A 226,891-nucleotide genomic window follows, 5' to 3' on the forward strand; every position below is an offset into this window, starting at 1 on the left:
GTTCGGGATGCTCATTTACCACTCGTAAACTCCGCTCCCTCACGGACTTTTGCCTTGCCTGACCTTCGCTCGCCGACTTTTCAGACAAGCCTTAGTGCGAATGCCGCGGCACCCCGCCTTCGCGGGCGATCACCTTGAGGTGCAGGGTGGCCGGTTCCAGGCAGCCGCCGGTGGAAAGCTGGCCCACCAGTTGCCGATAGAGCTCCTGCCAGGGGGTCTGGGCCGGCGGCAGGTTGGGCGTCCATTCAGCACGACGGCGCTCCAGTTCGGCATCATCCAGCAGCACATCGACGCTGCGGGCATTGAGGTCCACACGCAAACGGTCGTTGGTCTTGAGCAGTGCCAGGCCACCGCCCACCGCCGCTTCCGGCGACATGTTGAGGATCGATGGACTGGCCGAGGTACCGCTCTGGCGACCGTCGCCCAGGCACGGCAGGGAGTCGATGCCCTTCTTGATCAGCGCCGCCGGCGGGGCCATGTTGACCACCTCGGCGCTGCCCGGATAACCCACCGGCCCGGCGCCGCGGATCACCAGGATGCAGCGCTCGTCGATGTCCAGGGCCGGGTCGTCGATGCGCGCGTGATAGTCCTCCGGACCCTCGAAGACGATGGCTCGCGCCTCGAAGCTGTTTTCCTTGCCCGGTTCCGCCAGATAGGTCTGGCGAAAGGCCTCGCCCACCACCGACATCTTCATGATGGCACTGTCGAAGAAATTGCCGCTGAGCACGATGAAGCCGGCGCGGTGCTTGAGCGGCGCTTCGTAGGGCTGGATCACGGCGGGATCTGTGCTGGCCGCACCTTCGGCGATGGCACCGATGGTGCGCCCGGATACCGTCATACAGTCGCCGTGCAGGCGTCCCGCCTTGAGCAGTTCGTGGAGCACCGCCGGCACCCCGCCGGCGCGGTGGAAGCCCTCGCCCAGGTACTTGCCGGCCGGCATGCAGTTGGCCAGCAGCGGGATGTCCTCGCCCAGGCGCTGCCAGTCGTCCAGCGACAGTTCCACGCCCATGTGGCGGGCGATGGCGATCAGGTGCGGCGGGCAGTTGCTGGAAGCACCCAGGGCCGAAGCCACCACGATGGCGTTCTCGAAGGCCTCGCGGGTCATGATCTGCGAGGGGCGGACGTCGTCCAGCACCAGCTGGCAGATGCGCTTGCCGGTGGCATAGGCCATCTGGCCGCGCTCGCGATAGGGCGCGGGGATGCTGGCACAGCCGGGCAGCGACATGCCCAGGGTCTCGGCCAGGGCATTCATCGACAGGGCCGTGCCCATGGTGTTGCAGTGGCCCACCGAGGGCGAGGCGGCGGTGGTCAGGGCCATGAAGCCCTCGTAGTCGATCTCGCCGGTCGCCAGCAGGTTGCGCGCGTGCCAGAGCACCGTGCCGGAGCCGATCAGCTCGCCCTTGAAATGCCCGTCCAGCATGGGCCCACCGGACAGCACGATGGCCGGCAGGTCGGTGGTGGCCGCGGCCATCAGGCAGGCCGGGGTGGTCTTGTCGCAGCCGGTGGTGAGCACCACGCCGTCAAGCGGGAAGCCGTGCAGGATCTCCACCAGGCCGAGGTAGGCCAGGTTGCGATCCAGGGCCGCGGTGGGGCGGCGACTCTGCTCGGCGATGGGATGCACCGGGAACTCCATGGGGATGCCGCCCGCGTCGCGGATACCGGCCTTGACCCGCTGGGCCAGTTCCAGGTGATGACGATTGCAGGGGGTGAGATCGCTACCGGTCTGGGCGATGCCGATGATGGGGCGACCGGACTGGAGTTCGTCGCGGGTCAGGCCGTAGTTCATGTAGCGCTCGACATAGAGCGCGGTCATGTCGGCGTGGGCAGGATCATCGAACCATTGCTGGCTGCGCAGCGGGCGTTTGGCGGAAGTCATGATGGTCTCTGGTTGTTATTAGGAAAGAGCGCTTAGCGGCCCAGCAGGCCGCGGGCGGCCAGGTTGTGCATCAGGGCACCGAGGCCGAAGCGCCAGGCTGGGGCCTGGTCGCTGGTGGTCACCCTATTGTGCAGGGTTCCCAGCAGCGGGCTGGCAATGCTCACCACGTCACCCACCTTGTGGGTGAAGCCGCCGCCCGGGGCGTCACGGTCCTGGGTCGGGGCGAACAGGGTGCCGAGAAACAGCAGGAAGCCGTCGGGATACTGGTGGTTGGCATTGAGGGTCTGGGCGGCGAGGTCCGCGGGATCACGACTGATTTGCGCCATGGAGCTGCTGCCATTGAGGTGAAAGCCGTCTTCGCCCTGGACTTCCAGGGTCACCACGCACTGGCGGACCTGGTCGAGATCGAAGGTCTCGTCGAACAGGCGGATGAAGGGCCCCAGGGCGCAGGAGGCGTTGTTGTCCTTGGCCTTGCTCAGCAGCAGGGCGCTGCGGCCCTCGATGTCGCGCAGGTTGACGTCATTGCCCAGGGTGGCGCCATGCAGGCGGCCGCGGCTGTCCGCCACCAGCACCACCTCGGGCTCGGGATTGTTCCACTGGGACACGGGGTGGATGCCGATGGCGCTGCCGCTGCCGACCGCGGCCAGCACCGGCGCCTTGGTGAAGATCTCGGCGTCCGGGCCAATGCCCACCTCCAGGTACTGCGACCACATGCCCTTCTTGATCAGCAGCGCCTTGAGCGCCTGGGCGCGCGGACTGCCCGGCTCCAGGCCCTGCAGGTCCGCGCCGATCACCGCCTGCACCTGCTCGCGGATGGCCACGGCGCGCCCGGCATCGCCGCCGGCCTGCTCTTCGATTACCCGTTCCAGCATGCTGGCGGCAAAGGTCACCCCGGCGGCCTTGATCACCTGCAGGTCGGCCGGCGGCAGCAGGTGCAGGCGGCCCGGATCGGCCTGCTCGCCGCTGTTGGCCAGCAGTTCCTCCACGCTGCCGAGGTAGCGCCCGGGGGTATCGCGCAGGGTCTGCAGGGGCGCCTCTTCCTCGAACAGGGCGCTCAGCGTAGCGAAGCGTGCCGAGACATCGAAGACGCCGTCCTCGCGCAGCACCACGGGCGAGGGACCGGCCAGCGGACCGGGCACCCAGGCACGACCGACCAGGGTGCCGGCCAGGCCATCGGTGGGAAGGGTGTTGCCAGGCGAGAGACGAAGGGACATGGGCAGGACTCCAGGGCTGATGGGTCCACGCTAGGCAGCCGGACTGATAAACTCAAATGGGCTTATTTCATCATTCGATAACCCGCACTTATCGCCTGGGAGGCATACGTGTCCGAGCCTTCGTTCAGCCAGATCAGCCACTGGCTCAAGTTCCGCCACCTGCTGCTGATCGACACCCTGGGGCGCACCCGCAACATGCACCTGGCGGCGCAGCAGATGAACCTCAGCCAGCCGGCCATCAGCAAGATGCTCAAGGAGCTCGAGCACCTGCTCGGCTTCGCCCTGTTCGAGCGCCAGCCGCGCAGCATGCCGCCCACGGCGCTGGGCGAGCACGTGCTGCGCTATGCCCGGGTGGCGCTGAACGATGCCCGCGACTTCGCCGAGCAGATCGACAGCCTGAGACGCGGCGGCCACGGCCAGCTCAAGGTCGGTGGCATCTTCGCCGCCACGGCGGTGGCGCTGCCGCAGGCCATCGTCGCGATCAAGCAGCGCTGGCCGCTGCTGGCCATCGAGGTGGTGGAGCAGACCAGCGATCACCTGATGGAGATGCTCGACGACAAGCTGCTGCACCTGGCGGTGGCGCGCTTCACCGACGAAGCCCAGGCCCAGCGCTTCGACTTCCAGCCCCTGGCGCCGGAGCCCTTCCGCTTCGTGGTCAACGCCGATCACCCCCTGGTGGGCAGCGGGCCCGTGGGCCTCGACCAGGTGCTGGCCTGGCCCTGGATCCTCTATCCCAAGGGCACGCCCATCCGCGGGCGCATGGAGCGGGCCTTCGCCGCCGCCGGCCTGCCGGTGCCGAGCAACACCATCGACACCATCTCCATGCAGACCTTTCTCCAGGTGCTGCGCGCCGGCCCCATGATCGGCATGCTGCCGGAGGCCATGGTCGAGCCCTATCTCGCCAGCGGCGCGCTCAGTGCCCTGGAGCTGCCACTGCACCTGCCGGCGCAGGACTACGGCATCCTCACCCGCAAGGGCGAACCCCTCGGCGAAGCGGCCCGGGAATTCGCCGCCATCCTGCTGAGCCATGCCGGTCGCGAGGAGTCCGCAGCCTAGACAGCTCGATAACGCGCCGTTATCGAATGATCTGCAAATGCCATTGGGAAAGAATCGCTCCCGCTTCTAGAGTGGCCTGGCGATTCAGACGGCCACCCCGCATCCCCGGCCGCCTTCGACCTCTTCAATAACAACAACGGGCCCCAAGGCCCCGAAGGTCATTCCCATGTTCGAGACCACCGCTGCCCAGGGCGCCGCTGGCGACGCCTTCGAAGAACGCACCTATCGCAAGGTGGTGCTACGCATCCTGCCGATCCTGCTGCTGTGCTACATCGCCGCCTACCTGGACCGGGTCAACGTCGGCTTCGCCAAGCTGGACATGCTCGACGACCTGGGCTTCAGCAACACCGTCTATGCCCTTGGCGCCAGCATGTTCTTCTGGGGCTACTTTCTTTTCGAGGTCCCCAGCAACCTGCTGCTGCATCGCTACGGCGCGCGCTTCTGGATCGCCCGCATCATGCTGACCTGGGCGATCATCTCCATGGCGGTGGCCTTCACCCAGCCGCTGGCGCAATTCTTCGGCCTGCAGTCGAGCACCCTCTTCTATGTGCTGCGCTTCCTGCTGGGCGTCTGCGAGGCGGGCTTCTTTCCCGGCGTGGTGCTCTATCTCAACTACTGGTTCCCGACCCAGCGCCAGAGTCGGGTGATGTCCGGTTTCCTGGTTGCCCTGCCCTTCAGCCTGAGCTTTGGCGGCGTGCTTTCCGGCTGGCTGATGAGCAGCCTGCACGACTGGCACGGCCTGGCCGGCTGGCAGTGGATGCTGCTGGTGGAAGGGGTGCCCTCGATCATCATGGCGGTGGTAGTGTTCTGCTGCCTGAGCGACAACATCGACAAGGCGCCCTGGCTGGACGCCCGGGAAAAGGCCCTGCTCAAGCGCAACCTGGACCAGCACAACGCCGGCAAGGCTTCACGGCTGAGCGAGGTCTTTCTCAATCCGCGGGTCTGGCTGCTGGTGTTCATCCTGCTGACCTTCAACACCGGCTTCTATGGCCTGGCCTTCTGGATGCCCTCGATCATCAAGAACGCCGGGGTCAGCGGCAGCCTGCAGATCGGTCTGCTCACCGCCATCCCCTACAGCGTCGCCCTGGTGGTCATGCTGCTCAACGCCCGCCACTCGGCACGCACCGGCGAGCAGCGGATGCATGCGGCGGTCCCGGCCTTCGTCGGCGCCCTGGGCCTGGTACTGAGCGCCTGGTTCATCCACAACATCGTGCTGTCGATCTTCTTCCTCACCGTGGCCGCCTCGGGCCTGCTGGCGCTGATGCCGATCTTCTGGTCGCTGCCCGGCACCCTGCTCTCCGGCGTCGCCGCGGCGGCGGGCATCGGCATGATCAACGCCATCGGCAACCTCTCCGGCTTCACCGGCTCCATGATCACCGCGACCATGGAAACCCTCACCGGCGACATCAACAACGGCACCTATGTGCTCGGCGCCTGCCTGTTCGTCAGCGGCCTGCTGATCCTGGCGATCCCGGCGTCGATGCTGCACCGGGCGCCGACCGCCGTGCCGCTCGACCTCAAGACCGCCTAGCCGGCCTCGGGCACGGCCGAGCGCCCGGCTCCCGCGGCGCTCGGTCGCCCGATCCCCAGCGCCATCACCGCCGCGACGATGCCGGTCAACCCAGCCAATACCAGGGCCTCCTGGTAGGAACCGAAGTGCTCGCGCAAGGCCCCGGCGAGAAAGGCCGCGCAGGCGGCGCCGAGCATGTGGCCGCAGAACACCCAGCCGAATACCACCGGCGCGCTTTGTTCGCCAAAGCTCTGGTTGGTCAGCTTGACCGTGGGCGGCACGGTGGCGATCCAGTCCAGGCCGTAGAAGATGCCGAACAGCAGCAGTTGCTCGGGAGCGAAGCCGGAGAACGGCAGGTAGATCAGCGAGAGCCCGCGCAGGCTGTAGTAGACGAACAGCAGCCGGCGCGGATCGTATCTGTCGGTCAGCCAGCCGGAGGCGGTGGTGCCCACCAGGTCGAAGATGCCCATCAGCGCGAGGATGCCGGCGGCCTGCACCTGGGACAGGCCGTGGTCGTGGCCCATGGCGATGAAGTGGGTGCCGATCAGGCCATTGGTGGTGAAGCCGCAGACGAAGAAGGTCAGGAACAGCAGCCAGAAATCGCGCCGGCGGCTGGCCATGACCAGGGTGCCAAGGGTCACGCGAAACAGGTTGCCCGGCGCGGTGGCGGCCGGCGCCTGGTAGTCCGTCGGGGCACCATGGGGCCGCAGGCCGACGTCCGCCGGCCGCTCGGGCAGCAGCCAGGCCGCCAGCGGGATCAGCGCCGCGCTGGCCACGGCCACGGTCAGCACCACGGTCTGCCAGCCCTCGTGACTGGCGAGATGGGCCAGCAGCGGCAGGAACACCAGGTTGCCGGTGGCGGTGCTGGCGGCGAGCAGACCCATCATCAAGCCCCGGCGGGCGACGAACCAGCGATTGACGATGGCGGCGCCCAGCACCATGGCCACGCAACCGGTACCCAGGCCGCTGAGCACGCCCCAGGTGGCCACCAGGTGCCAGGGCTCGCGCATCAGGGTGCTCAGGGCGGTGGCCAGGCTGATCAGGGTCAGGCCGCCGAGCAGGGTGCGACGGATGCCTAGGGTCTGCATCAGGGCGGCGGCGAAGGGCCCGACCAGCCCATAGAGAAAGATGCCGATGGCGGCGGAAAGCGAGACCGTCTCGCGACTCCAGCCAAAGGTCTCCTGCAACGGCAGCAGCAGTACGCCAGGGGTGGACCTCACCCCGGCGGAAACCAGCAGGGCGAGAAAGATCAGCGCCAGGACGATGAAGACGTAGCGTTGGCCGAGGGCGGGGGTTGTGGTCATGGCGATCATCCTGGATCGAGGAGGAATGACCCGAGTATCGCAGCGCTCGCGCCTTGGCGCTGGTCAAGCTGCCCCATGGATTCGGCCAGAATACGGCTGTCATGGGAAGAAGCCGTGGGCGAGCGCTGAGGCTCCGTCATGTTGGGCTTCGCTTTCGCTCAACCCAACCTACGGCGCTCTACGTAGGTTGGGTTGAGCGAAAGCGAAGCCCAACACATCGATTTCAACCAATCGCCCGCAACTCCTCCGCCAGCCGCTGGGCCAGCCAGCGCGCCGCCGGCCCCGGCGCGGCATTGCGGCGCCAGGCCAGCTCCACCACCAGCGCCGGCGGCACCCAGTCGCAATCCAGCTCGGCCAGCAGGCCCTGGTAGGAGGGATAGCGCGCCACGTGCCGCGGTAGCCAGCCCCAGCCCAGGCCGCGCATCAGCAGTTCGGCGAGCAGATAGAAGCTGTCGGCGCGCCAGACCTGGGGCGCGATCTGCTCGCCACCGGGATAAGGATTCTCCAGCGGCGCGATGAGCAGCTGACGGTGGCGGGCCAGTTCGCGCCGCCCTACCCCGCGCTGGCTGGCCAGGGGATGCTGGGCGCCGCAGGCGGTGACCTGGGCGACATCACCCAGGGCCTGGCGCTCCAGGGCCTGGGGCATGTGCTCATGGCGAAACAGCAGGCCGAGGTCGGCCTGGTCGGTCAGCAGCTTGCGCGCTACATCGCCCTGGGCACCGCTGGTGAGCTGGACTTCCAGGTGCGGGAAGGCCGAGGCCAGGGCGTCCAGCGCATCGAGCACCGGCTGGTAGGGCATGGCTTCGTCCAGCGCCAGGCGCAACAGCGGTTCCTGACCGGCACAGAGCGCCTGGGCGCGGCTGTCCAGGCGCTGGCACTGACGCAGCACCTCACGCGCCTCCTCCAGCAGCGCCAGCCCGGCCGCAGTGATGACTGGCGTGCGGCCGTTGCTGCGCGCGAACAGCACGACGCCCAGATCGGTCTCCAGCAGGGCGATGGCGGCGCTCACCGCCGATTGCGCCCGCCCCAGACGGCGCGCCATGGCCGAGAAACTCGCACCCTCGGCGATGCCGACGAAGATCTCCAGTTGCTCCAGATTCCACTGCACTACCCATCTCCCTAACAGATAGGTATCAACTTTCACCTATCGCCCCAAAAGGCACAATGGTGGCCTTCGACGGGAGGAATCATCATGAGCGGATACATCTACCTGGCCATTGCCATCGCTGCCGAGGTCGTCGCCACCACCTCCATGAAGGCCATCAGTGGCTTCAGCAAGCCACTGCCACTGTTTCTGGTCATTACTGGCTACGGCCTGGCCTTCTGGATGCTGACCCTGGTGGTGCGCAGCATTCCCGTGGGCGTCGCCTACGCCAGCTGGGCCGGGCTGGGCATCGTGCTGGTCAGCATCGCCGCGGCGGTGCTCTACGATCAGAAGCTGGACCTGCCGGCCATGCTGGGCATGGGCCTGATCGTCGCCGGGGTGGTGGTGATCCAGCTGTTTTCCGGCAGCACCGGGCATTGAGACCAGCGGCAGCGAGGAGCGTGTAAAATCACTCCTTTGCCGATTATCCGAGCAGGCCGTTCATGTCCCAACCCTGGTCCACCGATATCCTCATCGTCGGCGGCGGCGTCGCCGGCCTCTGGCTCAACGCCCGTCTCAGACGCGCCGGCTACGCCACCGTGCTGGTGGAGACCGGCGCCCTGGGCGGCGGCCAGAGCGGCAAGTCCCAAGGTATCATCCATGGCGGCACCAAATATGCCCTGACCGGGATACTCACCGGGGCTTCCGAGGCCATCGCCGACATGCCGCAGCGCTGGCGCGAAAGCCTGGCCGGCAGCGGCGAGCTGGATCTTTCCGGTGTACGCCTGCTCTCCGAGGCCCACTACCTCTGGTCGCCGGGCAGCCTGGCCGGCAACCTCACCAGCTTCTTCGCCAGCAAGGCGGTGCGCGGCCGGGTGGATGCGGTCAAGGGCGACGAACTGCCACCGGCCCTGCGTGACCGCGCCTTCAAGGGCAAGGTCTACCGCCTGGCCGAGCTGGTGCTGGACGTACCCAGCCTGGTCGCACGCCTGGCCGAACTGGCCGGCGACAGCCTGCTGGCCGGGCATGACCTCCAGCCCCTGCGCGAGGACGGCGAGCTGACTGGTCTGGTGGTGGACGGCCAGGCCATCCGCGCCCGCCGCCTCGTGCTCACCGCCGGCGCCGGCATGGCCGATCTGCTCCAGGCGCTCCACCTCGAACAGCCGGCCATGCAGCGCCGCCCGCTGCACATGGTGGTGGTCAAGGGTCCCATGCTCAAACCCCTCTATGCGCACTGTCTGGGTGGCGGCCCCAAGCCGCGGGTGACCATCACCAGCCACCCCACCGCCGACGGCCAGTGGCTGTGGTACCTGGGCGGCGACCTGGCCGAGGCCGAGGGCGTGGCCCGTGAGCCAGACGCGCAGATCGCCACGGCGCGGGAAGAACTGCAGCGCCTGCTGCCCTGGATCGATTTCGCGGGCGCCCAGTGGGCGACCCTCAGGGTGGACCGTGCCGAGCCGGCGCAATCCGGGCTGGTGCGGCCGGACAACGCCTTCCTCGCCGAGGAAGGCCGCCTGCTGGTGGGCTGGCCGACCAAGCTGGCGCTGTCACCGGACCTGGCCGACCGGGTCCTGGCCAATCTCGACCGCGACGGCATCGCGCCAGGACAGCACCCCGCCCTGCCCGCCCATCCGCAACCGCCGGTGGCCGCGCCCTTCTGGGAGGAGCTGCTGCCATGAGCCTGCGCACCCTGCATGGTCTGCAGCGTCCGCTGGGCAGCACCGGTCTCGAGATTTCCCCACTGGGCCTGGGCACGGTCAAGTTCGGCCGCGACCAGGGCGTGAAGTACCCCAACGGTTTCACCATCCCCGACGACCGCAGCGCCGCCGATCTGCTCAGCCTGGCCCGCGAGCTGGGCATCAACCTGCTGGACACCGCGCCGGCCTACGGCCGCAGCGAAGAACGCCTGGGTCCACTGCTGCGTGGCCAGCGCCAGCACTGGGTGATCGCCAGCAAGGTCGGCGAGGAATTCACCGATGGCCTGTCCAGCTTCGACTTCAGCGCGGCCCATACCCGCCGCTCGGTGGAACGCAGCCTGCGCCGGCTGGAGACCGACTGGCTGGACCTGGTGCTGGTGCATTCCGATGGCAACGACCTGGCCATCCTCCAGGACAGCGGCTGCTACGAGACCCTGGCCGAGCTCAAGCGCGAAGGCCTGATCCGCGCCTTCGGCTTTTCCGGCAAGACCGTCGCGGGCGGTCTCAAGGCGCTGGAGACCGGCGATTGCGCCATGGTCACCTTCAACCTCAACGAAGACGCCGAGATCCCGGTGATCCGAGCCGCCGCCGCCCAGGGCAAGGGCATCCTGATCAAGAAGGCCCTGGCCAGCGGCCACGCGGTGCTCGGTACCGGCCAGGATCCGGTGCGCGCGAGCTTCGCCCGGGTATTCGGCGAGCCCGGGGTGAGCGGTGCGATAGTCGGCACTATCGATCCCCTGCACCTGTCACATAATGTCCGTACCCTGGCCGAAGTGATCTCCGCTCGGCCCTGATCCAGAGCGTTTCGCTGAACCCTTGCCTTCGTCCGCTGGACGTCCTGCCCGGTCGCCCGGGACGGCGCGTCCGCGGCACACTACAACAGGAGTCGGCCATGCCCCAGCTCATCGCCCGCCACAATCCCAAGGCGTTCAAGACCCTGCCCCTTTCGGTCGAGGCCAATCATGACGGCCTCACCTACCAGGCGCTCGGCCAACCGCTGAATTTCAGCGAGATGCTGGAGCGGCGCAAGCCGATCGAGATCGAGGATGCCCAGCACTTCAGTGCGAAGCTCGCCAACCTGGGTGTCTCGGTGCGTCTGACGCTGAACTGGCAGGGCCAGGACCACTGGCTGCTGGTGCGCCAGCGCCGGCCCGACCGGGGCGACGTGGTGCTCAAGCTGATCTCCGGTTACATCCCGACCCACGAACTGGCCCTGCCGCTGCTCACCGCCGTGCAGGAGGTGGCCGAGGAGTGCCTGATCGAAACGCCGCGCGGCTGGCTGGCCGGACGCTTCGCCGACACCTGGTTGCCGACACCCTATGCCCCGGCCCTGCCCTACCGCGAGGACGTGGCCTTTCGCCTGACCCCACGCTCGGGCGCGGCGCGGCCGGTGCGCTGCGGCAGCCTGGCGCTGCTGGAGCGCCCCCGCGCCTATGTGCACACCCCCACCGCCTCGCTGCAACTGGTCTATGACCTGCTGCTGGAACTGCCCAAGGAATGCAAGGCGCCGAGTCTGTTCCACGTCGACGAGAAGATCGAGAACGGCCAGTTGCTGGCGCGCCTGGCGCGCCAGCGCCCGGACCTCTATCTGGTCGCCCTGGACGACGGCAAGCCCACCGGCGAGCTCTACACTCTGTCCGCCGGCCAGCGCCTGCCGGTGTCGACCCGCGGCCTCTGGCTGTCGGAAAGCTTCGCCCGCCAGGACGGCTGGCTGGTCCACGACAGCCGGGTGCGCTGGCGCGACTGGCTGGAGCGCATGGCGCCCCAGAGCGCCCTGCAGCGGGCCTAGGTGAGCGGGGGCTAGCCGTTTCGCCTCTACCTGGAAATGCCAGGCAAGACCGGCCATTCCCGTCGCAGCCACGGGAGTGGCCTGTTCGAATCCGGCTTATAGCTCGCCTGTCAGGAATTGGGCCCTGCCCTGACCAAAGCTCCAATCCTCATCGCCATTCACCACGATCGAAACCATCACGTCGTTTGCCTCGATGCCACACCGTGCGTGCAGTTCATGACAGACCTTTGCGTAAAAGCGGGTCTTGGCCGCCTGGTCTCGAGGCCGACTCGTAATACTGATCAAGGTCTGTCTGTGGGTTCTCGGAATGTCCAATCCGGTGTCCTGCATGATGAATCGGCCAGGCTTGTGTTCGGTCAGAACCTGGTAGCGATCCCGCACAGGGACGTCGAAGGCCTCCACCACGGCGTGGTGAACCCCATCGAGCAGGTTTTGCAGATAGTCGTCGTTATGACCTTCCAGGACATCGATACGAAGAAGCGGCATGTAACACCTCGGCAATGGAATCGGCAGGCTCTAGGCCAAGGCTTTCGAGGCACATTTCGTCGATTTGTTCATTGCGATAGGCAATCGCGCATCACCGCCGGGCGGGTGCTCTGGACCTTCGTCGCGGAGTTACCGAAAGCTGCCATTTTCCCTGCAGAAACTAATCACCCCCGGCGCGGCGTTCACCGGTGACGCCGCCGGCCGCGGCCTGGACCCGGCCGGCTAGCCGGGAAAAGGGCAAGGTCTGGATCCACACGGTGCCGTGGCCGCTCAGGGTCGCCAGCACCAGGCCTTCGCCGCCGAACAGCATGCTGCGCAGGCCACCCGCCAGCTTGATGTTGTAGTCGATACCGCTGGTGAAACCCACCAGGCAACCGGTGTCCAGGCGCAGGGTCTCGCCCCTGAGGTCCTTGCGGATCACCGTGCCGCCAGCATGCACGAAGGCCATGCCATCCCCCTCCAGCCGCTGCAGGATGAAGCCCTCGCCACCGAAGAAGCCGGCGCCCAGACGCCGAGTGAAGGCCACGCCGATGCGGGTGCCCCTGGCGGCGCAGAGAAAGGAATCGCGTTGGCAGAACAGGGTGCCGCCCAGGGCGGCGAGGTCCAGCGGAATCACCTGTCCCGGATAGGGCGCGGCGAAGGCGACGTGGCGCTTCTCGCGCCCTTCGTTGGTGAAATGGGTCATGAACAGCGACTCGCCGCCGAGCATGCGCTTGCCGGCGCCCCAGAGCTTGCCGAGCAAGCCAGCGGAGCCGTCGCCCATGCGCGCGGTGAAGTCGATGTCGGCCTCCATGTAGGTCATGGCACCGGCCTCGGCGATCACCGTCTCGCCGGGATCGAGACCGATCTCCACCGCCTGCAGGGATTCGCCGAGAATGCGGTGGTCGAGGATATGGCTGGGCATGAGGGTTTCCTGTACCGCTGTTGGAGGTTCCCAGCCTAGCAGCGATGGCAGGGGTTGGCGTGCTAGGCCCGGTACCAGCGGTGGCTTGGGTAACGTGACAAATAGGGTAGAAGGTTCACTTGGGATGCTGGCCTGGTCTTCACCCTGGGGTTGAACCTCCAGGAGATCGCGGCCATGGGCCGCTCCTACGGGCAGGACCAAGCTGGCCGCGGCTGGAACCGAACTTCGTGCGCCAGCTTCCCTCACCCCAGCCCTCTCCCAGAGGGAGAGGGGGCATTCGTGCAGGCTGGGCTGAGCGCAGCGAAGCCCAACATGGCCAGGTTCAACCAGAGACCGCTGGGCGTCGACGATGGAGCCGCCTCAACCAGCCTACGCGGCCGGTCAGATGTCCCGCAGCTCGCCGGCGAAGCGCTCCAGGCGCCGCCGCAGGCGCCGGTTCTCGCGGCGCAGCTCTTCCACCTCGTCCAGCAGGTGCAGGGCCAGGGCCGTCGCGGACCAGTCCAGGTCCAGTTCGTGGCGCAGGCGCACGGCGCGACGGGCGCGGTGCAGCGCGCCGGTATCGAAGTGCCACTCGGACGGGCGCTTGCCCCGCTGTGGCGCCAGGATGCCGTGCTCGACGATCTCCACCACCACCGGCTCGCTTACCTCGCAGAGCACGCAGAATTCCTGCAGGACGATCAGACTGCTCATCAGACTCTCCTCCAGTCGCGGCGGGGATCGAAGGCCGCCCGCTCGGCCAGTTGGCGCCACAGCGCCTGGGTTTCTTCGTCGCCTCGAGGCGGCATCACCACTTTGAGCAGGGCATGCAGATCGCCCTGCCCGGCCTTGCCGGCCAGGCCCTTGCCGCGCACCCGCAACCGCGCACCATTCTGGCTGCCGGGCGGGATACTGAGCATGATCTGCCCATCCAGCGTCGGCACCTGCACCCTGGCGCCCAACGCGGCTTCCCAGGGGGCGAGCGGTACACTGACCACCAGATCCTGGCCGTCCACGTCGAACAGCGGATGAGGAACCAGGCGGATGACCAGATAGAGGTCTCCCGCCTCGGCACCGCCGAGCCCCGGCTCGCCCTGACCTTTGAGGCGGATGCGTTCGCCGTCGACGCTGCCGGCGGGAATCTTGACATTGAGCGTCTTGGTGGTCTCACCCACGCGGCGGCCCAGTTCATCCCGTTGCGGCAGGCTGAAACTCAGCGGCTTGGTGCTGCCGGCCTGGCTCTCTTCGAGAAACAGCGGCAGCTCCAGTTCGATGTCACGGCCCCGGCGGGCGAAGCCGCCGTGCGGGGAACGCCCGGCGGCGCCAAACAGGGACTCGAAGAAGTCGGAATAGTCCTCGCCGAAACCGGCCTGGGGATCGCTGTAGTCGGCACCGGAGCCCGGCTGCCAGTCCGGCGGCACCTGGAAGCGCTCGCCCTGCTGCTGGTAGAGGCGTATCTGGTCGTATTCCGCCCGCTTGTGCGGATCGCGCAGGACATCATAGGCCTCGGCCACCTCCTTGAAGCGGGCCTCGGCCTCGGCCTCCTTGCTCACATCGGGGTGGTACTTGCGCGCCAGCTTGCGATAGGCGGTCTTGAGGGTCTTGTCGTCGACGTCGGGAGCGACGCCGAGCACCTCGTAGTAGTCCTTGAAGTCCATCGTGGTCTCCAGTGGGAGGCTGCCTAGTGTGGTGCTTCACAGGTTCGCGCAAGAGTTGGCGAGTGATTTTTCCTCTTGGGCTAGGCGCCGCGACGAGTCATAGCAGGGCTATGGCGAGGAGTGGCAACGACGTCCAGGAGCAAAAAGCGCCGCCAAAATTGTGCAGTCAACTTCTGAAGCACCGCACTAAAGACCGCGACGCACGCCCGGGGGTTGCACGCAGCCGGTCAGTCACCGCGCTTGCGAAAGGCCAGGCTGCCGGCCAGCACCGTGAAGGTCGCCACCAGCGCCACCAGGATCCAGAAACCGTGGGGCGAGTCGGAGAGCGGGATGCCGCCGACGTTCATGCCGAAGAAGCCGGCGATGATGTTGATCGGCAGGGCCAGCACCGTGACCAGGGTCAGGGTGAACAGGGTGCGATTGGTCTGCTCGGCTGAGGCGGCGGCGATCTCTTCCTGCAGCAGCTTGAGCCGCTCCACCAGGGCGGCGAGGTCGTCCAGCACCCGGTCGAATTCCTCGGTCGCCTCGCGCAGGGTCTGGATGTCGTCGCGCCGCAGCCAGGCCGGCGGACGGTTGAGCAGTCGCAGCAAGGAGCCCGGCTCCAGGGCCAGCAGCCGTTGTAGCCGCACCAGGGCGCGTCTCAGGCCGCCCAGTTCGGCACGACTGGCGGAGAGCCGCTGGGACAGCAGGCGATCCTCGATGGCATCCACCTTGACCGTGGTGTCGCGGATGATGCCGGTGAGCACATCGGCCTGATCGCGCAGAAGGTGCACCAGCAGCTCCAGGGTGGAGCCGAAGCCCTCGCCGCGACGCACCGCATGGCGCAGGCGATCCACCGAGCGCAGTGGCTGGGCGCGGGCGGTCACCAGCAGTCCCGGGCGGGCGCAGGCCCAGAGGGTGGCGACGTCCACCGAGACCTGGCCGTAGGCGAGGGTCACGTCGTTCACCACCCCGAGCAGGGTGTCGTCGGCCGGTTCCAGCCGGGTCGAATGGGAACCGGCGTGCAGGGATTCGAAGAACTCCTCGGGCAACCCCAGGTGCTCGCGCATCCAGCGCTCGGCGGCGGCGTGGGCCAGGTTGAAGTGCAGCCAGCGAAAACCGCCCTCTTCCGCCTCCCAGGGATCTTCCGGCGCCATGGTCAGGGCCCGGCCCGGCTGGCCCGAGGTGAAATGGTAGGCGTAGAGCAGCCCCAGCCGTTCAGCGGCCGGATGCAAGGGGATCAACGTATTGGTCATGGCTACCTGCAAAGGGACGCGACATCAGGGCTCTTTAAGAGCCTGTTCAAAGTCTGCTGCGCGTCGGCCAAACAGCGTTGAAAACGCCCTCGGAATGCTCATTTACACTTCGTAAATTCCGCTTCCTCAGCCCTTTTCGCCTTGCTTGGCTCTAGCTCGCTAGACTCTGAACAGGCTCTTAGCAGGTCCGGATGAACCTTTGATGACAGAGCCCCGGTCGGCGGCAGCCGGAGCGACGCCCCGAACGGGGCGCCACCCTTATTGCGGACGCATGTGCGGGAAGAGGATGACGTCGCGGATCGACGGCGAATTGGTCAGCAGCATGACCAGGCGGTCGATGCCGATGCCTTCGCCGGCGGTGGGCGGCATGCCGTATTCCAGGGCGTTGATGAAGTCGGCGTCGTAGTGCATGGCCTCGTCGTCACCGGCGTCCTTTTCCTGGACCTGCAGCATGAAGCGCTCGGCCTGGTCTTCGGCGTCGTTGAGCTCCGAGTAGGCATTGGCGATCTCGCGGCCGCCGATGAACAGCTCGAAGCGGTCGGTGACGCTGGGGTTGTCGTCGTTGCGACGCGCCAGCGGCGAGACCTCGAAGGGATACTCGGTGATGAAGTGCGGCTGCTCCAGCTTGCTCTCCACCAGTTCCTCGAAAATCATCACCTGCAGCTTGCCCAGGCCTTCGTGGCCGAGCACCTTGGCGCCGGCCTTCTTGGCGATGGCGCGGGCCTTCTCGACGTCCTGCAGGTCTGCCGCGGTAATGTCCGGGTTGTACTTGAGGATGGAGTCGTACACCGACAGGCGCACGAAGGGCTCGCCGAAGTGGAAGACCTTGTCGCCATAGGGCACGTCGGTGCTGCCGAGCACGGCCATGGCCAGTTCGCGGAACAGTTCCTCGGTGAGGTCCATGTTGTCGTGGTAGTCGGCGTAGGCCTGGTAGAACTCGAGCATGGTGAACTCGGGGTTGTGCCGGGTGGAGACGCCTTCGTTGCGGAAGTTGCGATTGATCTCGAAGACCTTCTCGAAGCCACCGACCACCAGGCGCTTGAGGTACAGCTCCGGCGCGATGCGCAGGAACATGGCCAGGTCCAGGGCGTTGTGGTGGGTCTCGAAGGGCTTGGCCGCCGCGCCGCCGGGAATGGTCTGCAGCATGGGGGTTTCGACTTCGAGGAAACCCCGCTCCATGAGGAAGCGGCGGATGTGGGCAATGACCTGGGAGCGTACGCGGAAGGTCTGGCGGACCTCCTCGTTGACGATCAGATCGACATAGCGCTGGCGATAGCGCAGCTCGGTGTCGGTCAGGCCGTGGTGCTTGTCGGGCAGCGGGCGCAGCGACTTGGTCAGCAGGCGCACATCGCTCATGTTGACGTAGAGATCGCCCTTGCCGGAGCGGGCCAGGGTGCCTTCGGTGGCGATGATGTCGCCCAGGTCCCAGCTCTTGACCGCTTCCAGGGTTGCCGCCGGCAGGGTCTTGCGGTCGACGTAGACCTGGATGCGCCCGCTGGTGTCCTGCAGCACCATGAAGGCGCCGCGATTGAGCATGATGCGCCCGGCCACCTTGACCTTGATGCCTGCGGCTTCCAGCTCTTCCTTGGTCTTGTCGGCGTACTGCTGCTGCAGGTCACCGGCCAGGCTGTCGCGGCGGAAATCGTTGGGGAAGGGAATGGCCTGCTGGTCGCGCAGCGCGGAAAGCTTTTCCTTGCGCTGGGCGATCAGCTTGTTGTCTTCCTGTTCCTGGGCTTGGGGATCTAGGGGTTGTTCGCTCATGTCTGCTGTTTACCTGGGGTGCTGACCGTAGGAGCGGTGCATGGCCGCGATAGAGCTCTATCGCGGCCATGCACCGCTCCCACAGGAAATGATGGATTAAACGCCCTGCTTGAGGCTGGCTTCGAGGTATTCGTCCAGATCGCCGTCGAGCACCTTGTCGCAGTCGCTGCGTTCCACGCCGGTGCGCAGATCCTTGATCCGCGAGGCGTCGAGGACATAGGAGCGGATCTGGTGGCCCCAGCCGATATCGGACTTGGAATCCTCCAGGGCCTGGGACGCGGCGTTGCGCTTCTGCATCTCCAGCTCGTACAACTTGGCCCGCAGCATCTTCATGGCGGTGTCCCGGTTGGCATGCTGGGAGCGTTCGTTCTGGCAGGCCACCACGGTGTTGGTGGGCACGTGGGTGATCCGCACCGCGGAGTCGGTAGTGTTCACGTGCTGACCACCGGCGCCCGAGGAGCGGTAGGTGTCGACGCGCAGATCCGAAGGATTGATCTCGATGTCGATGTTGTCATCGATCTCGGGCGAGACGAACACTGCGGTGAACGAGGTGTGGCGACGGTTGCCCGAGTCGAAGGGACTCTTGCGCACCAGGCGGTGCACGCCGATCTCGGTGCGCAGCCAGCCGAAGGCGTATTCGCCCTTGATGTGCACGGTGGCGCCCTTGATGCCGGCGACCTCGCCTTCCGACAGCTCGACGATCTCGGCGCTGAAGCCATGCTGGTCGGCCCAGCGCAGGTACATGCGCAGCAGCATGTTGGCCCAGTCCTGGGCCTCGGTGCCGCCAGAGCCGGCCTGGATGTCCAGGTAGCAGTTGTTGGGGTCCATCTCGCCGCTGAACATGCGGCGGAATTCCAGCTTCTCGAGGATGCCGCGCAGGCGCTCCACCTCGGCCGCCACGTCATCGACGGCGCCCTGGTCTTCCTCTTCGGCAGCCATTTCCAGCAGGTCGGTGGCATCGGCCAGGCCGCCGTTCAGCTCGTCCAGGGTACCGACCACCTGGGCCAGCAGGGCGCGCTCGCGGCCAAGATTCTGGGCGTACTCGGGCTTGTTCCAGACAGCGGGATCTTCGAGCTCGCGCTCGACTTCGACCAGACGATCCTTCTTCAGATCGTAGTCAAAGATACCCCCGAATGGTCTCGGTGCGGCTGGAGAGGTCCTTGATGCTGGTGACGATCGGGTTGATTTCCATGGGGGAAACACTCGCGAGAAAAGCTGTGGAAAAGCTCGCGAGTATAACCCAATCGGCGGCGAAACTCAGAGTGCGAAGGGGATTCGCCGCCGGCGGGAGCTCAATCGGCGTCGAGATCGCGGTGGCGGGTTTCCGGCAGGCACAGCAGCCCCACCACCAGGCTGACACCGGTCACCAGCACCGGGTACCAGAGGCCGTAGAAGATGTCGCCGGTATAGACCACCAGGGCAAAGGACACCGTCGGCAGGAAGCCGCCGAACCAGCCGTTGCCGATGTGGTACGGCAGCGACATGGAGGTGTAGCGGATGCGCGTGGGGAACAGCTCCACCATCAGCGCCGCCAGGGGTCCGTAGCAGAGGGTGGCGATCAGGATCAGGGCGAAGATCACCGCCACCACCATGGGCTTGTTGACCTGGGCCGCATCGGCCTTGGCCGGATAGCCGGCGGCCTGTACCGCCGCGCGCAGGGCCGGTTCGTCGAAGCCGACGATGACCTTGTCGCCGACGTTGACCTGCACCGCGTCCCCCGGTGCCGCCGCCACGCTGCGGTAGGGCAGCCCGCTCTTGGCCAGCAGCGTCTTGACCCTATCGCAGGGGCTGTCGAAGCGCGCCTTGCCCACCGGGTCGAACTGGAAGGTGCAGGTGGCCGGGTCGGCGGTCACCACGATGGGCGCCTGCTGACTGGCCTGGTAGATCTGCGGATTGGCGTAGTGGGTCAGGGCCTTGAACAGCGGGAAGTAGAGCACCGTGGCCAGCAGCAGCCCCAGCATCAGGATCGGCTTGCGCCCGACCTTGTCCGACAGCCAGCCGGCGATGACGAAGAAGGGGGCGCCCAGGATCACGCTGATGATCAGCAGGTTGTTGGCCAGCACCGGGTCGAGCTTGAGGGTCTGGGTGAGAAAGAACATCACATAGAACTGCGACAGGTAGAAGGTCACCGCCTGGCCGCCGTTGATGCTGAACAGCGCGATCAGCACGACCTTGAGATTGCTCCAGTTGGTGAAGGAGTCGCGGATCGGTGCCTTGCTCTGCTTGCCCTCGGCCTTCATGCGCAGGAAGGCGGGCGACTCGTGCATGGACATGCGGATCCAGGTGGAGATGGCCAGCAGGAAGATCGACAGCAGGAACGGCAGGCGCCAGCCCCAGACCTCGAACTGGTCGCCGGTCAGGTAGCGGCAGACCAGGATCACCACCAGCGACAGCAACAGCCCCAGGGTCGCGGTGGATTGCAGCCAGCTGGTGTGGGCGCCGCGCTTGCCGGGCGGCGCATGCTCGGCGATGTAGGTGGCGGCACCGCCGTATTCCCCGCCCAGGGCCAGGCCCTGCAGCAGGCGCAGCACCACCAGGATGATGGGCGCGGCCACGCCGATGCTGGCGTAGGTGGGCAGCAGGCCGACGCCAAAGGTGGCGATGCCCATGAGGATGATGGTGGCGAGAAAGGTGTACTTGCGGCCGACCAGGTCGCCCAGGCGTCCGAACAGCAGGGCGCCGAAGGGTCGCACCACGAAGCCGGCGGCGAAGGCCAGCAGGGCGAAGATGAAGGCGGTGGTGTCGTTGACGCCGGCAAAGAACTGCTTGCTGATCACCGCCGCCAGGGCGCCATAGAGAAAGAAGTCATACCACTCGAAGACGGTCCCCAGGGACGAGGCAAAGATCACCTTGCGCTCTTCGCGGCGACTGCTGGCCGCGCTGGGTTGTACCCGGGGTTGGGCATAGTCGGACATCGCACGTTCTCCTGACCCGGGATCGCCGGGCTGATTGTTGTTATGGGCGACAGCTACTACGGTGGAAACGGCGGGAGGCCCCGCCGTCGGTGAAACCGGATGGACGCGCCTAGGCAGCGGAGACCGCGCTGGCCCTGGCGATCGCGGCGGGCAACTCGTGGCGGCCCTGTTCGCGGGCCTCGGCCAGCATGAAGGTGGCCGCCTGCTCGGCGATCATCAGGGTCGGCGAGCAGCTGTTGCCCGAGACCAGGGTCGGCATGATGGAGGCGTCGGCCACCCGCAGCCCCGGGATGCCATGTACCCGCAGGCGCGCATCGACCACGGCGTCGGCGTCCTGACCCATGCGGCAGGTGCCGGACGGATGGAAGATGGTGGTGCCTATGGCCCCTGCGGCCTGCTGCAACTCCGCTTCGCTCTGGTAGGCCGGTCCCGGCAGATATTCCTCGGGCCGATAGGCGGCCAGGGCCGGGGCGGCGACGAGGCGCCGGGTCAGACGGATGGCATCGGCGGCCACCCTGAGATCCTCCGGCGCGCTGAGGTAGCGCGGCTGGATCAGCGGCGCGGCCAGCGGGTCGGCGCTGCGGATGCTCACCTGGCCACAGCTGGCCGGTCGCAGGTTGCACACCGAGGCGGTAAAGGCGGGAAAGCCGTGCAGCGGCTCACCGAAGCGCTCCAGCGACAGCGGCTGCACGTGGTATTGCAGATTGGCCGAGGGCTGCGCCGGGTCGGAGCGGGCGAAGGCGCCCAGCTGACTCGGCGCCATGGCCAGGGGGCCACTGCGCTTCCAGAGGTATTCCAGGCCCATGCCCAGCTTGCCCCAGAGACTGCCGGCCAGGGCATTGAGGGTCGGCACGCCGTGCACCCGATAGATCAGCCGCAGTTGCAGGTGATCCTGCAGATTGTCGCCCACCCCTTCCAGCCGGTGCCGGACACCGATACCCAGGCCTTCGAGCAGACCGCGCGGACCGATGCCGGAGCGCTGCAACAGGGTCGGCGAGCCGATGGCGCCGGCGCAGAGCACGATCTCCCGCCGCGCCCCCAGGCGCCGGGGTTCGGCCTGGCCCGGCAACCGCGCCAGCACCGCCCGTGCCCTGCCCTCCTCCAGCAGCACCCGCTCCACCTGCACACCGGTCAGCACCTGCAGGTTGGCGCGCTGACGGATGGGTTTGAGAAAGGCCTTGGCGGCATTCCAGCGCACGCCATTGCGCTGATTGACCTGGAAGTAGCCGCAGCCTTCGTTGTCGCCGGTGTTGAAGTCTTCCACCGGCGCGATACCGGTTTCGCCCGCGGCACTGCGAAAGGCGTCGAGCAGCGTCCAGTGCAGACGCTGCCGCTCGACCCGCCATTCGCCCCCGGCACCATGAAAGGCCGAGGCGCCATCGCAATGATCTTCCATGCGCTTGAACAGCGGCAGCACGTCCTGCCAGCCCCAGCCGGGATTGCCGGCGGCGGCCCAGCCGTCATAGTCGCGGGCCTGGCCGCGCATGTAGATCATGCCGTTGATGGAGGAGCAGCCGCCCAGCACCCGCCCGCGAGGATAGTTGAGCGCGCGGCCACCCAGACCCGCTTCCACCTCGGTCTTGAAGCACCAGTCGGTGCGTGGATTGCCGATGCAGAACAGATAGCCGACGGGGATGTGGATCCAGGGATGGTTGTCACGGCCGCCGGCTTCCAGCAGCAGCACACGATGACTCGGATCGGCGGACAGCCGATTGGCCAGCAGGCAGCCGGCCGGACCGGCGCCGACGATGATGAAGTCATATTCCGCAGCAGGACCGGGCATGACGTTCCCTCGCTTTTTTGTTGTTGTGGTCCCTATCCTAGTGTCGTCATCCGCGAACAACAGTCGCAGAAAACGGGCAACGGTTGTGCATTTCTGAACAGTGACCAGCAAGCGGCCCGGCAGACAGGCCTAGACGAGGAAAAGGGATGTTCGACTGGAACGATCTGCGGGTTTTTCTGGAGGTCCAGCGCCATGGGCGCCTGCTCACCGCCGCTCGCAGTCTGGGCGTCAGTCATGCGACCGTCGCCCGCCACCTTGAGGCTCTGGAGCGCGCCCTGGGCAGCCAGCTGCTGGTGCAACAGGCCAGCGGCTATCAGCTCACCCCGGCCGGTCAGGCGCTGCTCGCGCATGCCCAGGCGATGGAAGAAGCCGCGCTGCTGGCCCAGGAGGCGGTAACCCAGCGCCTCAATCCGCTGGGCCAGGTGCGGGTCGGAGTGACCGAGGGCCTGGGCACCGGCTTTCTCGCCCAGCGCCTGGGAGCGCTGCTGCGCGACTATCCCGGGCTGGAAGTGGAGCTGGTGTCGGTGCCACGCTTCGTCAGCGTCACCAACCGCGAGGCGGACATCGCCATCACCCTGGAAAGACCCACCGCCGAAGGCCTGATCGGCCGGCGGCTGACGCCCTATCGCCTGAGGTTCTATGCCAGTCGCGCCTATCTGGATCGGGCACCCGCGCTGGACGCCCAGGCCGATCTCGGCGAGCAGACCTTCATCGGCTACGTCGATGACCTGCTGTACACCCGCGAACTGCAATTCATCCAGGGCCTCTGCCCCGAGCCACGCATCGTCTTTCGCAGCACCAGTGTCATCGCCCAGCGCGAAGCGGCCTGTGCCGGCATCGGCATCGCGGTGTTGCCCTGCTATCTGGTGGGCCAGAACACCCCCTTGGAGGGCGTGCTCCCGGAGCGGTCCTTCACCCGCGAGTACTGGATCTCGACCCACCGGGAGCTGCACCGCTCAGCGCGCCTGCGCGTGGTCTGGGATTTCCTGCTGCAGCTCTGCGCGGCGGAGCGGAGCGTCCTGCTGGGCGAGGAACGCCCGCTCGCCTAGCCGTCAGACCGCCGCGGCCTCGCGTTCCAGCTCGGCGCGCAAGCCGGGTTCCAGGCGCAGCTGGCGCGCCAGCTCGTCCAGGTAGGCCTTTTCCATATACTGCTGATCGTCGATCAGCATCAGGCTGGCCAGGTACATCTCGGCGGCCATCTCGGGCGTTTCCGCGGCGGCGGCGACCTTGGCCGGATCCAGCGGCTGCTCCAGTTCGCGCTGCAGCCAGCTGCGCAACTCGGGATCGTTGTCCAGCTTGGCCATCTCGGCCTCGATCGCCTGGCGCTCCTGGTCATCGACATGACCATCGGCCTTGGCGGCCGCGATCAGGGCGATCAGCACCGCCCGGCCATGGGCTTCGGCTTCGTGCTCCGGTACCCGATCCACGGTACGGGGCTCGACGGCCGCCGTCCCCTGGGCCTGATTGGCCTGCCAGGACTGATAGGCCTTGTAGGCCACCATGCCGAGCGCCGCCAGACCGCCATAGCCGACCGCCTTGCCACCCATGGCGCGACCGCGCTTGCTGCCCAGCAGCGCGGTCAGGGCCCCGGCCGCCAGGCCGCTGTTGCCCAGTCCGGAGAGCAGACCGCCCAGGGAATCCTTGCCGGTGGACGCCGTGCCGGGTCGGGGGGCCGAGTGACCGGTCTTCTTGGCCAGCGCCTGCTGGCCCGCCTTGAGCAATTGATCAAGCAAACCGCGGGTGTTCATGGATGACCTCCACAGAGTCAGGATTCAGCCCTTTAGGACCACTGGCCACGCCGTCTGGCTCCCGCCACCTGCTTACCGGATGTTGCCGGGGTCGCCGTCGCGACCAGCCGGTCGATACAAAATATTGCTGACCGCGGACCGCCCACGGCGCTACTCTTGCGCCTTCCCCCTGCAGTTGCCGGAGACACCCCATGCGCTCGCGTCTGGCTGTGCTGTTCGCGCTTTCGCTCGCCCTCACCGCCGGCCAGGTTCAGGCCGCCGCCGAGGACGCACGCCTCATCGCCAATCGCTACCTCGATGCCTGGAACGATCACGATGCCGAGGCCGCCAGCGCCCTGCTCGATCCCAAGGTGCAGTATTTCGACAGTGGCGCCGCCACCACCGAGACCAGCCGCACCCAGGCCCGCGACCGGATCGTCAAGGTCACCCTCAAGGCCGTCCCGGATCTGCAGGTGAAGATGGTGCACAAGCCGGTCATCGGCCCACGCAGCATTGCCTTCGAATGGGAACTGACCGGCAACCGCGTCACCGCCATCGGCAAGCAACCGGTCAAGATCCGCGGCGCCAGCATCATGAAGATCCGCGACGGCCGCATCTGGTACCTGGGCGACTACTACGACAGCGACGCCCTGGAGGCGATGCTGCGCCCGGCCAAGCCCTGAACCGGGGAGCCATCCGCGCGGATGGCTCCGTCCCGCGCCCTATTCTTCCCCGAACGGCTTGCGCAGCGGCGTATCCCGGTGGGCGGCGCGCACGTACTGCGGCGGCCAGGAGACCTTTTCGCGCAGGGCCTCGGCGGCATTCAGCGGCCAATAGGGATCGCGCAGCAGTTCGCGGGCCAGCAGCACCAGGTCGGCCTGACCGGTACGCAGCACGTGCTCGGCCTGGGCGGCATCGGTGATCATGCCCACCGCGCCACTGGGAATCCCGGCTTCCTTGCGCACCCGCTCGGCGAACTGGGTCTGGTAGCCGGGCCCGGTGGGAATGTCGGCCTGGGCCGCGGTACCGCCGGAAGAGACGTCGATCAGGTCGACGCCCAGGGTCTTCAGTCGCCGCGCCAGCTCCACCGTCTCGTCGACGTCCCAGCCGTCTTCCACCCAGTCGGTGGCCGAGACCCGCACGAACAGCGGCAACTCTTCCGGCCAGACCGCCCGCACATCGGCGGTCACTTCCAGCAGCAAGCGAATGCGATTCTCGAAATTGCCGCCGTAGTCGTCCTCTCGACGGTTGGAGAGCGGCGAGAGGAACTGGTGCAGCAGGTAGCCGTGGGCGGCATGGATCTCGGCCACCTTGAAGCCGGCCGCCAGGGCCCGCTCGGCGGTTTCCACGAAAGCCCGACGGATGCTGGCGATATCGTCGCGATCCACCGCCGTGGGCCGGGTGTGCTGGGGATCGAAGGCAATGGCCGAGGGCGCCACCGGCACCCAGCCGCCTTCGGCGATGGGCACGCTGCCGTGCTTGCCGAGCCAGGGTTGCCAGGTGCTGGCCTTGCGGCCGGCATGGGCCAGCTGGATGCCGGCGACGCTGCCCTGGCCCTCGATGAACTGGGTGATCCGCCGCAAGGGCTCGATCTGCTCGTCCTTCCACAGCCCCAGGTCCTGGGGCGTGATGCGTCCGTCGGGAGTGACGGCGGTGGCCTCGAAGATCACCAGACCAGCGCCACCGGTGGCGCGACTGCCGAGATGGACCAGGTGCCAGTCGTTGGCGAAGCCGTCTTCGCTGGAGTACTGGCACATCGGGGAGACCACCACGCGATTGGGCAGGGTCAGCTGACGCAGGGTCAGGGGTTGGAACAGGAGACTCATGGCGGACCTCGTCTAGTCGGGATGCACCGTATTGGAGTGCTACCAGCCAGAATAGATCGCTGATCCGACAGGACTCGTCTGAAAAGTCGCCGAGCGAAGGTCAGGCAAGGCGCAACGACCAACGGGAGTCACAGACAACGGCGGCCCGGAGGGTGAGCGCCAGCGAATCAAATCAGCGAGGAAGCGGATCGGACTTGCGCTCGAGTTTACGAGGGGTAAATGAGCATTCCGATCGGACTGGCGAACCAGCTGATTTTTAACGCAGCATCGCCAAGCGCAGGCACTTTTCAAACGAGCCCTAACGCGGTGCCAGGTACACCACCAGCAACTGCACGTTCTCGTTGCCACGGAATTCGTTCACGTCCAGCCGATAGGCCAGCTCGGCCCAGCGAATGTTGGGATCGGGCCAGGTGTCGCGGTCGATGTTGAAGGCGATGCCATCTAGCTCCGGGCCGCCCTGCTCGCTGCGCAGGGTCAGCTTGAGGTGCCGCTCCTTGAGCAGACGCTGGGAGAGGATCTCGAAGGTGCCGTGGAACAGCGGCTCGGGAAACTGCTGCCCCCAGGGACCGGCCTGGCGCAGGGCCTGGGCCAGGCCGAGCTGGAATTCGGTCGGGGCCAGGCAGCCATCGGTCTGCAGGCGACCGCTGAGATCCTCGGCCTGCAGGTGACGCCGCACCTCGGCATCGAAGGCGGCGGCAAAGGTCTCGTAGTGCGCCTGAGGCAGGCTGAGGCCGGCGGCCATGGCGTGACCGCCGAACTTGGTGATGAGCCCCGGATGACGGGTCGCCACGGCATCCAGGGCATCGCGGATATGCAGCCCGGGTACCGAGCGCGCCGAGCCCTTGAGCATGCCGTTGCCACTGCCGTCGTCGGCGAAGGCCAGCGCCGGGCGGTGATACTTTTCCTTGAGGCGCGAGGCGAGGATGCCGATCACGCCCTGGTGCCACTCGGGGTCGAACAGGCAGAGACCGAAGGGCAGATTGTCTTCCGGCAACTCCTTGAGCTGCTTGAGCGCCTCGCGCTGCATGCCCTGCTCGATGCTCTTGCGATCCTTGTTGAAGTCGTCCAGCTGCTGGGCATATTCCTGCGCCAGCTGCGGGTCTTCGCAGAGCAGCAATTCGATGCCGATGGACATGTCGTCCAGGCGCCCCGCCGCATTGAGCCGCGGGCCGAGAATGAAACCGAGGTCGCTGGAGGCCACCTTGCCCGGCTGGCGCCCGGCCACTTCCAGCAGCGCCTTGAGCCCCGGTCGTGCCCGACCGGCGCGGATCCGCATCAGCCCCTGGTGCACTAGGATGCGGTTGTTGGCGTCCAGCGGCACGACGTCGGCGACGCTGCCGAGGGCGACCAGATCCAGCAACTCGGCCAGATTGGGCTCGGCCAGGCCCTGACGGGCGAACCAGCCGTTCTCGCGCAGGCGACTGCGCAGGGCCAGCATCACATAGAAGATCACCCCGACCCCGGCGATGCATTTGCTGGGAAAGGCGCAGGCCGGCTGATTCGGATTGACGATGGCATCGGCGGCGGGCAATTCGGCGCCCGGCAGGTGGTGGTCGGTGATGACCACCTGCAGCCCGGCTGCCTTGGCCGCAGCCACGCCGTCCAGGCTGGAGATGCCGTTGTCGACGGTGAGCAGCACCTCGGGTTCGCGCTGCAGGGCCACGGCAACGATCTCGGGTGTCAGGCCGTAGCCGTATTCGAAGCGATTGGGCACCAGGTAGTCGACCCAGGCCGCGCCCAGGCGACGCAAGGCCAGCACGCCCACGGCACTGGCGGTGGCGCCATCGGCATCGAAGTCGCCGACGATGAGGATGCGCCGACGCTCTTCCAGGGCACGTGCCAGCAGCTCCACCGCCGCCTCGATGCCCTTGAGCTGGTGATAGGGCACCAGTCGCGCCAGCCCCTTGTCCAGTTCTTCCGGCAAGGTCACGCCGCGCGCGGCATAGAGCCGGGTAAGCAGCGGCGGCAGATCGCCCAGGTCGGGCAACACCGCCGGCAGCGGACGGGGCTCCAGGCGCATCAACGTTCGCCCAGCAGCCATTCCAGCTGCAATTCGTGCTGACCGCGGTCGTCGGTGACGAACAGGGTGCCTTCGCTGATCATCACCTGCCAGGAAATGCTGCGCGGCAGATCGCGGGCCAGCTCGGCCAGGGGCTCGGCGGGAACCGCGGCGATGTGCAGATTCTTCAGCGTCCTGACCGCGTCCACCACCTTGGTCTGCCAGACACGCAGGTTGCCGTAGGCCAGCAGGCTGGTCCGCTCGGTGCGACGGCTGCACCAGGTCAGGCGGTCGGCATCGGGTTGGCCGACTTCGATCCAGTGCAGCACCCGGCCATCGAGACTCTTTTCCCACAGCGCCGGCTCGTCGACGTCGGACAGGCCGCGGCCGAAGGCCAGCTGCTCGTTGTACCAGAGCACGTAAGCCAGCAACCGCACCGCCATGCGCTCCTCGGTCTCGGAGGGATGCCGCGCCACGGTCAGACGCAGATTCTCGTAGACCCCACGATCCAGATCGGTGAGGTTGAGTTCGACTTTGTAGGGCGTGGCTTGCAGAGCCATGGCGGGTCACCGGCAGGGAAAGCCGGGCATTGTACCGGAAAAAAGGCAGGGGACCTTGGGACCGCAGATCCGTAGGTTGGGCTGAAAGCAGCGGAGCCCAACGCTAGAAGGTTCGAGTCCGCCTCGTTGGGCTTCGACGATGGAGCCGTCTCAACCCAACTTACAGGCCCGCGTAGGTTGGGTTGAGCGCCGCGAAGCCCAACACGGGTGTGCTACCGCCCTACAGCGGCTGACCACGCTTGCCGTGGCGGCTGACGAAGGCCTGGACGGCGGCGAGGTCGTTGGGCAGCACGGTGCAACGCTCTTCACGCTGCAGCAGATCGGCCAGGTGGGTCGGTAGGCTGAGGGTCGCGCCGATGCCGGCCTTTTCCACCGCCTCGGGGAATTTCACCGGGTGGGCGGTACCCAGCACCACCATCGGGGTGGCCAGGCTACGCCGGCATTCGCGAGCGGCGCGCACGCCGATGGCGGTGTGCGGATCCAGCACCTCGCCGGTGGTGGCATACACCTCGGCGATGGTGGCGCAGGTCTCTTCATCGCTCACGGCGAGGGAGTCGAACAGCTTGCGCGCTTCGGTCCAGCGATCGTCCGCCACCGTCAGGGCGCCGCTGCTGCGGAAATTCGCCATCAGCTCGGCCAGGGCCAGGCCATCGCGACCGTGCAGGTCGAACAGCAGGCGCTCGAAGTTGGACGAGACCATGATGTCCATGGACGGCGACAGCGTGGCTTCCAGCTGCTGCTTGTCGTAGCGATTGCCGGACATGAAGCGGTGCAGGATGTCGTTGCGGTTGGTGGCCACCACCAGCTGGCTCACCGGCAGCCCCATGTTGCGCGCCAGGTACCCGGCGAAGATGTCGCCGAAGTTGCCGGTGGGCACCGAGAAGGCGATGGAGCGCGCCGGGGCGCCCAGCTGCAGGGCCGCATGGAAGTAGTAGACGATCTGGGCCATGATCCGCGCCCAGTTGATCGAGTTGACCGCCACCAGCGGGGTGCCCTTGAGGAAGCCCTGGTCGGCGAAGCTGGCCTTGACCATCTCCTGGCAGTCGTCGAAGTTGCCTTCGATGGCGATGTTGTGGATGTTGTCGCCCAGCAGCGTGGTCATCTGCCGGCGCTGCACTTCCGACACCCGCTGGTGCGGATGGAAGATGAAGATGTCGACGTTCTCGCAGCGCTGGCAGCCTTCGATGGCCGCCGAGCCGGTATCACCGGAGGTGGCGCCCATGATCACCACGCGCTCGCCGCGCTTGGCCAGCACATGATCGAGCAGCCGCCCCAGCAGTTGCAGGGCGAAGTCCTTGAAGGCCAGGGTCGGACCGTGGAACAGCTCCAGTACCCATTCGTTGGCGTCCAGCTGGCGCAGCGGCGCAATCGAGCCATGGGCGAAACCGGCGTAGGTCTCTTCCAGGATGGCCTTGAATTCGGCATCGGCGATGGAGCCGGCGACGAAGGGCTTCATCACCCGGAAGGCCAGCTCGTGATAGGGCAGACCGGCCCAGGAGGCGATCTCCTCCAGGGAAAAGCGCGGCAGGTTCTCCGGAACGTAGAGACCGCCATCGCTGGCGAGACCCGCCAGCAGCACTTCTTCGAAATTCAGCGCGGGCGCCTGGCCGCGGGTACTGATGTAACGCATGACTCGACCTCGGGAAAGACGGCGGCGCCGGGCGCCGCCAGGCTGCTCAGTTCAGGTGCTCGACGCGGATGCGGACGACATCGCCGACGACGTCGTCCAGGGCTTCCAGGGCGGTGATGGCCTCGACCATGTGGCGCTCGGTCACGCGATGGGTCAACAGGATCATGGGCACCAGGCCGTCATGTTCCTCGGCTTCCTTCTGCATGATGGACTCGATGTTGATGCCGCGCGCCGAGAGGATGCTCGCCACCTGGGCCAGCACGCCCGGGTGATCCTTGGCCTGGATGCGCAGATAGTAGGCGCTCTCGCAGGCCTCGATCGACAGCACCGGATGGTCGGACAGTGCATCGGGCTGGAAGGCCAGGTGCGGCACGCGATTCTCGGGATCCGAGGTCATGGCGCGAACCACGTCCACCAGGTCGGCCACCACCGCCGAGGCGGTCGGCTCCTGCCCGGCACCGGCGCCGTAGAACAGCGTCGAGCCGACGGCGTCGCCATTGACCATCACCGCGTTCATCACGCCGTTGACGTTGGCGATCAGGCGATCCGCCGGGATCAGCGTCGGGTGCACCCGCAGCTCGATGCCCTGGGCGGTGCTGCGCGCCACGCCCAGGTGCTTGATGCGATAGCCCAGCGCCTCGGCGTAGCCGACATCGGCGGTGGTCAGGCGGGTGATGCCCTCGGTGTAGGCCTTGTCGAATTGCAGCGGAATGCCGAAGGCGATGGAGGCCAGGATGGTCAGCTTGTGGGCGGCATCGATGCCTTCGACGTCAAAGGTCGGATCGGCCTCAGCATAGCCCAGCGCCTGGGCTTCGGCCAGGACATCGGGAAAGGTGCGACCCTTCTCGCGCATCTCGGAGAGGATGAAGTTGCCGGTGCCGTTGATGATGCCGGCCACCCAGTTGATGCGGTTGGCGGCCAGGCCTTCGCGCAGCGCCTTGATCACCGGGATGCCGCCGGCCACCGAGGCCTCGAAGGCGACGATCACGCCCTGCTCGCGCGCCTTGGCGAAGATCTCGTTGCCGTGCACGGCGATCAGCGCCTTGTTGGCGGTGACCACGTGCTTGCCGTTGGCGATGGCGCGCAGCACCAGTTCGCGGGCCAGGGTGTAGCCACCGATCAGCTCCACCACCACGTCGATCTCGGGATTGTCGGCCACCGCCAGGACATCGGCGGTGATCGGCGTGCTACCGGTATCGCACTGGGGATTGGGTCGGCGCTGGGCGATCTGCGCCACCTCGATACCCCGCCCGGCGCGCCGGGCGATTTCCTCGGCGTTGCGCTTGAGTACGTTGAAGGTCCCGCTGCCCACGGTACCCAGACCACAGATGCCTACTTTGACCGGCTTCACACCCTTATCCCCCTATCAGGTGGCGCCGCTCCGCAGCGCCGTTGAAATCTTTCGCAGCGCCTAGCGGGCGCCGATTGCCGCTTCCGCCAGCTGGTCGGCCGGCTGGTAGCCCGGGATCATCTGGCCATCGGCGAGAATGATCGCCGGCGTGCCCTGGATGCCCATGTTCTGCCCCAGCGCGAATTGCTGGGCGACCGGATTCTGGCAGCTCTCGGACTTGACCTCACGGCCGGTGAACATCTGGTTCAGCGCCGCCGGCTTGTCCTTGGCGCACCACACCGCCTCCAGCTGCTTGGAACCCGGCGAGCCCATGCCCTGGCGCGGGAAGGCCAGGTAGCGTACCTCGATGCCGCGCTTGTTCAGCTCGGGCACCTCGGCGTGCAGCTTCTGGCAATAGGGGCAGGTGGTGTCGGTGAAGACGGTGATGTGCGCCTTGGTCTCGCCTTGGGCGGGATAGACGATCATCTGGTTGCGATCGAGGCCATTGATCTGCCGCGCCACGGCGACGTTCTCGGCCTTCTCGGTCAGGTTGGAGGCCTTGCCGTCCTTGACCTGATAGAGATAGCCCTGCATGACGAACTGGCCATCGCCGCTGGCATAGAGCACGCGGCCGCCCTTGAGCTGGACCTGGTAGAGGCCTTCCAGCGGACTCTTGGCGATGGACTCGATGGCGAGATTGGGTTGCAGCGCGGTCAGGCTCTGGCGAATGGCCTGCTCAGGTTCGGCCTGAGCCAGTTGCACGCCGAGCCCCAGGCAAGCGGCGAGCAACAGTTGGGAAATACGCATGTTTGACTCCTGTTGAGACGCCGGCAAGCCTACCACAGACCTGCCGGCTACGGCGGTGGGCCCTAGCCGCGCGGATGGTGCTGGGCGTGCAGTTGCTGCAGCCGCACGCGGGCGACGTGGGTGTAGATCTGGGTGGTGGACAGGCTGGTATGGCCGAGCAGCATCTGCACCGTGCGCAGATCCGCGCCGTGGTTGAGCAGATGGGTGGCGAAGGCGTGCCTCAGGGTGTGTGGCGACAGCGAGGTGCGGATGCCGGCCACCTGGGCATGCAGCTTGATGCGGTGCCAGAAGGTCTGCCGGGTCATGGGCGTGCCCCGCTGGCTGGGAAAGAGGATGTCGCCGGGCTGGCCGCCCAGCAGCAGCGGACGTGCGGTCTTCAGATAGCTTTCCAGCCAGGCGATGGCCTCTTCGCCCAGGGGAATCAGCCGCTCCTTGCTGCCCTTGCCGAAGACCCGCAGCGAACCCTCGCGCAGATTGATCTCGTCCAGGGTCAGGCTGATCAGTTCGGTCACCCGCAGGCCGGTGGCATAGAGCACCTCGAGCATGGTGCGATCGCGCAGACCGAGACTGTCGTCGGTATCCGGCGCCGCCAGCAGCGCCTCCACATCCGCCTCGGACAGACTCTTGGGCAGCGGCGCGCCCAGCTGCGGCATGCTGACCAGCAGCGTCGGGTCCTCGGCGATCCGCCCTTCGCGCACGCCGTACTTGTAGAAGCTGCGCAGGCCGGAGAGAAAGCGCGCCGTGGAACGCGCCTGGTAACCCTCGCTCAGGCGCCAGCCGAGATGATCGAGCACGGCGTCACGGCCGACCGTCTCCAGGGTCAGGCCCCTGCCCTCCAGCCACCGGGCGAAGGCCAGCAGATCGGTGCAATAGGCGCTGCGGGTGTGGGGCGACAGCCCCTTTTCCAGCCACAGGGCATCGAGGAATTCCTCGATCAGCCGTTCGGCGCTCACGCGGCGAAGCCGGGCAGCACCGGCGTCGGCTTGCCCTCGTCATCGACGGCGACAAAGCTGAAGGCGCCGTTGATGGCGCGTTCGCGCCCTTCTGCCAGCATGCCTTCGACGAACACCTCCACCTGCACCTTGATGCTGGTGTTGCCAACCTTCACCACCCGGCATCAATCAACTCGACGATGGAGCCGGCGGGAATGGGGTGGTTGAAATCGATCCGGTCGGTGGAGACCGTGACCAGCGGCTTGCGGCAGAAGCGCGTCGCGGTAATGAAGGACACCTCGTCCATCCAGGCCAGGGCGGTGCCGCCGAACAGGGTGTCGTGATGATTGGTGGTGGGCGGGAAGACCGCCTTGGCCACCCGGGTTTCCGACAGCGCCGTGCGCCGCTGGATTTCCGCTTCGCGGGTGCTCATATCTGTAATACCTCGAACCTCAGAAACGAAAAAAGCAGCCGAAGCTGCTTTTTTCTGGTCACGCCGCGATCAGGAAAGCTTTTCCTTGATGCGGGCAGCCTTGCCGGACAGTTCGCGCAGGTAGTACAGCTTGGCCTTGCGCACGTCACCGCGACGCTTGACGCTCAGGCTGTCGACCAGCGGGCTGTAGGTCTGGAAGGTACGCTCGACGCCAACGCCGTTGGAGATCTTGCGTACGGTGAAGGCGCTGTTCAAGCCGCGGTTACGCTTGCCGATCACCACGCCTTCGAAGGCCTGCAGACGCTGACGGTCGCCTTCCTTCACCTTAACCTGGACAATCACGGTGTCGCCTGGGGCGAACGCCGGGATTTCTTTGTTCATCTGCTCAGCTTCGATCTGGGCAATGATTTTGTTGGTCATGTCACTCTGCTCCTAAGACAGGCCGCGGCCCGCCATCGATACCTAACTATCGTTCCGCTGACGGAGATATTCCGCCAGCAGGTTCTGCTCTTCCCCAGAAAGCGAGCGGCCATCCAGAAGATCGGCGCGTCGCTCCGCAGTGCGTCCCAGGGACTGCTGCAGGCGCCAGCACCGGATATGCTCGTGGTTACCACTGAGCAACACGTCGGGTACGCGACGGCCCTCGTACACCTCGGGTCGGGTGTAGTGCGGGCAATCGAGCAGGCCGTCGGTAAACGAGTCCTGCTCGGCGGAATCCACATGCCCCAAGGCTCCGGGCAGCAGTCGCGTAACCCCATCGATCAGCACCATGGCCGGCAATTCACCGCCGGACAGCACATAGTCGCCAATCGACCATTCTTCATCCACGTGCGTCTCGATGAAACGCTCGTCGATGCCTTCGTAACGCCCGGCGATGAGGATCAGATGCTCCTCCTGCGCCAGTTCCCGTACCGCCGCCTGGTCGAGCTTGCGACCCTGGGGGGACAGGTAGATCACCTTCGCCGCCGAATCACCCCGGGCATCGGCCAGGGCGCGCTCCAGCGGCTGGATCTTCATGACCATGCCGGGACCGCCGCCAAAGGGCCGGTCGTCCACGGTCTGGTGGCGATCCTCGGTATAGCTGCGCGGGTTGTAGCAGGTCAGCTCCAGGAGCCCCTGCTTCATCGCGCGACCGCTCACGCCATAGGCGCTCACGGCTTCGAACATCTCGGGAAAGATGCTGATGACATCGATACGCATGGATCAGAAATCCGCGTCCCAGTCGACCTGCATCTCGCCCTTGGCCAGATCCACCGCCAGCACGTACTGGTCGGGCAGATAGGGCAACAGACGCTCACGATCGTCGAGGCTGCCAGCACAGGGCATGACAACCATGACGTCGTTGGCCCCGGTCTCCAGCAGATGATCCACCACACCCAGCCACTGGCCTTCGCGATTGATCACCCTGAGACCTTCCAACTGATGCCAGTAGTAGTCACCGGCGCCCAGCTGGGGCAATTCGCTGCGCGGCACGCAGATCTCGAAACCGGCCATCAGGCGGGCTTCTTCACGATCGTCCAGGCCCTTCAGACGTACCGTCAGGACCTTGCCGTGCAACCGACCGCCGAGCACCTTGACCTGCCGGGTCTCGCCTTCGCGCCTGAGCGTCCAGGTCCGATAGTCCAGCAGATTGTCGAGCGGATCGGTAAAGGAGTAGATCTTGAGCTCACCGCGTACGCCGAAGACCGAAACTATCTTGCCCAGGACCACCAGGTCGGGGGCGGAGGTCGGCGTACTCATGATCTTCAGGCGGTAGCCTGAGCGCTCTTGAGCAGCTGAGCGACGCGCTCGGACGGCTGGGCGCCCTGCGACAGCCAGTAGCTGGCACGCTCTTGATCCACCGACAGACGGATTTCGGCGCCGCTGGCCACCGGGTTGAAGAAACCGATGCGCTCGACGAAACGACCATCACGCGCATTGCGGCTGTTGGTCACGGTCAGGTGGTAGAAGGGGCGCTTCTTGGAGCCGCCACGGGCTAGACGGATGGTTACCATTGAACTTCGTTCCTGTAGTCGGTGCTTGTAGCTGTGGGCACACTGGGCCACATGGCCCGAAAGGCCGCATATTCTAAGGGCTGTCACCCGGTTTGCCAATGGCTTTAAACGGTGCCCTCGGCATTGCGGCAGCCTGGAGACTCCAGCAGCGGAGCCTCGTCGCTCGCGAAGGTGCATCAGCACTGGTGCCGACGCCCTTCACAGAGCCCTTGCCGGTGCCGACCATCTGGCGACGGGCGGCACCAGGAAATCACATCTTGGGCATGCCACCGCCGGGGAGCATGCCGCCCATGCCGCGCATCATCTTGGCCATGCCGCCCTTGGCGGTGACCTTCTTCATCATCTTCTGCATCTGCTTGTGCTGCTTGATGAGGCGACCGACGTCCTGCACCTGGGTACCGGAACCCAGGGCGATACGCTTCTTGCGCGAGCCGCTGATCAACTCCGGATCACGGCGCTCGGCCGGAGTCATGGAGTCGATGATGGCTTCCATCTGCTTGAAATGCTTTTCCGCGGCGCCCTGGGCATTGCCCATCTGCTGGATGTTCACACCGCCCATCATGGTCGGCAGCTTGTCCATCAGCGAACCCAGGCCGCCCATGTTCTTCATCTGGCGCAGCTGGTCGCGGAAGTCTTCGAGGTCGAAGCCCTTGCCCTTCTTGAGCTTCTTGGCCAGCTTGTCGGCCTTCTCGCGATCCAGGGTCTGCTCGGCCTGCTCGATCAGCGAGAGGACGTCGCCCATGCCGAGGATGCGCGAGGCGACGCGATCCGGGTGGAAGGGATCGAGGGCTTCGCTCTTCTCGCCCATGCCGATGAACTTGATCGGCTTGCCGGTGATGTGGCGGACCGACAGGGCGGCACCGCCCCGGGCATCGCCATCGACCTTGGTCAGGATCACGCCGGTCAGCGGCAGGGCGTCGTTGAAGGCCTTGGCGGTGTTGGCGGCGTCCTGACCGGTCATGGCGTCGACCACGAACAGGGTCTCGGCCGGCTTGGTGGCGGCATGGACCTGCTGGATCTCCGCCATCATCTCGCTATCGATGTGCAGGCGACCGGCGGTGTCGACGATGACCACGTCGATGAATTTGAGCCTGGCTTCGCGGATGGCGGCCTGGGCGATATCCACCGGCTTCTGGCTGATGTCGGAGGGGAAGAAGGTGACCCCCACCTCCCCGGCCAGGGTTTCCAACTGCTTGATGGCGGCCGGGCGGTAGACGTCGGCGGAGACGACCATGACGGTCTTCTTCTTGCGCTCCTTGAGGAAGCGCGCCAGCTTGCCCGCGGTGGTGGTCTTGCCCGCGCCCTGCAGGCCGGCCATGAGGATGACCGCCGGCGGCGCGACGTTGAGCGCCAAATCTTCGTTGGCCGCGCCCATGATGGCTTCGAGCTCGGCGCGCACGATCTTCACGAAGGCCTGGCCCGGGGTCAGACTCTTGGACACCTCGGTGCCGACCGCCCGCTCCTTGACCCGATTGACGAACTCCTTGACCACCGGCAGGGCGACGTCCGCTTCGAGCAGCGCCATGCGCACCTCGCGCAGGGTGTCCTTGATGTTGTCTTCGGTGAGCTTGGCCTTGCCGGTGATGTGGCGCAGGCTTTGGGACAGGCGGTCTGTGAGATTCTCGAACATGCGGACATCCAGGGCAGAAACGGCGGCTGACCGACAAGTATAACGAAAGTGCGCCTGACCAGGGATAGCCGCTAGGGCCGGTAGCTCGTGAAACGGTCAGCAGAGCCCTGAGCGGCCCACCGCCGAAAGCAGGGAAAAGGCACCGACACCAGGGCCGATGCCTACGGGGACGGGATCAGAAGATCAGCGAGAAGATGCCGATGACCACCACCAGGCCGATCAGAAAGATAATGCCCATGGTACCGCCGAGAAATTTAAGCATGGTCGTGACCTCTTCTAGATATGTACCTCTTGGGACCACCCCGCGGCGGCCTGGGTTCGCCCAATCCTGCCAGCCGGTGCCAGGGCGCGGCTCAGACTTTCTGTACCGCCCTGTCTGTGCCACACTCGCCTGCTTTCCGCTCTGCTGAAACCGGACCATGCACGCCCTGCTGCCCACCCTCCTGGCCGCTGCCCTCTATCTGCTCGCGACCCTCTACCAGGGCAGTTGCCTGCTGCGCAAACAGCCATCGAACAAGCCCCTGGTCCTGGGCGCCGGCATCCTGGCCCTGCTGCCCCACGCTCTGGCCGTCTATCTGCAGCTGATCCTCGAGCCGACCCTGAGCCTGGACTTCTTCGACGCCTCCAGCCTGATCTCGGCGACCGCCATCGCGCTGATGCTGATCGGCTGCCTGCGCATGCCGCTGCAACCCTTGCTGGTACTGGTCTATCCCCTGGGCGCCGTGACCGCGCTGCTGGCCGAATTCGTGCCGCCGGGCACCGTGACCCCGCTGGACGTATCGCCCAGGATCGTCGTGCACGTACTGCTGTCGATCATCGCCTATGGTCTCTTCACCCTGGCAGTGCTGCAGTCCTGCCTGGTGCTATTGCAGAACCATCAACTCAAGAACAAGCACCCCTCTGGGCTGATCCGCAGCTTTCCGCCGCTACAGACCATGGAAAGCCTGCTGTTCGGCTTTCTCTGGGCGGGCTGGGTGGTGCTGTCACTGGCGCTGATCTCCGGCTGGTTCTTCGTAGAGGACATGTTCGCCCAGCACCTGATCCACAAGACGGTGCTCTCCTGCATCGCCTGGGTGGTGTTCGGCATCCTGCTGTGGGGCCGCCACCGCCGGGGCTGGCGCGGCCATACGGCGATCCGCTGGACGCTGCTGGGCTTCATCCTGCTGATGCTGGCCTACTTCGGGAGCAAGCTGGTGCGGGAATTCATCCTGCATCGTTGACAGTCGTCGTTCCACTACCTGCATAATCAGGCGACCGAACCACGTTCGGCGCGACCCGGCCAACAGCCGCTTCGCGCCCGGCACGTCATAACAGGTCGTCCCGCCCGTCCCCATCCTCGGACAGCCGCTGCCCCACCGGGCCGCTCCGGCAGACGCCCCCTACAAGAACGACTGCCCGGTACCTCTGCATGTCCACGACCGCTGCCGCCTTCGACGCGCCCACCTCCGCGCCGCGCAATTCCCCCGCCCGCGTGGCCACCGCCAGCTTCATCGGCACCGCCATCGAGTTCTACGACTTCTATGTCTATGCCACGGCCGCGGCCCTGGTGATCGGCCCGGTATTCTTTCCCCAGGGCGCGGGCATGGCCCAGACCCTCAGCGCCTTCATCACCTTTGGCATCGCCTTCCTGGCGCGCCCCCTGGGTTCGCTGCTGTTCGGCCATTTCGGCGATCGCATCGGCCGCAAGTCCACGCTGGTGGCCTCGCTGCTGCTGATGGGCATCTCCACCACCCTGATCGGTCTCCTGCCCGGCTATGCCAGCATCGGCGTCTGGGCACCGATCCTGCTGTGCCTGCTGAGATTCGGCCAGGGCCTGGGCCTGGGTGGCGAATGGGGCGGCGCGGCGCTGCTGGCCACCGAGAATGCCCCACCCGGCAAGCGCGCCTGGTTTGGCATGTTCCCCCAGCTCGGCCCTTCCATCGGCTTCCTCATGGCCAACGGCCTGTTCCTGGCCCTGACGCTGCTGCTGGACGACGAGCAATTCCGCGCCTGGGGCTGGCGCATCCCCTTCCTGCTCAGCGCCCTGCTGGTGGTGGTCGGCCTCTATGTGCGGTTGTCGCTGCACGAGACGCCGGTGTTCGCCGAGGCCATGGCCCGTCGCGAGAAGTTGCGCCTGCCCATGGTCGAGACCTTTGGCAAGCACGGCAAGGCGGTGCTGCTGGGCGCTCTGAGCATGGTGGTGTGCTACGCCCTCTTCTACATCTCCACGGTGTTCTCGCTGAGCTACGGAGTGAAGAACCTCGGCTACAGCCGCCAGGAATTCCTCGGCCTGCTCTGCGTGGCGGTGCTGTTCATGGCCCTGGCCACGCCGCTTTCGGCCTGGCTGGCGGATCGCTTCGGCCGCAAGCCGGTACTGGCGGTGAGCGCTATCGCCGCCTTGCTGTCGGGCTTTGCCATGGAGCCGCTGCTGACCCATGGTTCCAGCCAGGCGGTCGGCCTGTTCCTGGCCCTGGAGCTGTTTCTCATGGGCATGACCTTCGGCCCCATGGGCGCCCTGCTGCCGGAGATCTTCCCGACCCGGGTGCGCTACACCGGTGCCTCGGCGGCCTACAACCTGGGCGGCATCCTCGGCGCCTCCCTGGCGCCCTATGCCGCGCAGCAACTGGTGGAAGCCGGCGGCCTGAGCTGGGTGGGCGGCTATGTCACGGCGGCGGCGGCCATCAGCCTGGTGGCGGTGCTGTGCATGCGCGAAACGCGCGACCAGTCGCTGTAGATTTTTCTACCCAATAAAAAAGGGCCCCGCGGGGCCCTTTTTTCGTGATGCGCAGACGACGTTACAACTCGACCTTCACCGCCTGGGACGCACGCACGGCCTTGGCCCGCGCGGCCTCGATGCTTTCATCGCGGGCCAGGGCCACGCCCATGCGCCGCTGCCCCTTCACCTCCGGCTTGCCGAACAGACGCAGTGCGGTGTCGGGTTCGGCCAGGGCCGCGCCGAGGTTGGCGAAGGCGGTCTGGCGCGAGTCGCCGTCCACCAGGATCACCGCCGAGGCCGAGGGACCGAACTGGCGGATGGTGGGAATCGGCAGGCCGAGGATGGCCCGGGCATGCAGGGCGAATTCGGAGAGATCCTGGGAGATCAGAGTCACCAGGCCGGTGTCGTGGGGCCGCGGCGAAACCTCGCTGAACCAGACCTGGTCGCCCTTGACGAACAGCTCCACGCCGAACAGACCGCGACCGCCCAGGGCCTCGGTGACGGCGCGAGCGACCCGTTCGGATTCGGCCAGGGCCTGCTCGCTCATGGCCTGGGGCTGCCAGGACTCGTGGTAGTCGCCCTTGACCTGGCGATGCCCGACCGGTGCGCAGAAGGAGGTGCCGCCGACGTGGCGCACGGTCAGCAGGGTGATCTCGTAGTCGAAGTCGACGAAACCCTCGACGATCACCCGGCCCTTGCCGGCACGCCCGCCTTCCTGGGCGTACTGCCAGGCGGCCTGCAGCTCGTCGGCGCTGCGCAGCAGACTCTGGCCCTTGCCCGAGGAACTCATGATCGGCTTGACCACGCAGGGATAGCCCAGCGCCTCGGCGGCGGCGGCGTAGTCTTCGTAGGTGTCGGCGAAGTAATAGGGCGAGGTGGGCAGGCCCAGTTCCTCGGCAGCGAGGCGACGGATGCCTTCGCGATTCATGGTCAGCTGGGCCGCACGGGCGGTAGGCACCACGGTGTAGCCCTCGCCTTCCAGCTCCACCAGGGTAGCGGTGGCGATGGCTTCGATTTCCGGCACGATGAAGTGCGGCTGCTCGCGCTCGATCACCGCGCGCAGGGCGGCACCGTCGAGCATGTCGATGACGTGACTGCGGTGGGCGACCTGCATGGCCGGGGCATCGGCATAGCGATCCACGGCGATGACTTCGACGCCCAGGCGCTGCAGTTCGATGACGACTTCCTTGCCCAGTTCGCCGGAGCCGCAGAGCAGCACGCGGGTGGCGCTGGGGGACAGGGGGGTACCGATACGGGGCATGACAGATCTCTCCGGCTGATATCAGGTCAGGAAGGCCGCACCGCTCGCTCGCGCCCGCTCGCCGCAACGCAGCAGCACCTCGCGGCGCTCGCTCTCGCTCATGGACATCCAGCGGGTGATCTCGGCGGCGCTGCGCTGGCAACCGATGCAGATGTCCTGTTCGTCCAGGGCACAGACATGGACGCAGGGCGAACGCACGGGTGAATCGGCGGTGGTCATGCGGCTTCCCTCGAATGGCCGCGCATTGTGCCCGTTAATACCAAATTTGGCATGTGCCTTTACCTTGCCGATACCGCTCAATCCCGCTTGGGCGGTGCCTTGAGCACGATGCCGGCGTCGTACAGCAGGTTGACCAGTTCGACGATGATCACCGCGGTCAGCCCCCAGATGCGGTGCTCGCCATATTGATAGCTGGGCACCTGCCAGCGCAGGCCATCGTGGTCGACCCGGAAGGTGTAATCCGGCGGCACCTCGCAGAAGAACCGCAGGGGCACGGTGAAGATCGCGGCGATCTCGGCTTCGCTGGGAATGTATTCGAGCTGATCCGGAATTAGCGCGACGACGGGGGTCACCGCCAGGCCGTAGCGCGACACCAGCGGACTCAGGGGCGCGATGACTTCCACCAGACCCGGTGGCAGCCCGACCTCTTCCTCGGCCTCGCGCAGGGCGGTGGCCACCAGGTCGGCATCCTCGGGATCGCGCCGCCCGCCCGGCAGGGCCACCTCGCCACCGTGGGTGGACAGGTTGCTGGCCCTCAGGGTGAGCAGCAACTCGGGATGCTCGCCACGAATGATGGGCACCAGCACCGCCGCTTCCTGGTAGCTTTCGGTGCCGCTCAGGGTGCGCGGCTGATAGTGACGCAGGCGCTGGAGCAACTCATCCACGCCAAGATTCTCCCTTGCTCATCGTACCCCCTGGATCATGGCATGCCCGCCGGGCAATCCCAAGTCCTGCCATCGCTTGCGAGGCCCGGGAGCGTCCCGGCACACTGCAGCAAAACGAGGATGAACCATGAAGCATTGCAATCACTGTGGCGGCCTGCTGGAAGCGCGCATTCCCGCGGGTGACAACCGGATGCGCCTGGTCTGCAGCCAGTGCGGCGCAGTGCATTATCAGAATCCGCGGGTGGTGGCTGGCTGCCTGGCGACCTGGGAGGGCAAGGTGCTGCTCTGCCAGCGCGCGATCGAGCCGCGCCAGGGTTACTGGACGCTGCCGGCGGGCTTCATGGAAAACGGCGAGACCACCACCGAAGCCGCCGCCCGCGAGACCCTCGAGGAAGCCGGCGCGCAGGTGCAGGGCCTGGAGCTCTATACCCTCTTCGATCTGCCGCACATCGATCAGATCTACATGCTGTTCCGCGGCGAGCTGGTCGACGGCCGCTTTGCCGTCGGCGAGGAAAGTCTCGATGTGCGCCTTCTGGACGAAGCCGACATCCCCTGGTCGTCTCTGGCTTTTCCGACCATCAAGCGAACACTAGAATGCTTTTTCGCCGATCGCCGTCGCGGCGAGTATCCGTTGCGTCACGAGGGCATGGCGCCCATGGTGGTCGCACCCAAGCCTGCCTGAGGGCCTGCTCAAAGTCTGCTGCGCGTCGGCCCAACGTCGTTGAAAATGCCTTCGGAATGCTCATTTACTATCTGTAAACTCGAGCGCGAGTCCGATCCGCTTCCCAGCCATTTTCGCCTTGTTTGTCTCTAGCTCGCGAGACCTTGAACAGGCCCTGAGCTCTTCCGAGGATCTTCCCGACATGCGTCCGTTGCACCTGTTGTTGGCGCTCTGCTATGTGCTGTGCGGTTCGTTGCTTCCCCAGCTGGCTCAGGCCAGCACCAGTGTCACGGTGATCCGCCAGCCGGCCGCGCCGCTGATCGACAAGGTGCTGGTGATCAAGTCGCGCAACCAGCTGCAGCTGCTCAGCGGCGATACCGTGATGAAGTCCTATCGCATCTCGCTGGGCAAGAATCCCCGCGGCCCCAAGCTGCGCGAGGGCGACCAGCGTACGCCGGAAGGCTTCTACTGGATCGACTGGCGCAAGACCAGCGACAAGTTCAACCTGGCCATGCACATCTCCTATCCCAACCGGGAGGATCTGGCCCGCGCGCATCAGGCTGGCGTACCCCCAGGCAGCATGATCATGCTGCACGGTACGCCCATCGACGAGGAATACCCCGAGTGGTACTTCAACTCGCTGAACTGGACCAATGGCTGCGTCGCGCTGACCAACCATGACATGCGTGAGGTCTGGGGCCTGGTCAAGGACGGCACCCTGATCGAGATCCGCCCCTGAGAGTCTATCCAAAGGCTGCTGCGCGTCGGCCGAACCGCGTTGAAGAGGCCCTGGGTCGCCAGTCCGACCTGGGCGGCCCCGTCGCAATGCTCATCTACCCTTCGTAAACTCGCGCGCGAGCCCGGTCGAGCGCGAGTCCGATCTGCTTCCTCAGGTGTCTTCGCGGGGGCGCCCAGGCCTTGTTCGGCTCTGGCTCGCGAACCTTTGCACAGACTCTGCGCCGATAGGCGTCCCCTGTCCTACCCCGCCACCTGCTCCGCCGGCGAGACGATGGTGGTCTTGCCACGCGACCGACCGCTGCTGAGATAGTCGGCGATGGATTCCTGGGTGACCTCGCCAAGGAAGTCGTTGTCGGCGCTGAGTACCGGCAGCCAGGAGGTGTTGAACTGGTACATGCGTGACAGCAGGATGCGCAGGTGCTCGTCGAAGGCCGCAGTGGCCTTGAATGGGGTAACGAAAGGCGCCACCGGTCCGCTCTGGCCCCGCAGGTCACGCCGACGCACATAGCCCAGGCCCGTGTTGGCGGCATCCGTCACCACCACATGGCGGCGGTCGTGCTCTTCCATCAGCTCCACGGCGTCGCCGATCAGGGTTTCGGCCTGGATCGACGGCGCATTGTCGGCCGCGTCCTCGGCACGGATCAGCAAGAGGCGCTTGAGGGTGCTGTCCTGGCCGACGAAGTTGCTGACGAATTCATCCTTGGGATGGGCCAGCAGGGTGTCCGGATGGTCGAACTGCACCAGGCGGCCGCCACGGAACACGGCGATCTTGTCGCCCAGGCGGATGGCTTCGTCGATGTCATGGCTGACCATGATCACCGTCTTGTTCAGCGCCCGCTGCATCTGGAAGAACTCGTTCTGGATGGCGTCGCGGTTGATCGGGTCCACCGCACCGAAGGGTTCGTCCATCAGCAGCAGCGGCGCCTCGGCCGCCAGGGCGCGGATCACCCCGATACGCTGCTGCTGGCCGCCGGAGAGTTCGCGCGGATAGCGCGACAGGTACTGCTTGGGTTCGAGCTGCACCATGCTCATCAGCTCGGTGGCGCGCTCGCGGCATCTCTTCTTGTCCCAGCCCAAGAGCTTGGGCACCACCGTGATGTTTTCCTCGATGGTCATGTTGGGAAACAGACCGATCTGCTGGATCACGTAGCCGATATGTCTCCTGAGGGTCACCTCGTCGATGCCGGTGGTGTCCTCGCCATTGATCAGTACCCGTCCCGAGGTGGGTTCGATCAGGCGGTTGATCATCTTCAGGGTGGTGGTCTTGCCGCAGCCGGAGGGGCCGAGGAAGACGCAGATCTGGCCCTCCTCCACGGTGAGGCTCACGGCGTCCACTGCGGTCACGTCCTTGCCGTGCTGCTTGAAGGTCTTGGTCAGGCGGTCGAGTTCGATCATCTGGGGCTCCTTAAGAGGCGCTGCGCAGGCCGCGCGGGGTGAGGCGGCGTTGCAGCCACTGCAGGACGAGGTCGGCGACGATGGCCAGCAGGCTGACCAGCACGGCGCCGACGATGAGAGTGGCCATGTCGCTGCGACTGATGGCGGTGAGGATGAGCACGCCCAGGCCACCAGCGCCGATGGTGGCGGCGATGGTCATGACGCCGATGTTCATGACCACGGCGGTGCGCACCCCGGCCAGGATCACCGGCAGGGCGATGGGCAGCTCGACCATCCGCAGGCGCTGCCAGAAGGTCATGCCGATGCCGGCGCCCGCCTCGCGGATCCCCGGTTCGACGCTGGTCAGCGCCAAATAGGTGTTTCTCAGGATCGGCAGCAGCGAATAGAGGAACACCGCGGTGATCGCCGGCAGCGGACCCAGGCCCTGGCCGAACTTGGAGTAGAACGGCAGCAGGAGACCGAACAGGGCGATCGAAGGCAGCGTCATGACCACCGTTGCCAGCGCCTGCAGCGGTCCGGCCAGCGCAGGGTAGCGGGTCATGAGGATGCCCAGGGGCACGCCCACTAGGATCGCCAGGGTCACGGCGACGCCTACCAGGGTGATGTGCTGGCGGGTCAGTTCGAGGACCTGCAACCAGTCGATGTGATTGAAGGAGGTGACGAAATCCATGGGTCACTGCCCTCCGTCTAGGGGATGCTGGGCAAGGAAGTCGCGAGCTACCTGGGCCGGAGTCTGTCGCTCGATGTCCACCTTGGCGTTGAGCTGGCGCATGGTGGCCTGGTCCAGGCTTTCCGCCAGGGGCTTGAGCAACGTGGCGAGATCCGGATGCCTTTCCAGGTAACGGGCGTTCACCACCGGCGCGGCGGTGTAGTCGGGGAAGTAACCCTTGTCGTCTTCCAGCACCTTGAGCTTGAAGGCGTCCAGGCGGCCGTCGGTGGTGTAGACGAGACCGGTGAAGACCTGGCCGTTGCGCAGGGCGGTGTAGACCAGGCCCGGGTCCATCTGGCGGATGTCATCGCGGGTGTAGCTCAGGCCATAGGCCTTGACCAGACCGGCGAGGCCGTCGGAGCGGTTGGCGAACTCGATGTCCAGCGCGGTGAGGTGCCGCTTGCCCGCCTCGGCCTTGAGCAGCCCGGCCAGGTCACTGATGCTGTTGAGTTCGGGATGCTGCCGGGCGACCTTCTCCGGCAGCGCCAGGGCATAGGTGTTGTTGAAGCGGGTGGGCGCCAGCCACGCCAGACCGACCTTGGCGTCCAGCTGCTTGACTCGCTGGTAGGAGGCGTCCTTGTCCAGTCGTTCGGTGACATGGTTGTAGGCCACCAGCGAAGTACCGGTGTATTCCCAGGTGAGGTCGAGCTGGGCGTTCTTCACGCCGTTCCAGGCGATGGTGCTGCCCAGGCCGCCGACGATCTCCGGCTGGTAGCCGTGCCTGGACAGATACTGCCCGGTGAGTTCGGCGAGGATGGCCTGCTCGGTGAAGACCTTGGCACCGATGCGGATCGAATCGGCCTGGGCACCACTGGCCAGTGTCAATCCGAACCAGGCGGCGCCCAGGGCGATAAGCAACTTCTTCATCTCGTCTCCTTAGCGGGCCAGGCCGCGTTCCAGCCAGAGGCGACTGGCAAGCAGCACCAGGCCATCCAGCAGCAGCGCCAGCAGTGCGGTAGCGGCGGCGCCCAGCAGCAGCTGTGACTGGTTCTCCAGGGCGATGGCAGGAAAGATCAGGCTGCCCAGGCTGTTGGCGCCGATGAGAAATACCAGCGGCGTGGTGCCGACATTGATCGCCAGGGCAACCCGAACCCCGCCGATGATGATGGGCACGGCATTGGGTAGCTCCACCTTGGTCAGCACCTGGGCAGGCGTCATGCCGATGCCGGTGGCCGCTTCCTTGAGCGAGGCGGGCACGTTCTTCAGCCCCTCGTAGGTGTTGCGCACGATGGGCAGCAGCGAGGCGAGGAACAGCGCCAGGATCGCCGGTCCGTCGCCAATGCCGACGATGCCCAGGGCAATGGCCAGCACCGCCAGCGGGGGGACGGTATTGCCGATGTTGAACACCTGCATGAAGCGCTCGGCGCTGCGGGCGAATCGCGGTCGACTGAGCAGGACCCCAGCGGGGAGTCCCACCAGCAGCGCCAATACCATGGAAACGACCACCAGGTAGAGATGGGCCTGGAGATAGAACAGCAGATCCGCGCGATAGGTAGCGAGGGTATCCCTACCGATCCAGTGCACCAGCAGCGCCAGGATCACCACTCCCACGGCCGTGCCGAGCAGGAGGGTCTTGAACTTCGCCATGTCAGGCTCCTTCAACGGGCGGACAGGCCGCATGCCTTCCGAGTGCGGACCTCGCGACAGGAGCGAGGCGCAGGACGGCTGTCCGGGTTCAGGGTCGAGACACAGCAGGGCATGGCGGGTATGCCGGCTGGACCAACGGGGCACTGCGGATCTCGGATCTGCCTAGCCCTTGGGTGTCGCTCCCTGGGGAACGACATGGCGCCTTGCCTCGACCGAAGAGATTGACGCCCATCGCAGTCGATAGTTCGTCAGCTCCTTTTCAGGCTAACCCAATAGACTCGCTCAATGCCAATCCGATCGCGAAAACTGCATGACTTGACAGAGTGAAAGGCCCGGGCGAGAGGCTTTCATATCGCATCAAAAGGGAGAGGCGCGGGCTAGAGCCGCTGACAAATATGTGACGATAAATTTAATACACTTACTGTTAGCTGCTTTGCAGCACCAGCGCGAACCCGGTCGCAGATAGCGTCGCGAGCAGCCTCGGTTTCGTGGAGCGCCACACAGCCTGGCTGACGTACGGTCATCACTGAAACATCTTTTTGTGCGCCAGTGCGATGACGAGGTTTTGGCACCTCTTTATCATGCCGACGAGTGGCTGACGCTTTGAGGGAACATTCAGCCATACCAAGGTCAATAGGTGGCCCAGTGATAGCACCAAGCGCCATTCCTGGTACCGCCATAAAAATAGACTATTCATCGAGCTAACTTCAAAGGGAACGTTATGAATGACATGACGGCTTGTGCATCGTTGGACTCTGCTGTTCTATCCTCTGCCCCGGTAATGCTGCTGCAACCCAAGGTGGAAAATTGGGTCGTGGTCTATGCTCATGGCGGCCTGATCGCCGACTTCGATGACGAGGCTTCGGCCCGCCGCGAAGCAGAGCAGTGGGCTGGAATCTGCCTGCGTCGCTAAACACCGCTTTCGAATGATCTGCCTGCGCCATCAACCGATGGAAAGTAGTCACAGGCAGCTCATTACCCGCTCCAGCGGCTTTCATCCCGCCCCTCGCCAGACACCCCAACGTCCGGCTTTGCGCTGCCCGCCAGCCCTACCCAGCTCGCATTTCCACTGATTTCGCCTGGCATTAACGTTGTCTGGCGCACCTTCTGAGCGTTGCACTGCAACTTCCCGGCGTCTCTTCAGGCCTGATGGCGAGTCGAGCCCCTGCGCCCGATCACCCAACGTCTTCCGTCACTGTCCGGGACCTTGCCGATGACGCTACGCCTGAAATCCGCTATCACCACCCTGTTCGCCCTGCTCAGCCTGGCAGCCACACCGGTCACCCAGGCCACTCCGCGGGATTTTCCCACCGATCTGATAGGCCTGAATTTCTCCGGCGCCGGCTTCGCCCCTCACGTACTGCCGGGCAAACCGGGCACCAACTATTTCTTTCCCGACGCCGGTCATTACCGGCGCTGGGCGGCCAAGGGTATCCGGGTGATCCGCTTCCCGGTCATCTGGGAGCGCCTACAGCCGCGTCTGGGGCAACCCCTGGACCCCGCCTACGCCAAGCTGATCGACCAGACCCTGGACAATGCCAAGCGCTATCGCATTAGCGTGATCCTGGATCTGCACAACTACATGAGATACCGCGGCCAGATCATCGGCAGCGCGGCGGTGCCCTATCCGGCCTATGCCGATGTCCTGCAGCGAATCGCCCAGCGCTGGCACGAGCACCCTGCCCTGGCCGCCTACGACATCATGAACGAGCCCCACGATGCGGTTGAGCAGTGGCCGGTGGCGGCGCAGCATGGCATCGACGCCGTGCGTGACGTCGATCGGGCGCGACCGATCCTGATCGAAGGCAACGGCTGGTCCAGCAGCTATCTCTGGCCGCGCTACAACGCCAAGCTGCTCGGCCTCAAGGATCCGGCCGACAACCTGATCTATTCGGCGCACGTCTATTTCGACAACGACGGTGGCGGCAAATACCTCAAAAAGGATATGACCGATTTCGACCCGGATGTCGGCATCCGCCGGGTCGAGCCCTTCATCACCTGGCTCAAGCAGCACGGCAAGCGCGGTCACATCGGCGAGTTCGGCGTACCGGACAACGATCCGCGCTGGCTGGCAGCCATGGACAGGTTGCTGGCACGGCTGCGGCAGGAATGCATCCCGGCCATGTACTGGGCAGCCGGCCCCAACTGGGGCGACTACCCGCTGGCAATCGAGCCGGTCAAGGGCAAACCCCGGCCGCAGTGGAGCGTGCTGCAGAAGTACGTGAAGCCCGCCGGCTGCCAGGCACTGGGCCCTCGCTGACCGCAGCGCCGCCAGGCGAACCAGGCGGCGCCTTCTTGCAGTTATGCGACAACATGTCCGGAAATCGGTGACTGCAATCACAAAACGCTTGGCCATGGACGGTCGGGCAAGAACTTGCTGGCGTTTAGCGATCAAAATGTAACAGCAAGTAATAGTGCGACTATTAAGACGCTTGCGACGCACAAGAGAAAGGATGCCATGTCAGCTATCGTATTTCCGCACTACCCCTGTGCTCTTTCCCCCTAACGGCAGCGCTGCATCCGTTCGCCTTTCTTGCCGCACCCTCAGGGATTTCCCATGGAAAGATTTGTCGCTTTGGATAGCTTTCGCGGCCTGCTCGCCGTCGCCGTCGTCCTGTTCCATACCTATGTCGCTCAGGCCGCCTCGGAAAATCCGCTGATCGCCAACGCCTACCTGTTCGTTGAATTCTTCTTCGTGCTCAGCGGCTTCGTGCTCATGCACACCTACGAAAACCGTCTGCGGACCCTGGACGACTATCGCGATTTCGCCATCAGTCGCTCGGCGCGGATCCTGCCGCTGCACCTGGCCATGCTCGGGCTCTATGTACTGCTAGAATGCGGTCGCCTACTGGCGGAAAAGCTGGGGGTCGGCTTCAACGATCCGGCTTTCAGCGGCGCTACCGCACCCGAGCAATTCCTGCCCAATCTGCTGCTGCTGCAATCCTGGCTGGGCCAGGCCATCACCGGTTCGTTCAACTACCCGTCCTGGAGCATCAGCATCGAGTTCTACCTCTATCTGATCTTCGGTCTGCTGGTGCTCAAAGGCCAGGGTCATCAGCGCCAGTGGTTCCTGGCGATCGCCCTGCTGGCCTTCGTGCAGCTGCTGTTTCCCTTCCTGCCGCTGAAGACCGAGATCTTCCGCGGCCTGTCGTGCTTTTTCGCCGGCGCCTGCACCTATCGCCTCTACGTCTGGATCAAGCAGCACAACCAGGGGCAATTCGGTGGCACCCTGCTGGAGCTGGCCTGCCTGATCGCCGGTGCCGCGGTGATGACCTCCGATCTGCCGGTGCCCAAGAAGGGCGTGCTGGCGACCCTGGTGTTCTGCGTCACTGTCCTCACCTTCGCCTTCGAGCGCGGTCTGGTCTCCAGCGTGCTGCACCAGGGGCTCTTCGTACGCCTGGGCGTGCTGTCCTATTCGATCTACCTGTGCCACGCCGCGGTGATCTTCGTGTTCAAGAGCGCCTTCATCATGCTGGGCAAGCTGCTGCACCAGGACCTCACGGTGGTGGCGCCTTCCCACGACGCGCCGCTGCCCTTCATGATCCGCTACATCGCCACCGGCAGCGTCGTGCTGGACAACCTGGTGGTGCTGGTGGAACTGGCGGTGGTCTTCGCCTTCGCCTGCCTGACCCACAGATACATCGAGATCCCGGGCATGGCGCTGGGCAAGCGGCTTGTTCGCCGCAAACGCACCCCGCCCTGCTGCGACGGCAACATCCAGCCGCAGCGCTGAGCAGCGCCCTGGCAGCCCCACCGACCTCAAGCCGGTGGGGCTGCCCTCTGCTATACTCCGCCCCCTCTTTTTTCTTCCCGCCCAGGTTCATCCATGACCACCCAGGCCGCCGAAGTCGCCAAGCGCCGTACCTTCGCCATCATTTCCCACCCCGATGCGGGCAAGACCACCATCACCGAAAAGCTGCTGCTGATGGGCCAGGCCATCGCCGTCGCGGGCACGGTGAAGTCGCGCAAATCCGACCGCCATGCGACTTCCGACTGGATGGAGATGGAAAAGCAGCGCGGCATTTCCATCACCACCTCGGTGATGCAGTTCCCCTACCGCGAGCACATGATCAACCTGCTCGACACCCCCGGCCACGAAGACTTCTCTGAAGACACCTATCGCACCCTGACCGCGGTGGATTCGGCGCTGATGGTGCTCGACGGTGGCAAGGGCGTCGAACCCCGCACCATCGCCCTGATGGACGTCTGCCGCCTGCGTGACACCCCCATCGTCAGCTTCATCAACAAGCTCGACCGCGACATCCGCGACCCCATCGAACTGCTCGACGAGATCGAGGCGGTGCTCAAGATCAAGGCCGCGCCCATCACCTGGCCGATCGGCAGCTATCGCGACTTCAAGGGTGTCTATCACCTCTCAGACGACCGCATCTACGTCTACACCCCTGGCCATGGTCACGAGCGCATCGCCACCAAGACCATCGACAAGCTGGACTCCGATGAGGCCCGCGCCCACCTGGGCGATCTCTATGAGCGCTTCGTCGAGGAGCTGGAGCTGGTGCAGGGCGCCTGCCATGAATTCGATGGCGAGGCCTTCCTGCGCGGCGAGATGACCCCGGTGTTCTTTGGTACCGCTCTGGGCAACTTCGGCGTCGACCAGGTGCTCGACGCCGTAGTCGACTGGGCGCCGCGCCCGCTGTCGCGCGCCGCCCACGAGCGGGTGGTGGAACCGGTGGAAGAGAAGTTCTCCGGCTTCGTGTTCAAGATCCAGGCGAACATGGATCCCAAGCACCGCGATCGCATCGCCTTCATGCGCATCTGCTCGGGCAGGTACGAGAAGGGCATGAAGCTGCGCCACGTGCGGATCAAGAAGGACCTCAAGATCGCCGATGCCCTGACCTTCTTCTCCAGCGAGCGCGAGCACCTGGAAGAGGCCTTCGCCGGCGACATCATCGGCCTGCACAACCATGGCACCATCCAGATCGGCGATACCTTCACCGAAGGCGAGCTGCTGGGCTTCACCGGTATCCCGCACTTCGCCCCGGAATTGTTCCGCCGCGTGCGCCTGAAGGATCCGCTGAAATCCAAGCAGCTGCGCCAGGGCCTGCAGGAACTGGCCGAGGAAGGCGCCACCCAGGTGTTCTTCCCCGAGCGCAACAACGACATCGTGCTCGGCGCCGTGGGCGTGCTGCAGTTCGACGTGGTCGCCAGTCGCCTGAAGGAAGAATACAAGGTGGAGTGCGCCTACGAGGCCATCAACGTCTGGTCGGCGCGCTGGATCGAGTGCGACGACAAGAAGAAGCTCGAGGACTTCAAGAACAAGGCCTTCGAGAACCTGGCGGTGGATGGCGGTGGTCACCTCACCTACCTGGCGCCGACCCGGGTCAATCTGGCGCTGATGGAAGAGCGCTGGCCGGAGATCAAATTCCGCGCCACCCGCGAGCACCATTAAGCCCTACTGCCTGACCGGTGCACCTGGCGCCGGTCAGGCGTACCGTCCTCCTCCCTGCATCGTCCAGGCGGATCGCCGGCTCTCCTGCCGGGTCTTCCCGCATCAGTCCCGGTCGGAAGACTCGGCTGCGGCTTCCAGCTCCACCATTGTCAGCTCCAGCTCCGCCCGCTCGGTCCACTGGCCGTCCAGCTCGGTGCGTACCGCCACGCCCAGTTCCTTGAAGTCGGCCACCTGCTTGACCAGGTTGCCCGGCCCGCCCACCAGTTGGCCGCAGGCCTTGCGATAGGCTTCGCCGGCCTTGTCCAGACTCTTGCCGATGCCGTCCATGCTGCCGAGAAAGGTGCGCAGCTTGTCGTAGACCTTGCCCGCGCGCTCGGCCAGTTCGGCGGTATGGCGATTCTGGTCTTCGAAGCGCCAGAGCTGGCGGACGATGTTGAGGCTGGTCAGCAGAGTGGTCGGCGTCGCCACCAGCACGTTCTGCTCGATGGCGCGCTGGAACAGGCTTTCGTCGGCCTTGAGCGCCTCGACGAAGGCCGATTCGATGGGGATGAACAGGAAGACCATCTCCGGCGAATTCAGCCCCGGCAGACTGAAGTATTCGCGATCGGCCAGTTCGCGGATGCGCTCGCCCACGGCGCGCACGTGCTCGCCCAGGGCCAGGCGCCGCTCGCCCTCGTCCTCGCTGTTGACGTAGCGGGTATAGGCGTTGAGCGACACCTTGGCGTCCACCACCAGGTGCTTCTTCTGCGGCAGATGGATCAGCACGTCCGGCCGGCGACGCCCGGTCTCGGTGGTGAAGCTGCGTTCGCGGACGAAATCGCGGCCCTCGCGCAGGCCGGAGCGCTCCAGTACGTTTTCCAGGATCAGCTCACCCCAGTTGCCCTGGGCCTTCTTCTGGCCACGCAGGGCGGTGGCCAGGTCGTGGGCCTCCTGGGTGATCTGGCGGTTGAGCTCCTTGAGGTCGAGCAATTGCTGGCCGAGCGCCGCCTGCTGCTGGACATCCTTGTGGTGGATGTCCTCGACCTTGGCGCGAAAGCCTTCGATCTGCTCGCGGAACGGCCGCAACAGGGCATCCAGGGATTGCTGGCTGTGCTGGGCGAAGGCCTGGCCCTTGGCGTCGAAGATGCGTCCGGCCAGTTGTTCGAATTCCAGCTTGAGTTGCTCGCGACTCTCGCGCAGTAGTAGCTGCTGCGCCTGGAAGTGCTCTTCCTTCTGCTCCAGGGTGGTCCTGAGCGTGGCGTGCTCTTCGGCCAGGCGCGCATGACGCTCCTGCACCTCGGCGTGCAGCTGCTGCTCGCGGTGCTGGCGCTCGCGCAGTTCGGCGAGCTGCTCCTGGCTGCCCTGCAGCTGAGCCCGGGTGGCCTCGGCCAGGGCGTGCTGTTCGGCGGCCTGCAACTGGGCCTGGCGGGTCTGCTGGCGCAACTCGGCCTCCAGCTCGCGAGTGGCCTCCAGCTGGCGCTGCAGGGTGGCGGTGCGTTCACGCTCGGCGCCCAGCTCCACCACCTGGCGACCATTGGCCAGCTCGGCCCGTTGCAGGTCGTCGCGCAGCATGTCGTAGCGCTCGGCGGCGCTATCGAGTTGCTGTTGCAGATAGCGTTGGCGCCCGGTCAGCCAGACGGCCGAACCCGCCCAGCCAGCCAGCAGCAACAGGGGAAGTACAAGGGAAACGAAAGGCAGGGAAGTCATGGCGCTCTCATCGCGGACGGCTCCCCTCACCTTAGGCAGGCGCACGGGGAGCGTCCAGCATTTATCTGTACATTTACACAGTGTTTCGCAAATCCAGATCCAGCCCGCTGACGCGGCGGACCCGTCGGGCCACGGCCTCGGCGAAGATGCCGCCGCGGGCCTCGATCAGGGTGAAATCATCGCGCGCCCGGGTGATGCCGGTATAGACCAGCTCCTTGGTCAGCACCGGACTGAGTTGCTCGGGCAGTAGGAGCGCCGTATGGGCGAATTCCGAGCCCTGGGATTTGTGCACGGTCATGGAGAACACCGTCTCCACCGCCGCCAGCCGACTGGGCAGGACGAATCTCAGGCCACCGCTGCCATCGCCGCGGGGAAAGGCGACCCGCAGGACCTTGCGCCCCGGCTGGTTGGCGTCCGGCAGGCAGAGGGTGATGCCGATGTCGCCGTTCATCAGCCCCAGGCTGTAGTCGTTGCGCGTCACCAGCACCGGGCGGCCCTCGTACCAGCCATGCTCGCCCGCGAGCAGACCGGCCGCCAGCAGGGCGCTGGCGATGCGCAGGTTGAGGCCTTCCACGCCCCAAGGCCCCTTGCGCACGGCGCAGAGCAGCTGGAAGTCGTCGAAGGCGGCCAGCACCTGGCCGGCCCAGCGCGTCCAGGCCGGGTCCTCCAGCACGGTGTCGAGCTGGGGCCGGGTCTCCTGCAGGACCTGCAGATAATGACGATAGCCGCGGGCGCGCCCGCGCCCTTCCAGCACCAGGCGTTCCAGGGCACGATCCTCCGGGCCCTTGAGCAGCACGCGATGAAGATCGGCGTAGCCGCCGTCGACCAGCACCTGCTGCGCAGCCGGGCCGTCCTGGGCATTGACCCGACGGGCCAGCTGGCCGATGCCGCTGCCGGCACCGAAGCGACGCGAGCGTCTGAGCATCACCACCTGCTGCGCCAGGGCGTCACCCTGGTCGTCGCCGACCGTCAGCGGCGTCTGGGCCAGCGACTGGCCACTCACGGCTTCCAGCCAGGCGCGGGTAGCCGGACTGTAGCGTCCGGCCTCGGCATCCCGACAGAGATCGCCCAGCACTGCGCCCGCCTCCACCGAGGCCAGCTGATCCTTGTCACCCAGCAGGACCAGGCGTGCCCTGGGCGGCAAGGCCGCCAGCAGGCTGGCCATCATTTCCAGGTCGATCATCGAGGCTTCGTCCACCACCAGCACGTCCAGTGGCAAGGGCTGCCCGCGGTGATGGCGGAAGTGGCGGGTGTTGGGCCGACTACCCAGCAGCCGGTGTACCGTGGTCACCCCGGTGGGGATGTGCCGACGCAACTCGTCGTCCACCGGCAGGCGACTGACCTGGCCGCCGATGGATTCGGTGAGGCGCGCAGCCGCCTTGCCGGTCGGTGCGGCCAGGCGGATACGCAGGGGGCGACCGGCCGCCACCGCGGGCGCCTGGAGCAGCGCCAGCAGTCGCACCACGGTGGTGGTCTTGCCGGTGCCGGGGCCGCCGGTAATGATGCTGAAGGCGCCCCGTACCGCCAGGGCGCAGGCCAGTTTCTGCCAGTCGGGTTCGCCACCCGCGTCGGGATCCGGCGGAAACAGCCGGTCGAGGCGCTCCGCTAGATCCGCCGGCAGCGGCTCGAGAGTGGCCAGGCGCTGACGCAGGCTGGCGGCCACCGCCCGTTCGTAACTCCAGTAGCGCCGCAGGTAGAGGCGCTCGCCGCCCAGCACCAGCGGTCGTTCCGGACAGCTGCCGTCGCCATCGACCAGGACGCTGGCCCGCAGCGCCCGCTGCCAGGCGTCGAGGGTCTGGCCATGCAGCAACTGCGACGGCAAGAGCGAAGCGCGCGCCTCGCCGCCCTCGGGCGGCAGCGACAGGGCGGCGTCGGGATTGCGCAGGGTGGCGGCGAGATCCAGGCAGACATGGCCATGGCCGAGTTGATGGCTGGCCAGGGCCGCGGCCAGCAGCACCGCCGAGTCGCCCTGGGGTTCGAGTTCGCCGAGAAAGCTGGTGAAGGCCCGGTCCACCTGGCGCAGCCAGCCGCGCTGCACCCAGAGCTCCAGCAGGCGAAAGAGGTCGTCACGCTGTTCGAGCGGGGCGAGGGGACGCTCCTGGGCCAGGGATGCCAGGCGCAGCAGCCGTTCGGTGGCGGGGCTGAAATCAGACATGGGCATTCTCCGCACCACTGAACAGCAGATCCAGGGTCTCGATCAGGGCCTGGGCGGGCCGCTCGACGAAGACGCCGTGGCCGGCCGGATCGCAGCCGCGCAGGAAGAGGTAGACGGCGCCGCCGAAGTGGCGCTCGTAGCTATAGTCGGGTAGCCGCGCCTTGAGCAGCCGGTGCACAGCCAGGCTGTAGAGCACGTACTGCAGGTCATAGCGCTTGGCCAGGACAGCGGCCTCCATGGCCGCACGGGTATAGGCCCCGGCCTCGGCGCCCAGCCAGTTGGACTTGTAGTCCACCACGAAATAGCGGCCCTCGTGCTCGAAGACCAGGTCGATGAAGCCCTTGAGCAGGCCGTTGAGCTGGCCCGGCTCCAGCATCGGCCGCGCCTGGCCGCCATGGGTGCCACGACTCACCAGATCATCCAGCCGCTCCAGATCGACGCCATGGGTGGCGAACCAGAATTCCATCTCCACCTGGTAGCGCGCCAGTTCGCCCAGGTGCTGACTGCCTCCCGGCAACGGCAGCGGCAATTCCAGCAACTGGCGCAGCCAACCCTGCAGGATGGGAATCCAGTGATTCCAGCCACGCCGCTGGCAACGTCGGGCGATCAGGTCGTCCAGCCGCTCGGGCGCAGCCTGGATGGCGGTGAAGCCTTCCTCGCCGACCCACTCCAGCAGGCTGTGCAGAAAGGTGCCAGGACCGGGTCCGCGGGGAAAGCGGTGCAGGTCTTCGCCGGCCGCCGGCTGACGCGCCTCGTCCGGAGCGAGGCGATCATCGTCGAACAGCTTCTGGGCCGCCGGGGTATCCAGGTCCAGCTCCAGATTGAACGGCCCTTCCTCCCGCGCCTCGCCCAGCCGCGTGCCGATGCGCAGGGCACTGTAGGAGGCGATCCACCAGTCCTCGCGGGCCGCCCGCCGGGCTGTCAGCGCCTTGAGGGTCACCGGGGCTTCACGGGCCTCGGGCAGGCGGGCCGGATCGGCGGCGGGCAACGGCAGAATCAGGGTGTCGGATTGCGCACCGACCAGGGTGGTCAGGGCCGCGTCCAGGGCCGCCGAACTCGCCAGGGGCTCGCCACCGGTGGCCAGGTAGCCCAGAGCACTGCGGGCGAAGCCGGATTCCTTGCTGCGCCCGCGCTTGAGATCGACCACCCCGACCCAGCAGGCATGGCGGGCCCGGGTCAGGGCGACATACAGCAGGCGCAGGTCTTCGGCCAGACGCTCGTCGTCGGCGCGGGCCAGTTCCTCGGCGGAGGGCTTGAAGGTCCGGCGCACCTGCCCCTGGTCATCGTGATAGCGCAGCGGCAGCGTGGCGCCCTCCTCGGCGCGATAGGCGCAGGCGAAGGGCAGGAACACCAGCGGGTATTCCAGGCCCTTGGACTTGTGCACCGTCACCACCTTGACCAGCTCGGCGTCGCTTTCCAGGCGCAGGATCTGCTCGTCGGCGGCCCCCTGGGCGGCCAGCTGCTCGGCCAGGTGGCGAATCAGCGCCTGCTCGCCGTCCAGCTCGCCAGCGGCGCGCTGCAAGAGCTCGGCGAGGTGCAGCAGATTGGTCAGCACCCGCTCGCCATCGGCGCGGGCCATCAGCCGCTGCGGCAGCCGGAAGTCCTGCAGCAGGCGCCGCAGCATGGGCAGCACCCCCTGGCCGCGCCAGAGCTGGCGATAGCCACGGAATTGCAGGACCCGCGACTCCCAGGCCTGCTCGTCGTGGTTGAGGGCATCCAGTTCGGCCAGCGGCAGGTCGAGGGTCAGGCTGCCCAGGGCGGCGCGCAGCCGGCGATCCACATCGGGCTCGGCGCAGGCCTTGAGCCAGTCCAGCAGGCAGCGGGCCTCCTGGGCGGTGAATACCGAGTCCTTGTCCGACAGGTAGACACTGCGCACCCCGCGCCGCACCAGCGCCTGGCGCACCGCCTGGGCTTCGCTGCCGGCGCGCACCAGGATGGCGATATCGGCGGGCCGCAGCGGCACCAGTTCGCCGTCTTCACGGCGAAAGCCGGCCCTGTCCTCGGCGGCCAGGCTCAGCAACCGGACGATCTCGCTGGCGGTGCTCTCGGCCAGGGTGGCGCGATAGGCGGTGCCGGCCAGGGGCTCGTCGCTCGCCAGTTGCCAGAAGGTCAGGGCCGCACCCGGCACGCCGTCGATTTCCAGGGCTTCGCGCCGGCCCTGGGCGCGAACCGGCTCGAAGGGCACCGGATTGTCCTCACCCTGGCGGAACAGGAAGGCAGCGCGCGGTGCCGTCATCTCGCCATGTTGGAATACCTGGTTGACCGCCGCGACCATGGCGGCGGTGGAGCGGAAGTTGGTATCCAGCGAGTGCAGGTGGCCGGCATTGGCGCGACGTGCCTGCAGATAGGTATGGATATCGGCGCCGCGAAAGGCATAGATGGCCTGCTTGGGATCGCCGATCAGGAACAGTCCGGTGCCCTCCCCTGCGCCGTAGACGGTGCTGAAGATGCGGTACTGCACCGGATCGGTGTCCTGGAATTCGTCGATCAGCGCCACCGGGAACTGCTCGCGGATCAGCGCCGCCAGCCGCGCGCCGGCGCCATCGGCCTGCAGCGCCCGGTCCAGGCGGGTAAGGATGTCGTCGAAACCCAGCTCGGCGCGGCGCAGCTTCTCGCGCTCGAATTTCTGCTGCACCCAGGCCGCCGCGTGCTCCAGCAGCGGCACCTCGGGGCTGGGCAGCTCGGCGAGTTGCCCGGGCAGCCGCGCCATGGCCGCCAGGGCCGGATGATCCGGCGGACTGGCCTTGGTCCAGGCCTCGGCGAAGCCCTCCTCGGTCAGCCGGGTAAAGCCGGTGCCGATATCCAGGTCCTCGCTGGCGGGGTTGTCCGCCCAGGCGACCAGCTTGTCGCACCAGGGTCCGAAGAATCTCTTCTGCAACTTGCGGCCGTCGACCACCTTGGCATCGCAGCCGGCCTGGCAGAGTTCGCGCAACTCTTCGGCCCACTTGCTCCAAGGCGCCTTGAGCCGCGCCAACCGCTCTCGGCGTTCGGCCAGGGCGGTAGCCAGCAGGGCGGCGGGTTCGCCCCGGGGGGCGCCCAGGGCCTCGCTCAACAGGGGGCGCAGGCGCGCGGCCAGGGCACGGGGTTCGCCCCAGTGCTCGATCACCCAGTCCAGCGCTTCCCCTTCGAGGGGATAGCAGAAGCGCCGCCAGTAGTCGCGCACCACCTGGGCGAGCAGCTCGCTCTGGTCCTGCTCCAGGTTCTGCACGAAGAGACTGCCGCTGTCGAAGGCGTGCTCACGGAGCATGCGCTGGCACCAGCTGTGGATGGTGGAGACGGCCGCTTCGTCCATCCACTGGGCGGCGATGTCCAGGCGCCGGGCGCAATCGGCCCAGGCCTCGACGGCGAAGTCCTCGCGCAATTCGGCGAGCAGCGGATCGGGCGCGGCGATCTCGTCGCGAAAGAAACGCGCGGCTTCGGCCAGGCGATGGCGAATGCGATCGCGCAACTCCTGGGTGGCGGCCTCGGTAAAGGTCACCACCAAGATCTGCGGCGGCAACAGCTCGCGGCCGAAGGCCGTCTCGGGCGTGCCGTGGCCCAGCACCAAACGCACATAGAGCGCGGAGATGGTGAAGGTCTTGCCGGTGCCGGCACTGGCTTCGATGAGCTGATTGCCCTGCAGCGGAAAGCGCAGGGCGAGCGGACGCTGACTCATGCCTGTCCCTCCCCGCCCACCACCTGCCAGCCGGCGGTGTGCACCGGCGCATAGAGCGTCTGGCACCAGCCATCGAATTCCTCGTCGGCCAGCAAGGCGGCGAAGTCCGGATACTGCCGGCGCAGTGCCGGGTGGGTCGCGGCCTCGCCCTGATAGGCCTGCTCGGCGGCGGCCAGGGCCTTGTCCGGGTCATTGGCCAGCCAGGCGAAGGCGGTGCGCGGCGCGACGGGCAGTGGACGTCGCTGCCCCAGCGCCCAGGCATCGAGCAACTCGTTCAGCTGCCGCCGGGCCAGCTCGGCGTCCAGCGGCGCCAGCAGCAGCGTCAGATCGGTCGCCACCACCGCGGTGCTAAGCTGCAGGCCACCGGCCGCGGCGACCAGATGCTGCACCCAGGGTCGCAGCAGCCGATGCCATTTGCGAGTGCGGGTATTGCCCAGCCCATTGGCCTGGGCGGTCAGGGCCAGCAGCCCTTTGGGGCCACGACGCAGCCGTTCGAAGTTGGCCACCAACTGCAGCTCCTTATGGGCGAGATCCAGGGTCACGGCCTCTTGCAGGGGTTCGGGCCAGCGCAGCGCCAGGGCCTCGACCTGGGCGACCACGGCGGGCAGCGGCTCGCGCAGGGCCCGCCCGGCCCGTTCGCCAAAGCCCGCCAGCGGCAAACGACCGCTGCCGCGCAGGCGCTCGGCGGCGGCCATCAGCGCCTGATCCGCTTCGGCCGGCGTGGCCAGCGCCGCCGCCAGCAGGTCTTCGCCCAACTGGTAGCGGGTCAGGGCATCCAGACCGAAGGGCTCTTCGTCTTCCGCCGGCGCATCGGGCGCCGCGAAGTGCACCTTGAGGCGATTGGCGAAGAACAGATCCACCGGTCCGCGCAGAAAGCGCGCCAGCTCATCGAGGCCCAGGGGCTCTTCGGGTACCAGCGGCGGCAACAGGTCATCCTCGTCGCGGGTGGTGCGGTCATGCACGCCCAGCCATTCGGCGGCAAAGCTGAAATAGCCGCGCTCGCCGCGGAAGTAGCGGGCGCTGAAGGGCTGCAGCGGATGCGCCTGGGTCAGGGCGGCCAGCAGGCGCTCCGGCTCTTCTTCATGACCTGCCAGCCGCCAACCGGCCTGGAGATGGTCACGCAACTGGGCGACCAGCACCGACGGCGGGCGCTCACTGTTGTCGAGGATGCTGCGCCCCACCCAGCTGACATAGAACTGATCGCGCGCCGAGAGCAGCGCCTCCAGCAGCAGATAGCGGTCGTCTTCACGCCGCGAGCGGTCACCGGGACGATAGTCCTGGGCCATGAGATCGAAATCCAGCGGCGACTGGATGCGCGGATAGGCGCCATCGTGCATGCCCAGCAGGCAGACCACGCGGAAGGGAATGGCGCGCATGGGCATCAGGGTGCAGAAATTGACCGCCCCGGCGAGAAAGCGCTGGGCCAGCCCCCCGGAATCCAGTCCGGCCAGCCAGGCCTCGCGGACCACGGTGAGCGGCAGCTCTTCATCCAGGGCGACGTCCTCGCACAACTCCAGCCAGCGCTCACGGAGATTTTCCAGCTGCTCCAGCAGGTATTCGTCGTGCTCGTCCTGGGCGCTGAAGAACAGCGCCAGCAGCGCCTGCAGGCGGGCGCCCCACTCCGCCGGCCGGGCCGGCTGGGCCAGCGCCGCCTGGGCCGCGTCCAGGGCATCGAGCAGATCCACGAGCGGCCCGACCAGGGCCGCGTCCAGGCCACCCACCTCGTCGAAGGGCTCGATTTCGCCCAGGGCGGCGCCGCTGCCCACGGCGTAGCCCAGCAGCATGCGCCTCAGCCCGAAGCGCCAGGTGTTCTGCGTCAGCCCCTCGGGCAGATCGAGACGACTGCGCTGCTCGGCATCCAGCCCCCAGCGCACGCCGGCGCCTTCCAGCCAGAGGTGCAGGGTCGGCAGATCGCCTTCGCGCAGTCCGAAGCGGGCGCGCAGCGCCGGCACATCCAGCAGATCGAGGATCTCGCTCAGGGCGAAGCGGCTGTCGGGCAGCTGCAGCAGATGCTCCAGGGCGATCAGCAGCGGCTGGAAGCCACGCTGGTGCTGATCGGCCAGACTGAAGGGAATGAAGCGCGGATCCTGGCGTTCGAGCTGACCGAACACCGCACGGATGTGCGGCGCATAGGCATCGATGTCCGGCACCATGACGATGACGTCGCGTGGCCTGAGGCTGCCATCGCTGCTGAAGCGCGCCAGCAACTGGTCATGCAGAATCTCCACTTCGCGCTGCGGACTGTGGGCCACATGGAAGCGCATGGACCTGTCGCGCGCCGGATCCACTGCCGGCCAAAGCTCACGGGTCTCGCTCAGCGGACGCAATTCGAGGATATCGTCCTGCAACTGGCCGAGCAGGTGCTGGGGTTCGGTGTCGGCGAAGAGGTCGATGCGCCCGCCGTTGAGGTCCTCGAACAGGCGCCGATAGCCATCGGGTTCGTCGAATTCGTCCAGCAGGTGGATGTAGTCGCGGCCCTGCTTGCCCCAGCTCGCCAGCAGCGGCTGGCCGTGCTGGTGCAGCGCCTCGGCATCCAGCGTCTGCGGCATGCCCGGCTTGCGCTGCTGGCGTCGGTAGTTCTGCCGCAACAGGTCCTGGTCGGCGACGATGTCGGACCAGTGATGGCGACAGGGATTGTGCACGCAGAGCAGCACCTGGCTGAAGCGCGCCAGCGCGGCCAGGGCCTCGAGGGTCTGCGCCGGAATCGCCGACAAGCCAAAGATCACCACCCGCCGCGGCAGACCGGCCGGCGGCTCGCTCGCCGCCTGCATCACCTCCAGAAAGCGCCGGTGCACCCCGGCGCGACTACGGGCCAGGCCACCGTCGCCCACGTCGGCCAGCAGCGCCCGCCACAGCTGCGCCTGCCAGCGACAACTCTCCGGCAGCGGGCGCCGGCCGTCACGCAGGCTGGCCAGCAGATCGCGACCCGCCGCCCAGTCGTTGAGCCAGTCGGCGCGATAGACCTGGTAGCCGTCATAGAGATCGGCCAGCCGCTCGGCCAGCTGGTATCTCTTGCGCAGATCACCGTCATCGTCGAGAAAGCGCCGCAGCGCGGCAAAGTCCGGTTGCAGGAGCAGCGTCGGCAAGAGCCGCATCAGGCGCCAGGTCAGGGGCGCGCGGTCCAGCGGCGAGGAAGGCGGTACCTGGTCACGACCTAGTACCTGGCGATAGGTCCGCCAGAGAAAGGCCGCCGGCAGTTGCACTTCCAGCGCCGCGGCCACTCCGCAGCCGCCCTCGTCGTCCCCGCGCGGATCTTCGGCCAGCGCCAGCTTGAGCCACTGGGCGATGCCATTGCTCTGCACCAGCACCTGTTCGTTTTCCAACGGTGCCAGGGGATAGCGCCGCATCCAGCCGACCGCCAGGCCGCGCAGCTCTTCGAGCCGATTGCCGTGTACCACCATGAATCCGGGAGTGAGCGCCTCGGACATCCTACGCCTCGCTGTTCGCTGTCTGCGGCCAGGGTAAGGATCACCCGCGCCGGATACCAGTCCGCAATGTGCTGACCGACGCATGACGCAGCGCACAGCCGCCCGCGTCTCCCCGCCTACGACGGGGTTCCAGCCGGTAGACTCAAGGTCTATCGGCCGTCGGCCATCGACAGGATGTTTTCATGCGTTTCCTCGTTGCCCTTCCCCTGCTCCTGGGCGCTGCCCTCGCCCATGCCGATAACGGCGAACCGGTCGACTGCTCCAGCCTGCAGGCCCAGTTACCCCTGCCCCTGCTCCAGCAGACCTCCGGCTTGCCGCTGGCCTATACCCGCCAGATCGCCGGCGGCTGCGCCTTCACCGACCGCGACACCGGCCAACCGGCCAACTACCTGCTGGGCCTGTCGGCGGGCTACGAAAATGGTGGCAGGGCGCTGCCCAAATTACGCCGGCAGGTGCAATCGCTCAGCGAGCAACTGGAGTGCAAGGCCATCGACGGCCTCGGCGAAGGCGCTAGCGCCTGCAGCAAACCGCTGCTGGGCACCCAGGTGTTCTTCATCAAGCGCGACCGCATCCATACGGTAACGGCGTCGAGTCCGCTGGAATACGAGAAACCCGAACTGGCGGCCAAACTGCGCCAGGCAGCCCAGGCCACCGCCCAGGCGTGGGCGCAACGGCTGTAGAGGAAGGCGCATCCTAAGCTTGTCTGAGAGGTCGCCGAGCGAAGGCCAGGCAAGGCAAGGCAAGGCAAGGCAAGGCAAGGCAAAAATCTGTGAGGAAGCGGAGTTTACGAGTGGTAAATGAGCATTCCGAGCGGATTTTTAACGCCGCATGGCCGAGCGCAGGCACTTTTCAGACAAAGCTTAGTGGCCGCGCCAATTAAGGTCTTCTGAGTAGAGATCGTCTTCCAGCTCGTTGCCAGGAATGGCATGTTCTTCCGCCGCCCAGGCACCCAGGTCGATCAGTTTGCAGCGGTCAGAACAGAAGGGCCGATTGGCGCTCTTCTCGCTCCATTCCACGGGTGCGCCACAGGTGGGGCAGTCCACGGTGAGAGTGCTCATGCTTGGCCTCCGTCAAGGGTCAGATAAAAGGAATGCAGGCGCTCCACTTCGGTGTAGAGCGTGGCGAGATCGCCGTCGTTGCAGATGACGTCATCCGCCTTGGCCAGCCGCTCGGCCCGTGGCAGCTGCGCCGCCAGGATGGCCCGCACCTGAGCCTCGTCCACCCCGTCACGGCGCATGGCTCGCTCAAGCTGCAGCGCTTCCGGCGCGTCGATCACCAGCCCGCGCCGGACCAGCGCCCGCTGCCCGGATTCGAACAGCAGCGGCGACACCAGGATGGCATAGGGCGACGCTGCGCGGGCCAGGGCCGCCAGGATTTCCTGGCGAATGAGAGGATGCAGCAGGGCTTCCAGCCAGCGCCGCTCGGCCGGATCGGCAAAGATTGCCGCCCGCAGCGCCGCCCGATCCAGACTGCCATCCGGCCGCAAGACAGCCGACGAAAAATGCCCGGCGATCTCGGCCAGCGCCGGCCGTCCCGGCTCCACCACCCAGCGGGCGGCCTGATCGGCGTCGACACAGGTGATGCCCAACTGGGCGAAATGCTCGGCAGCGGCGCTCTTGCCACTGCCGATGCCCCCGGTCAGGCCGAGGGTCCAGGCAGAAGTCATCGGAATCCGGCGAAGTTCAGGTACAGGCCGGTTATTTGATCACCCCAGAGCAAGGCAATCCACCCCGCCACGGCCAGATAGGGACCAAAGGGCAAGGGCGTACTGGTTTCCGCCCGCCGCAGCCGCAGGGTGATGACGCCCAGGATGGCACCCACCAGCGATGACAGCAGGATGGTCAAGGGCAGGATCTGCCAGCCCCCCCAGGCACCGAGCAGCGCCAGCAACTTGAAGTCGCCATAGCCCATGCCTTCCTTGCCGGTCACCAGGCGGAACAGCTGGAACACCAGCCACAGACTCAGATAACCCGCCACTGCGCCCCAGACGGCATCACCGAGATTGGTGAACAGCCCGAACTGATTGGCGACCAGCCCCAGCCACAACAGCGGCAGAACGATGACATCCGGCAACAACTGGTGATCGGCATCGATCAGACTGGCCGCCAACAGCCCCCAGGTCAGCAGCAGAAAGGCCCCGCCCTGCCAGGTCACGCCCAGGTGCCAGATGACCCAGGCGGACAGCAGCCCACAAGCTAGCTCAACCAGTGGATAACGTAGGCTGATGGAAGCCTGACAACCCTTGCAACGACCGCGTAGGAGTAGATAACTCACCACCGGCACGTTTTCCCAAGGCCGCACTGCGCGCTGGCAATGGGGGCAACGGGAAGCAGGCCGCGCCAGGTTGAAAGGCGCCCCTTCCGGCTCGGTCGGCAGCTCCAGCACCTCACGCGCCTCCGCCTGCCAATCCCGCCTCAGCATCACCGGCAGCCGATAGACCACTACGTTAAGAAAGCTGCCTACCAGCAGCCCCAGGATTAGCGCGCACAGCGCAGCAGCCAGCGGCGCGCCGGCCAGGAACTCCAGAAGTACCATTAAACGACGTTGCCGAGTTGGAAGATGGGCAGATACATGGCAATGATCAGACCACCCACCAGGACCCCAAGGACCGCCATGATCATCGGCTCCATCAGGGTGGTCAGGTTGTCGACCATGTTGTCGACTTCATCTTCATAGAAGGTCGCGACCTTGGACAACATTTCGTCCAGCGAACCCGACTCCTCGCCAATGGCCGTCATCTGGATAGCCATGGAAGAGAAAACCCCAGTAGTACGCATGGAAAAGTTGAGCTGCATACCGGTGGAGACATCCCCCTTGATCTTCTCCACCGCATTGCGGAACACGACGTTGCCGGTTGCTCCAGCTACCGAGTCCAAGGCATCCACAAGCGGGACCCCCGCCGCGAAGGTGGTGGCCAGGGTCCGGGCATAACGGGCAATGGCAGACCTATAGAGAATTGAGCCAATGAGCGGGATCTTCAGCAGCCCCCGATCCGTAGCGTCACGAAATTTCTCCGACTTCTTGTAGAAGTGCCGCAGGACGAAAGCCAGCACAAAGATCCCGCCCAGTACCAGCAGCCACCACTCCTGCAAGACCTCGGAAATGGCGATGACCATAAGGGTAAAGGCCGGCAATTGAGCTCCGAAACCTTCGAACACCGACTGGAACTGAGGTACTACCTTGATCAGCAAAATGGCCGATACGATGACTGCGACCACGACCACCGCCGCCGGATAGGTCATGGCCTTCTTGATCTTCTTCTTCAGCGCCTCGGTCTTTTCCTTGTAGGTGGCTACCCGATCCAGCAGGGTTTCAAGGGCACCCGATTGCTCGCCGGCATCCACCAGGTTGCAATAGAGGTCGTCGAAATACTGCGGCTGTTTGCGCAAGGAGTTGGCCAGGCTATTACCCGCGGCGACATCCTGCTTGATGTCGTCGACCATCTTGCGCATGTTGGGATTGTCGAAGCCCTCGCCGATGATTTCGAAGGCCTGCAGCAGGGGTACACCTGCGCTCATCATGGTCGCCAGCTGTCGGGTGAACAGGGCGATATCCATGGGCTTGATCTTCTTGCCCTTGCCGAATAGCGACACCGACTTCTTGCGCACCCGGGTCGGATTGATCCCCTGCTTGCGCAATTGCGCCTTGATCAGCGCGGGATTCAGGCCCGTCATCTCGCCCTTCACCTTGGTCCCTTTCCGATCGGTCCCCTCCCAGGTGAAGCTGCCCAACTTGATAGTTTTATCGGCCATGGCCTCGACTCACAAAGACTCGGTCCGCCTTGGCGGACGCGTCAGAAGAATGCTCTATGCAGAGCCGGTTGCGGCTTTAAAGGCAAGCATCGCGCCAAACGCTGACGGCTTTAGCACTCTGTGGCAATCAAGACGCATGGACAGCAACTATCCGACGCACCGCTCTAGTCCCCTCTCCCGCTGGGAGGGGGCTACGGTGAGGGAAAGCCCCTAGTCTTTGGTCACCCTATTGATCTCCTCCAGACTGGTAATCCCCTGCATCGCCTTCACCAGTCCCGACCGCCGCAGATCATTGAAGCCCTCTTTGCGCATCCGCACCGCGATCTCGATGGAGTTGCCCTCCTCCATGATCATCTGTTGCAGCGCCGGAGTGACCTTCACCACCTCGTAAATACCTACCCGCCCGCGATAACCCGCATTGCAGTCCTCGCAGCCGATAGGCTGGTAAAGGGTGAAACTGCCAATCTCTTCCTCGCGGAAGCCCTCGGCCAATAGCGCCTCACGGGGTACCTCATGGACTCTCTTGCACTTGTTGCACAGCTTGCGCGCCAGGCGCTGGGCGATGATGAGGTTGACCGAGGTCGCCAGGTTGAAGGCGGGCACCCCCATGTTCCGCAGGCGCGTCAGGGTTTCCGCCGCGCTGTTGGTGTGCAGGGTCGACATCACCATGTGACCGGTCTGGGCCGCCTTGATGGCGATCTCTGCCGTTTCCAGATCCCGGATCTCACCCACCATGATAACGTCAGGATCCTGACGCAGAAAGGCCCGCAGCGCCTGGGAGAAGTCGAGCCCTTGACGCGGGTTGACGTTGACTTGGTTGATGCCTTCCAGGTTGATTTCCACCGGATCTTCCGCCGTGGAAATATTGATGTCTTCGGTATTGAGGATGTTGAGGCCTGTGTAGAGGGATACCGTCTTGCCGGAACCTGTAGGTCCAGTCACCAAGATCATCCCCTGCGGCTGCTTGAGCGCCTGCAAGTAGAGCTCCTTCTGCACATCCTCATAGCCCAGGGCATCGATTCCCATCTGGGCGCTGGAGGAATCCAGGATCCGCATCACGATCTTCTCGCCCCAGAGGGTGGGCAGAGTGTTGACCCGGAAGTCGATGGACTTGGTCTTGGACACCTTGAGCTTGACCCGGCCATCCTGGGGTTTACGGCGCTCAGAGATGTCCATGTTGGACATCACCTTGAGCCGCGCCGAGATCCGTGACACCAGTTGCACGGGCGGCCGCGCCGCCTCGTGCAGGACGCCGTCGGTACGAAAGCGCACCCTGTACATCTTTTCATAGGGCTCGAAGTGCAGGTCGGAGGAACCCTTCTTGATGGCATCCAGCAGCATCTTGTTGACGAACTTCACCACGGGCGCGTCGTCAGCATCGGTGCCCGCAACAGCTTCCTGGGGTCTTTCACCGCTCTCGGTTTCCAGATCGAGATCGATATCGCCTAGATCCAGCCCGCCAGTGCCGCCATCGAGATACTTTTCGATGGCCTGGTGCAGCTTGTCATCCTCGACTAGCACCACCTCGACGGCAAGCTTGCTGCCAAAGGACACATCATTAATGGCTTGCTGATTGGTCGGATCAGAAAGCGCGATGAAGAGTTTATTGCCCCTTTTGCTCAACGGCAGGAAGTGATGCTGTTGCATCAGCTTCTCGTTGACGATGTCCTTAGGCAACTGCTCTTTATCGATGGCGGCCAGATCCAGAAAGGGTACGCCAAATTCTTGAGCAGCCAATTCCGCCAGAGGCCGGCTCTGTACTAGCCGCTGCTGAACGAGATAGGTCACCAGCGGCACTTTGGCCTGCTTGGCCTTGACCACCGCCTGTTGCGCTGCTGCCTCCGCCAGCAGTTGAGCATCTACCAACTGCCGCGCCAGCCCTGACAGCATCACCGTCTCGTTCATCATCATTCCCACCTTTGGCTACAACAGGCGTTATAGCACCCCCCAGACCGTCCGCAAAATGGCGCCAGACAGCTGACATTTTTTGTCACGTGCTGCCCTTTTATTGACGCCCACCACATGAAAAGCGTGTTGTAGTCGCCACTTTTCTTTGGCACGGCCTGTGCTATACCTCAAACAGGCACGTTGGCCTGATCCAACCTCGGAGATTTGGAATGAAAGCTCAGAAAGGCTTTACCTTGATTGAATTGATGATCGTGGTAGCGATCATTGGCATTTTGGCGGCGGTGGCGCTGCCCGCGTATCAAAACTACACAACGCGTGCGCGTGTAGCAGAGGGTTTTGGCCTTGCAAGTGCCGCGAAAGTCAATGTTGCAGACGTTCTCTCCTCAGGAAATCCAAACGCTGATGCCGCTGGTTATAACTTAGGATATGTGCCTCCTCAACCGACCACCAATACTCAAAGTGTTGTTATTGCTCCTGCAACAGGCGTTATCACTATTACCACTACAGCTGCAGCAGGCGGTGGTACTCTTACGCTGACTCCTAATGCTCCTATCGGCACTGCACTTCCCAACGGCATTGCTGCTTTCACCCCGCCTGCACAAGCTATCGCATGGAGATGCCGTGCTGCAGGGTCTGCAGCAGGCGGTTTCATAGGCTCAGCAGCAGGCACCCTCGTAGCAAACTTTGCGCCTGCCGAATGCCGCTAAAAAACATTTAGCCTTAGCATATAGCCAGCAGATTTGCTGGCTATATAACCTCACTATGAATAAATTAGCTCAAAAAACAAAAGCTTCCCTGATACATCTATCTGCTGCCAGCATAACAGCCGCACTATGCTATATACTCATAAAAACATGGTACCCGACACCATACTTTGAGATCTTGCATGGTAAAGAGATCCTCACCCTTGCAATAGCAATAGATGTCACCCTCGGCCCATTAGTAACATTTATTCTATTCAATCCAGCGGGCTCTAAAAAAGAGCTGTTTTCTATCGTAGCAATTGCAACCATATTACAAGTAACGGCTCTTAGCTATGGTCTATTTAAAGCGGCTTATTCAAGACCGCTATTCCTAGCATTCGAAGGCAACAAATTTCGAATTGTCAGCTTACCCGACATCAATAATTCAGAGTTAAGTCTTGCGCCGGCGAACCTTCAAAATACTAGCCTGTCAGGGCCAAAGATAATATCGACAAAACTACTTGAAGCAGGAGACCCTGGACTCCTTGAAAGCATCCAGCTAGACATACAGGGCATTCATCCGGCCTACCGCCCGCAAAGATGGCAAAATTACGAAAAAGCAAAAAATCAAGTTCTTCAGCAAGCAAAAAAAATCGAGCCCGATAAAAATTTCGATATAAAAATAGAACTCTTGAAACCTAGCCACAAGAACATTGACGATGCTATATTAACACTTCCAATAGTCGCATATGAAAATCAAAGCAACTGGGCAGCCATAATAGATCCAATCTCCGCTGAAGTAATTGGATTTTTGAACTACAAATCCTTAAATAAAATAAAGTAGTCGCCAGATATATACGAAAGATACTACTATTACGGCATCCCCTTCCCCCCAAAAGCCCCCACCACAGTCCCCGTACTAAAACTAGCATCCTCCTCTGCCAACGCCACGTATAACCCCGCCAACTCAGCCGGCTGCCCTGCCCTTCCTAGCGGCGTATCCTGGCCGAACTCCTTCATCTGCCCTTCCAACTGCCCACCCGCCACCTGCAGCGGTGTCCATACCGGACCCGGCGCCACGGCGTTGACGCGGATGCCCTTCTTGGCCAGTTGCTTGGCCATGCCCTTGGTGAGATTGAGGATGGCGGCCTTGGTCGAGGCGTAGTCGATCAGCTCTTCGCCAGGATCATAGGAATTCACCGAGACGGTGTTGATGATGCTGGCGCCCGGCGGCAAGTGTGGGATGGCGGCCTTGCTGAAGCGGAAGACGTGATAGACGTTGGTCTTGAAGGTCCGGTCGAATTGCTCGTCGGTGATTTCGAGGATGTCCGCCTTGCTCTGCTGATAGGCTGCGTTGTTCACCAGCAGGTCCAGACCGCCAAGTTGCTGGATGGCCTTGTTCACGACATCTTCGCAGGCCTCCTGGGTACGGATGTCAGCCGGCAGGGTGATGGCCTTGCGACCGGCTTCGGTGATCAGCTTGACCACTTCTTGGGCGTCGGACTCTTCGGAAGGGTGATAGTTGATGGCCACGTCTGCCCCCTCGCGAGCGAAGGCGATGGCCACGGCGCGACCGATGCCGCTGTCGCCACCGGTGATGAGGGCCTTGCGCCCGGCCAGGCGACCCGAGCCGTGATAGCTGGTCTCGCCATGATCCGGACGTGGATCCATCTTGCTGGTCAACGCCGGCCATTCCTGGCGCTGCTCCTTGAAGGGCTCACGGGTGTACTTGGTGCGCGGGTCCTGCAGCGGCCTGGCGGGGCGAGTCGCGCTGGTGCCTTCCTGAGCAACGGCAGCACCGGAAGCAGCGGCAGCTAGCCCCACGGCGGAGCCAACGAGAACGTTACGACGCGTAAGGGAGTAATCGGTCATTGGAGCTCTCCGCATGGGCAGCTATCAATTGGAAGGATCAGAGGGTCGAAGCTGCGGCAAGGCTGGCTCCGCGAAGGATTAGGTATGACGACTCCGGCAAAGGTTTCCCGAATGGACTTCGCTCGTGACCGCTGACCTCTCCTCTCAACAATTGCGTAAGGCCGAGAGACATTAGCGAATCGCGAAATCTGGAGGAGGCAGCAGTGCGACACATCGCCACAGGCCTTCATGCACACTCAATGACCAGGCTTGCACAGCAGATAACCGAAGACTTATCATTGAAAGCTTCGTGCCGGTGTAGCTCAGTTGGTAGAGCGGCGCATTCGTAATGCGAAGGTCGTAGGTTCGACTCCTATCTCCGGCACCATCCTTCCGCTTCCTCCTCTCCTTGTCTTTTCAAAGCCTGCAAGGCCTTAGCCGCCTTGGGCCGCGCCTCTCTGCGTCCTTCCCCGACCTGAACCTTGCCTGCGGGCCAACTGCACACGCCCAATCAAACTGGCGACTCCCTGCTGCTCAGCTACTCTTACCCAGCGCATGACAGTGCCTTACACCGCCTGATTTCGGCTTTCTTGACGGCCGGCAAGACCTGAACGGCGGCTGACCAAAGGGTCGAATATCCAGCCCCTCTGTGGCACCATACCGCGCTGCGAAATCCCGCAATTTCTGCAATCCATCAGCCTGCCGCACGGATGCCTGTCCGTTGCGGAGCATGAGGCTGGCGACAGGCACGTTGAGAGAATAACCACGATGAGCCGCTCTACTGAGGTCGTGAGATGAAACTAACGAAGTATCTAAAACCAACCGGTTGGCTTCTGGCCGGTGCCGCCGCGCTGCTGCTCAGCGGGTGCGACGCCGTGCTGCTGGATCCGAAAGGCTCCATCGGCGTGCAAGAACGCAACCTCATCTACACAGCGTTCGGCCTCATGCTGATCGTGGTGATCCCGGTCATCGTGATGACCTTCCTGTTTGCCTGGAAGTACCGCGCGACCAACAAAGACGCCAAGTACACCCCGAACTGGGCTCACTCCTACAAGATCGAAGCCGTGGTCTGGCTGGTCCCCCTGGCGATCGTGGTGTTCCTGAGCATCCTGTCCTGGAAGACCTCCCACGAACTGGATCCCTTCAAGCCCCTCGACCATCCCGAGCAGCCGCTGGTAATCGAAGCGGTCTCGATGGACTGGAAATGGCTGTTCATCTACCCGGAGCAGGGCATCGCTTCGGTGAATGAAATCGCCATCCCGGTCAATCGTCCGGTGCAGTTCAAGATCACCTCCGAGTCGGTCATGAACACCCTGTCCATCCCGGCCCTGGGCGGCATGATCTATGCCATGTCCGGCATGCAGAGCCAGTTGCACCTGATCGCCGATCACCCCGGCGAGTTCGAGGGTCGCTCGGCCAACTACAGCGGCGCCGGCTTCTCCGACATGATCTTTACCGTGCACGCGGTACCCACCGCTGGCGATTTCGACGCCTGGGTGAACAAGGTCAAGCAGTCGGGTGGCAAGACCCTGGATCAGGCGAGCTACACCGAGCTGGCCAAGCCCAGCGAGAAGCAGCCGATCGCCTACTACTCGACGGTCGAGCCGGATCTGTTCAGAACGGTCATCAAGAAGTTCATGAAGTCCGACTTCAGCAAGCAGACCGATCACGTGATGGACATGAGCCAGCACGGTGGTCAACACGGTACCGAGGAATAAGTTATGTTCGGTAAATTAACTCTGGCGGATATTCCGTATCACGAGCCGATCATTCTCGTGACGTTCGTTGTGGTCGCCCTGGGCGGCCTTGGACTCATCGGGGCGCTCAGCTACTTCGGCAAGTGGGGCTATCTCTGGAAAGAGTGGCTGACCACCGTCGACCACAAGAAGATCGGCGTGATGTACTTCATCGTCGCGCTGGTCATGCTGCTCCGTGGCTTCTCCGACGCCATCCTGATGCGTAGCCAGCAGGCCATCGCCTCTGGCGGCGCCGAGGGCTACCTGCCACCGCACCACTACGACCAGATCTTCACCGCCCACGGCGTGATCATGATCTTCTTCGTGGCGATGCCGTTCGTGGCCGGCCTGATGAACGTGGTGACACCGCTGCAGATCGGTGCCCGCGACGTGGCCTTCCCCTTCCTGAACTCGCTGAGCTTCTGGCTGTTCGTGGCCGGCGCCGTGCTGATCATGATGTCGCTGTTCGTGGGCGAATTCGCCGCGACCGGCTGGGTGGCCTATCCGCCGCTGTCAGGCATTAAGTACAGTCCAGGCGTAGGGATGGACTACTACATCTGGGCCCTTCAGCTTTCCGGTATCGGGACGACCCTGACCGGCGTCAACTTCTTCGTGACCGTGCTGAAGATGCGTACCAAGGGCATGACCCTGATGCGCATGCCGATCTTCACCTGGACCTCGTGGTGTACTGCCATTCTGATCATGGCGGCCTTCCCGATCCTGACCGTGACCCTGGCACTGCTGACCCTGGACCGTTACCTGGGCTTCCACTTCTTCACCGCGGAAGCCGGTGGCAACCAGATGATGTACACCAACCTGATCTGGGCCTGGGGCCACCCCGAGGTATACATCCTGATCCTGCCGGCCTTCGGCGTGTTCTCGGAAGTGACCTCCACCTTCAGCAAGAAGCGTCTGTTCGGCTATGTATCGATGGTCTGGGCGACGGTAGCCATTACCGTGCTGTCCTTCATCGTCTGGCTGCACCACTTCTTCACCATGGGTTCGGGCGGTAACGTCAACGCCTTCTTCGGCATCGCGACCATGATCATTGCGATCCCGACGGGGGTGAAGATCTTCACCTGGCTGTTCACCATGTACCAGGGTCGTATCCAGTTCACCTCGCCGATGCTCTGGACCCTGGGCTTCATCGTGACCTTCAGCATCGGCGGCATGACCGGCGTACTGCTGGCGGTACCGGGTGCGGACTTCGTGCTGCACAACAGCCTGTTCCTGATCGCCCACTTCCACAACGTGATCATCGGCGGCGCCGTGTTCGGCTACTTCGCCGGCATGATCTACTGGTTCCCGAAGGTGTTCGGCTTCAAGCTGAACGAGAAGCTGAACAAGCAGGCCTTCTGGTGCTGGCTGATCGGTTTCTATGTCGCCTTCATGCCGCTGTACATGCTGGGCTTCATGGGCATGACCCGTCGTCTGAACCACTACGACAACCCTGACTGGCACCCCTTCCTGGTGACCGCCGCCATTGGCGCCGGCATCATCGCCCTGGGCATCCTCAGCCAGCTGTGGATGTTCTACGTCAGTATCCGCGACCGCAATCTGCCGGAAAACGTGGACGTGACGGGCGATCCGTGGGATGGCCGTACCCTGGAATGGTCGACCTCGTCGCCGCCGCCCTTCTACAACTTCGCTGAAGTGCCGGAAGTGCACGACATCGACGCCTACTGGGGCATGAAGGAAAAAGGCATCACCGAGAAGAAGGATGCGGACTACAAGAAGATCCACATGCCGCGCAACACCGCTGCCGGCATCGTGATCAGCTTCTTCGCCCTGATCCTCGGCTTCGCCCTGATCTGGCACATCTGGTGGCTGGCCATCGCCAGCTTCGTGGGTTGCATCGTCAGTGCGGTCGTCCGCAGCTACGACGACGATGTCGACTACTACGTACCGGCGGAAGAAGTGGCGCGAATCGAAACCGCGCGCATTCAGTCCCTGGCGAAATTCAAGCAGGCCTAATCCAATGGCGAATCAAGTTATGCATAACGAAGTCGCCCATGCCGAGGAGCATGGGCACCACGACGCCGGATCGATGAAGACGTTCGGCTTCTGGTCCTACCTGATGACCGACTGCATTCTGTTCGGGACGCTGTTTGCGACCTATGCAGTCCTGAGCGGTGCCCATGCCGATGGCCCCTCCCAGAAGGACATCTTCGAACTGTCGTTCGTCCTGGTCGAAACCTTCCTGCTGCTGTTCTCCAGTATCACCTATGGCTTCGCCATGATTGCTCAGCACCATGGCAGCAAGGGTGGCGTTCTGGGCTGGCTGGCGGTCACCTGGCTGTTTGGTGCCGGCTTCATCGGCATGGAAGTCTATGAGTTCCATCACCTGATCGAAGAGGGCTACGGTCCGGATCGCAGTGCCTTCCTGTCGTCGTTCTTCGCGCTGGTCGGTACCCACGGTCTGCACGTGAGCTCGGGTCTGATCTGGATGATCGTGCTGATGCTGCAGGTCGCTTCCAAGGGCCTGACCACCACCAACGTGACCCGCCTGTCGTGCCTGAGCCTGTTCTGGCACTTCCTGGACATCATCTGGATCTTCGTCTTCACCATCGTCTATCTGATGGGGGTTCTGTAATGGCGCACGATCATAACGCCCACGGGCATACCGCCGAGAGCCATGGCACTTTCAAGAGCTACATGGTCGGCTTCATCCTGTCGGTCATCCTGACGGTCATTCCCTTCGGCCTGGTGATGTTCCCCACCTTCTCCAAGGGCGCGACCCTGGCGATCGTGGTGATCATGGCGGTGGTACAGCTGCTGGTGCACCTGTACTTCTTCCTGCACCTGAACACCTCCGAAGAGCAGCGTTGGAACGTGATCTCCTTTGGTTTCACCGTGGTCATCGTCGGTATCGTGGTCGTGGGATCCCTGTGGATCATGTACCACATGCACAACAACATGATGATCCACTGAACCGGGCCGACGTGATGATCAAGAAGTACCTTCTCGTGACGAAGCCGGGCATCATCTTCGGCAACCTGATCTCGGTTGCCGGCGGGTTCTTCCTGGCGTCCAAAGGGAGCATCGACCCGCTGTTGCTGCTGGCGACGGCGATCGGGGTGTCGTTGGTCATTGCTTCCGGCTGCGTGTTCAACAACGTGATCGATAGGGACATCGATCAGAAGATGGAAAGAACCTGCAATCGCGCCCTGGTCCAGGGCACGATCTCCTCGAAGGTGGCGCTGGCCTATGCCACCCTCCTCGGCCTGGCCGGGGTGGGGCTGCTGTACGGGGCGACCAATCTGGTCGCCACCGCCTTCGCGGTGATGGGTTTCGTGGTGTATGTAGGGCTCTACAGCCTCTGGCTGAAGCGCACCTCGGTATACGGCACCCTGGTCGGCAGCCTGTCCGGTGCCGCACCGCCGGTGATCGGCTACTGCGCCGCCAGCGGCCAGTTCGACAGTGGCGCTGCGGTACTGCTGCTGATCTTCTGCCTCTGGCAGATGCCGCACTCCTATGCCATCGCCATCTTCCGTCTCAAGGACTACACCGCGGCCTCGATTCCGGTACTGCCGGTAGCCAAGGGTATCGCGGTGACCAAGCGTCACATCGTCTGGTACACCGTGGCCTTCATGGCCGCCACCCTGCTGCTGACCGTGCTCGGCTATGCCGGCTACGTCTATCTGGCAGTGGCCGCCGTTATCGGCGCCTGGTGGCTGCGCCTGGCCTTCATGGGCTATCAGGCCGAGAACGACGTGCAATGGGCACGCAAGCTGTTCGGGTTCTCCATCATCGCCATCACCGCCCTGAGCGTCATGATGTCGGTGGACTTCCAGATCCCGGGTGACGTGCTGGTAACCTACGCGCGCTGAGACGCCCCGCTCCATGAAAAAGCCCGGCCTGGTGCCGGGCTTTTTCATGCCTGGGTGAAAGCACCTCCACTAGTCCTGGTTGGTGATGACGCGCCAGGTCTGACGGCGGCTGGGTTGGGGCGGTATAAACAAAGACTTATCACCACACTCAGTACCGACGCAGGAAGATCCATATGTGGAAAGGTCTGCGTAGGTCCCACCTATACTGCTACCTTCGTTTCTGTAGAGAAACGGCACGATACCCCCTAGCAAACCATCCAGCTGAATACGTCCATAAACCGTATCTGAACCCAGATCAAACAGACCGCTATTGTTGCCACCCGTGTAGGGGTTTAAGGCATAGAGATAAGTAGTGACCCCGCTGGTACAGATGTCAGTACTGGGTATCAGTGAACTCATCAACAGCGTGCCTCTGAACAGCTGAGGCTCGTTGACCACCAGCTCGCCATTCAGCGGCAGATTGAGGTACCAACCCTGCTTGCCATTAACAGCGGTGATGGAGTCATAGCTCACCGAAGTCATCGAGACTGTATTCGCCGTGCTGCTGACGCTGGATCCGGCAGAGCTGGTGTAACTGATGCGCTGCTCGTTGCCCAGGGTCTGTTGCTGCAGATTGGCAGTGGTCAGCGCTGGGGTACTGCCAGCTGCCGAGCCGTCGGTCTGGCGATCCCAGATGCCATAGAGGGTCATGGCCTTGCCGGGATTGGCGATGGCATCGTTGGCTTCGAGGTACTTGCCGGTGCCAAAGATCACCAGATGCCCTGTTCCACTGGGATGGGCGATCACCAAAGGACTTGCGGTGATTGGCTGTGCCAAATTGGTGAGACCGCGTGCGACACTGCTAGCCTCGGCGGTGTACAGCGGGCGATTGCCGAAGGCCACCCGCAATTCATTTGGCAAGGCAGAAGTGGTTAGCGAGCTACCGATCAAGTCGAAGCGCCAGAGATTGCCCCGCAGATCACCTGCGTACGCATAGTCGCCGACTAAGTCGCCATCGACATCGGCGACGAAGGGCGAACTCAGACCGTTGGGAGTGGCCTGGCCGTCACTGACAGGCAAGGCCTTCACCAGGCTGCCATTAGCCACGTTCATCACGTACAGCACCGCGTTGTCTTGATCACTGTTGTAGCCGTTACTGACTACCACGCCCCAGCTTCCCGTGTGCAGCCGAGTAATCACGGGCTGACCATAGGTGAAGCCCAGGTTCTTGTAGTCGGCATCCGCAGCTGATTTTTCCCAGAGCAATTTCGGCGCGTCGGGATTGGTGATGTCCAGGGCGAAGATACCCCGCCCCCCTCCACGCAGCGTGCCGATCAACACAGTATGCCAGGCGCTGTCGAAATAGACGTCCCCCACCACCGGCGTGTTGTCAACGTAGGACTGATGGCCACCACCGTTGTAACTGCGCTCAGTCAGCCGCGGGAGATTGGCCATGACGGCGCTGGGGACGAAGGCAAAGACTTCCTGCCCCTGGTCATCGAAAGCATGCAGCATGCCGTCGTTGGCCCCTACATAGATGCGTCGTGCCCGGGACGCATTGGAAGCGCGGAAGGTCGCGTAGGTATTGTTGCCTACCATCGCGTTCATCAGGGCGATGGGACTGTTGGGAGCGGCCACCACCACCGGTGAGGAATTCACGATGTCACCGAGGATCTGGCTACGCGGGCGCAAGGACGGCTTGGCTCCGGGCGTTTCCAGGCTGCGATCCCCGCGCAGATAATCCACCCGGCGACTGCCGTAGGTGTCAGTGGCGCCGCTCGAGGTCCTATTAAGCACGAGTTGTTGATCGGCAGTCAGATTCTCCCAGGTAAAATCGGCCCGGACGCCGCCCTTGGCCATGTAGATCTTGCGGGTCGCAAAGGCGGTGTTGCCAGGGGGGAAACGGGTATTTAGCTGCTGAGCGGCGCTCCATATCCGAGTCCGGGTGGCGGCGGTGCGCTGGTACTTGATGACGTCCCCGCTCCAGTCGGTACTGGAAAAGGATGGGACATAGGAAAAAAGCGCAGTGGTGTTTCCTACTCGGGTAGGAGAAACGGTCTGGCTAGCCCCGACGCTGGTGGACTGGGTAATGCGCGTGACGACCTTGCCAAGGGAAGTGATCAGGTCGCTGGCGTTCTCGGCGCTAAAGAACTCACCCCGCGAGTTGATCGCGGCGTGCCAGAGATCATAGACGTTGTTCTGATTGACCGAGTTGTCCGCCCCGGCCACTGGCCAGGCCGTGGTGCCTGCTGTCAATCCTGCATAGCCACCAGAGAAGGTATCGCCACCCCAGGCCGGATTGACCAGGGCACTGCTCAGCCCGATGCCGACGTAGAAGCCGGTGAGATGCTGCCAGGTCGCCGGATCGTTACGCGGATTCCAGTAAGGGGGCAGCGTTCGGGCGCCCTGGATCTCGCCGGTGCTGACCGTATTGTAGGGAGACACCTTGTTGTCCAGGTTGGGCTGGGCATCGGTACGCCAGTAGAGAAAGGCCAGATCTGCAAGAGTGCTGGGTGTACCGTCCTGGAACGGCGCCTGGAGGGAGTACTGCTGGCCGTCCGGGAGGGTTGCGGCGGTACCGTCGACGTTGCCGGAATTCAGCGCAGAGTTCCAGATACCATCGGTCACCACCAGACTGTAGCTGGCACGACATCCATAGACTGGTGCTTCGCTACTACCTGGCTGAGAGGCATAGGGACTTTCACTGCCCGTGGTCTTAAGTAGTTCGCCGACCCGGGCAACCGCCTGGAGCAGGGGCGTGCTCTGGTTGTAGTAGACATCGCCCAGCCAGGTGAAGAAAGCCGCCCGGTGCGCGCCAGTGAAGGGCCGCAGGCGATTGTCGTAGGCCGCTGGACTCGAGTTGCCTATGCCGCGACAGTTGGCATTGGCCGTCACCAGGATGCAGCTGTCGTTGGTACCCAGCGCCTGCCAACCGAGCCGAATATTTTCCGAAGCATCTGCCAAGGCCAGATTGGTCGCCGTTTGGGCAGCCAAGGCACGGCTGCGATAGAAGGAATACCAGTTGGCGAAGTTCTGTCGCTCGTCCGTGCCATTGGGACCGGATGCGGGGCTGACCAGTACCCGCCGGTAGCAGCCATCGGACTGCAGGGCGGCGGGAAGACAGGTACTAAGCGTCGTATCGTAGAGATAGTAATAGGCCTGTGCGCCGGTAATGGCAGCAGAGACATTGGTGTTGGCCGTGACCGTATAGTTGACTGAAGAAATTACCCCGAGCAGCCCATAGTTCACGTTGCGAGTACAGGTAACGTTGCTGTAGGTAACAGCCGGCGTATTGGCGATGCTCGCGCTACAACTACCATTAAGCGCCGCCCCGGTCAGCAAGCGCTGCAGCAAAGAAGCATCGCTGATACTGACCTGGGCACCATTGACGCTCTCGGTAAAGCCAGCCCCCAGCAGAATGTTGAGCAGCGTGAGGGTGCCATAGGTCGAACTGGTGCCACGGTAGGTGCCGCTACTGAAAAAATCCTGGGAAGGATTTTCGGCCAACATGCTCGGACTATTGTTCTGCAACCCTGGATTGCCGTATGCGTTGCCCCGGGCCACATTGGGATCGGTGGTGATCAGATTAGGGTTGTAACTCCAACTTACCCGGTAATCGGTGGCCAGATTGACGCTGCCCAAGCCGGGGCGATAGCCATTAACGTAGGCACTAGTGAAGCTGGTAGTAAGGCGCGTACGGGTCAAGCCACTCGTATCGCTGTAGCTCACGGTATAGGGCGCGGGATAAGTGATTGCCGGGTTGTAGTAGAGGCTGTTAAAGGCTGCAGACTTGGCACGCCGCGTCGGGCGGATGGCATCGGTATTGGACGCATCCGGCACCACCGCCATCTGCATGCTGGTGGAGTTATCCAGGGTCACGAACAGATTGGGGCCCACGCTGTTGGTAAGGAACAGGGGCTGCTGACTGAGATTCAAAGCCGTGGCCTGGACGCGGTCTACACCCACCACAGCCATCAGAGCGACGACCCCCAGTACGACTCGACTCATGGCACCTCCAGCAAGACGACGCTTTGCAGTATCACCGGGAAGCGCCTGCCCCTGTCTTGAGCCACGGCCGTCACCCGAAACAGATTGGTGACTGGCGCCGAGACATCGACCGAGCTGCTGCCGATGGCCGTCACTACCCAACGGGGTGTCTGGGCGAAGGAAGCGCTGCCATCTGAGCCGCGATAGGCGACCGTACGAGCCGTAGGCGCCAGGGGATCATCCTGATTCGACTGCAGCGCCGCGACAGCCCAGGTCTGGGTCAGGGCGCTATTATTGAGATCGCTGGCCTTGGTCAAGATGCAGAGGTCACCGCTAGGAGTTTCGGCGAACGCCTCGTTCAAGGTAGGCACGCTATCCAGGCAGCTAGCGAAACCTGCGCTGAAGGCGGTAAAGGCTGGCTCCTGGCTGAGGGCCATCAACCGCCGCTCCCCCTCGCGCAGGGCGGCCTCCGCGGCATTGAAGGCCTGGGTGTTTTCCAGGGCGGCGCCGCCGCTGCGGGCCTGCAGCAAGGTCTGACGCATGCTGGAGGCGGCCAGCAGCGACAGCAGTAATAACATTACCAGGGCGATCAGCAAGGTCGCACCGCGCTGACTGACACTGACGGAAATCATAGCGCGAGATTCCTGAGGGTGACGGTGCTCTGCAGGATCTGCATAGGTCGACTGGCGTCCGCGATCTGCAGTCCGGTAAGGGTTTGCCAGTTGGCAGCCGCATTGCTGGCCACGTCACTGGGTAGCGCCTCGCGGGTGTTGAGTAGCGCCGCATAACGCACCGCGGGCGCATCCGCCTTGGGTGGAATGGACCAGCGAAAGTCCTGCAACCCCTGCACCAGCACCTCGCTACCTTTTGGGGTTAGAGTGCCATCTCGCTCGCTCCAGACCGTGCATCTCAGAGTGCCATCGCCTGGAATGTCGCTTGCCATATATCGCAGCTTTATCAGGACATTACCGCCGGTGTTGAGATTCACCCGGGGAATGACATTGCCCAGGCAATCCAAGTCCTTGCCGTCCAACGCCCCCTGATAGCGAATGCATACCCCGGTAGGCGCCTCGACGCTGTCCGTAGTCGCGCCAATGGTGACGCCAGGGTCAAAGACAGGGCATTTGATGCCATCGACTGGATCTTCCTTGGAGTCAACCCTGGGAAAGGCTGCCTCCAAATTGCCCTGATAGCGGATGTCGGCGCGGAAGCCGGTGCGCGCGAGTTGCCGATCGAGTACCTGGAAGATCAGCTGGGCGTTGTTGCGATTGCCGGTCTGGCCCTGCTGGAAGAGAAAGCTACGCTTGTTGTTGATATAGATCTGCGAAACGCCCAGCACCAGAAAGGTGCCCACGGTCAGGGCGATCATCATTTCGATGAGTGAAAAGCCCTGGTGCCGGCTACGCGCAAAAAGTCTAATGCTCATGTCATAACTCCGAGCGTAGAGCGTAGTAACAGATACCAGCTGGGCAATTCAGTTGATCATTACTAACGTCTTGCCAGGCGATTACTACCATCACCGTTGCTCGTGCGGTGTTTTCGCAGACAGTCAGCGGTATCCCTGGATCCGTGGGACTTGCTGGCAAGAGAGGTACCTTGGACGCTGGACACACTGCGAAACTGCTGGCGATCAAGGCGTCCGTCACGGGTAGCAGCGCCTTTGCCTGATTCAACCAGCAACCCAGATCCTGCCCCGCCACCGTTTCGCCACCCGCAGAGCGATCCCGGGTCAAACAGGTCTTGCCGGCATCGAGCGCCTTGGTGCGAAAGTTGGTGCCGGGCTGCTTGATGTAGGCCCCGTCGATCTTGACCTTGTCACTGGCCACCACCTGGTCGCGGTTGCTGCGCATCAGTTCAAGCAGCTCGTTGGCCAGCACCATGGCGTTGCTGCGCTGCACGGAGTCTTGGGAAAGCGCTACGCTGCGGGTCTGCAGGGCGACCATGCCCAGCACGCCGATGCAGATGATCACCAGACTGACCAGCACCTCGATCATGCTGAACCCACCTTTGCGGCGCTTCATCTAGGTGCACCCCACGGCGCTGGCACGGTTAGGCGTGTAGTCGATTACCGTCAGCACCCCACCCTGGTTTAGGGTGAATTGCTTGCCCTGGGTGAGCGCATTGGTGGCGCAGACGCGAATGGTGGCTTCGCCGCTGAGTTTCAGACTGCCATTGGGCTGGAAAGTCAGACTGGTAAGGGGAGCACCGCCGATGAAACCCGTCCCGTTGACGCCATTTCCCAGCCCGCCACTGTATTGCCGCAGGACTTCGGCATTGGGCAGCACCACGGTCTTGGCTGTGGTGATTTTCAGCGCGCCCATCCAGCCATTGGTATCTTCCGGCTCGGTGGTGATCACGACGTTCACTCCCCGGCTCATGGCTTCACTGCGCGCGTAATAGAGCGCGCGCTGCAACTCCCCGGCTGCCGCCTGGACGCGGTTGCTTTGCACCAGGTTCGCGAAGCCAGGCGCCGCTAGCGCCGTGACGATGCCCAGCAGCACGATGACGATCAGGACCTCGATGAGCGTGAAACCCGAGAGGCGTTTCGACTGCATTCCCACCGCCTGAAAGCTCGTTACTTCACCTGATAGTAGTAAGGGCTCAGGCAGCCGCTATGACCGGCTATCGCTTCTATTTGCGAGGAAAGCTACCCGGATAAAGGTGTTCACCGGAGATGAGCGAAATAGAGCACAGCGTGATGAGCCGAGGATGGCAAGGCGGAATACGGGAAGCAGAAAGATTTCGGGATGACGCTCAGCCTGGCGCTGAGAAAATAATGTCCCAGAAACGCAAAAACCCTCCTGACGGAGGGTTTCTGGTAAAAATGGTGGGTCGTGCAGGATTCGAACCTGCGACCAATTGGTTAAAAGCCAACTGCTCTACCAACTGAGCTAACGACCCAAATATGGTCGGGGTAGGGGGATTCGAACTCCCGACATCCTGCTCCCAAAGCAGGCGCGCTACCGGGCTGCGCTATACCCCGAGAATGGAAGTGGCTCCGCGACCTGGACTCGAACCAGGGACCCAATGATTAACAGTCATTTGCTCTACCGACTGAGCTATCGCGGAATTTCTCTCTTCCAACCCCTCTTACGTCAGTGCCTTTCGAGCTTTGCCGTAAGTGAGGTGCGCCATTTTACGGAAGTAGAAACAGACGTCAACACCTAGCCTGCTGTTTTTTCACAAATTTATCGGAAACGCCGGGCGACCCTGGGATCGCCCGGCCATTTCCTAGGCGAAGACGATCTCGTCGCCCTCCAGTCGACCCTGGATCCGGCTGTTCGGCGCGAAGGCACCGGACAGGATGCGCTGGGCCAGCGGGTTCTCGATCCAGCGCTGGATCGCCCGCTTTAGCGGACGCGCCCCATAGACCGGGTCGTAACCCACCGCGACCAGCTTGTCCAAGGCCTCCGGCGTCAGCTCCAGGTGCAGATCGCGCTCGGCCAGGCGCTGACCCAGTTGCTGCAGCTGGATCTCGGCGATACCGGCGATCTGCTCGCGCCCCAGGGGCTCGAATACCACCACCTCGTCGATACGGTTGACGAACTCGGGCCGGAAATGCCCCGCCACCGCATCCATCACCGCCGCGCGCTGGGCATCGGGATCGCCCACCAGCTCCTGGATCTGCGCCGAGCCCAGGTTCGAGGTCATGACGATCACCGCATTGCGGAAGTCCACGGTACGTCCCTGGCTGTCGGTCAGGCGACCGTCGTCCAGCACCTGCAGGAGGATGTTGAACACATCCGGATGAGCCTTTTCCACCTCGTCGAGCAGGACCACCGAATAGGGTTTGCGCCGTACGGCCTCGGTCAGGTAGCCGCCCTCCTCGTAGCCGACGTAGCCGGGCGGTGCACCGATCAGGCGAGCCACGGAGTGCTTCTCCATGAACTCGGACATGTCGATGCGCACCATGGCGTCTTCGGTATCAAAGAGGAATTCCGCCAACGACTTGCACAGCTCGGTCTTGCCCACCCCGGTCGGGCCGAGGAAGAGGAAGGAACCGCTGGGCTTGTTGGGGTCCGACAACCCGGCCCGCGAGCGACGCACGGCGTTGGCCACGGCGGTGACCGCCTCGTCCTGGCCGATCACCCGGTTGTGCAGGGCCTCTTCCATGCGCAGCAGCTTGTCGCGCTCGCCTTCGAGCATCTTGCTGACCGGAATGCCGGTCCACTTGGAGACCACCTCGGCGATCTCGTCTTCGGTGACCTTGTTGCGCAAGAGCTGGTTGGCCGGCTTCTCGTGCTGGTCGACCATCTGCAGACTGCGCTCCAGGTCAGGAATGGTGCCGTACTGCAGCTCGGCCATGCGATTGAGGTCACCCTTGCGCCGGGCCGCCTCCAGCTCGGTACGCGCCTGCTCGATGCGCTGCTGCAACTGGGCGGAATCCTGGACCTCGGCCTTTTCGGCTTTCCAGATTTCCTCCAGGTCGGCGTATTCCTGTTCGAGGCGGGCAATGTCTTCGTCGAGTTTTTCCAGACGCTTGCGCGCGGCCTCGTCTTCTTCCTTCTTCAGCGCCTGACGTTCCACCTTGAGCTGGATCAGCCGGCGATCGAGGCGATCCAGGGCCTCCGGCTTGGAGTCGATCTCCATGCGGATGCGGCTGGCGGCCTCGTCGATCAGGTCGATGGCCTTGTCCGGCAACTGGCGGTCGGTGATGTAGCGATGGGACAGCTTGGCCGCGGCGATGATGGCGCCGTCGGTGATGGCCACCTTGTGGTGCACCTCGTAGCGCTCCTTGAGGCCCCGCAGGATGGCGATGGTGTCCTCTTCGCTCGGCTCGTCCACCAGCACCTTCTGGAAGCGTCGCTCCAGGGCCGCGTCCTTCTCGATGTACTGGCGGTACTCGTCGAGGGTGGTGGCACCGACGCAATGCAGCTCACCACGGGCCAGGGCCGGCTTGAGCATGTTGCCAGCATCCATGGCGCCCTCGGCCTTGCCGGCGCCGACCATGGTGTGCAGTTCGTCGATGAACAGGATGATGCGGCCTTCCTGCTTGCTCAGTTCGTTGAGCACGCTCTTGAGGCGCTCCTCGAATTCACCGCGGAACTTGGCGCCGGCGATCAGGGCACCCATGTCCAGCGCCAGCAGGCGCTTGTCCTTGAGGCCGTCGGGTACTTCACCATTGATGATGCGCTGGGCAAGGCCCTCGGCGATGGCGGTCTTGCCGACGCCGGGTTCGCCGATCAGCACCGGGTTGTTCTTGGTGCGGCGCTGCAGGACCTGGATGGTGCGGCGGATCTCGTCATCCCGGCCGATCACCGGGTCGAGCTTGCCGTCCTCGGCACGCTTGGTGAGATCGACGGTGAACTTGTCCAAGGCCTTGCGGCTGTCCTCGGCATTGGCGTCGTTGACCGCCTCGCCGCCGCGCAGGTTGTTGATGGCGTTCTCCAGCGCCTTGCGCGAGACGCCCTGCCCCAGCAGCAACTTGCCGAGGCGGGTGTTCTCGTCCATGGCGGCGAGCAGCACCAGCTCGCTGGAGATGAACTGGTCACCCTTCTGCTGGGCCAGGCGATCGGCCTGATTGAGCAGGCGCGCCAGATCCTGGGAAAGATTCACATCGCCGTTGGGATTCTGGATCTTGGGCAGCTTGTCCAGCTCTTCGGCAAGGGTCTTGCGCAGGCTGGCGAGGTCGAAGCCGACCTGCCGCAGCAGTGGGGAAATGGAACCGCCCTGCTGCTCGAGCAGGGCAGAGAACAGGTGCAACGGCTCGATGGCCGGATGGTCGTGGCCGACGGCCAGGGACTGGGCATCCGACAGGGCGAGCTGCAGCTTGCTGGTGAAACGGTCTATACGCATGGGCAAGGTCCTATCTGAAACGCGGGACAGCGCGACAGTAAGGCGCTTTCGATTACCCGCGGGAATGACCTTTAGATAGGGGCGATGCGTAACGATTCAAGCCAGAGAGGCTTGACATCCCAAAAAAAGACCTAGGGCTTGATCCAGATCAGGCTGGCGAAGCGCCCGGTACGGGCGGCGCGCCGATAGGAAAAGAAACGCTGGTCATCGGCGAAGGTATCGAAGCCGCCACCATAGACCGCCGTGATGCCCTGAGCGGCGAGACGCAGACGAGCCAGGGCATAGAGATCGCCCAGGTACTTGTCTCCGCCCCTGGCCACGAAGCAGCGCTCGGCGTCGCCCTGCTGGGCGACAAAGGCCTCACGCACCTCGGCACCGACCTCGAAGCTGGCCGGACCTATGGCCGGGCCCAGCCAGACCAGTACCTCGGCGGGGGCCACCTCCAGACTGGCCGCGGCAGCTTCCAGCACGCCACCCGCCAGACCGCGCCAGCCGGCATGGGCCGCCGCGACGCGAGAGCCGTCACGCCGGCAGAACAGCGCCGGCAGGCAATCGGCGGTCATCATGCTCACCGCGACACCGGGCGTGGCCGTCCAGGCCGCATCGGCACGCAGCACCTGCATAGGATCGGCTTCGACGACAGCGGTACCATGGACCTGTTCGAGCCAGGCCGGCTGACACCCCAGGGCTTCGTCCAGGCGTCGACGATTCTCGGCAACCGCCGCCGGATCGTCACCGACGTGATTACCGAGGTTGAAGCTGGCGAAAGGCGACTGACTGACCCCACCCAAACGGGTGGTGACGCAGGCCTGGACGCCGACCGGCGCCGGCCAGTCCGGCCGCAGCCAGTCGGCGCCGATCATTCGAAGGATTCCCGGTCCTGGCGCAGCAAATCCAGCAGCCAGACAAAATCCTCGGGCAGCGGCGATTCCCAGCGCAGGCGCTCGCCGGTCACCGGATGATCCAGTTCGAGGAAGCGCGCATGCAGCGCCTGGCGCGGAAATTCGCGCAGGGTCTTGATCAGGGTCGGATTGGTCGCCGGCGGGATCTTGAAGCGCCCGCCATAGACCGGATCGCCCACCAGCGGAAAACCGACGTGGGTCATGTGCACACGGATCTGGTGGGTGCGCCCGGTTTCCAGCTTGACCCGGGTATGGGTATAGGCGCGGAAGCGCTCCAGCACGCGGTAGTGACTGACAGCGGGCTTGCCGCCGGCGATCACCGCCATCTGCTGGCGACGCTGGGAATGACGACCGATGGGCGCATTGACCGTGCCGCCGGCGACGATCACCCCGGCGACGACGGCTTCATAGATGCGGCTCACCGAGCGTGCCTGCAACTGGGCGACCAGATGGGTATGGGCTTCCAGGGTCTTGGCCACCACCATGAGTCCGGTGGTGTCCTTGTCCAGGCGATGGACGATGCCGGCACGCGGCACGCTCTCCAAGCCGGGCACGTGGTGCAGCAGGGCGTTGAGCAGGGTGCCATCGGCATGGCCGGCGGCCGGATGCACCACCAGCCCGGCCGGCTTGTCGAGCACCAGCAGGTGATCGTCTTCGTAGACGATGTCCAGCTCGATGTCCTGGGCCACCCATTCGCCCTGGGCCTCGCGTTCGGCTCGCAGCGCCAGCTGGGCGCCACCATGGACGGTGTCGCGCGGGCGCAACACGGCGCCGTCGACGGTCAGGCTGCCGTCCTTGATCCAGGCGGCGAGACGCGAGCGGGAGTGTTCGGCGAACAGCTGGGCAGCGACCTGATCGAGGCGCTGACCACCCAGTTCGTAGGGGACTTCGGCATTGAGAACGATGGATTCGGACATGGATCTGCGCGGGCAATGGCGGGGCTTTTGGAATCGGCCCGACCCTGTGGTTAAATACGGCGACTTTTTTGCCCCGGCATTCCGGGTCGATCATCATAACAGGACGGTTCCGGCCCCGTCACAGGCTAGGTGAGTGCTCTCCGCGCTCATCCCTGCACCGCCGACCGTTTCGGGGAATCCAAGCCGCCATGCAATTGAAGCACCTGCTGCTGGTCACCAGCCTAGTCCTCACCGCCGCCTGCTCCTCGAAAGCGCCCGAGGTTCCGGAAAATCTGCCGGAGGGCGAGCTCTATACCCAGGCTCAGCGCGATATCTCCAACAGCAGCTACACGGATGCCATCAGCAAGCTGAAGGCCCTGGAGTCGCGGTATCCCTTCGGTCGCTATGCCGAACAGGCCCAGCTCGAGCTGATCTACGCCAACTACAAGAACGGCGAGCCGGAAGCGGCGCGCACGGCGGCGGATCGCTTCATCCGCCTGCATCCGCAGCACCCCAACGTCGACTACGCCTACTACATGAAGGGCGTGTCCTCCTTCGAACAGGATCGCGGCCTACTGGCGCGCTTCCTGCCGCTGGACATGACCAAGCGTGATCCGGGCGCGGCGCGCGATTCCTTCAACGACTTCGCCCAGTTTACCAGCCGCTTCCCCAACAGCCGTTACGCCCCGGACGCCAAGGCGCGCATGGTCTACCTGCGCAACCTGCTGGCGGCCTACGACGTGCACGTCGGCCACTACTACCTGACCCGCAAGGCCTATGTGGCCGCCGCCAACCGCGGTCGCTACGTGGTCGAGAACTTCCAGGGCACCCCGTCCGTGGGTGACGGCCTGGCGATCATGACCGAAGCCTACAAGCACCTGGGCCTCAACGACCTGGCGGCCACCAGCCTGGAAACCCTCAAGCTCAACTACCCGGACAACGTCAGCCTCAAGGATGGCGAATTCCAGCTGCGCGAGCCGGACGACAAGGATCAGCAGCGCTCCTGGCTGACCCGTGCGACCCTGGGCCTGATCGATCGCCCGAGCGATCCACTGCCGCCCGGCGAGACCCGCGCCAGTCAGGACATCCAGCGCAAGTACCAGGAAGAGCGTGACAACCTGGCGCCCGAGCTGCGCATCGTCGACCCGGCCGAGGCCGAGAAGGCCGGTGGCGCGACGCCGGCGCCGGCCAAGCGTTCCTGGCTCAGCCGCCTGACCTTTGGTCTGTTCGACTGATTCCGCGTCGGACGTGAAAAGGGGAAGCCGGTGGCTTCCCCTTTTTTATTGCGCCGGAACCGGTGACCTAGTCGCCAATGCGCCAGCCCGAGGTGATGGGGTAGCGCCGGTCACGCCCGAAACCGCGCTGGGTGACCCGGGCGCCCACCGCCGCCTGGCGCCGCTTGTATTCGTTGAGATCCACCAGGCGCAGCACCCTGCGCACCGTTTCCTCGTCGAAGCCGGCGGCGACGATATCCACCGCCGAGAGATCCTGCTCGACATACAGGCGCAGGATCTCGTCGAGCACCGGATAGGGCGGCAGCGAGTCCTCGTCCTTCTGGTCGGGCGACAGCTCGGCCGACGGCGGCCGGTCGATCACCCGCTGCGGAATCACCTCGCCAGCGCGATTGCGATACTCGCACAGGCGGAACACCAGGGTCTTGGGCACATCCTTGAGCACGTCGAAGCCGCCGGCCATGTCACCATAGAGGGTGGCGTAACCGACGGCCATCTCGCTCTTGTTGCCGGTGGTGAGCACCAGATAGCCCTTCTTGTTGGAAATCGCCATCAGCAGGGTCCCGCGGCAACGCGCCTGCAGATTTTCCTCGGTGGTATCCCGTCCGAGCCCGGCGAACTCGCTGGCCAGGGTCTCCTGGAAGGCCTCGACCATGGGCGCGATGGGCAGCACGCTGTAGCGCACCCCCAGGGTTCGCGCCTCGGCTTCGGCGTCTTCCAGACTGATCTGGGCGGTGTAGTGGTAGGGCATCATCACCGCCTCCACCTGCTCCGCGCCCAGCGCATCCGCGGCAACCGCCAGCACCAGGGCCGAATCGATACCACCGGACAGTCCCAGTACCACGCCCCTGAAGCCGTTCTTGCGCACGTAGTCGCGCACCCCGAGCACCAGGGCGTCATAGACGCTGGCCTCCAGCGAGGCGACGGGAGTGAGCACGGCCGGCTGCGGTTGCAGAGCCTCATCGAAGATGACCGGATAGAGCCCCTCGAAGAAGGCCGGCGCGCGCTGGCTGACCTGCCCCCGGGCATCGACCACGAAGGAATGGCCGTCGAACACCAGTTCGTCCTGACCACCCACCTGGTTGACGTAGACCACCGGCATGTTGCCTTCGCGGGCACGTTCGCCCACCACCGCCTCGCGCTCGGACTGCTTGCCGCCGTGGAAGGGCGAGGCATTGAGGTTGAGCATCAGCCGCGCCCCGGCCGCGCGTGCCTTGGCCATGGGCTCGGCGAACCAGATGTCCTCGCAGATGGTGACGCCGATGGGCACGCCCTGGTAATCGAACACCGCGGCACTGTCGCCCGGCTCGAAATAGCGCTTCTCGTCGAACACCCGGTAGTTGGGCAATTGCTGCTTGCGATAGAAGGCCAACTCGGCGCCATCGCGATAGACCGCGCAGGCGTTGTAGCGCCGTCCTTCCTCCAGCCAGGGAAAACCCACCAGCACATGGATACCGGCAATCTCCTGGCGGATCCGCTGCAAGGCCTGCTCGATGCGGCGCTGCATGCTCGAGCGCAGCAGCAGGTCCTCCGGGGGATAGCCGCACAGCGACAATTCCGGGAAGACGATGAGATCGCCGCACAAGTCATCCCGAGCCTCCTGGGCCGCGGCGATGATCCGATCCACATTGCCGTGGATGTCGCCGACCTTGAGGTTCACTTGCGCCATCACGACGTTCAGCAGCTGACTCATGCACTCTTCCTTGCCCGATTGATCGGCGCATTTTCCCGCATGCAGCGAAGCGGGACAATCGATGCCATGCAGGGCTCACCGGCTGCGGCAGCCCTGCTAAACTCCACCCTCCTTCACGCTGCGAGATCGCCATGGGTCTGCTTCGCCTGCTGTTGTGGCTCGTCCTCCTGGGCGCGCTGTTCTGGATGATCAGACGCTGGTGGCGCGGCAAGACGCAGACGCCCCCCGCCAAGGCACCCACGCTGCCGCCCAATGCCATGGTGCGCTGTGCCCATTGCGGCGTGCATGTGCCCCAGGCAAGAGCCCTGGCCGATGGCGAAGGCCAGCGCTGGTATTGCAGCGCCGAACACCGCCGGTTGCAGCATGAGCGCCGCGACTGATCCAGGCACCCTGAGAGCCGACGCGGTCCTGCGGCTCTATCATCTCTATCGCATCGTCATCGGCCTGGCGCTGGTGGTGCTGATTTCCAGCGACCTGGATCAGCACTGGCTGCGCACCGTCGACGGCCAGCTGTTCCGCCAGGCCAGCTGGGCCTACCTCGCCATCAACGCCGTGCTGGCGGTCGGCCAACGGTTGTTGCGTGGCCGCGCCTTTACCCTGGCGCTGATCGACATCCTCGCCCTGGGCGGCCTGTTCTTCCTGGCCGGCGGCATCGCCAGCGGCATGGGCAGTCTGCTGGTGGTGACCGTCGGGGTGTCCAACGTCCTGATCCGTGGCCGCCGCGGCCTGCTGATCGCCGCCCTGGCCGCCATCGCCCTGCTGCTAGCGACCGGCTATCTCGACCTGCGCCGCGGCGACAGTGGCAGTGGCTATGTGCAGGCAGCGGGCCTGGGCACCCTCTGCTTCGCCACGGCGCTGCTGGTGCAAGGCCTGGTCCGGCGCCTGTTGGACAGCCAGGCCCTGGCCGAAACCCGCGCCACCGCCGTGGCCGAATTGGAAGCCCTCAACGCGCTGATCCTCGAACGCATGCGGACCGGTATCCTGGTATTCGATGCCGAATACCAGGTGCTGCTGGTGAATCCGGCAGCCCGCCGCCTGCTGGGGGTGGACGACGAGGACACCATCGCTCCCCTGGCCCTGGGTCTCGCCCAGCGCCTCGAGGAATGGGAGCGCAATCCCAGTATCCGGCCCGCGCCCTGGCGCGCCTATGCCAACGGCCCCCTGTTGCAACCCAGCTTCGCCCGCCTGCAGCAGGGCGAGGGTGAGCGGGTGCTGACCTTTCTCGAAGACGTCTCACGCATCGCCCAGCAAGCCCAGCAACTCAAGCTCGCCTCCCTCGGCCGTCTCACCGCCGGCATCGCCCACGAGATCCGCAATCCGCTGGGCGCCATCAGTCACGCCGCGCAACTGCTGCAGGAATCCGAAGAACTGGCCACGCCGGATCGGCGCCTGGCGCAGATCATCCAGGACCAGTCGCGGCGGATGAACCGGGTGGTGGAAAACGTCCTGCAGCTGTCACGCCGCCAGCAGGCCGCCCCCCAGCTGATCGACCTGCGCTACTGGGCGCACCGTTTCGCCGGGGAGCTGCGCCCTACCCTGCCCGCCGGCCAGACGCTGCACGTCAAGACCGAGCCTGGCACCCTGCAGACGCACATGGATCCTCACCAGCTGGGCCAGATCCTGACCAACCTGGTGCAGAACGGCCTGCGCTACAGCTGCCAGAAGAATGGCATCGGTCAGGTCTGGCTCAGCACCTACCGCGATCCGGAAAGCGACCTGCCCATCCTCGAGGTGGTCGACGACGGAGCCGGCGTCGCCGCCGAGCAGCTCGACCACCTGTTCGAGCCCTTCTTCACCACCGAAAACAAGGGGACCGGGCTGGGCCTGTACATCTCCCGCGAGCTTTGCGAGAGCAACCAGGCCAGACTTGGCTATCATCCCTTGGCGAATGGCAGCTGTTTTCGCATCACCTTCGCCCATCCCCGCACAATGAGCTGAGCATGGCCCGACAGAAAGTCCTGATTGTCGACGATGAACCCGATATCCGCGAACTCCTGGAGATCACCCTGGGGCGGATGAAACTCGACACCGCCAGCGCCAAGAACATCGCCGACGCCCGGGCCGTCCTCGAACGGGAAAGCTTCGACCTCTGCCTGACCGACATGCGCCTGCCCGACGGCTCGGGACTGGATCTGATCCAGTTCATCCAGCAACGCTTTCCGCAATTGCCGGTCGCCATGATCACCGCCTTCGGCAGTCTGGAAACCGCGGTCCAGGCCCTCAAGGCCGGTGCGTTCGACTACCTCACCAAGCCGGTCGACCTGCCGCGCCTGCGCGAGCTGGTGGGCACCGCCCTGCGGCTGTCCGGGCCTGCCCCGGCAGTGACCGGCGCCAGCGAAACCCAGCTGCTTGGCGAATCGCCGCCCATGCGCGCCCTGCGGGGCCAGATCGCCAAGCTGGCGCGCAGCCAGGCGCCGGTCTATATCAGCGGGGAATCGGGCAGCGGCAAGGAGCGGGTGGCACGACTGATCCATGAGCAGGGCCCGCGCGCGGGCCGCCCCTTCGTCCCGGTCAACTGCGGCGCCATCCCTTCGGAACTGGTGGAAAGCGAATTCTTCGGCCATCGCAAGGGCAGCTTCACCGGCGCCATCGAAGACAAGCAGGGCCTGTTCCAGGCCGCCCAGGGCGGCACCCTGTTTCTCGACGAGGTGGCCGACCTGCCACTGCCGATGCAGGTCAAGCTCCTGCGCGCCATCCAGGAAAAGGCCGTGCGCCCGGTAGGCAGCCAGCAGGAGATCAGCCTGGACGTGCGCATTCTCAGCGCCACCCACCGGGATCTCGCCGCCGAGGTCGCCGCCGGGACCTTCCGCCAGGATCTCTACTACCGCCTCAACGTCATCGAACTGCAGGTGCCGGCTCTGCGCGAACGTCGCGAAGACATCGGCGCCTTGGCCAGCCACATGCTCGAACGTCTGGCACGCGATTCCGGTCTGGCCGCGGCCACGCTGGGCGACGATGCCCTGGCCAAGCTCAAGAGCTACAGATTCCCCGGCAACGTGCGGGAACTGGAAAACATGCTGGAGCGGGCCTACACCCTCTGCGAAGGCGACGTCATCCGCCCGGCCGATCTGCGCCTGGCCGATGCGCCAGCGGCCACCGCCACCGGCGAAGCCAGCCTGGCCAACATCGCCAATCTGGAAGACCACCTGGAGTCCATCGAGCGCCAGCTGATCATGCAGGCGCTCGAAGAGACCCGCTGGAATCGCACCGCCGCCGCAGAGCGCCTGGGCCTCTCCTTCCGGTCGATGCGCTACCGACTGAAGAAGCTCGGCATCGACTGATCAGCCCGCCGCCAGCCGCGCGCCTGGCGCATAGGGCGCCGGATCGATGATCGGCGTGCGTTCGGTGAGCAGATCGGTCAACAACTGGCAGGACGCCGGCGCCAGCACCAGGCCGTTGCGATAGTGCCCGCAGTTGAGCCACAGCCCGGGCAGCTCCGGCACCGGCCCGATGAAGGGCACGCCATCCGGCGATCCCGGCCGCAGTCCCGCCCAGTGCGCCACCGGCGCCTGGCCGGCCAGCGCCGGCAGCAACTCGGCAGCCGACGCCTGCAGACTGGTCAGCGCCTCGGCGGTCGGCGTCTTGTCGAATTCGGCATGCTCCAGGGTGCTGCCGATGAGGATATGACCATCGCGCCGCGGAATGGCGTAGCGCCCCTTGGCCAGCACCATGCTGGTCAGAAAGCCCACCGGCTGGCGATACAGCAGCATCTGCCCCTTCACCGGCCGCACCGGTACCGCCAGCCCCAGACTCTGCAGCAATTCCCCGCTCCAGGCCCCCGCGCACACCACGACGGACTCGGCATGGATGGCCTCGCGCGCGGTCTGCACGCCCACCACGCGCTCGCCCTGGCGCAGGAAGCCGGTCACCGGCGACTCGCTCACCAGCGTCACATTCGGCATGCGCAGCAGGGCTTCACGCAGGGCGCGCACCAGCCGGGGATTGCGCACATTGGCCACCCCCGCCATGAAGACCGCTCGCTCATAGCCTGGCCCCAGCACCGGGACCCGCTGCCGTACTTCCTCGACCGACACCGCCGCCAGCGGCCGCACATTGCGCCGCGCCCAGTCCAGCGCCTCGGCTTCGTCCTCCAGATCGAGCCAGTACAACCCGGTCACTTCGACCTCGGGGTCTACCCCCGTTTCCTGTCGCAAGCGCTCCCCCAGCACCGGATAGAAATCCTGCGACCAGTGCGCCAGCGCCGTCACCGCCGGCTGATAACGCCAGGGATACAGCGGCGAAACGATCCCGCCGCCAGCCCAGGACGCCTCCCGCCCCGGCTCGCCACGCTCGACCACCACCACCCGCCGACCGCTCAAGGACAGGCAATAGGCCGACATCAGCCCTAGCGCACCCGCCCCGACCACCGCTACATCAAAGCTCACGTCACACCTCTACATCCTGCAATTGACTGTTCCGCCGTCTTGGCGCAAAACGGCTAGCGCGGCCAGGAAGGCCGCCTACCCACAAGGACGTCAACATGACCTATCGCATCGCGCGAGGCTTCAGCCTCTTCGAATCCCTGATCTGCCTCAGCGTGCTGAGCATCGTCGCTTCCCTCGCCATTCCCGCCTTCGGTGGAATGCTGCAGCGCAATCGTCAGCAGCTCGCCATTCAACAACTCAGGGAGACGGTCAACTTCGCCCGGGCGGCTGCCATCAACGGTTCTGGCAGCGTGTCCATCTGTCATGCACCGGCAGGCGACTGCGACAGCTCGAATCTCTGGTCGGTCACCACGCGGGTCTTCCGCGACTGGGATCGCGACGGCCTTCAGTCAGCCGAGGAGCCCACCCTGCTGACCAGTCAGCTCCCCGACGGCCTGCACTGGCGCTGGAACAATTTCCGTACGCTACCTCATCTGACGTTTTTGAACAGCGGTGTGACCAACGCCCTGAACGGCAGCTTCATCCTCTGCCAGGGCACCGAGCCGCGCGCACGACTGGTCCTGAACAAGGCCGGACGGATCGAAGTGACGAATCTTCGTACCACTGATCGCTGTGCCTGAAAGCACTGACCAAATACCTTGCCGTTTTGACCGGATATCCGCCGTACGCTGGCCCAGCCACGCATGATCCCCCATGCTTGGCCTTACAGCCTGGCGAAAAAGACGATGCGTACCCAGTACGGCTTTACCCTGATCGAAACCATGGTAGCGATCGCCATTCTGGCGATCGTGATCAGCATTGCTGCGCCATCCTTTACCCGAATACTGCAAAGCAATCGTGCGGCTGTGTTAAGCAACGAGTTGCTGGGCACCCTGCAACTCGCGCGGTCCGAAGCTCTAAAGCGGCGGACCAATGTCGTGCTCTGTCGCAGCACCGCAGGTAGCAACGTTTGCGTAGACGGCGCGGACTGGTCATCCGGCTGGCGCCTGATGCAAGGCACCATCGTGTTACGAACCTGGGAACCTATCAGTGGTGGCACTCTCACGGGTCCTAGCACAGGCATTACCTATCAAAGCAATGGCCTCAGTGGCGCTCAGGCAACATTTACGATTACTACGGCGCCCACGTGCAGCCGTACCATCCAGATCAGCGCAACCGGTAATGCCACGGTCAACGCAGGTGGCTGCCCATGAGCGGGTACGGATGGCAAAAGGGCGCCACCCTGATCGAGGTATTGGTCGCCATGCTCATCCTGGCTATCGGCTTGCTGGGTCTGGCCGGTTTGCAGACAGTGAGCGTGCAGAGCAACCAGGGCGCCTACTATCGTTCCCAGGCCACCATTCTGGCCAATGACATCGTGGATCGCATGCGCGCGAATCGAGTTGCAGCGCTGGCCAACCGGAGCAGCTATTCAGTGAGTTTTCCGACCTCAAAAAGCGACAACGCGCTTTCGGGTTCAGCGGCCCAGCAAGACGTAAATGGCTGGCTAAATGCCTTGGCTCTTAGCCTTCCCCAAGGCACAGGCAGCCTTAGCCTGGATAACAGCAACGCAGTCATCGTCACCATCTGCTGGAATGATCGCCGCGCTGCCATCAAATCGGCTCAGGCGGTGGCGCCGACAAGCGACAGTTGCAGCAGCCCTGCCACTAGCAACAGCAGCTTCGAGCTCTTCACCTACAGGACGCAGCTATGAGGCCCATCTCAGCCAAGCGGCAAGGCGGCCTTTCCATCATAGAGTTGATGATAGCCCTGCTACTTGGGCTGCTATTGATGGGCGGCGTACTGCAGCTGTTCCTATCCTCCAAACGTACCTACCAGACCAATTCGGCGCTGTCGCAAGTGCAGGAGTCAGGACGCTTCGCCTTGGAATTTCTGTCCTTCGACCTGCGGAACGCGGGTTATCGAGGGGGATGCCTGACAGCTCTCACCAGTTTGCTGCCGACCACCCTCACCCAACAGGAGGATGGCACGGACGATATCCGCTATGTCTTGACTACGGGTATACAGGGCTGGAGTACCACGAGTGATGTCAATAACCAAGCCCCGAACAGAACGCCCCCTTGGTTCAAGCCAACCTTCGATGCACGCACGCCTGACACCGATGTAGTCTTTCTTGCACATGCGGTGACACCTGCCGGTGTCTTGCTGACTGGCGCCACGGCAACCCAGATCTCGACCTCCGCCGGCCTACCTCAGAATCGTCTGCTGGTCATCAGCGACCCATTGAGCTGCCATCTGTTCGCCAATCAGAGCGCGGTCAACGACAATCGTGTATCCCTACCCAATGGCAGGACCTTCGCCCCACACGACTACGGCACCACCATCGCCAAGAACACCAGTAGCAGCACCAGTCCCAGCACTAGTAGTGACATGGCTCAGCTGTTGCTTTATCAAAGCGTGGTGTATTACCTGCAGAACAATCCTGATACCGGTGTCCCTTCACTCTGGCGCAGGGTCTACGACGGCCTCAATCAACCAGCGGAAGAACTGGTCAGTGGTATCCAGCGGCTCCAGATCCGTTATGCCACAGCAACCACTAATGGCAGCCTCAGCACCTCGGGTACCGGTATCTATAAAGACGCTAGCGATATTACAGATTGGCAAAGCGTAGTCTCGGCACGCATCCGCCTGCTGGCCGTGAGTCGCGAGCGCAATGCCGTCACGCCCAATCAACAGGTGGTCTTCAATGATCCTCCGGTCCAGGGTGTCGATCCGCTAACCATCGCCGATGGCCGCATTGGCCAGGTCTTCACTCTTACCGTCAGCATCCGAAATCACCTGCCATGAATCAGCTTCCCTCGGCACAGCGCGGCGCGATACTGATCGTCACCCTGGTGATGCTACTGCTCTTGACCTTGCTAGCCCTTGGCAGCATGCGTGGCACGACCCTTGAGGAGCGCATGGCCGGAAATCTGCGTGACGAAAGCCGAGCCTTCCAGGCTGCCGAGATGGGCCAACGAGTCGCCGAGACGTGGGTAATGAACGCCAGTCTCGCTACGCTGCAGAACATGATGGTGCCACGGTCCGTAACGATCACTCCGCCAGAACTGCAGTCGACCATCTACAGCATCGTGCCGCTGCCCGGGGTCACCCTGCGAACTGCTGGAGGGGATATAGGTAGCAGCAAACCCATCACGACCAGCGTCGTCCGTATCCTTAGCAAGGGTCAGGGTGCAGCTCAAGACTTGTCCCTCTCTAGCAACGGTCAGTCCGCCAGCTCTGCAGCCAGTTCCAGCGTAGAAATCAGTACCCTTTACATCAGGCGTTAGGCCCGGAGATTTCCATGCGCCGATCTACTGCACCTTTCAGCCGCCTTAGCACTTCTGGCCTGCTGGCTTGTCTTGCCATAGCGCCATTAGCCCAGGCGACCGTTTCGCAATCGCCTCTGGTAACCGGTGGTGACATACCCGGTAGTCTCGCGCTGGTACCGTCAGTAGAGTGGCCGACGGTACTTTCCGTAGCCAACCTTGGCAGCTATAGCTCAGCCAACACCTACAGCGGCTATTTCGACTCCAATAAGTGCTACGTATACAGTTACGCGAATGCAACCGGTCAAGGCGGTACCAACTTGGATAACAGTTGGTTTCAGCCTCAAAGCGCCGCTACCGGCCGTAAATGCACGGGCGCCAAGCAGTGGAGCGGTAACTTTCTCAACTGGGCCGCGACACCTACCATCGATCCGTTTCGCAGCGCCCTGACAGGTGGTGCTCGCGTCAGGGATACCGCAACCCTTACGGTGCTTCAAAAAGCCCGACATGACGGGCAGAACAGCGCTGGCAATCGCCTTAACACTGATCAAGGGGTTATACCTCCGTCCGAAATCGCCGGCGCAACGCCTTTCGCAGCTACTTGGGACAACCTCTACGTTCGGTTGGAAGGTCAGGGTTTCGACATGCTGTTTTCCAACTGGAACGACCGTATTGGCGGCGGCGGTTCCGCGAACTATGGTTATGGCAACAACTGGCCTGAGGTCTGGGTTGATCTGGACCCAAGCAATACGCGTCAATGGGATGGCAACAATCTTCGCAGAGACTACTACCCCGGAGGCATTGCCCTTTATACCAACAGCGTCTATCGCGTGCGCGTTCAGGTACGGGTCTGTAATCCGGCGGTAGGCATTGAAACTAACTGTAAGCGTTACTCGGACACCAACTACAAGCCCGAAGGCTTGCTACAACAGTATTCAGATCGACTACGCTACTCAGTATTCAGTTATCTCAACGATTCCGATCAGCTTCGCGATGGCGGCGTACTCAGAGCCAACCAGGCATTCATCGGCCCGGTAAATCCTGACCAGAGCAGCAACTCCAGGACGGAGTGGGACGCGACCACTGGTGTTCAAAGTATCAATCCTTCACCTACCGAAGCCAGCGACACACCGGGCACTACAGGCATCACCAACAGTGGCGTCATCAATTACCTGAATAAATTCGGCTCAATGCCCTATGACGCCCAGAAAAACTATCGAAATTTGAAAAGTTTAGACCCGGTCAGCGAGCTCTATTACACAGCCATCCGCTATTTCAAGAATCAAGGCAACGTGGCCTCTTATAGCAATCTCACCGGGAACGCGACCAATCGTTATGCTCAAGCCGATGGCTTCCCAGTTGTTACCAGCTGGCAAGACCCCATCACCTACTCTTGCCAGAAAAACGTGATTCTCGGTATCGGTGATACCAATACCTGGCAAGACAAGAATCTCCCAGGAGGCGACACTTCCTCAGGTGGCGAACCCGCCAAGCCCCCCGAGGTGACAGCAGACACCACGGTGAATGTACAAACCGCCACCCAGAAAGTTGCCTCGCTGGAAAATATCACCATCAACACGCCCTTTACCGGCCGTGGGAACTCGGCCTATATTGCCGGCCTTGCCTACGATGCCCATACCCAAGATCAGCGCTCGGACTTGGCCGGCAATCAAACGATATCCACCTACTGGATGGACGTTCGAGAAAACCAGACGCTCGCTGGAAAAAGTCAGAACCAATATTGGCTTGCAGCCAAATATGGTGGCTTCGTAGTACCCAGTAATTTTCAACCCTATGCAACCACGACCACTCAGGCCAGCATCACCGAAAACCTTTGGACAACCAACGGCGAAACCCTGCCGACAGGAGACAAACGTCCGGACAACTTCTTCGTGGCCAGCGACGCTCAAGCCATGACTACCAGTCTGAAGAACGCCTTTGCTAAAATCGCCAGCGAAACCAGTAACACCAGCACCTCTCTGGGCGCAAACAGTGGCTCTCTGGAAACCGGCACAGCTTTCTACCAAGCGAACTTCAGTGCCCGTTACTGGAGCGGGGATCTGATTGCAAAGACCTTCAATACCGACGGCACCCTGTCTGCCACCAGCCTCTGGAGCGCTGCGGCCAAGCTGGATGCCCAGTCCTGGTCTACGCGCAAGATATTCACCATGGGGCCTTTCACGGGTACCAACCTGGTATCGACGGATCGCCAGAACTTCGACTGGGATGGCATCAAAGCGGAGGGGCAGACCGCGCTGCGTCGCAATACCGACGGCAGTCAAGCCAGTGAGGATGAGGGCAAACGTCGATTGGCCTATCTGCAGGGCAACCGCAGCGAGGAAACCGCCGCCTCCAATCCCTTGCGTAAGCGTGCTAGCCGCCTAGGCGATATCGTCAATTCCGACCCGCTGTATGTAGGTCAGCCAGACTACGGCTATAACCTGCTGCCTAGCGCCCTTGGCGGCGATCAATACATCGCTTTCCGCCAAGGCACAGCCTATAAGAACCGCGCACCTTTGATCGTCGTCGGCGCCAACGATGGCATGTTGCATGGCTTTGATGCCAGCCTTACCAGCTCGGGCGGAACCGAACTTTTTGCCTATGTGCCTCAGGCAGTGATGGGCAACCTCTACCGGCTGACCCAAAGCAACTACAGTCATAGATACTTCGTGGATGGCTCTCCAGCGACTTCTGACGTCTACTTCGGCAACAGTTGGCATACTCTGATCGTAGGCACCACAGGGGCCGGTGGCAATGGAGTCTTTGCCTTGGATGTCACGAATCCTGGAGCTATGACGAATCAAGCAGCGCTCTGGGAGTTTTCCTCTCCAGACATGCGCTATCCCATTCAAAAGCCGGCCATCGTCGCCCTACCCAATGGCAAATTCGGCGTCATCGTCACCAGCGGCTTTAGCGATAACGCCGTGACTTCAGGCAAGGTATGGATTCTTGATGCCAGCAATGGCGATGTACTCAAGACCTTTACCCTTACCACCACGGGCGGCCTGGGCGAGCCGCTGGCGATAGATCTGAATAATGATCGCATCACTGACTATTTCTATGTAGGAGATACGGCCGGGAATCTGTGGCGTTTCGACGTTTCCAGCACGGATAGCACGGCCTGGCAAACGCCTAGTGCCCCTATGTTCATTGCGACTGCCGGCAACGCTAGTAACGCTGCCAGACAACCCATCACCGCTCCTCTCAGCGCGGCCCTGAATACCGATGGCAAAGCCATCATCCTGTTCGGGACCGGTAGCTACTTTCAGATAGGCGACAACAACCTGACTGGTACGCCGCGCATGGAAACCTTCTACGGGATCGTTGATCGCGGCCAGACGGTTACCAGAAGTCAGCTGCTTGAGCAGAAGATCCTCAACGAGCGAACGGTTGGCACAAGAAAAGGACGTCGTGTCAGCACCTTCGACCTTACCTCAAACCAAGCCGGCTGGTTCTTGGACCTGGTGTGGAAGAGCGCAAATGGCGGGCCGGGTACTTTGACCGGAGAAAGAGTGGTTTCGTCGAGTAGACTGCACGGTGGTGCATTGGTATTCACGACACTGACGCCTTCAAGCGACCCGTGCACCGGCGGCGGCACCAGCTGGACCATGGCAATCAATCCGTTAAATGGCGGTTCGCTGAAATACACCTATTTCGACCTGAACCAAGACAATCAACTGAACGATAGCGACAACGACACCTTGCTCGGAGGAAACATACCTGACTCCGGCATGATAGATATCAATGGCGGTATTCTCAAAACACCTACCATATTGAATAGGGATACCTTGGCGGATGGTACTCCTTCATCTACAGACGTGCTTTATGACAGCCAGGGCAACCGTCTTGTTATTCCTAAAGGAACGAGGACATCAGGGCGAGTCTCTTGGCGAGAAATCAGGAACTGATTATGCCTGCATCCAATAAGTGGCCACATCTACCCAGACAGACTGGCTTCACGCTCATTGAACTTATGATCGTAGTGGCCATCGTCGGCATCCTGGCCGCCATCGCCTATCCGTCGTATCAGGAGCACATACGCAGGGCCAACAGGGCTGATGCCCAGGCCTCACTCATGGAGTTGGCACAGTTTATGGAGCGAAACTATACCCGCCTGGGACGCTACACCACAGATGCGGCCGGTACGGCACCCAGCCTGCCGTTCACTACCGCTCCCAAGGATGGAGGGCGGCCCGTTTATGATTTGAGCCTGAGTGCGGTGACGGCTACTGGCTACACCCTTCAGGCGGCACCTCGTGCAAGCGGCCCTATGGCCGGCGATCGCTGCGGCAACTTGACGCTCGACAATGCCGGCTTGAAGGGCCAAAGCGGCACCGGCGCCACTACCGCCGACTGCTGGCGCCGCTAAGGCGCCAGCTACGTCCTATACCGCCTTTACCCTGAGCTCTCGCGGCAGGGTGAAGGTGATGTGTTCCGGCTCGCCTTCCAGCTCGATCTCGCCGGTGGCGCCCCAGCTCTGCAGCTGGTCGATGACGCCGCGTACCAGGACCTCGGGGGCTGAGGCGCCGGCGGTGACGCCGATGCGCTGCACGCCTTCGAACCAGCTCTGCTGCAGGTCTTCGGCGCCGTCGATGAGGTAGGCCGGAGTGCCCAGACGTTCGGCTAGTTCGCGCAGACGGTTGGAGTTGGAGCTGCTGGGGCTGCCCACTACCAGCACTACGTCGCTTTCCAGCGCCAGTGTCTTTACCGCGTCCTGGCGGTTGGTGGTGGCGTAGCAGATGTCGTTCTTGCGCGGGCCGTTGATGTGGGGAAACTTGGCGCGCAGGGCGTCGATCACAATGCGGGTGTCGTCCATCGACAGGGTGGTCTGGGAGACATAGAACAGGGCTTCGGGATTGCGCACCTCGAGCCTTGCCACGTCCTCCTCGTCTTCCACCAGGTAGATGGCACCGCCGGCACGGTCGTCGTACTGGCCCATGGTGCCCTCCACTTCCGGATGCCCGGCGTGGCCAATGAGGATGCATTCCTGGCCGTCGCGGCTGTAGCGCGCGACTTCCATGTGCACCTTGGTCACCAGCGGGCAGGTGGCGTCGAACACCTTGAGGCCACGCTCGGCGGCCTCGCGGCGCACAGCCTGGGAGACGCCATGGGCGCTGAAGATGAGAATGACATCGTCCGGTACGTCGGCCACGTCTTCGACGAAGACGGCGCCCCGGGCGCGCAGGTTGTCGACCACGAACTTGTTGTGCACCACTTCGTGACGCACATAGATGGGCGGACCGAAAACGTCCAGCGCCCGATCGACGATGTCGATGGCGCGGTCCACGCCGGCGCAGAAGCCGCGGGGATTGGCGAGCTTGATCTGCATAGGCTCCTCTGCCCGCTTCACGGGCGGCGGTAGATCAGTGGGAGACGGCAGGCTCGATGGCCAGGATGTCCACGTCGAAGGTCAGCACACGGCCGGCCAGCGGGTGGTTGAAGTCGATGATCACCTGCTCGTCGTCGTAGCTCTTGACCACGCCAGGCATCTCGCCACCGGCGGCGTCGCCGAAGATGATCAGCAGTCCGGGCGACAGCTCCATGTCACTGAAGCCGTCCCGGGCCATGGTCTGCAGGTTGCCGTCGTTGGGCTGGCCGAAGCCGCGCTCCGGTGGAATGGTCAGGCTGGTCTTGGTACCAGCTTCCAGGCCGAACAACGCCTGCTCGAAACCGGGCAGCAGATTGCCGTCGCCAACGGTGAAGGTGGCCGGCGCCTTGTCGAAGGTGCTGTCCACCACGTCGCCGTTCTGCAGCTTGATGGCGAAATGCAGGGTGACCCGGGTATCCGGGCCGATGGTGATTTCAGCCATGGGCTTCCTCGGGCTTCTTCTTGCGGAACATGTCCAGGGCCAGCATCACGGCACCGACGGTGATGGCGCTGTCGGCCAGGTTGAAAGCCGGGTAGTACCACTCCTGGCGCCAGTGCACCAGGATGAAGTCGATGACGTGGCCCAGCACCAGGCGGTCATAGAGATTGCCCAGGGCGCCACCAAGGATCAGGGCCAGGGCGATGGCGGTCCAGGTGTCGTTGCGCAGGCGCTTGAGCCAGACCACCAGGACCACGCTCACCACCGCCGCGATGCCGGCGAAGAACCAGCGCTGCCAGCCGGAGTGATCGGCCAGGAAGCTGAAGGCAGCGCCCGGGTTGTAGGCCAGGGTCCAGCTGAGGATGTCCGGAATCACCGTCACCTGCTGGTAAAGCGACAGGTTGGCCTGGAAGTAAAGCTTGGTCAGCTGATCCAGCAGGATCACCAGCACACTCAGGGCCAACCATGGCAAGGCACCGAAACGCTGGGCGTCACGCATGCTCACGCACCTCGCCTGCGCCGTAGACGTTGGTCACGCAACGCTCGCAGATCTCCGGGTGTGCGGCATCCTGGCCGACGCTGTGGCTGTGATGCCAGCAACGGGCGCACTTGGGGGCCTCGGACTTGCGCACCACCAGCTTGAGTCCACTCAGTTCGCTGGTCACGGCGCCTTCCGGGGCCTTTTCCAGCGGCTGGACAGCGGCCTGGGACGAGATCAGCACGAATCTGAGTTCGTTGCCCAGGGCCTCCAGTACGGTCTGCAGGGCGCTGTCGGCGTAGAGGGTGATCTCCGCCTGCAGGCTGCCACCCAGGGTCTTGGCGGCGCGCTGGTTCTCCAGCTCCTTGTTGACCGCGGCCTTGACCGCCATCACCTGATCCCAGTAGGCGCGATCCAGGGTCGCACCCTCGGGCAGGGCGAAGAGGCCGTCGTACCAGGTGGTCAGCATCACCGACTCTTCACGCTCGCCCGGCAGGTACTGCCAGATCTCGTCGGCGGTAAAGGACAGGATGGGCGCGATCCAGCGCACCAGGGCTTCGGCGATGAGATACAGCGCGGTCTGGCAGGAACGCCGCGGCAGGCTGTCGGCGCCGGTGGTGTACTGGCGGTCCTTGATGATGTCAAGGTAGAAGCCGCCCAGCTCCTGCACGCAGAAGTTGTGCACCTTCTGGTAGACGTTGAGGAAGCGGTACTCGGCGTAGGCCTGCTCGATTTCCTGCTGCAGCAGCAGGGCGCGATCCACGGCCCAGCGATCCAGGTCGATCATGTCCTCGGGGGCGACCCGGTTGACCGCCGGATCGAAGCCGGACAGGTTGGAGAGCAGGAAGCGCGCGGTGTTGCGGATGCGACGATAGGAGTCGGCGCTGCGCTGCAGGATCTGGTCGGAGACCGCCATCTCGCCGGTGTAGTCGGTCGAGGCGACCCAGAGGCGCAGGATGTCGGCACCCAGGCTGTCGATGACCTTTTGCGGAGCGACCACGTTGCCCAGCGACTTGGACTGCTTGCGGCCCTGTTCGTCCACGGTGAAACCGTGGGTCAGCAGTTCCTTGTAGGGGGCATGGCCGTCGATGGCGCAACCGGTCAGCAGCGAGGAGTGGAACCAGCCGCGATGCTGGTCGGAACCCTCAAGGTAGAGATCGGCCACCGGACCCTGGTCATGGGCCAGCTCGGCATGGGAGCCACGCAGCACGTGCCAGTGGGTGGTGCCGGAATCGAACCAGACGTCGAGGGTGTCGCGGCTCTTGTCATACTGGCCGGCTTCTTCGCCGAGCAGTTCGGCGGGATCGAGCTTGAACCAGGCTTCGATGCCCTCGCGCTCGACGCGCTGGGCGACGGCTTCCATCAATTCGACAGTGCGCGGATGCAGCTCGCCGCTTTCCTTGTGAGTGAAGAAGGGAATCGGCACACCCCAGTTGCGCTGGCGCGAGATGCACCAGTCGGGACGGCCGGCGATCATGCCGTGCAGCCGCGCCTGGCCCCAGGCCGGGACGAACTGGGTCTGCTCGATGGCCGCCAGGGAGCGCTCGCGCAGGGTGGCGCCTTCGTTGGGCTGCTTGTCCATGCCGACGAACCACTGGGCAGTGGCGCGATAGATCAGCGGGGTCTTGTGGCGCCAGCAGTGCATGTAGCTGTGATTGATCGCCTCGTGCTTGAGCAGCGCGCCCGCCTCTTGCAGCGTGGCGACGATGGCCGGATTGGCCTTCCAGATGAACTGGCCACCAAACAGCGGCAGCGACTCGGCGTAGACGCCATTGCTCTGCACCGGATTGAGGATGTCGTCGTTGCTCAGGCCGTATTGCTTGCAGATGCGGAAGTCGTCCTCGCCATAGGCGGGCGAACAGTGCACCACACCGGTCCCGGCGCCCAGCTCGACGTACTCGGCCAGGTAGATGGGCGACAGTCGCTCGTACAGCGGGTGGCGGAAGTTGATCAGTTCCAAGGCGGTACCCGGGGCAGTGGCGATCACCTCGCCCTGCAGGCCGTAGCGCGCCAGGCAGCTTTCCACCAGTTCCTCGGCCAGCAGCAGCAGGCGATCGCCGACGTCCACCAGCGCATAGGTGAATTCGGGATGCACGTTGAGCGCCTGGTTGGCCGGGATGGTCCAGGGGGTGGTGGTCCAGATGACGATGGCGGTGGGCTTGGCCAGCGCGCCGAGGCCGAAGGCGGCCGCCAGCTTGTCGGCATCGGCGACCGGGAAGGCCACGTCGATGGCGTCGGACCTCTTGTCCTGGTACTCCACCTCGGCCTCGGCCAGCGCCGAGCCGCAGTCGAAGCAGAAATTGACCGGCTTGAGGCCCTTGAAGACGAAGCCCTTCTGGACCAGTTCGCCCAGCGCGCGGATCTCGCCGGCCTCGTTGGCGAAGTTCATGGTCAGGTAGGGATTGCTCCAGTCACCCAACACGCCCAGGCGGACGAAGCCGGCCTTCTGCTCTTCGATCTGCTCGCTGGCATAGGCGCGGCAGCGCTCGCGGGTCAGGTCCGCCGGCTGATTCTTGCCGAAGGTGGTTTCCACCTTGTGCTCGATGGGCAGGCCATGGCAGTCCCAGCCCGGCACATAGGGGGCATCGAAGCCGGCCAGGGTCTTGGAGCGGGTGATGATGTCCTTGAGGATCTTGTTCAGCGCATGACCGATGTGGATGCTGCCGTTGGCATAGGGCGGACCGTCATGCAGGATGAAGGTCGGACGGCCCTTGCCGATGGCGCGCAGCTTCCCGTACAGGTCGATGTCCTGCCAGCGCTTGAGCGCTTCCGGCTCGCGCTGCGGCAGGCCGGCTTTCATCGGGAATGCCGTTTCCGGCAGGTTGAGCGTCGCTTTGTAATCGGTCATGTCAGTCCAGGCTCGTTGACGGTTGCCCCTGCCAGTAGGCGCGGGCCGTGGCGACGTCCGCTTCGATCGCCGCCTTGAGGGCCTCCAGAGAGGCGAATTTCTGTTCGTCGCGGACCTTCTGCACGAAGGTCACGCTGAGGTGGCGACCATAGAGGTCGCCGGAAAAGTCCAGCAGATGGATTTCCAGATGCGGACGGCCATCGCCCTGCACCGTCGGTCGCTGGCCAATGTTGGCCACACCGGGTACCACCTGCCCATCGATCAGGCTGCTGACCAGATAGACGCCGCGCAGCGGCGGTCGGCGCCGCTTGAGCTGGACATTGGCGGTCGGCCAACCCAGCTGACGCGCCAGCTTCTGGCCGTGCAATACCCGGCCCGAGAGGCTGTAGGGGCGTCCCAACATGCGCGCGGCCAGGGCCAGATCGCCGTCGGCCAGGGCCTGGCGGATCAGGGTACTGCTCACCCGCAGGCCATCCAGCTCGACGGTGGTGGCGGCTTCCAGGGTGAAGCCGTGGTCGCGGGCGGCCAGATTCAGGTAGGTGAAGTCGCCGGCGCGATCGCAGCCGAAACGGAAGTCGTCGCCGATCTCCAGGTGCTTCACCCCCAGGCCGTCCACCAGCACCTGCTGGACGAAGGCCTCGGCGGACAACTCGCGCAGCCGCCGATTGAAATTCAGGCAGAGCACATTGTCGACGCCCAGGCGCGCGAAGCATTCCAGCTTCTCGCGCAGGCGGGTCAGGCGCACTGGCGCGATGTCGGGCAGGAAGAATTCGCGGGGCTGCGGTTCGAAGATCACCACGCAACTGGGCACCCCAAGCTCCGCCGCTCGCTCACGCAGCCGCGCGAGGATGGCCTGGTGCCCCAGGTGAACCCCGTCGAAGTTGCCAATGGTGGCAACGCAGCCCTTGGGAAAGGCGTCGAGATGATGGAGACCGCGAAACAGCTGCATGGATAGGGATTGCTCAGAAATTAATCGATTATATCCGGATGCCCGCCGCGAGGACAGGCGCACACCCGGCCTTGTGCAATCACAGCACCGCGCGCCGATTGAAGTCGCGCACGCGGAAGCCGAGCAGGAAGAGACTGGCGAAATAGGCCAGCACCCCCGCGGCGACCAGGCCGCCCAGACGCAGCAGGCGCTGCCACATCAGCCCCTCGCTCCAGCTGGGCAGCAGCTGCATCAGACCGAACAGGACGGCGGTCATCACCGCCACCGCGATCAGCAGCCGGAGCAGGAAGCCCGTCCAGCCCGGTTGGGGGATGAACAGGTTATGGCGGCGCAACTGCCAGAATAAAAGGCCGGCGTTGAGACAGGCCGCCAGACCTATGGCCAGGGCCAGGCCGACGTGCTGCAGCGGCCCGATCAGGATCAGGTTGAGCACCTGGGTCACCGCCAGGGTGAAGATGGCGATCTTTACCGGCGTCTTGATGTTCTGCTGGGCATAGAAGCCCGGCGCCAGCACCTTGACCAGGATGATGCCGAGCAGTCCCACGGCATAGGCGACCAGCGCCCGCTGGGTCATCAGGGCGTCATGGGCATCGAAGCGACCGTACTGGAACAGCGAGACGGTCAGCGGCTCGGACAGCAACGCCAGGGCCGCGGAACAGGGCAGCACCAGCAGGAAGCAGAGTCGCAGCCCCCAGTCGAGCAGTCGCGAATACTCCTGGCGATCGGCCTTGGCGTAGGTACGTGACAGCGCCGGCAGCAGGATGGTCCCGAGCGCCACGCCGAGCACCCCCGAAGGCAACTCCATCAGGCGATCGGCGTAGTACATCCAGGACACCGAGCCGGCCGCCAGGAAAGAAGCGAAGATGGTGTTGATGATCAGCGAGATCTGACTGACCGAGACCCCGAGGATCGCCGGCCCCATCTGCTTCATGACCCGCCAGACACCGGTGTCGCGCAGATTCAGCCGCGGCAGCACCAGCATGCCGATGCGCTTGAGGTGTGGCAGCTGATAGAGGAACTGGGCCAGGCCACCCACCAGTGTCGCCCAGGCCAGCGCCATGATCGGCGGATCGAAATAGGGCGTCAGGAACAGCGCGAAGATGATCATGCTGATGTTGAGCAGGGTCGGCACGAAGGCCGGCACGTTGAATCTGTTCCAGGTATTGAGCACGGCGCCGGCCAGGGAGGCCAGGGAGATCAGCAGGATGTAGGGAAAGGTCACCCGCAGCAGGCTGGACGTGAGGGCGAATTTCTCCGGGGTATCGGCAAAGCCCGGCGCGGTGATCCAGATCACCAGGGGCGCGGCCAGCATGCCCAGCACCGTGACCACCGCCAGCACCAGGGTCAGCAGGCCGCTGACATAGGCCAGGAAGGTCCGGGTGGCCTCCTCGCCCTGCTGGGCCTTGTATTCGGCCAGGATGGGTACGAAGGCCTGGGAAAAGGCGCCCTCGGCGAAGATGCGGCGCAGGAGATTGGGCAGCTTGAAGGCGACGAAGAAGGCATCGGTGGCCATGCCGGCGCCAAAGGTGCGGGCGACGATGGTGTCGCGCACGAAACCCAGCACGCGGGACAGCATGGTCATGGAGCTGACGGCGGCCAGGGACTTGAGCAGATTCATGGCTGGGAGAGGACTCGGTGAACGCAGCGGGACGTGACGAAGGAAGCGCGCGAGCGCAGTCGTGCGATGGGCATAAGCGATCGAGTGTAACGAGGCCCTTCATCGGCGACCAGCCGGATATCCATCCAGACGGCCTTGACAGCCGACGCCAGGGACGTCAAGATTCGCGACCTTAATTTAGCTCTGTACTTGCTACAGAGTTCGCTCTGTACCCAATACAGTCTTTTTCGAAGGAGCTCCACGGTGGCTAACTCCCCCTCCGCCAAAAAACGCGCCAAACAGGCTGAGAAGCGTCGCAGCCACAATGCGAGCCTGCGCTCCATGGTGCGTACCTACATCAAGAACGTCGTCAAGGCGATCGAAGCCAAGGACCTGGAAAAAGCCAAGTCCGCTTACGTTGCTGCCGTCCCGGTCATCGACCGCATGGCCGACAAGGGCATCATCGACAAGAACAAGGCCGCTCGTCACAAGAGCCGCCTGAACGCTCACATCAAGGCCCTGGCTACCCCCGCCGCTGCCTGATAAGCGTTCGAACAAGAAACCGGCCTAGGCCGGTTTTTTATTGCCTGAGATTCAAGAGCCCAACGCCCCCCCCCCCCCGCAGAGGCGCCAGGCTCGACGATCGTCAGACCAGGACCAGGTTGTCCCTGTGGATCAGTTCGGGCTCGTAGACGTAGCCCAGCTCGACGACGATGGCATCCGAGGGCCGCCCCAGGATGCGCCGCGCCTCGGTCGCACTGTAGTTGACCAGACCACGCGCCACCTCGCGCCCATCCGGGCCAACGCAGGCGACCATCTCGCCACGCCGGAAGCTGCCTTCCAGCTCCCGTACACCCACCGGCAACAGACTGCGATGACCGCCTACCAGGGCCTGCACCGCACCGGCATCCAGGCGCAGGGTGCCACGCACCTGCAGATGCCCGGCCAGCCACTGCTTGCGCGCCGCCACCAGGCCGCGCTCGGGTGACAGCAGGGTCCCCAGCTGCTCGCCCTGCTGCAGGCGACTGAGCACCTGCTGGATACGCCCACCGACGATGACGGTATAGGCACCGGAACGTGCCGCCAGACGAGCAGCACGCAGCTTGGTCTGCATGCCGCCACGCCCCAGGGCACCGCCGGTACCGCCAGCGACCAGATCCAGCGCCGGATCGTCGGCACGCGCCTCGCTGATAAGACTGGCGTCGGGGTTGTTGCGCGGATCGGCGTCGAACATGCCATCGCGATCGGTGAGGATGACCAGCAGATCGGCCTCGACCAGGTTGGCCACCAGGGCCGCCAAGGTGTCGTTGTCGCCAAAACGAATCTCGTCGGTCACGACGGTATCGTTTTCGTTGATCACCGGCACCACGCCCAGGCTCACCAGCGTCCGCAAGGTACTGCGGGCGTTGAGATAGCGCTTGCGATCGGACAGGTCGTCATGGGTCAGCAGGATCTGCGCGGTCTGCACCTGGTGCTCGGCAAAGCTGGATTCCCAGGCTTGCACCAACCCCATCTGCCCCACCGCCGCGGCCGCCTGCAACTCGTTGATGGCGGTCGGGCGCTGCGCCCAGCCGAGCCGGCTCATGCCAGCCGCCACCGCACCCGAGGACACCAGCACCAGCTCGATGCCCGCCTGGTGCAGGGCCACCATCTGCTCGACCCAACCAGCCATGGCCCCACCGTCCAGACAACGACCGTCGTCGGTCAGCAGGGCACTGCCGATCTTCACCACCCAGCGCTGGGCGCCAGACACCTGATCACGCATGGGCAAGCTCCTTTCTTACCGTACGTAGAAGATTTCCGGACCGTCGCCGTCGTCTTCGTCATCGAAGTCGTCATCGGCATCGTCCACCGCCTTGACCCCGGAACGACGCAGGGCACGCTGGTCATCCAGCGCCTGCAGCCGTGCCCGCGCCTCGTCCTCGATGCGCTGATCGAGTTCTTCCAGCGCTTCGGCATAGGCCGGATCCTCGGCAAGGCGCAGGGTGCGCTCGTCGAGATACTGCATGATCGCCTGACAGAGCTGCTCGGTCCCTTCGCGCTCAAGCGCGGAGATGACAAAGACCGGACCCTGCCAGTCCAGGTGCTCGACCACCGCCTTGAGGCGCTCTTCGCGCTCGTCGTCGAGCAACTGGTCGGCCTTGTTCAGCACCAGCCAGCGGTCACGTTCGCCGAGCGCCGGGCTGAACTTGGTGAGCTCGTTGATGATGGTCTCGGCAGCCTCGGCCGGATCGCTCTCATCCAGCGGTGCCATGTCGACAAGGTGCAGCAGCAGGCGGGTTCGCGCCAGGTGCTTGAGGAAACGGATCCCCAGACCGGCGCCTTCGGAGGCACCCTCGATCAGCCCCGGAATGTCGGCGACCACGAAGCTCTTGAAGCGCCCCACGCTGACCACACCCAGATTCGGCACCAGGGTGGTGAAGGGATAGTCCGCCACCTTGGGCTTGGCAGCCGACACCGCACGGATGAAGGTGCTCTTGCCGGCATTGGGCAGGCCGAGCAGGCCGATGTCCGCCAGCACCTTGAGCTCCAGCTTGAGATCACGCTCTTCGCCGGGCTTGCCGGGCGTGGTCTGCCGCGGCGCACGGTTGGTGCTGGATTTGAAACGGGTATTGCCGAGGCCGTGCCAGCCGCCCTGGACCACCCTGATGCGCTGACCGGGCTGGGTCAGGTCGCCGATGATCTCCTGGGTCGCCGCATCGATCACCGTGGTGCCCACGGGTACCGGCAGCACCAGGTCTTCACCCTTGGCGCCGGTGCACTCGGTGCTCCCGCCCTTTTCACCGTTCTGCGCGGTGAAACGTCGGGGTGTAACGGTAATCGACCAGGGTGTTCAGGTTGATGTCGGCTTCAAGCCAGATCGACCCGCCATCGCCACCGTCACCGCCATTTGGGCCACCCTTCTCGATGAATTTCTCCCGGCGGAAACTCATCATGCCGTTGCCGCCGTCACCCGCTTTTACGTGTATGGATACTTCATCGACGAATTTCATCTGGACCTCCCGCGCTCGCGGGCCGCTGCAAACAAGGAAATAGCTTAACTACAAGGGAAATAGCTTAACTACAAACGAAAAAGCCCCGTCGGGTAGACAGGGCTTTTCTTTCGTCACGGGCCTTAGGCGGCGGCGACGATGCTCACGTAACGACGGCCAAAGGCGCCCTTCACGTCGAACTTGATCACGCCGTCCACTTTCGCGAACAGGGTGTGATCCTTACCGAGGCCCACGCCGTAACCGGCATGGTACTGGGTGCCGCGCTGACGCACGATGATGTTGCCGGCCTTGACGACCTGGCCGCCATACAGCTTCACGCCAAGGCGTTTGCTTTCGGAATCGCGACCGTTACGAGTAGAACCACCCGCTTTTTTGTGTGCCATGAGTCAATTCTCCGTTAGAGGCGAGATCAGGCCTGGATGCCAGTGATCTTGATTTCGGTGAACCACTGACGGTGGCCCTGACGCTTCATGTGATGCTTACGACGACGGAATTTGATGATGGTGACCTTGTCGTGACGGCCCTGGGCGGTCACTTCGGCGGTCACTTTGGCACCATCAACGACCGGCAGACCGATCTTGACGTCGTCACCGTTGCCAACCAGCAGAACCTGGTCGAAGGTGACGGTTTCACCGGTGGCGATGTCGAGCTTCTCGACCTTCAGGTATTCGCCTTCGGCGACCTTGTATTGCTTGCCACCGGTAACGATAACTGCGTAGGACATGGTAAATCTCCGTTAAACCTGCTCACCCGGTGCTTTATAGGAGGTATCGTCGACCGGCATGGCTGCACGGGACCGGAAGGACCGCCGCGCAATTGCGTAAGACAGGGGGTCAACCCTAGGAATGTTCAGGGCCCGCGATTCTACGCAAGCCCGGGCCAGGAGGCAAGAGCCGTCCGCCCGCGCCTTGACAGCCCCCCACCCCACCCCTAGCATGCCGCGCAACCTCGTTCAGCGGCCATGCCGGGCCGGTGCCCAGCCGAATCGGCAGGAGCGGCGAGCCGCGGGAGCGCGATGGCAATCCCTGGGCATGGCACTCGTGCCGGTCCCTAGGGCATAGTCTGGCGGTCATGCGCCATCCGGCCGCCTGAATATTGCCCGGACCTCCAGTGGACACCTCTCAATGACGCAGCAATCCCAGTCCTTCTATCGCGTGGTGACGGACGATTTCGCCGCCGTAGACGGCATCATCCGCCAGCAGCTGACCTCGCGCGTGCCGCTGGTCGAGAAGATTGGCGACTACATCGTCTCCGCGGGCGGCAAACGCCTGCGTCCGCTGCTGGTCCTGCTGGCCGGCAAGGCGCTCGGGCGCGCCGACCACGATCTGCAGCTGCTGGCGGCGACCATCGAATTCCTGCACACCTCCACCCTGCTGCACGACGATGTCGTCGATGCCTCGGGGATGCGCCGCGGCCGCTCCACCGCCAACGCCCTCTGGGGCAATGCCCCCAGCGTGCTGGTCGGCGACTTCCTCTATGCCCGCTCCTTCGAGATGATGGTGGCGCTGGGCTCCATGGAGGTGATGCGCATCATCTCCCAGGCCACTCGTGTCATCGCCGAGGGCGAGGTGCTGCAGCTGTCGAAGATCCGCGACGCCAGCACCACCGAAGAGATCTACATGGAGGTCATTCGCGGCAAGACCGCCATGCTCTTCGAGGCCTCCACCCACAGCGCAGCGATCCTGGCCGACGCCAGCGCCGAACAGGCGGACGCCCTGCGTCGCTATGGCGATCATCTGGGGGTGGCCTTCCAGCTGGTCGACGACCTGCTCGACTACCAGGGCGACGCCGTGGCCCTGGGCAAGAACGTCGGTGACGACCTGGCCGAAGGCAAACCGACCCTGCCGCTGATCGTGACCATGCGCGAAGGCACTGCCGAACAGGCCGCACTGGTACGCCAGGCGATCCGCCAGGGCGGCAGCCAGGATCTGGAAGGCGTGCGCGCCGCCGTCGAAGCCGCCGGCGCCCTGGACTATACCGCGCGCAAGGCGCAGGAATTCGCCGAGCGGGCCATCGCCTGCCTGGATGCTCTGCCCGCCAGCGAATATCGCGACGCACTCGCCGATCTGGGTCGCTTCTCGGTGGCCCGTACCCACTGAGGCCTGCCGTCGACTGACTGAGCCCGCCGTCGCCAGATTGCTGGCTTTTTCATGTCCTACTAAAAAAGTCAGGTAATCGGCTTGCTATTTATTGAATAAGAATTATTCTCATAAATAGCACAGCAGGAGCCCTTGCCATGACTTATCTGATCGACGCCTGGCTGGACCGGCCGCACCCCTATCTGCGCATCCTCAACCGGGAAACCGGCAAGGTCTGCGCGGAACTGGACGAGACGGCCCTGGAAGAACTCAAGGATTTGGGCGAGCTGGACCTGCACAGCCTCACCTCCAGCGAACCGCGGGTGGTGAAGGAGCAGATCCGCCAGGTCTTCCTGTTCAGCTACGCCCTGGCCCTGCGCCCGGACAACGAGGCGCTGCGGCTGGACTGCTGAAGGCCGGAGAGTGGCCAACAGAACGTAGCGAGCGGTTGTTAGGCGGGTGCGCGCGGAGCGCAGAAACCGCAATGTACAAGTGGTACATGAGGATTTCGAGCACGGCACGCACCCGCCTGGCGGACGCGCAGTAGTTTTGTTGGTCGCTCTTAAAGGACGTCGAGCAGCTCGACGTCAAACACCAGCACGCTGTGCGGCGGGATGCCGCCGACGCCCTGGGCGCCATAGGCCAGTTCACTGGGCACATGCAGGCGCCACTTGCTGCCGGCAGGCATCAGTTGCAGGGCTTCGGTCCAGCCGGCGATCACGCCGCCCACCGGAAACTCGGCCGGCTGGCCACGCTGGTAGGAGCTGTCGAACACGCTGCCGTCGATGAGGGTGCCGTGGTAGTGGGTACGCACCTGGTCTTCGCGAGTCGGCGTAGCGCCTTCACCCTGGGTGAGCACCTCGTATTGCAGACCGGACGGCAGCACCACGACGCCAGGGCGCTCGGCATTGGCCTTCAGGTAGTCGACGCCTTCCTGGGCGGCCGCGGCGGCCTTGATCTGGGCTTCTGCCTGCATGCGCTCGCGGATGACCCGGAAGCTGGCGTTCAGCGACTCGACGTCCACCCGGGACTCCTGGCCGTCGAAGGCCTCGTTGAGACCGGCGAGCACGGCTGCCAGCTGCATGCCGGGGACCGGATTCTGGCGCAGCTGATCGCCCAATTGGCGGCCGATGCCATAGCTGACGCGGGCTTCGTCGGTGTCGAGCAGAATGTCGTTCATAGCAGCCTTTCCATCGTCAAAAAGGAGCCGAGCCTAGCACATCAGGGACTCGACTCGCCGCCGCCTAGGCTGCCACGCTGCCGGCGACAGCGCTCGGAGCAGTAGCGCACCTCGTCCCAGTCGCGCTCCCACTTCTTGCGCCAGGTGAAGGGCCGTTGGCAGACCGGACAGAGCTTGGTGGGCAGATCGGCCTTCTTCATAGGGATTCTCCTGCGTCGAGACGTGCCAGCAGTGCCTCGCCCCGCTGCCACAGCGCCTGTTGCCGTTCGGGCGTCTGACGATCGAGATTGCGATAGAGATTGAGCATGCGCGGATAGTCGGCGAAGCGCCCGCGATGGCGGATCAGGAAATGCCAGTAGAGGGCATTGAAGGGGCAGGCCCGCTCGCCCAGCGCCTCGCCGACCTGATAGTGGCAGCCCTTGCAATAGTCGGACTGGCGACGGATGTACTGGCCGCTGGCGCAATAGGGCTTGCTCGCCAGATAGCCACCGTCCGCGTGCATTACCATGGCCTGGGTGTTGGGCAGCTCGACCCACTCGAAGGCATCCAGATAGACCGCCAGGTACCACTCGCCGATGGCCTGGGGCGCGATGCCGGCCAGCAGGGCGAAGTTGCCGGTGACCATCAGCCGCTGGATATGGTGGGCGTAACCCAGCGCCAGGGTCTGGCCGATGGCTTCGCGCATGCAGGCCATGCGGGTCGTCCCGGTCCAGTAGAACTCCGGTAGCGCCCGGCTATTGCCCAGCACATTGAGCTCCCGGTAGTCGGGCATGCGCAGCCAGTAGACGCCATGGACGTACTCCCGCCAACCGATCAGTTGACGCAGAAAACCCTCGGCGCTGTTGAGCGGCACCCTGCCCTCGCGATAGGCGGCGTCCACGTCGGCGCAGAGCTGACGCAGGTCCAGCAGCCCGATATTGAGTGCCGCGCTGATCCGCGCGTGATGCAGATAGGGCTCGCCATGGGCCATGGCGTCCTGGTAGCGGCCGAAGTCGCGCAGACCCGACGCGAGGAAATGCTGCCAGAGGCGCTCGGCATCGGTACGGGTCACCGGATAGTCGAAGCCCTCCAGCCGGCCATAGTGATGGGCGAAGCGCTGCCCGACCAGGTCGAGCACTTCCCGGGTACAGGCATCGGGCGGACAGCTGAAGGGCTCGGGGACAGGATGGTGCCTGGGCAGGGCCTTGCGATTGTCCCTGTCCAGATTCCAGACCCCGCCACAGGGTTCATCCTCCCCTTCCATCAACCAGCCGTGTCGTCTGCGCATGCCGCGGTAGAAGGCCTCCATGCGCAACTCGGTGCGGGCCCCGGCCCAGCGGGCGAAGGCGCCGCGGCTGCAGAGGAATCGGTCGTCGCCGTGCCACTGCACAGGCACCGCCAGAGCGAGACCCCGCAAGGCCTGTTCCAGACGCCATTCGCCGGCCTCGGTCAGATGAACCTCGCACGCGCCCGTCCTCTTCGCCCAGAAAGCGATCTCGGCCGGCAGCGAGCTCTGGTTGTCCGGGTCATTCAGGGTGCGGTAATGGACCTGGAAGCCATGCGTGCGCATCTCGCTGGCGAAGTGGCGCATGGCGCTGAAGATCAGGGCGATCTTGCGCGGATGGTGCGGGACGTAGCTGGTTTCTTCCGGGACCTCGGCGAGCAGCAGCACGTCCTGGGCGGGATCGGCATCGCGCAGGGAGGCCAGCCGGGGCGACAACTGATCGCCAAGGATCGGCAGCAGGCGCCGGACGACGCCGTCGCTCAAGAGGCGTTCCGGTAGTTCAGCGGGATCTTCAGGGGTTCCGAGGAGCGTGGCGCCATGCCGACCATCTCGTCATAGGCGCTGTGCTGGATGAGAAAGCACGGCAGCGGCGGCAGGTCGGCCAGCAGACGGCGGGCCTGGGCAGCGGAGCCCAGGCGGTAGAAGTGGCCATCCCGGCCGGTCAGCCGCGTGCGACCGTCCTGGGTGAGCACCTCGAGCACATAGAAGCCGCCCTCGATGGACAGCAGATTGAGTTCACGGACCTCGCCGGCCTGGGCGCGCTGGGTCAATTCCGGCAATTGCATGGAAACCTCCGGGTCGAGATCGACGCCAGGGTTGGTATCGATCGGCAGCTGTGAGCATTCGACAACCTAGGACAAGCAAGCGCAGCGGCGCAATCCACAAAGCGTAAACGAAAGCTGCCGGCGGCGGACAAGTGGCCGCCCGGCCCGTCAGTGCTTGGTCAGCCGATCCAGATAGCCCATGGCGAAGGCCGAGACCACGAACACCAGATGGATGATCACGTACCACTTGAGGTATTCGGGATTGGTGTTCTGGGCATCCATGAAGATGCGCAGCAGGTGGATCGAGGAGATGGCGACGATGGAGGCAGCCACTTTGTTCTTCAGCGAGCCCGAATCCATCTTGCCCAGCCAGCTGAGCTTTTCCGAGCCTTCATCGATGTCCAGCTGGGAGACGAAATTCTCGTAGCCGGAGATCATCACCATGACCAGCAGGCCACCCACCAGCGCCATGTCGATAAGCGACAGGACCAGCAGGATGAGTTCGGCTTCGGTGGATTGGAAGATGTGCGGCAGGACGTGGAAGACTTCCTGAAAGAACTTGAGCGCCAGCAGGACCAACGCCAGGGACAACCCCAGATAGATGGGGGCCAGCAGCCAGCGGGAGGCGTAAAGGGCTTTTTCGATCAGACGTTCCATGCAGACTCGCTCGGATTACCAGGGCCGGGCGAGTATACCGGGGCGGTGCGGGCGGACCAATGCGGCAGGTTGTACCTGACTCAGGCGTCGGGGCCGACCTGGAAACGCACCTGCTGGTGGGCACGTTCGCCGTTCATCTTGCGCAGCTCGCTCTGCATGTGCAGGCGCCAGATCTGGGTCTCTTCGACCTGGATATAGCCCTGTTCCACCAGGTTTTCGGCGATGGCGGTCATGACGCCTTCGGCCGCCTTGGGACCGTGGAAAGGCCCCTGGGCCTTGATTGCGGTGGGCTGCTGGCCATTCAGGCCGGCGGCGCACAACAGGGTCCAGAGGCCCTGTTCCTGACCGAGCGGCTTGATTTCGCATTCGATACGGGTGACGAGGCCCAGGCAGGGACGGATCAGGGTAATGGTGCGGGACATGGCGTCATCCTCTCGAAGCGCTCAATGCTCGCCGTTCCTAGGCCAGAGGTATCCACAAAGGCTGTGGACAACCCTGTTGGTCAACAGGGGGCAAGCGGGTCTGGGCGCCGTGCTACTTGGGCTGCGACGCCTTGTACAAAATCCGACCTGCCCCCTGGAGCTCAGTTCTCCTGCGCTTCGTTGTTTTTCCCTTTTGCCTTGGAGTTATCACTGAGTTTGTCGGCCAGTTCATCTTCCAGCTCGAGCTCGGCGATTTCCTTGAGACGCTGTACCACGCGCGCATTGACGCTGCCGTCCGGGAAGCGACCCTTGGCATCCGGTGCCCCGGCGGGCTCGCCCACCAGCAGCGACAGAGCCTCGTCCGCCTGGCGCACGGCATAGACATGGAACAGCCCCTCGCGCACCGCTGCCAGCACGGTCTCGTCGAGCATCAGGTTGGTGACGTTGGCGCGCGGGATGATCACGCCCTGCTCGCCGGTCAGACCGCGGGCCTGACAGAGGCGGAAGAAGCCCTCGATCTTCTCGTTCACCCCGCCGACCGGTTGCACCTCGCCGAACTGGTTGATGGAGCCGGTAATGGCGAAGCACTGCTTGAGCGGCGTGCGGGACAGCGCGGAGATCAGGGTGCAGGCCTCGCCGAGGGAGGCGCTGTCACCATCGACATAGCCATAGGACTGCTCCAGGGCGATGCTGGCCGAGATCGACAGCGGGAATTCCTGGGCATAGCGACTGCCCAGGTAGCCGGTCAGGATCATCACGCCCTTGGAGTGGATGGGCTGGCCCAGGCTGACCTCGCGCTCGATGTCGAGGATGCCACTGGCGCCCGGGTAGACCGTAGCGGAGATGCGCGCCGGCATGCCGAAGGCGGAATCGGCCACCTCCAGAACGGTGAGGCCGTTGCACTTGCCCACCGCGGCGCCCTGGGTGTCGATGAGGATGAGGCCGGTGAGCATGTCGTCCAGCACCCGGGCGCAGACGCGACCGGTGCGGGTTTCCTTGGCCTTGAGCGCGCGCTCGACATGGCCCTTGTCGGTCCGCTCGTCGCCGGCCAGGTGGCGGATGAAGTCGGCTTCGCTGACCAGCTGGAACAGATCGCCGATACGCGCCGACAGCCGGCCCTGGTGCTCGGCCAGCCGCGCGCTGTAGGTGGCCAGCCGCGCCACGGCCGCCGAGGTCAGGGGCGCCATGCCCTCTTCCGAGGTGCGCGTCTTGAGTAGCTGGGCAAACTGCTCGAGGCTTTCGTCGCGCAGTGGCAGCTCTTCGTCGAAGTCCACCAGTACCCGGAACATCTCCTGGAAGTCCGAATCCAGCTCTTGCAGGGTGTAGTAGATGTTGCGCGAGCCGATGATGATGACCTTGAGCTGCAGCGGGATCTGCTGCGGCGCCAGGCTCATGGCGGTGAGCCGACCCAGCTCGGCCAGCGGCGATTCCATCTTCAGCTGACGCGAATGCAGGGCGCGCTTGAGGGCATCCCAGACGAAGGGCTCGGTCAGCAGCTTGTCCGCCTCGACGATGAGGAAGCCGCCATTGGCGCGGTGCAGCGCGCCGGGGCGCAGCTGGCGATAGTTGGTGTAGAGCGCGCCCTGATCGGACTGGTACTCGATACGGCCGAAGAGGTTGTCGTAGGTCGGGTGGGACTCGAATACCACCGGGGCACCACCGGTGACGTGGTGGCCGATGATCAGATTGGGCTCGTACTGCTCGCGCAGCTCCTTGCGCCGCTGCATGTCGGGCTTGGCGTCGTCGGCCAGTTGCTCGACCACCGTCTTGAGCAGGTCTACCTGCATGGCCTGCAGGTAGGCGCAGACCCCGGGGTTGTCGTTGTACTTTTCCGACAGCGGCGCCAGCAGTGGCTGCAGGGCCTGGATGATGGTGTCTTCGTTCAGGGCGCGCAGCTGGTTGCTCGACTCGCGCCGCCACTGCGGCAGGCTGGCCAGCTCTTCGTTGAGACGCTCTTCCAGGCTGGAGATGTCGGCGTGGAACCGCTCCCGCTCGGCCTCGGGCAACTGGGCGAAGTCGGCTTCATCCAGCGCCTTGCCTTCCTTCATCGGGGTGAAGGCGACATTGTTGGCGTCGCGGTAGAGGGCGATTTCCTTTTCCAGGGCGAGCTTTTCCACCACGTCCAGCGCCTGGTCATAGTGCTGGTTGAAGGCGCGCTCGATGGCGCTCTTCTTCTGCTGGAAGGCCGGATGCTCGAATACCGCCGGAAAGGTGGCCAGCAGGTTGTCGATGAAATGGGCCATGTCGGCCACGAAGGCCTCGCCCTCGCCGGGAGGCAGCTCCAGCACGCTTGGCGCCCGGGGCTCTTCGAAGTGATTCAGGTACACCCAGTCGTTGGGCGTCGGCTGGCGCTTGGCTTCGGCCTTGAGATAGCGCTGGACGAAGGAGAAACGACCGGTGCCCGGCTCGCCCATGACAAAGACGTTATAGCCGGGCCGCGGCATGGCCACGCCGAACTGCAGGGCTTCCACCGCGCGCTCCTGACCCAGGATGCCGCGAAAGGGCTCGAGCTGATCGGTATCGGCGAAGGAAAACTGTTCGGGGGCGAAGGGGCGGGTCAGCTCATCAGGGGCGAGCCGGAGACCGGCTGCGACGGGATCGTGCATCGTAAGTCCTTGTCAGGCATGCAAGCAGTGCCCGCATTCTGCGACCGGGATGACAGCCGAAGCAAGGCAAGCGGCGCTCCGCCGCGTATTTAAGCGCAGCGGTTCGAGGGGCTTGCCATGACGTCCGTCGGTATTTTTCAACCCAGGCGTTTTTTGACGAAATTCTCACCAGGTGCCAACTAAGCTTTCTCCATAGGGATCAGACGTAGTATCCCGTGAGGAGGCTCCCATGGCTGTCTCTCGTCGTCTCGCCTCGCTGTTCATCCTGCTGGCCAGTCTCGCGGCCTGCACCAGTTACCACGACCAGTTGATCGCCAAGGGCTATCCCCCGGCCTATGCCGATGCGCTTCAGCGACGGTTGCCAGACCGGCAAACAGGCGGTCAATGGCATCGGTTACGAGCACAAGGACGCCCGTCGCTTCGCCGCGGAAAGGCCCTACCAGCAGGGGTGGGACGCGGGCTACGCGCAATGCGTGCAGGTGGCCCAGCGCGAAGAGCAGCAGCGCTTCATCGAGCAGGTCCGGGAAAATCGCGAAAGCGCCGAATCGCTGCTGCAGCGCTCGAGAACACGTTGAGGTCGCAGCCAACCTTGCGACCCTGACCGGATGACCTATGCTGGCGGGCCTGCTAGTCGAGCCCTGCCGATGTCTGCCCGCTCTCCGCTGTTTGCCGTCGCCCTGCTGCTGGTCGCCATGACCTCGATCCAGACCAGCGCCAGCCTGGCCAAGACCCTGTTCCTGCGTCTCGATCCGGTGGGCGTCACCACCCTGCGGCTGATCTTCGCGGCTCTCGTCCTGCTGATCGTGCTGCGCCCCTGGCGCAACTTCCGCCGCGCGGCGCTGGGCAGCCTGCTGGGCTATGGCGTCGCCATGGGCGTGATGAACCTGACCATCTACCTGGCCATGCAGCGGCTGCCGATCGGCATCGCCGTCGGCCTGGAATTCGTCGGTCCGCTGGTGGTGGCGCTGTGCGCCCTGCGCCGCTGGCTGGACCTGCTGTGGATCGTGCTGGTGGTGGCCGGCCTGGCCGTGCTCCTGCCCTTCGGCCACAACGCCTCCGCACTGGATCCGCTGGGCACCACCCTGGCCCTGGGGGCTGGCGCCTGCTGGGCGATCTACATCGTCCTGGGCAAGCGCGCCGGCGCGGTTCACGGTACCGGCACGGTGGCTTTCGGCGCGACCATCGCCGCCCTGGTCGTGCTGCCCATCGGCATCGTCCACAGCGGCAGCAATCTCTTGCAACCGGAAATCTGGCCGCTGGCGCTGGCCCTGGCGCTGATGTCCACGGCCATTCCCTATGCCCTGGAAATGGTCGTCCTGACCCGCCTGCCGGCCGCCACCTTCGGCACCCTGATGAGTCTGGAACCGGCGCTGGGCGCCCTTTCCGGCTGGGTATTCCTCGGCGAGATCCTGGGCGTCGCCCAGTGGTTCGCCCTCGCCTGCATCATCGCCGCGTCCATCGGCGCCACCTGGAGCAGCCGCCTGACCCCGGAGCAAACGCCACTCTAGATACTCTATAGCGAGGCGAATCCTCACGCGGAGCGACGACGATGATCTATCTGATAATGGGCGTCTCGGGCAGTGGCAAGACCACCCTGGGCGAACTCCTGGCCAGCCGGCTGGACTGCCGTTTCGACGATGCCGACACCTTTCACAGCCAGGCCAACAAGGACAAGATGGCCAAGGGCATCGCCCTCACCGACGAGGATCGCTGGCCCTGGCTGGATGCCATCCACGACGCCATGCAGCAGGCGCAGGCCGAAGGCACCACGCGGGTGTTCGCCTGCTCGGCGCTGAAGAAGGTCTATCGCGATCGCCTGCTGAACGGCCTGGAAGGCGTCCGGCTGCTGTTCCTCAAGGGCTCACCCGAGCTGCTGGCCGAGCGCATTGGCAGGCGCCGCGGGCATTTCTTCGATCCCAAGCTCCTGCAGAGCCAGCTCGACACCCTGGAGGCGCCGGATCACCTGGAAGCCCAGGTGCTGGACGTACGCAAGGCGCCCGAGAAGCTGGTGGACGAGGTGCTTGAGCACGGCCACGGCGCCTGAGCGCGGCGGCCGCCGGCTCAGACCGCGACCGGCGCCTTGATGTGCGGATGGGCCTGGTAGCCTGCCAGTTCGAAATCCTCGAAGCGGAAGGCGAACAGGTCCGTGATCGCCGGATTGAGCTTCATGGTCGGCAGCGGCAGCGGTTCGCGGGTCAGTTGCAGATCGGTCTGCTCCAGGTGATTGGCATAGAGATGGCAATCACCGCCGGTCCAGATGAATTCGCCCGGTTGCAGTCCGGTGACCTGGGCCACCATCAGGGTCAGCAGTGCGTAGCTGGCGATATTGAAGGGCACGCCGAGGAAGATGTCCGCGGAACGCTGATACAGCTGGCAGCTCAGCCGGCCATCGGCGACATAGAACTGGAACAGCGCATGGCACGGCGGCAGCGCCATCTCGTCCACCAGCGCCGGATTCCAAGCCGAGACGATCAGCCGCCGCGAGTCGGGCTTGGCGCGGATCATGTCCACCACCCCGGCGATCTGGTCGATATGGCGACCGTCCGGTGCAGGCCAGCTACGCCACTGGTAGCCATAGACCGGGCCCAGTTCGCCGTTCTCGTCGGCCCACTCGTCCCAGATGGACACGCCGTTGTCCTTGAGGTAACGGATGTTGGTCTCGCCCTGCAGGAACCACAGCAGCTCGTGGATGATGGATCGCAGATGGCACTTCTTGGTGGTGACCAGGGGAAAGCCCTCGGCCAGATCGAATCTCATCTGGTAGCCGAAGACGCTGTAGGTCCCGGTGCCGGTGCGGTCGCTCTTGAAGGTGCCGTGTTCGCGCACGTGGCGCATCAGGTCGAGGTACTGTTTCATGGCGGGAGCGCTACCTGGCAAAAGGCAAATGGTATCAAATCGCGCCTCGCGAGAGCGGTCGCGCTTGTCGCAGCCCTGACCATCGGACACAAAAAAAGCGGCCCTGAGGCCGCCTTTTCCATCAATCCTCAGCTGTTGGCCGGCGGCGCCATGAGGGTCGCCGTTTCGCGTTCGCGCCGGGTGATCTCCGAGGCCGTGGCGTCCATGGCTTCCTGCAGGCCCTGCAGGCGCTTCTTCTCGGCGCGGCGGGTGAAGTACCAGGCGAAGAAGGTGAACAGCGAGACCGCCAGGAGGATCAAACTGGCGATGGCATTGATCTCCGGCTTCACGCCCAGGCGCACTGCGGAGAACACCTCCATGGGCAGGGTGGTCGAGCCGGGGCCCGAGACGAAGCTCGCCAGCACCAGGTCGTCCAGCGACAGGGCGAAGGACATCATGCCGCCCGCCGCCAGCGAGGGCGCGATCATGGGAATGGTGATCAGCAGGAACACCTTCCACGGCCGGGCGCCCAGGTCCATGGCCGCCTCCTCGATGGACAGGTCCAGTTCGCGCAGGCGTGAGGAGACCACCACCGCCACATAGGAGGAGCAGAAGCTGGTGTGGGCGATCCAGATGGTGGTCACGCCGCGGTCCTGCGGCCAGCCGATCAGTTGCGCCATGGAGACGAACAGCAGCAGCAGCGACAGACCGGTGATCACCTCGGGCATCACCAGCGGCGCCGTGACCATGCCGCCGAAGACGGTGCGGCCGCGGAAGCGCGGGATGCGGGTCAGCACGAAGGCCGCCAGGGTGCCGAGGATCACCGAAGAGATGGCCGTGTAGAAGGCGATCTCCAGCGAGCGGAACACCGCGCTCATCAGCTGGGTATTGTCCAGCAGGCCGACGTACCACTTCACCGACCAGCCGCCCCAGACGGTCACCAGCCGCGACTCGTTGAAGGAGTAGATGACCAGGATGACCATCGGCAGGTAGATGAACAGCAGCCCGAGCACCAGCATCAGGTTGGTGAACTTGAGGCCTTTCATAGCTTGCCCTCCAGTTCCTTGGCTTGGTTTCTGTTGAACAGCACGATGGGCACGATGAGGATCACCAGCATCACCACCGCCAGGGCCGAGGCCACCGGCCAGTCACGGTTGTTGAAGAATTCCTGCCAGAGCACGCGGCCGATCATCAGGGTCTCCGGGCCACCCAGCAGCTCGGGAATGACGAACTCGCCCACCGCCGGAATGAACACCAGCATGCAGCCGGCGATGATGCCGTTCTTGGACAGCGGCACGGTGATCCTCCAGAAGCTGGTGAAGCGACTGGCACCCAGGTCGCCAGCGGCTTCCAGCAGGGTCAGGTCATGCTTCACCAGATTGGCGAACAGCGGCAGGATCATGAACGGCAGATAGGAATAGACGATCCCGAGGTACACCGCGAAATTGGTGTTGAGCATCTGCAGCGGACTGCTGATGATCCCCAGATTCATCAGGAAGCTGTTGATCAGGCCATTGGTGGACAGCAGCCCCATCCAGGCATAGACGCGGATGAGGATGGCGGTCCAGGTCGGCATCATGATCAGCAGCAGCAGCACCGTCTGCTTCTCGCGACTAGCCCGGGCGATGGCGTAGGCCATGGGATAGCCGATCAGTAGACAGATCAGGGTGCTGATGCCGGCCATCTTCAGCGAGCCGAGGTAGGCGTCCAGATACAGCGGATCGTCGGCGAACATCAGGTAGTTGCCGAAGTTGAGCGCGATATCCAGTTGCTGATCGGCGTAGGTGAACAGCTCGGTATAGGGCGGAATGGCCACGTCCGCGACCGAGAAGCTGATCTTGAGCACGATCAGGAACGGCAGCAGGAAGAACAGGAACAGCCACACGAAGGGCACGCCGATGGTCAGGCGGCGGCCATCGAGCAGGCGCTTGAGCAAAGGAGGTCTGGTCATGCTTGCAGTACCACGCCGCTGTCGTCTTCCCAGTACACCACCACGGCGTCATCCCAGGTGGGTCGCTTGCCGAGGCGCTCGGCGTTGGCGATGAAGCACTGGACGATGGGGCCGGTGCCCAGCTTGACGTGATAGACCGAGTGCCCGCCCAGGTAGGCGATGTCGTGCACGGTGCCGCTGCACCAGTTGTAGTCGGGATGCTCGTGATCCGCCGGCAGGCTGGTGCCCATCAGCAGTTTCTCGGGGCGAAGGGCGAAGGTGACCTGCTTTTCCTGGGCGCGGGTGCTGATGCCGTGACCGATGTAGATCGGTCGCTCCAGTTGCGGACTGTGAATGATGGCGTGGTCGGCACCGTCGTCGGTCAGCTCGCCGTCGAAGACGTTGACGCTGCCGATGAACTCGCAGACCAGCCGGCTCGCCGGGGTCTCGTAGATGTCCATGGGGCTGCCCACCTGGGCAATCCAGCCCAGGTGCATGATGGCGATGCGCTCGGCCATGGTCATGGCCTCTTCCTGGTCGTGGGTCACCATCACGCAGGTCACGCCCACGCGCTCGATGATCTCTACCAGTTCCAGCTGCATCTGCGAACGCAGTTTCTTGTCCAGGGCGCCCATGGGTTCGTCGAGCAGCAGCAGCTTGGGCCGCTTGGCCAGGGAGCGTGCCAGGGCCACCCGCTGGCGCTGGCCACCGGAGAGCTGGTGCGGCTTGCGCTTGGCGTACTGGGTCATGTGCACCAGCTTGAGCATCTCGGCCACGCGGGCGTCGATCTCGGCCTTGGGCAGCTTGTCCTGCTTGAGACCGAAGGCGATGTTCTGCTCCACGCTCATGTGCGGGAACAGCGCATAGGACTGGAACATCATGTTGATCGGCCGCTCGTAGGGCGGCATGTCGGTGATGTCCACGCCATCGAGGAAGATGCGCCCCTCGCTGGGTCGCTCGAAACCGGCCAGCATGCGCAGCAGGGTCGACTTGCCCGAACCCGAGCCGCCGAGCAGGGCGAAGATCTCGCCCTTGTTGATGGTCAGGGAGACGTCGTCGACAGCGACGGTTTCGTCGAACTTCTTGGTGACCCGGTCGATCTTGACCAGGACTTCCTTGGCTTTCTTGTCGCCGGTGGCGGCTTTCTTGAAGGCACTGGTGGCAGTCGCCATGTACATCTCCCCAGGAAAATCGGGGACCGGTCGGACCGGTCCGCTTTAGCGTTGGTTATTTGCCGGACTTGACCCGCGTCCAGCTGCGGGTTTCCAGGCGCAGGAGTTGCGGGGGCAGCTCCTTCATGACGTACAGCTTGTCCATCACCGCCTGTGGCGGATAGACCGTCTCGTCCTGCCGCAGCTCGGCATTCATCAGCTCGCCCGCCTGCGGATTGGGGTTGGCGTAGCCGACATAGTCACTGACCTTGGCGATGACCTCGGGCTGCAGCAGATAGTTGATGAAGGCATGGGCCTCCTTCACGTTCTTGGCATCCTTGGGGATGGCCAGGAGGTCGAACCAGAGGTTCGCGCCCTCCTTGGGAATCGCGTAGCCGATGTTGACGCCCTTCTTCGCTTCCTCGGCACGCGAACGCGCCTGAAAGACATCGCCGGAATAGCCGAAGGCCACGCAGATGTTGCCGTTGGCCAGATCCGAGATGTACTTGGAGGAATGGAAATAGGTGATGTATGGCCGCACCTTGAGCAGCTGGGCCTCGGCCTTCTTGTAGTCGTCGGGATTGGTACTGTTGGGATCGAGTCCCAGGTATTGCAGGACTGCCGGATAGACCTCATCGGGCGAATCCATGAAGGAGACGCCGCACTTGCTCAGTTTCTTGAGGTTCTCGGGTTCGAACAGGATGGCCCAGGAATCGAGCTTGTCGGTGCCCAGCGCGGCCTTGACCTTGTCGACATTGTACCCGATGCCGTTGGTGCCCCACAGGTAGGGAACGCCGTATTGGTTACCCGGATCGCTCTTTTCCAGCTGCTTGAGCAGCGCCGGATCGAGATTCTGCCAGTTCGGCAGCTGGCTCTTGTCCAGTTTCTGGAAGGCGCCCGCCTTGATCTGCTTGGCCAGGAAGTTGCTCGAGGGCACCACCACGTCATAGCCGGTGTGGCCGGCCAGGAGCTTGCCTTCGAGGGTTTCGTTGGAATCGAAGACGTCATAGACCGGCGTGATGCCGGTGGCCTTCTGGAAATCCTCGAGCGTGGTCTCGCCGACGTAATCGCTCCAGTTGTAGACGCGTACCGTCGGCTCGGCGACGGCAGTTCCCATGACGGTCAGGGTGGTCATGGCCAGCAGGGTTTTACGCAACGAAAGCACGGGCGGCTCCTTTCATGGTGGGCATCGGCGGCGACACCCTTTCAGCGGTCCATACAGACGTACGGCACGCCGGAGTGACTCCGGCGTGCCGTCCTTTCAGTCGCACGCGGCGACCAAACTCACTTGCCGGACTTGATGGTGGTCCAGGTACGGGTCATCAGACGCTGGGTCTTGGCCGGAAGATCCGGGAAGGCGTACAGCTTGGTCATGGTTTCCTGGGTCGGATAGATCCCCGGGTTGGTGCGGATCGCTTCAGCTACGAGCGGCGTCGCCTCCTTGTTGCCGTTGGGATACTGCACGTAGTCGCTGACCGCCGCGATCACCTTGGGCTCCATGATGTAGTTGATGAACTTGAGGGCGCCCTCGGGGTTCTCGGCATCCTTGGGAATGGCCATGGTGTCGAAGAAGGTGCCGGCGCCTTCCTTGGGAATGTTGTAGGCCACGGTCACGCCGTTCTTGGCGTCGGCCGCGCGGGCCTTGGCCTGGGCGATGTCGCCGGAATAGCCGACCGCCACGCAGACGTTGCCGTTGGCCAGGTCCGAGATGTACTTGGAGCTGTGGAAATAGGTGATGTACGGACGCACCTTGAGGAACAGCTCCTCGGCCGCCTTGATCTCCTTGGGATCCTGGCTATCCGGCTTGTAGCCGAGGTAGTGCAGACCGGCGGGAATGATCTCGGTGGGCGAATCCAGCACGGCCACGCCACAGCCCTTGAGCTTGGAGAGGTTCTCGGGCTTGAAGATCAGGTCCCAGGAATCCACCGGGGCATTGTCGCCCAAGGCGGCCTTGACCTTGGCCGGGTTGTAGCCGATGCCGATGGTGCCCCAGAGGTAGGGGATGGCGTACTGGTTGCCCGGATCGCTGACTTCCAGGGTCTTCATCAGCTGCGGATCCAGGTTGCTGTAATTGGGCAACTTGGACTTGTCCAGCGGCTGGTAGACGCCGGCCTTGATCTGCTTGGCCAGGAAGGAGTTGGACGGCACCACCACGTCGTAGCCGGAACGGCCGGCGAGCAGCTTGGCTTCGAGGGTCTCGTTGCTGTCGTAGACGTCATAGACCACCTTGATCCCCGACTCCTTCTCGAAGTTGGCGATGGTGTCTTCGGCAATGTAGTCGTTCCAGTTGTAGACGTGCAGGACCTTGGGGTCCGCCGAGGTGTTACCGGCAAAGAGGCCGGCCAGGCTCAGCGCTAGAAGAGTCTTGCCAAAAACATTCATGCGGTGGTGCTCCTCAAGTCATCGTTGGTCTTTTGATTCGGCGCGCGGCCAGCGCCCGCGCGCAGTCTGGCAAGGTCCGCCGCCAGGCTCAAGCCTTGGCGGCCATTAGCCACGCTGGCGCAGCAGCTCATGGGTCTGATCGAGGCTCAGCCGCGCCAGGGTGACCAGTTCGTCGATGGACTCCGGCGTGATCACCAGCGGCGGCGCGATGATCATGGTATCGCCCACCGCGCGCATCACCAGGCCATTGCGGAAGCAGTGCTCGCGACAGAGCATGCCCGCCCCACCCTCGTACCGCGCCCGCGTCTTCTTGTCGCGCACCAGCTCCAGCGCCGCCACCATGCCGACACCCCGGGTCTCGCCCACCAGCGGATGGTCGGCCAGCTCCGCCCAGCGTTTCTGCAAATAGGGTGCCGTGGTGCTGCGGACCCGGTCGACGATGCCTTCGTCGCGCAGGATGCGGATGTTTTCCAGGGCCACGGCCGCGGCCACCGGATGCCCGGAATAGGTGAAGCCGTGATAGAACTCGCCGCCCTCGTCGAGCACCCTGACCACTTCGTCACGCACCACCACGCCGCCCATGGGCACATAGCCGGAGGTGAGCCCCTTGGCGATGGGCATGAGGTCCGGAGCATTGCCGTAGTACTGGCTGCCGAACCATTCGCCGGTGCGGCCGAAGCCGCAGATGACCTCGTCGGCGATGAAGAGGATGTCGTACTTGTCGAGGATCTGGCGGACCCGCGGCCAGTAGCTTTCCGGTGGAATGATCACCCCGCCGGCGCCCTGGATGGGCTCGGCGATAAAGGCGGCGACGCGCTCCTCGCCGACCTCCAGGATTTTCCGCTCCAGCTGATCGGCCGCCCAGATGCCGAATTCCTCCGGACTCATCTCGCCGCCCTCGCCGAACCAGTAGGGCTGCGGGATATGCACGATGTCGGGCAGCAGGCCGCCCTGCTCGTGCATCGCCGCCATGCCACCCAGGCTGGCACCGGCCAGGGTCGAGCCGTGGTAGCCATTCCAGCGGCCGATGACCACGCGCTTCTCCGGCTGGCCTTTGGTTGCCCAGTAATGGCGCACCAGACGCAGTACGGTGTCGTTGGCCTCCGAGCCGGAACCGGTGAAGAACACGTGGTTCATGCCCTCCGGTGCCAGCTCGGCGATGGCCTTGGCCAGCTCCAGTACGGGCGGATGGGCGGTCTGGAAGAACAGGTTGTAATAGGGCAGTTCACGCATCTGGCGGCTGGCCGCCTCGACCAGTTCTTCACGACCGTAGCCGACGTTGACGCACCAGAGTCCGGCCATGCCGTCGAGGATGCGCTGGCCCTCGCTGTCCCAGAGGTGCACCCCCTCGGCGCGGGTGATGATGCGCGCGCCCTTCTCGTTGAGCTGGCGATAGTCGGTGAAGGGCGCCAACAGGTGCCGGCGACTCAGGTCCTGCCAATGGGCGGTGGTAAAGGTAGTCACGAAGCCTCTCCTTGAATCGCGGTCAGACGCTGAGCAGCAGGAATTCCCGCTCCCAGGAACTGATCACGCGCTTGTAATTCTCATGTTCGGCGCGCTTCACCGCGACGTAGCCGCGGGTGAAGCGACTCCCCAGATAACGCTCCAGGGTGGCCGACTGCTCCATGCGCTCCAGGGCGGCTTCCAGGGTCAGCGGCAGGCGCAGGTTGCGACGCTCGTAGCCGCGCCCCTGTACCGGGGCACTGGGCGAGACATTCTCGATCATGCCCAGATAGCCACACAGCAGGCTGGCCGCCAGGGCCAGATAGGGATTGGCATCGGCGCCGGCCAGGCGGTTCTCCACCCGGCGATTCTGCGGATCGGAATCCGGCACGCGCAGACCCACGGTGCGGTTCTCCTCGCCCCACTCGACGTTGACCGGCGCCGAGGTGTCGGGCAGGAAGCGGCGGAAGGAATTCACGTTGGGCGCGAACAGCGGCAGCGCCTCGGGGATGTATTTCTGCAGGCCACCGATGTGGTGCAGGAAGAGTTCGCTCATGCTGCCATCGGGGTTGGAAAACACCGTCTTGCCGGTCTTCAGATCCACCACGCTCTGGTGCAGGTGCATGGCGCTGCCGGGCTCACCGGTCATGGGCTTGGCCATGAAGGTGGCGGTGACGTTGTGCTTGAGCGCTGCCTCGCGCAGGGTGCGCTTGAAGACGAAGATCTGGTCGGCCAGGTGCAGCGGATCGCCGTGACGGAAGTTGATCTCCATCTGCGCGGTGCCTTCCTCGTGGATCAGGGTATCCAGATCCAGTGCCTGGGCCTCGCACCAGTCGTACATGTCTTCGAACAGCGGATCGAATTCGTTGGCCGCATCGATGGAAAAGGACTGGCGCCCGGTTTCCTGGCGCCCGGAGCGGCCTACCGGCGGCTGCAGCGGATAGTCGGGATCGTCGCTGCGCTTGGTCAGGTAGAACTCCATTTCCGGCGCGACGATGGGCTGCCAGCCGTGCTCGGCATAGAGCTTGAGCACCTTCTTGAGCAGGTTGCGCGGCGACAGCTCGATGGGGATGCCGCGCTTGTCGTAGGTGTCGTGGATCACCAGGGCTGTGGGTTCCAGTGCCCAGGGCACCAGGAACACCGCGCGATCGTCCGGCCGGCAGTGCATGTCGATGTCGGCCGGATCGAGCAACTCGTAGTAGATGTCGTCGTCGACATAGTCCCCCGTCACGCTCTGCAGCAGCACGCTCTCCGGCAGGCGCATGCCCTTTTCGTTGAGGAACTTGGCGGTGGGGGAAATCTTGCCGCGGGCGATACCGGTCAGATCGGCGACCAGGCATTCCACTTCAGTGATCTTGCGTTCTTTCAACCAGGCGGTGAGCCGGTCAAGCGGGGTGCTCATAAAGACCTCGAAGGTTCGAGCGGGATGAACAGCATCAGCGTTCGGCAGCGCGCGCCTTGCAGGCCTTGCCAAACGCCTTGAACAAGGCGAGATAGACCGGGTGACTGCGCACCTTCCATTCCGGGTGCCACTGCACGCCACAGGCAAAGGTGCGGGCTTCGCGGACCGAGACGGCCTCGATCAGGCCGTCGGGCGCCAGGGCCTCGGCGCGCAATCCCGGTGCCAGGCGATCGATACCCTGGCCATGGATGGAATTCACGTCGAAGCGTGCCGGCAGCTCCAGGGACTCGAACAGGCCACCGGCCTGGACCTCGACCGGATGGTGCAGGCCATAGTGCTCTTCCAGGGTCTCGCCGCGTTCGCGGTGGTCCATGAGCGAGCCGACCTCGTGCACCTTCTGATGCAGGCTGCCGCCAAAGGCCACGTTCATTTCCTGGAAGCCGCGGCAGATGCCCAGCACCGGCATCCCGGCCGCCACGGCGGCGCGCAGCAGCGGCAGGGTCACGGCATCGCGGGCCGCGTCGTGCAGGGTGCTGGGCTCGCTGGGCGTGCCCTGGTAATGATGGGGCTCGACGTTGGATGGCGAACCGGTGAACAGCAGACCGTCCAGGCGCTCAAGCAGGGCCTCGGTGGCGATGAGATCGGCCAGCGCCGGAATCACCAGTGGCATGCCCTCGGCGCCCTCCACCACCGCGCGCAGATACTTGTCACCGGCGATGTGAAAGGGATGCAGGCCAAGTTGCCTGGTACAGGCTGTGACACCTATGAGGGGCAGCGCGGACATGGGACACCGGGTTGAACAGGAATCATCCGAGCCTAGTCTTGTTCGTTATTTTTCACAACCACCGGCAAAAAGTTTCGAGATTCTGCACAGAAGCGGCGAAACAGAGGCGTTCCAGCCCCGCCGAATGCGCCAAAAACAGGCACCTGCGCACCACCCCTGAGCAGGGTTGCCTCCAGTTGACTTTGGTCCGCCTTTCGGATTGACTCCAGGGTGGTAACTCCGCTGATTGATATTTTTAACAGGGGCGCTGACAAAGCGTCGGAGCGCAGGCGAGACCGTACTCTCAGGTCGCTGTCGGATCGACAGCGGGCACTCGTGCCCTCACTGCGGTTGGCCCACTGGGCAAACAGGCGCATCAGGCGCTAACCGTTTTGTCGAGCGCAGCCAAAAGCAAAGGTGTTTCATCATGTCGGTACCCCCGCGTGCCGTTCGTTTGGATGAAGCGACCGACTTCCTCAGGGAACATCCTGAGGTCCAGTTCGTCGATCTTCTGATTGCGGATATGAATGGCGTGGTGCGTGGCAAACGCATCGAGCGCACCAATCTGCCCAAAGTCTTCGAGAAAGGAATCAACCTCCCCGCTTCGCTGTTCGCCCTCGACATCACCGGCTCCACCGTCGAAAGCACCGGTCTCGGGCTCGACATTGGCGACGCCGACCGCGTCTGCTTCCCCATCACCGACACCCTCTCCATGGAACCCTGGCAGAAGCGCCCCACCGCGCAGCTGCTGATGACCATGCACGAGATGGAAGGCGAGCCCTTCTTCGCCGATCCCCGCGAGGTCCTGCGCCAGGTCGTCCAGCGTTTCGACGAGCTCGGACTCACCGTCTGCGCCGCCTTCGAGCTGGAGTTCTATCTGATCGATCAGGAGAACATCAACGGCCGCCCGCAACCGCCGCGTTCGCCCATTTCCGGCAAGCGTCCCCAGTCGGTCCAGGTCTATTCCATGGACGATCTGGACGAGTATGCGGACTGCCTGCAGGACATCATCGACGGCGCTCGCGCCCAGGGCATTCCGGCCGATGCCATCGTCGCCGAATCGGCTCCGGCGCAATTCGAGGTCAATCTCAATCACGTTGCCGACCCGATCAAGGCCTGCGACTACGCCGTGCTGCTCAAGCGCCTGATCAAGAACGTCGCCTATGACCATGAGATGGACACCACCTTCATGGCCAAGCCCTACCCGGGCCAGGCAGGCAACGGCCTGCACGTCCATATTTCCCTGCTGGACAAGGACGGCCGCAACATCTTCGCTGGCGAGGATCCCGAGCAGAACGCCGCATTGCGTCATGCCATCGGCGGTGTGCTCGAGACCCTACCCGCCTGCATGGCCTTCCTCTGCCCCAACGTGAACAGCTATCGCCGCTTCGGCTCGCAGTTCTTCGTGCCCAATGCGCCGAGCTGGGGCCTGGACAACCGCACCACCGCCCTGCGCGTTCCCACCGGCACACCGGAGGCGCACCGCATCGAGCATCGGGTAGCCGGCGCCGACGCCAACCCCTACCTGCTGCTGGCCGGCGTCCTGGCCGGCGTGCACCATGGCCTGACCCGGCAGATCGAACCCGGCCCGGTCACCGAGGGCAACTCCTACGAACAGCACGAGCAGAGCCTGCCGAACAACCTGCGCGATGCCTTGCGCTACCTGGACGACAGCTCGGTGATGGCGGAGTACATCGACCCGAAGTACATCGACATCTTCGTCGCCTGCAAGGAGCACGAGCTGGAGGAGTTCGAGCACTCCATCTCCGACCTCGAGTACAACTGGTACCTGCACACCGTGTAGGGACCTGCCTGCCGACCGGTCCCGCACCGGTCGGCAGCTGTTCTGCGGTACCGCCGGAGTCCTGCGCGTGTTCACGCCCGCGGCGCCCTGCCGGCCTTTCCCCCTTCTCAGCCAACGACGACTCTGGACGGAGAGCTTCGCCATGACCACCCTCACCACGCCGCGTGCCGACGGCTTCCACATGCCGGCCGAATGGGCCGACCAGCGCCAGATCTGGATGGTCTGGCCCGAGCGCCCGGACAATTGGCGCCTGGGCGGCAAGCCCGCCCAGGCCGCCTTCACCGCAGTCGCCCAGGCCATTGCCCGTTTCGAGCCGGTGACCATCGGCGCCTCGGCGAATCAGTACGAGAATGCCCGTGCCCGCCTGCAGCACCCGAACATCCGGGTGGTGGAAATCAGCAATGACGACGCCTGGTGCCGCGATACCGGCCCGACCTTCGTCAGCGACGGCCAGGGTGGCGTGCGCGGCGTGGACTGGAGCTTCAATGCCTGGGGCGGCTTGGATGGCGGCCTCTACTTCCCCTGGCAGCGGGATGACCAGGTCGCCGGCAAGATCCTCGCGATCGAGAATCTGCCGGGCTATCGTACCCCGGACTTCGTCCTTGAAGGCGGCTCCATCCACGTCGATGGCGAAGGCACCCTGATCACCACCGAGGAATGCCTGCTCAACGCCAATCGCAATCCGCACCTGGATCGCGAAGCGATCGAGCGCTACCTGAGCGACTACCTGGCGGTGGACAAGGTCATCTGGCTGCCCCACGGCCTGTACAACGATGAAACCAACGGCCACGTGGACAATTTCTGCTGCTACGTGCGTCCGGGCGAGGTGCTGCTGAGCTGGTGCGACGATCAGGCCGACCCCAACTACGGCCGCTGCCGCGAGGCCCTGGCCGTGCTGGAGCGCGAAACCGATGCCCGTGGTCGCACCTTCAAGGTGCATCGCATCGTCACCCCGGGTCCGCTGTTCGCCAGCGAAGACGAATGCCGCGACGTGGATGCCTGCCTCGGCACCCAGCCACGCCGGGCCGGTGAGCGGCTGGCCGCCTCCTACGTCAACTTCCTCATCGTCAACGGCGGCATCATCGCCCCGACCTTTGGCGTTCCCGAGGACGCCGAGGCCCTGCGTACGCTGCAGGCCTGCTTCCCGGAGCACGAGGTGGTACAGGTTCCCGGCCGCGAGATCCTGCTCGGCGGTGGCAACATCCACTGCATCACCCAGCAGCAGCCGACTGGTCGCTGATTTCCGGCGGAAACGAAAAAGCCCGTCTTGCGACGGGCTTTTTTTTGACCTGAGCGCGGCTTAGAGCAGCGGCAGGGTGTAGCTGACGATCAGACGGTTTTCGTCGACGTCACGCTGGCCCGGCACACCGGCTTGGGAAACGGCCGGCAGGTCGGAACGCAGCATGGCGTTACGCCAGGTGAAGCCCAGACCTTTCAGCTGGCCTTCCGGGATCACGTAGCTGACGGTCAGGTCGCGTTCCCATTCCATGGCGTCGCCAGTACGGGTACGGATGTTGTCACCGCGCTGATAGATGACGCCAGCGGTCAGACCCTTGACGCCCAGCTGAGCGAAGTCATAGGAGTAGCGAGCCTGCCAGGTGTCTTCGCCGGAACGGGTGAAGTTGTTGATCTGAATATCGGTGATGGCATAGGTCGAAGCGCCACCGTTCTCGTTCAGGTAGGGGAAGGCGCTGTTGCCGTTGCTGCCCTGATAGCCCAGACCAAAGGTGTGGCCGTAGATCGAGTAGGTGAACAGGCCGCTGTAGAGGCGGTTGTCGATCTCGCCAGTAGTACGGGTACCACCGTAGTAGCCACTGGACACGTAGAGACCGGTGCTGTCGGCCTTGCGGTTCTCGCCCTGGCTGTTGCTATCGAAATAGCGCAGGTCGGTCTTGAAGGTACCGTCGCCCAGCTTGACGCTGTGCACCAGACCCAGGAAGTGCTGGTTGTAGAAGTCTTCCAGCTGACCGAAGTAGTACTGCAGGGTCAGGTCTTTGGTGACCTTGTAATCGGCACCGACGAAGCGGAAATGGTCGCTGTTGCGACGCAGGGCGGCATTCGCAGCACCGTTGGAACCGGCGATGGACAGATCGTCTTCGTCGGTGGAGTTACGGTTCTTGGCACGCTCGAGCTGGCCGGCGGTCAGGGTCACATCCTTGATGTCCTTGGACGTGATCTGAGCACCCTGGTAGGTCTGCGGCAGCAGACGACCGTCGTTCGAGACCACAACCGGCAGCTTCGGCATCAGGGTGCCGTAGCGGAACTCGGTTTCGGAGATCTTCATCTTGGCAGTAGCGCCCAGGCTGCTGAACTCGTCTACAGCGCTGTTATCGGTATCGCGCGGGAACATGGTGCCGTTCTGCACGCTGCCACCGGTACCGCCGTTGGCCTTGCCACCGCTGTCCAGACGCAGGCCCAGCATGCCGACCGCATCGACGCCGAAGCCAACGGTGCCCTGGGTGAAGCCCGACTGGTAGTTCAGCATGAAGCCCTGACCCCAATCCATCACGCGGGAAGGATTGGCCGTACCGTTGCGGTTGTCTGTGTTGATGTAGAAGTTACGCAGACTGAGGGTAGCTTTGCTGTCTTCGACGAAGCCGGCAGCGTGGGCGGCGGCAATGAGGGACAGGTTCAGACAGGCCGCGGAGACCGCGACCACCAGTGGCTTCTTGACCATGAGTGCTCCAGGGGTGAATCGTTGTTATGCGGCCACCAGAGGTGTCAGCGCCTGCTGGTGGTATGCCCGACGGGCCGTGCGGAAGGGAAAGCTAGAGGGCTTTTATTTCAATTTGGAGAATTATCCCGGGCTTGGTCGACTTTTAATTTGCGACTTCAAGCACAGGTCCCCTGCCACCGTCTTCCACGTTGCGAAAGCTAATTGCAAAAAAGCATTTCGTCTAGCGATACCTGGTTGAAAACCCGCCCTGTGGTCTTCCGCTCTGACTGTTCGGTCATGGCCCAAGGGAACCTGCGCCGCCTACGCCTATGGCAAGGCTCGCCTTTCCCCGAGAAGACGCCATCCAAAGCGATACACCCTGAGGCTCTGGAACGGGCTTCCCAGGGCTCTGGCTAAGTATTTGAAAACGGCCAATTTCAGCATCAAAAAGGCCGGACCTGAAGGAATTCCCTATCTGCCTCAAGGACTTGTAATTTTTTGCGACTGCTATTTCAGTCGATTTGCCCTGAAGACGACGCCTATCGCCCGGTATGACGCAGCGCCTGCCCTGCTGCAAGAGCGACCTTGCCCAGTCGGTCGCGCAGGAACATTCCTTCTAATCGACGGGGTGCCGCTGCCTCAGCAAGGACAGCCAACAGGACACGGACCAGAGATCGGCTGCAGGCCAGATGGACAAGGAAGCAAGGGTGGCGGAGGACCGAGTGAGAGGGCGTGACAGCGGTGGGCGAAACCGCGAACCAGGCCGCCCGAGCTGCCCTCGGCGCGGTCTGGCAAGGGATATTCAACCCTGGACGACTTGATCCTTGCCCTGGCGCTTGGCCCGGTACATGGCCTCGTCCGCTCGCACATAAAGGGCGTCGAGAGACTCGTCGCCCTCCCGCAACACGGTGACGCCCTGACTGATGGTGACCTTCAGCGGCCCCTCGGCGCTGGGTACCGCCAACTGCCGCACGGCACGCTGCAGGCGCCCGCCGATCTGCAATGCCAGGTCACTGTCACAACCCGGCAGCAGCAGGGCGAATTCTTCGCCACCGATACGGCCGAACAGATCCCCGCGGCGGGTGGTCTGGGCGCCGCATTCGGCAACACGCTGCAACACTTGATCACCCATCTGGTGACCGAAACGGTCGTTGATTTTCTTGAAGTCGTCGATGTCGAGCAGCAGGAAGGCCAGGGGCTCGCCTTCGCTCTGGGCGAATTCGAAGGCGCGCTGGGCACTCTCGAAGAAGTGTCGACGGTTGCTGCTGCGGGTCAGGACGTCTGTGGTGGCAAGCCGTTGCAGCTCCTCCTCCATGCGCTTCTTGTCGGTGATGTCTTCGGCGATACCCACCACCAGCAGCGGCATTCCGGCCTCGCTGCGCTGACTGACAAAGCACTTGTCGCTGAGCCAGCGTATCTCGCCGTCGGCGCGGATGATGCGGTACTCGCGGGACTCCACGGCGCCCTGCTCGATCACCTGCTCCAGGGTGCGCTGGGCGTACTCCAGGTCGTCGGGATAGATGTTGTTGAGCCAGGTGCTGTAGTCGCTCAATACCAGGGATTGGGAGCGACCGAAGATCTGTTCGTAGGCAGGGCTGACATAGATGATCTGGCGAGTGCGCCAGTCCAGGGCCCAGAGCACCGCATTGACGCTTTCCAGCAGCGCGCTGAACAGCTGCTCCCGGTCACGCAGGCGATCTGTCTCGGCCCGCGAATGCAGGAGAGCCAGCAGATTCTCTTCCGGTGTGGGAAGAGCAGACAGAGAGGGTTGTTCATCCATATACACATGCGCCTACGCGGGGTCCTGAGGGAGTTAGAGACAGCTGAAACCAGCCTGGTTCAATCCCCGCATAGAGCAGCCCACCGCTTCGGTGGGCTTTTGTGAAGCCTTTCTCAAGCAGTTCCGGCCGGCCGCAGGGAATAGGTTTTCAGCTGTTCGGCGAATTCGCGCAGGGACTGAATGCCGCTCGCTTCGGCTTCGCCGATCCACTGCCGGGTCGCGGCCAGCATGTCGTGGCCGTTGGCGCTGGTCCGCGCCCAGATCTGCTGCAGCGCCAGGCGCTTTTCGTAGATCAGCTTCAGCGCCTGACTGTGCTCGAGCAGTTCGTCGATGCGCACCTGATGGCGAGCCTTGAGCAGACTGGTCTCGCGGGCCAGCAGCCCCCGGGCGCGACGGAACAGCGGACGCTGGGAGGGCGCCGCACTGCCCCGCTCCTGCCGCAGCAGCGGGCCGATCACCTGCTGGCGGTACTGGGCCATGATCTGGAAGCGGTTGTTGAGGATGGCCATGGCGGTGTCCATGTCCAGCTGCCCCTTGCCTTCGATGCGGTGGGCGATGGGGGCGACACGGTTGACCTTGGCCAGACGCAGCCAGGTGAACAGCTTGATCCAGGCCCAGCCCATGTCGAATTCCCAGCGCTTGACCGACAGCTTGGCCGAGTTGGGATAGGTGTGGTGGTTGTTGTGCAGCTCTTCGCCACCGATGACGATGCCCCAGGGGATGAGGTTGGTGGCGGCATCGCGGCATTCGAAGTTGCGATAGCCCACGGCATGGCCCAGGCCATTGACCACACCCGCGGCCCAGAAGGGAATCCAGACCATCTGCACGGCCCAGACGGTGAGACCCAGGGCACCGAACAGGGCGATGTCGATCAGCAGCAACAGCACCACCCCCATATTGCGGGTGCGCGGATTGGAGTAGAGCTTGCGCTCGATCCAGTCGTCCGGGCAGTTCTTGCCATAGATGCGCAGGGTATCGGCGTTGTTCGCCTCGGCCTTGTACAGCTCGGCGCCGCGCCGCACCACGGTGGCAAGGCCCTTGTGCACCGGGCTGTGCGGGTCCTCTTCGGTTTCGCACTTGGCGTGGTGCTTGCGGTGAATGGCGGTCCACTCACGGGTATTCATCGCCGTGGTCAGCCACAACCAGAAGCGGAAGGCGTGCCTGAGCGCGGGATGCAGCTCCAGCGAACGGTGGGCGGAGTAGCGATGTAGGTAGACGGTGACACTGACAATGGTCAGGTGGGTCAGCAGCAGGGTGACCACCACCAGTTGCCAGACCGACAGGTCAAGCAGGCCGTTGTAGCTCATGGACGCAGAGGACCTCGCGCGGGTTGTGTGGTGCAACTGTCACTGAAAGTTCAGTGAACAGGCGTTCGCGCATTATTGCCGGGGTGGGCGATAAATCCAGCCCTCCCTTTTGCTACACAACGTGTCCTTCACAGACTGCTAATTCTAAAAGTGAATAAACAAAGCATTATTAGCACTTTTAAGAAATAAAGATCGGCCCCCTAAGATGGCGCCACCTCCCCGCCCACCGCTGTACACGAGGACGCCACCCATGAGCTCCGTTCCGTTCCGCAGCCTGGAAAACCAGGACGAAACCGCACTGCTCCGCGATATCCAGCAGGCTTTGCGCGGACTGAGATTCGGCGCCATCGAGATCACCGTGCACAACGGACAGGTGGTGCAGATCGAGCGCAAGGAAAAATTTCGGCCTCAGACCGGCCAAGCCAACAAGCCCTGAGTTCTCGCGGTCAGCGGACGAGCGGGCAAGGTGCCCGCCAGACGGTGTCCGGCTTTCTCACGTCAAGGAGCCTTTTCATGTCGATTCGCCGTTTCGCCCTGGCCGCGCTGGCCGGAGCCCTGTTCGCCACCCAGGTCCACGCCGTTGAATTGCTCAACGTGTCCTACGATCCTACCCGCGAGCTCTACCAGCAGTACAACGCCGCTTTCGCCAAGCACTGGAAGACCGAGACCGGCGAAGACGTGACCATCAAGAATTCCCATGGTGGCTCCGGCAAGCAGGCGCGCTCGGTGATCGATGGGCTGCAAGCCGACGTGGTGACCCTGGCGCTGTCCGGCGACATCGATGCTCTCAATCTGCACCAGCAGCTGGTCGACCCGAATTGGCAGAAGCGTCTGGCGGACAACAGCACCCCCTACACCTCGACCATCGTCTTCCTGGTGCGCAAGGGCAATCCCAAGGGCATCAAGGACTGGGATGACCTGGTGAAAAAGGACGTCCAGGTCATTACTCCCAATCCCAAGACCTCTGGCGGCGCCCGCTGGAATTTCCTCGCCGCCTGGGCCTATGCCAAGGCCAAGTACGGCAGCGATGCCGAGGCGCTCACGTTCGTTACCGAACTCTATCGCCACGCTCCGGTGCTCGATACCGGCGCACGCGGCGCCACCATCAGCTTCGTGCAGCGCCAGCTGGGCGACGTTTTGATCGCCTGGGAAAACGAAGCCTATCTGTCGCTCAAGGAAGAAGGCGGCGACCAGTTGGAGATCGTCACCCCGTCGCTGTCGATCCTGGCCGAGCCGCCGGTGGCCGTGGTGGACAAGGTGGTCGACAAGAAGGGCACGCGCAAGCAGGCCGAAGCCTACCTGCAGTATCTGTACAGCCCCGAAGGCCAGCGCATCGCCGCGCAGAATTTCTATCGCCCTCGCGATGCCAAGGTGGCGGCGGAATTCAAGGATCAGTTCAAGCCGGTCAAGCTGGTGACCATCGACCAGGAATTCGGCGGCTGGAAAGAAGCGCAGCCGAAGTACTTCGCCGACGGCGGCGTGTTCGACAAGATCTTCGCCGACATCAACAAATAGCGCCCCGGCCGGGACGGCTCACGCTGACCGGCCCGGAACAGGTATCGTTCCACCCCACTGCGCCCTGGCGAATGCATCGCCGGGGCGCCTTGCAGAAGGACGTCTCATGTCTCGCCGTCTCTCCCCGGTCATACCCGGCTTCGGGTTGACCCTGGGATTCTCCCTGACCTACCTCGCGCTGATCGTGCTGATCCCGCTGGGCGCCATGTTCCTCCATGCCAGCCAGCTGACCCTCGGGCAGTTCTGGTCGCTGATCACCGGGCGCCAGGTGCTGGCCGCGCTGCAGCTGTCCTTTGGCACGGCCCTGCTCGCCGCCCTGGTCAACGGCATCCTCGGCACCCTGCTGGCCTGGGTGCTGGTGCGCTACGAGTTTCCCGGGCGCAAGCTGATCGATGCCATGGTCGACCTGCCCTTCGCCCTGCCCACCGCGGTGGCCGGCATCGCCCTGACCGCGCTCTATGCGCCCAACGGCATGATAGGTTCGCTGTTTCCCTTCAAGATCGCCTATACCCCGATCGGCATCACCCTGGCGCTGATCTTCGTCACCCTCCCCTTCGTGGTGCGCACCCTGCAGCCGGTACTGGCGGACATTCCCAAGGAAATCGAGGAAGCCGCCACCTGCCTGGGCGCGCGCCCCTGGCAGGTGTTCCGCTACGTGCTGGTGCCGACCCTGCTGCCGGCCTGGCTGACCGGTTTCGCCCTGGCCTTCGCCCGCGGCGTGGGCGAGTACGGCTCGGTGGTGTTCATCGCCGGCAACATTCCGTTCAAGACCGAGATCCTGCCGCTGCTCATCGTCTCCAAGCTGGACCAGTACGACTACACCGGTGCCACCGGCATCGGCGTGTTCATGCTGCTGGTGTCCTTTGTCATGCTGCTGCTGATCAATATCCTGCAGCGGCGCATCCAGCCCAACATCTAAGGCCGACCGCATGAGCCTCATGACTTCGACCAAGGCCGATGCGCGCGCCAGCAAGCAGCGCACCCCGGTGGCCATCGCGCTGATCGCCAGCGCCTGGCTGATCTTCCTGCTGGTCCTGGTGCTGCCGCTGTACATGGTGCTGAGCCAGGGCCTGGCCAACGGCATCGGCGCCTTCTGGGACGCCATCAGCGAACCGGATGCGATCTCGGCGCTCAAGCTGACGCTGTTCGCCACCGCCATCTCGGTGCCCCTGAATCTGGCCTTCGGCCTGGCCGCGGCCTGGTGCGTGACCAAGTTCGAGTTCACCGGCAAGAGTCTGCTGATCACCCTGATCGACCTGCCCTTCTCGGTCTCGCCGGTGATCGCCGGTCTCATCTATGTGCTGCTGTTCGGCGCCCAGGGATTGATGGGTCCTTACCTGCAGAGCGTCGATGTGCAGATCGTCTTCGCCGTGCCCGGCATCGTGCTGGCGACGATCTTCGTCACCTTTCCCTATGTGGCCCGCGAACTGATCCCGCTGATGCAGGAACAGGGTACCCAGGAAGAAGAAGCGGCGCGCCTGCTGGGCGCCAGTGGCTGGCAACTGTTCTGGCACGTGACCCTGCCCAACGTGAAGTGGGCACTGATCTATGGCGTGGTGCTCTGCACCGCGCGGGCCATGGGCGAGTTCGGAGCGGTGTCGGTGGTCTCCGGCCATATCCGCGGCCTGACCAACACCCTGCCGTTGCACATCGAGATTCTCTACAACGAATACAACATCGTCGCCGCCTTCAGCGTGGCGATCCTGCTGCTGATGATGGCCCTGGTGATCCTGCTGCTGCGGCAGTGGAGCGAGAGTCGCCTGAGCCGCCAACTGCAGCACCGTGATGAGGAATAAGGCGCCATGAGTATCGAGATCCAGGGTATCAACAAGAGGTTTGGCGCCTTCCAGGCGCTCAAGGACATCAACCTGCACATCGAGAGTGGCGAGCTGGTCGCCCTGCTCGGCCCCTCGGGCTGCGGCAAGACCACCCTGCTGCGCATCATCGCCGGCCTGGAAGCGCCGGATACCGGCAATATCGGCTTCCATGGCGAAGACGTCTCCGGGCGTGACGTGCGCGATCGCAACGTCGGCTTCGTCTTCCAGCATTACGCACTGTTCCGCCACATGACGGTGTTCGACAACGTGGCCTTCGGCCTGCGCATGAAGCCGCGCCGCGAGCGGCCGAGCGAGGCGCAGATTACCAGCAAGGTGCACGAGCTGCTGAACATGGTGCAGCTCGACTGGCTGGCCGATCGCTATCCCGAGCAACTCTCCGGTGGTCAGCGCCAGCGCATCGCCCTGGCCCGCGCCCTGGCGGTGGAGCCCAAGATCCTGCTGCTCGACGAACCCTTCGGCGCCCTGGATGCCAAGGTGCGCAAGGAGCTGCGCCGCTGGCTGGCACGGCTGCACGAAGAGATCCATCTGACCTCGGTGTTCGTCACCCACGACCAGGAAGAAGCCATGGAAGTGGCCGATCGCATCGTGGTGATGAACAAGGGCCAGATCGAGCAGGTCGGCTCGCCCGTCGAGGTCTACGAACAGCCGGCGAGCGACTTCGTCTATCACTTCCTCGGTGACTCCAACCGCCTGGCCCTGGGCGAGCAGGAGGTGCTGTTCCGTCCGCACGAGGTGGAGCTGGAGCGTGAGCCGCGAGCGGGTTATCACGCCGCCGAAGTACGCGACATCCGGCCGCTGGGCGCCACCACCCGGGTCACCCTGAAAGTGCCGGAGCAGACCGAGGTGATCGAGGTGGAGCTGGTCAGGGACCACCCGGTGCTGGCTGGGCTGCAACGGGGTGCGCCGCTGCATTTCCTGCCGCGTACGCCCTGAGTCCGTCGCCGGCGGCTAAGACCAAAGTCGTAGCCGCCAGGACCAGACAGCGGTTGCAACCTCCGGAAAGCGGGCTCCATGATCGACGAAACTGACACCCGTCACACTTCGTCCTCGATCGAGCAGAATAACAAGGAGGTCGCATGCCCAGGCGCTGGCCCGTCGTGTTGTCGCTTCACCTGGCCCTCCTCGTGGCCGCGCTGCTGCTCTGGCAGTGGCTGGCGCTACCCATGGCCGCCGGCGTGGGACTGGTGCTCGCCGCTGCCCTCTGGCCCTGGTTGCTGCTGCGCAAGGCCGCAGCGCCGCCCGCGCCCGCCTCGTCCTTCGACGAGCTGACCAGCGATCTCTCGCGCAGCACGGCGCGCAACGCCGTGGCCATCGCCGGTGTGGCCTTTGCCGCCCAGCAACTGGCGGCCCGGGTGCAATCCCAGGCCAGCACGGCCGCGCAGATTTCCAGCAGCGCCGCTGCCCTCACCCAGACCGAGCATGACAGCGCCGGCAGCGCCCGCCAGGCCCTGGCGGTGGCGCAGCAGGTGCACCAGCGCAGCGAGGCCGGCCAGGACGCCCTGAATACGGCGATCGCCGCCATCCGCGCCCTCAGCGAGCACGCCCGCCAGAGCCGCGAACTGATCGCCGGCCTGAGTGCCCGCACCGACAAGATCCAGCAGGTCACTGAGGTCATCCAGGGTATCGCCAGCCAGACCAACCTGCTGGCGCTCAATGCCGCCATCGAGGCCGCACGCGCCGGGGAACACGGGCGCGGCTTCGCGGTGGTCGCCGACGAGGTCCGGGGCCTGGCGGCGCGGACCTCCAGCGCAACCGGCGAGGTGGGGCTGATTGTCGCCGACGTCAGCCAGCAGACCGACGCCGTGGTGGCGCAGATCCAGCAACTGGCCCAGGCGCTGGACGACGGCGTGCGCCAGGTCGAGCGAACCGGCGAAGGCCTGCAGGAGATCGCCCAGCTGGCGCAGACCGCCGAGCGCCAGGCCGCGGATATCGCCCAGGGCACCTCGGCCAATCTCGCCCAGCTGGAAAGCCTGGCCCAGGCGGTGGAGCAGGTGCACCGCGATCTGGCCGACAGCGAGCGCCAGACCAGCCGGCTCAGCGGCGCCGCCGACGAACTGGTGGACATGGCCGAAGCCAGCAGCGAACGCCTGGCCGAGGTCGGCCTGGACAGCTATCACCAGCGCATCTTCGAACTGGCGCGCCAGGGCGCGGATGCCATCGGCCGGCGCTTCGAGGAAGACCTGGCCGCCGGGCGCATCACCCAGGACGCCCTCTTCGACCGCCAGTACCAGCCCGTGCCCGGCAGTCAGCCGGCCAAGTACCGCACCCGTTTCGACAGCTATACCGATGGCGTGCTACCGGCGATCCAGGAACCGCTGCTGGATCAGCATCCCGGTCTGGTCTTCGCCATCGCCTGTACCCCGGAAGGCTATGTGCCCACCCACAACCGCGCCTTCGCCCAGGCACCTACCGGCGACGTGGCGGTGGATACGGCGCGCAGTCGTAGCAAGCGCCTCTTCAGCGATCGCACCGGCAAGCGCTGCGGCAGCCATCAGCGCCGCCTGCTGTTGCAGACCTACATGAGAGACACCGGCGAGGTGATGCACGACCTCTCGGTACCGATCCTGGTGAACGGCCGGCACTGGGGCGGACTGCGCCTGGGCTATCGCCCCGACAACGCGCGCTAGCCCAGCTTGAGCTGGGTGACGGCCAGCTGCCAGACCGCCGCCTCCAGCCCGAGCATGCGCCCGGCCTTGTGCTCCAGCAGGGCTTCGACGGACTCGCCCGGGGCGGGATTCGCCGCCTGCGCCGCCAGGTGCAGGATCAGCGACGGCTTGGGCAGCACGCCGTGCAGGCTGTGCACCGCGGCCACCAGCTCGCGCAACTCCAGTGGTAGCCGCCAGTGCCGCTGCAATTCCGCGGAAAACTCCAGGCTGTAGCTCAGCAGCGCGCGCTCCAGCGCGGCCTCATCGATAACGCCACCCCCGTCGCACCAGCGCTGCACGCCTTGCAGCACCGCCAGTTCACCCAGGCGATGCAGCAGGCCGGCGGTGTAGCAACGCTCGGCGTCTTCGCGCACATAGCGCAGCGCCAGCAGCCGGGCGCAGTCGGCAGCGCGCTGGGCAAGGCGCAGGTAGCCCTCGGCGCGTCCGGCCAGCAACGGCTCGGCCAGACGGGTCGCCCGCCGCAGGCTCAGGCCCAAGACCAGATTGAGGGTGAAGCCGACGCCCAGCCGCGGCAGGGCCTGGCTGAGGGTCTGGCAGGATTGGCCGACGCGCTGGGAAGCGCTGTTGGCCGCCGCGATCAGGGTCGCCGTGACCAGGGGATCCTGGCCGAATTCGGTTTCCAGCTCGCCCAGGCTGCAGCTCTCGCTCTCGCGACAGCGCTCGATGATGGCCGGCAGATCGGCGAACAGCGGCACGGCGTCGATTTCGGCGGCCATGCGCTGCAGATGATCGTCCAGGGAGCCCAGGACGGCAGCACTGGCCGCCTGAGACGCGTCTCCCGCGGGTGGCAACAGACTGCGCAGACGACGCAACACCTCTTCCGCCGCATAGGGTTTGACCAGATAGGCGGTAGGCGCCAGGCGCAGGGCCGCGCGTACATAGGCGGCGTCAGCCTGTTCGGACAGCAGGATCACCGGCTGCAGCGGCTGGGCGCCGCGCTGGCGGATGCGGCGCAGCAGGTCGAGTCCATCGCAATCGGCCGGTCGCTCGACGATGATCAGCGCACATCTCTTGCGTTGATCCAGTTCGGCAAGGGCCTGATAGCCATGGCCGTATTCATGCACCAGGGCATCGGCACGCACGGCCAGCACCAGTGACTTGAGCAGGTCACGGGTCCAGGGATTGGCGTCGACGATAAGTATCAGGGGCGGCATCCCAACCCACTCCTGCTTGAGGAAAGCGAAGCGGCGGATGATGCGTCAAAGCGGACTTTATGCCAAGCGTGTCACAGAAAAACCGCCCTCCAGGAGGGCGGTTCGGGTAGGACTCAGGCCAATTCGGCGAAGCACTCGCCGATAATGGCCAAGCCGCGATCCAGCTCTTCGTCGCTGGCGGTCAGGGGCACGAGGATGCGCAGCACGTTGCCGTAGCTGCCGCAGCTGAGCAGGATCAGCCCCTTCTGGCGCGCGCGGACCACGATCTGGCTGGTCAGCTCGGCATCGGGTTGCTCGATGTCGCCTTCCTTGCCCAGCTCCATGGCGATCATGGCGCCCAGGCCACGGACGTCGCAGATCTGCGCGTGCTTGGCGGCCAGTTCGCGCAGACCCGCGGTGAGGCGCTCACCCACGGCCTTGGAGCGGTCCAGCAGCTTTTCTTCCTCGAAGGTCTCGATCACCGCCAGGGCCGCGGCGCAGGCGATGGGGCTGCCGGCATAGGTGCCACCCAGGCCACCGGGGGTGACGGCATCCATCACCGTGGCGCGACCGGTCACGCCCGACAGCGGGAAACCGCCGGCGATGGATTTGGCGAAGGTCACCAGGTCGGCGTCGACGCCCATCTGCTCCATGGCGAAGAAGGTCCCGGTACGACCGGCGCCGGACTGGACTTCATCGGCGATCAGCAGGATGCCGTGGGTATCGCACAGCTTGCGCAGGCGCTGCATGAATGCCTTGGGCGCGGCATAGAAACCGCCCTCGCCCTGCACCGGCTCGAGGATGATGGCCGCGATGTCGCCAGGGGCCGCATCGTTCTTGAAGATGCGCTCGACGCTGGCGATGGCGTCATCGACGCTGATGCCATGCAGTTCGCAGGGATAGAGCGCGCGATAGACGCCGCCGGGCATGAGGCCCATGCCGGCCGAATAGGGCGCGACCTTGCCGGTCAGCGACAGGGTCATCATGGTGCGGCCGTGATAGGCGCTGGAGAAGGCGATGACGCCGGCGCGCTGGGTGGCGGCGCGGGCGATCTTGACGGCATTCTCCACGGCTTCGGAGCCGGAGTTGAACAGTGCGGTCTTTTTCGGGAAGTTGCCCGGCACCAGTTCGTTGAGCTTTTCGCAGACCTCGACATAGGGCTCGTAGGCCAGCACCTGGAAGCAGGTGTGGGAGACCTTGGTCAGCTGCTCCTGCACGGCCGCCACCACGCGCGGATGCAGGTGGCCGGTGTTGAGCACGGCGATGCCGCCGGCGAAGTCCAGGAATTCATTGCCCTCTACGTCCCAGACCTTGGCGTTCTCCGCACGGTCGACGAAGATCGGGTGGGTCTGGCCGACGCCACGGGCGACGGCTGCGCTGCGACGGTGCATCAGGGAATCATTGGTGTGGCTCATTGCAGTCCTCGATGGCCGCTCATCGTGGCGGCCGGCTACGGGAAAGGCGCGGACCGGATTCCGGGCAGCATACGATGATCGACTGCCAACGGCCCGGCGTCCGCGCCGGGAGAAATCTTTGGATCGGCGGGCCCCGTTGGGCTTCGACGATGGAGCCGTCTCAGCCCAACCTACGATATAGGTAGGTTGGGCTAAGCGTAGCGAAGCCCACCGAACGGGATCAGACGCCCAGACAGAGGTACTTGATCTCGAGGTAGTCCTCGATGCCGTACTTGGAGCCCTCGCGGCCCAGGCCCGAAGCCTTGACGCCACCAAAGGGTGCGACTTCGTTGGAGATCAGGCCGGTGTTGATGCCGACCATGCCGTACTCCAGCGCCTCGGCCACGCGGAACACGCGGGACAGGTCGCGGGCATAGAAGTAGGAGGCCAGGCCGAATTCGGTGTCGTTGGCCAGCTCGATGACCTCGGCCTCGTCCTTGAAGCGGAACAGCGGCGCCAGCGGGCCGAAGGTCTCTTCCTTGGACACCTTGGCGCTCCTGGGCACGTCGGCGAGGATGGTCGGCTCGAAGTAGCTGCCGCCGTTGGCGTGGGCCTTGCCCCCGGCGATGACCCTGGCGCCCTGGCTCACGGCGTCGTCGATGTGTTCCTTGACCTTGGCCGCCGCCTTGGCGTCGATCAGCGGGCCGATGGTCACGCCCTCTTCCAGGCCGTTGCCGACCTTGAGCTTGGCCACCGCGGCCTTGAATTTCTCGGCGAAGGCGTCGTAGACACCGTCCTGGATATAGAGGCGGTTGACGCAGACGCAGGTCTGGCCAGCGTTGCGGTACTTGGAGGCGATGGCGCCTTCCACGGCCTTGTCCAGATCGGCGTCGTCGAAGACGATGAAGGGCGCGTTGCCGCCCAGTTCCAGCGACAGCTTCTTGATGGTGGGCGCGCTCTGCTCCATCAGCTTGGCACCGATCTCGGTGGAGCCGGTAAAGGAGATCTTGCGCACGATGGGGCTTTCGGTCAGCTCGGCGCCGATTTCGGCGGCGGAGCCGGTGACCACGCTCAGCACGCCCTTGGGAATGCCGGCGCGCTCGGCCAGCTCGACCAGGGCCAGTGCCGAGTACGGGGTCTGGCTGGCGGGCTTGATGACCATGGTGCAGCCGGCGGCCAGGGCCGGACCGGCCTTGCGGGTGATCATCGCGGTGGGGAAATTCCACGGCGTGATGGCGGCGGTGACGCCGATGGGCTGCTTGATCACCAGGATGCGCTTGTCGGCCTGGTGGCCGGGGATGGTATCGCCATAGATGCGCTTGGCTTCTTCGGCGAACCACTCGATGAAGGAGGCGGCATAGGCGATCTCGCCCTTGGCCTCGGCCAGCGGCTTGCCCTGCTCCAGGGTCATCAGCCGGCCCAGGTCGTCCTGGTTCTCGATCATCAGCTCGTACCAGCGCCGCAGCTTGGCCGAACGCTCCTTGGCGGTCAGCGCGCGCCAGCCCGGCAGGGCGCGGTTGGCGGCGTCGATGGCACGTTTGGTCTCGGCGCGACCGAGCTTGGGAATGGTGCCCAGGGTCTCGCCGGTGGCCGGGTTGTCCACCTTGACGGTGGCACCGCTGTCGGCGTCGATCCAGGCGCCGTCGACATAGGCTTGCTGGCGAAACAGGGAAGCGTCTTTGAGCTGCATTACGGTCTCCTTGGCTGAAAGGGCCGGAAGCAAGGGCATGACACCCCTGCGCCTGCGATAGGGTCAGGCCTGGAAACGCTGGCATCGCCACCGTTCAGCGCCCGCTCGAGCAACGTCCGAACCGCCCTAGGCGTTCGAAATATTGAACGCATCCTAGGAGAATCCTGAACCCCTGCGCAAGAGCGCTAGCCAGGTTTTCGCGTCGCCCTCCTCCTTGTTTATGCAGCCCTTGCTACGCCCCGCGAAACAGTCGTTCAAAATCAACAACATCGTGCATCCGGGCATGGACGGTCGGGGGCAAGGTGAGTATGATGGCGACCGATTCAGCGTCACCGAATCGCTGCACTCGTAGCTCAGCTGGATAGAGTACTGCCCTCCGAAGGCAGGGGTCGTGGGTTCGAATCCCGCCGAGTGCGCCATCTCCCGTTCACCGTCGCGTGAACCTCAGCAAAGCCCGCCATCGCGCGGGCTTTGCTGTTTCTGGCTGTCGCTCAAGCCTTTCCAAGATGCACAGACCGTTCGTGAAAGGACCTTCGCCAGATTGCCGGCGTGATTTCTCTGACCATTATCACTACCCCACTCGCGATTCTGATCTAAGCTCTGCCCCTAGACCCGCTCCAACCAGCCGGCCGGATGCCGATACCCTGGGATCACCTCGCAAGGACGCCTCATGAGATACCTCCTGACCAGCTCGGTCACCCTTTTTCTCGCCGCTCCGCTCCTGACCGAAGACACCGCCCTGGCCCAGGCCGGCCATGCCATCCGTCCAGGGATAGAGGCAGCTGCTCACGCCCTGAATCTGTCGCTGCTGCAGAGCAGTGCGGTCGGCAGGGGCCCGGTGGCCGAAGGGGCGCGGCTGCAGCTGGCGGCGCTGGAACGGCAGGCGCGGCGAGACGACTAGCCTCAGGACTTTGCCAAGGCCTGGCGCAGAGCCCGGCTTGAACGAAGCGCCCGAACCGGGCTCTCAAGGTCTCCACTACGGCCACCCCGAGGAGACCTGGATGAAATCCCTGATTCCCCTGTTGCTGCTGCCCCTCGCCTTGGGCGCCTGTACCCGGGAGCCGGTTCGGCAGGACGACCTCGGCCTGCCGAGCTGCAATCTGGCAGAACAGCGCGCCGTGCCGGGCGAACGGGGCGGATCGATCACGGATCCGCGGCAGGCGCATGTCTCGATGCGGGCCAATGTGCTGTTGGCGGATGTGAGCACGGCGCGCAAGGCGCGGCGGATCAGTCAGGAGCAGGCGACGGCCTTCAGCGAACGCATCGCCGCGGTGCGTAGCCAGACCGATGACCTGGTCAGGCAGCAGGGCTTTCTCAGCGCGGCCGAACGCGCCAGTTTCGATCGGGAATTCGACGGGATCGCCACGCAAATCTGCCAGCCGCGCTAGCGGACGGGTGCGCCTGACCAGGCTGGGTCGAAAGGCGCGGCCATGAACGGCTAGGATAACGGTATCGATCAGGTGGTAAGGCAGCTTGCCGCCCTCTTCTCTTGGCCCCCGGGGACGACCCCGGCGATCGGTGGGCAGCGTTCCGGGACGGCCCGGTTTTACAGGAGGCCGTCGTTGGCTTGGTTCTATCTGGTGTGCGCGGGACTGCTCGAGGTGGTCTGGGCGTTCTACATGAAGCAATCCGCGGGCTTCACCCGCCTCACGCCGACGATCATCACCGGGGGCGCCATGGTGGCCAGCGTGGCGCTGCTGTCGATCTCCATGCGCAGCTTGCCGCTGGGCACCGCCTATACGATCTGGACCGGTATCGGCGCGGTGGGTGCCTTCATGGTCGGCATCCTGGTGCTGGGCGAGGCGGCGAGTCCGCTGCGCATCCTGGCCGCCGCGCTGATCGTCAGCGGGCTGGTGCTGATGAAGCTGACCTCGTCCTGAGCGCCCTCCCCTAGCGCGGGAGCACCGAGCGCGCCAGCCAGATGAACAGCAGCCCGCCAAGCAACCCACCCACGGCCATCGCCAGCAGCCCTTCCAGGGTGCGCGTGGCGTAGATAAGCACCGGCATGGGCGCGAAGGCGTCGATCAGGCGGATGGCGGCGATCAGGCTGAGGCTGCTGGCCAGCGGCAGCAGGCAGGCGCGATAGGTACCGCCATGACGACCCAGCCAGAGGGCCGCGGCAAAGGCTGGTAACCAAGCGGCGAGCACGATGGCGGCATAGACGGGTCCGAAGCCCAGCAGATCATCCAGCGAGGTGCGCCCGCGCGTGGCCAGGTCGATCGGCTGGCCGAGTCCCTGGAGGGCGGCCAGGTTGTATTGGGTCTGCACCAGGCTGCCCCAGGCGGTGGTCAGCAGCAGGGCCGCGGCGAACGCCAGCAGGGTGCGCGGTTGCAACAGGGCGCGCCAGAGCGGTTGGGGCATGGTCGGAAAATCCCTTGGAGAGAGGCAGATGCTAGCGAAAGCGGGTACCCGGAACAGACCTCAAGCGTTACCTAAAGCTTCCGGCCGCTGGGCCTGGCTGGCATGGCTGGCCCTGCTGGCGGTTCCGCTGGCGCTGGCGGCGCCGACCTACCGGATCGAGACGGTGGCGACCGGGCTGGATAGACCCTGGTCGCTGGCCTTCCTGCCCGATGGCCGGGCGCTCCTGACCGAGGGCACCGGGCGCTTGCGGCTGCTGGTACCGGACGGTGCCGGCCGCCTCAGGCTGCAGGCGGAAGCCGTGAGCGGACTGCCCGAGCTCTATACCGAAGGCCAGGCCGGTCTGTTCGAGGTGCTGCCAGACCCGGATTTCGCTCACAACCAATTCATCTATCTCTCCCATGCGACCGGCACGCGCCAGGCCAATCATTTGAAGGTGGTGCGCGCCCGGCTGGACGGCGGACGCCTGCAGGACGTCCAACCGCTGTTCACCAGCCAGCCGGCCAAGGCCTTCGGGCAGCACTTCGGGGCGCGGATGGCCCTGCTCGGCGACGGCACCCTGGCCATCGCCCTGGGCGACGGCAACGTCGAGCGCACCGATGCCCAGCGACTGGATACCCATCTGGGCAAGATCGTGCGCATCACCCGCGACGGCCAGGTGCCGGCGGACAACCCCTTCATCAAGCGACCCGGCGCCCTGCCGGAGATCTACAGCCTCGGCCATCGCAATCCCCAGGGCCTGGTCTGGGTGCCCGAGCGCCAGGCGCTGTACGAGCACGAGCACGGCTCCAAGGGCGGCGACGAACTCAATCTGATCCGCGCCGGTGCCAACTATGGCTGGCCGCTGACCACCGGCGGCGTGGACTACACCGGCGCGCGCATCTCGCCCTTTCGCGAGTTGCCGGGCATCACCCCACCGCTGCTGGAATGGACGCCGTCGATCGCGCCCGCGGGCATGACTTGGTACGACGGCCAAGGCTTCCCCGCCTGGCGCGGCAGTCTGTTCGTGGCGGCGCTGCGGGAGAAGTCGGTGCGGCGGATACCGCTGGTTGAGGGTATGCCTGGTCCGCAGGAGCTGCTGTTCCAGGAACTGGACCAGCGTCTGCGCGAGGTGCGCAGCGGCCCGGACGGCAATCTCTGGCTGCTCACCGATGGTCAGGAGGGCCAGCTGTTGCGGGTAGTGCCGAGGTAGGTAGTGAGTACAGCCGTGGTGCCGATCCTATACAGCGCCAGTCGCGGCCATGCCGGTGCGCGGTAGGTTGGGTTGAGCGCAGCGAAGCCCAACATCGCCTCGGGGCTCGCCATGTTGGGCTTCGACGATAGAGCCGTCTCAACCCAACCTACGGAGACATCGATAGCCTGTTGGGGCGGCAACTCGGGTAAGCCGCGAGCCGTCTCGTCGAAACGACGAATACTCCGTTGTTTCGTCAAATAAAGCACAACGATTCGACGCTCTGACGCTCACATCTGACAGCGCCGCTTTCTAAGCTGGAGCCTCAACCACGGAGGATCCCGCCATGAAAGTCACCCTGCTCGGCGCCGGCCATATCGGCTACACCATTTCGCAATTGCTGCACGCCAGTGGCGACTACCAGGTGACGGTGGCGGATCGCGACGAGCGCGCCCTGGCAGCCATCGCCGCCCTGGGCGTGCAGACCCGGACCCTGGATACCGCCGACGCCAGCGCTCTGGCGGCGGCCCTGGACGATCAGGACGTAGTGCTCAATGCCCTGCCCTATCATCTGGCGATTCCGGTGGCCCAGGCGGCCAAGGCCACCAACACCCACTATTTCGACCTGACCGAAGACGTGAAGGCGACCAAGACCATCCGCCAACTGGCCGAGGGCGCGAGCAATGCCTTCATGCCCCAGTGCGGTCTGGCACCCGGCTTCATCGGTATCGCCGCGCACTCCCTGGCCAAGCGCTTCGACAGCGTGCGCGAGGTGAAGATGCGTGTCGGCGCCCTGCCGGAATTCCCCACCAATGCCCTGAAGTACAACCTGACCTGGAGCGTCGACGGCCTGGTCAACGAGTACTGCCACCCCTGCGAAGCCGTGCGCAACGGCGAGCTGCAACTGGTGCAGCCGCTGGAAGGCCTGGAACACTTTTCCCTGGACGGCGTGGAATACGAGGCCTTCAACACCTCGGGCGGCCTGGGCACCCTCTGCGAGACGCTGCAGGGCCAGGTGGAAACCCTGGACTACAAGACCGTGCGCTATCCCGGTCACCGTGACCTGATGAAGTTCCTGCTGGAAGACCTGCGCTTGGCCGGTGACCAGGAGCAGCTCAAGAACATCCTGCGCGGCGCCGTGCCCACCACCATGCAGGACGTGGTGCTGGTGTTCGTCACCGTCAGCGGGATGCGTGGCGGCAAGCTGGTGCAGGAGGTGTTCAGCCGCAAGATCTTTGCCGCCGAGCGCGACGGTCGCCTGACCAGCGCCATCCAGATCACTACCGCCGCCGGCATCTGCACCGCCCTGGATCTGTTCCGCGAAGGCAAGCTGCCGCAGCGCGGCTTCATCGCCCAGGAGCAGGTGGACATGGAGGCCTTCCTGGCCAACCGTTTCGGCAAGGCCTACCAGCCGGTCTGATCGGGGAAGCTTAGCGGTAGACCAGGGGTCCATAACGGAACAGTTACCGTTGGAGGACCCCTCGTCATGCTCAGCGTCGCCATCGTCGGTTGCGAACAGATCCACGCCCAGGACTATCTGGACACCAGCCTGGTCGATCCGCGCGTGCGGGTAGTGGCGGTGGCCAGCGAACGCGATCCCGCCCGCGCCCGGCGCCTCGCTACCCCTCAGGGTCTGCCGGTAGTGGATGACTTCGCCCGGGTGCCCGAGGTGGACCTGGCCTTCGTCACCACCTCCATCGAGGATCACGAGGCGGCGGTGACCGCCCTGCTCCCGCGCGCTCGGCACCTGTTCGTGGAAAAGCCGCTGGCCGTCTCGGCAGCCCGCGCCTCGGCCCTGGCCGATCAGCTCGCCGGGCGTTCCTGCTTCAGCGGCTTCTATCTGCGCACCGACCCGGCCCTGCAGCTGTTGCGCCAGCGGGCGCGGGACGGTGCCATCGGTAGCCTCAGCCACCTGTCACTGACCGCCGGCCATCCGGGCCTGCTGGAGGGCTGGCTCAGCGATTGGCCGGCGCATCTGGACGAGCGCCGCATGGGCTATGGCGCCTTTGGCGACCTGGCCGTGCACCTGCTGGATTTCAGCGCCTGGCTATGCGGTGAGGCCCTGACGGTCGTCCATAGCCGACTGGACCGCGATCCGCGCTGGCCGCTGGATCATGGCGGCGAGGCCTTGCTCCAGGCCGGTGATCTGCCGATTCATCTGCGCGCCAGCGCTACCCTGCGCGGTCCGCGGCTGGCCATTCGTCTGGACGGTAGCGAGGGAACCCTGGAGCTTTCCGCGGGGCGCCTGGTGCTGCACGACGCCAAGGGCAATCGCCAGGTGCTGGCCGAGGGCGTGGACCCCGGCGTGCCCCAGGGCGCCCAGGCGGTGTTCGACCAACTGCTCGGCCAACCGCGACCGGAACTGGCCGGTCTGGCGGATGCCCTGAGGGCCAATCGGCTGCTTGATAGCCTCTATGGACGCGGTTGAAGGCGGAATCGAACGCTCCGGCCCCACCTAAAGGTCGGACTGTTGGTGCCGATAGCGAGGGTATCCAGCGCAACTTGGCTGATACCCACCTCGCAGAAAGGAAGGCTCCATGGTCTGGTTCAACAATCTGGCACTGGCGAAGAAACTCGCCATGGCCTTTGGCCTGTGCACGGCCATCACCCTGGGCATCGGCGCCGTCGGCTTCAGCGGTATCCGCAGCGTCAACGCCCAGCTGGATAACGTGCTGGGCGACACGCTGCTCTCCATCAGCCTGCTCAACGATGCCAAGAGCAATGTCATCGGCCACAACCGCGATCTGTTCCGCGTGCTGTCCATGGCCTACGGCGAGGCACCCCAGAGCGAACTCCAGACCGTCATCACCTCTCTGCGCGACAACCAGGCCGATGCCGAAAAACCCTTCGCCGCCTATCGCACCACGCCGCTGCAGGCCGATGAAAAGCAGGCCGGTGATGCCTTCGAGCAGGACTGGAAGAGCTATATCGCCGGTACCGACGCCATCCTGGCGCGACTGGCCGCCAAGGACGTAGCCGGTGCCGCCAAGCTGTTGAACGAGCAGGTGCAACCCACCTACCGCAAAACCATGGCCTCGTTCAAGATCATGATTCAGTCCAACAAGCGCCAGAGCGCCGAAGCCGGCGACGCCGCGCATGCTGCCTACCAGAAAGCGGTCTGGGCACTCGGCCTGGGGCTGCTGCTGGCCACGCTCTGTGCCCTGGCGCTGAGCATCGTCATCACGCGCCTGATCGTTTCGCCCATCCGCCAGGCGGTGGGCAGCGCCGAGCGCGTCGCCCAGGGCGATCTGACCCAGCCGATCCAGAGCAGTCGCCGCGACGAAGTCGGCCAGCTGCTGCAGGCCCTCGGCGGCATGCAGCGGAGCCTGAAAGACACCGTGCAGCAGATGGCCGGTGCCTCCAGCCAGCTCGCCGCGGCTGCCGAGGAATTGCACGCGGTGACCGAGGAGAGTTCGCGTGGCCAGGTCCGCCAGCACGACGAGGTGCAGCAGGCTGCCACTGCAGTCAACCAGATGACCGCCGCGGTGGAAGAGGTGGCGCGTAATGCCGCCTCCACCTCCACCGCCTCCCAGGACACCAGCCGCGAAGCCCAGCAGGGTCGCGAGCAGGTGCAGCAGGCCGCCCAGGCCATGGCGGTGATGACCGGCGAGATCACCGACTCGACCCAGAAGGTGCAGACCCTGGAAGGCCAGGTGCGCGAGATCGGCAAATTGCTGGAGGTGATCCGCGGGATCGCCGAGCAGACCAACCTGCTGGCGCTCAATGCCGCCATCGAAGCCGCCCGGGCAGGCGAACAGGGCCGCGGCTTCGCCGTGGTGGCGGACGAGGTCCGTGCCCTGGCCCATCGCACTCAGGGGTCCACCGGCGAGATCGAACGCATGATGAGCGCCGTGCGCAGCAGCGCCGAGGAAGCGGTGGGCGCCATGCACAAGAGCCAGTCCCTGGCCGACAGCACCCAGGCGCGCGCCAATCGGGCCGGTGAAGCCCTGGACCGCATCGCCGCCGGGGTCGCCCAGATCGAGGAGCGCAACCTGGTGATCGCCAGTGCCGCCGAAGAGCAGGCCCAGGTCGCCCGCGAAGTGGATCGCAATCTGGTCAACATCCAGGACCTGTCCACCCAGACTGCTACCGGGGCCCAGCAGACGGCCGCCTCCAGCCAGGAGCTGTCGCGACTGGCCACCTCCTTCCAGAGCCTGGTGGCGCAATTCCGTTACTGATCGGCCACCCAGGGGACCTTCCGACCGGCGGTCAGCCTGCCCTCGCCGCAGCGAGTGGCAGGCTTCCCGCGCGGCCATGGGTCTGCCGACGTGACGCGCCGATGTTCGGAATTGAACATTGTGTGCCAGCGCGGTTCTGAACAGAAAGACCTGAATGGATGCTCCCATGCGCTTTACCTACGATGCCCGCCGCAGCTACCGCCTGATCGGCCTGGACGATGGTCGTCTGGCTGGGCAATTGCTGTGTGGGCAGCTTTACATCATGGTCGCGGGCGATGGAAAGCAACCGCAGTCCTATGCGCAGCTGGAAGATGACCAGTTGCGCACCGCCGAGGGCCAGCTGATCGGCTGTCGCGACGCGGATATCCTTACCCTGCAGCGAACTGGCGTAGCCCTGCGGCTGGAGCCACTCGACGCCTGAGGCAGAACGGCTAGCGCGATTCTCTCTATCTCGGGCCACCAGCATGGCCTCCACCACCGGGCGGCGGTATGAACAGCCAGTACCCGGGCAAGCACAACAGGGCCGCCAGCGCGGCCACTTTCGCGCTCTTCGCCATCACGACGATCGCTCCTGCCGAAGAGCCCTTCCCTTCTCCCCGTCATTGGACGCCAGGCCAAGCCGGAAAAGGCATAGACATGGGTTGAAGTCAGGCAAGAACGCCGTCCGGCCCGCTACATCCGTCGCCGATCGGTGGGAACCTCTTACGTAACTTGTCGCTCCATTTCCTTGAACGTCATCGAAAAGATGCCAAACGGGCGCCTTTTGGCCCCCTTCAGGAGATGTCATGTCCAGCGACAACCAGTACAGCATGCAGAACCCCCTTACCCAGTATCCCCAGCCGGAATTTGCCAAGCAGCCCCAGCAGGCCCCGGGTCTGGCCCAGGCCATGGAACCGCGCCCCGATCATGGCGAGGCCAGCTACAAGGGCTTCGGTCGCCTGGCCGGGCGCAAGGCGCTGATCACCGGCGCGGATTCGGGAATCGGTCGGGCCACGGCCATCGCCTACGCTCGGGAGGGTGCCGATCTGGTGCTCAACTACCTGCCCGAGGAAGAGGCCGACGCCCAGGAAGTGGTCAAGCTGGTGGAAGCCGAGGGTCGCAAGGCCGTCTGCGTTCCCGGTGACCTGAAGGACGAAGCCTTCTGCACCCAACTGGTGAGCAAGGCCAAGGAGGCCCTGGGTGGCCTCGACATCCTGGTCAATGTGGCTGGCAAGCAGACCGCCGTGCAGGACATCGCCGAGCTGACCACCGAGCAGTTCGACGCTACCTACAAGACCAACGTCTACGCCCTGTTCTGGCTGTGCAAGGCCGCGCTGCCGCACCTGCCGGCTGGCGCCGCCATCATCAACACCACCTCGATCCAGGCCACCCAGCCCTCGGAATTCCTGCTGGACTACGCCTCGACCAAGGCGGCCATCACCAACTTCACCAAGGCGCTGGCCAAGCAGGTCGCCAGCAAGGGCATCCGCGTCAATGCCGTAGCCCCCGGTCCCTTCTGGACGCCGCTGCAGCCCAGCGGTGGTCAGCCCCAGGAGAAGATCCCCACCTTCGGCGGCGAGACGGTGTTCAAGCGTCCCGGGCAGCCGGCGGAACTGGCGCCCATCTATGTACTGCTGGCCTCCCAGGAGTCGAGCTATGTGACCGGTGAGGTCTATGGCGCCACCGGAGGCATGGGCTGACGGCCATGGCGGCCTTCGATCCCGCCCGCCAGGATGGCTACGCGCCCCTGGCGGGCTATGCCGCCCTCTCCGATGGGCGTTCGGTCGCCCTGGTGGCGCCGGACGGCTCGCTGGACTGGTGGTGCGTGCCCAACATGGATTCCGCACCGCTGTTCGACCGCCTGCTGGATGCCCCGGCAGGCGGTTTCTTTTCGATCGCGCCGGTGGCCGACTATCGCGTAGAGCGCGCCTACCGCGAAGACAGCAACGTCCTGGAAACCTGCTTTCACACCGCTGACGGCAGCGTGCGCCTCACCGAATCGCTCAACAGCGGTTCGGCCGGACGCCTGCCCTGGTGCGAACTGGGTCGCCGCGTCGAAGGCCTTTCCGGACGGGTCGAATTGCGTATCGAGCTGGTACCCGGGACCCAGGGCCAGACCGTGTCGCCCTGGATGCGCAGCACCCCCAATGGCGAGGTCATGCACGTCGATGGCGTGATGGCCACCCTGCGCTATTGCGAGCGGCTGGAGATCCTCCAATGCGATGATCGCCGATTGGTGGGGCGACTGGTACTGGAAGCCGGGCAACGCAGCGTCCTGGCCTTGACCGCGACCGAGAACGAACCCCTGGTGGTGCCCTCCCTGGACGAGGTGGACCAGCGTATCGATCGCAGTGACCAGGCCTGGCGCGAATGGGCCCAGGGCTTCGCCTACCGGGGCGAATTCCTCAGCGAGGTGAAGCGCTCGGCGCTGGCTCTCAAGCTGCTGCTCTACTCCCCCACCGGTGCCATCGTCGCCGCCGCCACCACCTCGCTGCCGGAACGCATCGGCGGCGACAAGAATTATGAATACCGCTATGCCTGGGTGCGCGATGCGGTCTTTACCATCAAGGCCTTCCTGCGCCTGGGTGCCCTCGGCGAGGCCCAGGCGGCCCTGGCCTGGATCCAGAACGTCATCCGCCGCCACGGCAATCGCCTGCATACCTGCTTTACCCTGGAAGGCGAACTGGCCCCCGAGGAACGCATCATTCCGGTTCCTGGCTATCGCGACTCCCAGCCGGTACGCGTCGGCAATCGCGCCAGCGCCCAGTGTCAGCTGAGTCTCTATGGCGATCTACTGGAGACCTTCCGCCTCTATGCCAGCAAGGGCCATGTGCTGGATTTCGCCACCGCCAGCCTGCTCACCGACCTGGCCAATCTCTGTGCCGATGGTTGGCGCCAGCCGGATGCCGGCATGTGGGAATTGCCTGAAGAGCGCCACTACACCCTGTCCAAGCTGGGCTGCTGGTTCGCCCTGGACCGCGCCGTGACCCTGGCCCGCGATGGCCATATCCCCGACGCCATGTGCGGTCGCTGGGCGCGCGAGCGCGACCGCATCCGCGATTGGGTCAACCAGCACTGCTGGAGCGAACGCAAGCAGGCCTACACCTTCTATGCCGGTACCGAGCGCCTGGACGCCGGGCTGCTGCTCGGCATCCGCTTCGGCTTCGACGGTGGTGAGCGTTCGGTCAGCACCCTGGCGGCCATTCGCCGTGAGTTGGCCCATGGCCCTCTGGTCTATCGCTACAGCGGTGCCGAGCAGGAAGAAGGTGCGTTCCTGGCCTGTTCCTACTGGATGGTCGAGGCCCATGCCGTGCTGGGCGAGGTGGACCAGGCGCGGGAACTGATGCGCGAGGTCCTGGCCGCCAGTCTCAATGGCGTCGGTCTGATGACCGAGATGCGCGATCCCCGGGATGGCGCGGCCCTGGGCAACTTCCCCCAAGGCCTGAGTCACCTGGCCATGGTGCATGCGGCGCTGATCCTGGAAGAGCCGGAGCCCGAGGCGTGAGCGATCTGGATTTCACCCGCCCGGTGGACGAGGTCGCCCGGCAACTGATCGGGGCGACGCTCAGGGTCGAGGGTGTGGGCGGCCTGATCGTCGAGACCGAGGCCTACGACGGCGAAGACCCGGCCTCCCACAGCTTTTCCGGCCCCACTCCGCGCAACCGCGCCATGTTCGGTCCGCCCGGGCATGCCTATGTCTATCGCTCCTATGGCATCCACTGGTGCTTCAATCTGGTCTGCCGCGAGGCCGGGCATGGCGCGGGTGTGCTGATCCGCGCGCTGGAGCCACTGTGGGGTCTGGAGGTGATGCGGGAACGTCGGGGCGGCCTGGCCGATCGCCTGCTGTGCGCCGGTCCCGGCCGGCTATGCCAGGCCCTCGCCATCGACGGCAGTCACGATGGCTTGCCGCTGATCGAGCCACCCTTCCTGCTGGAGCCCGCGGCTGCCGAGGTAGCGGTGATCGCGGGCCCGCGCATCGGCATCAGCCGCGCGCGCGAGGTGCCCTGGCGCTTCGGCCTGGCCGGTTCGCACTATCTGAGTCGTGGCTTTGCCAAAGCGCCCCAGCCCGGCGATAACAGCTAGGCTGAAGGCAACGACCGTTGCCGCAACCTCTCGGAGGCCCCATGCGCGCCAGTCAGCTGCTGCCTATCGCCCTGCTCTTTCCCCTCCTCGCCCAGGCGAGCCTGCGCTGTGGTCAGAGTCTCGTCGAGGAAGGCGACAGCGTCGAACAGGTGCTGGCCGCCTGCGGCGCCCCGGCCGAGCGCAAGATCAATCCACCGGCGCTGCGTAACAACAACGTGCCCAAATTCAATGCCGCCGAGACCCAGTTCTGGACCTATGGCCCGGAGAACGGCGCCTCGCGGCACCTCAAGTTCATCGACGGCAAGCTGGTGGAGATCAGAGTCGAGCGTTAGCGGGAAGCCTCCCTCACCCCAACCCTCTCCCGGAGGGAGAGGGGGAAAAGCACCAGCTCCGACGCAGGCGCGAGGCGGCTTAGGCGTAGGTTGGGTTGAGCGCAGCAAAGCCCAACGGCCAGACACCCTCACCCCAACCATCTCCCTGAGGGATAGGGGGAAAAGCAGCAGCTCCGACGTAGGGGCGAGGCGGCTCAGGCGTAGGTTGGGTTGAGTGCAGCGAAGCCCAACATTTGCCAGGCGAGTTTCTCCATCGAGCAGGCAAAAAAGAACCGCCCGAGGGCGGTTCAAGAGGAGCACGACCTCAGGGTCGTGGTTAGAACTTGGCTTCCAGGTCCAGCTGCAGGGTCTTGACGTCGGCGTCGCGGCGGAAGCGGCTGGCGGTATCGGACTCGGCGAGGAAGTAGGTCAGGCCCACGCCGAAGTTCTTGTCGATGTCGTAGCCGAGCTTGAGCTTGTGGCCGCGGGCCCCGGTCGAGCCGTTGCCGAAGTCCGAGTCGGTAAAGGCACCGACCACGGCGTTGCGCTGGACATCGCGGTAGTTGTATTCCAGCCCGACCCGCTGCATCAGCTTGGTCTTGGCGCCCACCAGCCAGGCGGTGTCCTCGCCGTCGTCGGCCTTGTCGTTGACCACGTACTGGCCATAGAAGGACAGCGGCACCCACAGCTTGGTCAGGTCCAGCTGGGCGAAGCCCTCGTAGAGCTGGAAGCGGTCAGTGGTGTTGCCATTGACCGCCAGGGCGCAGGGCGAGGTGACCGAACCGGTGGTCGGGCAGGTGCTGTCCTGGTCCTTGTCGTAGGCGTAGACGCTGCCACCGACCATCAGCTTGGCGGAATCGCCCAGGTTGAAGCGGCTGCCGAGCTGGCCGGCGTAGAGGCGCAGGTCGTGCTTGAATTCATAGCCTTCGCCGTCGACGTTGTCCTTGAGCACGTAGTAGCCAGTGCTGCCGAACAGCTCGGCGCCGCCGCCCAGATCGTACTTGTAGGTGCCGGCCAGGCCTTCGGGGTTGATGTCGGCGTCCCAGATGACATCGCCGGTGCTCACCCACTGCTGGCCCATCTTGCCACCCACCAGATGCAGATTCGGCAGCGCCGTGGGGTGGTAGTCGATGTAGGCCTGATCCAGCCAGAGCTGCTTCTTGTTGAAGTAGCCGTTGAGGTCCTGGTTGGTGGAGCGGGCATCGTCGCCGCCGCCGGTGGCGATGCGGATGCCGGTGTCCACCTGGGGATTGATTTCGCTGTAGGCGCCCAGTCGCGCGCGGATGCGCTGGCGGTCCCGGTCGCGGCCGTTGTCCGGCTCGCCGCTGATGTCGATGCTCTCGTGGCGCACCCGCACGTCGCCCTTGATCTGGGTCTTGGCGGCCCAGGCCAGTTTCTTCTCGAAATCGGAGGTCTTCTGCTGCTGGGCGACCTGGGCGGCACGTGCCTGCTGCTCCTGCTGCAGATCGCCGCGCAATTCGCTGTACTGGGCGGGGGTGATGGAGCCGTTGGCCTTGAGCATGTCGAGCAGCTTCTCATCGACCGCGGCACTCGCGGCGGCCGAGCAGGTGGCCAGGAGCACGCCCGAGAACAGCGCCGTGAATCGATAAGGGTTAACAGACATCGGCAGATCTCCTTTCAAGACTATCCAGGGAGTGATGGCTGGCAGTGCAGCCCGTCACGAAGCTGGCTCAGTCTCGGCAGAAGAGATGTCATTTTGCTTGCAGGAAGATAAAGCTTTTAATTCAAGCCATTGAATATAAAGAAAAATTTAATCAAACCTTCATTCATCCCGGACGGCTCGGCAGTGGCTCGGAATGGAACACGCTGAGCGGACGCCCTGGCCAGGCGCTTTCCGACCGCCCATGAAAAAGGCCACTCCGGGGAGTGGCCTTGCCGAGTGCCGGCGAAATCCTTAGCCGAAGCGACCGGTGATGTAGTCCTCGGTCTGCTTCTTGTCCGGCTTGGTGAAGATCTTGTCGGTCTTGTCCACTTCGATCAGCTCGCCCAGGTACATGAAGGCGGTGACGTCGGAGCAGCGCGCCGCCTGCTGCATGTTGTGGGTGACGATGACCACGGTGAACTCCTGCTTGAGTTCGGCCAGCAACTGCTCGATGCGCGCGGTGGAGATGGGGTCCAGGGCCGAGGTCGGCTCGTCCAGCAGCAGCACCCGCGGACGCAGGGCGATGGTGCGGGCGATGCACAGCCGCTGCTGCTGACCGCCGGAGAGACCCAGGGCACTCTGGTTGAGCTTGTCCTTGACCTCGTCCCACAGCGCCGCGCCGCGCAGCGCCTGCTCGACGCGATCCTGCAGCTCCACGCGGGACAGCCGCTCGTGATGGCGGATGCCGTAGGCGACGTTGTCGGCGATCGACATCGGGAAGGGCACCGGCTTCTGGAACACCATGCCGATGGTGCTGCGCAGGCGGCTCAGCGAGTACTTGGGATCGAGGATGTTCTCCCCGTCCATGAGGATCTCGCCGCTCGCTTCCAGCCCCGGGTATTCCGAGTAGATGCGGTTGAAGATGCGCAGCAGCGTGGACTTGCCGCATCCGGACGGGCCGATGATGGCGGTGATCTGCTTGGCCGCAATGTCCAGGTTGATCGACTTGAGCGCCTGGTGGCCCTTGTAACGGAAGCCGACGTCGCGCGCCTGCAGTTCCGGTATCTGCGTCTGCATGGTAGTCACTTGGAATCCCGGTTACGAAAGAAGAAGCGAGAGGAGAGGTTCAGGAGCAGCACGAACAGTGTCAGCAGCAGGGCGCCGGCCCAGGCCAGGTGCTGCCAGTTCTCGAACGGACTCATGGCGAACTGGAAGATGGTCACCGGCACGGTGGCCATGGGCTTGAGCACGTCGGCGTTCCAGTACTGGTTGCCGAAGGCGGTGAACAGCAGCGGTGCGGTCTCGCCGGTGATGCGGGCGATGGACAGCAGCACCCCGGTCACCACGCCGGCGCGGGAGGCGCGCAGCAGGATCTGCAGGGTCACCTTCCACTGGGGAATGCCCAGGGCCAGCGCCGCCTCGCGCATGGCCGGCGGCTGCAGCTGCATCATCTCGTCGGTGGTACGGGTCACCACCGGCACCACCAGCATGGCCAGTGCCAGGGAGCCGGCGAAACCGGAGAAGCCCAGGCTGCCACCGGAGTACTGGTTCAGCGTCACCACCACGGCGGTGTAGATGAACAGGCCGATGACGATCGACGGCGCCGACAGCAGGATATCGTTGACGAAACGCACCACCAGCCCGAGCTTGGAGTGGCGGGCGTATTCGGCCAGCCAGAGCCCGGCGAGGATGCCGATGGGCGCGCCGATGGCGGTGGCCAGCAGGGTGATCAGCACGCTGCCGAACAGGGCGTTGGCCAGACCGCCGTCGGCGGCGCCGGGCGGCGGCGTCATCTCGACGAAGAGCGCCGGGCTCAGGGCGCTGACGCCCTTGATCAGGGTGGTGCCGAGGATCCAGGCCAGGAAACCCAGGCCGAGCACGGCGGCGGCGCTGCCAAAGATCAGCGCGAGGCCGTTCTTGATCCGCCGCTTGCGATAGAGATAGGCGTCGATGTGCATCAGTTACCTGCCTTGCGCGACAGTTGCGACAGCATCAGCCGTGCCGCCAGCAGCACGAAGAAGGTCACCACGAACAGCAGGAAGCCCAGGGCGATCAGCGAAGAGCGGTGCAGATCGGTGTAGGCCTCGTTGAATTCGTTGGCGATCACCGAGGCGATGGAGCTGCTCGGCATCATCAGCGAGAGCGAGAACTGGTGGGCGTTGCCCAGCACGAAGGTCACCGCCATGGTCTCGCCCAGGGCGCGACCCAGGCCGAGGAAGGCGCCGCCGACCACCGCCGAGCGGGTGTAGGGCAGCACGATGTCCCAGCAGACTTCCCAGGTGGTGGAACCCAGGGCATAGGCCGATTCCTTGAGCTGGGCCGGCACGCTGCGGAACACCTCGTACATCACCGAGGTGATGAAGGGCAGGATCATGATCGCCAGGATGATGCCGGCGGTCAGCATGCCGATGCCCAGCGGCGGGCCCTGGAACAGCACCCCGATCACCGGGATGGCGCCAAGGTAGTCGTTGATGAAGGGCGAGATGTAGGCGGCCATGAAGGGGCCGAAGACGAACAGGCCCCACATGCCGTAGATGATCGAGGGAATGCCCGCCAGCAGCTCGACCGCGGTGGCCACCGGGCCGCGCAGCCAGGGCGGCGCGATCTCCGAGAGGAACAGGGCGATGCCGAAGGCGGTGGGCACGGCCAGCAGCAGGGCGATGAAGGAGGTCATCAGGGTGCCGTAGATGGGCACCAGGGCGCCGAATTTCTCGGCGCCGACATCCCATTCGGCCGAGGTGATGAAGTCCAGGCCGAAGGTCATGAAGGCATGGCGACCGCCCCAGAGGGTGGACGCGGCGGCGCCGACCAGTACCAGCAGTACCAGCAGCGCGGCGGAAAACAGCAGCCGGCGGAACCAGACATCGGCGCGGGTATCCCGGCGGATGCGCTGTTCCTGAACGGCGGAGAGGGGCAGGGTCTGGTCGGTCATGGAGCTTTCCGTCTACCTGGAAGGACGCGCGAAACCGCCTGGACCCCAGGGGATCCAGGCGGCGGAACAGTCGTGCTTACTTCTTGAAGTCGGACGCCCAGTAGCCTTCGATCTGCTTGACCAGGGTGTCCGGGACCGGGACGTAATCCAGGGCCGCGGCATCCTTCTGGCCATGCTCAAGGGACCACTTGAAGAAGTCGAAGGCGACCTTGCTGCGCTCTTCGTTCTTGGGTTCCTTGTACATCACGATCCAGGTGGTGGCGGTGATTGGCCAGGCGTCGGCGCCCGGGGCGTTGGTCATCAGCAGGTTGAAGTCCTTGGCGCTCTTCCAGTCGGCGGTGGCGGCGGCGGCCTGGAAGCTCTTGGCTTCGGGCTGCACGAAGTTGCCGGCGGCGTTCTTCAGCTGCACGTGGGTCATCTTGTTGGTCAGCGCATAGGCGTACTCGACGTAGCCGATGGAGCCCTTGATCTGCTTCACGTAGGCGGCGATACCCTCGTTACCCTTGCCACCCACACCGACCGGCCAGTTGACGGTGGTGCCGAAGTTGAACTTCTCCTTCCACTCCGGGCTGACCTTGGCCAGGTAGTTGGTGAAGTTGTAGGAGGTGCCGGAGCCGTCGGAACGACGCACCACGGTGATGGCGCCCTCAGGCAGCTTCATGCCGGGGTTCAGCGCGGCGATGGCCGGGTCGTTCCAGGTCTTGATCTCGCCCATGAAGATCTTGGCCATGGTCGGACCGTCGAGCTTCAGCTTGCCGGGCTCGATGCCTTCCACGTTGATCACCGGCACGATGCCGCCAATGATGGTCGGGAACTGGCCCAGACCGCCCTTCTGCAGGTCGTCGGTGCTCATGGGGGCGTCGGTGGCGCCGAAGTCCACGGTGCCGGCCTTGATCTGGGCGATGCCGCCGCCGGAGCCGATGGACTGATAGTTGATACGGTTGCCAGTCTTCTCGCTGAAGCCTTGCGACCACTTCGACAGAACGGGGAAGACGAAGCTCGAGCCGGCGCCCGTGACATCCACGGCGTGAGCGGCGGTGCTCAGGCAAAAGGCCGACAACAACAGAGAGAGGCTGAACGTGCGTTTCATGGTGGCTCCATTACCTAGTGAGGGCTGGCGCTAGGCTATTGCCGAAATGTGACAATTAAGTGTCAGCGGCATGACGAAACAGGGACGGCAGAGCGCCATCATTGCGGGCGGCGGCTACCGTTCCTGCGCTGGCAAGCCAAGGTGTCCGCGCCTGGGCCTCGCAGCAGGCCGCTTCGACAATCCACCCCGCACTGCGGACGGCAGAGGGGTCGCCTTCGTCCTGGCCAACCTCTACAGGCGACCTCCGGTGGTCACCAGACGACACGCCTGTCTGCCGCCCGCGGTCGTCTCAGCAGCCTGTGCCGTGGCCACGATCCAGCCATGGCGGGCCTTGCAGGCCTTTCGGCGCATCCGTGAGGGCGGCTTGGCAGCAGAAATTTAGCCAAGGCTATATATATTAGAACTATCTACAAGATAGACTTTCTCTATCCGGATGGGTAAGGTGGCGGCCTCTTTGGGGAGTAGCCTGCTTCCACCGCGGTGGAAAGCGTCCTGATCAACATACTCGGCAACCGCCGTGGTCAGGACAGCCAGTCAGGGTTGGCGAGACCAGAGGCATCACCGCGCCATGCCGGGCGTGCGGGGGTGCCTTGTGGATCGAGCCCGGCCGGCGCTGTCACGATGAATCCCGCTTCCCTGATGTTCCTGGCCTTCGCCATGTCCACCGATGCCTTTGCCGCCGCCGTCGGCAAGGGTGCCAGCCTGCACAAGCCCTGCCTGCGCGAAGCCCTGCGTACCGGCGCCATCTTCGGCGTCATCGAAGCCATCACCCCGGTGATCGGCTGGGCCGTCGGCCTCACCGCCGCCCAGTACGTCCAGCCCTGGGATCACTGGATCGCCTTCACCCTGCTCTCCGTGCTCGGCCTGCGCATGATCTGGGCCGGCTTCGGCGCGCCCGAGGCCGAAGAGGAAAAGCCCCGCCAGCATTCCTTCATGCTGCTCGCCCTGACCGCCGTGGCCACCAGTATCGATGCCCTCGCCGTGGGCGTGGGCCTGGCCTTCATCGACGTCAACATCATCACCGCCGCCCTGGCCATTGGCCTCGCCACCATGATCATGGTCACCACCGGCGTGATGCTGGGCCGGGTGATGGGCAATCTGGTCGGCAAGCGCGCGGAGATGCTCGGTGGCGTGGTGCTGATCGTGATCGGCGCGGCCATCCTCCACGAGCACCTGGCCACCGTGGCCAGCTGATGGCCCGGCCCTGGCGTAGCGCCCTCCTCGTCCTGGCCGCCCTGCTGCTGGCAGCCTTGGGCTTTCTCGCCTGGCAGCGCTTCTGGCCGGCCCAGGCCGCTCCGGGCTGGCGCTACGAAGTGGCCCATGGCGACATCGCCAAGGCCAGTGCCCTGGCCTGGCAGGGCGATGCCCTGCTCACCGCGGAAGAACTCAAGGACGGCAAGGGCCGGCTGCTGCGCATCGATGCCCAGGGCCGGCGCAGCGTGCTCAGCGAGGGGCTGTACAAGCCCGATGGCCTGGTGCCCTACCGCAACGGTTTCGCCTACAGCCAGGAAGGTGGCACCCACCCCATCCGCTGGTTCGACGCCGCCGGCAGTCGCGATCTCTTCACCGGGATCAACGCCCAGGGCCTCTGGGCCGAAGGCGAGCGGCTCTATGCCGTGGAAGACCGCAAGGGCGAAGGGCGCCTGCTGCGTTACGACGCCGCCGATGGCAGCCTGACCGTGCTGCGCGACCACCTGAACGAGGCGGAGTCCTTTACCCGTTGCCCGGATGGCACGGCCTTCTATACCGAGAAAGCCCGCGGCCTGGTGCGTCAGTTGAGCGACGACGGCCGTGATCCGCCGGCGCTGAGCGAACTGCGCGAGCCGAGTTTTCTGCTCTGCGACCGGCGCGGCCTGTGGATCAGCGAAGACTCCACCCACCGCGCCCGCCTGCTGCTCTGGGATCGCCAGTCAGCCCCGCGCGCCATCCTGACCTTCCTACGCGCGCCCCAGGCCTTGCTGCCACGGGGCGACGGCTACCTGCTGGCCGAAGGCGGACGCAACCGCATCATCGCCCTCGAGCCGCGTTAGCGCATGCGCTTCAGGGTATCGTCCTTGCGCACCAGGTGATGCCAGAGCGCGGCCAGCACGTGCAGGCCGATCACCCAGTAGAAGGCCTTGCCCAGCCAGAGGTGCACGCCCTTGAGCGTCTTTGCCAGTTCCGGGTCCACCGGGAAGGGCGAAGGCAGCGCCCAGGTGCTGGAAGGGATCTTGACCGCGCCGATGGTCAGCCAGACGGTGAACAGTCCGAGCAGCGGCTGGGCCAGCAGAAAGGCATAGAGCCCGTAGTGGGTCAGCCGGCCGACGGTCTCCAGGCTCTTCGCCAGCGGCGGCGTGATCGGCGGTACCGGATGGCGGTGGCGCACCAGCAGTCGCGGCAGGACCAGCGCCAGGACCAGCAGGCCGACCCAGAAATGGCTGAGCACCACCCACTGGCGCTCCAGCGAGCCCCGCTCGAACTGCCCGCGATTGAGGATCAGTACATAGGCCAGCAGTACCAGCAGGGCCATGAGCCAGTGCAGCAGCCGGGCGCTGCGCGCATAGCGGGAAACAGGAGAAGCGGAAGGCATGACGGGATCCTGCTACTGAGGTGAAGAGGCGCCGGCAGTGTAGCGGCGCCCGGGAGTTGAAGGTATGGGTGCAAGGCTCTAGCCACAGGGGTTTTCCGCGGTATCCAGCAGCAGCTTGCTCAACTGCTGTGGCGGCTGGTGCACCAGGCCGGTGGGTGATTCGCAGACGCGCTGTACGAAGTTGTCGCTGAACAGGAGCTTGCCATGGACGAAGTGTTCGTCGGGGCGGCGATTGGGATTGTCGAGGCGGGTCCCCAGGCGTTCCGCCAGCCAGCTGCCGGCCTCGTAGTGGCTGATCCAGCGTTCGCCGCGCAGGTCGTCCAGCGTCTTGGCCGGAGCGTCCCGCGCCACCACGATCACCGGTACGTCGCTGACTTCGGGCACCAGATCGTTGTGCCCCCAGTGACCACCCTCCCCCAGTCGCTGGCCGTGATCGCCGGTGATGATCAGATAGCGCTCACCCTCCAGGCGATCGAAATCGGCGAGGATCTCGGCGAGCAGGCCATCGAGATAGTGTAGGGAATTGTCATAGGCATTGGCCTGGCCCTCGGCCCCGCTATCCGGCCAGGGCGCCGGGGTGCTCTCGTGCCGGTAGTTCTGCGCATAGGGCAGGTGCGCGGTGCGCAGATTCAGCACCACGAAGTTGCGCGGCGCCCACTGCTGCTCGTCGAGGATCTCCAGCAGGGCGCGATCCTGGCGCTGCAGGAAGCGCAGCGGATGGTCCTCGCGGGTAATGGAGACGTCCAGGTAGCGACTGCCCAGGTGCGCCAGCAGCTTGGACTCCTGGGACGACAGCCAATGGGTGCGAAAGCCGGCGGCCTGGGCGAAGCGGAACAGATTGATCTCGCCGCTGCGCAGGCGCTGGTCCTGGCCCGGTTCGCGGATCGGATTGAGCAGATAGGGCAGGCTCACGTCGGTGGCCACCCCCGCCGCGATACCGGGTCGGATCAGCGCCTGGGGATTGGCCGCCAGGTAGGCCGACAGCCTGGGGCTGGTATCGCGCGGGTAGCCAAAGGCGCCCAGGCGATCGCTGCGCAGGGAATCGGCCACCACCAGCCAGACATGCCGCGCAGTGCTGGATATGGGGGCCAGGCCATAGGGTGCATAGGCGGTGGGCGGCAGGACGACATCGTCCCGCCCGGCCAGGCGCACCGCCCAGGCGGAAAAGGCGTTGAGGCTGTTGTGCAGACCGCTGCGACTGGGACTGGGCACGAAGGCGTCGAGGTTGCGGTAGGTGGCGCGATAGGGTTTGGACAGCAGCACCGCGGCGATCAGCAGCAGCGCCCAGCGACTGGCCGGCAGCGGTACCCGGCCTGGCAGCTGGAGATGCAGGGTGAGCAGCAGGCCATAGGGCAGGCCCACGCAGAGCAGCACCGGCCAGTGTTCGGGCAGGCTGAGCCACAGCGTCTGGCGCACCTCGGCGGTATCGCCCAGCAGGGCCTGGATGTCGATGGCGCTGAGCGGCTCGCCGAAGAAACTCAGGTTGCCCAGCTGCAGCAGCTGCATCAGCGCGAACCCCAGCAGGATGACCGCCGCCAGGCGCGGCAGGTTGCTCAGCCAGAGCGCCAGGCTGAACACCCAGAGCGCGGCCACATAGCCCGCTTCCAGCTCGGCGCGGTTGTTTGGCGTGAAGCCTTGCTGCAGGACGTCGTCGGCCAGCAACAGCAGGCAACTCAGACTGCTGAGCAGCAGCAGATTGCGCCAGGGCCGCCAGCCCGAGGCGCGCGGGCGGGAGAAGGCTGCGAGCAGCATCAGGGTGCCCTGCGCACGCGCGAGGAAAGGCAAAGGCAAGCGGGCATGGCGGGCTCCAGCGACAGGGAGCCGCTACCCTGAGGGGCGAACCTTAATGAAGTCTTAGCGGCTCATGCGCGGTAACAGATGAGCCGAGAGGTCAGATACCAGCCGACCGGCTTGACCCTGAAGTCACTTCAGGCTTCAGGATAATCGGCAAAGGGCCTTTGCCCTCTGCCTCCTCAACGCTTCGGAGACCTGTAAATGAGTGGCTCCACCCCTCACCACGACCACGACCACGACCACGATCATCAGCATGGCCACGACCATGGCCATGGTCACTCCCACGCCCCGCGGGTGACCGCCGCCAACGAGCGCAAGCTCAAGCTGGTCTTCGTCCTGACCTTTGGCTACGCCATCGTCCAGGCCGTGGGCGGCTGGTGGTCCGGCTCCCTGGCGCTGATCGCCGATTCCGGGCACATGGTCTCGGATGCCGCGGCCCTGCTGCTGGCCCTGGTGGCCTACCGCGTGGCGGCCAAGGCGGCCAATGCGCGCTTCACCTATGGCTTCCACCGGGTACGCATCCTCGCCGCCCTGACCAATGGCGTCGCCCTGCTGCTGCTGGTGCTGTGGATCGGCTGGGAAGCCATCATGCGGCTGCGCGAGCCCACCGAGGTGCTCTCCGGCCCCATGCTGGTGGTGGCGGTGATCGGCCTGGTGGTCAATATCGTCGGCTTCGTGGTGCTCAACAGCGGCCACAAGGACGACAGCAACCTGCGCGGCGCCCTGCTCCATGTGGCCGGTGACCTGCTGGGTTCGGTGGGCGCCATCGTCGCCGCCCTGGGCATCCTCTGGACCGGCTGGACCTGGCTGGATCCGGCGCTGTCGATCCTGGTCGCCCTGCTCATCGTCAAATCGGCCTGGACCCTGGTGCGCGATGCCGGCGCGGTGCTCTTGCAGGCGGCGCCGCGGGAATTCGACACGGCCGGCGCCACGGCGGCGGTCCGCGCCCTGCCGGAGGTGGCCGAGGTGGGCCATCTGCACGTCTGGACGCTGACCGACGAAACCCGCATCGCCACCCTGCACATCACCCCGGCGCCGGGCAGCGACCCCCTGCGTCTGCCGACCCTGGTGGGCGAGCTGCTGCGCAGTCGCCACGGCCTGCAGCACGTGACGGTACAGGTGGATCCGCCCGGCACCCTCGACGGGCACTGCGCCTAGTCACGCGGGGAAGACTCATCCAGCGGGCGGCGGCGACCGGTCAGCATCGACAGCGGCAGGTTGTCGCCCACCCGCAGGCTTTCCACCACGGCGGCCACGGCATGCAGGCAGACCAGCGCCAGCAGGCCGTTGGCGAACAGCGCGTGCAGGTCTTCGGGCCAGTCGGCGCCCCAGAGGGCATCCACCTCGCGCATGAGAAAGCCGGTGACGCCCAGGCCGCCGATGGCAGCCATCATCAGCAGCATCACCAGGGCGCCCAGGGGCGAATGGCCGAGGCGATGATGGGGCCGCCCCTGCCAGAGATCACGCAGGTGAGCGCTCAGCCGCGCACGGGTCGGCCAGCAGTCGCTCCAACGCGCGCTGCGCGGGCCGACGAAGCCCCAGACCAGCCGCACCAGCAGCCAGGCACTGGCGTAGTAGCCGATCCAGCGGTGCCAGAAGGCGCCCTTCTCGTTGAAGAAATAGTTGGCGAAGAAGGCGGCGGCGACCGACAGGTGGAACAGCCGTACCAGGGGGTCCCAGAGCCGCACGGTCGCCGTCTTCATCAGCTGCCGATCTCGCTCTTGACCGCCTTGCCGCTCACCGGGTCGTGATAGATCTCGACCTTGCGCTTGTCCTTGTCGAAGCCGTAGATCTCGTAGCAGTTGCCCTTGGTGATCTTGAATTTCTTGATCTCGTAGCCCTGGTCTCGCAGCTGCGCCTGGAATTTCTCGGCGTCCTGCCAGGTGGACTTGTCCGCCTGGGTACACTGGGGTTCGGCGGCAAGGGCCAGGGGACTTGCGAACAGCAACGGCAGCAGCAGGCGGCGCATGGCGACACTCCTCGTGGTTGGAGTGGCCAGACTCGGCGCCGAAGCTTAATGCAGTCTTAGGACGCAACGCCCGGTAACAGTTGCCCCTGCCGCTGCGCCAGGACGCCGGCGATGATGGCGCCCTGGCGGCATTGCCGAGAGAGGAAGGCGATCGTGCGGGTACTGCTGGTGGAAGACGACGCGGCCCTGGCCCAGGGCATTCGCATGGCTCTGCGCGGCGAGGGCTATACCCTGGACTGGGTGGCTGACGGCCTGGCCGCCGAGCACGCCCTGGCGTCCGAGCGCTTCGACCTGGTGCTGCTGGACCTGGGCCTGCCGCGCCTCGACGGCCTCGACCTGCTGCGCCGCCTGCGCAGCCAGCCCGACGGCCAGGTGCCGGTGCTGGTGCTCACCTCTCGCGACGCCAAGGCCGATCGCATCCAGGGCCTGGATGCCGGCGCCGACGACTACCTGGTCAAGCCCTGCGACCTGGACGAACTCAAGGCACGCCTGCGCGCCCTGATCCGCCGCAGCTGTGGTCGCGCGCAACCGCTGCTGGAGCACGCCGGCATCAGCCTCGATCCGGCCAGCCAGGTGGTGCACTACCACGGCGCCGAGGTGGCGGTGACGCCCATGGAATACCAGCTGCTGCACCAGTTGCTGCTGCGACCGGGCGCCGTCATCACCCGCGAGCGGCTGAGCAACGCCCTCTATGGCTGGCAGGAAGCCGCCTCGGGCAACACCCTGGAAGTGCTCATCCACAACCTGCGCAAGAAACTCGACAGCGGCCTGATCCGCACCGTGCGCGGGGTGGGCTATCTGCTGGAGCATCAGCCATGATCGCCATCCGCACCCGCATCCTCGCGCCCACCCTGGCCCTGGTGCTGGCCGGCAGCCTGGCCCTCGCGCTGTTGGCCCTGCGCGACAGCCATCGCGAGATCGAGGGCATCTACGACGCCCAGCTGGTCCAGGGCGCGCGCCTGCTGGAAGGCCTGCTGCAGGCCGGCACGCCGGCGGCGGCCAGCTGGCCGGAGCTGATCCGAGTGTTCGATCGGGCCATGCAACCCGTGCCCGGCAGCGTGCCGGCGCACCCTTACGAGAACCAGCTGACCTTCCAGATCTGGACCGCTGATGGTCAGTTGCTGGCTCGTTCCGGCAATGCGCCGCGGCTGACCGAGGTGCCGCCAGAAGGACTGCACGAGGTGTTCGACAACGGACGCGAATGGTGCGGGATGCTGGTGCGTACCGCCGATGGCGGCCTGCGCATCTGGGTCGGCGAGCGCGAGGACCTGCGCCAGGACCTGATCCAGCGCATCGTCAGCCATACCCTCTGGCCGACCCTGGTGGGCCTGCCGCTGCTGGTCGGGGTGCTCTGGCTGCTGCTGGGCTGGGGCCTGCGACCGCTGCAGGACTTCGCCCGCGGCCTGCGCGCGCGTGACCCGCACAGTCTGGCGCCGCTGCCGGGCGGCCCGCTGCCGCCGGAATTGCAACCCATGCGCGGCGCCCTGGATCACCAGCTTGCCCAGTTGCGCGCCCTGCTCGACCGGGAGCGGCGCTTCATCGCCGACGCCGCCCACGAATTGCGTACGCCGCTGGCGATCCTCGACCTGCATGCGCAGAACGCCCAGCGCGCCGAGACGGCCGAGGAGCGCGACGAAGCCCTGGGCTATCTGCGCCAGGGCGTTAGCCGGGCTACCCGCCTGGCCAGCCAGCTGCTGACCCTGGCGCGCCTGGAACCCGGCGCCACCCAGGTCCAGGCGCTGGCACTGGAACCCCTGGTCCGGGAAGAATTGGCAGAATTGACGCCCCTGGCGCTCAGGCATCAGGTGGAGCTGGTGCTGGCGGCCCAGGCTGGACCGCCAGTGCTGGGCGATCCGGACGCCATCGCCATCGCCCTGCAGAATCTGGTGACCAACGCCCTGGCCTTCGCCCCCGCCGGCAGTGCGGTGGAAGTCGGCATCGAAACCAGCCAGGACCAAAGCATCTTGCTGCGGGTGGAGGATCGCGGCCCCGGGGTGGACGAGGCCGAACTGACGCGGTTGTGCGATCGCTTCTACAGCGCCGGCAACCCCCAGGGCGCTGGGCTGGGGCTGGCCATCGTCGAGACCATCACCCGCCGTCTGGGCGGTGCCCTGAGCTTCAGCAATCGGGCGCGGGGCGGCTTTTGCGTGGAGTTGCGCCTGCCGCGCGCGGGCTAGGCCTGCTGGCAACCGCGCGCCAGGACCGGCCGGGCGGGTCGGGTCAGGCGCAGGCCGAGGCCCATCAGCAGCACCACGCCCACCGCCATCAGTAGCCAGGCATTGGCCAGGCTGTCCAGGTGGTCGCGCAGGATGCCGGCGGCCAGCGGCGCCAGGCTGGCGATCAGATAGCCACCGCCCTGGACGAAACCGAGCAAGGCACCGGCTTCGGCGGGATCGCGCACCTGGTCCATCGCCAGGATCAGCGACAGCGGAAACAGCGCGCCGATGCCCAGGCCGAGCAGGATGGCGGTCGGCACCGCCAGTTGCAGCGGCGCCAGTGCCAGGCACAGCAACCCTACCAGCACCACGCCGAGCACCCCCAGCACCAGCGGCCGGCGATTGCGCAGCCGGGCGATGGTGGCCGACAGCAGCAGGCCGGCGCTGACCTCGGCGAGACTCACGCCGCCCAGCAGCAGGCCGCTGTCGGCCGGTTGCCAGCCGAGGCCGGTGTAGTACGGCGGCAGCCAGGCCAGCACTAGGGTATAGGCGGCGGTACCGATGCCGAAGAAGGCCAGCAGCAGCCAGGCCTGGCGCTGCCGCCAGGGTTGCGCGCGGGGTGCCGCGTGCTGCGCCGGCGCATCCGGACGCGCCAGGGCCAGCCAGACGCCGAGCGCCAGCAGCACCGGCAGGGTCCAGAGCGCCAGGCCCTGGGCCCAGCCCCACTGTTCGGCCAGGGGCGCGGCGGTGGCCGCCGCCACGGCCGCCCCACCCATGATGCCGGTGGTGTAGAGGCCCATCAGGGTGCTGGTGCGCTGCGGATGGCAGCGACGGATATAGGCGGGGATCAGCGCCTGTACCAGGGCGATACCGACGCCACCCAGACCGGCGGTGAGGATCAGCCCCAGGCCGCTCGGCTGTTCCCAGCGCAGCGCATTGGCCAGGGCCAGCAGCAGCAGGCCGAGGGCGATGCCACGGCGCTCGCCGAGCCAGGCCTGCAGCCGGGCGCCGCCCAGGGCGCAGAGACCCATGGCGGCGATGGGCAGGGTGGTCAGCGCCCCGGCGCCGCTGCCTTCCAGGCCGGTGGCTGCCTGGATGCCATCCAGCAACGGGCCGATGGCGGCCAGGATGGGTCTGAGGTTGAGGCCAACCAGCAGCACCAGCATTACGGCGAGAAAGGCGTCCTGGCGCGGCGCGGGTGTGGTCGGGGATGAAGGTGAAGCGGAAAGCATGGACAATCTCCAGAATGACGCGATATTTCTCTTGATGAGAAGTATCTTAACATCAAGATATATTCCCGAGGTAAGCCGATGGCCGATCGCGCCGAATTCGCCGTGGACCAGTGGCATCGCGAGCGCCCCGACCTGGATGCCCTGCCCATGCGCCTGGTGGGCCGCCTGGGTGAAGTGGCCCAGGTGCTCAATCGCGATGTGCTGCAGCCTTTTTTCGACGAGCACCGACTGCACTATGGCGAGTTCGATGTCCTGGCCACCCTGAGGCGAGCGGGCGAGCCCTACGCCCTGAGTCCCACGGTGCTCTATGAGTCGGCCATGATCTCCTCGGGCGGCATGACCAATCGCCTCGACCGCCTGGAGCGAGCCGGCCTGATCGAGCGGCGCAGGAATCCCGAGGATCGCCGCAGTACCCTGGTGGCCCTCACCGCGGACGGCTTCGCCCTGATCGATGGCCTGATGGCCGCCCACGTTGACAACGAGCGCCGGGCCCTGGCGACGCTCAGCAAGGCCGAGCAGCAGCAGCTGGACGCCCTGCTGGGCAAGTGGCTGGCCAGCCGCGCGACGGCCTGACGCCATGCTCATCGACTTCAGCTCATGCAACGGCTTGCACGCCGTGGCCCAGGACTATGCCCATGGCGAACGGGTGCCGCCCCATAGCCATCGCCAGGCGCAGCTGATCCATGCGCTCTGCGGCATCGTGATCGTCAACACCGCCCAGGGGCGCTGGGTGGTGCCGCCCGGGCGGGGCGTCTGGGTGCCCGCCGGCGAAGAGCACGACCTGCACCTGCTGGGCCGCGTCGAGGTGCGCACCCTGTTCGTCGATCCGCAGGTACGGGCCGAGCTGCCGACACGCTGCCAGCTGATCGCCGTCTCGCCGCTCCTGCGCGAACTCATCCTGGCCGCCCTGCCCCTGCCTGCCGACAGACTTGCCGAAGGGCGCGCCCACCATATTCTGCAGCTGATGCTCGACGAGTTGCAGGGCTCGCCCACCGCCGGAATGCACCTGCCCTGGCCGGTGGATGCCACCCTCGCTGAACTCTGCCGCCACCTGCGCCAGCACCCGGGCGAACGCTGGACGCTGACCGGCGCCGCCGCGCGACTGGCGGTCAGCGAGCGGACCCTGAGCCGGCTGTTCCTCAAGGAGACCGGCCTGACCTTCGGCCAGTGGCTGCAGCGGGCGCGACTGGATTCCAGTCTGACCTCCCTGGCCGCCGGCCACGCCATCGTCGACGTCGCCCTGGACCACGGCTACGCCAGCCCCAGTGCCTTCGCCACTCGTTTCCGCCAGGTGCTGGGGGTATCGCCCTCGGCCTATCGCGGCCAGGCGGGTCTGCCCGACGCGGTCAGCCCCGCCGCGCCCTGAGTCCCAGCTCGGCCGGATCGACGAGTCCCAGGGCCGCGCCCTGCTCGGTATTGGCGGCCAGGGCCAGGCGACCGCCATAGGGATGGCGCGGATGGATGGTCAGTTGGTTGCAGGCTTCCACCACGCTGGCCACCTCCTCCAGGCGGGAGAAATCGATCCCCGGCGTGATCCCCTGGCTGTAGAGATTCAGCGCCAGGGTCACCAGGTCGACGTTGCCGGTGCGCTCGCCATTGCCGAACAGGCAGCCCTCCACCCGCGTGGCCCCGGCCAGCTGGGCCAGTTCGGCGCAGGCGACGCCGGTGCCACGGTCGTTGTGCGGATGGACGCTGATGGTCACGTGGGGCGCCGGACCCAGGCCACGGATGAAGCCCTCGATCTGATCGGCATAGACATTGGGCGTGGCCACTTCCACCGTCGCCGGCAGATTGAGGATCAGCGGGCGGTCCGCCGACGGCTGCCAGGCCTCGCGCACCGCCTGGCAGATCTCCAGGGCGAAGTCCGCTTCGGTGAAGCAGAAGGTTTCGGGCGAATACTGATAAATCCAGGCCGTCTCCGGCTGGGCGTCGCACAGGGCACGCACCCGCTGGGTACCGGCCACCGCCATGGCCAGGGTGGCGGCGCGATCCTGGTCGAACACCACCCGGCGAAACAGCGGCGCGGTGGCGTTGTAGAGATGAACGATGGCGCGGGGTGCCCCAACCAGGGCCGCGAAGGTGCGCTCGATCAGTTCGCTGCGTGCCGGCGTCATCACCTGCAGCCAGAGATCGTCCGGCAGGCCGTCCGCGGTGACCAGTTCGCGCACGAAATCGAAGTCGGTCTGGGACGCCGCCGGAAAGGCCACCTCGATTTCCCGGTAGCCGATCGCCAGCAACAGGGCGAAGAAGCGCCGCTTGCGCTCCAGCCCCATGGGCTCGATCAGTGCCTGGTTGCCATCGCGCAGGTCGGTTGAGCACCAGCGCGGTGCCTGGGTCAGCTGACGGCCCGGCCATTGGCGGTCGGGTAACGAGGGCGCGGCGAAGGCGCGGTACTTGGTCTGGGGTTGCTTGAGCATGGGGGACTCCAGGGCTGGGCCTCAGAGTCTGACCGCCCCACCGGTCCGCTGCGCTCGCGAGCAGGACAGCCCCCTGCGCGATCCGGACAGCGACGGGCGAAAAAAAACCGCCGGGGAAGGCCCCGGCGGCTTCTCTGTCAGCGCTCCCAGGTCAGCCCACCGAGATGCGCTCCAGCGGCACCGGCTTGAGTCGTGGCGTGAGCACATGGATGACCACGATGGCCACCAGGTAGGCACTGCCGGCGACGATGAAGATCGGCTGGTAGGACTTGAAGATCTCCAGGATGTAGCCGTTGTAGGTGGTCATCAGCATGCCACCAATGGCGCCGGCGGTACCGCCGATGCCGATCACCGAGGCCACGGCTTCCTTGGGGAAGAGGTCCGACGGCAGCGTCATCAGGTTGGCCGACCAGGCCTGGTGGGCCGCGGCGGCGAGGCCGATGATGCCGACCACCAGCCAGAGGCTGGAGACGAACTGGGCGGTGACGATGGGCACGACCGCCAGGGCGCAGAGCAGCATGGTGGTCTTGCGCGCCAGGTTGGCGCTGCGGCCCAGCTTCATCTGCTTGGAAGAGCCCCAGCCACCCATCACCGAACCGATGTCGGCGAGGATGTAGATGGCGATCAGCGGCGGACCGAAGGATTTCAGATTCAGGCCGTAGGTCTTGCCGAGAAAGTCCGGCAGCCAGAACAGGTACAGCCACCAGATCGGATCGGTGAGGAACTTGCCGGCGGCATAGGCCCAGGTCTCGCGGAAGGTCAGCAGCTTGAACCAGGAGATCTTGGTCGGGGCGCTCGGGGTAGCCGCCACCGGGGAGCCGTCGTCGGCCTGGATATAGGCCAGCTCTTCACGACTCACCTTGGGGTGCTCGTGGGGGCGGCGATAGATCAGCAGCCAGGCGATCAGCCACAGGGCGGTGACGATGCCGATGGAGATGAATGCCGCGCGCCAGCCCCAGGCCAGGGTGATGGCCGGAACCAGCAAAGGTGTGATGATCGGACCCATGGCAGTGCCGGCGTTGAACAGCCCGGTGGCCTGGGCGCGTTCCTTTTGCGGAAACCATTCCGACACCGCCTTGAGGCTGGCCGGAAAGCTTCCGGACTCGCCGAAGCCGAGGGTGAAGCGCACCAGCACGAAGTGGGTGACGGTATGGGCGATGCCGTGACCGATGCTGGCGATGGTCCAGATGGTGAAGGCCAGGGCATAGCCGATGCGCACCCCGACCTTGTCGATGATGCGGCCAAAGGTCAGGAAGCCGATGGCATAGGCGCATTGGAACCAGAACACGATCTTGGCGTAGTCGGTCTCCGTCCAGCCCAGGTCCGCCTGCAGCGTGGGCTTGAGGATGCCGATCATCTGGCGATCGATGTAGTTGATGCCGATGGCGATGAACAGCAGGGCGCAGATCAGCCAGCGGTAGCGGGTGATGCGGGAGGCTTGCTGAGTAGCGGCGACGGGCGGGACCTGCGGCCGCAGGGCGGACTCCGTCTCGGGAGTGACCTGGATAGTCATTGAATGGGCTTCCTGACTTGTTGTTATTGACCGGCGTGAACCGGGGTCGTTGGAAAGCTGTTACCAGATATTCATATGACATCGTATGAGTGACTTTCGAAGGTGTCAATCCACCCAAAGCAGAGTGGTCAGACATCTCTCAAGAGGCTAGACCCGGGCCGCTCAAGCCCGCCCTGGTGCTCGCGCCGGGCACCCGCCCGGCCCCTGGACACCGCCGTGAAGAATCTGTGACGCGCCTGGCACTTTCTCATCCCGGGCCGTCTAATGCCGGTCTTTGAAGCGAAGTCGTCGCCTCATCCCTCTTGCCGAGCCTGCCGTGCCTGTCGCCGACATCCCTTCCCTGCTGGCGCGCCTTGCCGAGCTGGAGCAGAGCAATCAGCAGCTGCGCCAGCAGCTCGACGCCCGCGTTGCGCCTCCTGAAAACAGCACGACCCTGGCCAGCGAACGCTACCAGTTCCTGTTCAACGCCATGGATGAAGGCTTCTGCATCATCGAATTCATCGACGGCCCCCTTGGGCCGCTGAGCGACTACGTGCATGTCGAGGCCAATCCGGCCTATGCCGCCCATGCCGGCATTCCCAACGTGGTGGGCCAGAAGTTGCGCGACATGGTCGGCGACGAGGCCCAGGCCTGGCTGGATCGCTATGGCCATGTGCTGCGTACGGGCGAAGCCATCCGCTTCGAGCAGGAACTGGTGGCCACCGGGCGCTACCTGGAGCTGACCGCCTTTCGCATCGAGCCGGCCAGCCGCCGCCAGGTCGCCGTGCTGTTCCAGGACATCACCCCACGCAAGCGCGCCGAGGTGGCCCTGCGGCAACTCAACGAAACCCTCGAAGAGCGGGTGCAGGCGGCGCTGGTCGCCAATCGCATCCTGGCCAACGTGGTGGACGCCGCCAGCTCCATGATCCACGTACTGGACTTCGATTTCCGCTGGCTGGCGGTCAACGGCTCCGGCGCCGAGGTGTTCGAAGAGGTGATCGGGGTAAGGCCGCGCATCGGCGACTCCTTCAGCGAAAGCCTGAAGCGGCGGCCTGACCTGCGTGACGGCATCCTCGCGCACTGGCGCCGCGCCTTCGCCGGCGAGACGTTCAGCACCATCATCTCGGTGCACAGGGGATCGCTGCAGCATCATTACGAATTGCAATTCAGTCCGCTGCTCGACGCCGAGGGCCAGCGCATCGGCGCCTATCAGTTCGCCTATGACGTCACCGAGCGCCTCAACGAGCAGGAGCGCATCCGGCTCATGGAAGAAGCCCTGCGGCAATCGCAGAAGATGGAGGCCGTCGGCCAGCTCACCGGTGGCATCGCCCATGACTTCAACAACCTGCTGACCGGCATCCTCGGTTCGCTGGAATTGCTCGACCTGCGCCTGCGCCAGGGCCGGCTGCAGGACCTCGAGCGCTACACCGGCACCGCCCGCAGCGCCGCCCAGCGCGCCGCCGCCCTGACCCACCGGTTGCTGGCCTTTTCCCGTCGCCAGACCCTGGATCCGCAGCCGGTGGCCCTGGAGCAACTGGTCATCGGTCTGGAAGACCTCATCCAGCGCAGCATCGGCCCGCAGATCGCCCTGGAGCGCGAGGCCGATCCCAGGCTCTGGCTGACCCACATCGACGGCGCGCAGCTGGAAAACGCCCTGCTCAACCTCTGCCTCAACGCCCGCGACGCCATGCCCGACGGCGGGCGCATCCGTATCGTCCTGAGCAACGAGCGCCTGGACGAGACCCAGGCCGAGCGCCAGGCGCTGCCCCCGGGTGACTATGTGCGCCTGAGCGTGGGCGATACCGGCAGCGGCATGAGCGACGAGGTCCTCGACAGGGCCTTCGACCCCTTCTTCACCACCAAACCCATTGGCCAGGGCACCGGCCTGGGATTGTCCATGGTGCACGGCTTCGTGCTGCAGTCGGGTGGCGAGATCCGCATCGACTCCGCGCCCGGCGCCGGTACCTGGGTACATCTCTATCTGCCGCGCCAGCGCCTGGCACCGGTGGCCAGCGCGCCGGTCTATCCCGAGCTCGAACCCAGCAGGCCCGGCCAGGGCGAGACCATCCTGGTGGTGGATGACGAGCCGACCATCCGCACCCTGCTGGTGGATGCCATGCTCGCCCAGGGCTACCAGGTGCTGGAGGCAGCCGATGCCGCCACCGCCCTGGCACTGGTCACGTCTGCTACCTCTCTGGATCTGCTGGTGACCGACGTCGGCCTGCCGGGGACGCTCAATGGCCGCCAGCTGGCCGATGCCCTGCGCCGGCTGCGACCGCAGTTGCCGGTGCTGTTCATCACCGGCTATGCCGAGGCCAATGTCATCGGGGACGGCGATCTCGACGCCGGCATGCGGGTCCTGACCAAGCCCTTCACCCTGGATACCCTGGAGCGACGAATCCAGGCGATGCTGCAGCCGTCCTGAGCGGCGACCGGGCAACACCTGATAGCTCTTTGCTATCATCCGCCCTTTGCGTCGCTACCCGTGCCCTCGCCCATGGACAAGCTCTCCCTGCTTCACCTGTTGCTGATCTTTACCGCCATCGCCTGCATGGCCCTGCTGGCCGAGCTGATTCGCTAGCGGCGTTAAGGCAGCCATAAGGCGGGCGGTGGCAAGCTCTCCTCCATGCCGAAAGGCATCGTAGAAGCTGACATCTGCGCTTTTAGCCCGGGAGGATCCCGGGCTTTTTTTTCGCGTCGACAAAATGCGCAGCAGTCCACGGGTCCGCGCTTTGCCACTGCAGCGCCCTCTGCCAGGCCTGGCAAGATGGGGCTCAGGTCCAGGAGGGACAGTCATGATCACCAGGATGCCGTCAGCCCACGCTCAGTCGCTCGCCTTCGATGTCTGCCCCCTCGGCGCCGACGTCCAGTCCCTGTCCATCGATCTGCTCCGCCAAGGCTTTCTGGCGCTGGATCATCATGGGCAGCTGGACATGAGTCGCGAGCTCAAGCGCCAGTTGCGCGAGCGGCTGGTCGAACAACTGGATGCCCAGCTGCCCGCGGTCGCGGCCGCCGCGCTGGAACGCTCCACTCCGCAACCGCAGGCCTTGCCGCAGCGTCGCAGCCGCGGCGGCTGATCCTCCCTTTCAGTCCCGATAATCCGGCTCCAGCCGCAGCAGCTGGCGCTTCACGCTTTCCAGATGCAGCCGGGCGCTGTCGGCGTTGCCCTGCAGCAGCTGCTGGCAGGCGGCGTGCGCGATGGCCGGTGCCACTGGCTTCAACGGCCGGCCGCTGGCCATGGCCTTGAGTTGCACCTCGGCGGCGCGCTCCAGGTAGTAGAGATCGTCCCAGGCCTCGGCGATGCTCGGCCCCAGCACCAGCGGTCCGTGATTCTTCAGCATGACCACCGCCGCGTCACCCGCCGCCCGGGCGATGCGTTCGCCTTCGGCCGCATCCAGCGCCAGGCCGTTGTAGTCCTCGTCCACGCTCAGGCGGTCATAGAACTTCAGCGCGGTCTGCCCGGCCCAGACGAAGGGGTCTCCCTCCAACAGGCAGAGCGCCGTGGCGTGGGGCATATGGGTGTGGAAGGCCGCCCGCGCCCCGGGATTGAGCCGGTGCAGCTGGGCATGGATATAAAAGGCGGTGGCCTCGGGTGCCCCCTCCCCCACGACCACACCGCCCGCGAAGTCGCAGATCAGCAGCGCGAACGCCGTGACCTCGGCGAAGGCCAGGCCATAGGGATTGACCAGGAATAGGTCGTCGTGGCCGGGCACCACGAAGGAAAAGTGATTGCAGATCCCCTCACCCAGGCCCAGGCGGGCGGCCATGCGAAAACAGGCGGCGAGATCGATGCGGGCCTGGCGGATGGCCGGGGTATCCAGATCACGGTGACGGGTAGCGGCGACGGTACTCTCGAAAGCGTGGGCCATGGGCAGCTCCTTGGACGGGGACCCAGGTGTTGCACAAAGGATGCCGCCCCCTGTCATAGCGTTGTCATCATAAAATTGCAGCAATCCCTTGTTACATCTCTGCTGTCTTTCCACCTGCGCAGAGAATCTTCCATGACGTTCCTTCCTACCCGTCTTGCCCGTGCCTGCAGTCTCGCCCTACTTGCCAGCTCGGCCGTCATGGCCGCGGAACCGGCGCGCAACGTCATCCTCTTCATCCCCGATGGCCTGCGCGCCAACATCGTCGATGCCCAGACCGCACCGAATCTGGCCCAGCTGCGGCGCGAGGGCGTGAACTTCCAGAACAGCCACTCGCTGTTCCCGACCTTCACCACGCCCAATGCCTCGGCCCTGGCCACCGGGCACTACCTGGGCGACACCGGGGATTTCAGTAACACGATCTACACCGGCTTCCCGGTTCCAGGGGCGAACAACAGTGTCACGCCCTTCCTGGAAAACGACGAGGTCCTGGGCGACGTCGACGAACATTTCGCCGGCAACTACCTGGACGAGGAAACCCTGCTCGCCGCCGCGCGCCAGGCGGGCCTCTCCACCGCCGCCGTCGGCAAGCTCGGCCCGGTGGCCATCCAGGACGTGACCGCCCGCGACGGCGAGAAGACGGTGATCGTCGACGACTCCACCGGCCATCCCACCGGCATTCCCCTGAGCGCGGCCATGCAGGACGCCCTGAAACAGGCCGGTCTGCCGCTGGAAGCCCCGAGCCGGGGCGCCAACGGCAAGGCCGGCAACGCCACCACGCCTGGCACCCTGAGCGCCAACGTCGAGCAGCAGCGCTACTTCCTCGAGGTCACCAACCAGGTGCTGCTGCCGCGTTTCAAGGAAAGCGGCAAGCCCTTCGTGCTGGTGTTCTGGTCGCGCGATCCCGACGGCACCCAGCACAACCAGGGCGACAGCCTGGGCAAGGTCACCCCGGGCATCAACGGCCCCACCAGCCTGGCCGCCATCCGCAACGTCGATGCCAACCTCGGCGCCCTGCGCGCCCGGCTGAAGGAACTGGGCCTGGACGGCAACACCGACATCTTCGTCAGCGCCGACCACGGCTTCTCCACCATTTCCAAGGAGAGCAAGACCAGTCCGGCGGCCAAGGCCAGCTACCCCGACGTGCCCAAGGGGCAGCTGCCACCCGGCTTCCTCGCCCTGGATCTCGCCGCGGCGCTGAACTTGCCGCTGCTCGATCCGGACGCCAAGGACACCGCAGTGGCGATGGACCAGGGCCAGCACCCGAGCAAGGCCAATGGCCTGATCGGCCCCGACGCGACCAAGCCGGAGGTGGTGGTGGCGGCCAACGGCGGTTCGGACCTGGTCTATCTGCCCCAGGGCGATGCCAAGGCGCTGGCGCCCAAGGTGGTCGCGGCGCTGCTCAAGCAGGATTACGTCAGCGGCCTGTTCGTCGACGACGACCTGGGCAAGATCCCCGGCACCCTGCCGCTCTCGGCGATCAACCTCAAGGGCTCGGCGCTCACCCCCTATCCGGCCATCGTGGTCAACTTCCGCTCCTATGACAGCGGCTGCGGCAAACCCGACGTCTGCGCCGTGGAAGTGGCCGACACCGGGCTGCAGCAGGGCCAGGGCATGCACGGCAGCTTCAGCCGCGGCGATACCCACAACTTCATGGCGGCGATCGGTCCGGACTTCCGCAAGGGCTTCGTCGACCTGAGTCCGGTCAGCAACGCCGACGTCGGCCAGACCCTGGCGCACCTGCTGCACCTGGAGATCCCGGCCAAGGGGCAACTGGTCGGTCGGGTGATCGGCGAGAGTCTGGAGGGCGGCAAGCCGGTCAAGGCCAGCCACCAGGTGCAGCGCTCGGCACCGGCGGCGGGCGGGCTGGTCACCGAACTCAAGACCCAGAATGTCGGCGACACCCGCTACTTCGATGCCGCCGGCTTCAAGGGACGCTCGGTCGGGCTGTGATCCGTGCCTAGAGGCTAAGGGTGCCGCGGATGCAGTCCTGCACCGCGCCCCCCACCCAGATGCGGTCGGCGATACGGGCTACCCGTACCCGGCCGCGCCGGCCCAGCGCCGTGCCCTGGCTGGCCAGGTAGCGCTCCGGCGCCAGGCCCGCCGGGATCAGCCACTGCGCCAGGCTGGCGTTGAGGCTGCCGGTGACCGGGTCTTCGGCGAATTCCTCGCCCATCAGGGCGCGCACCTCGAATTGCGCCTCGGCATCGCTGCCCGTCCAGGGGGCGATCAGGCCGACGTTGAGGCCTTCCAGGGCGGCATAGTCCGGGCGGATCGCCAGCAAGTCCTCACGACTCTCCAGAAGCACCGCGACCCAGCCGGGACCGTTGTCGGCCCACTGGCTGGCCTGGATGCGTTCGGGCGAAAGACCGGTGCCGCGGGCGATGCGTGCCAGGACCTCGGGCTCCACCGCGCCGCCTCGCACCAGCGGCGGCGCGGCAAAGGCCAGTTCCTCTCCGGCGGCACGGATCGCCACCAGGCCGGCGCCGCATTCCTGGATCACCTCGCCGCCCTTGGGTCGTCCGCCTTCACGCAACCAGACATGGCAGCTGCCCAGGGTCGGATGACCGGCGAAGGGCAACTCGCGCTGCGGGGTGAAGATGCGCACCCGGTAGTCCGCCGCTGGATCGGTGGGTTCGAGGAGAAAGGTGGTCTCCGACAGGTTGGTCCAGCGCGCCAGGGCGGCCATCTGCGCGGTGGAAAGCCCATCGGCGCCACAGACCACCGCCAGGGCATTGCCCTCCAGGGGGCGCTGGGCGAAGACATCGACCTGATGAAAGACGAGGGACATGACGGCGGACTCCTGGGGCAAAGAGCCGATTGTCCGCGGTTGGCAGGCGCTAGGAACAGCCACAGCCAGGTGGCCAAGGGGCCGTACAGAAGGGTATTGCGCGTGGGATTCGCGTGGAAAACGCTGCGCGGTTTTCCACTCTACGGTGTTGCCCTACAGCATCGACGCGGGGCTTGCCCTCACCCCAGCCCTCTCCCGGAGGGAAGGGGGGGGGGCGGTTCCGAGCGCAGGGTGGCGCCGCGCACGAATCACCGGTCACCCGTAGGTTGGCGCTGAGCGCAGCGAAGCCCAACGGTCGGACCACCCGCCCTCACCCCAACCCTCTCCCAGAGGGAGAGAGGGCGGTTTCGAGCGGTGGTGGCGCCACTCCGTAGCGTGGACAACGGCGCAGCCTTGTCCACGAATCCGCCGCCCACCCGTAGGTTGGCGCTGAGCGCGGCGAAGCCCAACGCGGGTACGACACCCCCACCCAATCCCTCTCCCGGAGGAAGAGGGGGAAAAGCCGAGGCACCTCCGCCCCTCACTCCACCGCTGGTCGCCCGAAAATTCGGGTTACCGCATCCAGGTGCGCGGCCATGGCCTGGCGGGCGGCGTCGGGGTCGTGGGCTTCCAGGGCGTCGAGGATGGCGAGGTGCTCCTGCTGAGAGCGGTCGGTCATGTCTTCCGGGGTGTAGCGGCGCTGCAGGAGCTGGAACATGCTGCCGTAGCGATGGCCGAGCAGGTGGCGCAGCAGCAGCGCATAGGCCGGATTGCCGCTGGCCTGGGCGATGCGGATATGGAACAGCCGGTCGCCGGGATGGGTGGTGGAGCCCAGGCGGTTGTCCTCGACGTTGCGACCATAAGCAGCGCGGATGCCGGCCAGTTCGCTGGCGCTGGCGTGCCGGGCGGCCAGGGCGGCGGCTTCCGGTTCCACCAGGCGGCGCGCCTGCAGCAGGGCGAAGGGCGGGATCTCGGCGTCCAGATCCAGCGCCAGGCTCAGCTCCGGATCCATCTCCGCCCATTGGCCACGCCCAGCCAGCTCCAGCACCGGGGTGTCCGGTGGCGGCGGGGCACTGGGGGCGCAGACCCGTACGCCGTCGCCGACGCGCACGTCCACCAGGCCGATCACCTCCAGGGCGATCAGCGCCTCGCGCACCGAGGCGCGACTCACCCCCAGTTGCTTGGCCAGTTCGCGCTCGGCGGGCAGGCAACTGCCCGGCGGGTATTCGCCGCCGTCGATAAGGGCGCGCAACTGGTCGGCGATCTGCCGGTAAAGCCGTGGTTTTTCAATCACCTGAAGGGGCATGGCGGTCTCGTCTCATGCAGCTCGCGCAGTCTGCCGCGAAAAAATCCTTGCCTGAGAGCCTAGCAGGGTCTAAACAATAGGACCAATGGCCTGACCATTGACCGCTGGCGGTCGGGCACCTCACAACAATAATCAGCCAAGAGGTCTCCACATGAGTCACGCAGGCAAACGCGTCCTGGTCACCGCCGCCGGCCAGGGGATCGGCCGGGCCACCGCCCTCGCCTTCCATCGCGCCGGTGCCGAGGTCATCGCCACCGACATCAATGCCGCCGCCCTGGACAGCCTCGAAGGGCTGCAGACCCGGGTGCTCGACGTCACCGACGCGGCCGCCGTGACCGCCCTGGTCGCCGAGCTGGGTAGCTTCGACGTGCTGTTCAACTGCGCCGGCTATGTCCACGCCGGCAGCATCCTCGATTGCGACGAAGAGGCCTGGCGCTTCTCCTTCGAACTCAATGCCACCGCCATGTACCGGATGATCCGCGCCGTGCTGCCCGGCATGCTGGCCCAGGGCGGCGGCTGCATCATCAACATGGCCTCGATCGCCTCCAGCCTCAAGGGCGTGGCCAATCGCTGCGCCTATGGCGCCAGCAAGGCGGCGGTGATCGGCCTGACCAAGTCGGTGGCCGCCGACTACGTCGGCCAGGGCATCCGCTGCAACGCCATCTGCCCCGGCACCGTGGATTCCCCCTCGCTGCACCAGCGCATCGCCGACCAGGCCGCCCGCGAAGGCCGCAGCGAAGCCGAGGTGCAGGCCGCCTTCGCCGCCCGCCAGCCGATAGGTCGCGTCGGTCGGCCGGAGGAGATCGCCGCCCTCGCCATGTATCTTGCCTCCGACGCCGCCGCCTTCGTCACCGGGACCGCCCAGGTGATCGATGGTGGCTGGAGCGTCTGACGCCGTTTTTCGTCCGCACCCTTTTCCCCTCATAGGAGCTCCGATGAAACTCTTGCGCTACGGCCCCCAGGGCCAGGAAAAACCCGGTCTGCTGGATGCCCAGGGCCGGCTTCGCGATCTCTCCGGCCAGGTGGCCGACCTCGCCGGCGAAGCGCTCGGCGCCGAGTCCCTGGCCCGCTTGCGCCAGCTGGACCCAAACAGTCTGCCGCTGGTGGACGGCACCCCGCGCCTGGGCCCCTGCGTGGGTCGGGTCGGCAAGTTCATCTGCATCGGTCTCAACTACGCCGACCACGCCGCCGAATCCGGCCTGGACGTACCCAAGGAACCGGTGGTGTTCAACAAGTGGACCAGCGCCATCTGCGGTCCCAACGACGCGGTGCAGATCCCCCGCGACTCGACCAAGACCGACTGGGAAGTGGAGCTGGGCGTGGTGATCGGCAAGGCCGGACGCTACATCGACGAGGCCAATGCCCTGGACCATGTGGCCGGCTATTGCGTGGTCAACGACGTCTCCGAGCGCGAGTGGCAACTCGAACGCGGCGGCACCTGGGACAAGGGCAAGGGCTTCGACACCTTCGGCCCGCTCGGCCCCTGGCTGGTCACCGCCGACGAGGTGGCCGATCCGCAAAATCTCGATCTCTGGCTGGAGGTGGACGGCCACCGCTACCAGAACGGCAACACCCGCACCATGATCTTCACGGTGGCCCAGATCATCGCCTACCTCAGCCGCTGCATGAGCCTGCAACCGGGTGACGTCATCTCCACCGGCACCCCGCCGGGCGTGGGCATGGGCGTCAAGCCGCAGTCGGTGTACCTCAAGCCCGGCCAGGAAATGCGCCTGGGCATCCAGGGCCTGGGCGAGCAGCACCAGCGCACCGTCGCCGCCGACTAGACCCGACAGCCCCATCCCTGCCTATCAGCCTCCCCGTGCCCGCTTTCATCGAGCGGGCACGGGGCCGGGCTCGCTCAGCCCGCGAAATCCCCTCGAGGACAGCGCCATGCCAACAACAATTACCGGCCTGCAGATCGAAGACATCCGCTTCCCCACCAGCCAGGCGCTGGATGGCTCCGATGCCATGAACCCCGATCCGGACTACTCCGCCGCCTACGTCATCCTGCAGACCGACCAGCCGGGGCTGGAAGGCCACGGTCTCACCTTCACCATCGGCCGCGGCAACGAGATCTGCTGCGCCGCCCTGCGCGCCCTGGAGCCGCGGGTGCGCGGCCTGACCCTGGAGTGGATCCAGGAAGATCCGGGCCGCTTCTGGCGCCATATCACCGGCGACAGCCAGTTGCGCTGGATCGGCCCGGACAAGGGCGCCATCCACCTGGCCACCGGCGCGGTGGTCAACGCCGCCTGGGACCTCTGGGCGCGCGCCGTGGGCAAGCCGGTCTGGCGCCTGGTAGCGGAGATGAGCCCCGAGGAGCTGGTGCGCTGCATCGACTTCCGCTATCTCACCGACTGCATCACTCCCGAAGAGGCCCTGGTCCTGCTGTGCCAGCGCGCCGAGGGCAAGGCCGAGCGACTGCAGCGCCTCGAAGCCGAGGGCTATCCCTGCTACACCACCTCGGCCGGCTGGCTCGGCTATCCCGACGACAAGCTGCGCCGCCTCTGCCAGGAGGCCATCGACGCCGGCTTCTCCCACATCAAGCTCAAGGTCGGTCGCGACCTCGCCGACGACATCCGCCGGGTGCGCATCGCCCGCGAGGTGATCGGCCCCGAGCGCCACCTGATGATCGACGCCAACCAGGTGTGGGAAGTCGGCGAGGCCATCGACTGGGTGCGCGAACTGGCGTTCGCCAAGCCCTGGTTCATCGAGGAGCCCACCAGCCCCGACGACGTGGAAGGCCATCGCGCCATCCGCGAGGCGGTGGCGCCGGTCAAGGTGGCCACCGGCGAGATGTGCCAGAACCGCATCCTCTTCAAGCAATTCATCATGCGCGGCGGCCTGGACGTGGTGCAGCTCGACGCCTGCCGCCTGGGCGGCCTCAACGAGGTGCTGGCGGTGCAGCTGATGGCCGCCAAGTACGACCTGCCGGTCTGCCCCCATGCCGGCGGCGTGGGCCTCTGCGAATACGTGCAGCACCTGGCGATGATCGACTACCTCTGCGTCGCCGGCACCCATGAGGGCCGGGTGGTGGAATACGTCGATCACCTCCACGAACACTTCGAGGACCCCTGCCGGGTGCGCGGCGCCGCCTACCTGGCACCCCAGGCGCCGGGGTTCTCCATCGCCATCAAGGCCGCCTCCCGCGCGCGCTACCGCCATGCCGGAGGACAGCCGTCATGAGCCCGCGCCTGGATGCCCACCAGCACTTCTGGCGTTATCGGCCGGCCGAATTCGCCTGGATCGACGGGCGCATGGCCGGGCTGCAAAGGGACCACCTGCCCGCCGATCTGCAACCGCACCTGCAGCGGGCCGGTTTCGACGGCTGCGTCGCCGTCCAGGCGCGCACCCTGGAAGAAGAGACGGACTTTCTCCTCGACCTCGCCGCCCGGACGCCCTGGGTGCAGGCGGTGGTCGGCTGGACCGATCTGCGCGCCGCCGACCTGGTGGCGCGCCTGGAACGCCGCCAGGGCAGTCGTCACCTGCGCGGCTTTCGCCATCCGGTGCAGGACGAGGCCGACCCCGGTGCCTGGCTGGCCGATGCCGCCGCCAACCAGGGCGTCGCCACCCTGCAGCGGCACGGCTATCTCTATGAACTGCTGATCCACGCCGAGACCCTGCCCGCCGCCACGGCATTCGCCGCGCGCCACGACCACGGCGTGCTGGTGCTGGACCACCTGGGCAAGCCGCCGGGCCGAGTGGCGCCTGCGGAATACGCCCGGTTGCTGGCGCCCCTGGCGCGGCTGCCCCATGTGCATTGCAAGCTGTCCGGGCTGGTCACCGAGGCCGACTGGCACGGCTGGCAGGCGGAGCAGTTGCTGCCCTACGCCCGCATCGCGCTGGAGGCCTTCGGGCCGGAGCGGCTGCTGTTCGGCTCCGACTGGCCGGTCTGCACCCTGGCCGCCAGTTACGCCGAGGTGGTCGACCTGGCCGAACAGGCGCTGCTGGATCTCACGCCCAGTGAGCGCGAAGCGGTCTTTGGCGGCAACGCGGCCCGCCTCTATGGCCTCGGCACCCAGCCACGGGAGAAGGTGGCATGAATCTGCAGCTGACCGACAAGGTGCTCCTGGTCAGCGGCGGTGGCTCCGGCATCGGCGCCGCCATCTCCCTGGCCCTGGCCGCCGAAGGCGCCATCCCGGTGATCCTCGCCCGCGAGCCGCTGGCGGCCGACTTCGCCGCGCAACTGGCCGAACGGCAGCCCAGGGCGCGGGCCTTCACCGTGGAGCTGTGCGACGAAGCCGCCTGCGAGCGGACCGTGGCCGCCGTGCAGGATGCCTATGGGCGCATCGATGGCTTGGTCAACAACGCCGGGGTCAACGATGGCGTGAGTCTCAGCGCCGGTCGCGCCGCCTTCGTCGCCTCCCTGGAACGCAATCTGGTGCACTATTACCACCTGGCGCACCTCTGCCTGCCGGCGCTGCGCGCCAGCACCGGCGCCATCGTCAACATCGCCTCCAAGACCGCCCTCTCCGGCCAGGGCGACACCAGCGGCTACACCGCGGCCAAGGGCGGCGTGCTGGCCCTGACCCGGGAGTGGGCGGCCTCGCTGCTGAACGACGGCATCCGCGTCAACGCGGTGATCCCCGCCGAGGTGATGACGCCGCTCTACGAACGCTGGCTGCAGGGCTTTCCCGACCCGGCCGCCAAGCTTGCCGCCATCACCGCGCGCATTCCCCTCGGTCGCCGCATGACCATACCGGAGGAGATCGCCGACACTGTTGCCTTTCTGCTGTCGCCACGCTCCAGCCATACCACCGGCCAGTGGCTGAGCGTCGACGGCGGCTACCTGCATCTGGATCGGGCCTTGACGTGAAGACGTGGCCGTAGGTGGGCGCTGAGCGCAGCGAAGCCCAACAAGGGGGCAGGCGCCCTCACCCCAACCCTCTCCCAGAGGGAGAGGGGGCGGTTCAGTGGATCGTGTTCAGGTTCGGCGTTAGCCGGGATCATCGGCGCGTGAAAAAGCCGCGCGCTCGACGTAGGTTGGCGCTGAGCGCAGCGAAGCCCAAAAAGAGGACAGGCGCCCTCACCCAATCCTCTCCCAGAGGGAGAGGGGGCGGTTCGGTGGATCGTGTTCAGGTTCAGCGCTAGCCGGGATCATCGGCGCGTGAAAACGTTGCGCGCGCTCGACGTAGGTTGGCGCTGAGCACAGCGAAGCCCAACAAGGGGGCAGGCACCCTCACCCCAATCCTCTCCCAGAGGGAGAGGGGGCGGTTCAGTGGATCGTGTTCAGGTTCGGCGTTAGCCGGGATCATCGGCGCGTGAAAAAGCCGCGCGCTCGACGTAGGTTGGCGCTGAGCACAGCGAAGCCCAACGAAGAGGACCGCAGCGAGGCACCTGTAGCGTGGACAACGGCGCAGCCTTGTCCACCCGCCGGGCACCCAACTCGCTAGCGCTTCGGACTCAAGGGACTGTCGTCCTGGTCTTCGCGCTCTTCGGTGGTGGTGGTGTTCGCCGAATCCGGCACGTCGCCGTATTCGTCGTAGTCGTGGGGGGTCTGCTGGTCGTCCACGGGTTCGGGATTCATGAGGTACTCCAATAAAAGAAGTGCCCTCGGTTGAGTCCGCCAGCCCTGGTGACGTTCCCGCTAGACCAGCGCCACCAGACGTTCGGCGACCCGGTCGAAGGGTTCGATGCTGCGCTGGGCGCGGCACAGCGGGATCACTCCCTGCACCGCCGCCACCAGCAGCGTGGCCAGCCCCGTGGCCGCTTGCTCTGTATGGCCGTGCTCGACCAGCGCCACCTGCAAACGCGCCTCCCAGCGGCGATAGATGCCCGCCGCCGTGTCCAGCTCGCGCTGGGCGATCTCGTCCACCGGTTCTTCCACCGCCACCGCCATCACCGGGCAGCCGACGCGAAAATCCGAGTCCAGCAGGATGTCGCGCCAGAGCCGTAAAAAGCCCTGGATCCCCGCCAGCGCCCCGGCCTGCAGCTGCCGCTCCAGATCGCGACTTACCTGGGCGCCGGCCAGCTCCACCGCTTCCACCACCAGCTGGTGCTTGCCGCCGGGAAAGTGATGATAGGTGGACCCCAGCGGCGCCTCGGCGCGCTTGATGGTCTCGCGGATGCTGGTGGCATTGAGGCCGTGCTGCGCCAGCATGGCCGACGCCGCCACCACCACCCGCTCCCGTACCGTCGACTGCTCGGTCATCCATTCTCCTTGCTATGACAGTCGTCATAATCTACCGTCCAGCCATTATAACAACTGTCATAGGGACCACCCCATGCCCAGCGACGCCCTCGTCGAGGATTTGATCACCGCGGACGGTTATCGCCTCAGCACCAGTCGCTATCCCGCCCTGGGGCCGCTGCAGGGACGGCTGATCGTCGCCGGCGCCACCGCCGTGCCCCAGGGCTTCTACCGGCGTTTCGCCCAGCACGCCGCGACCCGCGGATTCGAGACCCTGACCCTGGACTATCGCGGTGTCGGTCGCTCGGCGCCGGCCTCGCTCAAGGGCTTTCGCATGGACCTGCTGGACTGGGCACGTCAGGACCTCGCCGCCGCCGTGGACGCCATGGCCCAGGGCGACGTCCCCCTCTACCTGGTCGGTCACTCTTATGGCGGCCATGCCTTCGGCCTCCTGCCCAACCACGCCAAGGTCGCCGGCTTCTATGTCTTCGGCACCAGCGCCGGCTGGTACGGCTACATGCCGCCACTGGAAAGACTCAAGGTGCTGGCCATGTGGAAACTGGTGCTGCCGGTGCTGACCTGGTGGAAGGGCTATTGCCCCTGGAGCGCCCTGGGCCTGGGCGAAGACCTGCCGCGCGACGTCTATCGCCAGTGGCGCCACTGGTGCAGCTATCCCCACTACTTCTTCGACGACCCGGCCATGCGGGGCATCGAAGCCGGCTACGCGGCGGTGCGCACCCCCATCGTCGCGGTCAACGCCCTGGACGATCTCTGGGCCACGCCGCGCTCGCGCGACGCCTTCATGCAGGCCTATCGCAACGTCGACCTGCAGCGCGAAGACCTTGACCCCCGCCAGCACGGCGGCGCCATCGGCCACATGGGATATTTCCGCGCCAGCGCCGAGCCACTCTGGGATCGCGCCCTGGACTGGTTCGCCGCCCTGCCCCGGGCACCGGGCGTGAACTGAGCCCCGAACAGGCCGCCCCAGGGCGTGCCTGTCGCTTTTCCAAAAGCTCTCCGTCGTTTCCGGACAGTCATCCCGCTGCCCCAGGTCCCATTGTGGCGGCACGAATAACAAGGAGAAACACCCGTGCTGATCGGCATCCCGATGGAAACCGGTGCGGGGGAAACGCGCGTGGCCGCGACCCCCGAAACCCTCAAGAAACTGATCGGCCAGGGCCACCAGGTGGTGGTGCAACGGGGTGCTGGCGAGCGCGCCAGCGTGCCCGACGCGGCCTATGCCGCCAGCGGTGCCCAGCTCGGCGATGCCGCCGCGGCGCTGGGCGCCGACCTGGTGCTCAAGGTGGCGGCGCCCGATGCCGCCGAGCTGGCGCTGATGAAGCCCGGCGCCGTGCTGATCGGCATGCTCAACCCCTTCGCCCAGGAGACCCTGGACCAGCTCAACGCCCGCGGCCTCACCGCCTTCGCCCTGGAAGCGGCGCCGCGCACCTCCCGCGCCCAGAGCCTGGACGTGCTCTCCTCCCAGGCCAACATCGCCGGCTACAAGGCGGTGATGCTGGCCGCCGACCACTATCCGCGCTTCATGCCCATGCTGATGACCGCCGCCGGCACGGTGAAGGCCGCGCGGGTGCTGATCCTCGGCGCCGGGGTGGCCGGGCTGCAGGCCATCGCCACCGCCAAGCGCCTCGGCGCGGTGATCGAGGCCTCGGACGTGCGTCCGGCGGTCAAGGAGCAGATCGAATCCCTCGGCGCCAAGTTCGTCGACGTACCCTTCGAGACCGAGGAAGAGCGCCAGTGCGCCGAAGGCGTCGGCGGCTACGCGCGGCCCATGCCGGCCACCTGGATGGAGCGCCAGGCCAAGGCGGTGCACGAGCGCGCCAGGCAGGCCGACATCGTCATCACCACCGCGCTGATCCCCGGTCGCCGCGCCCCCACCCTGCTGCACGAAGCCACCGTGGCCGAGATGAAGCCCGGCTCCGTGGTCATCGACCTCGCCGCCAGCCAGGGCGGCAACTGCCCGCTGACCGAGCTGGACCGGGTGGTGGTCAAGCACGGCGTCACCCTGGTGGGCTACGGCAACCTGGCCGCCCGGGTACCGGCGGACGCCTCGGCGCTCTATGCCCGCAACCTGCTGGACTTCCTCAAGCTGGTGCTCAAGGACGGGGCCTTCCACCTCGACCTGGAGGACGACATCGTCGCCGCCTGCCTGATGTGCCACGGCGGCGAATTGCGCCGCAAGAACGCCTGAGCCCCAGCCCGGCCCCTCTGCCTTTAAAGGACTGCCCCCATGGACCTGATTTCCGACGGCCTCTACAACCTGATCATCTTCGTGCTTGCCATCTATGTCGGCTACCACGTGGTCTGGAACGTCACCCCCGCGCTGCACACCCCGCTGATGGCGGTGACCAACGCCATCTCCGCCATCGTCATCGTCGGCGCCATGCTCGCCGCGGCCCTCACCGTCATCCCGCTGGGCAAGACCATGGGCACCCTGGCCGTGGCCCTGGCGGCGGTCAACGTCTTCGGCGGCTTCCTGGTCACCCGCCGCATGCTGGAGATGTTCAAGAAGAAGGCCCCCAAGGCCCCGGCGGAGCAGCGCTGACATGAGCATGAACCTCATCACCCTGCTCTACCTCGTCGCCTCGGTGTGCTTCATCCAGGCGCTCAAGGGCCTTTCCCACCCCACCACCTCGCGCCGCGGCAACGCCTTCGGCATGGCCGGCATGACCCTCGCCGTGCTCACCACCCTGGCGCTGATCCACAAGCTCGGCAGCGAGCTGGCAGTACAGGGCATCGGCTACGTCATCGTCGGCCTGCTGGTGGGCGGCAGCGCCGGCGCCTACATGGCCAAGCGCGTGGAAATGACCAAGATGCCCGAGCTGGTCGCCTTCATGCACAGCATGATCGGCCTGGCCGCGGTGTTCATCGCCATCGCCGCGGTGGTCGAGCCGCAGTCCCTGGGCATCGTCGCCACCTTCGGCCAAGCGATCCCCAGCGGCAACCGCCTGGAGCTGTTCCTCGGCGCGGCCATCGGCGCCATCACCTTCTCCGGTTCGGTGATCGCCTTCGGCAAGCTCTCCGGCAAATACAAGTTCCGCCTGTTCCAGGGCGCCCCGGTGCGCTTCGCCGGCCAGCACCCGCTCAACCTGGTGATCGGCCTGGCCATCCTTGCCCTGGGCCTGGTCTTCACCTTCAGCGGCAACCTTGGCGCCTTCGCCGTGCTGGTGGCCCTGGCCTTCATCATCGGCGTGCTGATCATCATCCCCATCGGCGGCGCCGACATGCCGGTGGTGGTCTCCATGCTCAACAGCTACTCCGGCTGGGCCGCCGCCGGCATCGGCTTCTCGCTCAACAACTCCATGCTGATCATCGCCGGCTCGCTGGTGGGATCGAGCGGCGCCATCCTCTCCTACATCATGTGCAAGGCGATGAACCGCTCCTTCTTCAACGTCATCCTCGGCGGCTTCGGCGGCGCGACGGAAGCCGCGGCCAGCAATGGCAGCGGCGAGCAGCGCCCGGTCAAAGCCGGCTCGGCGGACGACGCCGCCTTCCTGCTCGGCAACGCCGACAGCGTCATCATCGTCCCCGGCTACGGCCTGGCCGTCGCCCGCGCCCAGCACGCGCTCAAGGAGCTGACCGAAAAGCTGGTCCATAACGGCGTGACGGTGAAATACGCCATCCACCCGGTGGCCGGCCGCATGCCCGGCCATATGAACGTGCTCTTGGCCGAGGCCGAGGTGCCCTACGACCAAGTGTTCGAGATGGACGACATCAACTCCGAATTCGGCCAGGCCGACGTGGTGCTGGTGCTCGGCGCCAACGACGTGGTCAACCCGGCCGCCAAGAACGACCCCACCTCCCCCATCGCCGGCATGCCCATCCTCGAAGCCTTCAAGGCCAAGACGATCATCGTCAACAAGAGATCCATGGCCAGCGGCTACGCGGGTCTGGACAACGAACTCTTCTACCTGGACAAGACCCTGATGGTCTTTGGCGATGCCAAGAAGGTCATCGAGGAGATGGTCAAGGCGGTGGATTAAGCCGTGGCTCCTCGCGACCGCCTGAGTGGTCGCGAGGAGCTGTTCGTTGGCACCCCATAAGACATACGTTTCTCTCTCGAAGTCTTTAGGCTTACGCACTCAACGCAAGGCTATTCAAGCAAGGATCAGCATCGCTCCTTCGACCGATTGCGCCTTCAGCCTTACTAATCAGATTATTTCTCAGCGCCTCACCTATCCCCTACCCCCCAATCGAACGCTCACGCTCCGGGCTCTCCCAGCCCTCACAAGGACCGTCCCCATGCCAACCTCCCGCTCCCTCCTGGTCGCGTTGCTGCTAGCCAACACCGGTGCCGCCTGGGCCGCGTCCAATACGGCCAACGTCCAGCAGAACGGCGGCTTCAACGTGGTGAACCTGAACCAGGGCAGCGAGCTGTCGGCGCGCAACCAGGCGGATATCCAGCAGCGCGGCAGTTTTCTCAATGCCCAGGTCACCCAGCAGAACGATGCCGATGACCGCGTGCGGGTGCTGCAGACCAATGGCAAGAGCGCTGTCGAGATCAACCAGGCGTGGGGCTCGCAGCGCCTGGTGGATATCGAGCAGCGCGATGGCGGCTATGACCGGGTGCAGGTCGATCAGGGGCCGGGCAGTGGTAACGAGACGGTGGTGCGGCAGAGTGGTTTGCGGCAGGACACCTCTGTCCATCAGGACGGCGGCTATCACCGGATCGATATCGAGCAGGACAGCTACGCCGCAGGCCAGAACACCCTGACGGTGCGGCAGGATGGCCTCGACGGCAAGCTCGACCTGGCGCAGCATGGTGACCGCCAGGACCTGCAGGTGACCAGTTTCGGCCTGCGCAACGGGGTCTGGGTGAGCCAGAACGGCGAGGACTCCAAAACGCTCATCGAGCAGCGCGGCAATGACAACTATGTCGGCCTCAAGCAGGCCGGCGAGCGGGTGGATTCCAAGGTGGTGCAGGAAGGCAACGGCAACGATGCCCGGGTCCGGCACTCCAGCGGCTACTCGCGCCCCAGCAGCGTCGACATCGCCCAGCGCGGCGATCTCAACCGCGCCGATGTCAATGTCTATGGCGTGGGCAGCACCCTGACCCTGGCGCAGACCGGTAACGGCAATGGCGCCTCTGCCACCGTCTCGGGCGAGGGCAATCAGCTGGACCTCGCGTCCACTGGCGACGGCAATGGCATCAATGCCTATTACCTCGGCAACGACGGCCAACTGAAGGTGGATCAGCAGGGCAACGGCCTTGGGGTAACGGCCTACGTCACCGGCGACGCCTCCCGCATCACCGCCAGCCAGAGCGGCTTCCAGCACACCGCCGACCTGACCCAGAACACCGCCGGCAATGCCATCAACATCTCCCAGAGCGGCTTTTCCAACCACGCCGTCATCAGCCAGTAGTTAGGGATCAGCGGGGCCAGCCCCCGCGCGCTCCGGCGGCGGCTGAGGTTGCTGCCGCCCCGCTCGCTCAATCTTTGCCCCAGGCGGCCGCTACCCTTGAGATGTACCTTTCAAGGAGTCCGCGATGTCCAGCACGCTGTCGGTGAATGGCATTGGCCACGGCATCTTGCGCGCGCCCACGCTCAGGCTGGGTGGCGCGACTGCCAAGCCCACCGCCGAGGACGAGGCGGCCAAGGTGGAGCAAGCCAAGAAGTCCAAGGGCATCGGCAAGCCCAATCCGCTGAACCAGATCAAGGACCAGGCCGAAGCCGACGCCGCCCCTGCCAGCGAGAAAGGCAGCACCGGCAACAAGACCCTGGATAGCCTGCAGAAAGCCATCGACATGGCCAAGCGGCAACTGGAGCTGGCGCAGAAGCAGTTGCGCGCGGTGGAGGCCCGGAGCAAGGGCGAAGGCAAGGCTGACGAGGCCAGCCAGGCCGCGCGCGAGGCCGCCCAGGCCAATGTCGCTGCCGCCAGCGAGGCCCTGACGACCGCCTATGCTGCCTACACCGAAGCCCTGAAGAAGGCCGGCGAAACCACCAGCGGGGTCAGCGCCCGGGCGTGATGCTGGCCCCCTGACCGAACCGCCTGGGCTACCCTCGGAGGCTAGTCACGATCTGGAGGGCGCACTCGCATGGCAGCCAAACTCAAGGACAAGACCGCGCTGGTCACTGGCGCGGCCCAGGGCATAGGCGCCGCCATCGCCCGGGCCTTCGCGGCGGAAGGCGCCTTCGTCTATATCACCGACCTCAACGCTGACCTTGGCCGCGCCGTCGCCGCCGAGCTGGGGGACGGTGCCTGCTACTTGCCCCTGGACGTGCGCCTGGAAGCCGACTGGCAGCAGATCACGCGGCAGATCCTCGATGAGCGCGGCCGGCTGGATGTGCTGGTGAACAACGCGGGGATCACCGGCTTCGAACAGGGCATGGTGGCCCACGACCCGGAACACGCCAGTCTCGAAGACTGGCATGCGGTGCATCGCACCAATCTCGATGGCGTCTTTCTCGGCTGCAAATACGGCATCCGTGCCATGCGGCAGGCAGGCGCCGGGTCCATCATCAATATTTCGTCGCGCTCCGGGCTGGTAGGCATCCCCGGCGCGGCGGCCTATGCCTCGTCCAAGGCGGCCGTGCGCAATCACAGCAAGACGGTAGCGCTCTATTGCGCGGAGCAGGGCCTGGCTATCCGCTGCAATTCCGTCCATCCCGCCGCCATCCTCACGCCCATGTGGGAGCCCATGCTGGGCGATGGCCCGGACCGCGCGGCGCGCATGGCGGCGCTGGTGCGAGACACGCCGCTGCGGCGCTTTGGCCGCCCCGAGGAGGTGGCGGCCGTCGCGCTGCTGCTGGCGTCGGACGAAGCCGCCTACATGACCGGCAGCGAGCTGAATCTGGACGGCGGCCTGCTGGCCGGTTCGGCGGTGACGCCCGCGACGGCGGAAGCGCCCTCGCCCACTATTCCCTGACCTTGACGCTCAGCCGCCACTGGGCGCCAGGCTGTCCGGCCAGGTCCTCGCGGCGGCGGCCAGAGGTCCGTACTGGCGATGTCGATATCCATCGCCAGCAGTCCGCCGTGGCCATCCGTGAGCAGCCACCTGCGGCAGGCCCTAGGCCGGCTGCCAGGTAGAAGGATCGCGCAGGTCGCTAGCTATCCGGATAGATGTCTGCCGCGGTGATGTCCGGGAGGCTGCCGCCGGCGCGCAATTCGTTGATGGCGTCGCGGATCACCTCGTAGAGCAGCGCCGTGTTGCGCACCAGGGCTTGGTTGAGGGTACGCGACACCCGCGCCGGCCGGGCGGGGTCGATGAGGGTGATCAGCAGGTTGTCACCCTGGGATTGGATTTCGTGCTTGATGGGAGGGTCCAGCGCCGCCAGTTGACTACGAAGAGCTTGCATAGAGCCAAGGGTTCTCCAGGTGGTATTGCTCTTTACGACTCGACCGCTGGCGCCCGTGTTCCAGCGCTTCGCTCGCCAACGTCGGTCAGGGCTGACGGGAGCCCTTACCCGCCCCGCCCTGCACAGCGCCGTTTCACAACGGGCGCGCACCTGACCCTCAGCGCACCGACTCAGCGGCGGAGACGAGAGAGTGCCTGGCTGCGGCGGGACGACTGCCGCGGTGGCCGAGCGACTGAGTTGTCAGCGGCGCCGTTAGGACTTATACCTTTCGATTCATCATTATTTTAATAAGAAACGGAAAGGCCTCAATGAACAGCATTCGCACCGTGCGACGCGCCACGGCCACCCTGTACTCGGCCATGACCTTCCTGCTGCTGCTGACCACCCTGGGCGTCAAGGCGGACGAGCCACCCAAGCCGGTCGAAGGCGACTTCGTGGTGCCGCGCTTCACCTTCCATACCGGTCAAACCCTCGACGACTTCCGCCTGCACTACCTGACGCTGGGCAAGCGCGGCAATCCCGTGGTCCTGGTGCTGCACGGCACCGGCCAGCAGGCGGCGGCGATGCTGAGCAAGGATGTCGGCGGTCAGTTGTTCGGTCCGGGCCAGCCGCTGGATGCGAGCAAGTTCTTTATCGTGATTCCGGATGCGATCGGCACCGGTAGCTCGACCAAGCCGTCGGATGGCCTGCGCGCCGCCTTTCCCCATTACAACTATGCCGACATGGTGCAGGCGCACTACCTGCTGCTGACCCAGGGGCTGGGGATAGAGCACCTGCGGCTGATCATCGGCAATTCGATGGGGGGCATGCAGACCTGGCTGTGGGGCGGCCTGCACCCCGGCTTCGCCGATGGCCTGGTGCCCATGGCGGCGCAGCCGACGGAGATGGCCGGCCGCAACTGGATCATGAGGCGCATGCTGGTGGAGTCCATCAGGCAGGACCCGGCCTGGAACCAGGGCAATTACCAGTCCCAGCCGCCGTCCCTGCGCCTGGCCAAGACGATGTTCGAATTCGCCACCAGTGGCGGCACCCTGAACTACCAGGAGATCGCCGGCACCCATGCCCAGGCGGATGCGCTGGTCGACAAGCGCCTGGCGGCCTCGGTGGCCGTCGACGCCAATGACTTCATCTACCAGTGGGAGTCCTCGGCCGACTACAACGCCGAGCCGGGGCTGGCTAAGATCAAGGTGCCGGTGCTGGCCATCAACGCCGCGGATGACGAGCGCAATCCACCGGAAACCGGCCTCATGCAGGCAGCGCTCAAGCAGGTGCCGAGTGCCCGCTATCTGCTGATTCCGGGCAGCGCCGACACGCGCGGGCACGGTACCACCGGGCTGCCCAGGCTCTATGCGGCGGAGCTGGCGCAATTCGTCGCTAAGCTGCCCAGCGTCCCTGCCGGGCGCTAGGGCCCTGGCCTAGAGCGGAGTCGTTTCTTCCTGGTAGATCCGCAGCCCGCGCGCCTGGTAGTTGGCCAGGGCGGCCGGGTGATCCAGGGTGCAGGTGTGTACCCAGACGCGCTCGGTGCCCACCCAGTCCCAGGCGCAGCGGAGGGCGTGGCTGAGCAGCGGACCGCCGAAGCCGAGCCCCATGAAGGCGCCGGCCAGGCCGAAGTAGCGGATCTCCACGTTGCGGCCATCCGGGCGGTACAGCTCGTAGTAACCGGCGATGGCACCGCGGTGATAGGCGACCCAGGTGCGGTGCCCCTCCTGCTCCACCAGTTCGCGCCACTGCGCCTCGCTCCAGCTGTCGAGATCGCTCCAGTCCCAGGCCTGGCCGACCAGGGCATAGAGAAAGCGGTTGAGTTCGGGTTGCGGCACCTCGCACTCGACGATCTGCAGGTCGGGCCGTGGCGCCTTCTCGCGCAACTCGGCCGAAGACGTCATTTCAAGGTAGAAGGTGGTGCAGGTCCGGTCCATCGCCAAGACTCCCTGGAAAAGGTCAGCGCCGATTGTGACCAGACCCGGGGGTGCGCTGCCAGTCTGATTGCGACCCTTGGCAAGACTGTTCGAGCGCGGCAGCGCGACCTTGCCCTGGGGGTCCGAGGTGGTATTGGATGAGCCAACCGAGCTGCCCGCTCCCTTTCGAGGATCACTGCCATGCCCCTCTCGTCGCGCCTGACGCCCCTGTCCGACCAGAACACCACGCCCGAGCAGCAGCGGGTGCTGGACGCCATCCAGAGCGGCCCGCGGGGCAATCTCGACGGTCCTTTCCTGGCCTGGGTGCACAGCCCGGCGCTGGCCGATCACGCCCAGCGGCTGGGCGCCTTCTGCCGCTATGGCACCCGGCTGGACCTGCGCCTCACGGAGCTGGCGATCCTCACCACCGCGGCCTGGTGGCGCTCCCAGGCGGAATGGCAGATCCATGAACCCATCGCCCGCCAGGCGGGCCTGGCGGAGGCCGTGATCGAGGCGCTCAGGCTAGGCGCCGTGCCAGCCTTCGAAACGCCCGCGGAGACCTGTGTCCATGCCATAGGCGTCGCGCTCTATGACACCCGGCGGATTCCCGAGGATCTCTATCGCCAGGGGGTGGCGCTGTTTGGTGAAGCGGGAATGGTCGAACTGGTGGGCGTCTATGGCTACTACAGCCTGGTCGCCATGACCCTCAATGCCTTCGCGGTGGATCGGGGCGGCGATACGCCCCGCCCCTTCGCCGAGTGAGGCCGACGCGGCCCTAGGCGGCCGCCGCCGCAGCGCCGGCCCGACCGCGCCAGGCCAGGACCAGGGCCATCGCCAGGCCCAGGGCGGCCATGCCGGCGCCGGCCAGGGAGATCGCCGGATAGCCGAGACCGGCATCGATCACCGCGCCGCCTAGGGCCGCGCCGAGAGCATTGCCCAGGTTGAAGGCACCGATATTGACCGCCGAGGCCAGGTTGGGAGCGTCCTTGGCGGCTTCCATCACGCGCATCTGCAGCGGCGGCACCAGGGCGAAGCTGGCGATGCCCCAAACGAGGATGGCCACGGCGGCCGCCAGCGGCCAGCGCATCAGCACGCTGAAGGCCAGCAGCACCACGATGAGCACGCCCAGGGAGGCGATCAGGGTACGGTCGATGGATTTGTCCGCCGCCTTGCCACCCCAGAGATTGCCCAGAGTCAGGCCGACGCCGAACAGCACCAGCATGGCGGTGATGAAGGCGGTGGAGCCATGGGTCTCGCGGGCGAGGATGGGCGCGATATAGGTGAAGACGGTGAACATGGCGCCCGAGCCGACCACGGTCAGCCCGAGGGCGGCCAGTACCGGCGGACGACCCAGCACGCGGATCTCGGCCAGCACCCCGTCGCTGGGTGGCAGGGCCACGTTGGGCAGGGCGAACCAGAGCGCGGCCATGGTCAGCAGGCCGAGACCGGCGATGCCCCAGAAGGCCTGGCGCCAGCCGAGCAATTCGCCGAACCAGGTGGCCAGGGGCACGCCGCCGATGGTGGCCAGGGTCAGCCCCAGGAACATGGCGGCGACCGCCCCGGCGCGCTTGTCCGGGGCGACCACGCTGGCTGCCACCAGGGCGCCGACGCCAAAGAAGGCGCCATGGTTGAGCGAGGTCACCACCCGGGCGATCAGCAGGCTGGTGTAGTCGGTGGCCAGCGCGGACATCAGGTTGCCCAGGGTGAAGATGGCCATCAGGCCGATCAGCAGATGACGGCGCGGAATGCGGCCGGTGGTCAGGGTCATCAGCGGCGCGCCGATCAGCACGCCCAGGGCATAGGCGCTGATCAGGAGGCCCGCCGCCGGGATGGAGACGCCAAGATCGGCGGCGATGCCGGGCAACATGCCCATGGGCGCGAATTCGGTGACGCCGATGCCGAAGGCACCGGTGGCCAGGGCCAGCAGGGGTGGATTGATACGCATGGGAAGGACTCCTTATCTATGCCGTGAATGCTAAGCTCCTCGCTCAAACGCCGGTAGACGGCGGTTTTGGCATGCACCTTTGCCCTGGAGTCACAAGTGGATCTCAATGGTCGCTCGGGAGAGATGGCGGTGTTCGCCCAGGTGGTGGCGGCCGGCAGCCTGTCCGCCGCCGCCAGGGCCCTGCGCCTGACGCCTTCGGCGGTGAGTCGCTCCATCGCCCGCACCGAGCAGCGCCTCGGCACGCGGCTGCTGTTGCGCACCACCCGGGCCATCACCCTCACGGTGGAGGGGGCGGCCTATCTGCGCGCGGCGCGGCGCATCCTGGCGGACCTGGCCGAGGTGGAAGACGCCATCGCCGACCAGGGCGTGCCCAGAGGGCGACTGCGGGTCAGCGCCGCCCTCGGTCATGGCCGCATGACCCTGGTGCCGCTGGTGGCGGCCTTCAGCGCCCGCTATCCGGATATCGTCGTGGACCTGGCGCTGGGCGACGAGGTGGTGGATATCCTCGCCGGCCAGGCCGACGTGGCGATCCGCTTCGGCCAGTTGGCCGACAGCCCCCTCAGCGCCCGTCCCATCGGCGTCACCGGGCAGGTGGTGGTGGCCTCGCCCGCCTATCTCGCCCGCCACGGCACGCCCCAGGTGCCGGAAGACCTGCTCGACCACAATTGCCTGAGATTCAACTTCCGCCGCGCCCTGCCCGACTGGCCCTTCGTCCGTGACGGCCAGGCCTTCGCCCTGAAGATCAGCGGCAACATCGAATGCAACAGTGGCGAGGCCCTGGCCCTGCTCGCCCGCGAAGGCGCCGGCATCGCCCGCATCGGCGAATTCAGCGTGGCCGAGGACCTGCGCAGCGGCGCCTTGGTGCCGCTGCTGGAAGCCTGGAATCCGGGCGATCTGGAGCCCATCCACGCGGTGTTCGTCGGCGGCTCGACCATGCCGGCGCGGGTCCGGGTGTTCGTGGATTTCCTGGTGGAGCGGCTGGGCAGCTGACGCGCCCTTCGACCGGCGACGTCCCGGTGTGGGCAGGCGCTTTGCCGCCTGCGTCATTCGCCAAGCCGGTCCGCTTGTAATAGTCTGAGCAATCAACATGCTTAGGTCGGGGCCGTGGCGGCGACGCCCGCGGCAAGGCCGCTCGCTACCTGTCGCTTTCGCTGCCGACGGCGGTACGTCCAAGGCCCCGCTTTCCTTGTCCCGCAGGAGCCCTCTTGTCCAACCTTCCCTCGCAGCTGGCCTTTCTCGACGTCCCCGGTGAAATGGCCGCGCTGATGCGCCAGAAGGACTGGTCCCAGACGCCCTTCGGTCCCCTGGAAACCTGGTCTACCGCCCTGCGTTCGGCGGTCAGCATCTGCCTCGGCTCGCGCTTCCCCATCGTGCTCTACTGGGGCGAGACCCGCGCCCTGATCTACAACGATGCCTGGAGTCCGGTGCCGGGGCGCAAGCATCCCTGGGCGCTGGGGCGTGCCGGTTGGGAGGTGTGGGCGGAGATCTGGGACATCATCGGCCCCATGTTCGACCACGTGATGACGACTGGCGAGGCCACCTGGTCCGAGGACCAGCTGCTGCCGCTGAACAGATTCGGCTACGTGGAGGAGTGCTACTTCTACTACAGCTACAGCCCGGTACGCGGCGACACCGGCGAGGTGGAGGGTATCTTCACGGCGGTGACCGAAACCACGCACCGGGTGCTCACGGAACGCCGTGAGCGCCTGCTGCGCAATGTCTCCGAAGCCACTTCGGCGACGCGCGTCGCCGAAGACGCCTGCCGCGAAGGGGTGCGCTGCCTGCACGAGGTGCCGGAGGAGTCACCCTTCTGCCTGGCCTATCTGCGCGACGCCGCGACCGGCACCTTGCAGCGCGTGGCCCTGGCCGGCCTGGCGCCGGACGATGTGCTTGCCCCGCTGGAGGTCACCCAGGAGGCTGCCAGTCTGCCCTGGGCCTTCACCGCGGCGCGTAGCGCGCCGACCCTGGTGACCGGTCTCAACGAGCGCCATGGCGGCCGGCTCGCCGGGACCCCTTGGCCAGAGCCCCTGGAAGAGGCGCTGGTGGTGCCGATTCCGGGACCGCTGGGCGAGGAACCCTATGGCTATCTAGTCTCGGGCATCAGCCCGCGGCGGCGAGTGGATGCCGATTACCAGAGCCTGTTCGTGCGCGCTGCCGGGCACCTCAGCACCGCCATCGCCAATGCCCGGCGCTACGAGGAAGAACGCCGCCGTGCCGAGCAACTGGCCGAGCTGGATCGGGCCAAGACGGCCTTCTTTTCCAACGCCAGCCATGAATTCCGCACGCCGCTGACGCTGATGCTTGGCCCCCTGGAAGACATGCTGGCGCGGCCGGACCGGGCCGACGGCGAGCCTGCGGTGAGTCGCCAGGAGCTGGAACTCATCCAGCGCAACGGCCAGCGCCTGCTACGGCTGGTCAATTCGCTGCTGGATTTCTCACGCATGGAAGCGGGCCGGATGCGCGCGAGCTTCGCGCCCCTGGACCTGGCGGCCTATACCGCGGAGCTGGCCAGCAGCTTTCGTTCGGCCATGGCCCGCGCCGGACTGACCTTCACCCTCGACTGCGCCAGCCTGGACGAACCGGTGTGGGTGGATCGCGACCTCTGGGAAAAGATCGTCCTGAACCTGGTTTCCAACGCCTTCAAGTACACCCTGGCGGGCGAGGTGCGGGTCAGCCTGCGCCGCCAGGATGGCCATGCCGTGCTGGTGGTCGCCGACAGCGGCGTCGGCATCCCGCAGAGCGAACTGGGCAGGGTGTTCGACCGCTTCCACCGCATCGAGGGCCAGATCGGCCGTACCCATGAGGGCACCGGCATCGGCCTGGCGCTGGTCAAGGATCTCACCGAGCTGCACGGCGGCGAGGTGCGAGTCACCAGCCAGATCGGCGTGGGCACCACCTTCGAGGTGCGGCTGCCGTTCGGCCACGCCCATCTGCCCGAGGCCAACCGGGTCAGCGCGCCCCAGGTCTCCACCGCCACCCGCGCCGATACCTTTGTCGCCGAGGCCCTGCGCTGGCTGCCGGACGAGTCGCTCCCCAGCACCCCCGTGACGCGCGACGTACACGTCGGGGGTGGCCAGGGGCGCGGCGAGCGCATCGTCCTGGCCGACGACAACGCCGATATGCGCGGCTATGTCGAGCGGTTGCTCAAGGAGTCCGGCTACCAGGTGGAAGCCGTGGCCGATGGCCGCGCCGCGATCGAGGCGGTGCAGCGGCAACTGCCGGCGCTGGTGCTGTCCGACGTCATGATGCCGGTGCTGGACGGCTTCGGCGTGCTGCGCGCCCTGCGCAGCGACGAGAGCACCGGCCAGGTGCCCATCATCCTGCTGTCGGCGCGGGCCGGCGAAGAGGCCTCCATCGAAGGCATAGCAGCCGGCGCCGACGACTATCTGGTCAAACCCTTCAGCGCCCGCGAACTGATCGCCCGGGTGGAAGGCGCCATGCGCCTGGCGCGACTCAGGCGCGAGACCGCCGACACCCTGCGCCAGGCCAACGAGGTGCTGGAAATCCGCGTCCGCGAACGTACCCGCGAGCGAGACCAGCTCTGGGCCTACAGCCACGACCTCATCGGCATCGCCGACAGCCGGGGGATCTGGGTCAGCATCAACCCGGCCTGGACCCGCACCCTGGGCTGGGCGGTGGACGAGATCATCGGCAAGACCTCGGAGTGGCTGGAGCATCCCGAAGACCGGCAGCGCACCCGCCAGGAGATCGGCCAGCTGGCCGCCGGTGCCGCCACCTTCAACTTCGAGAATCGCTTTCGCACCCATGGCGGCAGCTACCGTACCCTGTCCTGGACCGCCGTGCCCGAGGGGGGGCTGCTCTATTGCGTGGCCCGAGACGTCACCGTCGAGCGCGAACGGGCGCTGGAGCTGGAACAGGCGCGGGACGCCCTGCGCCAGAGCCAGAAGATGGAAGCCATCGGCCAGCTCACCGGCGGCATCGCCCATGACTTCAACAACCTGCTCACGGCAATCACCGGCTCGCTGGAATTGCTACAGCGCCATTTGAACGGCGAACAGCCCCGCGCCGAGCGCTACATCGGCATCGCCATCGCCTCGGCGCAGCGGGCCGCCGCCCTCACCCAACGCCTGCTCAGCTTTGGTCGGCGCCAGGCCCTGGATCTGCAACCGGTGGACGTGAATCGTCTGGTCACCGGCATGGAGACCCTGATCCAGCGCACTCTCAACGAGAACATCCACCTGGAGCTGCAGCTCGATGCGGCCAACTGGCCGACCTGCAGCGATGCCAACCAGCTGGAAAACGCCCTGCTCAACCTCTGCATCAATGCCCGGGACGCCATGCCCCAGGGCGGCCAGCTGGTGATCACCACGTGCAACCTGCACGATCCCCGGTTGCTGATGCTGCCCGAGCGCCTGAGCGGCGACTATGTCGAGCTGGCGGTAGAGGATACCGGCAGCGGCATTCCCGCCGCCGTGCTGGAAAGGGTCTTCGAGCCCTTCTTCACCACCAAGCCGCAGGGCAAGGGCACGGGGCTAGGCCTGTCGATGGTCTATGGCTTCATCAAGCAGAGCGGCGGCTACATCGACATCCACAGTGAGGAAGGCCGGGGCACCCGGGTCAGCCTGCTGTTCCCGCGCCATCAGGGTGTGGCCAGCGAAACCGTGGGCCAGGAGCTGCCGCTGCACCCTGGTCGCGGCGAGCGGGTGCTGGTGGTGGAAGACGAACCCGGAGTGCGCCTGCTGATCGTCGAGGTGCTCAAGGACCTGGGCTATACCGCCCTGGAAGCCGAGGACGCGCCCACCGCCCTGGCCCTGCTGGAACGCGAACCGCAACTGGACCTGGTGGTCTCCGACGTGGGCCTGCCGGGGCTGAGCGGCCGCGAGCTGGTGGAAGAGATCCGTCGCCAGCGCCCCGGCATCGCCGTGCTGCTGGTGACCGGCTACGCCGAAGAGACCGTGGACGTGCAGCGCTTCCTTGGCCAGAGCATGCAGCTGCTGCAGAAGCCCTTCGCCATCGAGGTGCTCAGCGAGCGCATCCAGGACCTGTTGCAGGATCGTCGCGCGCAATCCTGACCAGGGTTTGCTCCCCTGGAGGGAAATCCTGGGACTGACGCCTGTCCTATCCAGCCAGGTCGGACCGATCGCCCTCTGTCGCCACAGGCGCGGGGGCGGTGCGACCTCGCCTACCCCTCAGGTTTTCAGGATACCCGCGTTCCCTATGTCTTCCTCCCGCTCCACCGCTCCCGCCGTCGACCCCGACCAGAAGACCTCGGCCCGCCGGCTGATCTTCATTACCGTGCTGGTCGCCACCATGGGCGCCCTGGCCTTCGGCTACGACACCGGCATCATCGCCGGCGCCCTGCCCTTCATGACCCTGCCACCCGACCAGGGTGGCCTGGGCCTCAACGCCTACACCGAGGGGCTGGTGACCGCCGCCCTGATCGTCGGCGCGGCCTTCGGCTCGCTGGCGGCGGGTTATCTCGCCGATCGCTACGGCCGCCGCACCACCCTGCGCCTGCTGTCGATCCTCTTCGTCGTCGGCGCCCTGGGTACCGCGGTGGCGCCCTCGGTGGAGCTGATGGTGGTCGCGCGCTTCGTGCTCGGCCTGGCGGTGGGCGGCGGATCGGCCACGGTGCCGGTGTTCATCGCCGAGATCGCCGGGCCCAAGCGCCGCGGTCGCCTGGTGAGTCGCAACGAGCTGATGATCGTCAGCGGCCAGCTGCTGGCCTATGTGCTCAGCGCCCTGCTCGCCTGGCTGGTGCACGACAACGGCATCTGGCGCTACATGCTGGCCATCGCCATGGTGCCGGGCATCCTGCTGTTCGCCGGTACCTTCCTGCTGCCCACCTCGCCGCGCTGGCTGGCGGCCAAGGGCCGCATCGAAGAAGCCGAAGCCGTGCTGGAGCGCTTGCGCGACACCCCCGAGGAGGTCGAGCGCGAGGTCCAGGAGATGCGCGAGAGCGAGGAGCAGGCCAGGCATCGCCCACCCCTGCGCGAACTGCTCGGCCAGGGCTGGGTGGTCAAGTTGCTGCTGCTGGGCATCGGCCTGGGCTTCGTCGCCCAGTTCACCGGGGTCAACGCCTTCATGTACTACACCCCGATCATCCTCAAGAGCACCGGCATGGGCACCAGCGCGGCCCTCACCGCCACCATCGGCAATGGCGTGGTCTCGGTGATCGCCACCCTGCTCGGCATCTGGGCCATCGGCCGCGCCGGACGGCGCACCCTGCTGCTGATCGGCCTGGTGATCGTGGTCGTGGCGCAACTGGCGCTGGGCAGCGTGTTGCTATGGCTGCCGCAGAACCTCACCCAGAGTTACCTGGCGCTGGCCTGCATCCTGGTGTTCCTGCTGTTCATGCAGATGTGCATCGCCCCGGTCTACTGGCTGCTGATGTCCGAGCTGTTTCCCAACCAGGTCCGTGGCCTGCTGACCGGGGTAGCGGTAGCCGTGCAATGGCTGTGCAACGCCACCGTGGCCTTCAGCTTTCCGGTGGCCCTGGAAGCCATCGGCAACTACACCTTCTATGTATTCGCCGCCATCAACCTGGGCTCGCTGGTATTCGTCTATTTCTGCCTGCCGGAGACCCGCGGCAAGTCTCTGGAAGAAATCGAACGCCATCTGAAGAAAGAGCTATAGCGGGTCGTTAGCCGACCGATCGGCGATTTTGCGGCTTGCTGCGGACCAAATGGAATAATTTTTCATTCCGTATCAAGTCGGACTTATCCAAGCCGATGCAGAGTGAAGGCATGTTGCCGTCACTCTTCGCGCAGCGCGCGACCGGGGCTTTCGATGAACATCAAACAAAAACTCACCTCGCTTTTCGCGGTAACCGCCTGCCTCCCGGTGATCCTGGTGGCGGGCGTGGTCATCATGAACGTGCGCAGTCAGGCCACCGGCGACTTCCTCGACGGCAGCGGGCGCGAAATCCGCCAGATCGATCGCAACATCCAGCAGTTCTTTGCCGGCATCCAGCAGAACGTCGACTTCCTCGCCAAGGAGCCGAACATCCTGGCCTTGGAGGGGCTGAAGAACTACAGCGGCGCCGATGCCGCCCAGATCCCGCAGCCGGAAGCCGGCCAGCAGGCGCTGAGCTATTTCACCCGCTTCGCCAAGACCCACCCCACCACCGCCTACCTGTCGGTGGGCCTGGCCGATGGCGGCTACGTCAGCTGGCCGGACGACGCCAAGCTGGCCAACTACGATCCGCGCGTGCGCCCCTGGTACCAGGCGGCCATGAACAATCCGGGCAAGGTGGTGCGTACCCCGGCCTACTACTGGGCGACCGACGACGTCTCGCTGATGGGCGTGGTACGAACCATGGAAGACGCCAGCGGCAAGGTCCGCGGCGTGGTGGGCCTGGACATCTCGCTCAAGCAGCTCACCGACCTGGTCAAGAGCATCACCCTGGGCCAGAGCGGCTACCTGATGCTGGTGGAAGACAACGGCAACGTGCTGGTCGACCCCCGCGATCCCAAGCACAACTTCAAGCAGCTCAAGGAGCTGGGCGACGCCTACCAGACCCTCAGCGGCATCCAGAGCGGGCTGGGTGAGGTCAATCTCAACGGCACCGACTACATGGTCAACGTCTATCAGGCCAAGGACCTCGGCTGGAAATTCATCGGCCTGATCGAGCGCAGCGAAGTCATGGGCAAGGCCACCGCCCTGACCTGGCAGATCGCCGGCATCACCGCGGTGCTGGCGCTGCTGTTCGCCGTGCTCGGCGCGGCCTTTGCAGGCATGATCGTGCGGCCGATCCGCGGCGTCTCCGCCGGCCTGGAATCCATCGCCCAGGGCGAAGGCGATCTGACCAAGAGCCTGAACGTGCAGGGCAAGGACGAAACCGCCGCCCTGGCGGGCTGGTTCAACCAGTTCCTTGCCAGCATCCGCCAGCTGGTGCAACGCATCGGCCAGGCCTCCAACGATCTGCAGCAGGCCTCGCAGACCACCACCCAGGCGGCGGCCAGCATGAACGAGGTAGCCGGTCGCCAGCGCGAAGCCGTGGAGCTGGTCTCCACCGCCTTCAACGAGATGGTCGCCACCTCCAACGAGGTCGCGCGCTCCTGCAGCCAGGCCGCGGCCTCCGCCGACGCCGGTCATCACAAGGTGCAGGAAGGCTACGGCCAGATCGAGAAGGCCACCGGCAACGTCAACCGCCTCAGCGGCAGCCTGGCCCAGTCGGCCCAGGCCATGGCGGTGCTGGAGCAGGACAGCCACAACATCAACACCATCCTCGACACCATCCGCGGCATCGCCGAACAGACCAACCTGCTGGCGCTCAACGCTGCCATCGAAGCGGCGCGGGCCGGCGAGCAGGGGCGCGGCTTCGCCGTGGTGGCCGACGAGGTGCGGGCCCTGGCCAAGCGCACCGCCGACTCCACCGGCGAGATCGACGGCCTGCTCGGCAGTCTGGCGCGGCGCACCCAGGAGGTCACCCGCCAGATCGAGACCAGCCTGGAGCTGTCGCAGACCAGCGTGACCTCCATCAGCGAGGCGCGCGGCAGTTTCGAAGGCATCCGCCAGTCGGTGGACGAGATCCGCGACCAGGCGCTGCAGATCGCCGCAGCAGCCGAGGAACAGCATCAGGTGGCCGAGGACATCAACCGCCACATCGCCCAGATCCACGACGACGCCCAGCAGGTGGAAGGCCTGGCCCAGTCCACCACCCGCGACTCCTCGCGCCTGTCGCAACTGTCGGGCGAACTGGATGGCCTGGTAAGGCGCTTCAAGGCCTGATGACTTTTTGGCGGTAACAGAAGCCCCGCGGGTGATTCCGACGGGGCTTTTTGCTGGGCGGGATTTCGGTGGCGCGTGGATAAGGCTGCGCCGTTATCCACTCTACGCAAGCTCCCGCGCTGGATTGCCCCCTCCCCCCCCTGGGAGAGGGCTTGGATGAGGGTGCCTCTAGCAAAACCGTAGCGTGGAAAACGGCGCAGCCTTTTCCACTGAGTATCGAACACCCCGTTGGGCTTCGCTCAACCCAGACTACGACGCTGGTGGTAGCAGAAACCCCGCGGGTGATCTTGGCGGTTTTTTTGTTGGGCGGGATGTCGGTGGCGCGTGGATAAGGCTGCGCCGTTATCCACTCTACGCAAGCTCCCGCGCTGGATTGCCCCCTCCCCCCCCCCTGGGAGAGGGCTGTGATGAGGGTGCCTCTAGCAAAACCGTAGCGTGGAAAACGGCGCAGCCTTTTCCACTGCTGGATCTGGCAACCCCGTTGGGCTTCGCTGCGCTCAACCCAGCCTAAGACGCTACGACGCGGTCCCGATACACTCCCCTCAAGCTCCGGACGGCAAGCCCTGGTCGCGATCGCCACGCAGGCTGCTATGGGCGGCCTGACAAATCTCGCGCAGGCCGCTCTTGAGGCCTTCTTCGAGGGTGGGGTGGTAGAAGGGCATGTCGAGCAGCGAACTGGCGGTCTCGCCATGGATCAGCGCCAGCACCAGCAGATGGCCGATATGGTCCATGCCCGGCCCCACCATGGCCGCGCCGGTGAGCTTGCCGGTGCCCGGCTCGGCATAGAAACGGGCGATGCCCTGGTTGCGCGCCTCGACCCGGGCGCGGCCCTGGTCGTGGTAGGAAGAGGTGCCGATCAGACTGCCTTTGTCGGGCGGACTGCCCAGCACGGCCACCGGCGGATCGGTGAAGATCAGCGAAAACAGCGGCGACCTGGGGGTGGGTCGGACCTCGGGATAGCAGGCGGCATTGTGCCCGGCGATGGCGCCCTCGTCGGAGGCCTCATGGAGGATCGGCCGGTCGTGGTCGGCATCGCCGGCGATGAAGATCGACGAAGAGCCGCACTGCAGCGTCTCAGGGTCGTAGACCGGGGTGCCATGGTCGTCCAGCTCGATGCCGGTGGTTTCCAGCCCCAGGCCCTTGAGCCGTGGCGGTCGCCCGGCGGCCACCAGCACGTAGTCGAACGCGCCCTCGCCGCTCGCCGCGCCGGACCAGGACAATCGCACGCCCTCGCCTTCGCGGCGGGCGTCCACCTCGACGTCCAGCAGCAAGGTCAGGTCCTGTTCCAGGATCTTGCGCAACTCGGCCTTGACCTCCAGATCCTTGAGCGCGCCCAGGCCATCGTCCTGGCCGAACAGGGTGACGGCCACGCCCAGACGGGCCATGGCCTGGGCCAGTTCCAGGCCCACCGGACCGGTGCCGATCACCGCAAGGGAGCGCGGCAGATCGGGCAGCTCGAAGATCGTCTCGTTGGTCAGCGCCCGCTCGCCCAGCGCGGCGAAAGGTTCCGGCACCAGGGGATAGGAGCCGGTGGCGATGACCACGCTGCGGGCACTTATAGTCTTACCATTACTGAGCTGTAGACGATCCGCCGCCACCAAGCGCGCCGTGGCCTGCTGGGCCACGCCCGCGGGCAACTTGGCGAAACCCTGCTTGGTGGCGGCGACGAAATGGTCGCGCTCACGGCGTACCCGCGCCATGACCGCCGCGCCATCGACGCTGACGCTACCCACTTCGATGCCGAAGGTAGCGGCACGGCGGACAGCGTGATGAGCCTCACCGGCAACGATCAGCAGCTTGGAGGGCATGCAGCCCACGGAGGCACAGGTAGTCCCGGCCCAGCGATCGTCGATCAGCAGGGTCCGCGCGCCCTGGCGCCGGGCGGCGCGTTCGGCGGCGAGGCCGGCGGTTCCGGCGCCGATCACGGCGACATCGCAGTCGAGATCGGCAGAGCTGGAAGGGGCTGCGGGATCACTCATCTCATCACCTGACGTTGCGAAGGATTAACCCGACTCGCGCCAGGGCTCCAGCAAGGGACCCCAAGCGCAGCGTTGAGGTTGCATTCCCAAGGCGTGACCCACTTCGACAAAAAACCGACAATTCTTGTCAGGACTGTCAAATTCCATGCCACTCGTCACTTTATACTGGCGAACTGGAACCATTGAGGGTGTCCTATCCTCAATTAGCCAACTTAAATGGACGCAGGCACTCACATGGAACGTGACATCAGCAAGATTCCGCTCATCAACGATTGGTCCTACCTGATCGCCCTGGAAACCGGCCTGTTCACCCGTGGTGAACTCAGCGGCGTGGTACTCAAGGCCCTCAATGACCAGGCTCGTCTGCTCTCCCGTCGCTACCTGGTGCAGAAGTCCAAGCTGGATGTGCGCAAGCTGTCGCCGGCCGAGACCGAGATCCTCGATACCCTCAGCGACACCGCCGCCAGTCTGAGACGCCGCCAGCGGCTGCCGCACAACATCGTCAAGAGCCTCAGAGCCGGCGGCCTGATCGCCGCGGTCGAGCGCAGCGTCTGCGCCTCGGGCATCCTGCAGTGCCACAACGGCTTCTACGAAGACGGCCTGGAGCCGGGCGCCTTCGAACAGATCGTCATGCGCCATCCGCATGAATTCGGCGATCACGCCCGCCAGAGCGCCGCCCTCTATTTCGCCCAGGAACCCTTCGCCCTGGAACAGTCGCAAGACGTGCACGAACAGCCGCTGCAGGCCAGCGCCTGATGAGCGAGGCGTACGCAACGACCGGGGCGGCCGGGAGGCCCCAGACCCCGATCGCCTGCGCGCGCCTCGCCGCCCCCGTTCCTTCTTGCAGTACCGCTTTTCCGGAGTCCTGGCGCATGACGCCCGCTTTCGCGCCGCTCAGCCCCCCATAGCGCCCCTGCCCTCGCCGGCCGACCGATCGGGCTGATCGCGTCGGCTGTCGCCCTTTCGCTGCCGGTCCAGCCGGCAGCGGCCTTTGCCTGCGCGCGTCTCACGACGGGCGTTTCCGCCGATGCCGTCTGCGTCGCTGTCCGCCTGGAGTTCGCTCCCGAGCGGCGGCCGCGGCATGGGCCACGGCTGCGAGGAGCAGACATGACCACCGCTCACGTCCCCCACGGACGCAACAACTTCGATTTCCTGAGATTCGCCGCGGCGTCCACCGTGGTGATCGGCCATGGCTTCTGGCTCTCGGGACATATCGGCGCCGAGCCGATCCTCAACTTCACCGGCTTTACCGACGCGGCCAATATCGCCGTCTATGTGTTCTTCGTGATCAGCGGCTTCCTGATCACGGCGTCCTTCCAGCGCAGTCGCAATCCCCTGGACTTCATCCTCAAGCGCGCCCTGCGGATCTTTCCGGCGCTGATCGTCTCGGTGCTGTTCTCGGTGCTGGTGGTGGGCTGGCTCGCCACCAGTCGCGAGACGAGCGCCTACTTCAGCGATCGCCAGACCCTGGGCTTCTTCAAGAACATCCTGCTGATGACGCGCTTCGAGCTGCCCGGCGTCTTCACCGGCAATCCCTTTCCGGACACGGTGAACGGCAGTTACTGGACCCTGCCCTACGAGGTGTTCATGTACCTGTCGCTGCTGATCATCGGCGTGCTGGGGCTGCTGACCCGATCGGTGGTCATGGCCACTCTGGTGGTGCTGGTGCTGGGCAACTTCCTGCTGCTGCCGCAGATGGGCGTCGCCAGTTTCGTGCTGCACAAGGTGTTCAGCCTGGGGATGTTCTTTTTCGCCGGCGCCCTGCTGCAACTCGCGGGGCCGCGCATCCCCTGGCGCCTGGATATCGCCCTGGCGCTCTGCCTGCTGTCGCTGGCGGCCATCGTCTGGCATATCCTGCCGGTGATCCACCTGGTGTCGCTGGCCTATGTGATCATCTACCTGGCCCAGGTGCAGGTACCGGTGCTGCACGGCTTCGGCCGCTTCGGCGACTATTCCTACGGCCTCTACCTGTTCAACTTCCCGGTCCAGCAACTGCTCATGCACTGGTTTCCCGACAGCTTCTCGCTGCCCGGCTTCCTGCTGGTGAGCTACGTCCTGACCCTGGGCTTCGCGGTGCTCTCCTGGCACCTGATCGAGGCGCCGGCGCTGAGATTCAAGCCGCGCCGCCAGGCCCCGACCGCGCCGGTGGCACCGGCCTGACCCCGGATGGCCGGTCGCCTCAGCCGAGGCGACCGGCGAGGGCGAAACCGGCCAGGGTCAACAGCAAGGATCCCAGCACATGGATGGTGATGGTGAGCGCCGCCCAGCCCAGGCGACCGCTCTGCAGCAGCCCCACCACCTCGGCGGAAAAGGTCGAGAAGGTGGTGAAACCGCCGCAGAAGCCGGTCACCAGCAGCAATCGCCACTGGGCTTCCAGCCCCGGATAGCGGGAAAACAGTCCCAGCGCCAGACCGATGACGAAGCCGCCGACCAGGTTCACCAGCAGGGTGCCCAGGGGCAGCAGTGGGAACAGCGCATTCAGCCGCAGGCCGACCCACCAGCGACAGGCGCTGCCCAGGGCACCGCCAACCATCACCGCGAACAGCGCATAGGGCATCTCAGACTCCTCTCAACGACGGCGGGCGGCCAGGAGCAGGACGGCAATGCCGGCCAGGGCGGACAGCAGCGACCCCAGCAGCACGCCGATCTTGACCTCGTCGACCAGGAAGGGCGCCCCCGGAAAGGCCAGGGCACCGATGAACAGACTCATGGTAAAGCCAATGCCGCAAAGCAGCGCTACACCATAGAGCTGTAGCCAGCTGGCACCTTCGGGCAGTCGCGCCAGACCGCTGCCGATGGCCAGCACCGCCATCAGCGTGATGCCTACCTGCTTGCCGAGAAACAGCCCCAGGGTCACACCCAGCGGGACCGGATCCAGCAGGTTGGCGGGCGACATCCCGGCCAGGGACACCCCGGCATTGGCGAAGCCGAACAGGGGCACGATCAGAAAGGCCACCCAGGGGTGCAGCGCGGACTCCAGCCGGAGCAGCGGCGAGGCATCGTCGGCCTCGGTATCGCCCAGCGGAATGAACAGCGCCAGGATCACCCCGGCCAGCGTCGCATGGATGCCCGAGCGCAGCATGCAGAACCACAGCAGCGCCCCGACCAGCAGATAGGGCAGCAGGGCGGTGACCTTGAGGCGATTGAGCAGGAACAGCACGGCCACCAGACCGGCCGCGGCCAGCAGCATGGTGGTGGAGAGGTCGCTGGTATAGAACAGCGCGATGATCAGCACGGCGCCGAGGTCATCGAGGATCGCCAGCGCCGAGAGAAACACCTTGAGCGATGCCGGCACTCTCGAACCCAGCAGCGACAGCACACCGAGGGCGAAGGCGATGTCGGTGGCGGCGGGAATGGCCCAGCCGGCGAGCGTCTGGGAGTCGTGGCGATTGACCAGGGCATAGAGCAGCGCCGGCACCAGCATGCCACCCAGGGCGGCGAGACCCGGCAGGGCGCGATCGCCCCAGCTGGCGAGTTGGCCGACCGCCATCTCGCGCTTGATCTCCAGCCCCACCAGCAGGAAGAAGATGGCCATCAGGCCGTCGTTGATCCAGTGACCGAGCGAAAGGCCACCCACGTACCAGTGCAGACTGGCGAAATAGCCGTCGGCCAGCGGCGAGTTGGCGACGATGAGGGCGATGGCCGCGGCCACCATCAGCACGATACCGCCGGCCGCTTCGGCGGCGCAGAAGCGATTGAGAAAGGCCAGGGCCTTGGCGGGGGAAGGCAGAGGTGACATGGGCAGCAGGACTCCGCGCGGCGGCCCGACCTGCGCTCGATTCAACCTGTCCTACCGCACGATTGCGGCGACACCCAGCCGATAATCCTACTACGGCAGCGCGGGTGGTCGCAGCAGAAAATCGCCTCACGGTGGCGGGAGCTCTGGGACGCCGCCTGGCCGCTTGCGGTGGCGGCCCGCGGTCTTCGCCGGTATTGCCAGGGCTCCGTACAGGGAGGACCATCAGCGCCCGCGTTATGCCCAGCAGTTGCTAGCCCATGCCCCAGGAACCCCTTACGCCGTCTCCCTCCCTCTTCGCCCGTCTGCTCCAGGGCCTGCGTGCCTTCTGGCCAGCGCCCCTGCCCATCGACGGTCGCGAACGCCTGCGCGCCAGCCTGGGCGCCGGCCTCGGCATCCTGCTCGCCGCGCTCCTGGCGGCCTGGTGGCTGGAAGGCCAGCCGGTGCATCAGCATGGCGCCCTGGCGCTGGCCCTGGTGGCGCCGCTGGGCGCCAGCGCCGTGCTGGTGTTCGCCCTGCCCTCCAGTCCGCTGGCGCAGCCCTGGTCGGTGGTGGGTGGCAATACGCTGTCGGCGCTGATCGGCATCGCCTGCGCGCTGTGGATTCCCGAAGCCAACCTGGCCGCCGCGGTGGCGGTTGCGCTGGCCATCGCCGCCATGTTCACGCTGCGCTGTCTGCACCCCCCGGGAGGCGCCTCGGCGCTGCTGATGGTGCTGATCGGCGCCCAGGATTTCAGCTATGCCTGGAGTCCGGTGGCGCTGGACTCGCTGCTGCTGGTGAGTGCCGGCCTGCTCTACAACAACCTGACCCGGCGCCCCTGGCCCCATGTGCCACGCCCGGCCGAGCCGAGCGGCGAGACGCGCCTGCAGCGCGCCGACCTGGACGCCGTGCTGGCGCGCTACAACCAGGTGCTGGACATCAGCCGCGACGACCTCGCCGAATTGCTCGAACAGGTGGAGGCGCGTGCCTACCAGCGCAAGATGGGCGAATTGCGCTGCGCCGATGTCATGAGCCACGAACCGGTGACGGCCCGTGCCGAGATGCCGCTGCAGGAAGCCTGGGCGCTGATGCGCGCCCGCCGCATCAAGGCGCTGCCGGTGGTGGATCGCCAGGGCCATCTGCTGGGCATCGTCACCGTCGCCGACTTCATGCGGCAGATCGACCTGGACGTCCACGAAGGCCTCGGCTGGCGCCTGCGCTCGCTGGTCCGGCCGAAGGCCCGCCAGGACGAAAACAGCGTCGGCCACATCATGACCCGCACCGTGCGGGTGGCCAGCGCCGACCGCCTCCTGATCGACCTGGTGCCGGTGTTTTCCGAGAACGGCCACCGCCACATCCCCATCATCGATGGCTCGCGCCGCCTGGTCGGCATCATCACCCAGTCGGATCTGATCCGGGCGCTGTACCAGGCGGTACGAGCCTAGGGCTCACACCTGGAAGCGATTCACCAGCCCCTGCAGGTCCACCGCCAGCCGAGACAGCTCCTGGCTGGCGGCGTTGGTCTGGCGGGCACCGTCGGCGGACTGGGTGGAGAGATCGCGGATGTTGACCAGATTGCGATCCACTTCCCGGGCTACCTGCGCCTGCTCTTCGGCCGCGCTGGCAATCACCAGGTTGCGCTCGTACATCTCGCCGATGCGGGTATTGATCTCTTCCAGCGCCACCCCGGCGGTTTCCGCCAGGGCACGCGTGGCCTGGGCGCGCTCACTGCTGCTGTGCATGGAGCCCAGGGCCTGACTGGCACCGCTGCGCATGCCCGAGACCATCTGTTCGATCTCGTGGGTGGACTGCTGGGTGCGGCTGGCCAGGGCGCGCACCTCGTCGGCCACCACGGCGAAACCACGCCCGGCCTCGCCGGCCCGCGCCGCCTCGATGGCCGCATTGAGCGCCAGCAGGTTGGTCTGTTCGGCGATGGCGCGAATGACGTCGAGCACCTTGCCGATGTCCTGGGACTGCTCGGCGAGCCGCTGGACCAGGGTCCCGGTGGCGGACACCTCGTCGGACAGGGCGGCGATGGCGCCCAGGGTGTCGGCGACCCGGGTCTGGCCCTGCTGCGCGGCCTGGCTGGAGGCCCGCGAGGCTTCGGAGGTGGAGACGGCGTTGCGCGCCACCTCGTCCACCGCGGTGCTCATCTCGGTGACGGCCGTGGCTGCCTGTTCAAGCTCGTCGTTCTGTCGCTGCAAGCCCTGGCCAGCGGCCTCGGTGACCGCGTTGAGCTCTTCGGCAGCGGTCGCCAGCTGGGTGGAGGAGCCGGCGATGCGCGAGAGGGTCTCGCGCAGTTGCGCCTGCATCTGCTGCAGGGCGCGCTGCAATTCGCTCACCTCGTCGCGGCCTTGCACGGCCAGGGTCTGGGTCAGGTCGCCCTGAGCGACGCGGCGGGCGGCCAGCAGCGCCTCGCGCAGCGGTCCGACGATGCTGCGGGTCAGCAGCCAGGCCATCAGTACCGTGGCCAGGGCGGCCAGGGCGATCACCGCGATGACGATCAGCCGCGAGGCGGCGTAGCGGTCCGCCGAGATCTTGCCGTCGCGTTCGATGCCCTCGGCATAGAAGTCGCCCAACTCGCCCAGCTGCTTGCCGGTGCCGTCCACCACCGGCTTCATGTCCACCAGGGTCAGTTTGTTGAGCGCGGCGGTATCGCCACGGCGGGCCAGGGCGAAGGACTCGGTCATGCCCCGCTGATAGGTGGCGAAATCACGCTTGAAGAGGTCCCAGCGCTGGTGCTCCTCGGGGGTATCGACAAAGACCTCATAGGCCTTGATGCCGTCCATGAGCACCTTGTTGCGTGCCTCGTACTGACCGACGTAGGTATCGATGTTGCGCGGGTCCGAATCCAGCGCCAGGCGCAGGGAAATGGTACGGATGCGCAACATGTTCTCGCGAATGGCGTCCACCGCGCGGATGCTGGGCACCCAGTCACGCTCCGTCACCACCTGGCGCTCGCGGATACCCGCCATCTGTGCCAGGGAAAACAGCCCGAGAAAGGCCACCATCAGGGCAATCAGGCCGAAGCCCAGGGCAGCCCGAGGCGCGATGTTGCAATTGCGTAACAGCATGGAAGTCTCCGTGGCCTCTGGCCCTGTTGTTGTCAGACAACAGATATCGGCTGCTACCCCTGGGGCTTGAGCACAGCGGTCGCAGCGAACCTCGCCGCGTTTTCGCCGTCTCAAAGGCACTGTCGCCCATTCCGGGCGACCTGCCAGGAATGTTCGGATGAAAACCGGTCCCTCTCGCGCCTCCCCGTTCTCCGCGCCTCGTGCGCTGCTCGCCAGCCTGGTCCTGGGCGGCGGTCTGCTGCTCGCGGGCTGCGCCGGCAATCCGCCGACCGCGCAGATG

The 226,891-nt window shown here is 65.3% G+C and carries 203 protein-coding genes, 5 tRNA genes, 1 other RNA gene, 4 pseudogenes and 1 riboswitch (1 of these 214 cut by a window edge); of the genes and pseudogenes, 97 read left to right on the forward strand and 116 right to left on the reverse strand.

Annotation, left to right across the window (positions count from 1 at the left end; all coding sequences use genetic code 11):
- Positions 1–91 precede the first annotated feature (91 nt).
- Positions 92–1,876, reverse strand: coding sequence for an IlvD/Edd family dehydratase (locus QE444_RS21245; RefSeq protein ID WP_273861819.1), 1,785 nt, complete (start codon positions 1,874–1,876; stop codon positions 92–94).
- Between the two features lie 32 nt (positions 1,877–1,908).
- Complete coding sequence (locus tag QE444_RS21250; RefSeq protein ID WP_309741558.1) at positions 1,909–3,090, reverse strand: fumarylacetoacetate hydrolase family protein; 1,182 nt, start codon at positions 3,088–3,090, stop codon at positions 1,909–1,911.
- A gap of 108 nt (positions 3,091–3,198) precedes the next feature.
- Here QE444_RS21250 and QE444_RS21255 point away from each other — a divergent pair, with 108 nt between their 5' ends.
- Positions 3,199–4,146, forward strand: coding sequence for a LysR family transcriptional regulator (locus tag QE444_RS21255; RefSeq protein ID WP_133862595.1), 948 nt, complete (start codon positions 3,199–3,201; stop codon positions 4,144–4,146).
- Positions 4,147–4,312: 166 nt separating this feature from the next.
- Positions 4,313–5,677, forward strand: a complete 1,365-nt coding sequence (locus tag QE444_RS21260; protein WP_309741561.1) for an MFS transporter — start codon at positions 4,313–4,315, stop codon at positions 5,675–5,677.
- On the opposite strand, the gene QE444_RS21265 is transcribed toward QE444_RS21260, so the two are convergent.
- Both QE444_RS21265 and QE444_RS21270 read right to left on the reverse strand, forming a co-directional pair.
- The gene (locus tag QE444_RS21265; RefSeq protein ID WP_309741563.1) at positions 5,674–6,960 is read right to left on the reverse strand and encodes an MFS transporter; all 1,287 of its coding nucleotides are present in this window, start codon (positions 6,958–6,960) and stop codon (positions 5,674–5,676) included. The two genes, QE444_RS21260 and QE444_RS21265, sit on opposite strands and share 4 nt — an antisense overlap.
- A gap of 223 nt (positions 6,961–7,183) precedes the next feature.
- Positions 7,184–8,068: a LysR family transcriptional regulator gene (locus QE444_RS21270; protein WP_309741565.1), complete on the reverse strand. Its 885-nt coding sequence runs from the start codon at positions 8,066–8,068 to the stop codon at positions 7,184–7,186.
- Between the two features lie 84 nt (positions 8,069–8,152).
- On the opposite strand from QE444_RS21270, the gene QE444_RS21275 reads away from it, so the two are divergent.
- The 4 genes from QE444_RS21275 (at position 8,153) to QE444_RS21290 (ending at position 11,530) form a co-directional block, all read left to right on the forward strand.
- Complete coding sequence (locus QE444_RS21275; RefSeq protein WP_309741567.1) at positions 8,153–8,485, forward strand: SMR family transporter; 333 nt, start codon at positions 8,153–8,155, stop codon at positions 8,483–8,485.
- Positions 8,486–8,547: 62 nt separating this feature from the next.
- Complete coding sequence (locus tag QE444_RS21280; protein ID WP_309741569.1) at positions 8,548–9,723, forward strand: FAD-dependent oxidoreductase; 1,176 nt, start codon at positions 8,548–8,550, stop codon at positions 9,721–9,723.
- Positions 9,720–10,535, forward strand: coding sequence for an aldo/keto reductase (locus tag QE444_RS21285; protein WP_309741571.1), 816 nt, complete (start codon positions 9,720–9,722; stop codon positions 10,533–10,535). The genes QE444_RS21280 and QE444_RS21285 overlap by 4 nt, the downstream gene beginning before the upstream one ends.
- Positions 10,536–10,633: 98 nt before the next feature.
- Positions 10,634–11,530 carry a metal ABC transporter ATPase gene (locus QE444_RS21290; RefSeq protein ID WP_187980211.1) on the forward strand — a complete coding sequence of 299 codons (897 nt, stop codon included), beginning with the start codon at positions 10,634–10,636 and terminating at the stop codon, positions 11,528–11,530.
- A gap of 96 nt (positions 11,531–11,626) precedes the next feature.
- On the opposite strand, the gene QE444_RS21295 is transcribed toward QE444_RS21290, so the two are convergent.
- From QE444_RS21295 to QE444_RS21335, 9 genes are all read right to left on the reverse strand, one after another.
- A complete protein-coding gene (locus QE444_RS21295; RefSeq protein ID WP_309741574.1) occupies positions 11,627–12,016 on the reverse strand; it encodes a tautomerase family protein in 390 nt (129 codons plus the stop codon).
- A 160-nt stretch (positions 12,017–12,176) separates the two neighbouring features.
- Positions 12,177–12,920 (reverse strand): TIGR00266 family protein, encoded by a 744-nt coding sequence (locus tag QE444_RS21300; protein ID WP_187980213.1) that lies wholly within the window; start codon positions 12,918–12,920, stop codon positions 12,177–12,179.
- A gap of 381 nt (positions 12,921–13,301) precedes the next feature.
- On the reverse strand, positions 13,302–13,610 hold the full coding sequence (locus QE444_RS21305) for a chaperone modulator CbpM (protein WP_187980214.1): 309 nt from the start codon (positions 13,608–13,610) through the stop codon (positions 13,302–13,304).
- Positions 13,610–14,554 carry a curved DNA-binding protein gene (gene cbpA / locus QE444_RS21310; RefSeq protein ID WP_309741577.1) on the reverse strand — a complete coding sequence of 315 codons (945 nt, stop codon included), beginning with the start codon at positions 14,552–14,554 and terminating at the stop codon, positions 13,610–13,612. The genes QE444_RS21305 and cbpA overlap by 1 nt, the downstream gene beginning before the upstream one ends.
- A gap of 227 nt (positions 14,555–14,781) precedes the next feature.
- Positions 14,782–15,789, reverse strand: coding sequence for a transporter (locus tag QE444_RS21315; protein WP_158891300.1), 1,008 nt, complete (start codon positions 15,787–15,789; stop codon positions 14,782–14,784).
- A 258-nt stretch (positions 15,790–16,047) separates the two neighbouring features.
- Positions 16,048–17,550 (reverse strand): lysine--tRNA ligase, encoded by a 1,503-nt coding sequence (lysS, locus tag QE444_RS21320; protein ID WP_133862612.1) that lies wholly within the window; start codon positions 17,548–17,550, stop codon positions 16,048–16,050.
- 96 nt (positions 17,551–17,646) lie between these two features.
- Positions 17,647–18,742, reverse strand: a protein-coding gene (gene prfB / locus QE444_RS21325; RefSeq protein ID WP_309741580.1) for a peptide chain release factor 2 whose coding sequence is annotated in 2 segments (ribosomal slippage) — positions 17,647–18,669 and positions 18,671–18,742 — 1,095 coding nt in all. Because the reading frame shifts where the segments join, the coding sequence is not laid out codon by codon here.
- 100 nt (positions 18,743–18,842) lie between these two features.
- The gene (locus QE444_RS21330) at positions 18,843–20,465 is read right to left on the reverse strand and encodes an MFS transporter (protein WP_187980217.1); all 1,623 of its coding nucleotides are present in this window, start codon (positions 20,463–20,465) and stop codon (positions 18,843–18,845) included.
- Positions 20,466–20,574: 109 nt separating this feature from the next.
- Positions 20,575–22,248, reverse strand: coding sequence for a GMC family oxidoreductase (locus QE444_RS21335; RefSeq protein WP_309741582.1), 1,674 nt, complete (start codon positions 22,246–22,248; stop codon positions 20,575–20,577).
- A gap of 146 nt (positions 22,249–22,394) precedes the next feature.
- Here QE444_RS21335 and QE444_RS21340 point away from each other — a divergent pair, with 146 nt between their 5' ends.
- A complete protein-coding gene (locus QE444_RS21340; protein WP_133862616.1) occupies positions 22,395–23,297 on the forward strand; it encodes a LysR family transcriptional regulator in 903 nt (300 codons plus the stop codon).
- A gap of 3 nt (positions 23,298–23,300) precedes the next feature.
- Here the strand turns inward: QE444_RS21340 and QE444_RS21345 are convergent, their stop codons facing one another.
- Entirely contained in the window at positions 23,301–23,996 is a 696-nt protein-coding gene (locus tag QE444_RS21345) for a tellurite resistance TerB family protein (protein WP_017640786.1), read from the reverse strand.
- A 191-nt stretch (positions 23,997–24,187) separates the two neighbouring features.
- On the opposite strand from QE444_RS21345, the gene QE444_RS21350 reads away from it, so the two are divergent.
- On the forward strand, positions 24,188–24,658 hold the full coding sequence (locus QE444_RS21350; protein WP_309741584.1) for a nuclear transport factor 2 family protein: 471 nt from the start codon (positions 24,188–24,190) through the stop codon (positions 24,656–24,658).
- 39 nt (positions 24,659–24,697) lie between these two features.
- Here QE444_RS21350 and QE444_RS21355 read toward each other — a convergent pair whose 3' ends face one another.
- The 14 genes and pseudogenes from QE444_RS21355 to QE444_RS21420 all read right to left on the reverse strand — a co-directional run bounded on the left by QE444_RS21355 (position 24,698) and on the right by QE444_RS21420 (position 37,537).
- A complete protein-coding gene (locus QE444_RS21355; RefSeq protein ID WP_309741586.1) occupies positions 24,698–25,801 on the reverse strand; it encodes an NADH:flavin oxidoreductase/NADH oxidase in 1,104 nt (367 codons plus the stop codon).
- Between the two features lie 298 nt (positions 25,802–26,099).
- Positions 26,100–27,821, reverse strand: coding sequence for a single-stranded-DNA-specific exonuclease RecJ (gene recJ / locus QE444_RS21360; protein WP_309741588.1), 1,722 nt, complete (start codon positions 27,819–27,821; stop codon positions 26,100–26,102).
- Positions 27,821–28,360 carry a YaeQ family protein gene (locus QE444_RS21365; protein ID WP_133862621.1) on the reverse strand — a complete coding sequence of 180 codons (540 nt, stop codon included), beginning with the start codon at positions 28,358–28,360 and terminating at the stop codon, positions 27,821–27,823. The genes recJ and QE444_RS21365 overlap by 1 nt, the downstream gene beginning before the upstream one ends.
- Positions 28,361–28,580: 220 nt before the next feature.
- Positions 28,581–29,990 carry a threonine synthase gene (thrC, locus tag QE444_RS21370; RefSeq protein ID WP_309741590.1) on the reverse strand — a complete coding sequence of 470 codons (1,410 nt, stop codon included), beginning with the start codon at positions 29,988–29,990 and terminating at the stop codon, positions 28,581–28,583.
- A 46-nt stretch (positions 29,991–30,036) separates the two neighbouring features.
- Entirely contained in the window at positions 30,037–31,341 is a 1,305-nt protein-coding gene (locus QE444_RS21375; RefSeq protein WP_208692582.1) for a homoserine dehydrogenase, read from the reverse strand.
- Positions 31,342–31,401: 60 nt separating this feature from the next.
- Positions 31,402–32,127 carry a thioredoxin fold domain-containing protein gene (locus QE444_RS21380; RefSeq protein WP_007160960.1) on the reverse strand — a complete coding sequence of 242 codons (726 nt, stop codon included), beginning with the start codon at positions 32,125–32,127 and terminating at the stop codon, positions 31,402–31,404.
- Positions 32,128–32,189: 62 nt separating this feature from the next.
- Positions 32,190–33,080 carry a site-specific tyrosine recombinase XerD gene (xerD, locus tag QE444_RS21385; protein ID WP_133862624.1) on the reverse strand — a complete coding sequence of 297 codons (891 nt, stop codon included), beginning with the start codon at positions 33,078–33,080 and terminating at the stop codon, positions 32,190–32,192.
- Positions 33,077–33,492 (reverse strand): annotated as a pseudogene (locus QE444_RS21390) (acyl-CoA thioesterase). The gene xerD and the pseudogene QE444_RS21390 overlap by 4 nt, the downstream one beginning before the upstream one ends.
- A 69-nt stretch (positions 33,493–33,561) precedes the next feature.
- The gene (gene rplS / locus QE444_RS21395; RefSeq protein WP_007160957.1) at positions 33,562–33,912 is read right to left on the reverse strand and encodes a 50S ribosomal protein L19; all 351 of its coding nucleotides are present in this window, start codon (positions 33,910–33,912) and stop codon (positions 33,562–33,564) included.
- A gap of 42 nt (positions 33,913–33,954) precedes the next feature.
- Positions 33,955–34,692 carry a tRNA (guanosine(37)-N1)-methyltransferase TrmD gene (trmD, locus tag QE444_RS21400; protein WP_309741600.1) on the reverse strand — a complete coding sequence of 246 codons (738 nt, stop codon included), beginning with the start codon at positions 34,690–34,692 and terminating at the stop codon, positions 33,955–33,957.
- Positions 34,693–34,695: 3 nt separating this feature from the next.
- Positions 34,696–35,232, reverse strand: coding sequence for a ribosome maturation factor RimM (gene rimM, locus QE444_RS21405; RefSeq protein ID WP_309741602.1), 537 nt, complete (start codon positions 35,230–35,232; stop codon positions 34,696–34,698).
- Between the two features lie 5 nt (positions 35,233–35,237).
- Positions 35,238–35,486 (reverse strand): 30S ribosomal protein S16, encoded by a 249-nt coding sequence (gene rpsP / locus QE444_RS21410; protein WP_017640797.1) that lies wholly within the window; start codon positions 35,484–35,486, stop codon positions 35,238–35,240.
- Between the two features lie 250 nt (positions 35,487–35,736).
- On the reverse strand, positions 35,737–37,116 hold the full coding sequence (gene ffh / locus QE444_RS21415; protein ID WP_208692591.1) for a signal recognition particle protein: 1,380 nt from the start codon (positions 37,114–37,116) through the stop codon (positions 35,737–35,739).
- A gap of 175 nt (positions 37,117–37,291) precedes the next feature.
- A complete protein-coding gene (locus QE444_RS21420) occupies positions 37,292–37,537 on the reverse strand; it encodes a hypothetical protein (protein ID WP_208692593.1) in 246 nt (81 codons plus the stop codon).
- On the opposite strand from QE444_RS21420, the gene QE444_RS21425 reads away from it, so the two are divergent.
- Positions 37,536–38,336: an inner membrane protein YpjD gene (locus QE444_RS21425; protein ID WP_208692604.1), complete on the forward strand. Its 801-nt coding sequence runs from the start codon at positions 37,536–37,538 to the stop codon at positions 38,334–38,336. The genes QE444_RS21420 and QE444_RS21425 overlap by 2 nt on opposite strands.
- Before the next feature lie 188 nt (positions 38,337–38,524).
- Complete coding sequence (locus tag QE444_RS21430) at positions 38,525–39,829, forward strand: MFS transporter (protein ID WP_309741606.1); 1,305 nt, start codon at positions 38,525–38,527, stop codon at positions 39,827–39,829.
- A gap of 61 nt (positions 39,830–39,890) precedes the next feature.
- On the opposite strand, the gene purT is transcribed toward QE444_RS21430, so the two are convergent.
- The 3 genes from purT to QE444_RS21445 all read right to left on the reverse strand — a co-directional run bounded on the left by purT (position 39,891) and on the right by QE444_RS21445 (position 41,956).
- Positions 39,891–41,072: a formate-dependent phosphoribosylglycinamide formyltransferase gene (gene purT, locus QE444_RS21435; RefSeq protein ID WP_133861264.1), complete on the reverse strand. Its 1,182-nt coding sequence runs from the start codon at positions 41,070–41,072 to the stop codon at positions 39,891–39,893.
- A 21-nt stretch (positions 41,073–41,093) separates the two neighbouring features.
- Positions 41,094–41,291, reverse strand: a complete 198-nt coding sequence (locus QE444_RS21440) for a DUF1289 domain-containing protein (protein WP_133861265.1) — start codon at positions 41,289–41,291, stop codon at positions 41,094–41,096.
- A 77-nt stretch (positions 41,292–41,368) separates the two neighbouring features.
- Entirely contained in the window at positions 41,369–41,956 is a 588-nt protein-coding gene (locus tag QE444_RS21445) for a CoA pyrophosphatase (RefSeq protein WP_133861266.1), read from the reverse strand.
- A gap of 127 nt (positions 41,957–42,083) precedes the next feature.
- On the opposite strand from QE444_RS21445, the gene QE444_RS21450 reads away from it, so the two are divergent.
- The gene (locus QE444_RS21450) at positions 42,084–42,638 is read left to right on the forward strand and encodes an NUDIX hydrolase (protein WP_133861267.1); all 555 of its coding nucleotides are present in this window, start codon (positions 42,084–42,086) and stop codon (positions 42,636–42,638) included.
- Positions 42,639–42,882: 244 nt separating this feature from the next.
- Positions 42,883–43,356 carry a murein L,D-transpeptidase family protein gene (locus QE444_RS21455; protein WP_405046304.1) on the forward strand — a complete coding sequence of 158 codons (474 nt, stop codon included), beginning with the start codon at positions 42,883–42,885 and terminating at the stop codon, positions 43,354–43,356.
- 239 nt (positions 43,357–43,595) lie between these two features.
- Here QE444_RS21455 and QE444_RS21460 read toward each other — a convergent pair whose 3' ends face one another.
- The 4 genes from QE444_RS21460 to QE444_RS21475 are packed head-to-tail and all read right to left on the reverse strand — an operon-like array spanning position 43,596 to position 47,046.
- Complete coding sequence (locus tag QE444_RS21460) at positions 43,596–44,750, reverse strand: ABC transporter ATP-binding protein (protein ID WP_309741612.1); 1,155 nt, start codon at positions 44,748–44,750, stop codon at positions 43,596–43,598.
- Between the two features lie 10 nt (positions 44,751–44,760).
- On the reverse strand, positions 44,761–45,420 hold the full coding sequence (locus QE444_RS21465; RefSeq protein ID WP_133861270.1) for an ABC transporter permease: 660 nt from the start codon (positions 45,418–45,420) through the stop codon (positions 44,761–44,763).
- Positions 45,421–45,423: 3 nt separating this feature from the next.
- Complete coding sequence (locus QE444_RS21470) at positions 45,424–46,326, reverse strand: glycine betaine ABC transporter substrate-binding protein (protein WP_309741614.1); 903 nt, start codon at positions 46,324–46,326, stop codon at positions 45,424–45,426.
- A gap of 9 nt (positions 46,327–46,335) precedes the next feature.
- Positions 46,336–47,046: an ABC transporter permease gene (locus tag QE444_RS21475; RefSeq protein ID WP_133861272.1), complete on the reverse strand. Its 711-nt coding sequence runs from the start codon at positions 47,044–47,046 to the stop codon at positions 46,336–46,338.
- Between the two features lie 721 nt (positions 47,047–47,767).
- Between QE444_RS21475 and QE444_RS21480 the strand changes: the two genes are divergently transcribed.
- The 4 genes from QE444_RS21480 to QE444_RS21495 all read left to right on the forward strand — a co-directional run bounded on the left by QE444_RS21480 (position 47,768) and on the right by QE444_RS21495 (position 52,456).
- Positions 47,768–47,959 carry a hypothetical protein gene (locus QE444_RS21480; RefSeq protein WP_158891359.1) on the forward strand — a complete coding sequence of 64 codons (192 nt, stop codon included), beginning with the start codon at positions 47,768–47,770 and terminating at the stop codon, positions 47,957–47,959.
- Positions 47,960–48,259: 300 nt separating this feature from the next.
- Positions 48,260–49,306: a glycoside hydrolase family 5 protein gene (locus tag QE444_RS21485; RefSeq protein ID WP_280311502.1), complete on the forward strand. Its 1,047-nt coding sequence runs from the start codon at positions 48,260–48,262 to the stop codon at positions 49,304–49,306.
- Positions 49,307–49,603: 297 nt separating this feature from the next.
- Complete coding sequence (locus QE444_RS21490) at positions 49,604–50,779, forward strand: acyltransferase (protein WP_309741618.1); 1,176 nt, start codon at positions 49,604–49,606, stop codon at positions 50,777–50,779.
- Positions 50,780–50,872: 93 nt separating this feature from the next.
- Positions 50,873–52,456, forward strand: a complete 1,584-nt coding sequence (locus QE444_RS21495; RefSeq protein ID WP_133861275.1) for a peptide chain release factor 3 — start codon at positions 50,873–50,875, stop codon at positions 52,454–52,456.
- Positions 52,457–52,558: 102 nt separating this feature from the next.
- Here QE444_RS21495 and rmuC read toward each other — a convergent pair whose 3' ends face one another.
- From rmuC to recC, 4 genes are all read right to left on the reverse strand, one after another.
- The gene (rmuC, locus tag QE444_RS21500; RefSeq protein ID WP_187980231.1) at positions 52,559–54,142 is read right to left on the reverse strand and encodes a DNA recombination protein RmuC; all 1,584 of its coding nucleotides are present in this window, start codon (positions 54,140–54,142) and stop codon (positions 52,559–52,561) included.
- A 73-nt stretch (positions 54,143–54,215) separates the two neighbouring features.
- The gene (gene recD, locus QE444_RS21505) at positions 54,216–56,297 is read right to left on the reverse strand and encodes an exodeoxyribonuclease V subunit alpha (RefSeq protein ID WP_309741621.1); all 2,082 of its coding nucleotides are present in this window, start codon (positions 56,295–56,297) and stop codon (positions 54,216–54,218) included.
- Entirely contained in the window at positions 56,290–59,952 is a 3,663-nt protein-coding gene (recB, locus tag QE444_RS21510) for an exodeoxyribonuclease V subunit beta (RefSeq protein WP_309741623.1), read from the reverse strand. Before recB ends, recD begins: the two co-directional genes overlap by 8 nt.
- Complete coding sequence (recC, locus tag QE444_RS21515) at positions 59,949–63,380, reverse strand: exodeoxyribonuclease V subunit gamma (protein WP_309741625.1); 3,432 nt, start codon at positions 63,378–63,380, stop codon at positions 59,949–59,951. Before recC ends, recB begins: the two co-directional genes overlap by 4 nt.
- A gap of 182 nt (positions 63,381–63,562) precedes the next feature.
- On the opposite strand from recC, the gene QE444_RS21520 reads away from it, so the two are divergent.
- The gene (locus QE444_RS21520; protein WP_280311507.1) at positions 63,563–64,060 is read left to right on the forward strand and encodes a hypothetical protein; all 498 of its coding nucleotides are present in this window, start codon (positions 63,563–63,565) and stop codon (positions 64,058–64,060) included.
- A 180-nt stretch (positions 64,061–64,240) separates the two neighbouring features.
- Here QE444_RS21520 and yacG read toward each other — a convergent pair whose 3' ends face one another.
- From yacG to pilB, 5 genes are all read right to left on the reverse strand, one after another.
- Positions 64,241–64,438: a DNA gyrase inhibitor YacG gene (gene yacG, locus QE444_RS21525; protein ID WP_280311508.1), complete on the reverse strand. Its 198-nt coding sequence runs from the start codon at positions 64,436–64,438 to the stop codon at positions 64,241–64,243.
- A complete protein-coding gene (gene coaE, locus QE444_RS21530) occupies positions 64,435–65,046 on the reverse strand; it encodes a dephospho-CoA kinase (RefSeq protein ID WP_280311509.1) in 612 nt (203 codons plus the stop codon). The genes yacG and coaE overlap by 4 nt, the downstream gene beginning before the upstream one ends.
- The gene (locus QE444_RS21535; protein WP_280311510.1) at positions 65,043–65,915 is read right to left on the reverse strand and encodes an A24 family peptidase; all 873 of its coding nucleotides are present in this window, start codon (positions 65,913–65,915) and stop codon (positions 65,043–65,045) included. Before QE444_RS21535 ends, coaE begins: the two co-directional genes overlap by 4 nt.
- Positions 65,915–67,132 carry a type II secretion system F family protein gene (locus tag QE444_RS21540; RefSeq protein ID WP_280311511.1) on the reverse strand — a complete coding sequence of 406 codons (1,218 nt, stop codon included), beginning with the start codon at positions 67,130–67,132 and terminating at the stop codon, positions 65,915–65,917. The genes QE444_RS21535 and QE444_RS21540 overlap by 1 nt, the downstream gene beginning before the upstream one ends.
- Before the next feature lie 210 nt (positions 67,133–67,342).
- Positions 67,343–69,037 (reverse strand): type IV-A pilus assembly ATPase PilB, encoded by a 1,695-nt coding sequence (gene pilB, locus QE444_RS21545; RefSeq protein ID WP_280311514.1) that lies wholly within the window; start codon positions 69,035–69,037, stop codon positions 67,343–67,345.
- A gap of 212 nt (positions 69,038–69,249) precedes the next feature.
- On the opposite strand from pilB, the gene QE444_RS21550 reads away from it, so the two are divergent.
- Together QE444_RS21550 and QE444_RS21555 are read left to right on the forward strand one after the other, a co-directional pair.
- Positions 69,250–69,747, forward strand: coding sequence for a pilin (locus QE444_RS21550; RefSeq protein WP_280311512.1), 498 nt, complete (start codon positions 69,250–69,252; stop codon positions 69,745–69,747).
- A complete protein-coding gene (locus QE444_RS21555; protein WP_280311513.1) occupies positions 69,725–70,567 on the forward strand; it encodes a hypothetical protein in 843 nt (280 codons plus the stop codon). The genes QE444_RS21550 and QE444_RS21555 overlap by 23 nt, the downstream gene beginning before the upstream one ends.
- A 29-nt stretch (positions 70,568–70,596) precedes the next feature.
- Here the strand turns inward: QE444_RS21555 and QE444_RS21560 are convergent, their stop codons facing one another.
- Positions 70,597–71,595, reverse strand: a complete 999-nt coding sequence (locus tag QE444_RS21560; protein WP_309741631.1) for an SDR family oxidoreductase — start codon at positions 71,593–71,595, stop codon at positions 70,597–70,599.
- A gap of 291 nt (positions 71,596–71,886) precedes the next feature.
- Here QE444_RS21560 and QE444_RS21565 point away from each other — a divergent pair.
- The 6 genes from QE444_RS21565 (at position 71,887) to cyoE (ending at position 77,140) form a co-directional block, all read left to right on the forward strand.
- Positions 71,887–71,962: transfer RNA gene (locus QE444_RS21565), tRNA-Thr, on the forward strand.
- A gap of 406 nt (positions 71,963–72,368) precedes the next feature.
- Positions 72,369–73,292 (forward strand): ubiquinol oxidase subunit II, encoded by a 924-nt coding sequence (gene cyoA / locus QE444_RS21570; RefSeq protein WP_280311516.1) that lies wholly within the window; start codon positions 72,369–72,371, stop codon positions 73,290–73,292.
- Between the two features lie 3 nt (positions 73,293–73,295).
- The gene (cyoB, locus tag QE444_RS21575; protein ID WP_158896248.1) at positions 73,296–75,284 is read left to right on the forward strand and encodes a cytochrome o ubiquinol oxidase subunit I; all 1,989 of its coding nucleotides are present in this window, start codon (positions 73,296–73,298) and stop codon (positions 75,282–75,284) included.
- Between the two features lie 4 nt (positions 75,285–75,288).
- The gene (locus QE444_RS21580; RefSeq protein ID WP_133861288.1) at positions 75,289–75,903 is read left to right on the forward strand and encodes a cytochrome o ubiquinol oxidase subunit III; all 615 of its coding nucleotides are present in this window, start codon (positions 75,289–75,291) and stop codon (positions 75,901–75,903) included.
- A complete protein-coding gene (gene cyoD, locus QE444_RS21585) occupies positions 75,903–76,241 on the forward strand; it encodes a cytochrome o ubiquinol oxidase subunit IV (protein WP_133861289.1) in 339 nt (112 codons plus the stop codon). Before QE444_RS21580 ends, cyoD begins: the two co-directional genes overlap by 1 nt.
- Before the next feature lie 14 nt (positions 76,242–76,255).
- Positions 76,256–77,140 carry a heme o synthase gene (gene cyoE / locus QE444_RS21590; RefSeq protein WP_133861290.1) on the forward strand — a complete coding sequence of 295 codons (885 nt, stop codon included), beginning with the start codon at positions 76,256–76,258 and terminating at the stop codon, positions 77,138–77,140.
- Between the two features lie 69 nt (positions 77,141–77,209).
- Here cyoE and QE444_RS21595 read toward each other — a convergent pair whose 3' ends face one another.
- From QE444_RS21595 to rluD, 11 genes are all read right to left on the reverse strand, one after another.
- A complete protein-coding gene (locus tag QE444_RS21595) occupies positions 77,210–81,127 on the reverse strand; it encodes a PilC/PilY family type IV pilus protein (protein WP_309741638.1) in 3,918 nt (1,305 codons plus the stop codon).
- A complete protein-coding gene (locus QE444_RS21600; protein WP_285386470.1) occupies positions 81,124–81,702 on the reverse strand; it encodes a PilX N-terminal domain-containing pilus assembly protein in 579 nt (192 codons plus the stop codon). The genes QE444_RS21595 and QE444_RS21600 overlap by 4 nt, the downstream gene beginning before the upstream one ends.
- 32 nt (positions 81,703–81,734) lie before the next feature.
- Positions 81,735–82,532: a PilW family protein gene (locus QE444_RS21605; RefSeq protein WP_187980242.1), complete on the reverse strand. Its 798-nt coding sequence runs from the start codon at positions 82,530–82,532 to the stop codon at positions 81,735–81,737.
- A 1-nt stretch (position 82,533) separates the two neighbouring features.
- The gene (pilV, locus tag QE444_RS21610) at positions 82,534–83,127 is read right to left on the reverse strand and encodes a type IV pilus modification protein PilV (RefSeq protein ID WP_309741642.1); all 594 of its coding nucleotides are present in this window, start codon (positions 83,125–83,127) and stop codon (positions 82,534–82,536) included.
- Entirely contained in the window at positions 83,128–83,661 is a 534-nt protein-coding gene (locus QE444_RS21615) for a GspH/FimT family pseudopilin (RefSeq protein ID WP_309741643.1), read from the reverse strand. It abuts the gene before it with no gap.
- Between the two features lie 270 nt (positions 83,662–83,931).
- A tRNA-Lys gene (locus QE444_RS21620) sits at positions 83,932–84,007 on the reverse strand.
- A 5-nt stretch (positions 84,008–84,012) separates the two neighbouring features.
- Positions 84,013–84,089 (reverse strand) — tRNA-Pro (locus QE444_RS21625).
- A 10-nt stretch (positions 84,090–84,099) separates the two neighbouring features.
- Positions 84,100–84,175, reverse strand: a tRNA-Asn gene (locus QE444_RS21630).
- A 162-nt stretch (positions 84,176–84,337) separates the two neighbouring features.
- Complete coding sequence (clpB, locus tag QE444_RS21635; RefSeq protein WP_309741645.1) at positions 84,338–86,902, reverse strand: ATP-dependent chaperone ClpB; 2,565 nt, start codon at positions 86,900–86,902, stop codon at positions 84,338–84,340.
- Between the two features lie 131 nt (positions 86,903–87,033).
- Positions 87,034–87,765 (reverse strand): peptidoglycan editing factor PgeF, encoded by a 732-nt coding sequence (pgeF, locus tag QE444_RS21640; RefSeq protein WP_309741648.1) that lies wholly within the window; start codon positions 87,763–87,765, stop codon positions 87,034–87,036.
- Positions 87,762–88,721: a 23S rRNA pseudouridine(1911/1915/1917) synthase RluD gene (gene rluD, locus QE444_RS21645; RefSeq protein WP_208692756.1), complete on the reverse strand. Its 960-nt coding sequence runs from the start codon at positions 88,719–88,721 to the stop codon at positions 87,762–87,764. Before rluD ends, pgeF begins: the two co-directional genes overlap by 4 nt.
- A 188-nt stretch (positions 88,722–88,909) precedes the next feature.
- Here rluD and QE444_RS21650 point away from each other — a divergent pair, with 188 nt between their 5' ends.
- Complete coding sequence (locus tag QE444_RS21650) at positions 88,910–89,935, forward strand: outer membrane protein assembly factor BamD (RefSeq protein WP_285386476.1); 1,026 nt, start codon at positions 88,910–88,912, stop codon at positions 89,933–89,935.
- A gap of 67 nt (positions 89,936–90,002) precedes the next feature.
- Here the strand turns inward: QE444_RS21650 and QE444_RS21655 are convergent, their stop codons facing one another.
- Positions 90,003–91,625 carry an NAD+ synthase gene (locus QE444_RS21655; RefSeq protein WP_309741651.1) on the reverse strand — a complete coding sequence of 541 codons (1,623 nt, stop codon included), beginning with the start codon at positions 91,623–91,625 and terminating at the stop codon, positions 90,003–90,005.
- 131 nt (positions 91,626–91,756) lie between these two features.
- On the opposite strand from QE444_RS21655, the gene QE444_RS21660 reads away from it, so the two are divergent.
- Genes QE444_RS21660 through QE444_RS21670 form a run of 3 tightly spaced genes read left to right on the forward strand, consistent with a single transcriptional unit; the run spans position 91,757 to position 94,906 of the window.
- Entirely contained in the window at positions 91,757–92,005 is a 249-nt protein-coding gene (locus tag QE444_RS21660; RefSeq protein WP_187980249.1) for a PP0621 family protein, read from the forward strand.
- Positions 91,989–93,563, forward strand: coding sequence for a PAS domain-containing sensor histidine kinase (locus QE444_RS21665; RefSeq protein ID WP_187980250.1), 1,575 nt, complete (start codon positions 91,989–91,991; stop codon positions 93,561–93,563). The genes QE444_RS21660 and QE444_RS21665 overlap by 17 nt, the downstream gene beginning before the upstream one ends.
- A gap of 2 nt (positions 93,564–93,565) precedes the next feature.
- On the forward strand, positions 93,566–94,906 hold the full coding sequence (locus tag QE444_RS21670; RefSeq protein WP_187980251.1) for a sigma-54 dependent transcriptional regulator: 1,341 nt from the start codon (positions 93,566–93,568) through the stop codon (positions 94,904–94,906).
- On the opposite strand, the gene thiO is transcribed toward QE444_RS21670, so the two are convergent.
- The gene (gene thiO / locus QE444_RS21675; protein WP_309741656.1) at positions 94,907–96,010 is read right to left on the reverse strand and encodes a glycine oxidase ThiO; all 1,104 of its coding nucleotides are present in this window, start codon (positions 96,008–96,010) and stop codon (positions 94,907–94,909) included.
- Positions 96,011–96,105: 95 nt separating this feature from the next.
- On the opposite strand from thiO, the gene QE444_RS21680 reads away from it, so the two are divergent.
- The 7 genes from QE444_RS21680 to QE444_RS21710 all read left to right on the forward strand — a co-directional run bounded on the left by QE444_RS21680 (position 96,106) and on the right by QE444_RS21710 (position 103,627).
- Complete coding sequence (locus QE444_RS21680) at positions 96,106–96,630, forward strand: GspH/FimT family pseudopilin (protein ID WP_187980253.1); 525 nt, start codon at positions 96,106–96,108, stop codon at positions 96,628–96,630.
- A 63-nt stretch (positions 96,631–96,693) separates the two neighbouring features.
- Positions 96,694–97,203, forward strand: coding sequence for a GspH/FimT family pseudopilin (locus QE444_RS21685; RefSeq protein ID WP_252977199.1), 510 nt, complete (start codon positions 96,694–96,696; stop codon positions 97,201–97,203).
- A complete protein-coding gene (pilV, locus tag QE444_RS21690) occupies positions 97,200–97,703 on the forward strand; it encodes a type IV pilus modification protein PilV (protein ID WP_187980254.1) in 504 nt (167 codons plus the stop codon). The genes QE444_RS21685 and pilV (QE444_RS21690) overlap by 4 nt, the downstream gene beginning before the upstream one ends.
- On the forward strand, positions 97,700–98,797 hold the full coding sequence (locus QE444_RS21695) for a PilW family protein (RefSeq protein ID WP_280311528.1): 1,098 nt from the start codon (positions 97,700–97,702) through the stop codon (positions 98,795–98,797). The genes pilV (QE444_RS21690) and QE444_RS21695 overlap by 4 nt, the downstream gene beginning before the upstream one ends.
- The gene (locus QE444_RS21700; protein WP_187980256.1) at positions 98,794–99,279 is read left to right on the forward strand and encodes a PilX N-terminal domain-containing pilus assembly protein; all 486 of its coding nucleotides are present in this window, start codon (positions 98,794–98,796) and stop codon (positions 99,277–99,279) included. Before QE444_RS21695 ends, QE444_RS21700 begins: the two co-directional genes overlap by 4 nt.
- 14 nt (positions 99,280–99,293) lie before the next feature.
- Positions 99,294–103,166 (forward strand): pilus assembly protein, encoded by a 3,873-nt coding sequence (locus tag QE444_RS21705; RefSeq protein ID WP_273861781.1) that lies wholly within the window; start codon positions 99,294–99,296, stop codon positions 103,164–103,166.
- A gap of 2 nt (positions 103,167–103,168) precedes the next feature.
- On the forward strand, positions 103,169–103,627 hold the full coding sequence (locus QE444_RS21710; RefSeq protein ID WP_273861780.1) for a type IV pilin protein: 459 nt from the start codon (positions 103,169–103,171) through the stop codon (positions 103,625–103,627).
- Between the two features lie 15 nt (positions 103,628–103,642).
- Here the strand turns inward: QE444_RS21710 and ispH are convergent, their stop codons facing one another.
- The 6 genes from ispH to murJ all read right to left on the reverse strand — a co-directional run bounded on the left by ispH (position 103,643) and on the right by murJ (position 110,958).
- Complete coding sequence (ispH, locus tag QE444_RS21715) at positions 103,643–104,587, reverse strand: 4-hydroxy-3-methylbut-2-enyl diphosphate reductase (RefSeq protein WP_187980259.1); 945 nt, start codon at positions 104,585–104,587, stop codon at positions 103,643–103,645.
- A gap of 34 nt (positions 104,588–104,621) precedes the next feature.
- Complete coding sequence (locus QE444_RS21720; RefSeq protein WP_273861779.1) at positions 104,622–105,068, reverse strand: peptidylprolyl isomerase; 447 nt, start codon at positions 105,066–105,068, stop codon at positions 104,622–104,624.
- Positions 105,061–105,564 (reverse strand): signal peptidase II, encoded by a 504-nt coding sequence (lspA, locus tag QE444_RS21725; protein WP_273861778.1) that lies wholly within the window; start codon positions 105,562–105,564, stop codon positions 105,061–105,063. Before lspA ends, QE444_RS21720 begins: the two co-directional genes overlap by 8 nt.
- Positions 105,557–108,391 (reverse strand): isoleucine--tRNA ligase, encoded by a 2,835-nt coding sequence (ileS, locus tag QE444_RS21730; RefSeq protein WP_273861777.1) that lies wholly within the window; start codon positions 108,389–108,391, stop codon positions 105,557–105,559. Before ileS ends, lspA begins: the two co-directional genes overlap by 8 nt.
- A 1-nt stretch (position 108,392) precedes the next feature.
- The gene (ribF, locus tag QE444_RS21735; protein WP_133861312.1) at positions 108,393–109,340 is read right to left on the reverse strand and encodes a bifunctional riboflavin kinase/FAD synthetase; all 948 of its coding nucleotides are present in this window, start codon (positions 109,338–109,340) and stop codon (positions 108,393–108,395) included.
- A 79-nt stretch (positions 109,341–109,419) separates the two neighbouring features.
- Positions 109,420–110,958, reverse strand: a complete 1,539-nt coding sequence (murJ, locus tag QE444_RS21740; RefSeq protein ID WP_133861313.1) for a murein biosynthesis integral membrane protein MurJ — start codon at positions 110,956–110,958, stop codon at positions 109,420–109,422.
- A gap of 243 nt (positions 110,959–111,201) precedes the next feature.
- On the opposite strand from murJ, the gene rpsT reads away from it, so the two are divergent.
- Positions 111,202–111,480 carry a 30S ribosomal protein S20 gene (gene rpsT / locus QE444_RS21745; RefSeq protein WP_007160795.1) on the forward strand — a complete coding sequence of 93 codons (279 nt, stop codon included), beginning with the start codon at positions 111,202–111,204 and terminating at the stop codon, positions 111,478–111,480.
- Between the two features lie 103 nt (positions 111,481–111,583).
- Here rpsT and proB read toward each other — a convergent pair whose 3' ends face one another.
- From proB to rplU, 4 genes and pseudogenes are all read right to left on the reverse strand, one after another.
- A complete protein-coding gene (gene proB, locus QE444_RS21750; protein WP_017640856.1) occupies positions 111,584–112,702 on the reverse strand; it encodes a glutamate 5-kinase in 1,119 nt (372 codons plus the stop codon).
- 15 nt (positions 112,703–112,717) lie between these two features.
- Positions 112,718–113,930 (reverse strand): annotated as a pseudogene (cgtA, locus tag QE444_RS21755) (Obg family GTPase CgtA).
- A 122-nt stretch (positions 113,931–114,052) separates the two neighbouring features.
- A complete protein-coding gene (gene rpmA, locus QE444_RS21760; RefSeq protein ID WP_007160792.1) occupies positions 114,053–114,313 on the reverse strand; it encodes a 50S ribosomal protein L27 in 261 nt (86 codons plus the stop codon).
- 26 nt (positions 114,314–114,339) lie between these two features.
- Entirely contained in the window at positions 114,340–114,654 is a 315-nt protein-coding gene (rplU, locus tag QE444_RS21765) for a 50S ribosomal protein L21 (RefSeq protein ID WP_007160791.1), read from the reverse strand.
- 400 nt (positions 114,655–115,054) lie between these two features.
- Between rplU and QE444_RS21770 the strand changes: the two genes are divergently transcribed.
- Positions 115,055–116,029, forward strand: coding sequence for a polyprenyl synthetase family protein (locus tag QE444_RS21770; protein WP_133861316.1), 975 nt, complete (start codon positions 115,055–115,057; stop codon positions 116,027–116,029).
- 137 nt (positions 116,030–116,166) lie between these two features.
- Positions 116,167–116,421, forward strand: a complete 255-nt coding sequence (locus tag QE444_RS21775; RefSeq protein WP_007160789.1) for a hypothetical protein — start codon at positions 116,167–116,169, stop codon at positions 116,419–116,421.
- Between the two features lie 12 nt (positions 116,422–116,433).
- Here QE444_RS21775 and QE444_RS21780 read toward each other — a convergent pair.
- The 8 genes from QE444_RS21780 to QE444_RS21815 form a co-directional block, all read right to left on the reverse strand.
- Positions 116,434–116,509: non-coding RNA, sX9 sRNA (locus QE444_RS21780), on the reverse strand.
- A 61-nt stretch (positions 116,510–116,570) separates the two neighbouring features.
- Positions 116,571–117,188 carry an FKBP-type peptidyl-prolyl cis-trans isomerase gene (locus QE444_RS21785; protein WP_187980262.1) on the reverse strand — a complete coding sequence of 206 codons (618 nt, stop codon included), beginning with the start codon at positions 117,186–117,188 and terminating at the stop codon, positions 116,571–116,573.
- Positions 117,189–117,229: 41 nt separating this feature from the next.
- Positions 117,230–117,388: a DUF2256 domain-containing protein gene (locus QE444_RS21790; protein ID WP_280308995.1), complete on the reverse strand. Its 159-nt coding sequence runs from the start codon at positions 117,386–117,388 to the stop codon at positions 117,230–117,232.
- The gene (locus QE444_RS21795) at positions 117,385–118,935 is read right to left on the reverse strand and encodes a cryptochrome/photolyase family protein (RefSeq protein WP_309741678.1); all 1,551 of its coding nucleotides are present in this window, start codon (positions 118,933–118,935) and stop codon (positions 117,385–117,387) included. The genes QE444_RS21790 and QE444_RS21795 overlap by 4 nt, the downstream gene beginning before the upstream one ends.
- Entirely contained in the window at positions 118,932–119,237 is a 306-nt protein-coding gene (locus QE444_RS21800; protein ID WP_133861320.1) for a DUF6482 family protein, read from the reverse strand. Before QE444_RS21800 ends, QE444_RS21795 begins: the two co-directional genes overlap by 4 nt.
- Positions 119,238–119,384: 147 nt before the next feature.
- A complete protein-coding gene (locus QE444_RS21805; protein WP_133861321.1) occupies positions 119,385–119,873 on the reverse strand; it encodes a TIGR00645 family protein in 489 nt (162 codons plus the stop codon).
- Positions 119,874–119,953: 80 nt separating this feature from the next.
- Positions 119,954–120,295 carry a hypothetical protein gene (locus QE444_RS21810; RefSeq protein ID WP_007160783.1) on the reverse strand — a complete coding sequence of 114 codons (342 nt, stop codon included), beginning with the start codon at positions 120,293–120,295 and terminating at the stop codon, positions 119,954–119,956.
- Positions 120,296–120,456: 161 nt separating this feature from the next.
- Positions 120,457–122,901: an AAA family ATPase gene (locus tag QE444_RS21815; RefSeq protein WP_309741681.1), complete on the reverse strand. Its 2,445-nt coding sequence runs from the start codon at positions 122,899–122,901 to the stop codon at positions 120,457–120,459.
- A 341-nt stretch (positions 122,902–123,242) separates the two neighbouring features.
- On the opposite strand from QE444_RS21815, the gene QE444_RS21820 reads away from it, so the two are divergent.
- The 3 genes from QE444_RS21820 (at position 123,243) to QE444_RS21830 (ending at position 124,945) form a co-directional block, all read left to right on the forward strand.
- Positions 123,243–123,476 carry a hypothetical protein gene (locus tag QE444_RS21820; RefSeq protein ID WP_309741683.1) on the forward strand — a complete coding sequence of 78 codons (234 nt, stop codon included), beginning with the start codon at positions 123,243–123,245 and terminating at the stop codon, positions 123,474–123,476.
- A 69-nt stretch (positions 123,477–123,545) separates the two neighbouring features.
- On the forward strand, positions 123,546–124,409 hold the full coding sequence (locus QE444_RS21825) for an EamA family transporter (RefSeq protein WP_187980265.1): 864 nt from the start codon (positions 123,546–123,548) through the stop codon (positions 124,407–124,409).
- A gap of 41 nt (positions 124,410–124,450) precedes the next feature.
- Entirely contained in the window at positions 124,451–124,945 is a 495-nt protein-coding gene (locus QE444_RS21830) for a gluconokinase (protein WP_285386496.1), read from the forward strand.
- 17 nt (positions 124,946–124,962) lie between these two features.
- Here QE444_RS21830 and QE444_RS21835 read toward each other — a convergent pair whose 3' ends face one another.
- From QE444_RS21835 to QE444_RS21875, 9 genes are all read right to left on the reverse strand, one after another.
- A complete protein-coding gene (locus QE444_RS21835; RefSeq protein WP_285386497.1) occupies positions 124,963–125,757 on the reverse strand; it encodes a thymidylate synthase in 795 nt (264 codons plus the stop codon).
- A 128-nt stretch (positions 125,758–125,885) separates the two neighbouring features.
- The gene (locus QE444_RS21840; protein WP_133861327.1) at positions 125,886–126,782 is read right to left on the reverse strand and encodes an ABC transporter permease subunit; all 897 of its coding nucleotides are present in this window, start codon (positions 126,780–126,782) and stop codon (positions 125,886–125,888) included.
- Positions 126,779–127,687 (reverse strand): ABC transporter permease subunit, encoded by a 909-nt coding sequence (locus tag QE444_RS21845; RefSeq protein ID WP_133861328.1) that lies wholly within the window; start codon positions 127,685–127,687, stop codon positions 126,779–126,781. Before QE444_RS21845 ends, QE444_RS21840 begins: the two co-directional genes overlap by 4 nt.
- Positions 127,684–128,838 carry a polyamine ABC transporter ATP-binding protein gene (gene potA / locus QE444_RS21850; protein ID WP_133861329.1) on the reverse strand — a complete coding sequence of 385 codons (1,155 nt, stop codon included), beginning with the start codon at positions 128,836–128,838 and terminating at the stop codon, positions 127,684–127,686. The genes QE444_RS21845 and potA overlap by 4 nt, the downstream gene beginning before the upstream one ends.
- A 55-nt stretch (positions 128,839–128,893) precedes the next feature.
- On the reverse strand, positions 128,894–129,952 hold the full coding sequence (locus QE444_RS21855; protein WP_285386528.1) for a polyamine ABC transporter substrate-binding protein: 1,059 nt from the start codon (positions 129,950–129,952) through the stop codon (positions 128,894–128,896).
- A gap of 149 nt (positions 129,953–130,101) precedes the next feature.
- Positions 130,102–131,199, reverse strand: coding sequence for a polyamine ABC transporter substrate-binding protein (locus QE444_RS21860; RefSeq protein WP_285386499.1), 1,098 nt, complete (start codon positions 131,197–131,199; stop codon positions 130,102–130,104).
- 105 nt (positions 131,200–131,304) lie between these two features.
- The gene (locus tag QE444_RS21865; protein WP_133861331.1) at positions 131,305–132,663 is read right to left on the reverse strand and encodes an aspartate aminotransferase family protein; all 1,359 of its coding nucleotides are present in this window, start codon (positions 132,661–132,663) and stop codon (positions 131,305–131,307) included.
- Between the two features lie 22 nt (positions 132,664–132,685).
- Positions 132,686–134,044, reverse strand: a complete 1,359-nt coding sequence (locus QE444_RS21870; RefSeq protein ID WP_133861332.1) for a glutamine synthetase family protein — start codon at positions 134,042–134,044, stop codon at positions 132,686–132,688.
- Between the two features lie 34 nt (positions 134,045–134,078).
- Positions 134,079–134,828: a gamma-glutamyl-gamma-aminobutyrate hydrolase family protein gene (locus QE444_RS21875; RefSeq protein ID WP_285386501.1), complete on the reverse strand. Its 750-nt coding sequence runs from the start codon at positions 134,826–134,828 to the stop codon at positions 134,079–134,081.
- A 406-nt stretch (positions 134,829–135,234) separates the two neighbouring features.
- Between QE444_RS21875 and QE444_RS21880 the strand changes: the two genes are divergently transcribed.
- Both QE444_RS21880 and aguA read left to right on the forward strand, forming a co-directional pair.
- Complete coding sequence (locus QE444_RS21880; RefSeq protein WP_133861334.1) at positions 135,235–136,611, forward strand: glutamine synthetase family protein; 1,377 nt, start codon at positions 135,235–135,237, stop codon at positions 136,609–136,611.
- Between the two features lie 142 nt (positions 136,612–136,753).
- Complete coding sequence (aguA, locus tag QE444_RS21885; RefSeq protein ID WP_280308973.1) at positions 136,754–137,851, forward strand: agmatine deiminase; 1,098 nt, start codon at positions 136,754–136,756, stop codon at positions 137,849–137,851.
- 60 nt (positions 137,852–137,911) lie between these two features.
- On the opposite strand, the gene QE444_RS21890 is transcribed toward aguA, so the two are convergent.
- The 3 genes from QE444_RS21890 to desA all read right to left on the reverse strand — a co-directional run bounded on the left by QE444_RS21890 (position 137,912) and on the right by desA (position 142,354).
- Positions 137,912–139,288, reverse strand: a complete 1,377-nt coding sequence (locus QE444_RS21890) for an OprD family porin (protein WP_133861336.1) — start codon at positions 139,286–139,288, stop codon at positions 137,912–137,914.
- Positions 139,289–140,069: 781 nt separating this feature from the next.
- Positions 140,070–141,047 (reverse strand): sensor domain-containing diguanylate cyclase, encoded by a 978-nt coding sequence (locus QE444_RS21895; RefSeq protein ID WP_133861337.1) that lies wholly within the window; start codon positions 141,045–141,047, stop codon positions 140,070–140,072.
- A 113-nt stretch (positions 141,048–141,160) separates the two neighbouring features.
- A complete protein-coding gene (gene desA / locus QE444_RS21900; RefSeq protein WP_133861338.1) occupies positions 141,161–142,354 on the reverse strand; it encodes a delta-9 fatty acid desaturase DesA in 1,194 nt (397 codons plus the stop codon).
- A gap of 250 nt (positions 142,355–142,604) precedes the next feature.
- Between desA and oscA the strand changes: the two genes are divergently transcribed.
- The 6 genes from oscA (at position 142,605) to QE444_RS21930 (ending at position 148,334) form a co-directional block, all read left to right on the forward strand.
- Complete coding sequence (gene oscA, locus QE444_RS21905; RefSeq protein ID WP_133861339.1) at positions 142,605–142,790, forward strand: sulfur starvation response protein OscA; 186 nt, start codon at positions 142,605–142,607, stop codon at positions 142,788–142,790.
- A 77-nt stretch (positions 142,791–142,867) separates the two neighbouring features.
- Positions 142,868–143,869: a sulfate ABC transporter substrate-binding protein gene (locus QE444_RS21910; protein ID WP_285386503.1), complete on the forward strand. Its 1,002-nt coding sequence runs from the start codon at positions 142,868–142,870 to the stop codon at positions 143,867–143,869.
- Between the two features lie 106 nt (positions 143,870–143,975).
- On the forward strand, positions 143,976–144,788 hold the full coding sequence (cysT, locus tag QE444_RS21915; RefSeq protein ID WP_133861341.1) for a sulfate ABC transporter permease subunit CysT: 813 nt from the start codon (positions 143,976–143,978) through the stop codon (positions 144,786–144,788).
- A 10-nt stretch (positions 144,789–144,798) separates the two neighbouring features.
- On the forward strand, positions 144,799–145,665 hold the full coding sequence (gene cysW, locus QE444_RS21920) for a sulfate ABC transporter permease subunit CysW (protein ID WP_158891769.1): 867 nt from the start codon (positions 144,799–144,801) through the stop codon (positions 145,663–145,665).
- Positions 145,666–145,671: 6 nt separating this feature from the next.
- Positions 145,672–146,640 carry a sulfate/molybdate ABC transporter ATP-binding protein gene (locus QE444_RS21925; protein ID WP_187980271.1) on the forward strand — a complete coding sequence of 323 codons (969 nt, stop codon included), beginning with the start codon at positions 145,672–145,674 and terminating at the stop codon, positions 146,638–146,640.
- Between the two features lie 230 nt (positions 146,641–146,870).
- Entirely contained in the window at positions 146,871–148,334 is a 1,464-nt protein-coding gene (locus QE444_RS21930; RefSeq protein WP_405046488.1) for a methyl-accepting chemotaxis protein, read from the forward strand.
- Here the strand turns inward: QE444_RS21930 and QE444_RS21935 are convergent.
- The 3 genes from QE444_RS21935 to gabD form a co-directional block, all read right to left on the reverse strand.
- The gene (locus QE444_RS21935) at positions 148,331–149,527 is read right to left on the reverse strand and encodes an HDOD domain-containing protein (RefSeq protein WP_309741694.1); all 1,197 of its coding nucleotides are present in this window, start codon (positions 149,525–149,527) and stop codon (positions 148,331–148,333) included. The two genes, QE444_RS21930 and QE444_RS21935, sit on opposite strands and share 4 nt — an antisense overlap.
- 113 nt (positions 149,528–149,640) lie before the next feature.
- Positions 149,641–150,921: a 4-aminobutyrate--2-oxoglutarate transaminase gene (gene gabT / locus QE444_RS21940; RefSeq protein WP_273861763.1), complete on the reverse strand. Its 1,281-nt coding sequence runs from the start codon at positions 150,919–150,921 to the stop codon at positions 149,641–149,643.
- Positions 150,922–151,141: 220 nt separating this feature from the next.
- Positions 151,142–152,590 carry an NADP-dependent succinate-semialdehyde dehydrogenase gene (gene gabD / locus QE444_RS21945; RefSeq protein ID WP_273861762.1) on the reverse strand — a complete coding sequence of 483 codons (1,449 nt, stop codon included), beginning with the start codon at positions 152,588–152,590 and terminating at the stop codon, positions 151,142–151,144.
- A 342-nt stretch (positions 152,591–152,932) separates the two neighbouring features.
- On the opposite strand from gabD, the gene QE444_RS21950 reads away from it, so the two are divergent.
- From QE444_RS21950 to sugE, 4 genes are all read left to right on the forward strand, one after another.
- Positions 152,933–153,009, forward strand: a tRNA-Arg gene (locus QE444_RS21950).
- Between the two features lie 251 nt (positions 153,010–153,260).
- Positions 153,261–153,491, forward strand: coding sequence for a hypothetical protein (locus tag QE444_RS21955; protein ID WP_273861761.1), 231 nt, complete (start codon positions 153,261–153,263; stop codon positions 153,489–153,491).
- A gap of 100 nt (positions 153,492–153,591) precedes the next feature.
- Positions 153,592–153,978, forward strand: a complete 387-nt coding sequence (locus QE444_RS21960; RefSeq protein WP_273861760.1) for a hypothetical protein — start codon at positions 153,592–153,594, stop codon at positions 153,976–153,978.
- A gap of 174 nt (positions 153,979–154,152) precedes the next feature.
- Positions 154,153–154,470 carry a quaternary ammonium compound efflux SMR transporter SugE gene (gene sugE, locus QE444_RS21965; protein WP_133861349.1) on the forward strand — a complete coding sequence of 106 codons (318 nt, stop codon included), beginning with the start codon at positions 154,153–154,155 and terminating at the stop codon, positions 154,468–154,470.
- 10 nt (positions 154,471–154,480) lie between these two features.
- Here sugE and QE444_RS21970 read toward each other — a convergent pair whose 3' ends face one another.
- Positions 154,481–154,951, reverse strand: a complete 471-nt coding sequence (locus tag QE444_RS21970; protein WP_273861759.1) for a hypothetical protein — start codon at positions 154,949–154,951, stop codon at positions 154,481–154,483.
- 28 nt (positions 154,952–154,979) lie between these two features.
- On the opposite strand from QE444_RS21970, the gene QE444_RS21975 reads away from it, so the two are divergent.
- The 10 genes and pseudogenes from QE444_RS21975 to QE444_RS22015 all read left to right on the forward strand — a co-directional run bounded on the left by QE444_RS21975 (position 154,980) and on the right by QE444_RS22015 (position 164,691).
- Positions 154,980–156,140, forward strand: a complete 1,161-nt coding sequence (locus tag QE444_RS21975; RefSeq protein ID WP_285386510.1) for a PQQ-dependent sugar dehydrogenase — start codon at positions 154,980–154,982, stop codon at positions 156,138–156,140.
- Between the two features lie 325 nt (positions 156,141–156,465).
- Positions 156,466–157,539, forward strand: a complete 1,074-nt coding sequence (locus QE444_RS21980) for a saccharopine dehydrogenase family protein (RefSeq protein ID WP_133861351.1) — start codon at positions 156,466–156,468, stop codon at positions 157,537–157,539.
- Positions 157,540–157,605: 66 nt separating this feature from the next.
- Complete coding sequence (locus QE444_RS21985) at positions 157,606–158,547, forward strand: Gfo/Idh/MocA family protein (RefSeq protein WP_273861757.1); 942 nt, start codon at positions 157,606–157,608, stop codon at positions 158,545–158,547.
- Between the two features lie 109 nt (positions 158,548–158,656).
- A pseudogene (locus QE444_RS23720) lies at positions 158,657–159,439 on the forward strand (MCP four helix bundle domain-containing protein); the annotation flags it as partial.
- A 27-nt stretch (positions 159,440–159,466) separates the two neighbouring features.
- Positions 159,467–160,297: a methyl-accepting chemotaxis protein gene (locus QE444_RS23725; RefSeq protein ID WP_405046489.1), complete on the forward strand. Its 831-nt coding sequence runs from the start codon at positions 159,467–159,469 to the stop codon at positions 160,295–160,297.
- Between the two features lie 166 nt (positions 160,298–160,463).
- Positions 160,464–160,718 (forward strand): hypothetical protein, encoded by a 255-nt coding sequence (locus tag QE444_RS21995; protein WP_133861354.1) that lies wholly within the window; start codon positions 160,464–160,466, stop codon positions 160,716–160,718.
- A 364-nt stretch (positions 160,719–161,082) separates the two neighbouring features.
- Complete coding sequence (locus QE444_RS22000; RefSeq protein ID WP_187980282.1) at positions 161,083–161,976, forward strand: SDR family oxidoreductase; 894 nt, start codon at positions 161,083–161,085, stop codon at positions 161,974–161,976.
- 5 nt (positions 161,977–161,981) lie between these two features.
- Positions 161,982–163,781, forward strand: coding sequence for a glycoside hydrolase family 15 protein (locus tag QE444_RS22005; RefSeq protein WP_280308899.1), 1,800 nt, complete (start codon positions 161,982–161,984; stop codon positions 163,779–163,781).
- Positions 163,778–164,359, forward strand: a complete 582-nt coding sequence (locus QE444_RS22010) for a DNA-3-methyladenine glycosylase (RefSeq protein ID WP_187980284.1) — start codon at positions 163,778–163,780, stop codon at positions 164,357–164,359. The genes QE444_RS22005 and QE444_RS22010 overlap by 4 nt, the downstream gene beginning before the upstream one ends.
- Positions 164,360–164,400: 41 nt before the next feature.
- Complete coding sequence (locus tag QE444_RS22015) at positions 164,401–164,691, forward strand: DUF2845 domain-containing protein (RefSeq protein WP_187980285.1); 291 nt, start codon at positions 164,401–164,403, stop codon at positions 164,689–164,691.
- A 316-nt stretch (positions 164,692–165,007) separates the two neighbouring features.
- Here the strand turns inward: QE444_RS22015 and QE444_RS22020 are convergent, their stop codons facing one another.
- The 5 genes from QE444_RS22020 to pstS all read right to left on the reverse strand — a co-directional run bounded on the left by QE444_RS22020 (position 165,008) and on the right by pstS (position 170,295).
- Positions 165,008–166,294 carry a putative porin gene (locus QE444_RS22020; protein WP_273863038.1) on the reverse strand — a complete coding sequence of 429 codons (1,287 nt, stop codon included), beginning with the start codon at positions 166,292–166,294 and terminating at the stop codon, positions 165,008–165,010.
- A 291-nt stretch (positions 166,295–166,585) separates the two neighbouring features.
- On the reverse strand, positions 166,586–167,350 hold the full coding sequence (gene pstB / locus QE444_RS22025) for a phosphate ABC transporter ATP-binding protein PstB (RefSeq protein ID WP_044341611.1): 765 nt from the start codon (positions 167,348–167,350) through the stop codon (positions 166,586–166,588).
- Between the two features lie 5 nt (positions 167,351–167,355).
- Complete coding sequence (gene pstA / locus QE444_RS22030) at positions 167,356–168,231, reverse strand: phosphate ABC transporter permease PstA (RefSeq protein WP_044341612.1); 876 nt, start codon at positions 168,229–168,231, stop codon at positions 167,356–167,358.
- Positions 168,231–169,205: a phosphate ABC transporter permease subunit PstC gene (pstC, locus tag QE444_RS22035; protein WP_187980287.1), complete on the reverse strand. Its 975-nt coding sequence runs from the start codon at positions 169,203–169,205 to the stop codon at positions 168,231–168,233. Before pstC ends, pstA begins: the two co-directional genes overlap by 1 nt.
- A gap of 76 nt (positions 169,206–169,281) precedes the next feature.
- A complete protein-coding gene (pstS, locus tag QE444_RS22040; protein ID WP_007160735.1) occupies positions 169,282–170,295 on the reverse strand; it encodes a phosphate ABC transporter substrate-binding protein PstS in 1,014 nt (337 codons plus the stop codon).
- A gap of 449 nt (positions 170,296–170,744) precedes the next feature.
- Positions 170,745–170,911: riboswitch (yybP-ykoY riboswitch) on the forward strand.
- Between the two features lie 5 nt (positions 170,912–170,916).
- Here pstS and mntP point away from each other — a divergent pair.
- Both mntP and QE444_RS22050 read left to right on the forward strand, forming a co-directional pair.
- Positions 170,917–171,489, forward strand: a complete 573-nt coding sequence (mntP, locus tag QE444_RS22045; RefSeq protein WP_187980288.1) for a manganese efflux pump MntP — start codon at positions 170,917–170,919, stop codon at positions 171,487–171,489.
- A complete protein-coding gene (locus QE444_RS22050) occupies positions 171,489–172,325 on the forward strand; it encodes a hypothetical protein (RefSeq protein WP_187980289.1) in 837 nt (278 codons plus the stop codon). Before mntP ends, QE444_RS22050 begins: the two co-directional genes overlap by 1 nt.
- Here QE444_RS22050 and QE444_RS22055 read toward each other — a convergent pair.
- Positions 172,322–172,864, reverse strand: coding sequence for a cytochrome b (locus QE444_RS22055; protein ID WP_208693960.1), 543 nt, complete (start codon positions 172,862–172,864; stop codon positions 172,322–172,324). The two genes, QE444_RS22050 and QE444_RS22055, sit on opposite strands and share 4 nt — an antisense overlap.
- A 78-nt stretch (positions 172,865–172,942) precedes the next feature.
- Positions 172,943–174,616, reverse strand: coding sequence for a phosphoethanolamine transferase (locus QE444_RS22060; protein WP_285386515.1), 1,674 nt, complete (start codon positions 174,614–174,616; stop codon positions 172,943–172,945).
- A gap of 243 nt (positions 174,617–174,859) precedes the next feature.
- Between QE444_RS22060 and QE444_RS22065 the strand changes: the two genes are divergently transcribed.
- Positions 174,860–175,816 carry a cation diffusion facilitator family transporter gene (locus QE444_RS22065; protein ID WP_285386517.1) on the forward strand — a complete coding sequence of 319 codons (957 nt, stop codon included), beginning with the start codon at positions 174,860–174,862 and terminating at the stop codon, positions 175,814–175,816.
- Here QE444_RS22065 and QE444_RS22070 read toward each other — a convergent pair.
- Positions 175,813–176,361: a cytochrome b/b6 domain-containing protein gene (locus tag QE444_RS22070; RefSeq protein ID WP_133861366.1), complete on the reverse strand. Its 549-nt coding sequence runs from the start codon at positions 176,359–176,361 to the stop codon at positions 175,813–175,815. The genes QE444_RS22065 and QE444_RS22070 overlap by 4 nt on opposite strands.
- Positions 176,361–176,627, reverse strand: coding sequence for a PepSY domain-containing protein (locus QE444_RS22075; RefSeq protein ID WP_133861367.1), 267 nt, complete (start codon positions 176,625–176,627; stop codon positions 176,361–176,363). Before QE444_RS22075 ends, QE444_RS22070 begins: the two co-directional genes overlap by 1 nt.
- Before the next feature lie 153 nt (positions 176,628–176,780).
- On the opposite strand from QE444_RS22075, the gene QE444_RS22080 reads away from it, so the two are divergent.
- On the forward strand, positions 176,781–177,446 hold the full coding sequence (locus QE444_RS22080; protein WP_285386518.1) for a response regulator: 666 nt from the start codon (positions 176,781–176,783) through the stop codon (positions 177,444–177,446).
- On the forward strand, positions 177,443–178,804 hold the full coding sequence (locus tag QE444_RS22085; RefSeq protein WP_285386519.1) for an ATP-binding protein: 1,362 nt from the start codon (positions 177,443–177,445) through the stop codon (positions 178,802–178,804). Before QE444_RS22080 ends, QE444_RS22085 begins: the two co-directional genes overlap by 4 nt.
- Here the strand turns inward: QE444_RS22085 and QE444_RS22090 are convergent.
- Entirely contained in the window at positions 178,801–179,949 is a 1,149-nt protein-coding gene (locus QE444_RS22090) for an MFS transporter (RefSeq protein WP_285386529.1), read from the reverse strand. The genes QE444_RS22085 and QE444_RS22090 overlap by 4 nt on opposite strands.
- A gap of 144 nt (positions 179,950–180,093) precedes the next feature.
- On the opposite strand from QE444_RS22090, the gene QE444_RS22095 reads away from it, so the two are divergent.
- Positions 180,094–180,588 (forward strand): MarR family transcriptional regulator, encoded by a 495-nt coding sequence (locus tag QE444_RS22095; protein WP_285386520.1) that lies wholly within the window; start codon positions 180,094–180,096, stop codon positions 180,586–180,588.
- A gap of 4 nt (positions 180,589–180,592) precedes the next feature.
- Positions 180,593–181,381 (forward strand): helix-turn-helix transcriptional regulator, encoded by a 789-nt coding sequence (locus tag QE444_RS22100; protein ID WP_309741706.1) that lies wholly within the window; start codon positions 180,593–180,595, stop codon positions 181,379–181,381.
- On the opposite strand, the gene QE444_RS22105 is transcribed toward QE444_RS22100, so the two are convergent.
- Together QE444_RS22105 and QE444_RS22110 are read right to left on the reverse strand one after the other, a co-directional pair.
- A complete protein-coding gene (locus QE444_RS22105; RefSeq protein WP_160923929.1) occupies positions 181,362–182,432 on the reverse strand; it encodes a 2-isopropylmalate synthase in 1,071 nt (356 codons plus the stop codon). The two genes, QE444_RS22100 and QE444_RS22105, sit on opposite strands and share 20 nt — an antisense overlap.
- 151 nt (positions 182,433–182,583) lie before the next feature.
- Positions 182,584–183,945: an MFS transporter gene (locus QE444_RS22110; protein ID WP_133861371.1), complete on the reverse strand. Its 1,362-nt coding sequence runs from the start codon at positions 183,943–183,945 to the stop codon at positions 182,584–182,586.
- Between the two features lie 316 nt (positions 183,946–184,261).
- On the opposite strand from QE444_RS22110, the gene QE444_RS22115 reads away from it, so the two are divergent.
- Both QE444_RS22115 and QE444_RS22120 read left to right on the forward strand, forming a co-directional pair.
- Complete coding sequence (locus QE444_RS22115; protein ID WP_285386522.1) at positions 184,262–186,349, forward strand: PAS domain-containing protein; 2,088 nt, start codon at positions 184,262–184,264, stop codon at positions 186,347–186,349.
- Positions 186,350–186,719: 370 nt separating this feature from the next.
- Complete coding sequence (locus tag QE444_RS22120) at positions 186,720–187,001, forward strand: hypothetical protein (protein WP_187980298.1); 282 nt, start codon at positions 186,720–186,722, stop codon at positions 186,999–187,001.
- Positions 187,002–187,010: 9 nt separating this feature from the next.
- On the opposite strand, the gene QE444_RS22125 is transcribed toward QE444_RS22120, so the two are convergent.
- On the reverse strand, positions 187,011–187,793 hold the full coding sequence (locus QE444_RS22125; protein WP_285386523.1) for an aldolase: 783 nt from the start codon (positions 187,791–187,793) through the stop codon (positions 187,011–187,013).
- Positions 187,794–187,925: 132 nt separating this feature from the next.
- Here QE444_RS22125 and QE444_RS22130 point away from each other — a divergent pair, with 132 nt between their 5' ends.
- Entirely contained in the window at positions 187,926–189,743 is a 1,818-nt protein-coding gene (locus tag QE444_RS22130) for a nucleotide pyrophosphatase/phosphodiesterase family protein (RefSeq protein ID WP_285386524.1), read from the forward strand.
- Between the two features lie 7 nt (positions 189,744–189,750).
- Here the strand turns inward: QE444_RS22130 and QE444_RS22135 are convergent, their stop codons facing one another.
- Complete coding sequence (locus QE444_RS22135) at positions 189,751–190,581, reverse strand: PhzF family phenazine biosynthesis protein (protein WP_187980301.1); 831 nt, start codon at positions 190,579–190,581, stop codon at positions 189,751–189,753.
- 520 nt (positions 190,582–191,101) lie between these two features.
- Positions 191,102–191,866: a FadR/GntR family transcriptional regulator gene (locus tag QE444_RS22140; protein ID WP_273863033.1), complete on the reverse strand. Its 765-nt coding sequence runs from the start codon at positions 191,864–191,866 to the stop codon at positions 191,102–191,104.
- A 151-nt stretch (positions 191,867–192,017) separates the two neighbouring features.
- Between QE444_RS22140 and QE444_RS22145 the strand changes: the two genes are divergently transcribed.
- From QE444_RS22145 to QE444_RS22165, 5 genes are all read left to right on the forward strand, one after another.
- Positions 192,018–192,758 carry an SDR family oxidoreductase gene (locus tag QE444_RS22145; protein WP_285386525.1) on the forward strand — a complete coding sequence of 247 codons (741 nt, stop codon included), beginning with the start codon at positions 192,018–192,020 and terminating at the stop codon, positions 192,756–192,758.
- A gap of 43 nt (positions 192,759–192,801) precedes the next feature.
- Positions 192,802–193,650, forward strand: a complete 849-nt coding sequence (locus QE444_RS22150) for an ureidoglycolate lyase (RefSeq protein ID WP_108582447.1) — start codon at positions 192,802–192,804, stop codon at positions 193,648–193,650.
- A gap of 106 nt (positions 193,651–193,756) precedes the next feature.
- Positions 193,757–195,049, forward strand: coding sequence for an L-fuconate dehydratase (locus QE444_RS22155; RefSeq protein ID WP_285386526.1), 1,293 nt, complete (start codon positions 193,757–193,759; stop codon positions 195,047–195,049).
- Positions 195,046–195,906 (forward strand): amidohydrolase, encoded by an 861-nt coding sequence (locus tag QE444_RS22160; protein ID WP_133861381.1) that lies wholly within the window; start codon positions 195,046–195,048, stop codon positions 195,904–195,906. The genes QE444_RS22155 and QE444_RS22160 overlap by 4 nt, the downstream gene beginning before the upstream one ends.
- Complete coding sequence (locus QE444_RS22165) at positions 195,903–196,679, forward strand: SDR family oxidoreductase (RefSeq protein ID WP_285386527.1); 777 nt, start codon at positions 195,903–195,905, stop codon at positions 196,677–196,679. Before QE444_RS22160 ends, QE444_RS22165 begins: the two co-directional genes overlap by 4 nt.
- Before the next feature lie 573 nt (positions 196,680–197,252).
- Here QE444_RS22165 and QE444_RS22170 read toward each other — a convergent pair.
- Together QE444_RS22170 and QE444_RS22175 are read right to left on the reverse strand one after the other, a co-directional pair.
- Complete coding sequence (locus QE444_RS22170) at positions 197,253–197,390, reverse strand: hypothetical protein (RefSeq protein ID WP_285389647.1); 138 nt, start codon at positions 197,388–197,390, stop codon at positions 197,253–197,255.
- Positions 197,391–197,450: 60 nt separating this feature from the next.
- Positions 197,451–198,014 (reverse strand): TetR/AcrR family transcriptional regulator, encoded by a 564-nt coding sequence (locus QE444_RS22175; RefSeq protein ID WP_285389650.1) that lies wholly within the window; start codon positions 198,012–198,014, stop codon positions 197,451–197,453.
- A gap of 73 nt (positions 198,015–198,087) precedes the next feature.
- Here QE444_RS22175 and QE444_RS22180 point away from each other — a divergent pair, with 73 nt between their 5' ends.
- The 7 genes from QE444_RS22180 to QE444_RS22210 all read left to right on the forward strand — a co-directional run bounded on the left by QE444_RS22180 (position 198,088) and on the right by QE444_RS22210 (position 204,879).
- Positions 198,088–198,960 carry an alpha/beta fold hydrolase gene (locus tag QE444_RS22180; protein WP_285389653.1) on the forward strand — a complete coding sequence of 291 codons (873 nt, stop codon included), beginning with the start codon at positions 198,088–198,090 and terminating at the stop codon, positions 198,958–198,960.
- Positions 198,961–199,083: 123 nt separating this feature from the next.
- The gene (locus tag QE444_RS22185) at positions 199,084–200,202 is read left to right on the forward strand and encodes a Re/Si-specific NAD(P)(+) transhydrogenase subunit alpha (RefSeq protein ID WP_285389656.1); all 1,119 of its coding nucleotides are present in this window, start codon (positions 199,084–199,086) and stop codon (positions 200,200–200,202) included.
- Between the two features lie 39 nt (positions 200,203–200,241).
- A complete protein-coding gene (locus QE444_RS22190) occupies positions 200,242–200,556 on the forward strand; it encodes an NAD(P) transhydrogenase subunit alpha (protein WP_309741723.1) in 315 nt (104 codons plus the stop codon).
- Between the two features lies 1 nt (position 200,557).
- The gene (locus QE444_RS22195) at positions 200,558–201,994 is read left to right on the forward strand and encodes an NAD(P)(+) transhydrogenase (Re/Si-specific) subunit beta (RefSeq protein WP_187980309.1); all 1,437 of its coding nucleotides are present in this window, start codon (positions 200,558–200,560) and stop codon (positions 201,992–201,994) included.
- 259 nt (positions 201,995–202,253) lie between these two features.
- Positions 202,254–203,375: a hypothetical protein gene (locus QE444_RS22200; protein WP_285389660.1), complete on the forward strand. Its 1,122-nt coding sequence runs from the start codon at positions 202,254–202,256 to the stop codon at positions 203,373–203,375.
- 124 nt (positions 203,376–203,499) lie between these two features.
- Positions 203,500–203,979, forward strand: a complete 480-nt coding sequence (locus QE444_RS22205; RefSeq protein WP_187980311.1) for a hypothetical protein — start codon at positions 203,500–203,502, stop codon at positions 203,977–203,979.
- A 69-nt stretch (positions 203,980–204,048) separates the two neighbouring features.
- Positions 204,049–204,879 carry a glucose 1-dehydrogenase gene (locus tag QE444_RS22210; RefSeq protein ID WP_285389663.1) on the forward strand — a complete coding sequence of 277 codons (831 nt, stop codon included), beginning with the start codon at positions 204,049–204,051 and terminating at the stop codon, positions 204,877–204,879.
- Positions 204,880–205,057: 178 nt separating this feature from the next.
- Here the strand turns inward: QE444_RS22210 and QE444_RS22215 are convergent, their stop codons facing one another.
- Complete coding sequence (locus QE444_RS22215; protein WP_133861391.1) at positions 205,058–205,309, reverse strand: hypothetical protein; 252 nt, start codon at positions 205,307–205,309, stop codon at positions 205,058–205,060.
- A 359-nt stretch (positions 205,310–205,668) separates the two neighbouring features.
- On the opposite strand from QE444_RS22215, the gene QE444_RS22220 reads away from it, so the two are divergent.
- On the forward strand, positions 205,669–206,715 hold the full coding sequence (locus QE444_RS22220) for an alpha/beta fold hydrolase (protein WP_405046490.1): 1,047 nt from the start codon (positions 205,669–205,671) through the stop codon (positions 206,713–206,715).
- Between the two features lie 9 nt (positions 206,716–206,724).
- On the opposite strand, the gene QE444_RS22225 is transcribed toward QE444_RS22220, so the two are convergent.
- Positions 206,725–207,225 carry a GNAT family N-acetyltransferase gene (locus QE444_RS22225; RefSeq protein WP_285389667.1) on the reverse strand — a complete coding sequence of 167 codons (501 nt, stop codon included), beginning with the start codon at positions 207,223–207,225 and terminating at the stop codon, positions 206,725–206,727.
- A gap of 180 nt (positions 207,226–207,405) precedes the next feature.
- Here QE444_RS22225 and QE444_RS22230 point away from each other — a divergent pair, with 180 nt between their 5' ends.
- Positions 207,406–207,966, forward strand: coding sequence for a carboxymuconolactone decarboxylase family protein (locus QE444_RS22230; protein WP_280308857.1), 561 nt, complete (start codon positions 207,406–207,408; stop codon positions 207,964–207,966).
- A gap of 13 nt (positions 207,967–207,979) precedes the next feature.
- Here QE444_RS22230 and QE444_RS22235 read toward each other — a convergent pair whose 3' ends face one another.
- A complete protein-coding gene (locus tag QE444_RS22235) occupies positions 207,980–209,149 on the reverse strand; it encodes an MFS transporter (RefSeq protein WP_133861394.1) in 1,170 nt (389 codons plus the stop codon).
- A 96-nt stretch (positions 209,150–209,245) separates the two neighbouring features.
- Between QE444_RS22235 and QE444_RS22240 the strand changes: the two genes are divergently transcribed.
- The 5 genes and pseudogenes from QE444_RS22240 (at position 209,246) to QE444_RS23735 (ending at position 217,843) form a co-directional block, all read left to right on the forward strand.
- Positions 209,246–210,139, forward strand: coding sequence for a LysR family transcriptional regulator (locus QE444_RS22240; RefSeq protein WP_309741731.1), 894 nt, complete (start codon positions 209,246–209,248; stop codon positions 210,137–210,139).
- A gap of 215 nt (positions 210,140–210,354) precedes the next feature.
- Positions 210,355–214,182 (forward strand): ATP-binding protein, encoded by a 3,828-nt coding sequence (locus tag QE444_RS22245; protein WP_285389674.1) that lies wholly within the window; start codon positions 210,355–210,357, stop codon positions 214,180–214,182.
- A gap of 145 nt (positions 214,183–214,327) precedes the next feature.
- The gene (locus tag QE444_RS22250; protein WP_285389676.1) at positions 214,328–215,746 is read left to right on the forward strand and encodes a sugar porter family MFS transporter; all 1,419 of its coding nucleotides are present in this window, start codon (positions 214,328–214,330) and stop codon (positions 215,744–215,746) included.
- 234 nt (positions 215,747–215,980) lie between these two features.
- Positions 215,981–216,988 (forward strand): annotated as a pseudogene (locus tag QE444_RS23730) (cache domain-containing protein); the annotation flags it as partial.
- Positions 216,989–217,075: 87 nt separating this feature from the next.
- Positions 217,076–217,843 (forward strand): methyl-accepting chemotaxis protein, encoded by a 768-nt coding sequence (locus tag QE444_RS23735; protein WP_372240067.1) that lies wholly within the window; start codon positions 217,076–217,078, stop codon positions 217,841–217,843.
- 542 nt (positions 217,844–218,385) lie between these two features.
- Here QE444_RS23735 and QE444_RS22260 read toward each other — a convergent pair.
- Complete coding sequence (locus QE444_RS22260; protein ID WP_285389680.1) at positions 218,386–219,822, reverse strand: dihydrolipoyl dehydrogenase; 1,437 nt, start codon at positions 219,820–219,822, stop codon at positions 218,386–218,388.
- Between the two features lie 234 nt (positions 219,823–220,056).
- Here QE444_RS22260 and QE444_RS22265 point away from each other — a divergent pair, with 234 nt between their 5' ends.
- Together QE444_RS22265 and QE444_RS22270 are read left to right on the forward strand one after the other, a co-directional pair.
- Positions 220,057–220,578, forward strand: coding sequence for a hypothetical protein (locus tag QE444_RS22265; protein WP_187980319.1), 522 nt, complete (start codon positions 220,057–220,059; stop codon positions 220,576–220,578).
- A gap of 351 nt (positions 220,579–220,929) precedes the next feature.
- Positions 220,930–221,982 carry an acyltransferase gene (locus QE444_RS22270; protein WP_187980320.1) on the forward strand — a complete coding sequence of 351 codons (1,053 nt, stop codon included), beginning with the start codon at positions 220,930–220,932 and terminating at the stop codon, positions 221,980–221,982.
- Positions 221,983–222,001: 19 nt separating this feature from the next.
- Here QE444_RS22270 and crcB read toward each other — a convergent pair whose 3' ends face one another.
- Positions 222,002–222,379: a fluoride efflux transporter CrcB gene (gene crcB / locus QE444_RS22275; protein ID WP_187980321.1), complete on the reverse strand. Its 378-nt coding sequence runs from the start codon at positions 222,377–222,379 to the stop codon at positions 222,002–222,004.
- Between the two features lie 12 nt (positions 222,380–222,391).
- Positions 222,392–223,561, reverse strand: a complete 1,170-nt coding sequence (nhaA, locus tag QE444_RS22280) for a Na+/H+ antiporter NhaA (RefSeq protein ID WP_285389683.1) — start codon at positions 223,559–223,561, stop codon at positions 222,392–222,394.
- Between the two features lie 257 nt (positions 223,562–223,818).
- On the opposite strand from nhaA, the gene QE444_RS22285 reads away from it, so the two are divergent.
- Complete coding sequence (locus QE444_RS22285; RefSeq protein ID WP_187980323.1) at positions 223,819–224,982, forward strand: HPP family protein; 1,164 nt, start codon at positions 223,819–223,821, stop codon at positions 224,980–224,982.
- 3 nt (positions 224,983–224,985) lie between these two features.
- On the opposite strand, the gene QE444_RS22290 is transcribed toward QE444_RS22285, so the two are convergent.
- Positions 224,986–226,611, reverse strand: a complete 1,626-nt coding sequence (locus QE444_RS22290) for a methyl-accepting chemotaxis protein (protein ID WP_280308844.1) — start codon at positions 226,609–226,611, stop codon at positions 224,986–224,988.
- A 157-nt stretch (positions 226,612–226,768) separates the two neighbouring features.
- On the opposite strand from QE444_RS22290, the gene QE444_RS22295 reads away from it, so the two are divergent.
- A protein-coding gene (locus QE444_RS22295) for a DUF4398 domain-containing protein (protein ID WP_187980324.1) crosses the window boundary here: on the forward strand, positions 226,769–226,891 show its beginning. Its footprint extends 309 nt past the window's final position; the window shows 123 of its 432 coding nt (coding positions 1–123); the start codon lies at positions 226,769–226,771; the stop codon falls past the right edge of the window.

It is taken from the genome of Pseudomonas sp. SORGH_AS_0199 (genome assembly GCF_031453735.1).
GTDB classification, from domain to species: domain Bacteria; phylum Pseudomonadota; class Gammaproteobacteria; order Pseudomonadales; family Pseudomonadaceae; genus Chryseomonas; species Chryseomonas aestiva.

What these genes read in the sequence shown, in the direction of transcription:
- QE444_RS22210 (WP_285389663.1), top strand. Translation starts at nt 204,049, where the DNA reads ATGGCAGCCAAACTCAAGGACAAGACCGCGCTGGTCACTGGCGCGGCC.
- cyoD (WP_133861289.1), top strand. Translation starts at nt 75,903, where the DNA reads ATGGCGCACGATCATAACGCCCACGGGCATACCGCCGAGAGCCATGGC.
- lysS (WP_133862612.1), bottom strand. Translation starts at nt 17,550, where the DNA reads ATGAGCGAACAACCCCTAGATCCCCAAGCCCAGGAACAGGAAGACAAC.
- QE444_RS22135 (WP_187980301.1), bottom strand. Translation starts at nt 190,581, where the DNA reads ATGTCCCTCGTCTTTCATCAGGTCGATGTCTTCGCCCAGCGCCCCCTG.
- QE444_RS21875 (WP_285386501.1), bottom strand. Translation starts at nt 134,828, where the DNA reads ATGTCCGCGCTGCCCCTCATAGGTGTCACAGCCTGTACCAGGCAACTT.
- QE444_RS22090 (WP_285386529.1), bottom strand. Translation starts at nt 179,949, where the DNA reads ATGCTGGTGCTGCTGGTTGGCCTCAACCTCAGACCCATCCTGGCCGCC.
- QE444_RS21475 (WP_133861272.1), bottom strand. Translation starts at nt 47,046, where the DNA reads ATGGCGAAGTTCAAGACCCTCCTGCTCGGCACGGCCGTGGGAGTGGTG.
- QE444_RS22075 (WP_133861367.1), bottom strand. Translation starts at nt 176,627, where the DNA reads ATGCGCCGCCTGCTGCTGCCGTTGCTGTTCGCAAGTCCCCTGGCCCTT.
- QE444_RS22070 (WP_133861366.1), bottom strand. Translation starts at nt 176,361, where the DNA reads ATGAAGACGGCGACCGTGCGGCTCTGGGACCCCCTGGTACGGCTGTTC.
- cbpA (WP_309741577.1), bottom strand. Translation starts at nt 14,554, where the DNA reads ATGGACTTCAAGGACTACTACGAGGTGCTCGGCGTCGCTCCCGACGTC.
- QE444_RS22285 (WP_187980323.1), top strand. Translation starts at nt 223,819, where the DNA reads ATGCCCCAGGAACCCCTTACGCCGTCTCCCTCCCTCTTCGCCCGTCTG.
- lspA (WP_273861778.1), bottom strand. Translation starts at nt 105,564, where the DNA reads ATGCGTGACGCCCAGCGTTTCGGTGCCTTGCCATGGTTGGCCCTGAGT.
- QE444_RS22230 (WP_280308857.1), top strand. Translation starts at nt 207,406, where the DNA reads ATGCCCCTCTCGTCGCGCCTGACGCCCCTGTCCGACCAGAACACCACG.
- QE444_RS21930 (WP_405046488.1), top strand. Translation starts at nt 146,871, where the DNA reads ATGGCCGCCGGCGTGGGACTGGTGCTCGCCGCTGCCCTCTGGCCCTGG.
- recD (WP_309741621.1), bottom strand. Translation starts at nt 56,297, where the DNA reads ATGTCTGATTTCAGCCCCGCCACCGAACGGCTGCTGCGCCTGGCATCC.
- cysW (WP_158891769.1), top strand. Translation starts at nt 144,799, where the DNA reads ATGAGCCTCATGACTTCGACCAAGGCCGATGCGCGCGCCAGCAAGCAG.
- pstS (WP_007160735.1), bottom strand. Translation starts at nt 170,295, where the DNA reads ATGAAACGCACGTTCAGCCTCTCTCTGTTGTTGTCGGCCTTTTGCCTG.
- ribF (WP_133861312.1), bottom strand. Translation starts at nt 109,340, where the DNA reads ATGCAGCTGTTTCGCGGTCTCCATCATCTCGACGCCTTTCCCAAGGGC.
- thrC (WP_309741590.1), bottom strand. Translation starts at nt 29,990, where the DNA reads ATGCGTTACATCAGTACCCGCGGCCAGGCGCCCGCGCTGAATTTCGAA.
- QE444_RS21550 (WP_280311512.1), top strand. Translation starts at nt 69,250, where the DNA reads ATGAAAGCTCAGAAAGGCTTTACCTTGATTGAATTGATGATCGTGGTA.
- QE444_RS21480 (WP_158891359.1), top strand. Translation starts at nt 47,768, where the DNA reads ATGAATGACATGACGGCTTGTGCATCGTTGGACTCTGCTGTTCTATCC.
- QE444_RS21650 (WP_285386476.1), top strand. Translation starts at nt 88,910, where the DNA reads ATGCAATTGAAGCACCTGCTGCTGGTCACCAGCCTAGTCCTCACCGCC.
- QE444_RS21980 (WP_133861351.1), top strand. Translation starts at nt 156,466, where the DNA reads ATGAAAGTCACCCTGCTCGGCGCCGGCCATATCGGCTACACCATTTCG.
- QE444_RS21680 (WP_187980253.1), top strand. Translation starts at nt 96,106, where the DNA reads ATGACCTATCGCATCGCGCGAGGCTTCAGCCTCTTCGAATCCCTGATC.
- QE444_RS21615 (WP_309741643.1), bottom strand. Translation starts at nt 83,661, where the DNA reads ATGCAGTCGAAACGCCTCTCGGGTTTCACGCTCATCGAGGTCCTGATC.
- QE444_RS21670 (WP_187980251.1), top strand. Translation starts at nt 93,566, where the DNA reads ATGGCCCGACAGAAAGTCCTGATTGTCGACGATGAACCCGATATCCGC.
- rplS (WP_007160957.1), bottom strand. Translation starts at nt 33,912, where the DNA reads ATGACCAACAAAATCATTGCCCAGATCGAAGCTGAGCAGATGAACAAA.
- rpsP (WP_017640797.1), bottom strand. Translation starts at nt 35,486, where the DNA reads ATGGTAACCATCCGTCTAGCCCGTGGCGGCTCCAAGAAGCGCCCCTTC.
- QE444_RS22095 (WP_285386520.1), top strand. Translation starts at nt 180,094, where the DNA reads ATGGCCGATCGCGCCGAATTCGCCGTGGACCAGTGGCATCGCGAGCGC.
- QE444_RS21910 (WP_285386503.1), top strand. Translation starts at nt 142,868, where the DNA reads ATGTCGATTCGCCGTTTCGCCCTGGCCGCGCTGGCCGGAGCCCTGTTC.
- QE444_RS21490 (WP_309741618.1), top strand. Translation starts at nt 49,604, where the DNA reads ATGGAAAGATTTGTCGCTTTGGATAGCTTTCGCGGCCTGCTCGCCGTC.
- QE444_RS22155 (WP_285386526.1), top strand. Translation starts at nt 193,757, where the DNA reads ATGCCAACAACAATTACCGGCCTGCAGATCGAAGACATCCGCTTCCCC.
- QE444_RS22015 (WP_187980285.1), top strand. Translation starts at nt 164,401, where the DNA reads ATGCGCGCCAGTCAGCTGCTGCCTATCGCCCTGCTCTTTCCCCTCCTC.
- ffh (WP_208692591.1), bottom strand. Translation starts at nt 37,116, where the DNA reads ATGTTCGAGAATCTCACAGACCGCCTGTCCCAAAGCCTGCGCCACATC.
- QE444_RS22165 (WP_285386527.1), top strand. Translation starts at nt 195,903, where the DNA reads ATGAATCTGCAGCTGACCGACAAGGTGCTCCTGGTCAGCGGCGGTGGC.
- QE444_RS21345 (WP_017640786.1), bottom strand. Translation starts at nt 23,996, where the DNA reads ATGAACACCCGCGGTTTGCTTGATCAATTGCTCAAGGCGGGCCAGCAG.
- mntP (WP_187980288.1), top strand. Translation starts at nt 170,917, where the DNA reads ATGAATCCCGCTTCCCTGATGTTCCTGGCCTTCGCCATGTCCACCGAT.
- rplU (WP_007160791.1), bottom strand. Translation starts at nt 114,654, where the DNA reads ATGTCCTACGCAGTTATCGTTACCGGTGGCAAGCAATACAAGGTCGCC.
- QE444_RS21835 (WP_285386497.1), bottom strand. Translation starts at nt 125,757, where the DNA reads ATGAAACAGTACCTCGACCTGATGCGCCACGTGCGCGAACACGGCACC.
- QE444_RS21830 (WP_285386496.1), top strand. Translation starts at nt 124,451, where the DNA reads ATGATCTATCTGATAATGGGCGTCTCGGGCAGTGGCAAGACCACCCTG.
- QE444_RS21825 (WP_187980265.1), top strand. Translation starts at nt 123,546, where the DNA reads ATGTCTGCCCGCTCTCCGCTGTTTGCCGTCGCCCTGCTGCTGGTCGCC.
- QE444_RS21290 (WP_187980211.1), top strand. Translation starts at nt 10,634, where the DNA reads ATGCCCCAGCTCATCGCCCGCCACAATCCCAAGGCGTTCAAGACCCTG.
- QE444_RS22055 (WP_208693960.1), bottom strand. Translation starts at nt 172,864, where the DNA reads ATGCCTTCCGCTTCTCCTGTTTCCCGCTATGCGCGCAGCGCCCGGCTG.
- oscA (WP_133861339.1), top strand. Translation starts at nt 142,605, where the DNA reads ATGAGCTCCGTTCCGTTCCGCAGCCTGGAAAACCAGGACGAAACCGCA.
- QE444_RS21285 (WP_309741571.1), top strand. Translation starts at nt 9,720, where the DNA reads ATGAGCCTGCGCACCCTGCATGGTCTGCAGCGTCCGCTGGGCAGCACC.
- QE444_RS22120 (WP_187980298.1), top strand. Translation starts at nt 186,720, where the DNA reads ATGATCACCAGGATGCCGTCAGCCCACGCTCAGTCGCTCGCCTTCGAT.
- QE444_RS21520 (WP_280311507.1), top strand. Translation starts at nt 63,563, where the DNA reads ATGCGTTTCCTCGTTGCCCTTCCCCTGCTCCTGGGCGCTGCCCTCGCC.
- gabT (WP_273861763.1), bottom strand. Translation starts at nt 150,921, where the DNA reads ATGAGCCACACCAATGATTCCCTGATGCACCGTCGCAGCGCAGCCGTC.
- rmuC (WP_187980231.1), bottom strand. Translation starts at nt 54,142, where the DNA reads ATGACTTCCCTGCCTTTCGTTTCCCTTGTACTTCCCCTGTTGCTGCTG.
- QE444_RS21720 (WP_273861779.1), bottom strand. Translation starts at nt 105,068, where the DNA reads ATGGCTGAAATCACCATCGGCCCGGATACCCGGGTCACCCTGCATTTC.
- QE444_RS21700 (WP_187980256.1), top strand. Translation starts at nt 98,794, where the DNA reads ATGAATCAGCTTCCCTCGGCACAGCGCGGCGCGATACTGATCGTCACC.
- potA (WP_133861329.1), bottom strand. Translation starts at nt 128,838, where the DNA reads ATGGCGACTGCCACCAGTGCCTTCAAGAAAGCCGCCACCGGCGACAAG.
- QE444_RS21685 (WP_252977199.1), top strand. Translation starts at nt 96,694, where the DNA reads ATGATCCCCCATGCTTGGCCTTACAGCCTGGCGAAAAAGACGATGCGT.
- crcB (WP_187980321.1), bottom strand. Translation starts at nt 222,379, where the DNA reads ATGCCCTATGCGCTGTTCGCGGTGATGGTTGGCGGTGCCCTGGGCAGC.
- QE444_RS22260 (WP_285389680.1), bottom strand. Translation starts at nt 219,822, where the DNA reads ATGAGTGATCCCGCAGCCCCTTCCAGCTCTGCCGATCTCGACTGCGAT.
- yacG (WP_280311508.1), bottom strand. Translation starts at nt 64,438, where the DNA reads ATGAGCACTCTCACCGTGGACTGCCCCACCTGTGGCGCACCCGTGGAA.
- QE444_RS21855 (WP_285386528.1), bottom strand. Translation starts at nt 129,952, where the DNA reads ATGACCACCCTGACCGTCATGGGAACTGCCGTCGCCGAGCCGACGGTA.
- QE444_RS21335 (WP_309741582.1), bottom strand. Translation starts at nt 22,248, where the DNA reads ATGCCCGGTCCTGCTGCGGAATATGACTTCATCATCGTCGGCGCCGGT.
- QE444_RS22190 (WP_309741723.1), top strand. Translation starts at nt 200,242, where the DNA reads ATGGACCTGATTTCCGACGGCCTCTACAACCTGATCATCTTCGTGCTT.
- QE444_RS21880 (WP_133861334.1), top strand. Translation starts at nt 135,235, where the DNA reads ATGTCGGTACCCCCGCGTGCCGTTCGTTTGGATGAAGCGACCGACTTC.
- QE444_RS22060 (WP_285386515.1), bottom strand. Translation starts at nt 174,616, where the DNA reads ATGCTGCTCGCAGCCTTCTCCCGCCCGCGCGCCTCGGGCTGGCGGCCC.
- QE444_RS22005 (WP_280308899.1), top strand. Translation starts at nt 161,982, where the DNA reads ATGGCGGCCTTCGATCCCGCCCGCCAGGATGGCTACGCGCCCCTGGCG.
- QE444_RS21845 (WP_133861328.1), bottom strand. Translation starts at nt 127,687, where the DNA reads ATGACCAGACCTCCTTTGCTCAAGCGCCTGCTCGATGGCCGCCGCCTG.
- QE444_RS21430 (WP_309741606.1), top strand. Translation starts at nt 38,525, where the DNA reads ATGTCCACGACCGCTGCCGCCTTCGACGCGCCCACCTCCGCGCCGCGC.
- QE444_RS21245 (WP_273861819.1), bottom strand. Translation starts at nt 1,876, where the DNA reads ATGACTTCCGCCAAACGCCCGCTGCGCAGCCAGCAATGGTTCGATGAT.
- cyoB (WP_158896248.1), top strand. Translation starts at nt 73,296, where the DNA reads ATGTTCGGTAAATTAACTCTGGCGGATATTCCGTATCACGAGCCGATC.
- rluD (WP_208692756.1), bottom strand. Translation starts at nt 88,721, where the DNA reads ATGTCCGAATCCATCGTTCTCAATGCCGAAGTCCCCTACGAACTGGGT.
- QE444_RS21425 (WP_208692604.1), top strand. Translation starts at nt 37,536, where the DNA reads ATGCACGCCCTGCTGCCCACCCTCCTGGCCGCTGCCCTCTATCTGCTC.
- rpmA (WP_007160792.1), bottom strand. Translation starts at nt 114,313, where the DNA reads ATGGCACACAAAAAAGCGGGTGGTTCTACTCGTAACGGTCGCGATTCC.
- QE444_RS22160 (WP_133861381.1), top strand. Translation starts at nt 195,046, where the DNA reads ATGAGCCCGCGCCTGGATGCCCACCAGCACTTCTGGCGTTATCGGCCG.
- QE444_RS22270 (WP_187980320.1), top strand. Translation starts at nt 220,930, where the DNA reads ATGACCACCGCTCACGTCCCCCACGGACGCAACAACTTCGATTTCCTG.
- QE444_RS22100 (WP_309741706.1), top strand. Translation starts at nt 180,593, where the DNA reads ATGCTCATCGACTTCAGCTCATGCAACGGCTTGCACGCCGTGGCCCAG.
- pilV (WP_187980254.1), top strand. Translation starts at nt 97,200, where the DNA reads ATGAGCGGGTACGGATGGCAAAAGGGCGCCACCCTGATCGAGGTATTG.
- QE444_RS21560 (WP_309741631.1), bottom strand. Translation starts at nt 71,595, where the DNA reads ATGACCGATTACTCCCTTACGCGTCGTAACGTTCTCGTTGGCTCCGCC.
- QE444_RS21770 (WP_133861316.1), top strand. Translation starts at nt 115,055, where the DNA reads ATGACGCAGCAATCCCAGTCCTTCTATCGCGTGGTGACGGACGATTTC.
- QE444_RS22145 (WP_285386525.1), top strand. Translation starts at nt 192,018, where the DNA reads ATGAGTCACGCAGGCAAACGCGTCCTGGTCACCGCCGCCGGCCAGGGG.
- QE444_RS21605 (WP_187980242.1), bottom strand. Translation starts at nt 82,532, where the DNA reads ATGAGCATTAGACTTTTTGCGCGTAGCCGGCACCAGGGCTTTTCACTC.
- QE444_RS22235 (WP_133861394.1), bottom strand. Translation starts at nt 209,149, where the DNA reads ATGCGTATCAATCCACCCCTGCTGGCCCTGGCCACCGGTGCCTTCGGC.
- rimM (WP_309741602.1), bottom strand. Translation starts at nt 35,232, where the DNA reads ATGAGTACGCCGACCTCCGCCCCCGACCTGGTGGTCCTGGGCAAGATA.
- aguA (WP_280308973.1), top strand. Translation starts at nt 136,754, where the DNA reads ATGACCACCCTCACCACGCCGCGTGCCGACGGCTTCCACATGCCGGCC.
- QE444_RS22110 (WP_133861371.1), bottom strand. Translation starts at nt 183,945, where the DNA reads ATGACTATCCAGGTCACTCCCGAGACGGAGTCCGCCCTGCGGCCGCAG.
- QE444_RS21705 (WP_273861781.1), top strand. Translation starts at nt 99,294, where the DNA reads ATGCGCCGATCTACTGCACCTTTCAGCCGCCTTAGCACTTCTGGCCTG.
- cysT (WP_133861341.1), top strand. Translation starts at nt 143,976, where the DNA reads ATGTCTCGCCGTCTCTCCCCGGTCATACCCGGCTTCGGGTTGACCCTG.
- QE444_RS21805 (WP_133861321.1), bottom strand. Translation starts at nt 119,873, where the DNA reads ATGGAACGTCTGATCGAAAAAGCCCTTTACGCCTCCCGCTGGCTGCTG.
- QE444_RS21660 (WP_187980249.1), top strand. Translation starts at nt 91,757, where the DNA reads ATGGGTCTGCTTCGCCTGCTGTTGTGGCTCGTCCTCCTGGGCGCGCTG.
- QE444_RS21355 (WP_309741586.1), bottom strand. Translation starts at nt 25,801, where the DNA reads ATGAGTCTCCTGTTCCAACCCCTGACCCTGCGTCAGCTGACCCTGCCC.
- QE444_RS21985 (WP_273861757.1), top strand. Translation starts at nt 157,606, where the DNA reads ATGCTCAGCGTCGCCATCGTCGGTTGCGAACAGATCCACGCCCAGGAC.
- QE444_RS21785 (WP_187980262.1), bottom strand. Translation starts at nt 117,188, where the DNA reads ATGAACGACATTCTGCTCGACACCGACGAAGCCCGCGTCAGCTATGGC.
- ileS (WP_273861777.1), bottom strand. Translation starts at nt 108,391, where the DNA reads ATGACCGATTACAAAGCGACGCTCAACCTGCCGGAAACGGCATTCCCG.
- pgeF (WP_309741648.1), bottom strand. Translation starts at nt 87,765, where the DNA reads ATGATCGGCGCCGACTGGCTGCGGCCGGACTGGCCGGCGCCGGTCGGC.
- QE444_RS21295 (WP_309741574.1), bottom strand. Translation starts at nt 12,016, where the DNA reads ATGCCGCTTCTTCGTATCGATGTCCTGGAAGGTCATAACGACGACTAT.
- recB (WP_309741623.1), bottom strand. Translation starts at nt 59,952, where the DNA reads ATGAGTCAGCGTCCGCTCGCCCTGCGCTTTCCGCTGCAGGGCAATCAG.
- QE444_RS21350 (WP_309741584.1), top strand. Translation starts at nt 24,188, where the DNA reads ATGCGCTCGCGTCTGGCTGTGCTGTTCGCGCTTTCGCTCGCCCTCACC.
- QE444_RS21340 (WP_133862616.1), top strand. Translation starts at nt 22,395, where the DNA reads ATGTTCGACTGGAACGATCTGCGGGTTTTTCTGGAGGTCCAGCGCCAT.
- cyoE (WP_133861290.1), top strand. Translation starts at nt 76,256, where the DNA reads ATGATCAAGAAGTACCTTCTCGTGACGAAGCCGGGCATCATCTTCGGC.
- QE444_RS22175 (WP_285389650.1), bottom strand. Translation starts at nt 198,014, where the DNA reads ATGACCGAGCAGTCGACGGTACGGGAGCGGGTGGTGGTGGCGGCGTCG.
- QE444_RS22215 (WP_133861391.1), bottom strand. Translation starts at nt 205,309, where the DNA reads ATGCAAGCTCTTCGTAGTCAACTGGCGGCGCTGGACCCTCCCATCAAG.
- proB (WP_017640856.1), bottom strand. Translation starts at nt 112,702, where the DNA reads ATGCGTGATCAGGTGTCTGGCGCCCAGCGCTGGGTGGTGAAGATCGGC.
- QE444_RS21365 (WP_133862621.1), bottom strand. Translation starts at nt 28,360, where the DNA reads ATGGCTCTGCAAGCCACGCCCTACAAAGTCGAACTCAACCTCACCGAT.
- QE444_RS21860 (WP_285386499.1), bottom strand. Translation starts at nt 131,199, where the DNA reads ATGAATGTTTTTGGCAAGACTCTTCTAGCGCTGAGCCTGGCCGGCCTC.
- QE444_RS21250 (WP_309741558.1), bottom strand. Translation starts at nt 3,090, where the DNA reads ATGTCCCTTCGTCTCTCGCCTGGCAACACCCTTCCCACCGATGGCCTG.
- ispH (WP_187980259.1), bottom strand. Translation starts at nt 104,587, where the DNA reads ATGCAGATCAAGCTCGCCAATCCCCGCGGCTTCTGCGCCGGCGTGGAC.
- QE444_RS22180 (WP_285389653.1), top strand. Translation starts at nt 198,088, where the DNA reads ATGCCCAGCGACGCCCTCGTCGAGGATTTGATCACCGCGGACGGTTAT.
- QE444_RS21330 (WP_187980217.1), bottom strand. Translation starts at nt 20,465, where the DNA reads ATGTCCGACTATGCCCAACCCCGGGTACAACCCAGCGCGGCCAGCAGT.
- QE444_RS21420 (WP_208692593.1), bottom strand. Translation starts at nt 37,537, where the DNA reads ATGGTCCGGTTTCAGCAGAGCGGAAAGCAGGCGAGTGTGGCACAGACA.
- QE444_RS21815 (WP_309741681.1), bottom strand. Translation starts at nt 122,901, where the DNA reads ATGCACGATCCCGTCGCAGCCGGTCTCCGGCTCGCCCCTGATGAGCTG.
- QE444_RS21450 (WP_133861267.1), top strand. Translation starts at nt 42,084, where the DNA reads ATGAAGCATTGCAATCACTGTGGCGGCCTGCTGGAAGCGCGCATTCCC.
- QE444_RS21280 (WP_309741569.1), top strand. Translation starts at nt 8,548, where the DNA reads ATGTCCCAACCCTGGTCCACCGATATCCTCATCGTCGGCGGCGGCGTC.
- QE444_RS22085 (WP_285386519.1), top strand. Translation starts at nt 177,443, where the DNA reads ATGATCGCCATCCGCACCCGCATCCTCGCGCCCACCCTGGCCCTGGTG.
- QE444_RS22220 (WP_405046490.1), top strand. Translation starts at nt 205,669, where the DNA reads ATGACCTTCCTGCTGCTGCTGACCACCCTGGGCGTCAAGGCGGACGAG.
- QE444_RS22050 (WP_187980289.1), top strand. Translation starts at nt 171,489, where the DNA reads ATGGCCCGGCCCTGGCGTAGCGCCCTCCTCGTCCTGGCCGCCCTGCTG.
- QE444_RS22000 (WP_187980282.1), top strand. Translation starts at nt 161,083, where the DNA reads ATGTCCAGCGACAACCAGTACAGCATGCAGAACCCCCTTACCCAGTAT.
- QE444_RS21260 (WP_309741561.1), top strand. Translation starts at nt 4,313, where the DNA reads ATGTTCGAGACCACCGCTGCCCAGGGCGCCGCTGGCGACGCCTTCGAA.
- QE444_RS21800 (WP_133861320.1), bottom strand. Translation starts at nt 119,237, where the DNA reads ATGCAATTGCCGGAATTGACCCAGCGCGCCCAGGCCGGCGAGGTCCGT.
- QE444_RS21925 (WP_187980271.1), top strand. Translation starts at nt 145,672, where the DNA reads ATGAGTATCGAGATCCAGGGTATCAACAAGAGGTTTGGCGCCTTCCAG.
- QE444_RS21580 (WP_133861288.1), top strand. Translation starts at nt 75,289, where the DNA reads ATGGCGAATCAAGTTATGCATAACGAAGTCGCCCATGCCGAGGAGCAT.
- QE444_RS21775 (WP_007160789.1), top strand. Translation starts at nt 116,167, where the DNA reads ATGACTTATCTGATCGACGCCTGGCTGGACCGGCCGCACCCCTATCTG.
- QE444_RS21955 (WP_273861761.1), top strand. Translation starts at nt 153,261, where the DNA reads ATGAGATACCTCCTGACCAGCTCGGTCACCCTTTTTCTCGCCGCTCCG.
- QE444_RS22130 (WP_285386524.1), top strand. Translation starts at nt 187,926, where the DNA reads ATGACGTTCCTTCCTACCCGTCTTGCCCGTGCCTGCAGTCTCGCCCTA.
- pstA (WP_044341612.1), bottom strand. Translation starts at nt 168,231, where the DNA reads ATGCACATCGACGCCTATCTCTATCGCAAGCGGCGGATCAAGAACGGC.
- nhaA (WP_285389683.1), bottom strand. Translation starts at nt 223,561, where the DNA reads ATGTCACCTCTGCCTTCCCCCGCCAAGGCCCTGGCCTTTCTCAATCGC.
- QE444_RS21485 (WP_280311502.1), top strand. Translation starts at nt 48,260, where the DNA reads ATGACGCTACGCCTGAAATCCGCTATCACCACCCTGTTCGCCCTGCTC.
- murJ (WP_133861313.1), bottom strand. Translation starts at nt 110,958, where the DNA reads ATGAATCTGCTCAAGTCCCTGGCCGCCGTCAGCTCCATGACCATGCTG.
- QE444_RS21995 (WP_133861354.1), top strand. Translation starts at nt 160,464, where the DNA reads ATGCGCTTTACCTACGATGCCCGCCGCAGCTACCGCCTGATCGGCCTG.
- QE444_RS22065 (WP_285386517.1), top strand. Translation starts at nt 174,860, where the DNA reads ATGAGTGGCTCCACCCCTCACCACGACCACGACCACGACCACGATCAT.
- recJ (WP_309741588.1), bottom strand. Translation starts at nt 27,821, where the DNA reads ATGCGCCTGGAGCCCCGTCCGCTGCCGGCGGTGTTGCCCGACCTGGGC.
- QE444_RS21275 (WP_309741567.1), top strand. Translation starts at nt 8,153, where the DNA reads ATGAGCGGATACATCTACCTGGCCATTGCCATCGCTGCCGAGGTCGTC.
- QE444_RS21820 (WP_309741683.1), top strand. Translation starts at nt 123,243, where the DNA reads ATGCGCTTCAGCGACGGTTGCCAGACCGGCAAACAGGCGGTCAATGGC.
- QE444_RS21460 (WP_309741612.1), bottom strand. Translation starts at nt 44,750, where the DNA reads ATGATCGAACTCGACCGCCTGACCAAGACCTTCAAGCAGCACGGCAAG.
- QE444_RS21710 (WP_273861780.1), top strand. Translation starts at nt 103,169, where the DNA reads ATGCCTGCATCCAATAAGTGGCCACATCTACCCAGACAGACTGGCTTC.
- QE444_RS22200 (WP_285389660.1), top strand. Translation starts at nt 202,254, where the DNA reads ATGCCAACCTCCCGCTCCCTCCTGGTCGCGTTGCTGCTAGCCAACACC.
- QE444_RS23725 (WP_405046489.1), top strand. Translation starts at nt 159,467, where the DNA reads ATGGCCGGTGCCTCCAGCCAGCTCGCCGCGGCTGCCGAGGAATTGCAC.
- QE444_RS21305 (WP_187980214.1), bottom strand. Translation starts at nt 13,610, where the DNA reads ATGAGCAGTCTGATCGTCCTGCAGGAATTCTGCGTGCTCTGCGAGGTA.
- QE444_RS22125 (WP_285386523.1), bottom strand. Translation starts at nt 187,793, where the DNA reads ATGGCCCACGCTTTCGAGAGTACCGTCGCCGCTACCCGTCACCGTGAT.
- QE444_RS21265 (WP_309741563.1), bottom strand. Translation starts at nt 6,960, where the DNA reads ATGACCACAACCCCCGCCCTCGGCCAACGCTACGTCTTCATCGTCCTG.
- QE444_RS21665 (WP_187980250.1), top strand. Translation starts at nt 91,989, where the DNA reads ATGAGCGCCGCGACTGATCCAGGCACCCTGAGAGCCGACGCGGTCCTG.
- QE444_RS21935 (WP_309741694.1), bottom strand. Translation starts at nt 149,527, where the DNA reads ATGCCGCCCCTGATACTTATCGTCGACGCCAATCCCTGGACCCGTGAC.
- QE444_RS21300 (WP_187980213.1), bottom strand. Translation starts at nt 12,920, where the DNA reads ATGCCCAGCCATATCCTCGACCACCGCATTCTCGGCGAATCCCTGCAG.
- purT (WP_133861264.1), bottom strand. Translation starts at nt 41,072, where the DNA reads ATGCCCCGTATCGGTACCCCCCTGTCCCCCAGCGCCACCCGCGTGCTG.
- QE444_RS23735 (WP_372240067.1), top strand. Translation starts at nt 217,076, where the DNA reads ATGAACGAGGTAGCCGGTCGCCAGCGCGAAGCCGTGGAGCTGGTCTCC.
- QE444_RS21895 (WP_133861337.1), bottom strand. Translation starts at nt 141,047, where the DNA reads ATGGATGAACAACCCTCTCTGTCTGCTCTTCCCACACCGGAAGAGAAT.
- pstC (WP_187980287.1), bottom strand. Translation starts at nt 169,205, where the DNA reads ATGACCGACCAGACCCTGCCCCTCTCCGCCGTTCAGGAACAGCGCATC.
- clpB (WP_309741645.1), bottom strand. Translation starts at nt 86,902, where the DNA reads ATGCGTATAGACCGTTTCACCAGCAAGCTGCAGCTCGCCCTGTCGGAT.
- QE444_RS22205 (WP_187980311.1), top strand. Translation starts at nt 203,500, where the DNA reads ATGTCCAGCACGCTGTCGGTGAATGGCATTGGCCACGGCATCTTGCGC.
- QE444_RS21970 (WP_273861759.1), bottom strand. Translation starts at nt 154,951, where the DNA reads ATGCCCCAACCGCTCTGGCGCGCCCTGTTGCAACCGCGCACCCTGCTG.
- desA (WP_133861338.1), bottom strand. Translation starts at nt 142,354, where the DNA reads ATGAGCTACAACGGCCTGCTTGACCTGTCGGTCTGGCAACTGGTGGTG.
- QE444_RS21695 (WP_280311528.1), top strand. Translation starts at nt 97,700, where the DNA reads ATGAGGCCCATCTCAGCCAAGCGGCAAGGCGGCCTTTCCATCATAGAG.
- QE444_RS22105 (WP_160923929.1), bottom strand. Translation starts at nt 182,432, where the DNA reads ATGCTCAAGCAACCCCAGACCAAGTACCGCGCCTTCGCCGCGCCCTCG.
- coaE (WP_280311509.1), bottom strand. Translation starts at nt 65,046, where the DNA reads ATGACTTCTGCCTGGACCCTCGGCCTGACCGGGGGCATCGGCAGTGGC.
- QE444_RS21540 (WP_280311511.1), bottom strand. Translation starts at nt 67,132, where the DNA reads ATGGCCGATAAAACTATCAAGTTGGGCAGCTTCACCTGGGAGGGGACC.
- recC (WP_309741625.1), bottom strand. Translation starts at nt 63,380, where the DNA reads ATGTCCGAGGCGCTCACTCCCGGATTCATGGTGGTACACGGCAATCGG.
- QE444_RS21870 (WP_133861332.1), bottom strand. Translation starts at nt 134,044, where the DNA reads ATGAGCACCCCGCTTGACCGGCTCACCGCCTGGTTGAAAGAACGCAAG.
- QE444_RS21840 (WP_133861327.1), bottom strand. Translation starts at nt 126,782, where the DNA reads ATGAAAGGCCTCAAGTTCACCAACCTGATGCTGGTGCTCGGGCTGCTG.
- QE444_RS22265 (WP_187980319.1), top strand. Translation starts at nt 220,057, where the DNA reads ATGGAACGTGACATCAGCAAGATTCCGCTCATCAACGATTGGTCCTAC.
- QE444_RS21470 (WP_309741614.1), bottom strand. Translation starts at nt 46,326, where the DNA reads ATGAAGAAGTTGCTTATCGCCCTGGGCGCCGCCTGGTTCGGATTGACA.
- QE444_RS21380 (WP_007160960.1), bottom strand. Translation starts at nt 32,127, where the DNA reads ATGCGTATTTCCCAACTGTTGCTCGCCGCTTGCCTGGGGCTCGGCGTG.
- QE444_RS21465 (WP_133861270.1), bottom strand. Translation starts at nt 45,420, where the DNA reads ATGGATTTCGTCACCTCCTTCAATCACATCGACTGGTTGCAGGTCCTC.
- QE444_RS21495 (WP_133861275.1), top strand. Translation starts at nt 50,873, where the DNA reads ATGACCACCCAGGCCGCCGAAGTCGCCAAGCGCCGTACCTTCGCCATC.
- QE444_RS21810 (WP_007160783.1), bottom strand. Translation starts at nt 120,295, where the DNA reads ATGTCCCGCACCATTACCCTGATCCGTCCCTGCCTGGGCCTCGTCACC.
- QE444_RS21790 (WP_280308995.1), bottom strand. Translation starts at nt 117,388, where the DNA reads ATGAAGAAGGCCGATCTGCCCACCAAGCTCTGTCCGGTCTGCCAACGG.
- gabD (WP_273861762.1), bottom strand. Translation starts at nt 152,590, where the DNA reads ATGCAGCTCAAAGACGCTTCCCTGTTTCGCCAGCAAGCCTATGTCGAC.
- cyoA (WP_280311516.1), top strand. Translation starts at nt 72,369, where the DNA reads ATGAAACTAACGAAGTATCTAAAACCAACCGGTTGGCTTCTGGCCGGT.
- QE444_RS22225 (WP_285389667.1), bottom strand. Translation starts at nt 207,225, where the DNA reads ATGGACCGGACCTGCACCACCTTCTACCTTGAAATGACGTCTTCGGCC.
- QE444_RS21975 (WP_285386510.1), top strand. Translation starts at nt 154,980, where the DNA reads ATGCTAGCGAAAGCGGGTACCCGGAACAGACCTCAAGCGTTACCTAAA.
- pstB (WP_044341611.1), bottom strand. Translation starts at nt 167,350, where the DNA reads ATGCAGACGCAGATACCGGAACTGCAGGCGCGCGACGTCGGCTTCCGT.
- QE444_RS22250 (WP_285389676.1), top strand. Translation starts at nt 214,328, where the DNA reads ATGTCTTCCTCCCGCTCCACCGCTCCCGCCGTCGACCCCGACCAGAAG.
- QE444_RS21655 (WP_309741651.1), bottom strand. Translation starts at nt 91,625, where the DNA reads ATGAGTCAGCTGCTGAACGTCGTGATGGCGCAAGTGAACCTCAAGGTC.
- QE444_RS22195 (WP_187980309.1), top strand. Translation starts at nt 200,558, where the DNA reads ATGAGCATGAACCTCATCACCCTGCTCTACCTCGTCGCCTCGGTGTGC.
- pilV (WP_309741642.1), bottom strand. Translation starts at nt 83,127, where the DNA reads ATGAAGCGCCGCAAAGGTGGGTTCAGCATGATCGAGGTGCTGGTCAGT.
- QE444_RS21535 (WP_280311510.1), bottom strand. Translation starts at nt 65,915, where the DNA reads ATGGTACTTCTGGAGTTCCTGGCCGGCGCGCCGCTGGCTGCTGCGCTG.
- QE444_RS22170 (WP_285389647.1), bottom strand. Translation starts at nt 197,390, where the DNA reads ATGAATCCCGAACCCGTGGACGACCAGCAGACCCCCCACGACTACGAC.
- QE444_RS21960 (WP_273861760.1), top strand. Translation starts at nt 153,592, where the DNA reads ATGAAATCCCTGATTCCCCTGTTGCTGCTGCCCCTCGCCTTGGGCGCC.
- QE444_RS22020 (WP_273863038.1), bottom strand. Translation starts at nt 166,294, where the DNA reads ATGTCTGTTAACCCTTATCGATTCACGGCGCTGTTCTCGGGCGTGCTC.
- QE444_RS21440 (WP_133861265.1), bottom strand. Translation starts at nt 41,291, where the DNA reads ATGACCACCGCCGATTCACCCGTGCGTTCGCCCTGCGTCCATGTCTGT.
- QE444_RS21315 (WP_158891300.1), bottom strand. Translation starts at nt 15,789, where the DNA reads ATGACCAATACGTTGATCCCCTTGCATCCGGCCGCTGAACGGCTGGGG.
- QE444_RS22290 (WP_280308844.1), bottom strand. Translation starts at nt 226,611, where the DNA reads ATGCTGTTACGCAATTGCAACATCGCGCCTCGGGCTGCCCTGGGCTTC.
- QE444_RS22150 (WP_108582447.1), top strand. Translation starts at nt 192,802, where the DNA reads ATGAAACTCTTGCGCTACGGCCCCCAGGGCCAGGAAAAACCCGGTCTG.
- QE444_RS21890 (WP_133861336.1), bottom strand. Translation starts at nt 139,288, where the DNA reads ATGGTCAAGAAGCCACTGGTGGTCGCGGTCTCCGCGGCCTGTCTGAAC.
- pilB (WP_280311514.1), bottom strand. Translation starts at nt 69,037, where the DNA reads ATGAACGAGACGGTGATGCTGTCAGGGCTGGCGCGGCAGTTGGTAGAT.
- QE444_RS22140 (WP_273863033.1), bottom strand. Translation starts at nt 191,866, where the DNA reads ATGCCCCTTCAGGTGATTGAAAAACCACGGCTTTACCGGCAGATCGCC.
- QE444_RS21595 (WP_309741638.1), bottom strand. Translation starts at nt 81,127, where the DNA reads ATGAGTCGAGTCGTACTGGGGGTCGTCGCTCTGATGGCTGTGGTGGGT.
- trmD (WP_309741600.1), bottom strand. Translation starts at nt 34,692, where the DNA reads ATGCGTATCGATGTCATCAGCATCTTTCCCGAGATGTTCGAAGCCGTG.